The following is a 177,095-nucleotide window of genomic DNA, read 5'->3' on the forward strand; positions in this document are numbered from 1 at the left end:
GCTGCCCCACCCCCGCGGCGCCGGCCCTCGTGCCGTCTCTTTGGAGGGCCTCCATGCCCCAGCTCCGAGCCCGCCCCCGCGCCCCCCCCCCCCCCGGCGCCCCCCCCCCCCGCGCCGCCCCCCCCCCCCCCCCCCCCCCCCCCCCCCCCGACGCCATAGGAAAAACCTATGGAGAGCCGGGGCACGCGCTTCCCCGCAATTCATTTGTCGGATGTCACGATTCCCTGTCCGGTAGTCGATGCAGGGCCCACAGGACTTCGAGGACTCCCACCGTCGGCCGAGGCCGATGGCACACTGCGGCACAGTCCGATCCGATCATGTTCCGAAGGGATTCGAATGAGCGCTGCACGACGGACAGCGGCCTCGGCCCTGGTCGCGGCCACCGTCACATTGGGAGTTTCGACAGGCCAGGCGAGCGCCGTCCCTGCCGTCGACACCGTCGTGAACGGGATTCTGTCCGTGACTCCGCTGTGTCAGGGGACGATCGACGAGTTGATCATCGTCTGCACCGAACTGGAGCAACTGACTCCGCGATTTCCGGTGATGCTCGATCTGAATCCGGTCGGCACTCACCTCGTTGTTCTCGGCGCGGGACTGACCGAGGACGGAAAGATCCGGCCGGTACTGGAACAGCGTCTCGAGGCTGCTCTCGCGGCGGCGCACCGCTACCCGGCGGCGCCGATCGTCGTTACCGGCGGCGTACCGCGCAACGGCGTCACCGAAGCCCAGGCGATGAAGGAATGGCTCGTCGCACGCGGCATTCATCCCGATCGGATCACCGAGGAAACTGCTTCGACGTCCACCGTGGAGAACGCACGTTTCACCAATGAGGTCCTTCTCAGGCGTGGCGCAACGGGTGCCGTCCTGGTCACCAACCGGGACCATCTCGAGCGGGCGATGGTCAACTTCCGGCAGGCCGTCGATGCTCGTATCCCGGTGGCGGGCATCGTCGCGGGGTGATGTGGTCAGGTTCTTACGGCTCCGAGTGCTGCCACCACCGTGCGCAGCAATTCCTCGTCGGTGGGGAGCGTGTCGGCTGCGAACCGCCAGTCGGTATTCGTCCACGGGTCGGCGAGGTGACCGTCCTCGGCCGCGGGCAGATGCTGCGACGCATCGCGCAAGAGGGCGTATGCGGGATTGTCCACGACTTTGTCGTCCGCGCCGGTGATGACGATCGAAATGTCCTGGGACGAACCCATTCTTGCCAGATGCACGACATTCACCAGATCGATGCTGCCGAACCCGTGCGGCAGGCCCGCCAGCACGATGACGCGGGGTTCGGGTCGGAGCGTCTCGGCGCCGGACGACAGTGCCAGGCCCGTGAGGTCCGCGGCTTCGGCGAGGCCCTTCAGTTTCGGTGCCACCCCGGCGTGGTCGTGAATGGGAGGGCCGGCAAGCATCGGCCGTGCCAGTTCGCCCAACGCGAGCAGCGATCCGGACGGATCGATGATGTCGAGGCGGGATCCGGGGCGCGCGGAGAGCAGTCGCAACGCCAGCGACGACGCGACCGCGCCGGCAACGGCGGCCTCACCGTCGATCCACAGCGGCCTACCGAGAGGAAGCGGTACGCACAGCGGTAACCGGAGCGCCCCGCGATCCGGCGCCGACAACTCGCCCACGCGCACACCGTCTCCCTGGACCAGCGTGCCGCGCCATGCGCCCGAGTGCCACGAGGCAAGCGACGCGGGCAGCACCGCATCGATCGTGTCGAGTTCGGCGGCGAGCGTCACGCTGTCGTCACGATGCCGGGACTCTGCTGCAACCACGAGTTCTTCGCAGCGCCGGTGTGCTTGTGCGCGGGCGGTTTCTGCCGCCCGGCCGGTCCGGGCGGAGGGGTCCGCCACCGCAGCCGACAACTCGTCGTCGAGCCGATGCTGCGCGTATTCGTGCGCAGCGACGTAGGCGGCGGCCGATCGGGAAGCGTCTTCGAAGATCCGCCACACCAGTTCGCAGGACGGAGGAAGTTCGGTTCCTGTCGTCGTCGGCAACGCATCCGCCTGTGCGGGAGCAACATCGGCGGACTCGTCGACCGCGACGCCGTGCGCGGTGAACATCTCCGCGAGTCCACCGGCATAACCCGCACCGAGCGCGCGAATCTTCCAGTTTCCGTTGCGGCGGTAGATCTCCCAGCACAGCAGTGCGGATTCTGTGCCCGTCGCGGGTGTGATGTGGAAGGACGCAAGAGGTGTTCCGTCGGTGTCACACAGCGTGGTCGATACAGAAGTCGTCGACGCTGCTCCCACGGCGCACAGCACTCGCGCGCCCGGTCGCAGGGCGTCCGGCTCGAGGACGATGGTCTCGCCCTCGGTCCGGACGCCCGCCGTGGCCGGCTGGTTGTAGAAAACCACGTCGTCCGAGGTCGCGACCTGCAGGAGGTCGTCCACCACGAATGCGCACAGGTCGAGCGGAACCTGCGCGGACGCGGCGAAACGCAGCGTGCGGACCGTCAGCGGGGCGTTCTGCCCCGCCGAGAACTCATGCGTCATCCGCGCTACGTAGCCAGGAACCGGCCCAGCTGGGGGGCGGCCTCACCTGGATGCTTGGCCTGGATGCCCTCGCCGATCGCCTGCAACTTCCACGCGCTGCCCTCGCGGTAGACCTTCGCCATCACCATGCCGGTGAACGGCATACCGCCCTGCATGGTGTACCGGGCGAGTTCGGCGTTGGTGGTGCCGTCGACGAGGCGGCAGAACGCGTTCTGCACCTGCTCGAAGGAGTGGCCCTTGTACGAGGTGACCACGAACATCACCGTGGTGATGTGCGGCGGGATGCGCGTGAGGTCGACGAGTACGACCTCGTCGTCGCCCGCACCTTCACCGGTGAGGTTGTCGCCCTGATGCTGGACCGACCCGTCCTTCGACTGCAACTGGCCGTAGTAGGCGACGTCGACGATGTTGTGGTCGGCGAACATGACAGCGGACGCGTCCAGGTCGATATCGGCTGAGCGGTTTCCGAACAGACCACGCTTTTCGACCGGATCCCAGCCCAGGCCCATGCGCAGATAGGTCAGTGCGACGCCGCCGTCCTTACGGAGCGTCACCTTCTGGCCCTTGACGAGGCTCACGGGCCGGTTCTTCGTCAGGCTCACCTCGGCCGGCTGTGCGGGTGCGGCCGGCGCCGGGGGCGCGTACTGCTGCTGCGGAGGTGCCGGGGGCGCGTACTGCTGCTGCGGCGGGGGCGGAGGAGTGTGCTGCTGCTGCGGCGGCGGGGTCTGGGCGGCTGCCGGCGCGGGTGCGTCGTCGACCGACACGCCGTGATCAGTCACCAGCGCCGCGAATCCGCCCGCGTAACCCTGGCCCACGGCGCGCACCTTCCACGCCCCCTGACGGCGGTACAACTCGAGTGCGATGACGATGGACTCGGTGGTCAGTCCCTCGATCCGGTACTCGAACAGGACGTTGCCCGCCGCGTCCGACACGCGGGCGGTAGGCGGCGCGAACCGGCCGAAGCTGCTGCTCGCATCGTCGAGGGTGATCACCGCGCGTACCTGGTCGATATCGGCGGGAACCTGCGGCAGTGACACGGCCAGCGAGGAGTTCTGTCCCGCCTGCCCGGGTACGAGACGCACCCCGGGCCCGACCGGCTGGTTGAAGAACACGAAGTCGGCGTCGGACCGAACCTTGCCGTCGGCCTTGACGAGCAGCGCCGAGAGATCGGCGGGCGTCGTGAGTTCGAGCGAAACGACGACGTCGGAGACGGTGAGCGGTCCGTTCTGACCCTTGGAGAGCGAAGTCGGCAAGAGATGTGTCCTCACTGTGTCGGCGACCGGGGTGGGCGGTCGCGTGCAGTTCTACTCTACGAAGCCCCTTCGACGCGGGCCGACCGGGCGAACCAGGAGAGGATCTCTTCGCCGGCCGCGATGCCCGAGTGCTCGGTCACCGAGAGGTTCGTGTGCTGCCATTCGAGCAGTTCGAGTTCGCCGTGACGTGGGCGGATCGCCGCGTCCGCGGCCATCAGCATCTCGGCGTCGAGCGCACCGTCGCCGGCCGCGAACACCGGGGCGTCCGCGTCGAGCACTCCCTCTTCGGCGAGCCTGCGGTGCACCTCGGCCACGGCATGGGACTTACAGACGCTGTCGGGCATCGTGTAGATCTTGCGGCCCTGCTGCGAAACGTTCCATCCGCGGCTGTGGCACCAGGCCTGCCAATCCTCGAGGAACCCGGCCGGTTGTGCGGCGACGTCGACGACCAGATAGCAGAACAACTCGTCGGCGATCCGGAACTTCGACACCCAGCTTTCGGAGATACGGCGGCGCAGTTCGGCGGTGACCTCGTCGAGCCCGGCGCCTCCCTCACGCACCGCAACCTCCACGTGCCGGCGCCACTGATCGTCGAGTTCCCCGTCGGCCAGCAGTGCGCCGCCGTTGCTGGTGATGGCGTACCGCCATGGGCCACCGGGCAGATCGATGCGACGGAACTGCTCTGGCGTTCGGGTGGTGGTGGGAACCACGGTGTGCGCGGAGGTGAGGTCTTCGAGTTGCCTGGCGGCGGTCTCGGTGACGTACGACAGCGGTGCGCCCTCGTAGTACTCGATGCACCGCAGGTTTCCCGCCGAATACTGCGTGCCGGTCATCGCCGCGCGCGAATAGATGAGGGTGCGGTCGAGGTCGGTGGCGATCAATGCTGCTGTCACGGTAGGTCCTTGATCAGTCCCATACACGAATACGCGAGGTCGGGAATCTCTTCGACGGGAACGCCGCGGGCGGCGGCGAGCATCCGGATGTGCGCGTGCTCGTCGGCGGTGATGTCGCGTACCAGGATCTTCCACGGCACGCGGCGCAGCAGGACCCGGGTGGTCTCACCGACGCCGGGCTTGACGAAGTTGATACTGGAGATGCCGTACCGCACGCGGATACGCTCCACGGATTCCCAACCCGCCCAGGTAGGTTCACGATCGGAGTCGAGCAGCGCTCGCGCGGTCTCCGCTGCCGATTCGCGATCTCCGAATTCGGCGGACACCGTATCGAGCAGGAGATTCGAGACGTCGTCACCGGCAAGTTCGGCGTAGAACTTCGCACCGTGGAATTCGCCGGGACCGATCCAGGTGTCGTTCAGTACCGTGCGCGACACCAGACCCGACACCGTCGAGTTCAGGCACGCCGACGCGATGAGGAAGTCGTCGCGGGTGCCGTAGGTACGCACGCAATGCCCCGGGTCGGCCAGCACGGCGAGATCGTCCGACAAGGCGGGTCCTCCGGCGGCGGCGTACTCCGACAGCGCGGCCGACAGTTCCCGCGCGATCGCGCCCTTGCCGGTCCAGCCGTCCACGAACACGACGGATCGAGGGTCGTGGTGATCGGTGATGTAATCCAGGGCGGCAGAGTCGATTCCACGTCCACGCACGATGGACACGGCGTAATGGGGCAGGGACAACCCGTGGTGCCTCTGCGCCCAGCGGCGGATCATGATCCCGACCGGCGTACCCGCGCGTGCCAGCGACACGAGGGTGAGGTCCGTTCCCCGTTCGGCGATCAGGAGTTCGGTCAACGCGCCCACCGCGTGTGCGAGCCGTCCCGCGGTGGAGGCCAGCGCCTTGTCGAACAACTCCCGGTACGGAGCATCGGGTTGGTATTCGACCGGCAGCGACTCCGCGTAGTGCGCGAGCCCGGCCTGGATCCGGGCCTCACGCTCTGCGATGTCGCCCTCGAGATCGACGTGCGAAAGGTCCTTGAGGAGCCAGGTCACCTCGTCCGGGGCGTACGACCCGAAGTCGGGCCCGGTCAGCGGCGTGGTCATGATGTCTCCCTCGAGGCGCGCAGTGCGGTCGGATCGGTGGCCGGCACGATCGCGACCAGGACGTCCTCGCCGGCAGCGGTCAGGACGTCGAGTACCCCGCCGTCCGCACGCAGACGGTCGGTGTCGGCCGGAGAATCGATCACCAGGATCAACTCCGGTCGTTCGTCGGAGGGTTCGGGCCACCGCGCGTTGTAAAGGTACCGGGCGGCCTCGGCCTCGTGCTCGGCCGGGATCTGTTCCGGCGCAACGAAAGAGAACCCGCGTCGCAACGGGTAACCCGGAACGTCCCGGACGAACGCGGGTGACCGTGTGGTGGTCTGAAATCTGGTCGCGGTGCCGTGATCGGTGAGCGCGTGCGCGAGCCGCAACGGCATGTACATGAGTTCCTCGTGGCCGACCACGATCGCCGGGCGCGCCGAGTCCCGAACGGAGTCGATCGACTCCGCGGCCCGGGTGATCGCGGAGTCGTATGCCGCGAAGTCCGCGCGCAGCACGCCGTGGCGCCCGCCGTCGGGAACGTCCGACGGCCACGGCACGGCGACGAACCGAACCGAACCACGCTGGGGTGCCACAGGCTCGAGATCGGGCGCAGGAAGCGCGGTGACGCGATCGGTCAGATCGGCGGGCAGGACGGTATGCCCCTGCGCGAGAGATACGTGCTCGATCGTCGCGCCGAGTTCTCGCTCGGCTTCCGAGGTGATGCGACGGTGTTCGTCCCCACGCATGTCCACCAGTGAGGCGATCACGTACCGGTCGCGGGGGTGAGACCGATGAAGCGCACGAATTGCGTCGATCGCGGTTGCGCCGGTGGAGATTTCGTCGTCGACGAGGACCATCGGTGCGTCGTTCGCGAAGAGAGCGTGGGAAGTCGGCTGGAGCAGATGCGATGTCGCGTGCGAATGCCCTTCCTCGAATCCCGCGAACACCTCTGCGCCGGGCACGCGACGGCGCGTCGAATGCAGGTAACACCCGGCACCCAATGCCTCTGCGACGCAGTGGCCCAGACCGGTGGCGGTTTCGGCGAATCCCAGAACGAGGGCTTCCGGTGCGGCATCTCCGAGCAGGTCGGCGACGAGTTGCCCCAGTTGACGTCCGGCGCCCAGCACGACTGCGGGATCGGTGGGAATGTGTTTCCCGAGCACCGTCGACACCAGCAGGTGCGCGCGGCGCGGGTTCCGTCGCAGTCCGGGCTGCACGAGTTCCGGGACGGTGTAACCGGTAGATGTGCTGCGATGTTCGAGACAGAGCCCGAATTCCTCGGTAGCCCAGAAGGTCTGGAGGATGTCGGTCATCGGTCCACCAGCGCAGTCAGCAGGTCGACGAATGTGACGCCCTTGTTGGTGACACCGAACACGGACGCGCGCACCAACGTCTGCTGCGCCCAGGTGCGGTGCGGACGCCGCTCGTTCATCTTGTTGCCGTATCCGGACGCGCGCACTCCGCCGGTGTCGCGATCGAGAATGTCTGTGGCGTCGTGGAACTCTTCGTGCGTGACGGCCGACAACGCATGGACTGCCGCGACGTGGGACGGGTGGATGACCGTCTTGCCCTGGATGCCGTTCGCGCGATCCAGTGCAATCTCCCGCAGGAGTCCGTCGAGGTCCCGGCTGACGAGTTGTTGCCGGAACAGCACCGCGTCCTGTTCCTCGAACGGTGTCGCCCGCAGCATCGGTCGGAACATGCGTTCGTGATCGGCGAAGTACTCCCATACCGGACCGGTGATGACGAACCCGGTGCCGTCGGTGCGGCCGAGGTGATTGACGATGTCGGCGATCACGTCCACGACGACACGCACGTCGTAGATCGTCAGATCGCGGTCGCGGCGGATACCGAAGGTCGCGCACATGTCGGTCGCGCCGATCCGGACGGCCAGGATTCGTTCTCGATGATCTGCGAGGAGACGGGCGATCGCACGCAATTCGTCGTCGCGGGTTTCGCGATGCACCACGGCCGCCGACTCGATGACAGGCATCGCATACAGGTTGCGCCCGATCCGGTCGGATGCTGCGGCGAGGGCCTCGAGGAAAGCGGCTCCGGTCTCGGCACCGAACTTGGGGAGTACGAAGCCGGTGAGCACGTTGCGGCCGGAACCGAGCATCGCGGTGAGCCGGTCGATCCCGTCGGGTGTGCGGACGCGGACGAACAGCATCATCGTGGCTTCCTCGCGGAGAGCGAGTTCGTCGAGGGTCGCGACGGCATTGCGTAGACCGTCCTCCACCTCGTCGTCGGCCACGGCGTCTTCGAGATCGAGCACCATCGACGTCACGCCTTCGGCGGCGCGGCGTACGACGGTCGCGGTGAGGTCGTGGCGCGTCGCGGGCACGTACAGGGTCGCGCCCAGGGCCATCGCGAGTCGCTCGCGAGCGTCGGCGTGACCGAAGGGCTGAGGGGGATGCAGGAACAGGCGGTTCACCGTGTCCCGGTCCAGCTGTCGGAAGTGCTGCATCACGCGCACATCGCTGAAGGTCGCCCCGGTCATCTGTCGGTGTTCCGTCCTCTCATTCGATTCACCACTCCCGTGATGAACGTCGATACCGCGTCCAGGTCTTTGACGTAGGCCCAGTAGTCGGGGTGTACGCCTGCCAGCGCATCGACTGCCCTGTCGATCCGATCGAGCTGGGCGTCGAGGACGGACCCCCATTCTGCTGTGAGCCCGCGCTGTACCGCGAGGTGTTGTGCGTCACGCAGGCGAAAGCGCACGTCACGGACCTTCTTGTCCGGATCCTGCTTGACGGCTCGCAACGTCGAGAGGCGTTCGGTGACGGCGTCGACCAGTTCCTCGGCCCGCGCGAGTTCGCCGCGCACCACCCCGGCCTGGGCGAGTGCTTCCTCCGGTCGCCCTGCGGCAAGAGCTTCCTGCGCCGCGGCGAGTTCCTCGGCTGCGCGTTCGAGCAGGTTCGACGCCTGTCGCGCATTGCCGGACAGGTCCGCCGAACTGGCGGCATTGAACTCGCGCAGCAACGCGGAATACGCCGGCTCGAGTCCTTCCGAGCGGGTGCGCGCGGCACCGAGCCGGGTCTTGACGGACGCCAGGGTGTTGCGTGCCTCATTCCGGCGTCCCGGGGCTTCCGCGAGTGCCTGTCGCAGAGCTGCGGTCGCCTCCTCCACCTGAAGGGCGGCAGTGCGCACCGCCCCCGCACCCACCGCGACGTCGAGGTTGCGGAGAGCCCGCTGCAGCGCGTCGGCGTCGGTACGGACCGACGGATACTCGGTGAACGTGCTGTTTTCGGGCAGACCCAGAGTCGCCAGAGCGGCGCGTGCGTCGGTGCTGACCCGGTGCGCGAGCTGGGGCACCGTCTGGGCGACGGTCATTGCGTGCTCGAGGTGACCCTGGTTGCTCTCGTAGAAACGGTCGAGGGTCTTCGTCGCGTCGGCGATCTGGTGGATTACGTGTTCGTAGTCCGGGGCGGGGGCCAGCTCTTGTTCCGGTTCGGTGCGTGCCAGCTGCAGATAGGCTTCTGCCGCGCGGTAGCACTTCTGCCGGATCGGCTCCCATTGGCGCAGCAGGCCTCGTTCCGGAGCGATCTCGTGTGACGCGGTGACGCCTGCCTCCGCGATGGACTGGCGCTTGTCCATGTCGAGGAACGCGGCCACCATCGCGTCATGGGCGCGGAGGGCCGCAGGATCATCGGTGCGCCCGCCGCCGAAGAGGCGGCGCGTCCATCGGCTCGCCACAAGACCGAATGGTACTGGTCGCCCGGCCCGCGCCTGCCGACTCGACTCCCGGGGCTCCGTACAGCGGCCTCGGCACGGTATTCCCCGAGTGACCCGGCACGGAGTCGGCATAGTGGGTAGGGGCGCACCTCACAGAGACCTATTACTGTGGGGGCATACGCGCACAATGGGCGTGCCCTCCCGGTACGTCGACCGTAGGAACGATCGAAAGGACCCCGCATGGGCGTCAGCTTGACCAAGGGTGGAAACGTTTCGCTTACGAAGGAAGCGCCGAACCTCACGGCAGTGGCCGTCGGCCTCGGCTGGGACGTGCGTACCACGACCGGCACCGACTTCGACCTCGACGCCAGTGCGATCGCTACCGGTGCCGACAAGAAGGTCGTCTCCGACCAGCACTTCATCTTCTTCAACAACATGAAGTCGCCCGACGGCTCGATCGAGCACCTCGGCGACAACCGCACCGGTGAGGGCGAGGGCGACGACGAGGTCATCAACGTCGACCTGTCCGCCGTTCCGACGACTATCGAGTCGATCTTCTTCCCCGTCTCGATCTACGACGGTGAGACCCGCAGCCAGTCGTTCGGCCAGGTGCGCAACGCGTACATCCGCGTCGTCGACCGCGCCAACGGCACCGAGTTGGCCCGTTACGACCTCTCCGAGGATGCGTCCACCGAGACCGCCATGGTCTTCGGCGAGATGTACCGCAACGGTGCCGAGTGGAAGTTCCGGGCCATCGGCCAGGGCTACGCCTCGGGCCTGTCCGGCATCGCGCGTGATTACGGTGTCAACGTCTAAACAGAACGTGTCGTGATCCGGTCCCGGCCGAGTGCCGGGGCCGGATCGGCGCTCTCCGGAGCCTGCAGTAACCACCCTGCACCGCCCCTGACTCCTACTCAGAAAGGCCACGCTTCGTGGTTCTGCGAATATTCGGTCCGTCGCTGGCCGTCACTGTCATCTCGTTGGTGGTGGCGTTCCTCTACGGCGGCCCTCAGGCTCTGTTCCTCTGTGTAATCCTCGGCATCCTCGAAGTCTCGCTCTCGTTCGACAACGCGGTCATCAACGCGACCGTCCTGCGACGGATGAGCGAGTTCTGGCAGAAGATCTTCCTCACCATCGGCATCCTCATCGCCGTGTTCGGCATGCGTCTGCTGTTCCCGCTGATCATCGTGTGGGTTGCGTCGGGCCTCGGCCCGGTCGCGGCACTCGACCTGGCGCTCAATCCGCCGGCCGACGGGGCCGCGTACTTCCCCGACGGCAGCGCGAGCTACGAGACGCTGATCACCGACGCGCATCCGCAGATCGCTGCGTTCGGCGGCATGTTCCTGCTCATGCTGTTCCTGCACTTCATGCTCGAGGACCGTGAGATCAAGTGGTTGCGGTGGCTCGAAGTGCCTCTCGCGAAGGCCGGCAAGCTCGATCAACTCGAGGTTGTCGTCGCCACCGCGCTGCTGCTGATCACCGCCACCGTCATCGCACCCGACGACAAGGTCTCGACGGTGATGATCGCCGGTGCGCTCGGCATGATCACCTACATCGCGGTCAACGGCCTCGGTGAGATGTTCCATATGCCCGAAGAGGACGAAGAACCCTCGCGTGGACCGTCCGGGCTGGCGAAGGCAACGGGCAAGGCCGGCTTCTTCCTTTTCCTCTACCTCGAAGTGCTCGACGCATCGTTCTCGTTCGACGGTGTCATCGGCGCGTTCGCGATCACGTCCGATCCGATCATCATCGCTCTGGGTCTCGGTTTCATCGGCGCGATGTTCGTCCGGTCGATCACGATCTACCTCGTCCGCAAGGGCACGCTCAGCGATTACGTCTACCTCGAGCACGGCGCCCACTGGGCGATCGGCGCGCTGGCGCTGATCCTGCTGTACTCGATCGGTACGCACGTTCCCGAGGTGATCACCGGCCTGGTCGGTATCGCTCTGATCGGCGCGGCATTCGCTTCGAGCGTCTACCGCAACCGCAACATCAAGAAGGCGGACGCAGTCGAAGAAGTGTCCGCCTGACAAGTACGACCGTGAGATCCACAGCGATGGGAGCCTTCTGCCCGAATCTCGGGACGGGGGCTCCCATCGCTTTTTCGTACCCACCCGGGTCTCGCATCCCACCCCTCCGACGAAAGGCAACCGAATGGCCATCGACTACAACAAGAAGCCCGAAGAGAGCGCGGGAGGCGTGAACCTCAGCAAGATCAACCTCACGAAGGAGTCGCCCACCGTCAGCCTGTCGAAGGGCGGGTCGGGCAAGGGGATCACCCGCGTGAACCTCGACTGGTCGCGCGGACAGCAGAAGAAGGGTTTCCTCGCGAAGCTGACCGGAGCAAGCAACGGAGTCGACCTCGACCTCGGTTGCCTCTTCGAACTCGCCGACGGTTCCAAGGGTGTCATCCAGGCCCTCGGCAACAGCTTCGGATCGCTGAACACCCCGCCCTACATCCACCTCGACGGCGACGACCGCACCGGGCAGGTGGCCGGCGGCGAGAACATGCACATCAACTTCGAACGTCCCGAGTTGTTCAAGCGTGTACTGATCTTCGCGATGATCTACGAGGGCGCTGCCAACTGGGCCGCCGTCGACGGAGTCGTAACGCTCTCGCCGCCGTCCGGACCTCAGATCGAAGTCCGCCTCGATTCCCCCAACAGCGGCGCTCGCATCTGCGCGATCGCGATGATCGAGAGCACCGGGCAGGGCGTGACGGTGAAGCGGTTGGTGGAGTACATCGACGGCAGTCAGTCCGACCTCGACCGCAAGTACGGGTGGGGAATGAAGTGGCAGGCCGGGCGTAAATAGCAGGTCGGCGCGGGTGTGAGCCGGGTGTGGCCACGTAGGCGTGGCCGCGCCCGGCAATTCTTCGACCACCCGCCCACTTGGGTTCTGTCACACTGGACGGAGCACCAAACGCTGCGCTGTGAGGAGTGATCCGATGCGGGACGAGCAACGACGTGAGTACGACGAGCAGGATCTGCGCGTCGGAGAGCACAAGAACAGCGCCGCGGGCGTCACGGGCGTCGCGGTCGCGCTGAAACGCTCGTTGCGCGAAATGGGCATAGTGCGCTCGGCCGAGACCCTGCTCCAGCTCAACCAGGAGGAGGGCTTCGACTGCATGAGCTGCGCGTGGCCCGACCCGGAGCCAGGACATCGGAAGACCGCGGAGTTCTGCGAGAACGGCGCCAAGGCGGTTGCCGAGGAAGCCACCCGCGACCGCGTGACCCCGGAATTCTTCGCGCGACACAGCATCGCGGACCTCGACAGCCACAGTGAACTCTGGCTCGGCAAGCAGGGGCGCATCACACATCCGATGGTCAAACGCCCGGGCGCCACCCACTACACCCCGATCGAGTGGGACGAGGCATTCGCACTGATCGGTGAGCAACTGCGCTCGCTCGACAGCCCCGACGAAGCGCTCTTCTACACCTCCGGCCGGGCGTCGAACGAGGCTGCGTTCGCGTACCAGTTGTTCGCCCGTGCCTTCGGAACCAACAACCTGCCCGACTGCTCGAACATGTGCCACGAGTCCACGAGCATCGCCTTGCAGGAGTCGATCGGCATCGGCAAGGCCAGCGTCACGCTCGACGACGTCCACCACGCCGAACTGATCGTTCTCCAGGGCCAGAACCCCGGCACCAACCACCCGCGCATGCTCACCGCCCTCGAGGAAGCCAAGCGCAACGGCGCGAAGATCCTCGCGATCAATCCGCTTCGCGAGGCGGGTCTCGTCAACTTCCGCAATCCGCAGACTCCGCGCGGCGTCGTCGGGCACGGCACAGATCTCGCCGACCTGCACCTGCCGATCGCGGTGAACGGCGACCTCGCGCTGATGCAGGCCATCGCGTCGTTGCTCGTCGAGTGGGATGCGATCGACCACGATTTCGTGCGGGAGTACACCGCCGGATTCGACGACTGGAAGCAGCATGTCCAGAACGTCGACTGGGACGAGGTCATCGCAGCGACCGGGTTGTCGCGGCAACTGATCACCGAAGCGGCCCAGATGTTGCGGCAGTCCAAAGCAACGGTGTTCTGCTGGGCGATGGGCGTGACGCAGCATCGCAACGCCGTGGCGACCATCAAGGAAATCTGCAACGTCGCGTTCGCGCAGGGGAACATCGGGCGACCCGGGGCCGGGCTGATGCCCGTACGTGGCCATTCCAATGTGCAGGGCGATCGCACCATGGGCATCTGGGAGCGGCCGCCGCAGCACTTCCTCGACGCGCTCGAGAAGGAATTCGGATTCGACCCGCCGCGCGAATACGGTTTCGACACGGTCGATTCCATCCGCGCGATGCGGGACGGCAAGGCGAAGTTCTTCCTCGGACTGGGCGGCAACTTCGTGCAATCCGCCCCCGACACCGTGGTCACGTCCGAAGCGATGTCCGGTATCGACATGACCGTCCACATCTCCACCAAGCTCAACCGGTCACATCTGGTGTGCGGAGACACCGCGCTCATCCTGCCGACGCTCGGACGCACCGAGAAGGACGTGCAGGCGTCGGGTCACCAGTTCGTCTCCGTCGAGGACACGGAATGCTCGGTGCACGCCTCCCGTGGCCCGCTCGAGCCGGCCAGTGAGCATGTCCGGTCGGAGGTTTCGATCATCACGAGTATCGCCGAGGCGACGATCGGAGACCGCTACGGCATCGACTGGAAGGGAATGCGCGACGACTACGCGAACATCCGCACGCACATCGCGAGAGTGGTTCCCGGTTGCGAGGGTTACGAAGTCAACGTCCGGCGACCCGGAGGATTCATCCTTCCGCATCCGCCCCGCGACACGAGGACCTTCCAAACCGAGTCCGGCAAAGCGGAATTCGCGGTGTCGCCTATCGAGGTCGTCCAGGTTCCCTCCGGGCACCTCCTGCTGCAGACCCTGCGCAGTCACGACCAGTTCAACACCACGATCTACGGGCTGAGCGACCGGTATCGCGGCATCGAGGGTGGTCGTCGCGTGGTTTTCATGCATCGCGAGGACATCGCCGCCGCCGGCCTCGATCCCGGCGACATCGTCGACCTGTTCACCCGGTGGGACGGTGACGAACGGGTGCGGTGTGCCCACCGGTTCCGCGTTGTGGAATACGACGTGCCGAGGGGATCCGCAGCGGCCTACTACCCGGAGACGAACCCGCTGGTTCCTCTCGATTCCACTGCGCTCGAGAGCAATTGCCCGACCTACAAGTCGGTCGTCATCTCGATTGCGCCTACGGGCACACGCAGCAGTGAATGCCCCGACGTGTGCAGCACGCAAGAGATCGGGTCCGACTGGTCGCACAAGACGAGTCCCCAGCCGGAGCATCTGTCCTGACGTCGGTCGTGCTCGGAGAATCAGGTGTTCAGAGGATCCCCTCGCGGAGGAGCGTCTCCGCGTCCGCGAACGCGCGGGCCCGCCGTCGGATGGTCGGCGGGCCGGGAGAATTCCCGTTCCACTGATCGAACAGGGTATTCGTGCTGAGCACGATCCGTTCCGGCGATTCCCAATCGCGCCACTGCTGGAATTCTGGGCTGCGCACGAGTTCTCGCGCGGCTTGTAGAGGTGGGAGTCCGGCTCTGAAACGGTCCTTGGCCGCGTCGTTCACCCACACCCAGTAGTCACGCAAGGCGCGGATCTCGGCAGGGCCGCACACGGGTCCGTGGCCCGGGACGTAGGTCGCGGCATCCCACGACAGCAATCGGTCCAGCGCGGAGAACCAGTTCTCGATCGGTCCGTGCCAGAGGATCGGCGTCGAGCCGATGAAGAGCAGATCGCCTGCGAACACCACGCCGGCGTCGGGAACGTACGCGACGAGGTCGCCCGCGGTATGGCACGGGCCGAGTTGTTCGAGTTCTACTCGGCGGCTGCCGATTTCCACGATGTCGTGTGTGTCGAACGTGCGGTCGGGTAGTCGCGGTGTCCGGCGGGGGAAGCGCGCGCCCCCGCGCACTCGAGCCATATACGCGCCTGCCGCGCCGACAGGCCCCGGAAGCTTTCCGAGCAGACCGCCGGTCGCTGCGAGTGCGGCGAGCGCCGCAGGCGGGAGATCTTCGTGCATAGCCGCCAGCGCGGCACGGCTTGTCGTGATGCGTGCAGTCGACGGGAGTGTGTCGTTGCCCCACCAATGATCACCGTCGCTGTGGGTGTTGACGGCCTCGGTGATCGGGGCGTCGGCGACGAGAGATTGCTGCACGTCCGCTATTCGCTTCGCCCACGCTGTGTCCCAGACGGTGTCGACGACCATCGATGCCGTGCCCGGCGCCACGATCAGCCCGGTGTTGGCTTCGCCCCATCCGCCCGACGGACGCACGAAAGCCCATACCCCGTCACCGATCTGTGTGAGCCCACTCATCATCGCCTCCTGTATCGCCCCGCGAGTTTCGCGCCAGGCTACGCGACGGGTGCCGCGGCGTTTCGACGCGGAACTGCACGGGTAAGCGATCGGAACCGACGACCCGGCCGCCGCTTACGACGAGGAACGCAATCGACAGGAGTCACACCGACATGAAGCTCACCACCGTTCTGTCCACAGCCGCAGCCACCACCGTCACCGCGGTCGTCGGTTCCATCGCTTCACGCGAAACCGGTTCGAGGTGGTACCGCAAACTGCGGAAGCCCGGTATTCAGCCTCCCGCTGTGGCATTCCCGGTGGTGTGGACCGCGCTCTATGCGGATATTGCGGCGACGTCGGCGGTGGCGATCGACTCGCTGACCGAACGGGGTGACCACGACGGTCGGCGCAAGTACATCACCGCTCTGGGCGTCAACCTGGTGCTCAATGCGTCGTGGTCGTGGGTTTTCTTCGCATGGCACCGACTCGTTCCGGCGACGATAGTGGCTGCCGCCCTCGCAGCCAGTTCGGCCGACCTCACCCGCCGCACCGCGGCAGCGAATCCGGTCGCGGGTGCGGCGCTTGCGCCGTACGCCGGGTGGACGGGTTTCGCGACAGTGCTGTCCGGACGGATCACGCAGCTCAATCGCTGATCTTTCTCATGCACCCGGCGGATGGGCCCGCGCGAGGCGGCCACCCGCGTGGGCGATGATGGAACCATGCTCGAAACATCGGTGATCATCGGGATCGGCTCCATCTGCATCGGCTTCGTCTTCTTCCTCCTTGCGGCGACGGGTGCCAGATCGCGCTGGGACAGGAAGGTCACCATCACGCTGTTCGTGATCGCGATCGTTTTCATGACGATCATCCCGGTGATCGGCGCCGTCGGCTTCGCCGCCTGAAAGACTTCTGTACCGAATCCGGACCCACGCGGGGATTCAGGACCGAAGCCGACCGCAATCGTTTCTACCGTGGCAGCATCGACGGATCGGGAACGAGGAGTGGTCATGGAGCAGAACGCAGTCACCGGTGAACACGCGGACATCCTCGAGATGCTGGCCGAGCAGCGCGAGATGTTTCTCATCACCGTCCGCGGAATCGACGACGAGCAGGCGCGCACGCGCTCGACCGTGAGCGATCTGACGCTGGGCGGCCTCGTCAAGCACGTGGCGAACACCGAGCGGGGCTGGATCGAGACCATCCGTGAGATGGACGAAAACGCCGAGGTCACGGACATGGATGCGCAGATGGAGCAGTACTACATGCGCGACGACGAGAGCATCGCCGACTTGATCGAGACCTATCGGGCGGTCGCGGCTGCGACCGAGGAGTACGTCGCGACGCTCGACCTGAACCAGCAGGTGCCGCTCCCGATTGCTCCGTGGACGCCGACGCGGGAATGGATGAGCGCCCGCAAGATCCTCATCCACATCATCCGCGAGACCGCCCACCACAGCGGACACGCCGACATCATTCGCGAATCACTGGACGGTGCCAACACGACGAGGCAGCGCGGTGAGGCTGCGGGCATGGAGTTCGACTGAACCCGTTTCGACCGAAATCTCCAGAGGGGAACGATGACCGAAACGTTCGAGGAAGCACTGGCGGAGCGGTTGTCGACGATCTTCGGAGCCGAATGCGTCTTCACCGGCGTCGCCCGCCTGACGGGTGGAGCGAGCCGCGAGACGTGGTCGCTGACGACGAAGTCCGATCCTGCGGTGCCACCCGAGCTGATCGTACGCCGCGACCCGCCGGGACGTGAGGAACCCGGCCGGATGTCCATGGAGGCAGCAGCTTTCGTGGAGGCCGGCAGAGTGGGAGTGCCCGTGCCGGTGATCGTCGACAGCAGCGGCACCGAGCCGGTGCCCGGCGTCGGCACGTATCTGGTGATGGCACGGCTTCCCGGCGAGGCGCTGCCCCAGCGACTGCTTCGCGACGAGCGACTCGGTTCCGTGCGAGCGCGTTTGCCGTACGACCTCGGGCGCACGCTCGGCAAACTGCACCGGATGGATCCGGCGGCCGTACCCGGACTCCCGGACTATGATCCGGTGGAGTTTCTCCGCGAGGAGTACACCCGAACAGGCGGTCCGTTGCCCGCTCTGGAGGCCGCCTTCTCGTGGCTGGCCGAGAACCGTCCGCCGTCCTCGCGAAAGGCGTTCGTGCACGGCGACTTCCGCAACGGCAACATCCTCGTCGACGAAATGGGCATCCGCGGTGTGCTCGACTGGGAGTTGGCGCACCTGGGTGACCCGATGGAAGATCTCGGCTGGCTCTGCACCAAGACGTGGCGCTTCGGGTCGCCGCACCCCGTCGGAGGGTTCGGGTCCCGGGAAGACCTCTTCCTGGGTTACGCCGACGAATGCGGTGTGGCTCCCGACCCGCACGTCGTGCACTGGTGGGAGGTCTTCGGTTCGCTGCGCTGGGCGGTCATCTGCCGGATGCAGGCGATGCGGGCGGGTGAAGACGGGGACAACACCCTCGAGTTGCTGGCGATCGGTCGCCGCGTCGCGGAATGCGAGCACGATCTACTCGATCTGCTCGGTGTCCCGGCAAAGCCGGGCACCCCCGCCACCGAGGACGAGCGGGGTCCGGAAGACGAGTTGTTCGGAACTCCACGCGCCGGTGAATTGCTGCGAGCGGTCCGGGAATTCGTTGTAGAGGCTGCGGCTGGGGCCGACCCCCGCACCGCCTATCGAGCGCGTGTCGCAGCCCATGTCCTCGGTATCGCGGCACGCGAATCCGAGGTCGGCTACGCGGTGCGAGAAGAGTTGCAGACGAAGCTCGCTTCCCTCGGGTACCGCTCGGAAGCCGAACTCGCGCTCGGCCTGCGCGCCGGCGAGGTGGCCGTCGGAGAGGCGCCGGTCGGGAGCGTGGTCCGGGCTCTCGCCGCCACGCGCCTGAACGTCGCCAACCCCCGGTACTGAGCATCGGTGCGGTGGCTTCCTGCGCACTTGTGGCGGGCGACCGGGCGCTCGGGCATAGGCTTGTCCGGTACCGATCCTCACCTCGAGAAAGGTTCGATTGTGCCCAAGCCTCCGGTTCCTGCGGCCGTCGCCGAGTTCCTTGCTCAGCCCAACTACGCCACCATCGCCTCGCTGCGTGCCGACGGGCAGCCGGTTTCGGTGCCCACCTGGTACATGTACGAGAACGGACGCATTCTCGTGAACATGGACGAGGGACGAAAGCGCCTCGAATATCTGCGCAACGACCCACGGGTGAGCCTGTCCGCGATGGATCCCCAGGACTGGATCACCCACGTCAGCATCCAGGGCCGGGTGGTGGAATTCGTCGACGATCCGGACCTGACCGACATCGACCGCATCTCGGTGCACTACACCGGCAACCCCTACCACCAGCGCGACCGGCGACGGGTGAGCGCGTGGATCGAGATCGACCGCTGGCACGCGTGGGGGCGGCTCGCAAACGCCTGATCGGCACTATCGGTTGGCAGAGGCTACCCGCACTGCCGGAGGTTACTTCTCGCAGGCGATGCCGTCCCCGTCCCTGTCCAAGCGAGTTGAATACCCGGGTTCGCCTCTGTAGAGGGGAGCGGCACCGGCTGTCTTTGCCTCAGTGCAGTTCGAGTACGACACGATCGGCTCCGGTGGAGCTGGTGGAGGCGTGTACTCCGTCGTGCGCGGAGGTGCCTCTCGCGTCGCCGGGGGCGGGGTGTACGCGGGAGCAGGCGGTGGCGTGTATTCCGTTGTCGTGCTGGTTGTCGTTTCGATCCGAGGGACCAACGGCACCGGGGCCGGAGCCTCGGAGGTCGTTGTCGGTGCCGGCGTAGTGGTGCGGAGACTTGTGGTCGTGGTGGGTTGCGCCGTTGTGGTGGTCGGAGCCGCCGAAGTGGTCGTAGTAGCCACGACGGAAGACGAATCAGGCGTTGGCTCTTCCTCACCTATAGCGGCTCCGAGGGCCAGCAGTCCCACGAACCCGGCGCCGACAACCCACGGCCACTTCCGGCGCTTCTTTTCATCGCCAGTCGACGGGCTGTCTCCTGGGTTCACAGCACCGAAGACCTGGGTAGGAGTATCGCTACCCTTCGGCCTGGTCTGCTCGGTCCACCCGTCACCGTCCCAATAACGATCGATCGAGGGGTCGAAGGGGTCGGGATGCCAACCGGCAGGAGGATTCATGGCCCATCCGTTCTGAGGAAGTATGTTCCGTCAGGACGTCGGGAATACCGATCGGTTTGTTACAGCCGAATCATTCGGGTGTGGGCTGGGTCGGCCGTCACACGATGCCGACGCGCTTCGCGGAACTGCGCACCTGGAACGCCATCACGATGAGCAGCACGCCGAAGAGGATCGCGTAGACGCCTACGAGGAAGATCAGGCTCAGGATGCCCTCGCCGGGGAAGATGAGCAGGATCAGGCCGAACAGCACGGCGAGCGCTCCCGCGACCACCGCCCACACCCATCCGGAATCCGGGACCTTCCGGAACCGCAGGCCGCCCACAATGCCGGTGATTCCGTAGAGGATTGCGTAGAACGCGATCACATACAGCAGTGCGAGTGCCGTGATGCCGGGCCAGGCGAGCGCCAGGATGCCGGCGACGACGGACACCACACCCATTGCGAGCCACCACCCCCACCCTTCGAGCGACGTCCGGTCGCGTATCGCATGGGCGGCGAGCACGATGCCGTCGACGATCGCATAGATCGCGAAGACGATCACCAGCGCCCAGACCGTGATGTCGGGCCAGGCGAGCGCGACGATGCCGAAGAGCACGGCGAGGATGCCTCGTATCAGCACCACCCACCAGATTTGCTTGAACAGCGACCTGAACGGGTCGGAGGGTGAGACAGGGTTCGTGGACATGGAAACTCCTCGTCGTGACACCTCGGAAGCCATGATCTTGGTGTGCCCAGAATAGGCCCGGTGACGTGCCTGTGACCTGTAAACGGCGCCTGCCCCGTCTCCTGGAGCGCGGCACCCGTCTGCGTGTGGATCGGCGGTGTCGTGAAAACTGGGTGCGGCGAGATGCGCCGGCCCCGCTCGGCGGGCCTGCGACGGAAAGTGAGGCGAATACCGTGTGGCCCGACCACTGGCCGAAGACGACTCGGCAGATCGCGTCTGCGACCGATGCCGCGCTCGTCGCTGCGCGCAACGGATCGAGCGACGACTTCGGCGACGCGCTCGACGATCTCACCGGCTTGCCGTACGAGACGGTGACCGCCGTCCATGCCGGCATGGTGCGCGACCTGTTCGAAGAGCTTCATCCCGACGGGCTGACCGGCGAGGATGTGCAGGCCGTTCTCACGCGGGCGGTACGCGACGGTCTGCGGTGGCTTCCGTCGATGCAGCCGGACGCGGTGGTCGCGGTGATCACCGCGACACTCGGTGTCCAGGACACCGAGGCGACCGGCCCCCGGATCACTCCTGATCAGTACCTCACCGCAGGGTTGCTGGTCCTCGCGGATCTTCTCGCCGCGCGGAAGGCCGCCCCCGCCGCCTATCTGCGCCGGGCGATCGCGGAGATCGAACGGTCGGAAACGATGGAGATGCCGTAACCCTCCCCGATCATGAGAACATCTGATCCTCGACGTTGCGGGTGATGCGACGCAGCAGGTCGGTCAGCACGTCGAGTTCCTCCCCGCTCAGTCCCTCGAGCATGAGTTTCTCGCTCCGGAGCCGCCGGGGTAGTTCGGTCTCGACCAGCGCCCGGCCCGCGTCGGTGAGCGAAAGCAGCACGACGCGGGCGTCACGCTCGAGCCGGAGGCGTTCGACCAGCCCCATTTTCGCGAGACGTTCGGTGTGCTTGGTGGTGGAAGCGCCGGAAATGCCGGTGACAGAGGTCACTTCGCTGGCTCGCAGAGGATGGGGGCTCCGAGCGAGCGCGCTGAGTACCTCGAACTCGGTACGCCCGATGCCGGACGGTTCGAGCTCGCGGTCGAGGCGGGAGAGGGCGAGAGCCCCGATGCGCGTGATGCGGCCGATGACGTCGATGGGCGCCACGTCGAGGTCGGGGTACCGGTCTTCCCACGCGCGACGGACACGATCGACGTAGTCGGGACGGTCGGGGGGCGTGGGCATATGCGCATTCTAGCGTCGGCCGGAAATCACTTCATAGATAATTTACCCATGAAGTATTAGAATGGTGTGAATGCAGCGCTCCCTCCCCGGCACGAACGAAAGTCGCCTGCAGCATTCGGCACGCGCCCTCGCCCATTCCGTCTCGCCCACCGTGTGGCGCGACGTGCTCGAGATGCGCCGCGCCGACCCGACTGTCGCAGTCGCCATCCGCGTCGGCCTGGCGACGCTGATCGCTCTCGTCGGCGGTGGCCTCCTCGGGTACACCGAAGTGGCGGGGTTCGCTGCTCTCGGTGCGCTGTGCTGCGCCTTTCTCCGTCACGAGCCGTACCGGCGGATGGCAGGAAAACTGGCATGTGTCGGGGCGTGTGTCGTCGCCTATACGTTCATCGGCGCGACACTCGGCGCGCTCGGATTCTCGATATGGCTGCAGATCCCCGTGCTGTCGGTGGCTGCCGGCCTGGCATTCCTGTTGCTCTCGGCATTCCGGATAACCGGACCCGGGCCCGTGATCCTGATCTTCGCCGCGGCCGGCGCCGCGGGGTTCGCCGACACCGCGTCCGACGTACGACTCGCCACCGCCGCTGCTGCGGTGGGTGCCGCCGTCGGCTGGATCGTCGCTCTGCTTCCGGCCGTGGGGCACCCCCACGGCCCGGCGCGCGTCGCCGTGGCCCGTGTGCTCGCAGCCACGTCGTCACTCGAGACCGAAGGTGAGGCCGCCGTCCCCGCTGCCCGCTCGGCGGTCGCCCGTGCGCGAGAGGTGATTGCCCTCGGCCGCCGTGATTCGCACTCCGCCGAGTTGCTCGCGCTCGTCGATGCCGCGGAGTCGGTTATCGACCGCGGCTCCCACGACACCTCCGACGATCACCGCGCCGACTTTCTCCGTTTCGAGGCGGAACTGCGGAAGGTGCGCCGCAACATCGATATTCCCCGCGTCGACACCGCCACCGCTCCCGTTCTGGAGCGTCCCCGGAGCTTCGTCCACGAGGGTGTTCCGCTGTTGCGGGACCGAGCGCTGCTAGTCGGCTCGGGTCGTGTCCTGATGGCCTCGGCAGTCGCCGGATGTTTCGCTGCGGCAATCGGATTACAGCATCCGCTGTGGGCCACGATGGGTGCGATGGCCGCCCTGCAGGGGGCGAACTACCGGCACACCGTCGCCCGTGCGTTCCAGCGTCTTCTGGGAAACGTCGTCGGGGCGCTGATCGCGGCGGCGGTCCTGGTCCTCGATCTCGGCTACTGGCCGTTGGTGGCGGTGATCGTGCTGCTCCAGACGATCACCGAACTGTATGTCACGCGCAATTACGCGATCGCCAGCGTCTTCGTCACGGCAATGGCGCTGCTGCTCACCGGAATCGGTGAGCCTCTCGGCGCCGACATCGCTCTCAGCCGCGTCGGGGACACGCTGATCGGTGTCGTCGTGGGCGTCGTCGTCGCCGCGGTGACGATCCACCGCGGCGACCGACATCACCTGTAGTCCTGAACTCAGGAGTGCGCGGCCTCGAACCGTTCGAGGATGTGAGACGGGATCCGGCCCCGCGAACTGACGTCGAATCCTTCGTTGCGCGCCCAGTGCCGGATGGCGGCAAGTTGTTCAGGGGAACGGGTGGACGGAATGGTCTTGCGCTTGCGCGCCGCCCGCGGCCGGGCCGGCTTGATCACACGTTCCGTGACATCGGTGCGCGCCGGGGGCGTGCGTGTGCCCGGGGGCTTTTTCAGCCACGGACGTAGGACGGCCCAGAACTTGTCCGCGTTGGCCGGTCGGAGGTCGATTTCATACTCGACGTCGTCCACGGCGATCCGAAACGATTGCGCCAGACCATCGGCGATGGGTTGACCGTCGATGTCGTCGAAATACTCGACGCGCACTTTCTGCGCCACGCTATTCTCCTTGTCCCCGAAATGTTGCAAATGGGACGCTAGTTGTTGCTCCGGGGTACGTTCAAGTCGCGCACATAAATTGCGACCCGATCGATGAAATGATCGAAGAAGATCTCCGGTTCCGTCCCGACCACGATGTCGGCGTCGGGTTCTCGTCCCCAGATTCCCGACCAGTCGGCGACCGTCGTCCCCCGGGTGATTCGCCCGTCGAGTTCGACATCGACCGTCGCGGAACGTGTCACATACGGAACGGTGCCGAGCGCGACCGCTGCCGCGAACGGGTCGTGCACATGGGCGAGGAACCCCAGGTTCTGGTCCCGGTGGAACTCCATGTAGAACCGCAGCATGTCGGACAGGTGCCGCACCACCGGCACAGAGGCCTGCGACCGGCGACCACGGGGATCGTCCGCCGACAATTCTTCCGTGGGAACGCTTCCCGCGAGTTCGGCGATCCGCGTCACGTGTGCCGGACGCATCTCGATCGTCTCGGTGGTATCCAACGGGCAGAGCAATGGGCGCCGGTCTGGATCGAGATCGGCAAACGCATCGAACACCACCTTCGCCGCCTCCGGATCGACTGCCACATTCCACTCCGACGTGGGGGTGGTGTTGCCCGGATGGTTGAAGCACCCGCCCATCACCACCAGTCGCCGGAGGCGGGTGAGAACGCCGGGATCGAGACGCAGGGCCAGGGCGAGATTGGTCAGTGGTCCTGTGACCAGACCGGTCAATTCGCCGGGACGTTCGCGGGTCAGTTCGACCCATGCTTCGGCGGCAGTGCGCGTGGACGGCGCGCGCGACGGCGTGGGCAACTCCGCGTACCCCACACCGCGTGCGCCGTGCGTGTCCTCCGTCGTCATCAACGGCGCGACGAGAGGCACCGCCGAACCGTTTGCCACCTCGATATCGGGCCGGTCGCACACCTCCAGCCACGCAAGGGTATTCGTGGTCACCTGCGCGACCGGAACATTGCCGGCAGTGCACAGCACCGCGGCGATTTCGGCCTCGGGACTCGCCAGCAGGTAGAGCAGGGCGAGAGCATCGTCGATGCCGGTATCGACGTCGACGATCATCGGGGTGGGGTCCGTGGCCGGTCCGGGTCGGTGTGCGTGCACGGTCCCATCTTCACCCATTGCCAGGGGCGCAGGTAGCAGGGGCATCCCCGGTGAACGGGCTCACACAGGCGCTTGCGACAATCCGAGAATGTCCCAGCGCCCGGAACGTGGATTCTTCACCGAAGCCGACGGTATCTATACGCCGACGAAATACGCGGTCAGTCCGTGGTCGGACACGATGCTCAACGGACCGTGTGTGAGCGGGCTCGTCGCACGGGAACTCGAGAATGCCCACGCGCCGGAAGGATTCGTCCCGGCCCGCTTCACACTCGATCTGTTCGCACCGGTCCGCAACGAGACGATCACCTTCACCACCACCCGGGTTCGGGACGGTAACCGGATCCGGGTTGCCGATGCGAGCCTCATCCAGGACGGGAAGGTCTCGGCACGGGCCACCGTGGTGTACCTGCGGCGGTCGGCGCAGCCCCCGGGCTCCGTCTGGACCCGCGACGAGCATCCCGCGCCGCCCCCGGAAGTTCTCGATTCCCCTCCGGCGACGGATGCCTTCTCCTGGTACAGCAGCGACGGCCGATGGTCGCGAGGTAGGTCGGAGCACCAGAACGCCGGCCGTAAACGCTTGTGGACGAGGCAACTTCCGGTGATCGTCGGGGAGGAGCAGTCGCCGTTCGTCAACACCGCGATGGTGGGTGAGGGTACGAGTTTCGTGACCAACTGGGGCGACAAGGGAGTGGGCTTCATCAACGCGGACGTGACGCTCGCATTGTCGCGGTTGCCCGAAGGCCTCGAGGTGGGCGTGGAGGCGGACAACCACATCGCCACCGACGGTGTCGCGGTGGGTACGGCCGTGCTGTTCGACAGGCACGGTCCGTTCGGAACCGGCACGGTCACCGCGCTGGCCAACGCGCACCGGCAGGTCGACTTCGGCTGAACCCGTTTTCGCCGATCCGCGCTGGTACTTCGATCCGGCACCACGTACTTCGTTTCGGGAGCACGCCCACCGTTAGCATCGGAACCATGCGTGTGCGGCGGATCGTCGACCTGAGTCATGTCGTGTCGCCCGATACCCAGGTGTATCCGGGTGATCCGCAACCCGTCTTCACCCCGCACGCCACCATCGGCAGCGACGGTTACAACCTGCTGCACATCGAAATGGGTTCACAGACCGGCACCCACCTCGACGCAGCCCGGCACATCCGCGACGACGGCGAATCCGTCGACCGCCTGGCACCGGGGCGTCTCGTCGGACGCGGTGTCGTGCTCGAGGCGCGCGACGCAGGCCCGCGGTCGCTACTGACGCCCGAGCGCTGGGAGGAGATCGATCTCGGACCCGGCGACATTGCGCTCGTACATACCGGCTGGTCCGTAAACTTCGGCACGGACGTCTATTTCGACCACCCGGCACTGAGCGTCGACGCGTGCCGATGGTTGCTCGATCGGGGCGTCGGCACCATCGGTATCGACGCACCGAGCGTCGATCGCACCGGCGACGACGCACTGCCGGCCCATCATGTACTCGCCCGCGCCGGTGCGGTGATCTGTGAAAACCTGTGCAACCTCGCCGCGATCGATTTCCCCGATCCGCTCGTCAGCCTCCTGCCGATACCGTTCGCGGGCGGCGACGGTGCCCCCGTCCGCGGGGTCGCGATGCAACTCGAGGCGTGAGCGCGCGGTCACCCCAGTTGGGTCACCACGACCCGGACCGTCCCGTACACGGCGGTGCCCGCTGTGACGAGTGCGAAGATCGCGATCCAGATCCCGGCCGGTATCCGGGTGAGCCCCCTCAACTGATCGGCGTCGGAGCCACGACCCCGGCCCTGCCGGTGGGTGCGCGCGAGTTCCAGCACGGGACGTGTCGCGCCGAGCAACAGGACCCAGGTGATCAGGTACGCGGCGATATAACGAACCACGGGGTCGCCGAAATACGCGGCCGCACCCACCAGCGCGCCCGCGATGACCACGGAGATGAACCCGTACAGATTCCGGATCAGCAGCAACAGGATTGCGAGCGCGGCGAGGATCGACCACAGCACCGCGGCGGGCCGGTCGAGGGTGAGAAGTGTCGCGGCGGCAAAACCCAGTACGGCGGGACCGGTGTATCCGGCGAAGGTGGTCGCGATCATCCCGGGACCGCGAGGGTTGCCGGACGAGACCATGACACCCGAGGTGTCGCTGTGCAACCGGATCCCGGACAGTTTCCGCCCGACGAGTGCGGCAACGAGCGCATGCGAGCCTTCGTGCGCCTGAGTGATGACGTGCCGGGTCCTGAGCCACAGCGGTCGCACCCACACCAGTAGGAGGGCGACGACCGCCGTACCCACCACCAGCCACGACGGGGCCGGTTCATCGACCGTGGAAACGGCCTGCCAGGCGGACTGCACGGCGTTCGTGAACGAATCGAGGGTGGACGCCACCGATCACCTTTCCATTTCGGGCCGCCGGGTGCGGTCCCGTCGAACTCTCGGAGAGCACGGACGCGTCATCGTACGGTGCGTGCGGAAGGCCACGAGTCCGTCGATAGCCTGGGAGCCATGCTCAACCCTCGCACCACGCAGATTCGTGCGGGTATCGCCGACTCGTGGGCGGTCGGACTCGGCCTGGTCCCGCTCGGTCTTGCGTTCGGCGTCGTACTGACGCAGGGCGGCTTCGACTGGTGGTGGGCACCGATCTTCTCGACGGTGATCTACGCCGGGTCGATGGAATTCCTCGCGATCGGCCTGATCGGCGCAATCACGCCCCTGGCGTCGATCGCCGCCGCAACGCTGCTCGTCAACTTCCGGCACGTGTTCTACGGACTGTCGTTTCCGCTGCATCGGATCCGCAGTCGCGCCGGAAAGCTCTACGGCGTGTACGCACTCACCGACGAGTCGTACGCGATCGTCGCCCCCAAGGCGCGCGACGCGCTGTCGGGCACGCGGATACTCACCGTGCAGGTGGTGTGCCAACTCGTGTGGGTGGCGTCCGGCACCATCGGCGCGCTGATCGGCGCAGTGCTGCCCGCCGGGCTCACCGGACTCGAGTTCGCACTCACCGCACTGTTCGCAGTGCTCGCCATCGATGCGTTCCGGGCGAACCGCGACGTGCCCGCGCCGGCGATCGCACTGGTGTGCGGCCTCGTCGCGATGTTGATCGCAAAAGACCAGATGCTCGTGATCGGTCTGGCCCTGTTCGTCGCAGCATTGTTCGTGAGGTTCGTCTACCGCAATGCGACAACTCGTGCCTGAGGGAGTGCCGGGCGCCGGGTACGTCTTCGCGGCGCTGTTCGTGATGTTCGTGGTCACCGTCGCCCTGCGAGCCGCGCCGTTCGTGGCGTTGTCCGCGCTGCGCGACTCCGCGTTCGTGGATTTCCTCGGCCGCACGATGCCGGCCGGGGTCATGGTGATCCTCGTGATGTACACGTTGCGTGACGTCGGAACCACGACATGGCTGCCCGCGACGATCGGTCTGGCGGGAACGGTGGGAATGCACGTGTGGCGTCGAAACGCCGCACTCAGCACGGTCGTGGGGACGGTGCTCTACCTCGCCGCGTCCACCGTTTGGTCCTGAACCGTTTGGTCCTGAACTTTCTGAGCCTCTGCGGGGCCCTGAACCTCGGCCTGCTCGCGAGAATTGATCGTCTCGGGCGCGTCCGATTCCCGAGCCTCGGGCAGGACCGGCCGACGACTGCGTGCCGCGATCACCGCAGCGACGAACACCGCGATCGCCGCGAGGCACTGGGAGGTGCCGAGTACTTCGAGGAGAAGTTGCTCCACCCACCCCCGCGACGAGGCATCGCGCAGCAAATGATTGGGGCCGGCGAGGAAGACCAGCGTGGCGGGGAGCAGCACCGGCCACCAGGCGCGATAACGGGGCGTCACGAGCAGTGGAACGAGGAACAATGCGTACACCCAATGGTGGGTGACGGCGATGGGTGCGGCGAGCAGCGACGCCAGACCCACGATCGCGAGTGCCACCACCGGTTCGTCGGCGCGGAGGAAGCGGTAGGCAGCCCACGCGGTGGCGGCCACGATCAGCGCGGCACCCACCACCCACAGGGCTTTGCTGAGCCCTTCCGACAGGTCGAAGCGGGCGATGAGGCCGGTGAGGGCCTGGTTGCGGAAGAAACCGGGGTCGCCGGCGCGATCGGTGGCGAAGAACTCCTCGGTCCAGAAGAAGACGGTCGACTCCGGGCGCAGCCAGTACCCGAACGCGACGGTCGCGATGAACGCGCCGAACGCCCGTGCCACCGACGGAAGGTCCCGGCGGAGCAGCAGGAGCAGGCCGAAGGCAGCGGGAGTGACCTTGATGGCGGCGGCCAGGGCGATACCCACGCCCCGGAAACGCTTCGGAATGACGCCCAGGACGTCGGCGACGACAAGCGCCATCAGCACGATGTTGATCTGCCCGAACGCAAAGTTCGAGCGGAACGGCTCGAGCACGAGCACGAAACCGAGCGTCGCCGACGCGACAAGGCTTGCGTGAGCGACGTCGAGGCGCCGGTAGACGACCTGCAGAATCCACCAGACCAGCGCGATCAGACCGGCCGTCCACGCCACCTGGAGTACCGCGCTGCTCACGAGAGCCATCGGTGCGAAGAGGAAGGCTGCGAACGGGGGGTAGATGAACCGGAACCCGGAATGGCTGAAGAAGCCTTCGGTGTAGAGGGGCGTGTTGTGGAGAAACGCCCAGCCGGCGTCGCGGAATACGTCGAGATCCATCAGGTACTCGGTCGTCGCGTCGCGGATGTAGCCTGCGACCACCAGGACCGAGACCACGAGACCCGCCGCGATCAACGCGGACTGCACAGGTCGGGAGCGGACTTCGGTCAACAGCACGGGCGGATACCTCCGGGTCGGAAACGGCTGGGGCTACGTTACACAATCGTTGTACTTTCCGCGGACGAGCGAGAAGCAGGACCCCGCAAGAGCTTTCGAAGTACCCAAAATGTCGCATTTCAAATGTGACATAACTCACGGGCGGTCCCGTATGTCGGCGTGCCTCGAAACGGATCTGAATCGTCCCGTCGGTGGTAGCCGAAATCCGTCGACACGGCGTTTCTTCGCGTGTTCTACTGGCTTTTCATCCACGAGATGGGGGCACGAATGACTATACGATTCGTAAAACGCACAGTCGCTTCCGTTTTTGTCGCTGCGGGCATGTTCGCCGGGCTCGGGTTGGGCGCCGGAACGGCCACGGCGGACACCGTCGAGATTCCGATGACCCGGTGCTGGGGTGTCAGCCCCTACATCGTAGATCAGCCGTATGCGCCGGCCCGGCTGTTCGGATGGCAGACCGAACCGGGAAAGATCGAACTGTCTCTCCCCGACGTATCGAGCCTGTGGTTCTTCGCGGGTGGATATCGCTCCGACGTGCGACTCGACTGGCACAACCGCAACACGGGTGCGCGCGGAACCGTCACGGACTCCGTCAATGTCGCCTACCCGGGCAGCGGCGTGGCGTATTTCGACATGCAGTCGGGTCCCGGCGACGTCGAGTTCACAGTGAGCGCGGTGAACAGCATTCCGCTGTGGAGTATCCCGACCACGTCGTGCGGTGGCGTCGTCAGGGTCTGGTAGTCGCGACGTCCGGAGAGTATTCAGCTCTCTAGCAAATGCACTAGAAACGCGAATACTCTCCGGACGACTGTCAGGTCCCGCTGATTTCGTTGGGTGTGTGCGGGAGGGAACCGGTGCGGATGTCTCCGGAGGCGAGATCTACCGCGTGGAGAGAGTCGGTCGCAGGATCGGTCACGTACGCGGTGCCCCCGTTCACCGAAAGTGCCGGGCGCGGTGTCTGCCACTCGTCGGGTTCGACCCACGGCGCGAGCACCTCGATACGGCGGATCGTCATCCCGGATGCCGGATCGAGCACGTGGAGTGCCCCGTCCGTGCCAAGTACGATCGCTTCACCGTCGGGGCCGCGACCGAGTGAACGGAACGTGTAACTCGTACCCAGGTCGACGAGTCGGATCTCGGCAGTGCGGGTATCGACGAGAGCGACCACTTCGGGGCGTTCGAGGTCGGCATCCGGATCGGTTTTGTAGTCGCCCAATACAACGGGGGACGCCGGTGACCCGGCGTGATTGCCGATACGGCCGTAGTCGTCGGGGCTCGTGGCTTTGGTGAAGGTGCCGTTGCGGTAGATCATCATGCCGTCCTGGCACCCGAAGATGATCGTCTCGTCCTCCGCCACGGCTTCGCCGTGTATGCCGGGGCATTCTTCGGTGCGCGCAACCTCATGCCGACTTTCGTCGAAAAGCGCTACGCCTGTGCGACTCTCGCTGTTCCCGAGCGTGACGAGGAGCCGGCCGTCTGCGAGCGCGACCGCGACACCGTGGTGCGCATGCGGAGCTGTGTAGGTATCGGTCTCGGGAAGGTGTTCTGCGGCAGCCAGATCGGCTGGATCGGGGAATTCGATGCGTCCGGTGGCGTCGTCGAACAGTGCTGTCGTACCTGCGTGAGCGACCACGTGTCCGGGTTTTCCGGCGTCGAACAGGAGATCGGTGAGAGCTGCAGGTCCCGCGTAGTGATGGCGGTGGTCGCCGTGGGTGTCGGACCAACTGCCGGTGTCGAGCACCCGGAACCCGCCTTCCGTGGAAATCATGACGTGTCGTCCGTCGCCCGCGGGGGAAAGCCTGGTGAACCCGTCGACTGGGATGTCATCCACGACGGTCAGGTCCGTCGCATCGACGATCTGGATGCCCCCGGCATAGGTGAGTGCGAGACGTGGCTCGGCTGCGGACACCTCGGCCGCAGTCTGCGTGGGCGTGCTTGCCGACGCCCGCGCGGGGGCGCTTTCCGAGGTCGGCGTCGAGCATGCGGCGACCAGTGCGCCGGAGAGTGCGACTGTGAGCGCGATGCCGCGCTTGGGGGTCTTCATGGATACAGAAATATCCCGTAATGAAAATGAATGTCAAAGTCGGTTATGCATATATCTGCATTCCGCTCTCTACGACACGCGCTAGAGCAACCCAGAAACACCTGTGCTGGTCGCTACCATCGATCGATGGATCCGGTCCGCAACCCGTACGCCCCGGGCGCGGGACAGCGCCCGCCCGAACTCGCCGGCAGAGAAAAGCAACTCACAGCGTTCGAGGTCGTCCTCGAACGCATCTCGCGCGGCCGCCCCGAGCGAAGCGTCGTTCTCACCGGCCTGCGCGGTGTCGGAAAAACCGTCCTGCTCAATCACCTACGCTCGGCTGCCATTGCCAAGAGCTGGGGTACCGGCAAGATCGAGGCTCGCCCGGATCAGGGTTTGCGACGGCCGTTGTCGTCCGCCCTGCACATGGCGGTGCGCGAGATCGCCGCCGGGCATCCCGACCCGGAATCCGTCGACCACTTCCTCGGCGTGCTCAAATCTTTCGCGTTGCGTGCCACCGCCGACAAGGGAATGCGCGAACGATGGCAACCCGGGATCGACGCGCCCGCAGTGAAAGGCCGTGCGGACTCCGGGGATATCGAGATCGACCTCGTCGAACTTCTCGTCGACGCCGCAGGACTCGCCCGAGACGTGGGTGTCGGCATCGCGCTGTTCCTCGACGAGATGCAGGATCTCGGAGCAGACGACGTGTCTGCGATCTGCGGGGCGTGCCACGAACTGAGTCAGGACACCGCACCGCTGATCGTCGTCGGAGCAGGACTTCCACACCTGCCTGCCGTCCTGTCGGCATCGAAGTCGTACTCGGAGCGACTGTTCACGTACCACCGGATCGGCCGTCTCGACCGCGATGCTGCCGACCATGCTCTCATCGCCCCCGCCGAGCGCGAGGATGTCGAATTCACACAGGACGCACTGGATCTGCTGTACGAGATGGCGGACGGTTATCCGTATTTCGTGCAGGCGTACGGCAAGGCAACCTGGGATGTCGCGGCGGACACCCCGATCACCGCAGACGACGTGCGTGTCGCGGCGCCTACCGCCGAAGAGGAACTGGCAGTGGGCTTCTTCGGCTCGCGCTACGAGCGGGCGACCCCCGCGGAGCGCGAGTACATGCGGGCCATGGCCGATCTGGCGGGCGACGACGGACCCGTGGCCACGTCGAAGATCGCGGCCGAACTCGGCCGTAAACCGGCATCGCTCTCGCCGGCGCGCGACGGTTTGATCAAGAAAGGCCTGATCTACTCCGCCGAAAGAGGGTTCATCGGGTTCACCGTGCCCCACTTCGGGCGTTATCTACGCGCCCAAACAGACTGAACGGCAGGGCGACACGTCCTTCGGTGGTCTCAGTCGGTTACCCAGACCACCGTGTCGTCGAGGGTTGCGCGATCGGTACGACACGTGTTTGCCGGATGCGCCTCGTCGGCGTAACCGAACGAAATCGCGCAGACGATGTCGCGGTCGTCGCCGATGCCCAGTTCACGATGCAGTGCGGTGGATGCCATCGGTACCGCCGCTTGAGGAACCGCCGCGATCCCGAGCGATTCGGCGGCGAGCAGCAGGTTCGCCACATAGCCACCGCAATCCACCGCGCCGTACACCCCGAGCGCTTTGTCGGTCGTGATGACGGCGACGTGAGGTGCTCCGAAGAAGCGGAAGTTCTCGAGCATCTGTTCGCCACGACGCGCGTAGTCGTCCCGGGCGATACCCAACGCGTTGTACAAGGCATACCCGGCGTTGCGGCGGCGATCGGCATACTCGCCGCGATACTCCACCGGACCGGCGATATCCGGATCCAATTCCCCGGACGCACCCTGCGCATAGACGGCCTCGCGCAACCGTTCGGTCGCTGCGCCACTGGTCAGATGCACTCGCCAGGGTTGCGAATTGCACCACGACGCAGTCCGCTGACCCATCCGGAGCATGCGCTCGATGTCGTCGCGCGGCACCTCTTTCGAGAGGAACGCGCGACAGCTGTAGCGGGAATCGAGAAGAGTCGACAATACGTCTGCGGAACCGGTCATCCGCTCACCATTGCATATCGGCTCGCGGCGGATATCACTCGTGTGTCCGTCAACGACGGGTGACCGGCACCGCGACCTCGTTGCGACGGCGAAACGGCAGGGTCCACGGCGGATCGTAGAACCAGGCGACCGGTTGTCCGGTGACCGTCCACGCGCCGGCTTCCAGTTTTCGGAGCAACTCGGCGGTGCGTTCGGCGACCGCCCCCGGTCCGCGGTCACCGGCAAAACGCAGCACCGCCAACGTTTCGCCCGGGACCTCCACGAGATCCACGGACGAGTCGACCGGGGAAGGCAGGGCAGGCATCGTCCATTTCGACGGCATGAAGAAGCGGACCACCGAGGAATCTCCGGACCCTTCGGCCTGGGACACCGGTGCGGTCATCGCGATCTTCGTCTTGTTCTCGTTGGATCCGAAGATGTACACGGCGAGGCGGCGAAAGCCTGTATCGCGGGCACGTTCCTCTTCTCCGGTCACCGTGGTTTCCGCAGCTATGCGGAGACCGTACCGGCGGACCTCCAATCCTTGGGTCCGGTCCTGGACGTCGTAAGGCGGTTCTTCGGTGCCGTTGCGGATTCCTATCAGCGCCCCGGCGCCTTTTGCCGTCTCGGTCGCCATCTTCGCCACTCGCATGTCGGCCTCCCTCGGGTTGCTCAGCCGCTGCCTCCACGGTAGGCCGGGTGGGCCGACAGGGGGACCGACGGGAGCGGCGACCAGGTGCTTGCCCGGCCCCTCCGCGGGCGCGACGGCGACCGACGGCGCGTCTAGCGATATTCCTAGATAATCGAATACTTCCCGATCACACGACATCTTCCTCGTCACCGGGCGTAACGCGCCGCAAACCCCGGTAGGCGTCGGCCGGGCTCCGAAGACCTCCGACCACCGCCGCCACTTCGGCCGCGATGGGCATCTCGATCCCCGCGTCACGAGCCAGTTCCATGACGGTCGGCGCGGTCTTGACCCCTTCCGCGACCTGCCCTAGTTCGGCCACCGCTTCGTCGACGCTCAGACCGCGCGCCAGCGCTTCGCCCAGTCTCCGGTTCCGGGAGGCCGGACTCGTACACGTGGCGATGAGATCCCCCATGCCGGTGAGACCGGCGAACGTGCGGGCCTGGGCGCCCATGGCCTCCCCGAGCCGTGTCATCTCGGCGAGCCCGCGGGAGAGGACCATCGCGCGGGTGTTGTCGCCGACGCGCAAGCCCTCCGCCATCCCCGCGGCGATTGCGACGATGTTCTTGAGAATCCCGCCGAGTTCACATCCGAGTACGTCCGTATTGCGGTACACCCGAAAGAGTTTCGATGCGAACAGAGGCTGAAGAGCTGTGCCGACCGAATCGTCCTGCATCGCGACCACGGTGGCGGCAGCCTTGCCGTCCGCGATTTCGCTGGCGATGTTCGGACCGGAGAGCAGACCGACGGGATGGCCGGGGAGACACGCGCTGATCACCTGGGTAGGGCGCAACCGCGTCCCGGGTTCGAGGCCCTTCGAAAGGGAAATGATCGGTACCCACGCCCGCAGTTCGTGGGCGAGCGGTTCGAGGGCGGAGCGCACCGCGTACGAGGGCACCCCCACGACGAGCACGTCCGCTTCGTGCGCTGCCTCGTCGATGTCGGCGGTGGCACGCAGGGTGTCCGGAAGCTTCCGGTCGCCCAGATAGCGGTGGTTGCGGTGGTCGACGTTGATCTCGTCGGCGGTCTCCTTGCTCCGTGACCACAGGAGCGTCGGCGTGTTCTTCGCTGCGAGACCGGCGACGGTCGTGCCCCACGAACCCGAACCGAGAACAACTACGCGAACTGGACGTGCCATCGGTGAATCCTCCCTTCGAAGGGGTGCGGCGTACCGGCCACCCTGTCACGCCGCAGTACTTCTCGTGTTGTGGTTCCCAACCCGGGTCGGAACGAACCCGATACCGCGGCGACGAGGCACGCGGCACGGGACGTGGCACGATTGGGTGCGTGACCGGAAAGGCCGACACAGCGCAGCGCCTGCGCGACCTCGCCCTGCTGCGACGGGTACGCGATCGGATCGATCGCGAATACGCGCAACCGCTCGACGTGGAAGCACTGGCCCGAGGCGTGAACATCTCCTCCGGGCATCTGAGCAGGCAGTTCCACCTCGCCTACGGTGAATCGCCCTACTCCTACCTCATGACCCGACGCATCGAACGTGCCATGGCGTTGCTCCGGCGCGGCGATCTCACCGTCACCGAGGTCTGTTTCGAGGTGGGTTGTTCTTCCCTCGGAACTTTCAGTACCCGCTTCACCGAGTTGGTGGGGGTGCCCCCGAGCACCTACAGACGCGAAGCGCGTCTTGCTGTCGCCGGCTTGCCTTCCTGCGTCGCGAAACAGGTGACCAGACCGATCAGAAATCGAGAAGCGCGGGACGTCGAAACCCAATTACCATGATCGTCATGGACATCACCATTCACAACACCTTCCTTCCCCACACCGACCCGGACGCTTCCCTGGCGTTCTATCGCGACACACTCGGCTTCGAAGTCCGCCTCGACGTCGGCTACGGCGGAATGCGGTGGATCACGGTCGGTGCCGCCGACGGCACCGGTCCTTCAGTGGTTCTCTATCCGCCCACCGCCGATCCGGGCATCACCGAGGACGAGGGCCGCACCATCGCCGAGATGATGGCAAAGGGAACCTTCGCCTCGATCATCTTGGCCACCAAGGATCTCGACGCCACATTCGCACAACTGCAGGCCGGCGACACCGAAGTCGTGCAAGAGCCGATGGATCAGCCGTACGGGGTGCGCGACTGCGCATTTCGTGATCCCGCCGGCAACATGGTTCGCATCCAGGAATCGAGCTGACACGACGACCGCACACCTCGACGAGAACTCGGCACGCTTCGAACACTCCAAGGACCTGATTGTGGTCGACGAACTACCCCGCAATCCCGGTGGCAAGGTCGTCGAACCCGAACTCCGCGCAGCGTACGGCAGTAAGGATGCGGGCTTGATCGACTGATACGGCGAGTGGTTCCGTCACGCGGGGGGCCAGTGGTCAGTGATCATCTCGGTGATCTCGTTCACCCAGGTGTCGTCGAGGGCGGCGTCCCGGCGGATCAAGATGCGGAAAATCGCGGTCCCCGCGACCACCTCCACGAGCATGGGTAATTGGTCGTCGTCGCGACGCTCCTGACCGAAGCGAGACTCGAATGCGGTCAGATTTCCGGCCAATCGCGCGATCATCATGTTGTGCAATTCCGGGTCGGCAACGGTGTCGGCGATCAGACCCGGCAATGCCGATCGCACCTCGGGCCGGTCGAAGATGACCCGGATCGTCTCGACCAGAACCCTGATTTCATTGCGGATATCTCCCGAATCGTCCGGCATGGGCATCGTTTCGGCAGAAAGCACTGCCTCGTGGACAAGTTGGGCCTTGCCCGACCATCGCCGGTAGATGGCAGCGGTGGTGGTCCCGGCGCGCGCGGCGATCGCCGACAACGACAACGCGGAATAGCCCGTATCGAGAATCAATTCGCGGGTAGCGGCAATGATCGAGGCATCGATCCTGCTGTCGCGGGGGCGTCCCGCCGACGGCTGCGCAGACCTCTTGCCATCCTTTGGGCTTTCTGCTGTCATGACTTCACCGTAATTCCAATACGATCTGCATCGTATTTGAGGGAGTGCCTGTGAATTTGAGTCCGCTCGACGAGTATCCGATCCATCAGGCACCTCTGCCGTTGACGTGGCCGACGACGTCTGATCGAAACTTCTACGATCGGTCGTATTTCAACGTGCTCGATCGGGAGGGCCGCTTCATGGCGCTCACCGGAGTCGGCTACTACCCGCGCCTCGGCGTGAAAGACGCCTACTTCGTCATCCGCCGCGGCGATATGCAGACCGCGCTTCACCTCAGCGACGCCATCGACGACGACCGCTTTCACCAGAATGTCAACGGCTACTGTCTCGAAGTCATCGAGCCACTGCAGCAGCTGCACCTGACACTGGCACAGACCGAGGGTATTTCCGCAGACCTCACATGGCGCGGACTGTTTCCTGCTGCGCTCGAGAAGCCGCACGAGATGCTCACCGAGCGGCGAGTGACCTTGCAGGCGTGTCGCTTCGCCCAGGTCGGGTCCTGGGAGGGGTGGATCGATGTCGACGGCGAACGGCTCGAAGTCAGTCATGAGACCAGCGTGGCGAGCCGTGACCGATCGTGGGGGATCAGACCTGTCGGTGAGGCCGAGCCAACCGGCCGGCCGGACGCTTCGTTTGCCGGAATGTGGTGGCTCTACCTACCCCTGGCCTTCGACGACTATCAACTCTTCTTGATCCTGCAAGAGGATTCCGACGGCCACCGTAGCCTCTACGACTGCACGCGCCGCTGGCGGGACGGGCGCATCGAACAACTCGACGGAGTGCGCGCCACCATCGACTACCGGACCGGAACCAGGATTCCCCGGGGCGCCCATGTCGAGTTCATGAACCGTGCAGGGGACCGAATTCAGCTAGATGTCGAGTCGAAGTTGTTCGCGCCTATTGCTTTCGGATCGGGGTACGGAGGCGACTCCTCATGGGCACACGGCAGTTGGAAGGGCGGCCCCTTCGCCGAGCGTGTCAGCTTCGACCTCACGGACCCGGAGGTGATGGCCCGAGCGCCCTTCAGTCTCATCGACCACGTCGGCAAGGCTGTGTGCACCGAAGCCGACGGGACGGTCCGCGAAGGTGCGGGCTTGTTCGAGCACGGTGTGATCGGCCCGCACCACCCGTCGGGCTTCTCCGACTGGACAGATGTCGCGGATCGAGCGCCGCTTCAGTGAAGATCGTGACAGCCCTGTTCGGGCCCACGGATGCGGTCGAACGCGCGCAAATGCTCAAGGAAGCCGGTGCATCCGGCGTATTCACCTTCGAGGGACCGTTCGACGTGTTCACACCTCTGGTGTTGGCGTCTTCGGTCAAGGGTCTCGACGTGATGTCGAACGTCGCGATCGCCCTCCCCCGCAATCCAATTCAACTTGCCCACCAGGCAAACGATCTGCAACTGCTCAGCGAGGGACGCTTCATCCTGGGTCTGGGCACACAGGTGCGGGCGCAGATCGAGAAGCGCTACGGCACACAGTTCGATCATCCGGTCGCGCGAATGAAGGAATTGGTGGGGGCGTTGCGCGCGATCTTCGCGACGTGGAATGAGGGGCAGCGACTGGACTTCCGCGGTGAGTTCTACCGCCATACTTTGATGACACCGACCTTCGTGCCCGGGCCGAACCCGTTCGGTCCGCCGCCGATCTATCTCGGCGCGCTCGGGCCTCGGCTGACCAAAGCCACCGCAGAAGTGGCCGACGGTCTGTTGGTGATGCCTTTCGGATCGAAGCGGTTCCTGCACGAGACGACGCTGCCGGCCGTTCGCGACGGGCTGGCGGCTGCCGGCCGCAGCGAAGACGACTTCGAGGTGGTGCCCGAGGTCATCGTGTCGGTGGGTACCGGACGGGACGACGACCATGCCTCGACCCGGATGCTGCTGGCGTTCTACGGCTCCACCCCGGCCTACCGGCCGGTGCTCGACGCCCACGGCTGGGGCGATCTGCAACCCGCACTCAACGCGATGTCCAAGCAGGGCCGCTGGCGGGAGATGGCCTCGTTGATCGACGACGACATACTGCACACCATCGCTGCGTGCGGAACCCCGAAAGAGATCGCCGCGCACATCCGTGATCGCGTCGACGGTGTGTCGGACCGGATTTGCCTGTATCAACCGGGTCCTATCGAGGTCGAAGCGCTTGCCGAAATCGTCGACGCATTGGGGGGATCATCATGCCCTTGACCGCAATCGAATTCGACGAGGTCACCGATGACCGCTACGGCGGCAAAGCGGCCGGACTCGCGCAGTTACGCCGCCTCGGACTGCCGGTACCGGTGGGATTCGTCCTTGCTGATGCTGCCGAGTGGGCCGGCATCGATGATGTGGGGGAATGGTTCTCGCGCATGGCCGCAATCGGTGCTGTACCAGTGGCCGTCAGGTCCTCGGCAGTCGGGGAAGACGGCGGCGACCAGTCGTTCGCCGGACAATACGACACCGTGCTGGGCGTGAAATCCGTCGATGACTTTGCCGCGGCCGTGCAGAGGTGCGCTGCCTCCGTGCGTTCGAGACGCGCCGCGACCTACAGTGGGAAACCCACGGCCACCATGCATCTGGTGGTGCAGCATATGGTGGACGCGCGCGCCGCCGGCGTTGTGTTCACTGCCGATCCGGCGACCGGCCGGCGTGACCTCACGGTGATCGACGCCGTCGCTGGTCTCGGTGAAGCGCTCGTCGACGGTACGGCGTCCTCAGACCACATTGTCCTGGGTTCGGACGGAAACCCGGCCGTTCGCGATGTCGGTGAGGTGCCGGTCTTGTCGCCGGATGAGGTCGCCGATATCAGGTCCGGCGCCCTGCGTGCTGCGCAACATTGGGGCAGGCCGATGGATCTCGAGTGGGCGATCGACCAATCCGGCAAACTGTGGTGGCTGCAGGCTCGACCGATCACCAACCTGCCCGGCGATCTGGCCGAGATGGATTCGCCTCTCGCGGGCGCAGACCACGTGTACACGCGCTGCAACATCGGCGAGATGATGCCGGGTGCATTCTGCCCGTTGACCGCATCGGTCTCCGGCTTTGCCATCGACTACGCGATGCAGATGACGCAAGTGGTGGCGCGGGCACAGCAGAGGTACGAGAAGCCGTGGCTACAGGTGGGCTACTTCCACGGCCACATGTTTCTGAACCTGACCGAGGGGACAGCTCTGAGCTCTGGACTCCTGGGCAATTCGTTGGAGCAGTTCTCCACCTCGATCTGCGGGCGGGTGGTTGACGAGCTGAAGCCGAAACCCCCGAAACCTTTTGTGCACAGGCTGATCAACACGGTCCGGCTCACCGCTTATGCGTTGTCCGCCGGCCCCGCGATTCGGCGCCTCGAAGACCGGATCGCCGAGTTTCACATCCCGACCAGCGACGACCCACGACGCGTGATGTGTCAGTTGGAATCTGGCGTGCAGCAATATTGCGACATCACGCTGACACATGTGCGGTCGTCATCGCGCGCTGCGGTTGCGGCCAATATTCTCGAAAGTGTCCTGATGAGAAGAGCGGTTAAGAACGGACGAACCGAGGACGAGGGTCGTGCCGAGGCAACCCGGCTCATGGCCGGAGCCTCGGATGTCGAAAGCGCGATGATGCTCGTGGAGCTCGACTCGGTGGTACGCGCCATAGCCGCCACCGACGGGGCGGCCGAGCAGTTCTCGGTAGCTGAGCCGGACGCTGCGGTCAGCCAGCTGCAGTCCACACGAAGCGCCGGCGGCACAGCGTTGCGACAGTTCTTGACCCGCCACGGTCATCGCGGATACCGCGAGTTGTGCATGCGTGACCCTTCCTGGGCCGAGGATCCTGAAGGGCTGGGCGCGATGATGCAGGTGATGCTCCGTTCGGCGCTCGATCCGACTCGTCGTGAATCGGCAAGCACCCACGTCGAAGCACCCAGATCCTTCACCATCAGATTTCTTGCCCGGTTGGCACAGGGGGGCGCGCGCGGGCGCGAGGAGACGAAATCGAAGATGGTGCTCATGGCGCATGCGCTCAAATTGGGCTACCGCCACCTCGGTGAGGTGCTGGCCGAGACCTGGCGACTGCCTGACTCTGATCTGGTGTTCTTTTTCGACCGTGCCGAATTGACACGCGTCGTCGGTTCGGAAGACATCACCGGTCTCGTGCAGAGCGCGCTGAAGCGTCGGGAAGCGCTGGCGTTCCAGAACTCTCTCGAGTTCGACGATGTGTCTGTCGGACGACCGACCCCGCTGATCGCCCGGCCTGCGCCAGGTGTCACCGGCAATGAGATCATCGGCCGACCCGCAAGTCGCGGGACTGTGGAAGGTGTTGTGCGGGTTGTAAAATCGATGGTCGATGCGCGCGAGCTGCAGCGGGGGGAGATCCTCGTGACGCCGGTGACCGACGTCGGGTGGACGCCGTACTTCACCGTCATCGCGGCGCTGGTCACCGACATCGGCAGCTCGGTGTCCCATGGCGCTGTGGTGGCCCGCGAATTCGGCTTGCCCTGCGTCGTGAACACCTTGGTGGCCACCCAATCGCTCGAGACCGGCGACCGTGTACGTGTGGATGGAGACCGAGGTGTGGTCACCCGCCTCGACCAGCCGTGATTCATACGCTGAGCGAGGACTGACCGGAGAACTGAGCCCGAGTCATCGGTATCACGAATACTGTTGCATCGGGCGGTCATAGGGTGATAATGGCGGCAGCGATCTGGTCTGCTGCGTGCGGCAGGGCGGTACCCATGTCGTCGAGAACGAGCAGTCGCGCAGGTTCCCCCTGGTTGCACCACACTTTTGCTATACATACGTCGGGCCCTGGTCGAGGACGCCGGGGTGTCGCCGGACGGATGGGAGACCCATGAGCTCTGCCACGCGAAAAGAATCCGGCTCGTCCCGGACCCACCCCGCCGACAGCCACGGCCGGATCCGCGTACACGGCGCACGCGAGAACAATCTTCGGGACATCAGTCTCGAGATCCCGAAACGGCGGTTGACCGTGTTCACGGGTGTCTCCGGCTCCGGGAAGAGTTCGCTGGTGTTCGCGACCATCGCGGCCGAATCGCAGCGGATGATCAACGAGACCTACAGCGCCTTCGTGCAGGGCTTCATGCCGACCCTGGCGCGACCGGACGTTGATGTTCTCGAGGGTCTGACGACGGCGATCATCGTCGACCAGGAGCGGATGGGCGCGAACCCCCGCTCCACCGTCGGCACCGCCACCGACGCAAATGCCATGTTGCGCATCCTGTTCAGCCGTCTGGGCAAACCCCACATCGGTTCGCAGCAGGCGTTCTCCTTCAACGTCGCCTCGATCAGCGGAGCCGGAGCGGTCACCGTGGAGAAATCCGGCAGGACGGTGAAGGAGCGGCGGAGTTTCAGTGTCACCGGAGGTATGTGCCCGCGCTGTGAAGGAATGGGCAAGGTTTCCGACTTCGACCTGACGGCGCTGTACGACGAAACCAAATCACTCGACGAGGGTGCACTGACCGTTCCCGGCTACACCATGGAGGGGTGGTACGGGCGCATCTACCGTGGCTGTGGGTTCTTCGATTCCTCCAAACCGATCGCGAAGTTCACGAAGAAGCAACTGAACGACCTGCTCTACAAGGAACCGACGCGGATCAAGGTCGACGGCATCAACGTCACGTTTGAGGGGCTCATCCCGAAGATCCAGAAATCGATGCTGTCGAAGGACCGGGAAGCGATGCAACCCCACATCCGGGCGTTCGTCGATCGCGCGATCACGTTCCAGACGTGCCCCGAATGCGACGGCACGCGGCTCAGCGAGGCGGCCCGGTCGTCGAAGATCGACGGGAAGAGCATCGCGGACGCATGTGCGATGCAGATCAGCGACCTCGCCGAGTGGATCCGTGGTCTCGACGAACCCTCCGTTGCCCCGCTGTTGCAGTCCCTCGGCGACACCCTCGATTCGTTCGTCGAGATCGGTCTGGGATACCTCGCGCTCGACCGCCCCGCAGGCACGCTGTCGGGTGGTGAAGCGCAGCGCACCAAGCTGATTCGGCATCTCGGGTCGTCGCTCACCGATGTCACCTACGTCTTCGACGAACCGACCATCGGCTTGCACCCGCACGACATCGCACGGATGAACGATCTGCTGCTCCAACTGCGCGACAAGGGCAACACCGTCCTGGTCGTCGAACACAAACCGGAAGCGATCTCGATTGCCGACCACGTGGTCGATCTCGGTCCACGCGCCGGCACGGAGGGCGGCAAGATCGTGTTCGAGGGCACGGTCGAGGAATTGCGCTCGAGCGGCACTCTCACCGGAAAGCACTTCGACGACCGTGCCTCACTGAAATCGTCCGTGCGTACACCGACGGGCGCACTCGAGGTGCGCGGTGCCGACACCCACAACCTCCGCAACGTCGACGTGGACATCCCACTGGGGGTGCTCGTCGTGGTGACCGGCGTCGCCGGGTCGGGCAAGAGTTCCCTCATCCGCGGTTCCGTGGCTCCCCGCGACGGCGTGGTCTCCATCGACCAGGGGGCGATCAAAGGGTCGCGGCGCAGCAACCCTGCCACCTACACCGGCCTGCTCGAACCGATCCGGAAAGCGTTCGCCAAGGAGAACGGCGTCAAACCGGGCTTGTTCAGCGCCAATTCCGAAGGGGCGTGCCCGAACTGCAACGGCGCCGGAGTCGTCTACTCGGATCTGGCGATGATGGCCGGGGTGTCGGCGCCCTGCGAGGTGTGCGATGGCAAGCGATTCATGGCCGAGGTGCTCGAGTACAAGCTCGGTGGCAAAGACATCGATGAGGTGCTCAACATGTCGGTCGCACAAGCCGAGGAGTTTTTCGGCGGCGGGCAGAAGGGCAGCGGGGGCGGGAAGGGCACCGGTGGTTTCGCTCTTCCGGCGGCGCACAAGATCCTCACGCGTCTCGCCGACGTCGGACTCGGCTACATCAAGATCGGCCAGCCACTCACCACCCTTTCCGGTGGTGAACGGCAGCGGCTCAAGCTCGCCACGCACATGGGGGAGAAGGGCGACGTCTACATCCTTGACGAACCGACGTCGGGCCTGCATCTCGCGGACGTCGAGAACCTGCTCGGTCTCCTCGACAGGCTGGTGGATTCCGGGAAATCGGTGGTCGTCATCGAACATCACCAGGCGGTGATGGCACACGCCGACTGGATCATCGACCTCGGTCCCGGTGCCGGCCACGACGGTGGCCGGATCGTATTCGAGGGCACACCGCAGCAACTCGTCGACGATCGTAAGACGCTCACCGGCAAGCATCTTGCCGAGTACGTGGGCGCGTGAAGCAGACACGGTGAGCTCACTGCGAGACGGCCCGGAGCGCGCCGGGCCATACTCGACAACATGACTCTCCCGCTGCGCGATGTCTACGCCGAGCCCACGCTCGCCGACGTGATGCCGTCGGTACTCGCGTCCGCGGGGGTATCCGGTGAACGCAACCGGCTCGAACTGACCGACAGTGCGCACACGGTCGTGCTTCTCGTCGACGGTATGGGATGGGAACTGCTGCAGCGCAACAAGGCAGCCGCTCCCTTTCTCAACGATCTTCCCGGGCGCCCGATTCGTGCGGGATTCCCCACGACGACCGCGACCAGCATCGCGTCGCTCGGCACGGGCTTGCCGTCCGGGCGTCACGGCATCACCGGGTACCAGTCGTACGTCGCGGAAGCCGAGACCGCGGTGAACTGGCTGGGCTGGACGGCGGCGGGGACCTCACTCGATCAACGAGACACGCTCGTTCCCGAGCAGGTCCAACCCCACCCGACGGCGTTCGAGCGCGGACATGCCGCGGGTCTGGCCGTCACGACCGTCGTGCCCAGGGCGTTCGACGGCAGCGGCCTGACGCGCGCTGTGTTGCGCGGCGGCAGGTTCGTCGGAGTCTCCGCGTATGGCGACCTGCTTGCGGAAGTCGTCGCCGCGGCACGCTCAGGCGAGCGGAACCTTGTCTACTGCTACCTCTCCGAGGTGGACACACTCGGCCACGTATACGGGCCGGAATCCCAGGCGTGGCTCGCGCAACTCACCGTGGTCGACCGGTTCGTCGAACAACTCGCCGCAACACTTCCGGACGGAACCCGTCTGCTGATCACGGCAGACCACGGGATGGTCGACGCCTCGCGTGGGCGGCGCGTGGATTTCGACGGAAACCCGGGTCTCGAAGAAGATGTCGACGTGATCGCCGGTGAGCCTCGGTGCCGCCACATCCACACCGGTCGAGTGGACCGGGTCCTGGAACGATGGGGGAACGAACTCGGCGACGACTTCTGGGTGGGCACTCGCGACGAGGTGCTGTCGGCGGGACTGTTCGGCCCCGACCCGGACCCCGCGATCACCGGGCGGATCGGCGACATCGTCGTGATCGGCCGAGGGGAGTCCGCGGTCGTCCGCAGCCACGGCGAGCGAACACTCTCCAACCTGCCGGGCCAGCACGGCGCGCTCACGGACGACGAACTTCTCGTGCCTCTTCTCCAATTCCGGTAACGCCTCCGGCGCCGGAAACGCCACCGCACGATCGCGGTGTGCCACCTAGTGTGTTCACATGCGCGCTTCCGCTCCCCTCACCTGGCACGAACGCACGAGCAGGACCGCCTTGATCATCCTGTGGGTAGCCAGGCTTCTGTTCAAGCCGCTTCTGAGCCTCTGGCCGAGCAACGATTTCGGCATCTCGATTCTCGGCAGGCTTTCGTGGGTGGTGGACAGGATCACTCCCAGACCGCGGACCGTGCACATCACCGATACCGAACTCGGTGGTGTGCCGGGCGAGCAGATCATCTCGCCGAAACCCGTGGAAGATCCGCTCGAGAACGCCACCATCCTGTACTTCCACGGGGGTGGGTTCATCTTCTGCGGTCCGTCCACCCACCGGCAACTGTGCGTGCAACTGGCGCTCGAATCGGGTGCGCCGGTGTATTCGATGGACTACCGCCAGGTGCCGGTCGTTCCTGTCGCGGGATCGGTGCAGGACGCGATGAGGGCCTACGAGGCTCTGCTCGACATCGCGGACGACCCGACCCACATCGTGGTCGCAGGCGACTCCGCGGGCGGATACCTGGCCGCGAAGGTGGCCGAGATCGCCGCCCTTCGTGGGATCCAGGCGCCGGCGGCGGTCATCGGCTACTCGCCGTTGTTGAATCTGGAGCTCGACCAGCACGACCGGGCCTACATGCTCAAGGACGCGTACCTGCCGATCAAGGCGCTCGACAAGCTACGTCCCCGATGGATCGGGGAGGAGGCGATCGAAGGAGAGATGAATCCCGTCGACGCCGACCCCACCCTGTATCCGCCGATGTTCTTCTCCGCAGCCGAGTACGAACTCACTCGGCCCGATGTCGAAACCATGACCGGTCGTCTCGCTGACGCGGGTGGCGTCGTCGAAACACATCTGTGGCGCGGACAGGTACACGCGTGGCCGGTTCTCGCACGGGCATTGCCCGAAGCGCGGGAACTCATCACGCTCAGCATTGCTTTCGCACGACGCGCGGTCGTGGCGCTGGGGGACGGCCGCGCCGCCTGAGGCAACGGCCACCCCGCGAAGATTACGGATTCGCGCGGGTGATGCGCGGTCGCAGCCAGTCGACGAGATCGCCGAGTACCCGGTCGTTCTCGGGTTCGTTGAAGACCTCGTGGAACAGGCCGTCGTAGACCTTCTTCGTCAGATCGTCCGATCCGGCGCGGTCCGCGACGAGTTCGGTTCCGGCGGGGTCGGCGAGTGTGTCGGCGGAGCCGTGGAGGACGAGCAGCGGCAACGCCAGGTCCGGAAGACGCTGCGCGACGCTCTCCTCGTTGAGGACGAGTACCCGAGCGATACCGGCGGGGACGAGACCGTGATGCACGAGCGGATCCGCGTCGTACGCGGCAACGACCGCCGGGTCGCGGGAGACGGCTTTGCTGTCGAGTTTCTGGACGGGCACGTCGGGCAGTACCCGTCCGATCAGCTTGCCCAGTTCCACGACCGGCTTCGGCGTGCCGGTGGTCACGACCAGCGCGGGACCGGACAGGACGAGCGCGGTGAGCCGGTCCTGGTGATCGAGGGCGTACGCGAGGGCGATCGCACCGCCCATGGAATGCCCGAGAAGGAACGCCGGCAGGCCGGGGTGGGAGGAGGTCGCGATGTCGAACAGGGTGTCGAGGTCGTCTGTGAACTCGGCCATCGTGCGCGCGTGCAGTCGTTTGCCGCCCGACCGGCCGTGCCCACGATGGTCCGGTGCATAGACGACGATGCCGAGGTCGGTGAGCCGTTCGGCGACGTGGTCGTAGCGGCGTGCGTGCTCACCGAGACCGTGCGCCAGTACGAGAATCGCGACGGGAGCGTCCTCCGGCGACCACACGTCGTACACGATTCGCGTGCCGTTTCCGCCGGTGAACGAGGACTCGGTGTGCTGCATGGGGTCTCCTGCCGGGTGGGCGACGTGGTGCCTCCCGCATCCTCGCACGGCAGACCGCCTTCTCCGGGTCTCGCACGAGGGAGGTCGGGCGAACAATTCGATTGACGCTTCGGCGTGCATCGGTACCCTGGATGTCGTGATTCAGGCACTCATCTTCCACTGACGCCCGCCCGGCCCGCCCTTCCCGCGCGACGGGAACTGCGACGCGGGCTGTGTCTGTGTCCATCGGCCGATGACCCGGCCGTTCGTCGGAACCGAGGCGACTCCCCACCACAGTGGTCCGAGGATGCCCGGTATGCGGAGGAAGAATGACTACCAGCATTACCCTGCCTCGCCGTTCACGTGCACAACTCGGAGCAGTCGACGTCCACATCGCCCGCGGGGGTCACCCCGTCCTGCAGGGCGTCGACCTGGCCGTTTCGCCCGGATCCCGCATCGGTGTCGTCGGTGAGAACGGTCAGGGAAAATCCACGTTGATCCACATTCTCGCGGGCACGCTCGAGCCCGATTCCGGTTCCGTCCGCCGGTTCGGATCGCTCGGCGTCGCGGAACAGGAAATGACGGTCACGCCTGGGCGCACGGTCGGCGACTTGATCGACATCGAACTTGCTGCCGCCCGTGCGGCGTTGCGCATTCTGGACGACAGCGCCGTCGGACTCTCCGAAGGCAGGTCCGCTGCTGCGGAAACGTACGCACGGGCGCTCGAGGCAGCCGAACAACTCGAGGCGTGGGACGCCGATCGCCGAGTGGATACGGCACTCGAGGCGCTCGATGCGGTGACCGACCGGTCACGCCTGCTGTCCGAGATGTCGGTGGGGCAGCGATACCGGGTCCGTCTCGCGGCCTTGCTCGGCGCGGAACACGACTTCCTGCTCCTCGACGAGCCCACGAACCACCTCGACGCCGACGGCCTCGACTACCTCACCGAGCGTTTGCAGCAGACGCGCAGCGGTCTCGTGCTGGTCAGCCACGACCGGGCGCTGCTGTCCGATGTCGCGACCTCGATCCTGGATCTGAACCCGAGCCGTGACGGAAGGCCCCGTCTTTACGGTGGCGGTTACGCCGGTTACCGGGAGGGACGAAAAGCCGAGTACGCGCGTTGGGTCGACGAATACAACCGTCAGGAGGCCGAGCGTGCTCGGCTCGCCGGTGAACTCGAACATGCCCGTGACCGACTCGTCGACGGATGGCGCCCCGACAAGGGGACGGGAAAACACCAGCGTGCGACCCGGGCTCCCGGGTTGGTGCGGTCCGTCCATCGTCGCCAGGACGCGCTCGACGATCAGGAGATCACCACACCTGTTCCGCCACTGCGGTTCACGATGCCGCCGCTCGGCGCGGAATTGGACCTGATCGAGCCGGATGCGCCGCTGATCCGGGCGGAACATGTGGCGGTCGCGGGCCGGCTCGACAGGCCCGTCTCCCTCTCCGTGCTCGCGGGTTCGCGGCTGGTCGTGACCGGACCGAATGGGGCCGGCAAGTCCACGCTGCTCGCGGTGCTGGGGCAGACGGTCGAGCCGACGTCCGGAACCCTCGTCGTGGATCCGGTGGTTCGGGTCGGGTTGCTCGCCCAGGAGTCGGCGCCGCCGTCCGGCAAGCGGGTCCGCGAGGCCTACGACACCCATCTCGGCATACTCGTCGCCCACGGTGTGGTGCCCGAGGACCGGACGGTGCCACTGGAAGACCTGGGACTGCTCGCCGACGCGGACCTGGACAAGCGGGTGCGGGATCTGTCGATGGGCCAGCAACGTCGTCTCGACCTGGCGATGATGCTCGCGGCCCGGCCGCATGTCCTGCTCCTCGACGAACCGACGAACCATCTCTCGATCACGCTGGTGGACGAGCTGACCGAGGCGTTGGACGCGACCGACGCCGCGGTCGTGCTCGCAACCCACGACCGTCAGCTGCGCAGGGACGTCGCCGGGTGGAAGCACCTGAATCCGAGTGGCGATCCGGGAGAGAACGAGGCGGCATGAGCCGGACCGCGGGCGCGATGCCCGTGCAGGCCGCAGCAGGCTTCAGCTTTCGGCACCGCGCACGCCGGCCGGAGGGTTGGCCGCCGCGGGAACGATGGAGTGGGCGAGCGCCTGGACGAGAAACTCGAGTTCGGGGGTCGGCGTCGCCCCGCTCCGCACGACACCACACACCGGCACGCGGAGCCGATGGTCGGTTTCGCGCATGAACTTCAGGCCCTTGTGCGGGGTCTCGGCTGCCGTGCCCGCGTAGAGCACCGTCCACGCGCGGGGGTTGGTGATGACCTCGAGGGTCGCGGTGTGGTCGCTGGCAATCGGGGGTCCGAGCCGGACGCGCCGCCCGACCTCGACGAACGCGTCTTCGACCACACGATGCAGCAGCACCTGGTTGTTGCGCGGCGGCAGCAACAGCGGATAGTGCGCCAGTTCGCCGAGTTGCACCGTGGAGAAGGCGGACAACGGGTGCCTGGTGGAAGTGACGATCACGAGGTCCTCGATCCCGAGGCGGATCGCCTCGAGTCCGGGGCGGTCCACGTCGCCGCGGATCAACGCGAGATCGGCTTCGCCCGACGCGACCGCGTTCACCCGGTCGGTGAAGTCCTTGATGACGAATTCGACATCGAGGTTGGGGTGGCGTTCGCGAACCCGGGAGATGGCATCGAGGCTCTGCGACGCGAAGCTCATGTTCGCGGTGATCCGGATGCTTCCCCGCGGTTCGTGGCCGACTTCGAGCGCGCGTGCCTCGAGGCTGAGCACCTCGGCGGCAATCGGCATGAGCCGCACTCCTGCCGGGGTGAGCTTCACCGCGCGGGTCGAGCGCTCGAACAGCTTCGCGCCGACCTGCTGTTCCAGCTTCGCGATCTGATGACTGATCGCGGACTGGGAGATGAAGCATCTCTCCGCTGCCCGCGAGAAGCTCGTCTCCTCGCCCACGGCCAGGAAGTACCTCAGTTGCCGGAAGTCCATCACGCACCTATTTATGAGCAGAACAGATAACAGTTCCCCGAATATCCCAGGTTACTGGATCTGCAATGGGGGTGAAACCTAGGTTGGACTAATACATGAACTCGACTGGAGGTATTGCTCGCGTGGCTGAGACAGGAAAGGAAGAGACGGACATCGTCGAACGGACAGAGGTTGTGATCGTCGGTTCCGGCTTCGGCGCACTGGCGACGGCGAAGAAACTCGCCAAGGCCGGAAAGCCGTTCGTCCTCATCTCCGAGACCACCGAGCACCTGTTCCAGCCACTGCTCTACCAGGTCGCGACGGGCGTCATCTCGCCCGGTGAGATCGCCCCTTCGGTCCGTGCGATCCTCGCGAAGTACCCGCATGCCGACGTTCGGCTCGGCCGGGTCGTCGACGTGGACGCCGACGCCTCCACCGTCGTGTACGAGGCCGGCGGCGTCCGGCACACGCTCGGATACAGCCACCTCGTCGCCGCGACCGGTGCCCGGCAGGCGTACTTCGGCCGCGACGAGTTCGCCGACCTCACCTACGCGCTCAAGACGGTCGACGACGCCGAACGGCTCCGTCGCCAGATCGTGCGCTGCTTCGAGGAAGCGCACACCACGTCCGATCCGGAACGCCGGAAGAACCTGCTCAGCTTCATCGTGGTCGGAGCAGGGCCCACGGGTGTCGAGCTTGCCGGCCAGATCAAGGAACTCGCCCAGCGCTACTTCGCGGACGCGATCCACAACATCACCGCGGACGACGTCACCGTGACCCTCGTCGAGGGCGCCGACAAGGTGCTCCCGCCGTTCGGCGGCAAGCTGAGCGAGTACTCGAAGGAGTCGCTCGAAAAAGCGGGTGTCGACGTCGTGCTCAACACGCTCGTCACCGACATCGACGAGCACGGGGCGACGCTGTCCACCCGAACCACCGAGGAAACGCGTCGTCTCACGGCCGAGACGATCATCTGGTCCGCCGGCATCCAGGCCAACGACTTCGCCGCCGTGCTCGCGGAGCGCACCGGGTGTGAGACGGTCCGCGGCGGACGGTTGATGGTCGACGAAGACTTCACCGTGGGTCGCGCCGACAACATCTACGCCATCGGCGACATGGTCACGCTCGACAACCTGCCGGCGCAGTCGCCGTTCGCGATGCAGGGCGGCCGGCACGTCGCCAAGATGATCCTGGGCAAGACGCCCGCCGGTACCCCGTTCCGGTACAAGGACAAGGGCAGCATGGCGATCATCAACCGGTTCCGCGCCATCACGCGGGTCGGGAAGGTCGAACTCACGGGCTTCATCGCCTGGGTTCTGTGGCTCGCAGTGCACCTCGTCTACCTCGTGGGGTTCCGCAACCGCTACATCGCGGTGATGTCGTGGTGCGGATCGTTCCTCGGCCATCGGCGTCCGCACTTCTACTACGCGCAGGAGCCCACTCCGGTCGCCGCGCCCGAAAAGCCGGTCGCTGCGCCCGAGAAGCCGGTCTCAGTCGCCGATGGCGAGCCCGACAAGGAACCGGCACGAGCGTCCGCCTAGCCGATCCCTGCACTTCGTAGCCAGGACCCCGCCCGTCGCTACGGGCGGGGTCCTGGCATCTGCGACCCGGCCGAGCAGTTGCGAATAGAGGCAGCATCTGTGAGCCGAGACACATGCAGCCTCGGGGCATTGAGTTGACGGGCACGCGGCTCTAGAGTCACGTCGAATTGCGCAAAACGGGCGGCGGGGCCCGTGGGGGGACATGATCGAAGCGCACAGACGTCGGGCGGAACCTGGTGAACCCTTCCGAAGCTGCTGCAGCCGAAGCAGTTCGGCCGTTACAGGTCCGCGAACCCCGGAGGAGTGACCCATGAACGGCGGCCCAGGCTCGGTGGCGACGCCCCGGATAGGGTGCGATCTGGTGACGGTCGCCGACGTAGCCCGCAGCATCGACCTCTTCGGTGACCGGTACCTGCGACGCATCTTCACCCCGCACGAACTGTCGGTCTGTACGGGAGCCGCCCGCGTCCAGCGACTCGCCGCCCGGTTCGCGGCGAAGGAAGCCGTGATGAAAGTGCTCCGGCCGCGCGACGAGGCGATCCCGTGGCGCTCCATCGAAATACACCGTGAACCGTGGGGCGGATGTTCGGTGCTGCTCGACGGTAACGCTGCCGCACGTGCGTCGGATGAACAGTTGACCGATTTCCAGGTGTCGCTGTCCCACGAACCCGAATACGCTCTCGCAACCGTGGCCGCGACCCGCTCAGCAGTGACAGAAGCCCAGCAGTAATAGAAGCCCAGCAGTGACAGAAAGAGAACAGGCATGACTGAACAGGCAATCCGCAAGGTGCTCGACGAGCACGCCAAACTGTCGGTCGACGCCACCGATCTCGATCTCGCCGCCGATCTCTATGAACTCGGGCTGACCTCCCACGCGAGCGTCAACGTGATGCTCGCGCTCGAAGACACCTTCGACATCGAATTTCCCGACGAACTCCTGCGTAAGAGCACCTTTGCGAGTGTCGATTCGATCCGTTCGGCCCTCACCGAATTGGGTGTCGGGTGAGCGTCGTCGACGCGTCGTTCGGCAGTGCGTCCACCCGGCTGTCGCTGCGCGAGCGAGCGGAGATCGTGGGCCGCGACGTCGCAGCGGTGTGGGCGGACGACGTCGACCGCGGGGCCCGGTTCCCGCACGAGGCCGTCGACGCCCTGCGCTCCCACAAGTTGCTTGCGTGCGCCGTTCCGGCGGCGGACGGCGGTGAGGACGCGTCGCTGAGCGACCTGTGCGAGATCGCACGCATTCTCGGCCGTTACTGCGCCTCCACCGCGATGATCTTCGCGATGCACCAGACGCAGATTCTGTCGCTCGTGCGGCACTCGTCGCCGGGTGTGCGCGACTTCGTGGTGGAGGCCGCGCAGCACGACTATCTCATCGCATCTGCCACGACCGAACTCGGCACCGGCGGTGACGTGCGCAGCAGCCTGTGTGCCGTCGAGCGGGTCGACGACTCGGTCAGAGTCGTCAAGAACGCGCCTGTCATCTCCTACGGTGAGTACGCCGACGCGATCCTGGTGACGGCGCGCCGCACGATCGAGAGCCCGCCGAGCGACCAGGTTCTCGTCGTGTGCCCCAAGGAAGGTCTCGCTCTCGAACCGACCGGCCCGTGGAACACCTTGGGGCTGCGAGGCACGTGCAGTCCCGGGTTCATGTTGACCGCAACGACTTCCGCCGATCTGATCGTCGGCACGACGTATTCGGAAATCTCCTCGCGCACCATGCTTCCCGTATCGCACAGTGTGTGGTCGGCCGTGTGGCTTGGGATCGCCGACGCTGCCATGGAAAAGGCGCGCGCCTACGTGCGGTCGGCCGCTCGCAAGCAACCAGGCGTCACCCCGCCCTGTGCGCTGCGTCTCGCGGAAGCGGCCGCCGCGCACCAGCAGTTCGCCGATCTCGTGTTTTCGTCCGCGGGACGTTTCGACCGCGCCACCGCTGCGGACGCCGGCACTGCGGCGGCCGAAGCACTGACGGGCATGGGGTTCTCGCTCGCCATGAACAACCTCAAGGTCAGCGCGTCGACGGCCGTCGTGGACCTCGTGAATCGCGCGATGCTCATCTGTGGAATCGCGGGCTACCGCGAAGACAGCCAGTATTCGCTCGGCCGGCATCTGCGCGACGCGCACGGCGCCGCGGTAATGGTCAACAACGACCGCATCATGAACAACTCCGCACAGATGTCGATCGCATACCGAGGGACGATATGACCAGCACGACCGTCGGCGACCTCACGGATCTCGAGCAGGCACGCCTCGAGTTCCAGCAGCAGTTGCTCGCCGCGGGCCTGCTCATCGAGACCGCAGTTCCCGGGTTGTACGGGCGCTCCGGGGAATTCGAAGACATCGTCGACGGAATCGACCGTGTCGTCGTCGCTGCGGGCCCCGGTGCCGCGGCCACCCGTTTGCGCTTCCCTCCGGTTTTCCCGCGCACGAGTTTCGAGCGCACCGACTACATCGCCTCGTTCCCGCACCTGACGGGCGCGGTGACTACCTTCGCGGGTACCAACGCCGAACACGCCGAGTTGCTTGCTGCTCGGGCACGTGGCGAAGCGTGGGATTCGTGGCTCGAACCCGCCGATACCGTTCTGGTGTCGGCGGCGTGCCATCCCGCGTACGCGAGGTACAGCGGCACACTGCGTGACGGCGGCAAACTGCTCGACGTCTACGGCTACTGCTTCCGGCACGAACCCGCGATCGACCCGGCGCGCATGCAAGCGTTCCGCATGCACGAGTTCGTTTGTCTGGGAACAGCCGACGCCGCCGAACAGCACCGCGATTCGTGGATCGAACGTGGCCTCGGCGTCCTGGATTCGCTCGGACTCGACGCCACGGCCGTGCCGGCCAACGACCCGTTCTTCGGCAGGGCGGGACGCATGCTCGCCGCGAACCAGCGTCATGAGAACCTGAAGACCGAACTGACGGTGCGGTTGTACGGTGACCTCGACGAGGGCACCGCCGTGGTGTCGTGCAACTGTCACCGCGAGCACTTCGGGGACACCTTCGGCATCACCACTGCGGACGGCGAGGTCGCCCACAGCGCGTGCGTAGGTTTCGGGATGGAGCGGATCGCGTTGGCGATGCTCCGCACCCACGGGACCGTGGTCGACGAATGGCCGCTGTCTTTGCGCAACAGGATGTTTCCGTGACCCGACGCCTCATCGACGTCCGGGTCGAAGACTATGTCCCGCATGCGATCCACGGCGCCGATCGGGTGTGGACCGAAACCAACTGCTACGTCGACCTGTGGGTCGAAGTCCTGCACGCGCTGGGACTCGACCCTGTTCCGGCCGCCGCGTGCGCCTTCTCCGCCCGTTTCGACGGCAGCCAGTGGACCTTTCTGAAGTTCAAGCCCGAAGACCTGTTCTCCCTGTACGGCATCGAAGTGGCGGAGATGAACGTCTGGCGCCGGCCCGTCGAACACCTCGAAACCAACGCCCGGGCAGGCTTGCTGTCCACGGTCGAGGTCGACGCATTCTGGCTTCCCGACACCGAGGGAACCGGTTATCGCACAGAGCATTCGAAGACGACGATCGTGCCAAACCTCATCGACGGCGAGGCGGAGGTTCTCGAATACTTCCACAACAGCGGTTACCATCGCCTCGTCGCCGAGGACTTCCGCGGAGTGTTCGGACTCGACGATCCGATTCCCTTGTGGCCGCCGTACATCGAGCAGGTGCGTCTCGATGTGTCGGTTCCGGAATGCGATGCGTTCGACGCGGTCGTGCGCCGTCATCTCCGCAACCGCTCGGTCGTCAACCCGGTTCGGGCCCTTGCCGAGTGTGTTCTCGAAGACATGGACCAGCTGCGTTCCGGTGGGATGACGCTGTTCCATCGGTGGACCTTCGGTGTGTTGCGTCAGTGCGGGGCGACCGCAGAACTCGCCGCCGACGTGTGTGACTACATGGAGAATCACGGCTACCCGGGCACGGCGGCCGCCGCGCCCGGTTTCCGGTCGGTGTCCGAGATGGCGAAGAGCGTGCAGTTCCGCATGGCCCGCGCAGCGCGGGGACGCACCGTCGACCCCGCCGAGCAACTCGACCTGATGGCCGACGCATGGGATGCCTCGATCACGGCGGCCGCACGCGCCGCCGGATCACGCTAGGGAGCACGCCCGCATGGATTTGCTTGCCGGAGCGCAGTGGCTCTGCGCTGCTGTCGATCCCGGTGCCGTCCGCCATCCCGACGAACTCGGCGCGGTCGAGACCCGGTGGTTGCCCGCTACCGTTCCGGGCACCGCGGCCGGCGCCGTCCGTGACGCCGACGGGGCGGAGGCGGCACGGCGGACACGGACCGACGCGAGCGACTGGTGGTTCGTCACCGACGTACCCGTGACCGGCGCCGGATCGTGGCGGCTCTTCTTCGACGGGTTGGCCACGCAGGCCGAGATCTGGGTCGGGGCGGAGTGCGTCGCGACGTCCGACTCGATGTTCCTGCCGCTCGAGGTGCTTCTCCACGACCTCCCGACCACGGTGCGCATCGCCCTGCGATTCCCCTCTCTGGACGCGGCGCTGAAAACCCGGCGGCCGCGGGGCCGGTGGCGGTCGTCGCTCGTTTCCGCACAGGGCCTTCGCTGGTTCCGCACCACCGTCCTCGGACGAGCACCCGTGTTCACCGGGGTACCCGCACCGGTCGGGCCGTGGCGCGACGTCCGTCTCGTCGACGCCGCCGACCGGGCGGTGCTCTCCCGCCGTCTCCGCACCACGATCACCGGGCAGGACGGCGTCGCCGAGATCGAGGTCGCGATAGCCGGTCCGGCGCCGGCGTCCGCCCGAGTGCGGGTGGGCGAACACCAAGCCCGCGCCGACATCGTCTCCGCACCGGATGGATCCTGCTCGATCCGCGCCCGTGTCACCGTGCCCGCCGCCCGGTTGTGGTGGCCGCACACCCACGGCCGTCCGTCCGGGTACCGCGTGGAACTGCACCTCGACGGCACTCCGATCGACCTCGGGACGATCGGCTTCCGAAGCGTCACCGGCGGGTACGAGGGGGACGGATTCGCGCTGCGGATCAACGGAATCGACGTGTTCTGCCGCGGGATCGTCTGGACCCCGGTCGATCCGATCGGTCTGAACGACCCGTCGGAGACCAGGCGGGTGCTCGAACGGTGTGTCGACGCCGGTATCAACATGATCCGGATCCCAGGCACCACGGTCTACGAGCACGACGACTTCTATTCGGATTGCGCAGAACTGGGCATCATGGTGTGGCAGGACGTCATGCTCGCGACGACCGATCCGCCCGACGACGCCGCATTCCGCACCTCCCTGGAACGCGAGGCGCGGTCATTCACGAGCAGACTCGCAGGCAACCCCGCGCTGGTGGTGTTGTGCGGCGGGAGTGAAACCGAACAGCAACCGGCCATGCTCGGATTGTCCCGGCCCGTCATCCCCGCGATCGACGAACTGCTCCCCGTGATCGCGGCGGCAGAGGCTCCCGACGCTCTTTGGGTGTCGTCGTCACCGTCGGCGCCCCCGGGTTCCGATGCGATGCCCATCGACGTGGGTTCCGGTGTGGCGCACTACTTCGGCGTGGGTGGTTATCGTCGGCCGTTCTCCGATGTCCGCACGGCAGGCGTGCGGTTCGCCGCGGAGTGTCTTGCGTTCTCCATTCCACCCGGAAACGATGCCATCGAAACAGAATTCGGCAGTGTGGCTGTTGCCGGTCACCACCCGAAGTGGAAGGCGGCCGTCCCGCGTGACAACGGTGCGTCGTGGGACTTCGAAGATGTGCGGGATCACTACGTACGCACCGTATTCGGGCTCGACCCGGCGACCGAACGTTGGGCCGATCCCGAACGCTACCTCGATCTCGGCCGCGCCGCCGTGTGCGAAGCTTTCACCGAGGTGCTCCAGCATTGGCGGCGGCCGGACTCGGGTTGCCGGGGCGCTCTGGTGCTGTCCGCCCGCGACATGGAACCCGGCGCCGGATGGGGCATCCTCGACCATGCCGGCGTCCCGAAGGCCCCGTGGTTCGTCCTGCGTCGTGTCTTCGCTCCTGTCACAGTGCTTCTCGTCGACGATGGGCTCGACGGGTTGAAGATCGTGGCGTTCAACGACACGGAGAAACCACTCGATGCCGCGTTGCACCTCCGTTCCCACACCCCCACGGGCGCCGTGCCGACAGATGTCGTCGTGCCGTTGCGGCTCGGTGCCCACGACGCACAAACACTGTCGTGGAATGTAGCCACCGCAGGTTTCGCGGATGTGAACCATGCATATCGTTTCGGGGCAAGGACATTCGATGCCGCTTCGGTGCAGATGCTCGGCCCCACCGGCGTCGTGCTGGCCGAGAGCGTTCATCTCGTCGGCGGTGCCGCCCGCCCCGTCGAGCGCAGTGTCGGCCTGCGCGCCACCGCACGTCGATCCGAAAAAGGCTGGTCGGTCACGGTGGAGACGGAGTACGCAGCCCAGTACGTGCGACTGGACGTGCGCGGCTTCGAAGCCGCAGATTCGTGGTTCCACTTGGCTCCCGGAGGTTCTCGCACGGTGGAGTTGCGAGCGACCGCAAGCAGCATCTCACCGTCCGGCCGTGTCGCGGCGCTCAATTCGGCTGGCACCGCTCCGATCCGTGTCGTGGCAGAGGATCAGCGAAACGTCGACACCGCCGCGGGTCGAGGCCGACGACCCGAGTGAACAGGCGACACGAATAAATACCGGTGTCGACGCGTGCGTTGCACCCCGCGAGGGGGTATATGTATTCGCAAGGGGGTCGCACACCCGCCGTGTCGTACGCGGTGGTGTTCGGTAGCGCGCCTCTCTCCCAGTTTTCCGAGAGGAGTCGAAGTGTCTATTCGATCCACATCCAACATGTCCCCGGTGCGCAACGAGCAGTCGCCCCGGCAAGCCCGACGCGTCGAACAGGACGGACCGTCGTTCACCGAGGTCGTCCACTCCCGGTTGTTCTCCAACTACGTGCCGCCCCGGGGGGAAGCCCACCGGATCGCCTGAAGCCGTCCGGCAGGGTGCGGCACACTGGGGTGATGAGTGCATCCACATCAACCCAGAGCACCCGCATCGTTCTCGCATCGCGCCCCGACGGCACACCCACCCCCGACAACTTCCGTACCGAGGTGGTGGACCTGCCGGAGGTCGGCGACGGCCAACTGCTCGTGCGAGTGGTCTATCTGTCGCTCGATCCGTACATGCGCGGGCGGATGAGCACCGCGAAGTCGTACGCTGCGCCTGTCGAACTCGGTGACGTCATGGTCGGTGGCACCGTCTGTCAGGTCGTCGAGTCCCGCGCCGCCGACATCGCCGCCGGTGACTACGTCCTGGCGGGAGCGGGATGGCAGACGCACGCCGTCGTCGACGCCAAGGCAGTGCGGAAACTCGACCCGGCGGCTGCCCCGATCTCGACCGCGGTCGGCGTGCTCGGAATGCCCGGATTCACAGCATATTCCGGACTTTTGAAGATCGGGCAGCCGAAGCCGGGCGAGACGGTGGCGGTCGCGGCTGCCACCGGTCCGGTGGGATCGGCAGTAGGCCAGATCGCCAAGCTGAAGGGTGCCCGAACCGTGGGCATCGCGGGTGGACCCGAAAAGTGCCGTGCCCTGACGGAGGAGTTCGGCTTCGACGTGGCGCTGGACCATCGCGATCCCGACTTCGCCCGGAAGCTGAAGGATGCGGTGCCCGAAGGCATCGATGTGTATTTCGAGAACGTCGGTGGTGCCGTCCAGGACGCGGTGTGGCCGCTGCTCAACACCTACGCTCGAATCCCGGTGTGCGGCCTCGTGGCGCAGTACAACGGTGCCGTGGAGGAGCGTGCCGACCGCCTGCCGGGATTCTTCTCGTCGGTGCTCACGAAGAGCCTGACCATCCGGGGCTTCATCCAGACCGAGTTCGTCAAGGAAATGTACGGCGATTTCCTGCGCGACGCCTCGGGCTGGGTTCGCGACGGGTCGCTGAAGTACCGCGAGGACATCGTCGAGGGACTGGAGAACGCACCGACGGCGTTCATCGGGATGCTCGCGGGCAAGAACTTCGGAAAGATGCTGGTGCGCGTGGCGCCCGAAAACTGAGCGGGATCAGCGACGCGGCGTGCCGGTGCACCACAACGCCCAGAGGATGAGCACCGGCTGGAAGAACAGCCTCACCAGGCGCTTCCGGTCGGTGTCCAGGCCGAACGCGCTGCGTCGCCCGCGGTACTGCGCGAGATTTCCCGGAAAGACCGCCGCGAAGAACAGTGCAATGATCCGGGCGGCGTGGCCGTACGAAGATCACTCATGCCCCGATGCTACGGAGCGCGGTTGCGCTCGTGGCCGGATCAAGTGATCCGTTCGAAGACGGCCACCAGTCCCTGTCCGCCGCCGATGCACATCGTTTCCAGGCCGTAGCGTCCCTCCCGGCGGTCGAGTTCGCGCAGCAGAGTGGTGAGGATGCGAGCACCTGTCGCTCCGACCGGATGGCCGAGCGAAATACCCGATCCGTGCGGGTTCAGCCGCGGATCGTTCGGCTCGAGCTCCCAGACGCGCATGACGGCGAGCGCCTGTGCGGCGAACGCTTCGTTGAGCTCGATGACGTCCATGTCGGCGAGCGTGAGGCCGAGACGTCCGAGCGCCTTCTCCGTGGCGGGGACCGGGCCGATCCCCATCGTCCGTGGCGGGACACCGGCGACGGCCCAGCTGGCGAGTCGGGCGAGCGGGCGCAGTTCGAGCGTCGGAACCGAAGGAAACCCGCGAATCACCATCGCGCAGGTCGAGCACCTCGTGGAACCGGGTGAACTCGACCCCAACGAAATCCACACACCAGGTATCCACGTCCAGCGCGTGGTGCACGTGGGCCCGGTCGAGGTCGGCATCGAGAATCGGACGGTGCGAGCATGACCCAAGCAGATATCCGCAGGCTCACCCGTCAGGAGATGGCGGCCCGTGTGTGCACGGGAACTGTCCGACGGGCAGTACGTCAATCTCGGTATCGGCATGCCCACGCTGGTGCCGAACTACCTCGATCCCGGCATCGAGGTCATCCTGCACTCGGAGAACGGCGTGCTCGGCGTCGGGCCGTACCCGACCGAAGAAGAACTCGACCCCGAACTCATCAACGCCGGCAAGGAAACGATCACGGCTGTTCCCGGAGCGTCGTATTTCGACTCCGCGGCGTCGTTCGGAATGATCCGCGGTGGCCAGATCGACGTAGCGGTGCTCGGAGTCATGCAGGTCTCGGCGAGCGGTGACATCGCGAACTGGATGGTGCCCGGCGCGATGGTCAAGGGGATGGGCGGCGCGATGGACCTGGTCCACGGCGCCAAGCGGGTCATCGTCATGATGGAGCACGTCACCAAGAAGGGCGATCCGAAGATTCTCGAGGAGTGCACGCTGCCCCTCACCGGCCGGCATTGCGTCCAGCGCATCATCACCGATATGGCCGTCATCGACGTCACCGAGGCAGGTCTGGTGCTCGTCGAAACCGCTCCCGGAGTGACCGTGAACGACGCGCTCGCCGCCACCGCCGCGCCTCTCGTCGTCTAGGTTCTCCCGCGCGGTGGGACACGACCCTCCGCACCTGCGCACCGGGCGGTTAGCATCTGCCGACGCCGGACCGACGGAGGAACACAGTGGTGGACTGGGCTCAGGAATGCGACGTACTCGTGGTCGGCTCGGGAGCAGGTGGGTGCTGCGGAGCGTACACCGCTGCCAGAGAAGGCCTTTCGGTGATTCTCGTCGAAGCCTCGGAGCAGTTCGGCGGCACCACCGCGTACTCCGGCGGCGGAGGAATGTGGTTCCCCACCAACGCCGCGCTGCGCCGCAGCGGTGACACCGACACGCTCGACGACGCGCGGACCTATTTCCGGTCGGTCGTCGGCGACCGCACCCCGCGCGACCTCCAGGACGCCTTCGTCACCGGGGGAGCACCTCTCATCGACTACCTCGAAGAAGACGACAACTTCGAGTTCCAGGTGCTGCCCTGGCCCGACTACTTCGGCAAGGCACCGAAGGCGAGCGCGTCCGGACGGCACATCTGTGCGGCCCCACTCAGAGTCCGTGACGACCTCGAACTCAACGAGTCCATCCGCGGCCCCCTCGGTCGCGAACGCGCCGGGGAGCGATTGCGCAGCACCCTCATCGGCGGTCGGGCACTCGTCGGCCGCTTTCTCGTCGCCCTGCGGGGTTATCCGAACGCCGAAGTCCACGCGAACACCGCGCTCGAAGAACTCGTGATCGAGGACGGCGCCGTCGTCGGGGCCATCGTCTCGCAGGGTGAGGATCGACGTGCCATCCGCGCCCGCCGCGGAGTGGTCCTCGCTGCGGGCGGATTCGAGCAGAACGACGCGATGCGCGCCGAATACGGAGTCCCCGGTGACTCGCGCGACTCGATGGGGCCGTGGTCGAACCTCGGAAAGGCGCACCGCGCGGGAATCGCCGCGGGCGCCGATGTCGACCTCATGGACGAGGCGTGGTGGTCTCCCGGACTGACCCATCCGGATGGACGTTCGGCGTTCGCGCTCTGGTTCACCGGAGGACTGTTCGTCGACGACTCCGGTGAGCGGTTCGTCAACGAGTCCGCCCCGTACGACCGGATCGGACATGCTGCCCTCGACCATGCCGAGGCGGGAAAGCTGACGATGCCGTTCTGGATGATCTACGACGACAAGGACGGTCTCGCACCGCCGGTGCAGGCCACCAACGTGCCCCTCGCCGACGAGCAGCAGTACGTCGAAGCCGGACTGTGGAAAACGGCCGACACCCTCGAGGACCTTGCGACGAAGATCGGTGTACCCGCGGAGACACTGGTCGCGACCGTCGAACGATTCAACGCCTTCGCCGCGACCGGCGTCGACGAGGATTTCGGCCGGGGAGACGAACCCTACGACCGGGCGTTCTCCGGAGGAGAGTCACCGCTCGTACCGATCGACAAAGCACCGTTCCACGCTGCGGCGTTCGGGCTCTCCGATCTCGGAACCAAGGGAGGGCTGCGCACCGACGCCCGCGCCCGCGTGCTCGACACCTCCGGAGAGCCGATCCCCGGACTGTACGCAGCCGGCAACACCATGGCGGCGGTCAGCGGCACCGTCTACCCCGGTGGGGGAAACCCTATCGGCGCAAGCATGCTGTTCGCCCACCTCGCCGCGCGCGACCTGACTTCACGGTCCTGATCCTTCGTCGGTTCGCCGAGGATCTCCCGAATCACCGTCCGCGTCCGGCGACTCGGTCTCGGGCGACTCGGTCTCGGGCTGCCCGGCGATTTCGGGGACGAGTTCGTACCGGCGTCCGAACGTCTCGACCATCGATTGGATCACCGCGACCACCGGCACCGACACGAGTGCCCCGATCGGACCGAACAGGGACGCACCGACGATCACCGAGCCGAACGCCACGGCCGGGTGGATCGCGACCGTGCGGGCGGTGATGCGGGGATGAAGCACATAGTTCTCGATCTGCTGGTACACCGTGCCGAACAGGACGACCCAGACTCCGTTGATCGGGTGGGCCGTGGCAGCGATGATCGCGGGAAGACCGATTGCCAGGTAGGTACCGAGTGTCGGCACGAACTGGGAGACGATGCCCGTCCACAACGCCAGTGGCAGCCAGTAAGGCACGTCGAAGATGACCAGGAAGATCCCGGTCGCCACGCTGCTGAACGCCGCGAGAATCAGGCGGGAGACGACGTACCCGCCGGCCTTGTCGACCGAAATCTCCCACACCGTCGAGATGACGCGCTGTTGCCGTGCAGGGAACCAGCTTGCGACGGTGCGGCGTAGCGCAGGCCCCTCGGCCGACATGTAGAACGCGAAGAGCAGCATCGTCAGCAGTTGGAACAGCACCTCGAAGAGCGAGGTTACGACGCCGAGCACGCCGGGAGTGAAACGTTCGGCGAGCTCGCGCAGGGTATCGGGTGTCACCCGCAAGTCTTCGGAGTCGACGGAAAAGTTGGTGTCGAACGTACGGTTCGCCCATTTCGTGACCGAGGACAGTGAATCCGGCAGTGCCGTGACGAGTTGGGCGAGCTGTTCGGCAAGCAATGCGCCGAACAGCGACAGGAAGCCGATTATCAGCAAGATCAGTCCGAACAGGACGATCCCTGCCCCCAGCCCCCGGCGCATGCCGAAACGCTCCAGGCGGTCGACGACCGGTTCGACGGTGATACTGAAGAGCCAGGCGAGGAAGAGCAGTCCGAGGAAGCCCTTGAGGTTGTGGAACAGCCAGCCCGACATCTGGTAGGCGGCGATCGCGAACAACACGTAGAGGATCACCGGGCGGAACCAGCGGGGAAGCCCGGAGCGCTGGACACGCCGGGCACCACCCCGCTGCGTGCGCTCCGGTTCCGGGTCGGCCACGTCGTCCATGTTGCCCCCGTTGCCGGTTGAAGACACAAGGCACAGCGAATCTACCGTGGGCAAAGCAAAACCGGCCCGGACTCGTGAGAGTCCGGGCCGGTGGTGGTAGCGGGGACAGGATTTGAACCTGCGACCTCTGGGTTATGAGCCCAGCGAGCTACCGAGCTGCTCCACCCCGCGTTGCATGACCAACGATACACGACTTTCGGAGACGATTTCACCAGGGTCCTCGTCGGCGGCGATAGTGTGGGACGGACCACAGACCGATGCGGAGAACCCCGATGCGGATCGCACTGTTCGGCACTTGTCTCGGCGACACCCTCTTCCCGGGCGCGCTCCAGGCAACCGCGGTCCTGCTCACGAGACTCGGCCACGAGGTGGTGTTCCCGCCGGGACAGACCTGCTGCGGCCAGATGCACATCAACACCGGATACCAACCCGATGCGCTACCACTCGTGGAGAACTTCGCCGAGGAGTTCGGCGACCCGGCGATCGACGCGGTGGTGGTGCCGTCGGGATCGTGCACCGGGTCGATCCGCCACCAGCACCACATCGTCGCCGACCGCTACGGTTCCGCTCCGCTCCGCGAGCGTGTGGAGGTGGTGAAGGGCAAGACGTACGAACTGTCCGAACTGCTCGTCGACGTATTGGGCGTCACCGATGTCGGGGCGTCGTTCCCGCACCGCGTCACCTACCACCCGACCTGCCACTCGCTGCGGATGATCAGGGTGGGCGACAAGCCGCTCAGGTTGCTGCGGGAGGTGCGCGACATCGACCTCGTAGAACTCCCCGAAGCCGACGTGTGCTGCGGATTCGGCGGCACGTTCGCACTCAAGAACGCTGAGACCTCCACGGCGATGCTCGCCGACAAGATCAGGAACGTCGCCGCCACCGGTGCCGAGATCTGCACGGCCGGTGATTCGTCGTGCCTCATGCACATCGGCGGTGGAATGTCGCGGCTGCGGATGGGAACACGCACGTTGCATCTCGCGGAGATTCTCGCGTCCGTTCGCGAACCCGCTCGGGCGGTGGGCTCGTGACCGCCGCGTCGCTGGGGATGCCGCCCGTACCGCCGCGCGGCACCGGAAACGTGCGCGGAACCGAATCCTTCCCCGCCGCAGCCCATCACGAACTCGCCGACGCGCAACTGCGGCGCAACATCGGCAAAGCGACGCACACCATCCGCGGCAAGCGACTTGCGGTGACCGAGGAACTGCCCGACTGGGAAGACCTCCGTGTCGCCGGCGAGGGCATCAAGAACGATGTGCTCACGCGATTGCCCGAGTTGCTCGAGCAGTTCGAGGCCGCAGTGACTGCACGCGGTGGGGTTGTGCACTGGGCCGCCGACGCAGACGAGGCCAATGCGCTCGTGACCCAGTTGGTGCGTGAAACCGGTTCGGACGAGGTCATCAAGGTGAAATCCATGGCCACCCAGGAGATCGGCCTCAACGAGCACCTCGAGTCCGAGGGGATCACCGCGCACGAGACCGACCTGGCCGAGCTCATCGTGCAACTCGGGCACGACACGCCGTCGCACATTCTCGTGCCCGCCATCCATCGCAATCGCTCCGAAATCCGCAGCATCTTCCTCAGCGAGATGAACGGCGTGGACCCGGATCTCGACGCCAACCCGGCGCACCTCGCCGAAGCATCCCGAAAATACCTGCGGCACAAGTTCATGACGGTTCCGGTGGCGGTCTCGGGAGCGAACTTCGGGATCGCCGAAACCGGGACATTGGCGGTGGTCGAATCCGAAGGCAACGGACGGATGTGCCTGACGTTGCCGCAGACCCTCATCACCGTCATGGGAATCGAGAAGCTACTGCCCACCTACCGGGATCTCGAGGTGTTCCTGCAGTTGCTGCCGCGCTCGTCGACGGGTGAGCGGATGAACCCGTACACCTCGATGTGGACGGGCGTCACCCCGGGCGACGGACCACAGAACTTCCACGTGATCCTGCTCGACAACGGCCGCACCGCAACCCTTGCGGACAAAACGGGTCGTGCGGCACTGCGCTGCATCCGGTGTTCCGCATGCCTCAATGTGTGCCCGGTATACGAGCGCACCGGCGGTCACGCCTACGGCTCGACCTATCCCGGGCCAATCGGCGCGGTCCTCACGCCGCAACTGGCCGGGATGGACGAGCCACACGACCCCAATGCCACACTCCCGTTCGCGTCGAGCCTGTGCGGCGCGTGTTTCGATGCGTGTCCCGTGCGGATCGACATTCCCTCCCTGCTCGTCGAATTGCGGCACCAGAAGGTCGAACACGCGCGTCCGGGTCCCGAGGCGGCGGCGATGAAGGCGGCGTCGTTGGCGATGTCGTCGGCTCCGCGCTGGACCAAAGCGAAGAAGGCGTCCGGCATTGCCCGACTGCTCGCGGGCCGGAAAGGGAGGATCACGACGTTGCCGTGGCCACTCAGTGGGTGGACCGACGCCCGCGACATCGCCGCACCTCCGAAACAGACGTTCCGGCAATGGTGGAACACCGACGAACGGCGGGAGGTCCTCGACCGTGCGAGACGGTCGGGGGACTCGTCGTGAGTTCGAGAGACGTTGTCCTCGGCCGCATTCGGGATGCGCTGACGCTGTCCGATGCCGGCCCGGCGGAGGTGATCCGCCGCTACCGCACAGGGCGGACACTGCCCGACGACCAGCGCTACGAGTTGTTCGCCGACCGCGTACGTGACTACAAGGCGGACGTGCACTTCCACTCTGCGGCTGACCTGCCCGGTGCGCTCGCAGAAATTCTCGCCCGCCTCGAGGTGCAGAATCTCGGCGTGCCGGCGGGGCTCGACCGGTCGTGGCTCGCGGAATTCGGAGGCACGGTCGTCGTCGATTCTCCGGACGTTCCCGCCCCGGATCTCGAACAACTCGACGGTGTGCTGACCGGATCGGCCGTGTCGTGCGCCGAGACCGGCACGATCTTCCTCGACGGAAGTGAAGATCAGGGCCGGCGTGCTCTCACTCTGGTGCCCGACCTTCACATATGCGTCGTCGGACTGGACACGATCGAGGTAGGGGTTCCCGAAGCTCTCGCGCGACTCGTACCCGACCGGCCCACCACGCTGATCAGCGGGCCGTCCGCTACCAGCGACATCGAACTCGAGCGTGTCGAAGGGGTGCACGGACCGCGGACTCTCGTGGTGGTCGTCGTCGGCTGAGAAGAACCCGAACTCACAGGCCCGCGACGAATTCGTGAGCCTCGCGGGTGACCCGGCGCCACGTGGCCAGAGTTCCGTCGAGGTCGTGTTCGTCGACCGGGAAAGAAACCCATTCCTTCATCGTCCGGCTTCCCATCGTCACCTCGTCTGCCGTTCCTTCGCCGACCACCTCCAGCGCACGAGCACGGGGGAGTTTGACGATCAAGCGCTGATCGCCTCCCAGAAAGACGAAGATTTTGCCCGCCACGCGCAGTCCCGGGCTTCGGAACATCGTGCCGAATTCGACATCGGGATCGTCGAGATATTCCTCGGCGATCTCGTCGAGGAATCTCCGTGCGGGATCAGGCATGTCGGCGTCCGCGGGCATGTCAGTTCTGCAGCTTCCACGACGCCAGGTCGATCGCGGTGGCCACCGATTCGGTCAGGACCTCCAAGCGCTCGGCCGGACCGGGCGTCGACAGCACCGCGTATCGGTCCGCTTCGCCCATGGGAACGTGACGCGCGATGGCGAACAGGCGCTGGCCCGGATCGTCCGGAAGTTCAGAGGGTGACGGCGGAGGCGGCGCATTGCCGTCGGTCAACCGGTCGAGGAGTTCGTGCAGTCGTTCCAGCGACCCGAGAAGCGGAGACAGGTCGAGGGGGCCGGATTCGGTATCCGGCCACGGCTCGACCTCGGCGCGCGGGTACGGATCGTCCGGCAGCCAGGAGACGACGCGAATGCGCTCTTCCGCAACGCATTCGAGCACATGCCGCCCGTTTCCGATCTCGGTGTCGAGAAGGATCCGCGCGACGGTCCCCACGTCGTTTCGCTGCTCGCCTCCGCCGACCTCGCGTCCCCGTGCGATGAGTACGACCCCGAAACGCGGGCCGTCGGGTGCATTCATGCAGTCGTGGACGAGTTGCTGGTAACGCGGCTCGAAGATGTGGAGGGGCAGGCCGGCTCCGGGAAGCAGCGCGGTGCCCAGCGGGAACATCGGAAGAATCGGCATCAGGGCATCCTCAGCATGGGGATCGGGGGTTCGTCCGTGGGATCGCCCCGCTCGATCTCGGTCAGGAGATGGGTGGCCCACGTGGCCAATCCGTCGATGTCGAGCCGGTACGGCGGTTCGTCCTCGTAATGGCAGATCCGCGCTTTGCCCTGCCGCAACAGCGAAGCCGCGCCCCGCGGGTTGCCGCGCAGGAGGTGGGTCAGGCCCACAGCGAGCTGGGCGAGGCCCTGCCACAGCGGGCGCTCTTCCGGCAGGGCCTTCTTCCACATGGCTTCGAACACTTCGTGGGCATGGAACGGGTACCCGTGATCGAGCAGTCGCTGACCTTCCGAAATCGTCTCCTCGGTGTCGAGATCGAGGTCTTCGGGGACGCGTTCGACGCCGTCTTCACCGGGCGGCAGCGGGCGGCCGAGTGCGTCGCGGGGTCGTGCGTTCTGGGGTCGGCCGTCGGGTGTGCGGTCCCGGTCCGTCATGGGCTTCAGGGTAGACGACGGTCAGTGTTCGTGGCTCGCGGCGAAGAGCCCGCCGGTCCGACGTTGCGGTTGCCCGGCGCGCGCCCGGTGCGCGGCACGGGAAGCGTGCAAACGCGACGACAATTCGTCACGCAGCCCTTCGGTCGTGCCGGGGGCGACGCGGATATCTGCGCCCTCGACGAACAGATACCGGCCGTCGTCGACGACGTCGAACCACCCCACCGCCGACATCGCCCGGGAGCCGGCGCCGGGTGCGCCGAGAAGAAATCGGACACTGCCTGTTGTGGTTCTTTCGCGGAACAAGAGGCTGCGGATTGCGTGGGCGGTGCTGCCTCCGGCCGGCAGGCGTACGGCGTTGCGCTCGCGGGGATCCAGGACCTCCGGTGCCGGCGCGGCCTGATGCGACGTCCGGCCGGGCGGGACGACGGGGAGGAGACCGGCGACGGCACCCGGCAGCCGATCCGCGGGCATCCAGGAGACCTCGATGTCCCCGTCCGGATACTGCCGGGCCAGAGCGGCGTGCTCGCCGACGACTGCACCCACCGCGAAAACGGATTCGCTCGGATCGGAGGAGTTTCCGTACACCTCGATCGAAATCTCCCCGGCCTGCAGGGTCCGAATCGCGTGGTCCAGCGCGAGGTCGTCGAGGCGCCGCCATTCGTCGGCTGCGCGAAGGCGGGCGAGGTGTTCGTCCTCCCATGCGGCCGTCGACCGGTACCGGAGTGGGAACGGCAGGTCGTCGCTTCCCGCAGCCGTCCACAGCGAGAGGAATCGGTCGGGCGTGAGGCGTCGGCTCATGCGGGGTCGGCTCCCAGGACGGGCGGTGCAGTGTCCGGCATCGACCCGATGAGTTCGTTGCAGTGGTCGTTGGTGACGAGGTAACCGGGGACGCGGCGTTGCTCGTCGCTGTTCTGCGCCGCACCGGGCGGCATCATGCCGGGATACATCCCCATCGGGCGGGCGGCGGCATTGCGTGACCCGGCCGCAGCGGAAGGTGGCCCGGGACGGTCGCTGCCGCTGGTCGCCGGGCCGCCCGCAGTGAGTCCGCCGAGAGCCGGACCCCATGCCGACGACCCTCCGCCGCCTCCGCTCCCGATGCTGCCGGGCGTGCCGACACCGGAGCTACCGAAACCGGCGTGAGAACCGGTCGGCGAGGAACCATACGTCTGACCGGGAACCGGTGTTGTCGCCGCTGCGCCGGCCGGTGTGGTCGTGGCAGGATCGGAGGCCGAATCCTCGAACGAGTTCGGCGGCGCACCGCCTTCCGTCGACTCCGGTGAAGTGTTTCCCGGACCGTCGCCGGGGCGTTCGCCCGTATCGGACTGCCCGAAGCCGGGATCTGTTCGCTGGTCCGAGTCGAGGCGATTCGCGGTGGGAGCGCCGCTTCCCGACGCGTGCGTGCCCGACGAGCCCACCAGACTCCGGCCGTCGGCGCCGCCGTCTCCGGCGGTGCCCGTGGCCGCCACGTACGGCGGAGGGAGCACCGGCACCGCAGCACCGGAATCCCGGTAGTACGGCTTGTACAGCGACTCCATCACACGGACCGACTGCACGCGGATCGCTTCCGCCTGCCGGGCGACCTCGGCTTCGGCCACCGGATTCAGAGCAGCGATGGGCATCGGGACCTGCGCGGTGGGCGGCGGAATCGACGACTTCACACGCTCGCCGACATCGGCCGCGATATGCAACTTCTGGGAGACCGCCTGCGCCGCGTCGCACAGTTGCTGCGCGGAGTCGCCGAAGCGCTGGGTCGCGGTGAGTGCGGCGGTTGCCGCGTCTCCCTCCCAGTGTCGTGCGATCCGGTCGCGGATCATGACGGTGCCGAGCGAAACGGTGAGGCTGAAACCCTTTCCCAGCTCTGCCCATTCGGCCGCGAGCGTCGTCATCGCGACAGGGCTGATGGTCTGCGCGATCCGGTAGATCTCGGCGTGCTCCATGCTGTGGAAGTTCTCGAAATCCCGGATGTACTCGGGGTCGACGCCCGCATCGAGTCGCGCTGCCAGTTCGTCGTGCCGGGCTTGTCGCCGCGTCACCGAACCGGGCACGCCCGATCCGAGAAGGGGCTGCAGGAGTTCTTCGACCGGGTTCCCGTCGTTCGACATCCGGTTACCGCCCTCGTCCGACGAACGTCAGCACGCACACAGGCTGTGACCCGGTTACGGCTCCTTCGCCGCCGGAACGCGACGCGACACGATGTCCCCCCACCACGAGACCCCCCGATCTGTTGGTGGCGCGATGCTAGCGCACAGCACCCACCAGGCGCAGCGCGAGATCGGCGTAGAGGGTGCTGATGGCTTCGGGCTCGTTGTAGCGGCCGGACGGGTACCAGCGGCAGATATCGACACACAGGGACATGAGGGCGAGGGTGACGCCTTCGGCATCGGGGACCGTGAACTCGCCCGAAGCGAGTCCCGCGTCGACGACGTCCCTGACGACCTGCGTGGTCTGCCGGCGCAATCCGGTGATGGTCCGGTAGTGGTCGCGGTCCAGTGCGTTCAGTTCGTACTGGATCACCCGGGCGCGTCGGTGGTGCTCTGCCTGCCAACCGGCGAATCGGCCGATGACGGAGGTGAGACGGGTGGTGGCATCGGCGTCGGGGATATCGGCACCGCGCGCGACCTGCAGCGCGAGGTCGTGCCCCTCGTACGAGATGGCGTAGAGAAGCTCTTCCTTCGACCTGTAGTGCGGATACATCGCGGCGGGGCTCATCTCCAGCCGGGTGGCGATCTGCCGGGTGGTCGTACCTCCGTAGCCGTTCTCCGCGAACGCTTCGATCGCGGCTTCGCGTAGGCGTGCGGCGGCCTTCGAGGTGCTGATGACGCCGGGGTTCGGTGCGGTCACGGTTTCTCCAGTTCCTGCCCTGCTCGTGTGGTTGACAGGCTCACCACAACGCCTCATCATAAGCGAGTGCTTAGAAAATAAGCACTCGCTTATTTGTTTGAGGAGCAGTTGATGCGACGCACCCTGTACGGTCCCGATCACGAGGCTTTCCGCGAGTCGGCCCGGGAGTTCGTGAACCGGTTCGTACTGCCCCGCGCAGAGGAACTCATCGATCGTCACGAGATTCCCCGTGACATCTGGCTCGAAGCCGGCAAGGCGGGCTTCCTGGGCCTCGAGATTCCGGAGCGATTCGGTGGCATGGAGGCCGGCGACTACCGCTTCAACGCGATCGTCGCCGAGGAGTTCGCGCGCGCCAACATGGCGCTGTCGTCCTCGATGGGTATCCACTCGGACATCACCGTTCCCTACATCGTCCACCTCGGAAACGAGGAGCAGCGCGAGCGCTGGCTGCCGCGTTGTGCCACAGGCGAACTCATTTGCGCCATCGGCATGACCGAGCCGTCCGGCGGCTCCGACCTCGCCAACCTCAAGACCACTGCGGTGCGCGACGGCGACGACTGGATCCTCAACGGCGCCAAGACGTTCATCACCAACGGCTACAACTGCGACCTCGTCGTCGTGGCGGCCCGCACCGATCCGACGAAGGGTGCGAAAGGAATCTCGCTGCTCGTCGTCGAGCGCGGCATGGAGGGCTTCGAGAACGGTCGTAAGCTCGACAAGGTCGGGCAGCCCGAAGCCGACACCGCCGAGTTGTTCTTCAAGGACGTCCGGGTTCCGGGCAAGAACCTGCTCGGCGAAGAAGGCATGGGCTTCATCTCGATGATGAAACTGCTGCCCCAGGAGCGTCTCGGCTCGGCCGTCAACAACGTGCATCATGCCAAGCACATCCTCTTCGAGACTCTCGAGTACTCGAAGGAGCGCAAGGCATTCGGGCAGGCCATCGGCACCATGCAGTACAACAAGTTCCTGCTCGCCGAGCTGGTGACCAAGATCGAGGTTGCCGAGGCGTACGTCGACCAGGCCGTCGAGGCGCACGCCGACGGCAAGCTCACCGCGGTCGATGCCGCCAAGGCCAAGTGGTGGAGCGCGCAGACTCAGTCCGAGGTCCTCGACGCGTGTGTTCAGATCCACGGTGGGTACGGCTACATGAACGAATACCGTGTCGCGCGGGCATGGAAGGACGCCCGGGTGACGAAGATCTGGGCCGGTACCAACGAAATCATGAAGGAACTCATCGGCCGCGACCTCGGCCTGTAGTTCCCACCGTCCCACTTTCTCGAAGGAGCTTCCGATGCCCGAAGCAGTGATCGTCTCAGCAGTACGCTCGCCCATCGGGCGTGCGATGAAGGGGTCTCTCAAGACCCTCCGGCCCGACGACATGACCACCCAGATGGTCGCGGCGGCGCTCGCCAAGATCCCCGAACTCGACCCCACCGAGATCGACGACCTGATGGTCGGCTGCGGCCAGCCCGCGGGACAGTCCGGCTTCAACATCGCGCGTGTCGTCGCGGTGCAGCTGGGCTACGACTTCCTGCCCGGCGTGACCGTCAACCGCTACTGCTCGTCGTCGTTGCAGACCACCCGCATGGCGCTGCACGCGATCAAGGCCGGCGAAGGGGACGTGTTCATCTCCGCCGGCGTGGAGTCGGTGTCGAGCTTCGTGACCGGCAACGCCGACGGCCTGCCGAACACCAAGAACCCCTTGTTCGCAGACGCCGAGGCGCGGACCGAGACTCTTGCCCAGGGCGGTACGCCGTGGACGGATCCGCGGTCCGAAGGAAACCTGCCCGACGTCTACGTCGCGATGGGCCAGACCGCCGAGAACGTCGCGTCGTTCACCGGGATCTCCCGCGAAGACCAGGACCGGTGGGGCGTCCGTTCGCACAACCGGGCCGAGGAGGCGATCAAGTCGGGGTTCTTCGAGAAGGAGATCACCCCGCTCACGCTGCCTGACGGCACCGTGGTTTCCACCGACGACGGCCCGCGTCCCGGCACCACCTACGAGGCGGTCAGCAAGCTCAAGCCGGTCTTCCGGCCCGACGGCACGGTCACGGCCGGCAACGCGTGCCCGCTCAACGATGGTGCCGCGGCGCTGGTCATCATGTCCGATACCAAAGCGAAGGCCCTCGGGCTGACGCCACTGGCGCGGATCGTCTCGACCGGGGTGTCGGGGCTCTCGCCGGAGATCATGGGCCTGGGTCCGATCGATGCGACCCGCAAGGCGCTGGCCAATGCCGGTATGGGGATTTCGGATATCGATCTGTTCGAGATCAACGAGGCGTTCGCGGTGCAGGTGCTCGGCTCGGCGCGTGAACTCGGTATCGACGAGGACAAGCTGAACGTCTCCGGTGGTGCGATCGCGCTGGGTCATCCGTTCGGTATGACGGGTGCGCGGATCACGAACACGTTGCTGAACAACCTGCGTGAGCAGGACAAGCAGTTCGGTGTGGAGACGATGTGTGTCGGTGGTGGTCAGGGTATGGCGATGGTGCTCGAGCGCCTGAGCTGACCTCACCATAGGTTCGAGCTATCCCGTCGTTAGGCCGTATGCCTGAAAAGGCATGCGGCCTAATGCTTTTCAGCAGACCTTGTTTGTGCAACCGCCTGAACTCGGCTATACATCTTGTGTAGGCCCCGTCACACCGAGGAGATCATCGCATGTCCGTGCTCGACAGATTCCGTCTCGACGACCGCGTCGCCATCGTCACCGGCGCATCCTCGGGTCTCGGTGTCGCCTTCGCTCAGGCTCTTGCCGAGTCCGGCGCAGACGTCGTTCTCGCTGCGCGCCGCGTCGACAGGCTCGAGCACACCGCCGAACTCGTCCGTGCCGCCGGACGCCGCGCCGTGACCGTCGAAACCGACGTCGCCGATCCCGACCAAGCGCAACGCATGGTCGACGTGGCGGTCGATCACCTCGGGAAGGTCGACATCCTCATCAACAACGCAGGCGTCGGCACCGCGGTCCCGGCGACGAAGGAAACCCCCGACCAGTTCCGGCGCGTCATCGACATCAACCTCAACGGGTCGTACTGGGCAGCGCAGGCCGCCGGTCGCGTGATGCAGCCGGGAAGCTCGATCCTGAACATCTCGTCCGTCCTGGGGCTAACCACGGCGGGTCTTCCGCAGGCCGCCTACGCGGCCAGCAAAGCCGGCATCATCGGTCTCACCCGCGACCTGGCGCAGCAGTGGGGTGCCCGCAAAGGCATCCGCGTCAACGCCCTTGCGCCCGGGTTCTTCAAGACCGAGATGACGGACGAATACCAGCCCGGATATCTCGACGCCATGAAATCCCGAATCATTCTGGGCCGCACCGGAGACCCCGCCGAAATCGCCGCCACCGCCGTGTGGCTCGTCTCGGAAGCCGCCGCATACGTGACCGGTCAGACCATCGCAGTCGACGGCGGTCTCACCATCAACTGAACGTCCCACCATCCATTCCCACCACGGAGGTCTGCAGTGAGTTCACCAGTTCGCACCGCCATCGTCACCGGAGCCGCGCGCGGTATCGGTGCTGCCGTCGCCAAGCGCCTCGCCCAGGACGGACTTCAGGTCGCCGTTCTCGACCTCGACGCCGATGCCTGCGCCGACACGGTCTCCGCCATCGAGGCCGCCGGCGGCAAGGCGCTCGCCGTAGGTGCGAACGTCGCCGACGAAGAATCGGTTGCTGCGGCAGTGGAGAAGGTTGCCACCGAACTCGGCGAGCCCACCGTGCTGATCAACAACGCCGGCATCACCCGCGACAACCTCCTGTTCAAGATGACCGTCGAGGACTGGGACGCCGTCATGGCCGTGCACCTGCGCGGAGCATTCCTCATGTCCCGGGCCACCCAGAAGTACATGGTCGACAACAAGTTCGGCCGGATCGTCAACCTGTCGAGCACGTCGGCGCAGGGCAACCGCGGCCAGGTCAACTATTCGGCGGCCAAGGCGGGCATGCAGGGCTTCACCAAGACGCTGTCCATCGAACTGGGCAAGTTCGGCGTGACCGCCAACGCGATCGCACCGGGATTCATCGAGACCGAGATGACCGCCGCCACCGCCGAGCGCGTCGGCGTGCCGTTCGAGGACTACAAGAAGGCCGCAGCGACCCAGATCCCGGTCGCGCGCGTCGGTAAGCCCGAAGACATCGCACACACCGCCTCGTTCCTCGCGTCCGAGGGCGCGGGGTTCGTTTCCGGGCAGGTCATCTACGTCGCCGGGGGACCGAAGGACTGATCCCCACGTGCCGGACGGCGCCGCGACACCCGAAACTCTCGGGAGTCGCGGCGCTGTCGTCGTATCGGGACGCACTCGACGGCCGGAGCGGCGTCCTGGCTCTGGTGAAACAGCGGTCGAATCGGGGCGGTTTCCGTACAGTCGTAACGACAATGCCGGCCGGTCCGATTTCAGACGGTGAAGGTACGCGCGGCGCGTACTGCGGGAGGCCCGTGGTACGCGTCGATGCCTGCCGTAGCTGTCGCGTTCCATCGGAGGAAGCATGAATGTCGTTGTCTCGCAGTGCAGGGTCCGATGAGAATGCGTGCAGGAGTGCGTGCCTCCGTAGTGGCCGCCGTTGCCGCGGTGAGCATGGTGTGGCCCGGGTCGGCGATGAGCGACACGGTGGTCGACCCCGGTGTCCGATATGTCGCGCTCGGTGATTCGCGCGCTGCGGGACCGTATCTCGACGCCGCCGCCATGATCAATGGATGCGCACGCTCCGATGCCGGATACCCGGCGCGGGTGGCGCACGCGCTTCGCGCAGCGTCGTTCACCAACGTGTCGTGCGCCGGTGCCCGCACCGACAACGTCACGAGAATTCCGCAGGACACGAAAACCGGGCAGGTACCGCGACAGATAGATTTCCTTCCGGCCGACACCACTCTGGTGACCCTCAGCATCGGCGGCAACGACGTCGGATGGCGTGACCTGGCCTCGACGTGCTTCACCGACCTGCCGGGCGGCGACGCACAGTGCCGCAGCAATCCGGACACAGTGACCCGGATGACGGCGGCGCTCGACCGACTCGCCCCGAAGGTGACGGCGACGCTCACCAAGATCCGGCAGAAGGCGCCCGGCGCGCGAGTGCTGCTCGTCGGGCACGGGGGTGTCATCGGCAACCGCGGGTGCTGGCCCAACATCCCCACGAGCGACGCCGACGCTTCCTGGCTCGAGGGCTTCTTCACCCGGATGAACCGTGTCCTCGCCGGTGCGGCCGCGAACACGGGTGCCGAATTCGTGGACGTCGCGGGCGGCGCGGTCGGGCACGATGCTTGTGCCGCCCCCGACCAGCGCTGGTTCGAGGGCCGGCAGTCGCTGTCGCTCGCGGCGCCGCTGCATCCCACGTTGGGCGGCATGCAACACATGGCGAATCGTGTGGTGGCTACGTGGTAGGCGGGTAAGTCCTGCCCGGATGCGGGTGGCTGCGTTGGGAGGATGCGTGCTCGGCGACCGCTGGGGAGTGACCGACGACGAAGTTGCGCGTCGATACCCGTGCGACGACTTCGTTCCCGCTCCGAGTCTCGAGGCGTGGCGAGGCGTCACCGTGTACGCACCACCTGCCGCTGTCTGGCCATGGGTCACTCAGATTCAGGCGGCGCCGTACGCCTACGACTGGATCGACAACGGAGGACGTCGTTCCCCGCAACGCCTCCTCGACCTTCCTCCACCGGCACCGGGCGGGCACTTCACGAAAACGGCGGGTGTTCCCCAAGGACGATTGCTGGCCGTCGAACCACAGGTGCACTACACCGGCAGGATCATGGGTGCCGTTCTGTCCTATGTGCTCGTCCCGTCGGCGTCCCACACCCGGTTGCTGATGAAGATGGTCATGGGCGGGCCGGGTTGGCTGGCTCCCGCGGTTTCCCTCGGCGATCTGGTCATGGCGAGAAGGCAATTGCTGAACCTCAAAGGGCTGGCCGAAGACAGTCCGTCCCAGTGATCTTTGGTTGGTCAGTGCCCGCTGACAGGGAACTATCCCACCAAAGTTGCGGACCGGGTTGCTTCGGCGAGGGTGAGTCGGTGCAGGTCGACCAAAGTGGCCTGATCGAGTCGGGATCCGACGTAGCCGCCGGCGAGGACGAACGCGATCGGGAGGCTTTGTCGACGGCACCAGTCGAAGACGATCTGCTCGATGGCGTCGACGCTGCCGGCGTTCTGGCAGTTCGTCGGCTTGGGGCGGGCGAACTACGGCGTGCTCGAGCGCCTGGACACCATGGAGGCCGGCGCGTCGACAATGCGGGTTTTTTCAGCGTCGACGACATCTCGAAGATCAGTGACGCCGAACTGTACCGGCGGTTGCTCAGCGAGTTTCCCGACTGGCTGACCGCTGCGAAAGGCGCGGGGATCGTCGGCTGAGCCTTACGAGGACGGTACGGCGACGCCGAGGGACAGTGCGCCCAGTGGTTTCGGCGTGCCCTCCTCGTAGAAGGTGTCGAGTTCCCGGATCTCGAAACCCGCGTCGAGGACGAGGCTCGGGATATCGCGAGTGAGGTGACAACCTCCGGCGACCCTTTTCTGGATCGGTTCGAGTCGGTGCTGCCACCGCCGGACGTTCTCGTCGGGAGCAAGACCGTGTTCGACGAAGTGCAACGCACCTCCCGGTGCGAGGACACGACGGACTTCGCGGAGTGCAGCATCGGCGTCGGGGATCGTGCACAACGTCCAGGTGGTCAACGCGCTGTCGAACGTGTCGTCGTCGAACGGCAGCGTCTGCCCGTCCAGACCCGACCTCGCCACGGGTATCTCCGATGCGGCGATCCGCGATCGCGCGAGTTTCCATCCGAGGTCGGCGGGTTCGACAGCACTGACGGATCGGATTGCGTTCGGGTAGTGCGGGATGTTGAGGCCCGACCCGAAACCGATCTCGAGGACCCGGCCGTTCAGTCCGTTGCAGACGCGGCGACGCGACCCTGTCGTCAGCGACGATCCACAGGAAGCATTCACCAATCGCGGAAGGATGCGCTCTCTGTAGAAACCCATGACAACCCTTCGTCGAGTCGGCGCGGACCACGCCTCGTCACCGTTCTACCTGTCCTGGGACCGGTAGGCGGGTGCCTTCGCGGACCCGCTGGGTTCGAGTGTGCGCAACAACGGCATCACACGGAAGGGCACGACCTGCGACAGCACCATGACGCTCGTCGAACGCGTGATGATCGACGACCGGTTCAGTTCGATGAGCGTTTGCTGCAGGCCCTGATGGGAGTCGGCAGCGATTCGGCACAGGATGTCGCCGGTCCCCGTGGTGGCGAACGCTTCCAGCACGCCCGGAATCAACTCCAGCGCTTCACGTATCGTCGCGAGCGCGCCTTGCGCAATTTCCATCGTGACGAAGGCCTGTACGTCGAATCCCGCAGCCGCGAGGTCGAGTCGTGGCTCGTACCCGGCGATCAGGCCACCGTCCTCGAGCCGCCGCAAACGGGCGGACCCGGTGGCTCGGGCGACGCGGAGTCGCCGCGACAATTCGAGCACCCCGATCTTGGGATCGGTGTGGAGGACTTCCAGGAGGGCGAAATCCAACTCGTCGAGCTGCAGGACCTCGCGCATGATCGTGCCTTCCCAACGGGTTCCGGAATCTGTGCCGATTGTATAGCTGAACGGGCCAGTTGCTAGGTATTCGAGTCTGTGCGACCAGTTCGCCGACACGAGATTGCCTCCAGCGCCGACGGGGTTTCTCCTGGTCATATCCGAGGAAGATCGCCATCGCACTTGCGGCAGGAGAAATCGCCATGACTCTCGAACGGGACCTCACCGATACCGAGCGGACCTCTCGTCCGGACCGGGACGAAGCGAGCAGGCTCGTCGGGGCGATCGAGTACGACGGCGCTCACGATCCCTTCCCCGTCAGCGGCTGGGATGCGGTGTCGTGGGTGGTGGGCAACGCAACGCAGGCAGCGCACTTCTACCAGTCCGCGTTCGGTATGGAACTGGTGGCGTACTCCGGGCCCACCACCGGAAACAGCGACCATCACTCCTACGTATTGCGCAGCGGGGCAGTGTGCTTCGTGATCAACGGAGCGGTCGATCCGGACAGCCCGCTGGCCGACCGTCATCGGTTGCACGGAGACGGCGTCGTCGACATCGCACTGCAGGTGCCGGATGTCGATGCGTGCGTCCGGCATGCCCGCGCACAGGGTGCGACGATCCTCGACGAACCGCACGACGTCACCGACGAGCACGGGACGGTTCGCCTCGCCGCCCTCGCGACGTACGGCGACACCCGGCACACGCTGGTCGACCGCTCGCGATATTCGGGCATCTATCTGCCCGGATACGTGGAACGCACCTCCTCGTTCGGTCGACGTGGCGGACCGACGACACGGATGTTCGAGGCCCTCGATCACGTGGTCGGCAATGTCGAACTCGGCCGGATGGACGAATGGGTCGATTTCTACCGGCGCGTCATGGGTTTCACGAACATGGCGGAGTTCATCGGTGACGACATCGCCACCGACTACTCGGCACTGATGAGCAAGGTGGTGTGCAACGGCAATCACCGCGTGAAGTTCCCGCTCAACGAACCGGCGGTCGCGAAGAAGCGCTCTCAGATCGACGAGTATCTCGACTTCTACCGCGGCCCGGGAGCGCAGCACCTCGCCTTGGCGACTCGCGACATCCTCGCCGCAGTTGACCGTATGCGTGATCAAGGCATCGAATTCCTCCCCACACCCGACGCGTACTACGAGGACCCGGAGTTGCGCGCACGGATCGGGGCTGTCCGTGTGCCGGTCGATGAGCTGAAAAGCCGTGGCGTCCTCGTCGATCGCGACGAGGACGGCTACCTGCTCCAGATCTTCACCAAGCCGGTGGGAGACCGCCCGACGGTGTTCTTCGAACTCATCGAGCGGCATGGTTCGGCCGGATTCGGCAAGGGCAACTTCAAGGCGCTGTTCGAGGCGATCGAGCGGGAGCAGGAGGCGCGGGGGAACTTCTGACGACGCGCGCGGTGCGGGCTCGTCACCGGGTGGGAGCAGGGGGTGGCTCCGAGACGATGCCGCGCACCGCGAGTTCGAGCGCGCGCACCGCCAGCGGATCACTTACCCGGTCCAGCCCCAGCAACAGCGCACCGGGTAGGTCCACCACGCAGTATCCGACCATCGTGACAGCGGTGTGGTCCTCCCTGCCCCACTGCTCGTGGGCGAGCCACGTGAGCAGTGAGGTGAGAGCGCGACGCAGTCCGGCCAATTCGTGGCGCTGGGGTTCCGCAAGGTCCAGGGTGGCGAGGTCGTCGAGGGTCACTGCGAGAAGCAGATGTGCACCGAGCTCGTCGCCTTTCGCATAGGCGGCCGGGGCGAGCGCTGCCGCGACGACCGCTTCCGTCGAACCCGCTGTGACCAGGCCGTTTTCGGCGGCATGGCGTTGGAACTCGAGGAACTTCGCCGCCTCACGTGCCCACACGGCGGCAAGGAGTCCGTCCCGCGAACCGAATGCGTTGTAGATGGCTCCGTTCGAGACTCCCGCGGCGTCGCTGAGACCCCGGATCGTCACTCCGGAGGTGCCTCGCCGAACCCACAGTTCTCGCGCGTGATCGAGCAGTTCGTCGAGATCGTGTCGGCGAGGTCGTCCCACGGTGCCCCTGACGGTCGGTTTTCGAGATGCTGCCCGCGTGCGAGTGTGACGCTCAGCCCATCGGCTGACGGAGGGACTCGATCACCGAGCTGAACATCGTCTGCTTGATCGCGCCGAGGGTTCGGCGGTCCTTGCCGGCCAGCGGACGCACGATGTCGGATGCTGCGGACTGCAGGCTGTCGAGGTCTGCGGTGGCGTCGACGAGACCGTCCTGGTGCGCCTGCGGGCCCGGATAGCGATGCCCGCTCGTCATCGCGGTGAGCGCGGTGCGGGGCGGGAGCTTGCTGGTGACGAGCGCGGACATCCCGGGGGTGAACGGGATGTTGATGTCGACTTCCGGGAAGCACAGGTAGCCGCGATCGTGCCGCATGATCCGGTAGTCGTGCGCCATCGCGAGAATGGCCCCTCCTCCGAATGCGTGTCCGTTCAGCGCCGCAACAGTCGGTACGGGCAGGGTGAGGATGCGTGCGAACAGCGCGTGTAGTCGGTCTACGTACGCGGCGTACTCGTCCAGGTGCTGTCCGAGCCAGTCGAGGTCCAGGCCGTTGGAGTAGAACTTGCCGGAACCGATCGTGACCAGTGCCGCGGGCTCGGCGTCGGCTTCGATCTCGTCGAGGCACTTGTCGACGGCGGAGAGCCACTCGGGGCCGAAGCGGTTCTCGCCGTCGCCGAAGTCGAGAGTCCAGACCGGACCCTCCCGAGTGATCGATGGCATGAGGTGACCCCTTTCCGTAGGCAGCTTCCGCAACGACGGTCGCAGAACAGACGGTAACAGAGCGAATGCTCTGAAACGGCGCCCGGTTCAGGGTTCGCCCGCAGTCAGCAGAGTGCGCGGAGTCGGTTGTGGAGGGCCTGCTCGGTCTGCCGGATGGCGGTGCCCACGATCGGCTCGATCAGCTTGCCCAATGCCATCCCTGCCAGTCCGCCCGGCAGTTGATAGGCGAAATCGACGTCGAGTCGGGAACTTCCGTCGCCGATTTCGACGAAGCGCCACGATGAGGCCGAGCGTATTCCTGCTACCGATTCGAGAACGAGGGAACGGCCGAACTCCCATTCCACGACCTCTACCCGGGAGTCGAGGTTCTTGGGCCCCACGCGCATGGTGGCGTCGTAGACGGCTCCCAGTCCGCTGACCTGCGGTCCGACAGGTTCGAATCGCGTAATTCCGAACATCCAGTCGGGGACGGTTCGGTGGTCGTCGACGTAGGCGAAGGCGACGTCGACGGGTATTTCGGCGGTCGCGCTGTGGCGGAGGTGAATCATTGCACCGGTCCTTCGAGGGATGAGTGCGACGGAGGGTACGGCTTTCCGCAACGGCGGGACAGGGGGAATCCCTAATCCGTTGCCTCAACGCTGCAACAGTGCTTGACTTCGGCGTGACGCACATCACAATTACCCTGCTCAGGAGGTCCCGGTGAAGACGAAAGCGGCAGTGATCAAAGGAATCGACCGCCCGTGGGAGATCGAAGAGATCGATCTCGGTGACCCTGTGGCAGGTGAGGTGCAGGTCCGGCTCGCCGCCTCCGGCCTCTGCCACTCGGACGAGCATCTCCGCACCGGTGCGACGCCGCTTCCGTTCTTCCCGGTTCTGGGCGGTCACGAGGGCGCTGGGGTCGTCACCAAGGTCGGGCCGGGTGTGACGACCCTCGAAGAGGGTGACCACGTCGTCCTCGCGTTCATCCCCGCATGCGGGCGCTGTCGGGCATGCGCCAAGGGCTTGCAGAACATCTGCGACGAGGGAGCGGGGCTGCTGACCGGGCAGGCGATCTCGGACAAGAGTTACCGCGTGAGCCTGAACGGTGACCCGGTGCTGCAGATGTGCCTGCTCGGCACCTTCGCTCCGTACGTCACCGTCAACGAAGCCTCGGTCGTCAAGATCGAGAAAGACATTCCGCTCGACAAGGCCGCGCTGCTCGGCTGTGGAGTCGCCACGGGATGGGGCTCGGCGACGGAGATCGGCGGAACCAAGCTCGGAGACACCGTCGTCGTCGTGGGCATCGGCGGCGTCGGTATCAACTCCGTGCAGGGTGCCGCCCACGCGGGTGCCCGATTCGTCGTCGCGATCGATCCGGTCGAGTACAAGCGGCAGAAGGCCAAGGAGTTCGGTGCGACGCACACCTTCGGGTCGCTCGAGGAGGCCGCACCGGTGATCGGCGAGATCACTTGGGGTGCAATGGCAAACGTCACCATCATCACCGTCGGTGAGATTCACGGTGACATCATCGCGCCCGCTCTCGGGGTCACGGCCAAGGGCGGTCAGGTGGTCGTCGTGGGTATGGGCGACGCGGCCGACACACAGGTGACGATGAGCCTGTTCGAGCTGACGTTGCTCCAGAAGAGGGTGCAGGGCGCCATCTTCGGCGGTACCGGTCCGCGCGCGCAGATTCCGAAGCTGCTCGACCTCTATCGCAACAAGCAACTCGATCTCGACGGTCTCGTCACCACCACCTACCGGCTCGAGGACATCAACCAGGGTTACGCGGACATGCGCGACGGCAAGAACCTGCGCGGCGTCATCCTGTACGGCGACGACGACTACTGACCTCGCCCGTCCGGCGTGGTCGCCGGGGGCCGTCCCCTACGGTGTTGTCCATGGACATGCACGAGGATTCGGTCTCCGGCGACGTCGGGTCGTGGCGTCGTTACAGACCACCGACCCTGCCGAAACCTCTTGCGGCAGCGCTCGAGGCATTCGCCGAACGGGGATACGACGGGACGTCGATCCGAGAGATCGCATCGAGGTCCGGACTGTCGGTCCCGGGTCTGTATCACCACTATCCGTCGAAGCAGGCGTTGCTCGTCTCGCTCACCACCACGGTCATGCACGACCTGCTCGACCGAAGTCGACGGGCGCTCGCCGAGGCGGGGCCGACACCGTCGGAGAGGTTCGACGCCGTCGTCGAATCGCTGCTGCGATTCCACATGGTGCGCCGCGACCAGGCATTCGTGGCGTCCACCGAGATGCGCAGTATGGAACCTGCAAGTCGTGCTGCCTTCGTCGCGTTGCGCGACGAACAGCAGCGCATGATCGACGAGATCGTCGAGGACGGCGTCGCGACCGGGGTGTTCACCACGCCGTTTCCCAAGGACGCGAGCAGAGCGGTGACGACGATGTGCGTCGGTGTCGCGAGTTGGTACCGCCCGGACGGCCCGCTCACTCCGGACGAGATCGTCGATCGGTACCTGGTCATCGCGCGGAGCACGGTCGGAGCGCGATAGAGCCGGGGTTGACCCCGCGCCACACTGTGTGTCACGGTGACAGCCGTCACCGAGCGATCGATCGGTCGGTATGGAAGGAGTCAGCATGTCGGTAGACCTGTCCTACCCGGAGCACGTCCAGGACCTCGTCACCCGAACCGAAACGTTCGTGCGTGATGAAGTCCTCCCTGTCGAAGACGCTCACGGGGGCGACATCGCGGCGGCCGGCGGCGACTCTGCGCGCACGCAGTTGCAGGCGGCAGCCAAGGCGGCCGGCATCTTCGCTCCGCACGCTCCGGTCGAGTACGGCGGACAGGGCCTCGGCATGGTCGACCGCGCGCCGGTATTCGAAGCGGCGGGCTACTCCCTCTTCGGGCCGATCGCGCTGAATATCGCCGCGCCCGACGAGGGCAACGTGCACATGCTCGCTCACATCGCCGACGACGACCAGAAGCGCCGGTTCCTCGCGCCGCTCGCGGCCGGCGACGTGCGGTCTGCCTTCGCCATGACCGAACCGGCGCCCGGTGCCGGTGCCGACCCGAACGCTCTCACCACTCGCGCCGAGAAAGTCGCCGGCGGCTGGAAGATCAACGGGCGCAAGCATTTCATCACCGGAGCGGACGGCGCCGGATTCTTCATCATCATGGCGCGTACCTCCGGAGAACCCGGGCAGCGAGGCGGTGCCACCATGTTCCTCGCTCCCGCGGATTCCGACGGACTGAAGGTCGGGCGCCACATCAACACCCTCGACAAGGCGATGATCGGTGGCCACTGCGAGGTCGACTTCGACGACCTGTTCGTCCCCGACTCCGCCGTGCTCGGTGAAGTGGACCAAGGATTCGCGTACGCGCAGGTGCGGCTCGGCCCAGCACGGATGACGCACGTGATGCGATGGCTCGGTGCTGCACGCCGTGGTCACGACACGGCACTTCGTTACGTCGCCGACCGCGAAGGATTCGGCTCGAAACTCGGTGACCTCGGCATGATCCAGAAGATGGTCGCCGACAACGAGATCGATATCGCCGCCACCCGCGCCCTGCTGGTCCGGGCGTGCTGGGAACTCGACCAGGGATCTCACGCGGCCAACGCCACCTCGATCGCCAAGACCTTTGCCGCCGAGGCCGTCTTCCGGATCGTCGACCGCTCGATGCAGATGTGCGGCGGCCTCGGGGTTTCCGAAGACCTGCCCCTCGCAAGGCTTTCGCGCGAGATCCGCCCGTTCCGTGTCTACGACGGTCCGTCCGAGGTGCATCGCTGGGCTATCGCCAAGCGTGCCGTCGGTGCCGCTCGCAAGGCGACCGCAGCCGAGGGCGTCGCGAAATGACCACGGCACACAAAGGACTGGACCTTGCTGCTCTCGAGCGGTTCCTACGCGAATCCGGAGTCCCGGTCGACGGTGAACTCCGCGCGGAACTGATTTCCGGTGGCAAATCGAATCTCACCTACGGCATCCTCGACGGTACGTCCCACTGGGTGCTTCGTCGCCCGCCCACCGCGGGGTTGACTCCGTCGGCACACGACGTGGCCCGCGAATACCGCATCACCTCGGCGTTGCAGGACAGCGCGGTGCCCGTCGCGCGCACCGTCGCACTGTGCGAGGACGACTCCGTGATGGGCGCACCCTTCACCGTGGTCGAGCACGTGAACGGACGAGTCGTGCGCAGCAAGGACGACCTCGACTCCCTGACGGACGGCAAAGTGGTGCGCTGCACCGAAGAACTCGTGCGCGTCCTCGCTGCTCTCCACGACGTCGACTACGAGGCGGCAGGATTGAGCGGATTCGGCCGCCCCGACGGTTACGTCACCCGCCAGGTGAAGCTGTGGGCAGGCCAATGGGGAAGGGTCAAAACCCGCGAACTGCCGGACATCGAGCGATTGCACGCCACCCTGGCGGACTCGATCCCGGAATCGCCCGCTGCCTCGATCGTGCACGGCGACTACCGCATCGACAACACCATTCTCGCCGCGCAGGACACCGGACGAGTTGTAGCCGTGGTGGATTGGGAACTGTCCACTCTCGGCGACCCGTTGACCGACCTCGCCATGATGTGCGTGTACCGGCATCCCGCGCTCGACGAGGTGCTCGGGTTTCCGGCTGCGTGGACGAGCGACCGGTTGCCGTCCGCAGACGAGCTCGTGCAGCACTATGCGGTCGCGTCGGGGCGTGACATCGCGCACTGGGATTTCTACATGGGCCTGGCGTATTTCAAGCTGGCCGTGATCGCGGAAGGCATCAACCACCGCTGGCGTGCGGGTGCGACCGTCGGCGACGGTTTCGATCGTGCGGGCGACGCCGTCCCCGCACTCGTTGCCGCAGGACTCGAATCTTCGAAGGGAACGGCATCGTGACCGCGAGCGCACTGGTTACGGGCGCGACACGGGGTATCGGGCTCGGTGTCGCCACACGCCTGGCGGAACGTGGTTTCTTGCTGACCATTTCGGCTCGTCACGCAGATCGCCTCGGTGACGTTGCGGCACAACTCCGTGAAGCAGGGGCGAAAGAAGTGCGCACGGTCGCGGCCGATCTTGCCGACCCCGAAGCACCGGCACAGATCGTCGATGCTCACGCAGACGCGTTCGGATCGATGAAGGCGCTGATCCTCAACGCCGGCGTCGGCACCGCCGGAACCATCGCCGAGTTCCCGGCGCGCCGCTTCGACAAGACCGTAGCCGTCAATCTCAACGCTCCGTTCGCCTTGATGCAGGCGGCGTTGCCGTTGCTGCGGTCCGGCGCAGAGGCAGATCCCGGCCGCGGCGCCAAAGTGATTGCGCTCGCGTCGATCGCAGGCGTGTATGCCGAAGCCGGACTCGCGGCCTACGGTGCGACGAAAGCCGCGCTGATCTCGCTGGTGGAGACCCTCAACGCAGAGGAATCGGGCAACGGTGTGACGGCGTCGGCGATCGCCCCCGGCTACGTCGACACCGACATGTCCGATTGGATCAAGGACCGCATTCCGGCAGACGAGATGATCGAGGTGGCCGATGTCGTCGAACTCGTCGATGCGCTGCTGAAGTTGTCGTCGCGCGCGGTGCTGCCGCGCCTCGTGGTCAGTCGTGCGGGAACGAGCCTGTACAGCGCCTGATCGACGGGGATCGAAGCGGAAACCGGACGCGCATCGAAAATTCGGTGCAAGATGAGCGCCATGCCCACTGTCGACTCCCGGAAGTCCCTGACGAAACGTGTTCGCAGGTCAGCGGTTTTCGCCTCTGTTGTGGTCGGCTCGGCTCTGGCGCAGTGTGCCGTCGCCGCTGCGGGCGTGACCATTCCGTTCCAGATCGACCCGGCGCCGTACGGGAATCCGAACGGAAGCTTCGACGTACCCCCGATCCGCTGCGCAGCGGTTGTCGGCGAACAACCCGGAGCGGTGACGATCACGGGCGGTAAGGAGGACCGGTGGGGCTGTCCGCTGTCCTCCACCGTGAACTGGCTGAACCTGTCGACCGGTGCGGCAGGTTCGGCCCGGCTGTCGGACGGACTGCACGGATTCCCTGCCGAGGCCACGCTGCAGACCGGGGCCGGGCAGGTTGCCGTCCTCGTCGTATCCAGCCCTGGGCTCACGACCCCGGGCGTTGCGACCTTCTTCGTTCCGTAGTCGAACGGGGAGTCCGCGTCGTGCAGTCCGGATCGTCGTGCACTCCGACAGGCGTGTCACTCCTCCTCCGCGTTCTCCTTCTCCTCCCCGCGCCGACGGAGGAAGTTGAACCCGGGCACTCCGGTGATGGCTTGCCGGAGGTCCTTGACGACGCAGAGCAACTCGTGGATCTCGGGTGACACCGTGTCGAGCGTGCCGAGAATCGGCATGATCATGTTCATCCGCTCGGCCAGTTCGGGAAGCCTGTCGAGCATGGCGATCGCCGCGTGTACCTCCGCCGGCGACAACTCCTCGACGAACTGGGACGCGAGCGGCGCGGCTTGTCGTGCGAGAGGTCCGTACGTGTCGAGCAATTCGCCGGCGACGTCGGCACTTCGTCCGGCGGAGTCGATGATCGTCCGGGCATCCCCGGCGACGACGGCGACCTCCCCGACGACTGTCCGGGCCTGTCCGGCGACGGTGTCGACGTCTCCGACGATGGTCTCGGCTCGGGTGGCGACGGTGCCGACCTGTCCGACGATGATCTGGGCTTGTCCGGCGATCGCATCGACGTCTGCAACGACCGACGTCGTCGACGCGATGATCGCCTCGACCTGAGCGACCGCCACAGCGGCATCGCTGACCACGGCCTCGACGCGGCGGATCAGGGACTCGACATTGTCGAGAAGCGCCTCGGCGCGGGCGGGCACCGACACCGCGAACGTGGCGGTGGCGACTGTGCGCTCGACCACCGTGCGCGTGACACCGAGAAGGGAGCCGAAGAGAGGGGCAACGGGTAAGGCGATCATCTTGCCATCTTTCACCACGACGTCCCCGGCGCGACGGCAACCTCACGTTTCGGTCGTCCCGTGCGTCTACCCGATGTGGACCTTGCATCGGATGGAAGGATCGAACCCGTGACCGCATCGCGCACGCACACCCTGATCGACACCCCGATCGGCGACTTGACGTTGGTCAATACCGACGGTGTCCTGTCGGGCTTGTACATGGTGGAGCACCGTCCTTCCCCCGACCGCACCTCATTCGGGCCCCGGACCACCGAGGGGTTCGACGCGGCGCGCGCCCAGTTGGATGAGTACTTCGCAGGTGAGCGCACCCGCTTCACCATTCCGCTCGCACCGGCCGGCACCGACTTCCAACGGACGGTGTGGGCGGCGTTGACCGAGATCGAGTACGGCACCACCTGCACCTACACCGCCGTTGCTGCCGCGGTGGGACGGCCGACCGCGGTCCGCGCGGTTGCCGCAGCGAACGCTCGGAACCCGCTGTGCATCGTGGTTCCGTGCCATCGGGTCATCGGGAGCAGTGGCAAGCTCACCGGATATGCCGGGGGTATCGACCGCAAGCGCCTCCTGCTTGACCGGGAAGCGGCGTTTCGGAGGGCGCGGGCAACTCATGCCCCCGTCTGAGGCAACGGAGCACACACACCTGCCCCCTTTCGAGCGGGTGGTTGCCGACCACGGTCCGACCGTCTTGCGGGTGTGCCGGGCTCTGCTGGGCGCGACCGACGCGGACGACGCGTGGTCCGAGACCTTCCTTGCGGCGTTGCGCGCGTATCCCGACCTGCGGCCGGGCAGCAATATCGAAGCCTGGCTCGTCACCATCGCCCATCGCAAGGCGATCGACGTGCACAGGTTGCGGGGTCGTACACCCGTACCGACGGAGACCGTGCCCGAGCGCCCCGCGACGGTAGGGTTGCCGGGAACAGGTGACGACCAATTGTGGTCAGCGGTTGCTGCGCTGCCGTTCACGCAGCGGGCAGCGCTGGTGTATCACTACGTGGGTGGGTTGCCGTACGCCGAGATCGGCGTGATTCTCGGGAACAGCGCCGATGCGGCCCGAAGGGCTGCCGCCGACGGCCGGGAGGCATTACGACGCTACTACCACGCCGAAACAGGAAGCCGCTCATGAACTTTCCTATTCCGTCGGTGTCGACCTCCGACCTGGCCTGGTTGCACGACAGACTCGTCGTCGACGCGGAAGCTGCGGGGTTGCTGGATGTCGCGTACCGCGTTGTCGATACGCCGGTGGGTCCGTTGCTGTTGGCGTCCACCACGGTGGGGCTCGTGAAGGTGGCATTCGTCGCGGACGGCGAGGATGTCGTGCTCGACGAGTTGGCCCGTCGGATCGGCCCGCGCATTCTCGACGCACCCGCCCGCCTCGACGATGCGGTACGTCAGCTCGGCGAATACTTCGACGGCACTCGTACAGCGTTCGATCTCCCTCTCGACTTCCGCCTCGCGAAGGGCTTTCGGCGGGAGGTGATCTCGCGACTCGACGACATCGATTACGGACGCACCGCCAGCTATGCGGAGGTTGCCGCATCGGCAGGAAGCCCTCGGGCGGTGCGTGCGGTAGGGACGGCCTGCGCGAAAAACCCCTTGCCGGTGGTTCTCCCGTGTCATCGGGTTGTCCGCACCGACGGAGGGCTCGGGCAGTACGTGGGCGGCGTAGAAGCCAAGCAGATCCTGCTCCGGCTCGAAGCCGCCGCGTGATCACCACTACCCGGCTGGCGATGACGCTGCCGTTTTCGGTGGGTCCACTCGTTGCCACCTTGCGGAGACATGCGGTTCCGGGGCACGAGCGTCACGATGCGGCCACCGGGAGTCACTGTGTTGCGCTGCGCACCGCGCACGGCACTGCGACGGTGGCCGTGACACTCCGCGCCGACACCGGATACGTGGTGGTCCGGATCGATGCGCCGCACCGAGCCGATGTCGCGGATGTCGAATCGATCGTGCGCCGTTGGCTCGACCTCGACACCGACCCGGTCGTCGTCGATGCTGCGCTTTCCACAGATCCTGTTCTTGCTCCACTGGTGCGCGCCCGTCCCGGCCTGCGGGTACTCGGCAGTACCGACTGGTTCACCACGGCCGTGCAGACGATCCTCGGGCAACAGGTGAGTGTCGCGGCAGCAGCCACTTTCGCGGGGCGCCTCGTCGCGGCGTTCGGCGACGACGCGCCGGGTGGATTGCGTTGCTCTCCGACACCGCAACGGATCGCTTCCCTCGACCCGGAGGAATTGCGTGCGGCGATAGGCACCACACGGTCACGAGGGAACACCCTGCTTGTCTTGGCTCGCGCGGTATGCGACGGCCTCGATCCCGCGTCGGCGTCCTTTTCCCGTGATCTGCTCGCGCTGCCCGGAATCGGGCCGTGGACCGTCGACTATCTCGCCCTGCGAACCGGCGACCGCGATGCGTACCCCGCCGGTGACCTTGTGCTCCGGCGCGCCCTCGAGGTCGGCACCGCACGCGAAGCGACTGCGCTCGCGGCACAGTGGCGACCGTGGCGTGCCTACGCGGTTGCTCATCTGTGGGCGCATGCAACATTGAATCGGCACCCGTAACGCCCGAACGCACGTATTCTTCGACCAGTCCGGAATGTGCCAGCAGTCCGTCAGCAGTACCCGAGACGGGGGTGTAGACCGCCATGTCGACGAAGCCACGCGTCACGTCCGGTCTGTTGTGGCGGTGTATCGCGTGCGTGACAGTTGCCGTCACGGCCATGGTTCTCGGCGCGGGCAGCAGTGTGGCACAGCCGATCCCGGAGCCTCTGCCTTCGCAGGATCCGTTCTACACCTACGACGGTCCGCTGGCCGATGTCGCTCCTGGCACGATCCTTCGCTCCAGGCCGTCGGTGTTTGCCGCACCGGGCGTGACCACACCGATCGCCAGCACGCAGGTGCTCTACCGCACCACCGACCAGCAGGATGAGCCGATCGTCACGGTTGCGACAGTGCTGCAGCCGCTCACACCTGGTCCCGCCAAGCTCATTTCGTTCCACATGGCGTACGACGCACTCGGATCCGAGTGCGATCCCTCCTATACGTTGAGCGGGAACAACGACAGGGCTGGTGTGTCGCTTGCGGAACAGGCCGTCATCGCCGGGTACGTCGCTGCGGGATACACCGTCGTGGCACCCGATTACGAAGGGCCGGAACTGGAGTGGACGGTCGGGCGCGAATCGGCGTACGCAGCGCTCGACGGAATCAGGGCTACCGAAGAACTGCTGGCACTTCCCGATTCGACGCCTGTCGGCCTGATCGGCTACTCCGGCGGTTCGGTACCGACCCAGTGGGGCGCCGAGGTGGCACCGAGTTACGCGCCGGAACTGAACATCATCGGCGCTGCCGCCGGCGGCGTGCCGGTCGATCTCGCACACAACCTGCCCTACGTCAGCGGTAGTGCCAAGTGGGCAGGTGTGATTCCGGCTCTGGTTGTCGCCTACCAACGGACGTACGACCTCGACACGGAGGCGTTTCTCTCCGCGCGAGGCAAGCAGGTTGTCGCCGAGGTAGCCAACCGGTGCATTGCCGAGTTCGCGTCCGACTATCCGGGACTCACCGACGCGGATATGGTTCGTGCGCCCTATCGGTCGCTGCTCGAAGTCCGTGAAGTGGCGATCGCGATCAACGACAACATCATGGGCACCGCCGGTACTCCGCTCGTTCCGATGTTCCTGGCTGTCGGCCACAGCGACCCCATCGGCGACACCATCATGGTGACCGGCGACGTCGAAGGGCTTGCCCATACGTACTGCACTCGCGGAGTCGCGGTGGCCTATTCCCAGTACGACGGCCTCGACCACGAGGAGGCATTCGTTCCGTTCCAGGCGCAGGCGGCCGAGTTCCTGAACAGTCGCTTCGCCGGCGACAACGTCCGAAACGACTGTGCCTCGATCGGAGTCGGAAATTCGCTCGCGCCTGTTCCGGTGCCCGCAGGCTGATGTCAGGGCCTCAGGTTCCTCCGGACCGTGCCGCGTGCGACTAGGCGAGTGCGAAGACCGGGAAACCTGGTGCGATAGCCGCCAACTCGTCATCGCTGGAGTTTTTGGTGACACCGTCGAAAAATTTCCCGACTTCCCAGCCCCACCGTTGCAGATACTCGCGCAGCACCGGGATCTTGTCGGCGTCCGCAACTTCGGAGGCGCTGAATTCTTCGACGCGACGCCCGAGGCGAAGTTCCCCGGTGCCGGCTACCCGCAGATTGCGCACCCATTGCGTGTGGCCGCGCGGGGCGACGAGGTAGCGCCTGCCGTCGGAGGTGGTCAGCACATTGACCATGGTGGTGCGCCATTCGCCGCTTTTCCTGCCGCGCACTGCAAGCAGGCGAGAGCCCGCGACGCTGATTCCGAGCTTGGGAAGTGTGTTGAAGAACCGGTTCATGATCGAGTCCAGTCCGGTGGGACCGATGTAGCGGGTGGAGGCATCCATGACGTTTCCTCACTCTCATTCAGAGAGCGGTGCTCTCTGTTGAGAGCCAGTGTGCGCCGGTTGGCGGGGCAGAGTCAAGAGCAGTGCTCTCTGTTGCCGTGTCGCCTGCCCGGGACCGGCCCGTCACCACTGCGAGACGCTTACTCCGGGTCGTCGGCGTAGGTCGTGCGCACGGCTGTCTTCATCGGAAAGCGGACCCGCGTATTGCCGAACATCAATCGGGTGGCGACGTCGACCGACGCGGAGATGTGCGCGGACGCGAGCGCGGGGTTGCGGGTGTGCACCACGACTTCGTCGTGCTGGAAGAACACGAGCTCGCCTGCGGTCGGGTCGGGATCGGTGGTCAGCCGTCGCCGCAGTTCGGCGAGGAGGCACAGCGCCCACTCGGCGGCAGTGGCCTGCACGACGAAGTTCCGGGTGAAGCGGCCGCGGGCACGGACGTCGGGCCCGGACTGAAAACCCGGCGGTGCGGGCGGGCAGGCGCGCCCGAGCCACGAATGCACGACCTCCCCGCGTTCACCGGCCTTCGCTGCACGCTCGACGAATTCCACCGCGTCGGGAAAGCTCTTTCGAAGGACCGCGAGCAGCGACCGGGAGTCACCGGAGGTCGCGCCGTACAGCACTCCGAGCACCGCGACTTTCGCCTTCGCGCGGTCGCCGGCGAACGCGGTGGCGGCAACGGGTGCGTACAGGTCGTCCTCGCCCGCGGCGGCGACCATCCGGGGATCACCGGACATCGCCGCGAGGATCCGCGGCTCGAGTTGCCCCGCATCGGCGACGACGAACGTCCACCCGGGGTCGGCAACCACACTCGAGCGGAGCGCTTTCGGGATCTGAAGTGCACCGCCGCCGCGGCTTGCCCAGCGGCCCGAGACGACGGCGCCGGGGACATAGACCGGCCGGAACCTGTTGCCGTGCACCCAAGTATCGAGCCAGTGCCACCCGTTGGTGCTGAACAGTTTCGCCAGGTCGCGGTGCCGGAGAAGCAGCGGCACCGCAGGATGGTCGATCTCCTGCAGGATGTGCTTGCGCGTGGACTGCACTTCGATGCCTTCGCGCCGGAAGGCGTCGAGTACCTCGGTATGCGAGGCGGGATTGACCGGGCGGCCGAACGCCGACCCGATCTCCTCGGTCACGGCGACGATGCCGGCGGGCATCTCGTAGCCGGTGGGCCGTGGTCCGAGAGTGCGTTCGAGGTGGCGTCGATGGGATTCGGCCGAGAACGGCAGTCCGCCGAACCCCATTTCGGCAGCGGCCAACGTCCCCGCCGACTCCGCGGCCACGAGTAACTCCAGACGGGGATCACCGGCGATGCGGCGGCGCTGGTCGGCGAACCGGGAGATCACGGTGTCGAGGTCCACGGCCGGTGCTGCGTCGAACAAGCCGGGGCGCTCGTCGACCGGGTCGTCGGCGGGCGGAGGGGGTAGCCCCTCGCGCATGCTCAGGATTGCGCCCGTCGTCGCCAGGTCGTGGCATCGCTGGACGCGCACGCCGGCACGAAGGAGTTCGCCGTACACCGACGAAGTGGACGTCCACACCCATCGGGGACGATCGGAGGCTTCGATGTCGGCCACCGCGGCCGCGAGGTCGCGATGATGTCGCACCGCTGCGTCGGGGGTTCCGTTCTCGTCGACGGTGACGGTACTGGCGCCGCGTACGGCACCGCTACCGGATGGATGAGGAACGACAACCGTGCGCACCGCTCAAGTGTGCCTCTCGAGGTGTGGCTCTTCTCCGCCGCCCGGCCTCCGGCCCGTCGGGCCCAAGATCGTCTTCACCCCCCGTTTCACCCAAGACAGGCGGCCCCGGGCTCCGCAGCGCGGCTACGGTGGTCGTGCGGAGCCCCGCCGCAACCCCGACATGCGGTGGGGTTCCGTTGTGCCGGGACTATCCGATCTTGACGCTCTCCAGGATGCGTGTGGTCGCAGGCGCATCCTCGAGACGGTGGAATCCGCGCCGATCGTAGATCCAGGTGACCACCACACCGATCAACAGGCCGACACCCAGACCCACGAGGGTCATCTTCGTGCCTTCGGCGAGGCCCGCGGAAAGGTTGCCGTCGAAGTAGAGGATGGCGCGCACCGCGAGGTAGATCTGATGCATCGGTTCGAAGGTGGCGAGCCACTCGAAGAGCGGCGGCGACGCCTCGATCGGAATCGTGCCGCCGGAGGACGGCAGTCCCAGCACGATGAACAGCATCAGGTTCACGATCAGTCCGGCGGGTCCGAACACGGACATCACCGAGAGCGAGGTGATGCCGACCGCGGAGATGGCGAGGGCGCCGTACTCCCAGAGCAACAGCGGGCGCGGCACGGGCATCCCGAGCGCCGTGCCGATCCCCAGGTACAGCGCGGACACGACCAGTGCGAGGACGACCAGGATGCCCCACTTGAGGAACAGCACCTGAAGTCGCGACATCCTGGTGGTTTCCTTGGTGATGTACAACGGTCCGTATTCGGTGGGCACGAACCCCAGCGCGGAATCGACGATGGAACTGACGATGGTCGCGCCGGTGAAGCCCGCCAGGATCAGAAGCAGCGTGTAGTAGAACGCGGACAGTCCGGAACCGGTGTGGGCAGGCAGGGGTTTGTGCTCGACGTCCAGGACGTTGATGGGCTCAGCAAGTGTGAGCGCGCTACCGCCCGAGAGCTGGAGATCGGGCGCGGTCTCCGCAAGTGTCGTACGGACGGTCTTCGTGAGTTCTTCACCCACCGATTTGTTGACTGCGGTCAGCGCCTCGTCACCGATGATCCCGACGATGGCTGACGCGAACGTTCCGGTGCGGGGGTTGCTGTAGAGGGTGATGACGGGTTTCTCGATGTCACCCGGGACGACGCTGGCTTGCGCGAGGATCGACGTTCGCTTCGTGAAATCGCTCGGAATCACGATCGCGCCGTACAGTTCGCCGGTGTCGAGGCCGCGGTGCGCTGCGGCTATCCCCATTTCCTGGAGAGCGATGCGCTCGGAATCGACGCCGTCGAGCACCGCGGCGGTGATCTCGGATCCGAGGTTGCGGCGCGCATCGGCTCCCGGCATGACGTCGCCGACATCCTGGTTGACGATCGCCATCGGGAACTCGCGGAGATTCTCGGACGGCTCGAGCATGCTGCCCAGGTAGAAATAGCCCAACGCAGCCATCACCGCAGTGACCACCACGAGTGGTGCCAGCCAGAACCGGGCGCCCCGCAGGGTGTGTCGATGTGGATCGACCGGGATGTCGGAAAAACTCACCCGTCGATTGTGCACACGTGTGTGCTGATTCGTAGAACCAAGTGGCGGAGTGCACATGGGGCGCGTGGAGAAAGCGTGGGTCACGCCGGGGTGAACCAACCCAGCAATGGATACAGGACTCCGGCTCTTCACAATAGTGTGTCTCACACAGTATGGTGAGCCGCATGAGTGATCTTGATGAGTATGCCGGGCACGACCAGGAGGTGCGACGAGGGTCCGTCGTCGTCGCGAGCCTCCTGATGCTGCGCGTTCCCGGCTACGGCTACGGATTGCTCGAGGCTCTCGCAGCCGCCGGAATCGCAGTCGACGCCGGCACGCTGTATCCGTTGCTGCGACGACTCGAAAAGCAAGGCCTGCTCGTCAGCGAGTGGAACACCGACGAGGCGAGACCACGCAAGTTCTACCGGACCTCCGAAGCCGGCGCGGAAGTTGCGCGGCGGCTCCTCGACGAGTGGTCGGGTCTCGCTCGCACCTTGCAGGCCATCGCATCCACCTCGGAAGAAGGCGCATCATGACGCTCACAGACCGCTACATCGCCGCAGCTTTGCGCAGCCTTCCTGCCGACAAGCATCAGGACATCGGCCGTGAACTCCGCGGCTCGATCGCGGACGCCGTCGACGCCCGGATCGCGGCGGGCGAGTCACCGGTGGATGCGGAGGCCGCGGTACTCACCGACCTCGGCGATCCGGACCGACTCGCGGCAGGGCTCGCGGGACGCCCCATGTACCTGATCGGGCCCGAGTTCTTCCTCGACTGGTGGCGCCTGCTGAAGGCGCTGTTGTGGATTGCTCCTCTCGTCGGGGCGATCCTGCTCGTGGTCGACCTCATCGGGGGCAGTACCGGCGTCGAGGTGCTCGTCACGGGGTTGTCCAGCACCGTGGAAGTGGCCCTGCAGATCGTTTTCTGGGTCACGGTCGTCTTCGCCGTGTTGGAGCGCAACGGCACCCGTCGCAAGGATTTCGCCGCCGAGTGGACCGTCGACCGGCTACCGCAGTCCGTCACCAACGGACGCGTGTCGCTGGGGGATACCGTCTTTTCCGTCGGAATGCTCGTGTTCCTCATCGTGGTGTTCATCGCGCAGCGGACGTCCTCTTCCTTCGAAGACTCCGAGGGTGCCCCGATCCCGTTCATCGCACCGGACCTGTGGAACTTCTGGATGCCGGTGCTCCTCGCCGTACTGGCGCTCGAGGCCGTGTTCGAGATCGTCAAGTACACGGTCCGGCGCCGGACGATTCTGCTGGCCGGCGTCGACACCGTTCTCAACCTGCTTCTCGCGATTCCGCTGGTCTGGCTGCTGTCGAGCGACAGGTTTCTCAACCCTGCGTTCTTCGACGCCGTTTTTTCGGGTGTCACCTTCGCGGGCGGACCCGAACAGATGGCGCGCTTCTCTCAGGGGATCCTCGTCGTAGTCGTGGTGGTGGCGGCGTGGAGCATCGGTGAGGCGTGGTTCAAAGCACTGCGCCCGCTGTCCCGCTCGTCGGCGGCGGTGTCGCTGTAACGTCGTCACCGACCTGCGCGGCACCACCCCAGGAACCCCCGGGAGTCGAACCATGGCGTTCTACCGACAGCTCGGCGTCATCCCGCCCAAGCGTCACACCCAGCACCGGGACGACCGCGGCGCCCTCTACTACGAGGAATTGATGGGCGAGGAGGGATTCTCCTCGGACTCGTCGCTGCTCTACCACCGGTACATCCCGTCCGCGATCGCCGACGCCACCACATGGGAACTCGGCGACCAGAACACCGCGCCGAACCACCCGCTCGCACCACGGCACCTCGAACTCCACAAGCTCTTCCCCCCGGAGATCTGGTCGGAGACCGACGTGGTCACCGGACGTCGTCTGATCCTCGGGAACCCGGACGTGCGGATCTCATATGTCGTCTCGTCGAAGGAATCACCGCTCTACCGCACCGTGGTCGGCGACGAAATGGTGTATGTCGAGTCCGGAACCGCCGATGTCCACACAGTTTTCGGCACTCTTTCGGCGAAACCCGGCGACTACGTGCTGCTGCCGGCAGCCACCACGCATCGCTGGGTGCCGACCGGTGACGAACCACTGCGTGCCTACATCATCGAGGCGAACAGCCACATTGCTCCGCCGAAGCGTTACCTGTCGAAGTACGGGCAGTTCCTCGAGCACGCTCCCTTCTGCGAGCGCGACCTGCACGGTCCCGCGGAACCGGTACAGGTCGAGGAGGAGAACGTCGACGTCCTCGTCAAGCACCGCACGTCACGCGGGATTGTCGGCACGCGATACGTGCTGGCGCATCATCCCTTCGACGTCGTCGGGTGGGACGGCTGCCTGTACCCGTACACGTTCTCCGTTCACGACTTCGAGCCGATCACCGGCCGTGTCCATCAGCCGCCACCCACGCATCAAGCGTTCGAAGGCAACAACTTCGTGATCTGTAATTTCGTGCCCCGCAAGGTGGACTACCATCCGCTCGCGATTCCGGTGCCGTACTACCACTCCAATGTCGATTCGGACGAGGTGATGTTCTATTGCGGCGGAGACTACGAAGCCCGCAAGGGTTCGGGCATCGGGCAGGGGTCGGTTTCCGTCCACCCGGGCGGTCACGCGCACGGTCCGCAGCCCGGTGCCTACGAGCGCAGCATCGGTGTCGGGTACTTCGACGAACTGGCCGTCATGGTCGACACCTTCCGCCCGCTCGAACTCGGTGAAGGTGCACTCGCCTGCGAGGACCCGTCCTATGCGCGCAGTTGGAGTCGCACTCCGGGAGCAGGGGAATGACCCACCCACGACGCGCTGTCATCGCGATCCCCGAGGGCTCACTCTTCGGACCGGACAACCTGCCCTACGGGATCTTCTCCACCGCGGATACCGAGCCGCGTGTCGGTGTCCGCGTGGGGGATTCGGTTCTCGACCTGAGCCGGTTGTTCGACGACATCGTCTTCGCCGAACCGTCGCTCAACGCGTTCATGTCTCAGGGACGCGCACGGTGGGATGAAGTTCGCGCAGCGATCAAGAATGCGATCATCGGCGATCTCGACGACGACGCGGTGTTCTCGATCGACGATGTCACGCTGCACCTTCCCATCGAGGTGGCCGACTACGTCGACTTCTACGCCTCCGAGAACCACGCCTCGAACCTGGGCCGGCTGTTCCGCCCGCAGAATCCCGACCCGCTCATGCCGAACTGGAAGCACCTGCCCGTGGGGTATCACGGCAGGTCGAGCACCGTTGTCGCCTCGGGTGTGGACATCGTTCGCCCGTGCGGCCAGCGCAAGGGACCGAACGACGAGGTTCCCGTCTTCGGCCCGTCCGTCCGCCTCGATATCGAAGCGGAGATGGGATTCGTCGTGGGTGTCGGCTCGCCGATGGGCTCGCAGATCGCTCCCGACGAGTTCGCCGACCACTGCTTCGGCGCGGTGATCCTCAACGACTGGTCGGCCCGCGACATCCAGGCGTGGGAGTACGTGCCGCTCGGGCCCAATCTCGGAAAGTCGTTCGCCACGTCCATCTCTCCGTGGGTGGTGCCGCTTGCTGCTCTCGAGGCCGCGCGGATCGACACGCCGGTGCAGGACCCGGAGCCGCTGCCCTATCTGCAGGGCAACGAGAAGTGGGGTCTGGACATCGATCTCGCCGTCGAATGGAACGGTCACGTCGTGTCGCGTCCCCCGTACGCGCAGATGTACTGGTCGCCGGCGCAGATGCTCGCCCACACGTCGGTCAACGGAGCGGCCACGAGGACGGGTGATCTGTTCGGTTCCGGCACCGTCTCCGGGCCGGAGAAGGACCAGCGTGGCGCTTTTATCGAACTGACTTGGGGTGGTGCAGAACCGGTGCGGGTCGGGGACGAGATGCGCACGTTTCTCGAAGACGGCGACGAGATTGCCATCTCGGCTACGGCTCCGGGCCGCAACGGCACCCGAATCGGATTCGGGGAGGTCCGCGCACGCATCCTGCCCGCCACCGGCGCGGGGAGTTGAGGAATCTCGTCAGTCGGCTTTCCTGGTCGCGTCAGGTTCTTCGTCGACCGAGAGAAGCTCTCCGACAGTGCAGTTCAGGGCACGGCATACGGCGGTGAGCGTGGAGAACCTGATCGCCCGCGCGCGCCCGTTCTTGAGCACCGACAGGTTGACGACGCTCACGCCCACCTGATCCGCCAAGTGCGCCAACGTCATTCCGCGTGACGCGAGCAGGTCGTCCAGATGGCACCGTACGGCATGGTCGGGTTCGGGCGGCATCAGACGAGTCCCGCGTTGTCGCGAGCCATACGACTGCCGATGCGAAGCGCCACCGCCACCGCGGAAAGGGCCATGCAGAAGACGTAGCCGTACCACCACTCGGGACCGAGTTGTGCATAGCCGAGGTCCTGCCAGGCCAGATCCCGGACGACCAGATTGGAGCCGAGCACGCGCGGGAAGGTGGGGGCGATGATCGTGACGATAGCGGCGATGGACGCGGCCCAGACTCCGCGGACTGCGCCTCGGTCGAACATCCTTCCGCGCAGGAACCGCACCATGACCCACGTGAGTAGACCGAGAACCGTGAGATAGCCGATCGTTTCCAGCGCGTCGGCGCTGCGGAGGAAGCCGACGGTTACCGGCGAGACGGTGTCGGTTCGGAGGACGATATCGGTCGTCGATGCGACGAAAACCTCGGTTCCGTTGGGGGAGGCCATGTTCGGAGGCGGTACGTCGCCGAATTCGATCCGCGCGGTCACGGTCCCGCTCTTCAGGTCGTCGAGGAGTCCGACGAGATAGTTGGCGACTACGACCACGGCGACCATCGTGAATACCGCGATCGAGCACCAGAGGTCCTTGCGGTCCTTCTTGGATGTCTCGACGGGCGTGACCACTTCCAATTCGGCGGTGTCCATGGTGCCTCCCGGTATAACGAATGTCGATATTATCGATATTCGTTATACACATCGAAAAACGATATGTCTATGGGTGGCGGCAGGCCGACTATCCGATCTCGATCGCGTCCCCCACCGCGATGAGACCGCACTGGGTGACGGTCGCGTAGACCCCGATGCAGGCACCGGGTTCGTCGCCCGCAATCTCGGGCGCGACCGGCCGCGCCATCACCGTGCGCAGCATCTCGCGCCGCGCCGGCACTTCCTGATGGGCGAGGGTCACCATCACGCAGCGCGTGGTGAGCTTGCTCGGTTCGACCACGGCGGAACCGATCCCGACCGGTTTCCCGATCCACTCGTCCTCGACGAAGCCAGCCCGCGCGGGGGATTCGACGACGATCTGCGGCCGGAACCTGCGCAGAGCGACCGCCGGCGTGTCACCCGTGCCCAGGCCTTCTACCGCCGATGTGGACAAGAGATGAAGCGGCGCTTCGTCGTACGTGCGGGGTTGCGCCTCGAGCCTGACGGGCCGCCCGGTGATCTCCGACAGCAGATCCGCGAGAGCGGCGTCGTCACCGTGGACGACGGTGCCGTCCGGAAGCGTGATCTCGAGTGCGGCAGGGTCGCGTGGATCGACTTCGTCGAGCAGTCGCGCACGGCACGACAGCAAAGAGCCCCACCGGCGGAACCGCTTTGCGCTTGCGACATCGCCGGTCTCCGGATCGACGACCGCCCATACATGGTCCCCGCGCAGCCCGTCCGACTCGACGGTGGCCGCGTCCATCCGCTCTCCACCGAACGACTTCACCGGATAACGCCACAGCTGACCGATTCGCACAACGTGCCAGCATACGGCGCGGCCGGGGCAACCAGGGAGGACAGCGCACCGGGGTGACCGGGCCCACATGGTGACTAAGGTGTCCGCCATGACGGACAACACGACACGGCGCTGGGGTATCACCATTCCGCTCGACGGCATCCCGTTCGACCAGCAGCGGCGGGTGATCGAAGAACTGCCGGATCTCGGCTACACCGACGTGTGGTCGTCCGAGGCCGGCGCCGGAGACGCCTTCACGCCCCTCGCGCTGGCGAGTACCTGGGCTCCCACGCTCCGGTTGGGCACCGCGATCGTCCCGGTCTACACCCGCGGGCCGGCGACGCTCGCGATGTCCGCCGCGACGCTGGCGGCCGCGGCGCCGGGCAGGTTCGTCCTCGGTGTCGGCACGTCTTCCGACGTCATCGTCGAGAAGTGGAACGGGATCCCCTTCGAGGAACCGTTCAAGCGCGCCCGCGACACGCTGCGCTTCCTGCGGTCCGCGTTGGCCGGTGAAAAGGTGACCCACGAATACGACACGTTCTCCGTCCAGGGATTCCGCGCAGGTCTGGTCCCGGACCCTGCCCCGCCGCTTCTGCTCGCGGCCCTGCGGCCCGGCATGCTCCGGCTCGCCGGCAAGGAGGCCGACGGCGCGATCATCAACTGGCTCTCCGCCGAGGACGTCCGCACCGTCGCCCCGTATGTGAACGAAGGTGGCGCGGGCAAGGAGATCGTCGCGCGGATCTTCGTGCTCCCGGGTCTGGACGCCGACACCGCCCGCGCGATCGGGCGCCGAATGATCGCCGCGTACATGAACGTTCCGGTCTACCGCGCGTTCCATGAATTCCTCGGACGATCCGACGATTTCGCCGGAATGTGGCGACTGTGGGCAGAAGGCGACCGCAAGGGTGCGCTCGAGGCCATCCCGGATCGGGTGGTCGACGATCTCGTCGTGCACGGTGCTCCGGAAGAATGCCGCGAGCACGTCGAGCGCTACATGGACAACGGCGTGACGACGCCCGCGATCGCGTTGCTGCCGTCCGAGGATCCCGCACCGATGATCAGGGCACTCGCACCGCGCTGAGCTTCCTGCGCCGATTCCACGGTCGTGTTCGGCACCGCTCCGGGTGTCGCGGTGGTGCACGTCGGTCCGGTCCGGCAGGCTGGGACCCATGACCGACACCAGTACCGCGCCCGTGCTCGTCGCCGTCGACGACGCCAGTGGAATCGGCGTACTCACGCTCAACAAGCCAGAACAGCGCAATCCGCTGTCCGTGGACACGATGCGCGAGGTGATCGCGGGTCTGATCGCGCTGTCCGCGGATACGAAGGTGATCGTGATCCGTGCGGAGGGGCCGGTCTTCTCGGCGGGACACAACCTGCGCGACATGATCGGGCGAACGCTCGAAGAAGAACGGGCCATCTTCGACACCTGCAACGAGATGATGAAGACCGTCCAGGCGATCCCTCAGCCCGTGATCGCGTCGGTGCAGGGACCGGCGCTGGCCGCGGGCTGCCAACTGGTCGCCTCGTGCGACCTCGCGGTGGCCGCCGACGACGCGGAATTCGGGACGCCGGGTGTGCGCATCGGCCTGTTCTGCTCCACGCCGATGGTCGCGGTCAGCCGCGCCGTCGGACGCAAACGCGCGCTGCAGATGCTGCTGACCGGTGAGACGATCGATGCCCGGACGGCGGCCGACTGGGGACTGGTGAACATCGTCGTGGAGGCCGGCGCGCTGGACACCGAGACGACGTCGCTCGCCGCGAAGATCGCGGCCGCGTCCCCGGCCACGGTGCGGATCGGCAAGCAGGCCTTCTACCGGCAGATCGAGCTTCCCCAGGACGCCGCATACGAAGAAATGGCGGAGACGATGGCGGCCAACGCGGTCATCGACGACGCCCAGGAAGGTATGTCCGCCTTCCTCGAGAAGCGGGCGCCGGAATGGACGGGACGGTGACGGCGCTGCTTATCGAGCGCTAGGTCTCGACCAATTGTTGGACGTCCTATAACGTGACGGCATGAGCCCCGATCCCCGCGCGAACACCGTCGACGGCATTGTGCACCGTTCCGCTGCCAGGTCCCCCGAACGCGTCGCGCTGCGGTTCGCGGATCGCAGCCTCACCTACCGGGAACTGGACGCCGCCGTATCCCGGACCGCCGCGCATCTGCTGTCTCTCGGCCTCGCCGCGGGCGACCGGGTCGCCGGGTACGGCACCAATTCCGACGCCTACGTTCTGGGCTACCTCGGCGCGGCGCGCGCGGGTCTCGTGCACGTGCCGATCAACTACGCCCTGCGTGGCGAGGAGTTGTCGTACCTCCTCGCCCAGTCCGGTGCCGCGGCGGTCCTCGTCGATCCGGCGCTGCGAGACGAACTCGACCGGGTCCTCGACGACGTGCCGGCCGAACACGTACTCGTGCTGCGTGACGCGGACGGATCCCTGCTCGATCAGGTGACGAGCGGCCCCGTGCCCGAACTCGACGCGGCGGCCTCGGACTCCGACCTGGTGCAGTTGCTCTACACCTCGGGTACCACCTCGAAGCCCAAGGGCGCCATGATGACTCACGGTGCTCTCGTCCACGAGTACACGTCGTCGATGGTCGCGCTCGACCTGCGCGCCGACGACAACCCGCTGATCTGCATGCCGCTGTACCACTCCGCGGCGATGCACGTGTTCCTGTTGCCGTACCTCGCCGTCGGCGCGACGATCACCCTGATGCCGGCGCCGGACATCCCGGAGATCCTGCGGCTGATCGAAGCCGAGGGCATCGGATCGCTGTTCCTCGCGCCCACCGTCTGGGTTCCCCTGGCCAACCACCCCGACCTGGACACCCGCGACCTGTCGTCGCTGCGCAAAGCGCAGTACGGCGCGTCGATCATGCCGGTCACGGTGCTGAACCGGTTGCGTGAGCGTTACCCGGATCTCGGTTTCTACAACTGCTTCGGGCAGTCCGAGATCGGCCCCCTGGCCTGCGTGCTGGGGCCCGACGAGCACGCCGACCGACCCTCGTCGTGCGGCCGAGCAGTGCTGTTCGTCGAGACCCGTGTGGTCGACGCCGCGGGCAACGACGTTCCCGACGGTGAGCCCGGCGAGGTGCTCTACCGGTCGCCGCAGTTGTGCCTGGGGTACTGGGAGAACCCGGAGGCGACCGCGGACGCCTTCCGTGACGGCTGGTTCCACTCGGGCGACCTGGTCACGCGTGATCCCGAGGGCTACATCACCGTCGTCGACCGGATCAAGGACGTGATCAACACCGGTGGCATCCTCGTCGCCTCCCGCGAGGTCGAGGACGCCCTCTACACGCACACAGCCGTGGCCGAGGTCGCCGTGATCGGGACACCCGACGAGAAGTGGATCGAGGCGGTCACCGCCGTGGTCGTGCTCAAGGACGGCCACACCGTCACCGAGCGTGAACTCGTCGAACACGTCCGCGCCCGGCTCGCGCCGTTCAAGGTGCCCAAGATCATCCGTTTCGCGGATACTCTCCCGCGCAACCAGAGCGGCAAGCTTCTCAAACGGGAACTGCGCGCTGTGTGACCGGATGCCGGACCGGCGCAGTCCGACCGAGCGACTGTGACATCCGGCCGAACCGGCCGGAGATCAACGAAGGGAACCCATGAGGAACAAGCACGTGCCGTCGTGGCACGACGACGAGGTGCGGGCACTGTCGGAACTGGCCGGTGACTTCTTCGAACGCGAGGTCATGGCACACGCGGAGAAGTGGGACGAGCAGCGTCGCATCGACCGCCACGTATGGCTCGAGGCAGGCAAGCTGGGTCTGCTGCTGTGCTCGGTGCCCGAAGAGTACGGCGGCGGTGGCGGTACGTTTGCGCACGACCTCGCGGTGTTCGAGGCGCAGGGCTACTCGGGCGACCTCGCACTCGGAATCTCCGTGCACAGCGGGATCGTCGCGCACTACATCCTGGAGTACGGGACGGAGGAGCAGAAGCGGACCTGGTTGCCCGGCATGGCAACCGGCGAGATCCTCGGTGCGATCGGCATGACCGAGCCGGGCGCCGGCTCCGACCTCAAGGCGATCAAGACCACCGCCATCCGCGACGGTGACGAGTACGTCGTCAACGGATCGAAGACGTTCATCACCAACGGCTCGTCGGCCGACGTGATCGTCCTCGCCGTCAAGACCGACCCGAAGGCCGGCGCCAAGGGTGTGTCGCTGCTCATCGTCGACCTGCGTGACTGTGCGGGCTTCGCGGTCGGGCGCGTGCTCGACAAGGTGGGCCAGCATGCCGCCGACACCTCGGAACTGTCGTTCACGGATGTGCGGGTGCCGGTGTCGAACCTGCTGGGCGAAGAAGGTCAGGGCTTTTCGCAGCTCATGGCGCAACTCGTGCAGGAACGCCTGATCATCGGAGCGCAGGCAGCGGGTGCCATGCAGCGCGCGGTCGAGGAGACCGTCCGCTACACCAAGGCGCGGCAAGCGTTCGGCCACAGCCTCTTCGAGTTCCAGAACACCGCTTTCGAACTCGCCGAATGCCAGACGATCGCCCGCACCAGTCGCATTTTCCTCGATCACTGCATCGAGCAGCACCTGCGTGGCGAACTCGACCCCGCCGACGCGGCGATGGTGAAGTACTGGCTCACCGACAAGCAGTGCGAGGTCGTCGACCGGTGTGTCCAGTTGCACGGCGGCTACGGCTACATGCGCGAATACCTCATCGCGCGGATGTACGAGGACGCCCGGGTCCAGCGGATCTACGCGGGAGCGAACGAGGTCATGAAGGTGCTCATCGCCCGGTCGCTCTAGACCGGAGTCCTACCGGACGCTGCTCGTGTTCGTCGACGAGTGTGGTGCGGCGTAGCTCACCACGGCCGTTCCGTGGTGAGGTACGCGGCCATCTCCTGACTCTGACGACGGTGTGCGCGGCGATGTTCGGCGCGCGCCTCACCGGATGCGTTGAGCTTGCGCTCCTCGTCGGACTCCGGGATCACCGGCGGCACCGCGGTGGGGCGTCCGTCGTCGTCGATCGCCACGAAGGTCAGGAACGCAGTCGCTGCGATACGGCGCTCTCCGCTGCGAAGATTCTCGGCGGTCACCTTGACGAACACCTCCATCGAACTGTGGCCGGTCCAGGTGACGAACGACTCGAGGCACACCGAGTCGGTCTGGTGCACGGGTGCGAGGAACGCCACAGAATCGGTCGAGGCCGTCACGACGGATGCGCGGCTGTGGCGGGTCGCCGAGATCGACGCGGTCATGTCGATATCGCTCATCAACTTGCCGCCGAAGAGCGTGTTGTGATCGTTGACGTCGTTGGGAAAGACCCTGTTGGTCTTGACAACTCGTGATTCGCTACAGGTTTTTGCTTCCACGTGGATCCTTTCGGGGGTGGGACCTGCAGGATCTCTGCCGATCACACCCATCCAGCGTACGACGGTCCGAAGACCGCGCGCCTACGCCTGCCGGTCGGATGCCCGGGTGTGGTGGGCGATGATCTTCGTCAGCATGGTGACGAGTTGCTCTCGTTCGGCGGCGTCGAGTGGAGCGAACGCTTCGTCCTGCACGCCGGTGAGCACGCGTTCCAGTTCGGTGAGGCGGTCGCGGCCTTTTCGCGTGAGGCTGACGATGTTGCGCCGGCGGTCCCGGGGGTCGGGCGCACGCCGGACGTACATGCGATCGGCCAGTGCGTCGATGCACGCCACGACGTCGCTGCGGTCCAGGCCACACCGGCGTCCGAGTTCGACCTGGCTCGAGGGACCGAATTCTTCGAGGGCGGAGAGCATCCGGTAGTGGTGTCCGCGGGCGCCCGCGGCGTCGAGACGGTCGAACACCATGCGGTGCACCCGCATCGCCGATTGTGTCAGCACAAAGCTGGGGAGGTGGTCGAGCCGGGTCGGCACCGGATAGTTGTCGGGGTCGGACATGGGGTGCACCTCCTTACGGTCGGTAGTACTGGGTGTCGGTCACGTCGCGCGACTCGGCGCTGCTCGGACTCGCCGTGATCAGTGGCGGCGGTGATCGGTGACCGCGGTACGTGGACCACGTCGCGGGACGCTCGAATACCCTCCGGATTCGACGAGAAGCCGGATCGCTCGATACCGGTGTGGGCGAAGAGGTTCGAGGTATTCGATCATGCCGGCGTCGTCGAGCGGGGCGCCGAGCAGTGCCCAGCCGACGACGGTGGCCAGATGATAGTCGCCGACCGACAGGGCGTCGGCGTCACCGAAAGCGCGCTGCGCGACCTCGGCGGCGGTCCAGACTCCGACGCCGGGCACCGTGCGCAGCCCACGTCTCGCGCTCAACGGGTCGCGGTCGACGAGCCGTTCGAGGGAGTCGGCCGACTGTGCGCACCGAACGATGGTCTTGGCTCTGGCGGGGTCGACGTTCGCGCGATGGAACTCCCACGACGGAATCCGCCGCCACACCTCAGCGCTCGGTGGCACCCGCATGCCGTGCGGGGCGGGGCCGGGCGCGGGCTCCCCGAACCGCGTGACGAGGTGGCGCCACGACGCGAACGCCGCGATGCCGTGCACACGCTGTTCGAGGATCGCGGGGACGAGCGACTCGAGGACGAGGCCGGTGCGGGTGATGCGCAGTCCGGGCATCCGGCGGTGTGCCTCGGCGAGTGCGGGATCAGCAGGAGCGAAACCGGAGGGGTCGTCGTGTGCGCCGAGCAGCGCGGGCAGCCTCTCGATCAGTTCGGCGGAGCCGGGGCCCCACGCCAGGCAGCGGGCGGAATCGGACCCGGCTTGCGTGATCCGGTAGGTCACCGGCCCGGACTCCATCCGGGAAACCCGCCACACGGCGCTGCCGTCGCGGCGGTGACAGGGGTCGTAGTGGCCGTGCTGCAGCGGGCGTAGGGTTTGTCCGACGTCGACGGGCCCGGGCACTCTCACGAGAGTGTCGACAGGTGCGGCATCGTTGACGGACGCGGTCACAGACTCACCGTACCCCTCTGTACCTGCAGGTCTTCTGTGACGGCCGCGACGGTTTCCCGGTGTCGGACGGAAAGGCTATGGTCGGCGACATGATCATCGTGAGCACCGACGGATCCTGCCTGCGCAATCCAGGCGGCGCCATCGGATGGGCGTGGGTCAATCACGAGGGACCGAGCGCATCGGGAGGTGAACGCTCCGGTACCAATCAGATCGCCGAACTGCGCGCCGTCCTCGAGGCGCTGCGCGCCCATCCGGGCGCCGAGCCCATGATCATCGAATCCGACTCGCAGTACGCCATCAAGTGCGCGTCCGAGTGGCTGCCCGGGTGGAAACGCAAGGGCTGGAAGACGTCCACGGGTTCACCCGTGAAGAACCTCGAACTAGTGCGGGCGATCGACCGCGAACTCGTCGAGCGCACCGGGCCGGTGCGGTTCCGGTGGGTGCGCGGGCATGTCGGCAATCACTTCAACGAAGTTGCCGACACCCTGGCGGGGGAGGCGGCGCGCGAGATGGCCGCCCGTCCCGGGCCGATCGAGATCCCCGAGCCGCTGCCGCGCTCGGTGGCGCGCGCCGACACCGCGAGAGTCCAGGACGCCGAGCTCACGCTGTTCTGACGGCTCCGGTACGCCCGGCCTCGGACCCTGCCCGCTCGGGTACGGTCACGGCATGAGCGAGGCCGACCAGATTGCGCGCTTCCGGCGGGAGCACGGCATCGACACACTCGTCGACGTACACACCCACTTCATGCCCGCGAACGTCATGGACAAGGTGTGGGCGTACTTCGATTCGGCCGGACCGTTGGTGGGCCGGCACTGGCCGATTTCCTACCGGACCAGCGAAGACGAGCGCGTCGCGCAACTCCGGGCGTTCGGCGTGCGGTACTTCACCTCGATGGTGTACCCGCACAAGCCCGGCATGGCGGCGTGGCTCAACTCGTGGGCGGCCGAGTTCGCCGAGCGCACTCCCGGGTGCCTCCACACCGCGACCTTCTACCCGGAACCCGGGGCGGGAGCGTATGTCGCCGCTGCGCTCGACGGAGGTGCGAGGGTCTTCAAATCGCACGTGCAGGTCGGCGACTACACGCCTCTCGATCCGCTGCTCGGCGAGGTGTGGGGGACCCTCGAGGACGCGGCGGTGCCGATCGTGGTGCATTGCGGTTCGGGTCCGGCGCCGGGCACCCACACCGGTCCGGAACCGATGGCCGAACTGTTGCGCCGGTATCCACGGCTGACGGTGATCGTCGCGCACATGGGGCTGCCCGAGTACGTGGATTTCCTCGACCTCGCGGAGAAGTACGAGCGGGTGCACCTCGACACGACGATGGCGTTCACCGACTTCGTCGAGGAGGCCACGCCGTTTCCGCGTGATGCCCTGCCGAAGCTCGACGCGCTGCGATCGAAAATACTGCTGGGCACCGACTTTCCCAATATTCCCTACAGCTACCTCCATCAACTGGAAGCACTCGCACGTGTCGCGCCCGATTCGGACTGGCTGCGGGAGGTCTGTCACGACAACGCGGCCGCGTTGTTCGGAATCGAACAACGCGACCGCTCGCCGGTGCCGGACGACCTTCGTCCGTGAGACGGATTCCTACACGGTCACGTCGCGGCGCCGGATCTTGCCGGTCGCATTACGGGGCAGCTCCTCGCGGGTGATCCGCCAGTGTGCGGGCACCTTGTAGTACGAAAGGCGCTCCGCGCAGAAGTCGCGCAGTTCCTGCTCGCTCGCGTCGTGGCCGGAATGCAGCACGACCACCGCCGCTACTTCCTGGCCGAGGTCGTCGTGGTCGACGCCGATCACCGCGCATTCCTGTACGGCCGGATGCTCGTCGAGGACCTGCTCGATCTCGGTCGGGTACACGTTCTCCCCGCCGCGCAGGATCAGATCCGACCGGCGTCCCGTCAGCCTGAGCCGGCCGTGTTCGAGGATTCCGAAGTCGCCGGTACGCAACCATCCGCCTTCGGTGATCGCGGCGGCGGTGGCGGCCTCGTCCTCCCAGTAGCCGAGCATCACGAACGGGCTGCGGACGCAGACTTCGCCTTCGACGCCGTCGGGAACCCTGTCTCCCAGGGGATCTCGGATCTCCATCGCCACGGTGAGGATCGGACTTCCGAGGGTGCCGGGGAACGCCTCGAGTTCGCCTGCCGTGGCGACCGCGACGGCGGTGCTGCATTCGGTGAGGCCGTAGCTGTCGACGAGTGCCCGGTCCGCGAAGGGGAACTTTTCGCGCAGTCGCTTCTTGAATGCGGGAGATGAGGGTGCGGACGCCAACGCGAACGCGGTGAGAGACGACAGGTCGTAGCGATCGGTGTCCTCGTGTTCGAGCATGCGCGAGGCCATGGTCGGGACCGCACCCCAGTTGGTGACCTTTTCGCGTTCGATCAGCCCGAAGACCTGATCGATGTCGAAGCGGCCTTCGGTCAGGACGACGGTGCTGCCCGTGGCCAGGCGCGGCACGGCGAGATTGTGGAGACTCGCGATGTGGAACAGCGGTGAGGTGAGCAGGTACCGGTTGTCACTCGGTACGGAGTCGTCGTAGGTCCGGCCGTACATGTGCGCGACCATCGCGTCCGAGTAGCGGTGGTAATCCACCACGGCAAGAAGGTTGCGCTGCGAATGGAGCGCTCCCTTGGGCCGGCCGCTCGTTCCGCTCGTGAAGAGGATGACCGCGGGATCGTCCTCGTCGACGTCGGCCGTGGGAAGGTCGGCGCCGGCCCCCTCGGCGACCAGGCGGGGCAGGTCGTCTTCGACGGTCAGAACGGTGAACCCCGAGACCTGCACCTTGGCGAGCACTTCGGCGCGCTTGGCGTCGGCGACGACGATCTTCGGCCGCACCATGCCGATGCCGTGCTCGAGTTCGGCCGGCGTCCACCACGAATTGAGTCCGACCGCGACGGCACCGAGACACTGGGAAGCCCAGAACGCGATGACCCATTCGGGTGAGTTGGCGCCGAGCAGTGCGACCCGGTCTCCCTTTTCGATGCCGTACTCGTCGCGCATCGCGGTCGCGACCGCGGCGACGGCGTCGGCGTGTTCGGCGAACGAGATGCGGCGATCGACCGTCACCAGGTAGTCGCGGTCTCCCCATGCTTTGGACGCGGCGACGAGGTCGCCGACCTTCCGATCGCGGTTGCGGATCACCGGCATGCGGTTTCCGCGCACCTCCTCCTCGACGATTTCGAATCGCCCTCCGGGGCCGGTGAGTTTCGAAGTCACCTGGATCAGCATTTGCTGGAGATCTGCTGGCGCTGTCATGGACGAGCCTTTCCGGTTGCCGACAACTACTCGTGTCACGTGACGCACAAGATGTCACGTCTCCACGGGCAGTGGGAGTGAACCATGCCACTGGATGGTAGACCTGTGGTGGCGGTCACTTGCTGGTCTCACTCACCGGGAGTGTTCAAGGTGGGCCAGGTCGCCCTGGCTACCTTCGCGTCACCCGACACGCCGATGTGATGCTTCGGCCCTCGCCGTCCACAGTATTCGAGCGGGGCTCGGTTTGAGATCAAGGAGACCTCGCAGTGAAACGCAGCTCTACTACGAAGCTGGTGGCGACATTGGCCGCCGCCCTGGTGGTGACATCCGCCTGTGCGTCCGATCGGGAAGGTGACGCGGTCGTGTCCGCGGGAGCACCCGCCGCGGCCGGAGCGTCGGCGCAGACGTCGGAGACGTCGTTCGGCACCCTCGAATCACCCTGTGGTGCAGGAGATGCCGGAGGGACCACCGATCAGGGTGTGAGCGACACCGAAATCCGTATCGGCTACGGCGACGACCGCGGCTTTGCGAAGAGCCCGGGCCTGAACAAGGAAATGGGCGACGCCGTCGCTGCCATGATCGACTGGTGCAACGAGCAGGGCGGCATCAACGGCCGCCGGATCGTCGGCACCCATTACGACGCCGCAATGATGCAGGCCAACGCTGTCGTGCAGAACGCGTGTGCCTCCGAGTTCATGCTGGTGGGCCACGGATTCGCAATGGATCAGACGTCCGAGCAGACCCGTGTCGCCTGCAACCTCGCGGCCGTCCCGGCATTCACCGTCTCGCCCGACGCCGCGAACGGACCGATGACCTACCAGGGTGTTCCCTTCCCCGTCGACTACGCGAACGGATCGCAGTGGTTCCAGATCGCGGAGATGTATCCGGAACTCGTCGGTGAATTCGACGTCGTCGACAGCACGATGCCCACGATCATCACGGCGAACACCAAGGCCCGCTCGATCGCCGCGGCAGCCGGGTTCACGCTGAAGAACTGCGGCGTCACGCTCAACTACGACGGTGAATCGAGCTACGTCCCGTTCGCCGAGAAGATCAAGCAATGCGGCGCTAAGGGCCTGTGGACGTCCCGCTCGCCGGTGCCCGCGGAATTCAACTTCGTGAAGGCACTCGATCAGGTCGGCATCGATCCGATCCTCCTGGGCGAGGCCACCTGGTACGCCAACGCGGTGCCCACCTGGAACGGCGAGACCGGTCTGCTCGACAACATGCATGCGGGCATGACCTTCCAGATGCTCGAGAACGCGGACGCCGTGCCGGCGGTGAAGAAGTACACCGAACTGGTCACCGAGGCGGGCGGCAAGACCGCACTCCTCGGCATGCAGGCCACGTCCTCCTTCCTGCTGTGGGCGACGGCCGCGAAGGAATGCGGATCGGGTCTGACCAGGCAGTGCATGATCGACGAACTCTCGCAGATTCACGAATGGGACGGCGGCGGATTGCACGCCGTCACCGATCCGGGTGCCAACATGCCGGCCACCTGCGGACTCGTGGTGTCGCTGAAGGGTGCCGACTACTCGCAGGCGTTCCCCGCGGACGCGGCCGAGTTCAAGTGTGACGACCGGTACCTGGTCGCCACCGACGCATCGACGTGGGGCACGGAACTGGGTCCGGATCGGATCGCCACGAAATACCTGAATCCGAACGTCATCAGGCCGACCGCCTGATCCGTTCGACCGGTGCCGGCGGCGTGATACACGACCGCCGGCACCCTCGAGCAGAGGTACTTGTATGGATACCTTCCTGACCTTCACGATCGTGGGGTTGGTGCTCGGATCGGTGTACGCCATCGCCGCATCGGGCCTCGTTCTCACCTACAACACGTCGGGCATCTTCAACTTCGCGCACGGCGCGCAGGCCATGCTGGGAGCGTTCGCATACTGGCAGCTCCGCTACGGCTGGGGCCTGCCCACGCCGGTGGCGCTGATCCTGGTGCTCGGCGTCATCGGACCGGCGGTGGGACTGCTGCTCTACATCCTCATCATGCGCGGCATGCGCAATACGGCCGAGGTCACCAAGATCGTCGTCACGGTCTCGATCCTGCTGGGCATGCTGTCGGTGTCGCACTGGTTCTGGCATCCCGAGCAGGCCCGGACGATGACGATGTTCTTCGGCGACCAGAACGGCATCGAACTCTTCGGTGTGGGGATCCGCTACCACGAGCTGATCTGTATCGCGGTCGCGATCCTCATCGCGCTCGGACTGCGGGTCATGTTCACCCGGACACGCGCCGGTGTCGCCATGCGCGGAGTTGTCGACGATCCGGATCTGTTGCGGCTCAACGGTCACGACCCGGATCGGCTCGCGGCGCTGTCGTGGGTGATGGGCTCGACCCTCGCGGTCCTCGCGGGCATTCTCGTGACACCCATCAACGGCGGCACGCTCGAAGCGAACATGCTGACGCTGCTGGTCATCGACGCGTTCGCAGCCGCGATGTTCGGCCGCCTCCGGAGCATTCCGCGCACCTTCGCCGGTGCCGTGTTCCTCGGCCTGGCCGCAACGTATGTGCTCGCGTACTTCCCGACGGCGTGGACGTGGACGTCGAACCTGCGGGTGTCCCTGCCGATGATCGCGCTGTTCGTCGTGCTGATCGTTCTGCCGCAGGACCGCTTGCGCGGCGCGGTGACCCGGACCCGGGAGCGCTACCACGTGCCGTCGGTGCGCAAGGCCGTCGCGTGGGCGGTGGCTCTGGTCGTGATCGTCTACGCGATCCGCCTGCTGATGGTCACCTCGGCGATCACCACTCTGACGATCGGAATGACCTTCGCCATCATCGCGTTGTCGCTGACCCTGTTGACCGGGTACGCCGGCGAGATGAACTTGGCGCCGGTGTCTTTCGGTGCGATCGCCACCATCGTCGCGTTCCATTTCGGAATCTCCGGCACCGGGCTCGCGGCACATCTGAACCTGTGGGGTGTTGCGCTGGGAGTCGCAGCGACCGCGGTCGTCGGTGGCCTCATCGCGCTGCCGGCGCTCCGGCTTCGCGGCCTCTACCTGGCGTTGGCCACCATGGCGTTCGGAGTGTTCCTGTCCAACATGGTGTTGCGCGACACCACCGTGCACGAACTGTTCGGCATCAGGTTCTCCATCTTCACCGACGGGAACATCGCGATACCCCCGCTGAAGGTGGGGCCACTCGATCTGCGCAACCACACCGTCTTCCTCATGACGGTCACGGTGATCTTCGCGGCGCTCGGCGTCGGCGTCATCGCGCTGCGCAACAGCGGGTACGGACGTCGCCTCGCGGCGATGAAGGACAGCCCCGCCGCGTCGGCGATGCTCGGGCAGAGCCTGGTCCGGCTCAAGCTCGGCGTGTTCACTCTCTCGGCCGGTATCGCGGGACTGGGTGGCCTGTTCATGGCGAGCGCGATGGGATCGGTGTCCAACGAGAGCTTCTCGATCATGGTCAGCCTGTCGCTGCTGATGCTCACCGTGGTGGCCGGTATCGGCTACGTATCGGGCGCGTTGTTCGGCGGCCTGTTGTCGGGCGTCGGGTTCGCGGTCATCATGACGTCGTTCTCGAACCTCGCGTCCGCGCAACCGGAGATCGCGGGTCTGTGGACCTTCCTCGGGCACGTCGCGGCGGTGAGCCCGGCGCTGATCGGTATCGGTGTCGCCGCCAACCCCAGCGGCAGCGTCCACCAGGTCGTCGAGGGTTATCGCCGTCTCGCCGACGCGAAACCCGTCCTGATGGGTGGCGGCGCGGTGGTCCTCGTGTCGTACGTGCTCGCGCTCGTCGGAGCACTCGACAACTGGTGGTTCGCCTCGATCACCATTGCGACGGTGTTCATTCTCCCGGTGATGGGGCAGTGGCTGATGCTGGAAGCGGTGCTCGGTGCAGACGAGGCGGCACGACGTCGCCCGCTGATCCCGGAACGGCTGGGCGTCGACGAGCCCTACAGCGAGGCGGTGCGCGACGAGATCGATCGTGAGCTGGGTATCTCCGGGTACCTGTCGACCCCGCCCGCCCGTGCGGACAAGGAGCTGGTCACCAATGGCTGACATGCCGATTCTCGAAACCCGCGGTGTCACCGTCCGTTTCGGCGGACACGTGGCCGTCAAGGACGTGAGCATACAAGTGGGTCGTGGAACCGTGACCGGCCTGATCGGGCCCAACGGTGCCGGCAAGACCACCCTGTTCAACACGATCACCGGACTACAGAAACCCTCCGCGGGCAAAGTGTTCGTCGACGGCAGGGACGTGACCACGCTGGCGCCCTACAAGCGGGCTCGACTGGGTCTCGCGCGCACGTTCCAGCGTCTCGAACTGTTCGTGTCGCTGTCGGTGCGCGACAACCTCCGGGTCGCCGGCGACATCCACAATGCCAACTCACGCAAGCACATCGACGTGGAAGCGGAAGCTGATCGGTTGCTCGAACTGACCGGTCTCCGCGACATCGCCGACCGGGACGTCTCCGACATCCCGACCGGTCGGGCACGTGTCGTCGAGGTGGCACGAGCACTGATGACCGATCCGCGGGTCCTGCTGCTCGACGAACCGGCGTCCGGTCAGACGGAGCAGGAAACCGAAGAGTTCGCGGCACTGCTGTCCGGCCTCGCGGCGGACGGACTCGCGATCTGCCTCGTCGAACACGACATTCCGCTGGTGATGAAGATCTGTTCCACGATCCACGTGCTCGACTACGGCGCGGTGCTCGCAAGTGGCGTTCCCGACGAGATCAAGAACGACCCCGCAGTGATCAATGCCTACATCGGAACCGAGAAGGAGGCGGTATGAGCCCCGAACCCCTGCTCGAACTGTCCGGCGTCCGTGCCGGATACGGCTCCATCGAGGTGTTGCACGGGGTGGACCTCGCGCTTCCTGCCGGGACGGTCGTCGCACTGCTCGGACCCAACGGAGGCGGCAAGACCACGACGCTGAAGGTGTGCTCCGGCATCCACCCCGTCTCGTCCGGTGAACTCCGGATCGGTGGTCATGTCGTCAACGGGGCATCTGCGGCCGAGTTGGCGCGACTGGGGATCTGTTCGATCCCCGAGGGCCGGGGCGTGTTCCCCAACCTCACGGTGCGCGAGAACCTGTGGATCGCGACCGGCACGGGCGTCCCACTGGCCGAACTCGAGGACGTCGCCTACACGCGGTTCCCCGTCCTCGGCGAACGCCGCACCCAACTCGCCGGATCGATGTCGGGCGGCGAGCAACAGATGCTCGCGCTGTCGCGGGCGCTCGGGACGAATCCCACGGTGCTCCTGCTCGACGAACTGTCGATGGGGCTCGCCCCGCGGATCGTCTCGCAGATATACGACATCGTGGGAGAGCTTGCGGCGGAAGGAGTATCGATTCTCGTTGCGGAGCAGTTCGCTCGGGCGGTCCTGCCCATCGCCACCAGTGCCGCGTTGATGCTGCAGGGCCGCGTGGTGCGCACGGGCGATCCGGCGGAGATCGAAGAAGAACTGTCTACCAGCTATCTAGGAGGATGAGGATGACCACTGCGGTCGACGAACGACGTGAGCAATTCAAGCAGGACGTGGCGGCGCTGGGTCTCGGTACCGCGACCGGCGGATCCGGCGGGATCGGCCGCATCGTCGGCCTCGTGTTGATGGTCGTCGGTGCGGCAGCCGCATTCGTCGTCTACATCGCGTCGCTGGGGTTGTCGGACCTACGGGACCTTCTGTCGTATCAGTTGCTGAGCATGGGTTTCGTCGCCCTGACGCTGATCGGTGCGGCCGTCTACATCGCGTCGGTGGTGGCGAAGGTTCTGAGGCTGTGGCTGGTACGTCAGTTGCTCGAAGGCAACGCGCAGACCGAGCGGATCGTCGAGGCCCTGTCGCACGACAAGATCTGATCGCTTCTCCGGATTCGAAACAGCAGGCCCGGCCCCGACATTCGTCGAGGCCGGGCCTGCTGTGATTCGAGTCGAGGGGGTCAGGAACCCGCAGCCTCGAGCCCGGTGGTGATGTCGGCGAGGATGTCGTCGATGTTCTCGATACCCACGGCCAGGCGGACCAGTCCGGGGGTGACGCCCGCGGCGAGCTGCTCCTCGGCGGTGAGCTGCGAGTGGGTGGTGGACGCCGGATGGATGACCAGCGAGCGCACGTCGCCGATGTTGGCGACGTGGCTGTGCAGGGTCAGCGCGTTGACGAACTTCTTACCCGCGTCGATCCCGCCCGCGAGTTCGAACACGACGATGGCGCCGGGGCCCTTGGGCGTGAGCTGCTCGGCACGCTCGTGCCAGGGCGAGGACTCCAGGCCCGCGTAGGCCACGGAGAGAACCTCGGGCCGCGCCTCGAGGAACTCGGCGACCTTCTGCGCGTTGGCGACATGGCGTTCCATCCGCAGGCTGAGCGTTTCGATGCCCTGCGAGATGAGGAACGCGTTGAACGGCGACACAGCCGAGCCGAGGTCGCGGAGCAACTGCACCCGTGCCTTGAGGGCGAAGGCGGGAGCGCCGAGATCGGCGAACACCACCCCGTGGTAGCTGGGGTCGGGAGTGGTGAAGCCGGGATGGCGGCCCTGGGTCCAGTCGAACGTGCCGCCGTCGACGATGACGCCCGCGATCGCGGTGCCGTGGCCGCCGAGGTACTTGGTGGCGGAGTGCACGACGATGTCGGCGCCGTGCTCGAGGGGACGCAACAGGTACGGGGTGGCGACGGTGTTGTCGACGATCAAGGGCAGGCCGTTGTCGTGCGCGACACCGGCGATGCCGGAGATGTCGAGGATGTGGTTCTTCGGGTTGGCGATGGTTTCACCGTAGAACGCCCGCGTGGTGGGACGGACCGCCGCGCGCCACTGCTCGAGATCGTCGGGATCCTCGACGAACGAGACCTCGATGCCGAGCTTGGGAAGCGTGTAGTGGAAGAGGTTGTAGGTGCCGCCGTACAGGTACGGGCTCGACACGATGTGGTCGCCGGCGGAGGCGAGATTGAGGATCGCGAACGTCTCGGCTGCTTGACCGGAGGACAGGAGCAGCGCGGCGACACCACCCTCGAGCGACGCGATGCGCTGTTCGACCGCGTCCTGTGTCGGATTCATGATGCGGGTGTAGATGTTGCCGGGCTCGGCGAGCCCGAAGAGAGCCGCGGCATGGTCCGTGTTGTCGAACGTGTAGCTGGTGGTCTGGTAGATCGGCAGCGCACGGGCCTTGGTGTCGCCGCCGGCGGGCTGACCGACGTGGATCTGCTTGGTCTCGAAGCTCCACGACGCGGTGGGATCGACGGCTTCGGGGGTGTTGTCGCTCATGGGTCTACTGCTCCGGATTCGGTGAGTGGAACGGGTCGTCGAGACGCTGACCTTCACGACCCCGGGCGCGGCGCCGCCGTGAGAGCGGTTCGTGGGGGCCGGGGGTGGGTGCGGGCGGTCAGCCGGCCGGGCACCCGCACATACACAGAAGACAGGCATGACGGCGCGGTCGCTGTGCCGACCACTCGTACGTCTTGCTCACGGCTCCGACAATAACGGCTGGCGGCGATTCCGACCAGGCCCGTAGGAAACCGCGCGTCGCGGCGGCGGGCGGCCCCGGGACCGGTACCTACACGCTGTGTGTTGCTCTTCCGTCGCCGTGTGTGATCCTGCTAACGTACTGGAACAGATTCTAGTTTGGTGGGGCGCGCAGGGTCGTGGCCAGTGCTTTTGGAGGTAAATTTGACCGCCGTCGACTTCTCGCTCGAGCATTCCGGCACCCCGGTGAAGCGCGAACTACCGCCATCGATGATCGACCGGATGACGCTCATCCTGGAGAGTTTCGACAGCCGGGGAGCGCTCACGCTCGAAGAGGTCACCTGCCGTTCGGGGTTACCCCGCTCGACGGTGCATCGCATCCTCGACCAGTTGGTCGGCCGCGGCTGGATCGACCACGCGTCGTACGGATACTGCCTGGGCGCACGCGCGCTCGGACTCGGTGGCAGCGACACCGGTCACCGGCGTATCCGCGAAGCCGCCGCCCCGCATCTGCACGACCTCGCGATGCAGACGGGTGCGGTCGTGCACCTGACTGTCCTCGACGGCAACGAAGTGCTCTACCTCGACAAGGTCGGTGGGCAGCTCGTTTCGAGCGTCCCATCGCGGGTCGGCGGGCGGTTTCCCGCGTACGCCACGGCGTGCGGCAAAGCGATCCTGGCCTGGCTCGAGCCCGAGCGCGTCGACGCGCTCTACGGCAAGCGGCTGCCGCCGTGCACCGAGCGGACCATCGGCGACAATGCGGCACTCCATCAGGAACTCAACCGGATCCGCAAGCGTCGTGGCGTCGCCTTCGAGCGCGAAGAGGCTGCGCCGGGTATCGGCTGTGTCGGGGTGGCGCTGCGCGGTGTCGACGGGCCGGTCGCGGCGCTCTCGCTGGCGGCGGATGCGCGCTCGACCCGGCTCGAATGGGTTGCGCCGATCGTCGCCGATGCGGCCCGCAAGATCACCCGAACACTCTTTCCCGATCAGGAGCGCGACGAGGCCGTTTCCGGTTCCCGGATGGCGACCGGGCCGCTCGGCAGCGTGATTCCCACGGCCGCCGGACTCCGATAGTCGCGGGACGCGCGCTTCAGCCTTCGGGATGCAGTGCCATGTAGCGGGCGGGCAGTTCGCCGCCGCCGTGTACCGCGAGATCGGCCCCGTTCACGTAAGTGGCCAACGGACCGGCGAGGAACAGGCACGCGCCCGCGATGTCGGACGGCACCGCCATGCGCTGCATCGGCAGGGTCCTGGTGACGGCGGCACCGCCGTCGGATCCGTACACCTCGGCGGCAGCTTCGGTGCGGATCAGGCCGGTGGTGATGTGGTTGACCCGCACCTTCGGCGCCCACTCCAGAGCGAGGGCCTTCGTCAGTGCGAGCAGGCCGGCCTTCGCTGCGGTGTAGGCGGCGGTGCCGGGTTGCGGGTCGTGCGCCGACACGCTTCCGATATTGACGATCGAACCCCCCTCGTCCTGCCCGGACATCACGGCGTTCGCAGCCTGGGCGACGTAGAACGGCGCGAGGAGGTTGAGAGCGACGATCTTGTCGAAGAAGCGAGTCGACACCGTCGCGGCATCCGAATCGGGTGAGCCACCCGCGTTGTTGACGAGAACGTCGAGGCGTCCGAACTTCTCGACGGCCGTCGCGACGAGGGACTTCGCCTGCTCGGCGTCGCGGATGTCGACGGCGGCGAACTCGGCCGTTCGGCCGTCGATTTCGGGCAGTCGTTCGGGCGCGGTCCGTCCGCAGACCAGCACGTCCGCACCGGCGGCCAAGAAGCATTCGGCGATGACGTACCCGATGCCCTTGGTGCCGCCGGTGACGAGGACCGCGCGACCGGTGAAATCGGCAGGATTGTCGAAGAACATGCCGCGGAGACTATGACGAAATGTGCCACGGTGCCCCGACGTTCCCGCTCAGCAGGTGCCTAGAGCAGGTGAACCTTCTTGTAGAGGATCTTCGACGGTCCGCCGATCAGGCCCACGTTGTCGAGGAAGGTCATGAGCTTGGCGCCGGACTTGCGCACCCGGTCGTGGTGGTGCGTGTTGTTCCGGGCTTCCTCGAGGGCGCGCTCGGTGTCGAGGCCGGCGTTGGCGTAGACGTCCGGGTGGATCATGCTCTTGACGACGAAAAACACGACGACCGCAGTGTTGATCCGTTCGATTGCGAGCCGCAGGCGGCTCGCACCGTTCAGTCGGCGTCCCACTTCTTCACGGGCGAACCGGATGTGGCGCGCCTCCTCGAGGACGTGGATCTTCGAGACCGCACGTGTGACGGGCTGGACGCGTTCGTCGCGCATGAAGTCGCGCTGCATCATGTCGAGGATTTCTTCTGCGGCCATGACCGCGGCGTACGCGTTGGCGCCCTTGAAGAAATGGCCCCACAGGCGGCCGAGGTGGTGGATGTAGCGGGGCGGCCCGTAGCTGGGCATGTTGAGCCGTTCGCCGGCGCGGGCGAACATCACGGAGTGACGGCACTCGTCGGCGACTTCGGTGAGCGCGAACTGCACGTGCCGGCTGTGCTTGTTTCGGTCGTAGACGTCGCGCAGGAGCATCTGCATGAGCAGGATCTCGAACCACAAGCCGGTGCTCGACACGCTCGCGGCCTCGTGCTTGGTGAGCTCGATGCGCTGTTCGTCGGTGAGTTCGTCCCACAGGGCGGTGCCGTAGAGCGTGCTCCACTCGGGGGTCATGCCGAACTTGTCGTCGGGAACCGGTGCTTCCCAGTCCACCTCGACGACCGGGTCGTACGACTTGCGTGCGGACGAAGCGAGCAGACGACCGGCCGTTTCCTCGCGATCGGAAAGCCGGATGCCGGGTACGAAACCCTTGCTGGATTCGCGGGTGAGCGATGCGGTCATGTCTCCACCTTTTAGTGTGACGACGGGTAACTGTTAAGTGAGGTTAGCGTGATCGCGGGCACAGCACAACGTCTACGACGAAAGTGTCCGGACGAACGCGAGAGCAGTGACGAACGCGAGGGCAGTGACGAACGCGAGGGCAGTGACGAACGCGAGAGCATGCGGGGGTGTATGTGACAACAGTCCGAGGCACTGTGGACAGTAGAACTGTTCGCAGAGAGGTCGTGGTTCAGGCATGAACATCGTCGTCGATAATCGGCTGTCGGAAGTAGAACTGTCCCGCACCCTGGATTTCCTGGTCGGCGATGCCTACTGGAACAGGTGGCGGTCGCGCGATCAGATCCGGAAACAGTTCGAGAGCGCTTGGAAGGTTTATGTTGCAAGGGCATCGGATTCCGGACAGTTGCTCGGCGCGGTTCGAGTGTCATCCGACGGTGTGAGCTACGGATACATCGCGGACGGGTTCGTATTCTCGGAGCGTCGAGGCGAGGGCATTGGAAGCGCCATGCTCGAATGCCTGCTGTCCGATACCGAGGCAGAGGACTTCCGCTGGATGTTGCATACAGCAGACGCGCAGCCGCTCTACTCTCGATTCGGCTTTGTCGCCTACGGTCCGACGTATATGGAACGCCCGAGCAGACACAGTCAGCCCGCCGGTTAGACGCCTCTCGTGCAGACCTATCGCCAGAGCACAGCGTGTATCCGTCGACTTTCCACGTCAGCCGGGCCTGGGTGCCTCCGGTCTCGACGGCGATCGTTCCTGCAGGAGATCACGCAGCAGGATCGGGTGGTGCGGTGGATCCTGCAGGGGGCGGACGGTTCTCGTTGCGTGCGTCCCTGCCTACGTGCCGCGAAGGGCGCAGCACGTAGGCACGTGAGTGCCGGAAGTCCTTGACCCGCAGATTCCGCACCACGTGCAGACGGAACTCGTCGCTGTCGCCGAGTGCTTCCGCGAGCTCCGCGTCGACCAGGACGGAACCGGGCCGGGCCGCGCCGGTCAACCGTGCGGCGATGTTGACCACCGACCCGAACAGGTCGCCGAACCGGGCAAGCGCCGGACCCGACGCCATCCCGATCCGCAGTGCCGGGGTGTCCTCGAGCGCTGCGAACGCCTCTTGCAGTTCCAGCGCGATACGCGCGGCGGCGACCGGGTCCTCGGCGGCGAACATGACTTCGTCGCCGACGGTCTTGATGACCCAGCCGGCGTGCCGGGTGATCACGCGGGAGACTTCCGCCTCGAAATGGTCGAGCAGCACGTTGAGTTCGTCGGCGTCTATGCGCCGGGTGAGCTGGGTGTAACCCACCATGTCGGCGAAACCCACGACCAGCGGGCGGGTCTGCACGTCGCCCTGCGCCCGCACGGCCGTGCGGTTGGTCGTCGAGACCAGATGCCGGCGCCACATGTAGCCCTGCAGGTTCTCGGCACGGTTGGCGACCCGGCGGAGGATGTCGTCGACGAACTCGCGGATCTCCTCGTCTTCCGGGGGCGTGGAGGCGTGGCTGTAGGTGCTGGAGAGCTGGGCGACGACGTGACCACTCAGCAGGGCGAACTGCCACTCGCTCAGCCGCGACATCGACTGTCCGAGAGAACGCGCCGCGGACAGCTCTGCGGAGGGATCGATGGCGCCGCTGCCGAGAATCGCCGCGACATCCTGCAGGGCGCCCAGGTCCCCGTCGGTGAACATGACGGCGTCGGGATCCGGGTCGACGGTGAATCCCAGGGCCTGCCACAGCTGACGGACGCGAGCCGGCTCGAGCTTGGCGAGATCCGCGACCTCCTGCAACGTGTACCGGCGAGCACCGAGGAGGGTGCGTTCGAGTTCGGATCGGATCGTCGCGACCACCTCGGGGGTGGCTTGCGGACGCTGATCGGACGGGGTCACGAGACCATCCTTACCTGTACTCCGGTTGTGGAGGTTGTAGATTCCGCCCACCGGCGCTCGGTGTCGTGTCGTACACCTGTGCGACAGTGGGCGTCGAAAAAGCGCCGGACACTCCAGCGAGCCGAGAAAGGACATGCATGTCGCCCCGCACACGCGCGGACCATCTGACGGAGGAACAACTCGGAGAGCTGAGTAGTGCACTCGCGGACGGTCGTCGCGCGACTGTATATCTCGTCGACGGCATTCCGAGCCTCGGCATCGAACCCGGCGCGTCGGCGCGAGTCATCTCCGTTAGCGGCAGCACCGTCACGGTCCGGCCGAAGGGCGTGGACGACGAGCTTCCGTTCGAATCCGACGAACTGCGCCTGAACCGGCAACCCGCCGGAGTACCGGCGAAGAAGACCGCACCGGCGAAGTCCGCGCCCGCCCGGTCAGCAGCATCGGCGGCTCCCGCTCCGAACCCTCGTGTGCCCGAGCCGGTTGCATCCGCACCCGCTGCCCCCAAGTCCGTATCGAGGCCCGCGCCGGCGCGCAGCGTCCCCAGCGTCCAGGAGAAGAAGCCCGTGAACGACACGACCCCCGGGTCCGCTGCTCCCGCCAAGCCGAAAGCGCCGGTCCGTAAGGCCAAGAAGGCGCCCACGATCAGCATCACGGTCACCATCGACCCCGAGAGCGAATGGACCGTCGGAATCGCGCACGGGACACGGAAAGTCGGAAAGCCGTCGCCGGTGGCGCCCGACGCCGTCGAGCGGGCCGTCAAGGAACTCGGCGATCCCGGTGCCATCGAGGCGGTCCAGTCCGTGATCGACGCGGCCCGCACCGCCGCCGAAGAGCGAGTCGCGCAGCTCAGCCGCGAACTCGAGGAAGCCCGAAAAGCTCTCGAAAGTCTCGGCGCAACCCCGAAAACAGGCATCGACCTCTAGTACCCTCACAACGAAGGTCGCCCGCCGCGCGAGAGGGACACGATGTTCTGAAGGTTCGCTCTACTGGCCGCAGCAGTGATGGCATTGGCGGGCGGTGGGATGGGGATAGCCACCGCAGCACCTCCTGTCACCCTCGGCGGTGGTTCGGGGATCACTCTCGGCGACGGTGGCCAGGACATCTACGACTGCACCCTCACCACCATCGGAAACGACGCCGCCGGTCGCCTCGTCGGCCTGACCGCGGCGCATTGCGGTCTCCCCGGCATGACCGTGAAGGCCGAGTACGACACCGCGGCCGGTCCCGTCGGCCGGATCGTCTCCGCGAACACCGTGCTCGACTACGCGGTCATCGAGTTCGACCGGAGCAAGGTCGTACCCGTCAACCGGGTGGGGAACACGTCGATCACCGGTCTGGGGTCCCCCGCGGGCTTCCCCGACATCGCGTGCAAAGAAGGCCGCACGACGGGGAACACGTGCGGCGTCGTGTGGGGCGACGTCTCCGGTTCGCAGGAAACCTGGACCCAGGTGTGCGTCATCGAAGGTGACTCCGGTGCGCCACTGGTCGTCGGCACGACGCTCGTCGCGATGGTCAACGCGTACCTGTTCGCGCCGTGCGCCGGCCCGCAGGTCGGAACGAACATCGACGTGATCTTCGGCGACATCAACGCTCGCGGAGGTGCAGGAACGGGCTTCCGGCCGATCTAGCCGGAAGCCCTTCCCACACAAGGGCGGATCGGCGTTATTCGCACACCGCGCCGTGCGACGCCGAGCCCACGAGCTTGGTGTACTTGGCGAGCACACCACGTGTGTACCGCGGCGGCAACGGTTCCCACCCTTGCCGCCGCGTCGCCATCTCCTCGTCGCTCACCAGCACGTCGAGGACGCCACCGGCGACGTCGAGGCGAATCCGGTCACCGTCGCGGACGAAGGCGATCGGTCCGCCGTCGACCGCTTCGGGTGCGACGTGCCCGACGCACAGTCCCGTGGTGCCACCGGAGAAACGACCGTCGGTGAGAAGCAGGACGTCCTTCCCCAGACCCGCGCCCTTGATGGCTCCGGTGATCGCGAGCATCTCCCGCATTCCGGGGCCACCCTTGGGGCCCTCGTATCGGATGACCACCACGTCACCCGCCGTGATGGTGCCGTCCTCGAGCGCATCCATTGCCGCGCGTTCCCGCTCGAAGACCCGCGCGGTGCCCTCGAACACCGACTCGTCGAATCCCGCCGACTTCACCACCGCGCCACCGGGAGCGAGAGTGCCCCGCAGGATCGTGATGCCACCGGTGGGATGAATGGGGTTGCTCAGCGCCCGCAGCACCTTGCCGTCGGGATCGGGCGGGGCGATGCCCGCCAGATTCTCCGACAGCGTGTGACCGGTGACGGTGAGACAGTCGCCGTCCAGCAAGCCCGCGTCGAGCAACGCCTTCATCATCACCGGCACACCGCCGATGTGGTCGACGTCCTTCATGACGTGTGTGCCGAACGGTTTGACGTCGGCGAGGTGCGGGACGCGCGCCCCGACTCGGACGAAGTCGTCGAGGGTGAGTTCCACGCGCGCCTCGTGGGCGATCGCGAGCAGGTGCAGCACCGCGTTGGTGGATCCGCCGAACGCCATCACCACGGCGATCGCATTCTCGAACGCCTCTTTCGTCAGGATGTCCGACGCGGTGATGCCGCGGCGCAGCATCTCCACGACCGCCTGGCCGCTGCGCCGGGCGAATCCGTCGCGTCGGCGTTCGGTCGCGGGCGGCGATGCGCTCCCGGGCAGCGACATTCCGAGAGCTTCGGCCGCGGCGGCCATCGTGTTCGCGGTGTACATGCCACCGCACGCACCTTCACCCGGGCAGATGGCCCGCTCGATGACACCGAGGTCGTCCTCCGACATGAGGCCTCGTGCGCAGGCACCCACCGCCTCGAAGGCGTCGATGATCGTCACGTCCCGCTCGGTGCCGTCGGACAACTTGGCGACACCCGGCAGGATCGATCCGGCGTAGAGGAAGACCGATGCGAGGTCGAGGCGGGCTGCCGCCATGAGCATGCCCGGCAGCGACTTGTCACAGCCGGCCAGCAGTACCGATCCGTCGAGTCGTTCGGCCTGCATCACGGTCTCCACGCTGTCGGCGATCACTTCCCGCGACACGAGCGAGAAGTGCATTCCTTCGTGTCCCATCGAGATGCCGTCGGACACGGAGATGGTGCCGAACTCGAGGGGATACCCGCCCGCGGCGTGCACACCTTCCTTCACGGCCTGCGCCAGTCGGTCCAGCGAGAGGTTGCAGGGGGTGATCTCGTTCCACGACGACGCCACGCCGATCTGGGGCTTCTCCCAGTCGTCGTCGCCCATGCCCACCGCGCGGAGCATGCCGCGGGAGGCGGTCTTCTCGATTCCGTCGGTGACGTCGCGGCTGCGGGGTTTGAGGTCGGGAACGTTGTGGCCGGGCCGATCGGTCATGACGCTCCGTGTCCGCGGGGGTCGCGTCCGGTCAAAGCGAGCAGGCGGTCCTGCACGGAAGCATCGTCACCGACAGGCACGGGATCGGCGAACAGCCCGCTGCCCGCAAGCATGTCGGTCTGTGGCTGGAGGTCCTTGTAGACGGCGTCGACGAGAACCGGATCGAGTTGCTCGTCCGATCCGGTGGCGCGGGCGAGGTCCCATGCGTGGATGGTGGTGTCGCCGACCTGCTGCCTCAGGTAGTCGACGCACGGCACCGCACCGTAGGAGAGGTGGATTTCCTGGTCGGCCGGCGTCTTGGCCCACGCCTCGGTCGCCTGCTCGGAGAACTTGGCCCACGCGGCAGCAAGGTCGTCGCCGAGGGGTTCGAGAGCGGACTCGGCCTCTTCGAGTGTGCGTCCCGACAGCAACGGCGCTACCCAGCGTTGTTCGTCGACGACGTGCCGCACCAGTGTCTCGATGTCCCATTCGGTGTCGGGGGTGGGGGCGTGCCAGTCGGTGATCTGCGCGACGCGGTTGTCGAACTCGCGCCGAGCGGTGCGTTGTAGTGAAACCCAGTCGTTCGCCATGGTTCCCACCCTAGACACGGGTGGCCTGTGATCACGGCGATTTCAATCCGTGCGCCCGCGCTCGGCGTGCGTCAGGATCGACCGGGAGCCCACGGTTTGTGGGGCTCGTCGCCGATTCGAGGAGAGTGCATGTCCGTCCCCACCGTCGAGCTTGCCCCCGGGTTGACCGTCAGCGCCCAGGGTTACGGAGCGATGTCGGTTTCCCCTGTGTACGGACCGATCGACCCCGGAGAAGCGCTCGCTACGCTGCACCACGCGGTGGACCTTGGAATCACCTTCGTCGACACCGCGAACGTGTACGGCAACGGCACGAGCGAGACCGTGGTCGGGAAGTTGCTCGCGGCCCGGCGCGACGAGGTGCAGGTGGCGACGAAGTTCGGTCTGGTGGGAGCCATCGGGTCCACCGGTACCGGCAACCGCCGCATCGACGGGCGGCCCGAATACGCGAAGCAGGCGATCGACGAGTCGCTCGGCAGGCTCGGAGTGGACAGCGTCGATCTCTACTACCTGCACCGTGTCGACCCGGAGGTACCGATCGAGGACACCGTCGGCGCGCTCGCCGAACTTGTGCAGGCCGGCAAGGTGCGCCACATCGGCTTGTCCGAGGCGACCGGACACGAGATCCGCCGCGCGCACGCCGTTCATCCGATCGCGGCGGTGCAGTCCGAGTGGAGCATCGTCTCCCGCGACGTGGAGCGGCACGTGGTGCCGATGGCTGCGGAACTGGGCATCGGGTTCGTGCCGTATTCGCCCGTGAGCCGTGGGCTGCTCACCGACTCGTTCGACCCAGGGCAACTCGGCGACGGCGATCTGCGCCGCCGATTCCCGCGGTTCGGGCCCGACGCCCTCGCCGGCAACCTCACAGTGCGCGACGAGGTCCGCGCGGTCGGCGACGAGGCGGGAGCAACGGTCGCGCAGGTCGCGCTGGCGTGGCTGGACGCGAAGGCCCGCGAGTTCGGTCTTCCCTCGGTGTCGATTCCCGGCACCCGGTACGCCGCGCGGGTCACCGAGAACGCGGGCGCGCTCGACGTCACGCTCACTCCCGACCAGATCGCGCGACTCGATCTGCTCGCCGGCAAGATCGTCGGACCGCGGTCGGCAGACCCGCAGTGGGTGTCGCTCGGTCGCGAGTAGTCGGCGGCGCTCTCGAGCGTGGGAGTAACGTTCGTCCACCATGAGGGCGTGGCTGGTCTGGAGTGTCGGAGTATTCGCCTATGTCGTGGCGGTCCTGCACCGGACGGCCTTCGGCGTCTCCGGACTGGCAGCGACCGAACGATTCGAAATCTCCCCGTCGGTGCTGTCGGGATTCGTCGTCCTGCAACTCGTCGTCTATGCGGGCATGCAGATCCCGGCGGGTGTGCTCCTCGACAGGTTCGGTTCACGCTGGGTCATCGCCACCGGTGCGGCCGTCATGGCGGTCGCGCAGATGGTCCTGGCCACCACCGAATCGTTGCCGATCGCCTATGTCGCCCGGATCTTCGTCGGCGCCGGTGATGCGCTGACGTTCATCTCGGTTCTCCGGCTGGTGCCGGTGTGGTTCGCGCCCCGGCAGGTCCCGCTCGTGTCGCAGTTGACGGGGATTCTCGGCCAGATCGGGCAGGTGCTGTCGGCGGTCCCGTTCGTGCTGGTCCTGACCGGTGTCGGATGGACGGCGGCATACGGCAGCGCGGCGTCGATCGGGGTGTTCGCCTGCATCCTCGTGATCGCAATGGTGCGTGACGCCCCGTACGGGGACGCTCCGGCCGCGAAGCCGATGGGTCTCCGGGAACTGGTCGCGCAGATCGGGGTGGTGTGGCGCCGGCCGGGCACCAAGCTGGGTTTCTTCACCCATATGGGAACCCAGTTCTCGGTGACCACCTTCGCGTTGATGTGGGGCGTTCCCTATCTGGTCTCGGCGCAGGGGCTCTCGCCTGCCGCCGCCGGGTCGATGCTGACCGTGTCGGTGGTGACGGCGATCGCGGCGGGACCGATCCTCGGGATCCTCTCCGGTCGCTTCCCGCTCCGGCGGTCGTGGATGGTGCTCACGATCATGCTCGCCAACGCGACGATCTGGACGGTGGTGCTCGCACTGCCCGGACCCGCGCCGATCGCGCTGCTCGTACTGCTCATCGTCGTCATCTCCGTGGGCGGGCCCGGCTCGATGATCGGGTTCGACTACGCCCGCACGTTCAATCCTGGTTCTGCGCTGGGGACCGCGAACGGCATCGTCAACATCGGCGGGTTCCTCGCCACCCTGCTCGTCGTGCAGACGATGGGTCTCGTCCTCGAACGGCTCGGTGGGTACACCTTCGACGCATTCCGTGTCGCGTGGCTCGCGCAGTACCCCGTCTGGGTGATCGCACTGATCGGTGTCCTGGTGACGCGTGGCCACGCCCGTCGCGAAGCCGGAGTGAATCCGCGCAGCTCATGGCAGGTTGTGAGGCAGCGAACCGCAGCGCGTCGCGGGGACCTGGCAGACTCGGAGGAGAACACCCCGAGGAGGACGAGCAGTGACAGCGACGGTGGACGCCCCTGATCCGGGCGCCCCGATTCCGGAACATCCCACGGACGGAAAGAGCGCGACGTCGCTCTCGCCGCGCGAACTCGCCAGGTTCCTGATGGTGTACAAGTTCGGTATCGACGAGATGATGACCAAGATCAACATCTTGCGGGACGAATTCACCTACGCCCACGACTACAACCCGATCGAGCACGTCAAGTCGCGCCTCGAGACCCCCGAGTCGATTCTCGCGAAGGCTGCCAGCAAGGGCGTCGACCCCACGCTGGACGGCATCCGTGCGAGCGTGCGCGATATCGCGGGTATCCGCATCTCCTGCAGTTTCACGTCCGACGTGTACCGGATCTCCAAAATGATCACCCGGCAGCGCGACGTGCGGGTCGTCGAGGTGGTGGACTACATCGCGCACCCGAAGCCGAACGGATACAGCAGCCTGCACGTGATCGTCGAGGTGCCGGTGTTCATGTCCGATCGGGTGGAGTCCGTATACGTCGAACTTCAGATCCGCACGGTCGCGATGGACTTCTGGGCCAGTCTCGAGCACAAGATCTATTACAAGCACGACCGTGCCGTCCCGGGCGACCTGCGCGAGGAACTACGACTCGCCGCCGAAACGGCCCGTGCCCTCGATGTGCGGATGGAAGCGCTGCACGAGCGGGTGCACGGCCGTTTCGACGACTGACGCGGTCGGTCCCGTCCCCGAATGTGTCGGCGGATGCATCGTCTCACCAAGCCGCAGAAGGTAATTCGACACACACCCGGGTCGGGATGTCGTGCGTCGTAAACATGTAGGTGTCCCGGCTCGCCGATCGATCAGGAATCGAGAAGACGCCGGCCACGGTGGGCCCTGACCTTGGATGCGCAGCATGTGGCCGACACCGAGGGGGACACGATGACCGCGAAATCGACTGCCGACGAGAGCTTTTCTGCGCAGGAGCGCGCTGCCATGAAGGAACGTGCAGCGGAGATCAGGGCCGAGAGCAAGCGCGCGAAGGGCGCCGAGAAGGCCGCTGCGGACGAGAAGGACGTGCTGGAGAAGATCGCCCAGATGCCGGACCGCGACCGCGAGATGGCGGAGCGCGTCCACACGATCGTCACGACCGTCGCTCCGGGACGCCGAAAGGAACCGTGACGGCTGACGCGGCTCAGCCTTTCTCTGACTCGTCGGACGCAGCGTCCTTTCCGTCGCCGTCCGCAGTCGCACTGCTTTCCTCCGTCACCTCGCCGTTTCCGCCGACCGTCTCGATGACGAGACCGTCCGTCCCGGCATCCACGCGCACGGTGTCGCCACCGGACAGCGTGCCCGCGAGCAGCAGGTTCGATAGCTTGTTGTCGAGTTCCTTCTGAATCGTCCGGCGCAACGGACGCGCTCCGAACTCCGGCGCGAATCCGGTGTCGACGAGCCAGTCCACCGCGCTGTCGGTGATCTCGAACTCGACGTCCTGCGCTCGCAGCAACCGCTTGGTTCCGCCGAGCAGCAAACCGATGATCTGGTGCAATTGTTCCTTCGCAAGACGGTGGAACACCACGGTCTCGTCGATCCGGTTGAGGAACTCGGGCCGGAAATGCGCGTGCAGACGTTCCATCAACTGCGGGGTGAGGGACTCGATGTCGTCACTCGCGTGGGACAGGATCATGTCCGACCCGATATTGCTGGTGAGAATGACGATGGTGTTCTTGAAATCCACCGTGCGGCCCTGGGCGTCGGTGACGCGCCCGTCGTCGAGCAGTTGCAGCAGCACATTGAACACGTCCGGGTGCGCCTTTTCGATCTCGTCGAACAGGATCACCGAGTACGGCTGACGCCGAACCTTGTCGGTCAACTGCCCGGCTTCTTCGTACCCGACGTAACCGGGGGGAGCGCCCACCAGACGCGACACGGTGTGCTTCTCCTGGAACTCGCTCATGTCGAACCGGATCATCCGGTCTTCGTCACCGAACACCGCTTCTGCCAGTGCTTTTGCCAGTTCTGTCTTGCCGACACCGGTGGGCCCGAGGAACAGGAACGACCCGATCGGCCGATTCGGGTCGGCGAGTCCGGCACGTGCCCGGCGAACACCTTCGGCAACTGCGGTGACCGCTTGCTCCTGGCCGATCACCCGCGCGTGGAGCACGTCCTCGAGGTCCAGGAGCCGCTGCCGTTCCTCCGCCGTCAACTCGGACACGGGAATACCGGTCTGCCGGGAGATCACCTCGGCGATGTCGAGCACTTCGACCTGCGGGGTGGACTCGGTTTCTCCGACTCCGGTGCGCTCTTCCAGCGCGGTGATCGCCTTCTTCAGTTCCCCCGCCTTCGCATAGTCTTCGGCAGCGACGGCGGAGTCCTTCTCGCGTTCGAGGCGTGCCAGTTCCTCCTCGTGGGAACGGGTGTCCGCGTCGGGAGTCTTCGTACGCAAGCGGACTCGCGCGCCGGCCTGGTCGATCAGGTCGATGGCCTTGTCCGGCATGAACCGGTCGGTGATGTACCGGTCGGACAGTTCGGCCGCGGCGATCAGCGCCTCATCGGTGTAGTGGACCTGGTGGTGCTCCTCGTAGACGTCGGCGAGTCCGCGCAGGATTTCGATGGTGTCGTCGACCGACGGTTCGACCACCATGACCGGCTGGAACCTGCGTTCGAGCGCAGCATCCTTCTCGATGTACCGGCGGTACTCGTCGATCGTGGTCGCGCCCACCGCGTGCAGTTCCCCGCGCGCGAGGGCGGGCTTGAGCAGGTTCCCGGCGTCCATCGATCCCTCACCGCCGCTGCCTGCGCCGACGATGGTGTGCAACTCGTCGATGAACAGCACCAATTCGTCGGAGTGGTCGCGCACCTCGTCGAGAATCTTCGTCAGTCGTTCTTCGAATTCGCCGCGGTATTTACTGCCCGCGACCAGCGACCCCACGTCGAGCGCGACGACTCGCCGGTCGGCGAGTGTGGAGGGCACATCTCCGTTGACGATGCGCTGGGCCAGGCCCTCGACGATCGCGGTTTTACCCACGCCGGGATCCCCGATGAGCACGGGATTGTTCTTCCTGCGACGGGAGAGGATCTCCACTGTCTGCGCGATCTCGTCGGCGCGGCCCACCACCGGGTCCACATTTCCGGCGCGCGCTTCCGCGGTGAGGTCCCGCCCGTACTGGTCGAGCGTGGGCGTCGTGCTGGATGAGGCGTCGCGACGGCCACCGGTGTCGAGTTTCGCGCCGGCGAGCGCATGTGCGGCAGCGTTCTCGCTGTTCTCCGCGATCCCGTACAGGATGTGTTCGGGCCCGATGTAGCTTGTGCCCGATTGTCCTGCCTGCTGCTGGGCGACACGGAATACGCGCTTCGCCGCCGGACTCAGCACCGGCGGCTCGCCTTCGCCCTCACTCTCACTCTTGCCCGCGAGCGAACGCATCTGCTCGGCTACGGCGTCGGGATCGAGCCCCAGGCTGCTGATCACGCCGCGGGTCGGGTCGTTGAGGGTGGCGGCATACAGCAGATGTTCGGGAGTCAGTTCCGAATTACCCCATTCTGTTGCGGCATTTCGGGCATCCGCGACAAGTCTCTTGGCGTCGTCGTTGAGCAGTCGGCTCAGATCGACGCGCTGGACCGGTGGTTGGCGCATTCCACCGGGGCCGAAGAATCGGTCGAAGATGTCTTCGAACGGATCACGCGAAATCCAGCTGTCGGTCATAGTCTCCTCCGAGACGGAGAGGATGTAACGCTATCCGGCACTCACCCAAAGCATTTCGTACCGGTCGCCTCCGGCGACGGCCTCGCTCGGTGATTCGGTGTCGGCTGCCGACATTGATCGTATACCGCTCCCGGTGTCCCCCGCGGCGGGTTGCGCGAGTTCCTCCGGAGGGGTAGCAGGCGTTATGTGGTCGTCCGCCCGCGTGCGCTGAACGTCCGGTGCCGACGACGCGGACGCGCTACGGTCCCTCATCGGCTATGGCCGTCGACTATTCCGGAATCGGACCGATCTCGAGACCCGCGTGGATGGTCTCCGCGCTCTCGGTCAGAGATGGAGGAGCATCGGCGCGCGTAGTCACCGTCAGTTGCGTCAGGAAGCGATCGTACTCGTGGTCGACCACGACGAAGCGCGTCGCTGCTCCGAACCGGATATCACCGGCTCGGTAGTAGCCTCGAATCAACGTGGAGCGAAATATTCCGAAGTTGACAGTGCTGTAGTAGGTTTCGTACCACTCGGGCAGGCTGACCGCTTCGTTGCCCGCGACCTCCAGCAACTCGTCCGTCGACCGCGACTTCGACAGCCTGCCGTGGAGAAGTACCGCATTGGGCGCCCACCTGTTCTCGGTGTGCTCGGGAGCGATGAGGACCGTGTGGGCGTGGGGGAAGACTTCGGTGGGTACCGAAACCCAACCCTGCGGTACGGGGATCTCTACCAACGGATGCCGTGATTCGTCCCGCCTGCACGGGATGATCTCGACCTCGTGGGAGTCGAGGTACTCCGGAAGTGTTGTCGGAACCCGACGATCGATCATCGAATTGCCTTCTTTGCGCGCGCCGCACGGAATCGTTCCCGCAACGGGGGAGGACACAAGAGGTCGATTGCGTCGGATTCCACGAGACGTTCACGACAAGCCGGATCTTCTGCCAATTTTTTCAGGAGAGCGAAAAGGGTGTTCGGCTCCACGACGAGTTGGTGGGCCATAACCGCAAGTCGATGTTCGGAATCGTGTCGTGTCCTGGAGTCGGACGGAAGAGGCTCGGCCGTATGGAGATCGATCACCGGGTGGGCCGTCGTTCCGCCCCGGACTCCGAGATCCCCCGCTCCGATGCGGGTGATGCTTCCCCAAGGGACGAAGGTATCGAGGACCTGCTTTTTCAAGAAGATTCGCCGGCAGACGTGTCGCCGCACACCCCCTCGATAGATGTACAGGGTCGTGTCGAAGCGGACGCACGCGATCAGGACCGCAATTGTGCCCAGGACGGCTGCACATAACGACACGAAGAGAGCGCCTTCGCGATTGTCTCGCCCGAACGGCAAAAGGGTTTCGCCGAGCCCGATATGCCAGGCGAACGCTGCTGTACCGCCGTATGCGGTCAAGCCCAACATGGCCACGACGGTAGTGAATACAGCGGTTCTTCCTGTCAGGATGCTGATACCCGCACCGTGGGTGGGATCGTGATGAAGTCCGAGCTTGCGGGATTGTCGAAGATTGCGAAACCCGGCGCTCCGAAACGAGGATATGGCGATGGTGAACAGGGCGACCGAGCCGCCGGCTCCACCGAGAGCGACCCGAGCATCACCGGTTCGGAAAACATCATGTGCGAAGACGAGACTCACGCATGCCGCAATAAGCATCGCGAGGGAGAGAACGAGCGATGTGATCCGAAGCGGTTGTGGCCATGGTGCTCGAAGTGGTGCCGGTTCGGGTGCGCTACCCGGTTCACCTGGATTTCGATTCTCATTCGGGTTCAACAAACACTTCTTTCATGTCAGGTCACTTCCACAGCCACTGTGCCGATTTGGATACGAGGTACGAGCCGAAGGCACCGGCCACGATTCCTGCGGAGAGTCCGACTGCCGTTCCGACTCCGGGTGCCACACCCGTTCCCAGTACAGCTCCCGCTTGTCCGAACGCCCAGGCGCTCGCGAGGTAGCCTGCTGCGGCGCCGGATCCTTCCGTCACCACCGCCCTCGTCGGATCCATTCCGCCTTCGATGTCGTTGACGATCGCGGGTATGACACCGAGTACCACGCCGGCAGGACCGAGACCTCGCGCTACCCCGCGGGCGAGGTCGTCCCCGGACGTTGCGGCTGCTGCTCCAAGCCCCACTTTCGTCCCGTCGGCCATCGAGCCGATTGTGGACGCTGCAGTCGTTGCTGCCCAGTCCGGTGTCCAGGAGAATTCCCCATTTTCCTGCTGCACCACCTTTCCCGGCATCGCGGCATCCCTGGCGACCTCGAGGGCATTGACCGCGGCATCGATGCGGTCGGTGGTTTCGGCTGCGGCTCGCGATGCCTGGTGGATCGCGTCGGAGATGGTGCGGGTCAGGTCGGCTGCGCAGCGTTCGACTTGTGATCGAGTGCCGGCGGCTGCTGTCGAGTCGGGCACGAGTATTGCGATCAGTGCTATCTGCTCGGACGGATCGACAGTGCCGTCATCGTGGACTGTGAAGCCGGATTGTTCGGCGCTGCTGAGGGTAGCGAGCAAATGCATGCGGGCACCTTCGACGATGCTTGCTCCGGTGCGGTAGGCCCCGCCGACCTCGAGAAGAGCGCCGGCGATGGCGCTGCCCAGTGAGCGTTCCCGGACTATTCGTTCGGCGGCCGAGCGCGCGGCGTCGCCGGTCCACCGCTCAGCGAGTACGTCCTGTTCGCTGAGGAGCCCCTTCATACGGTCGTCGAGTCGGTCGACGATTCGGTCGATTCGGTCGGCGGTGATACGTAGCGCATCGGGATTCCAGGATTGGACGGCGGAGACAGTGAGATTCATTCCGGCCGGTCCACGGCGGATAGTGCACCGACGAAATCTGCCTCGGCGACGACGTAGTCGTTCTCCGCGCCGTTGGTTACATCGACGACCTCGCGGAGCCGTCCGCACATATTGATCAAAGCCTGGTCGGTGACGTCGGCCGCTCGGGCGCAGACGCGGGCGAAGTCCGTTCCCGGGAGCGCCGATTCCGAAGTGGAGTACGGCTCGCCGACGTCCCAATCGCCCATTGCGTCGGCGGTGTCCGCCAAGAAGGCAGCGAAAGCACGCAGTGCTTCCGGATCGACATGCAAAGTCACGACTGCCCCCCGAGACACTATCCCCCGATATGTCCGGCTGGGGACGATAGCAGAAGGCGCCCCCACGGAACGGACCGTAGGGGCGCCTTCGAAGGCTGTGGCTGCCTACTTGTAGCTGTAGAAGCCTTCGCCGGTCTTGCGGCCGAGACGGCCGGCGTCGACCATGCGACGCAGCAGTGCCGGGGGAGCGTAATGCGGCTCGGCGAACTCTTCGTAGAGCGACTGCGCGGCGTTGAGGGTGATATCGAGGCCCACGGTGTCGATGAGGGTGAGCGGGCCCATCGGGTATCCGCAGCCACCCTTCATCGCGGCGTCGATGTCTTCCTTTGTGGCATAGCCCGATTCGAGCATGCGCACCGCCGAGCACAGGTACGGGATGAGCAGCGCGTTGACGATGAAGCCGGCGCGGTCGCCCGCACGCACGGCGGTCTTGCCGAGCGTGTTCTGCGCGTAATCGAACACGGTGTCGGCGGTGTCGGCATCGGTGGTGAGTGCGGAGATGATCTCCACCAGCGGCATCACGGGCACCGGGTTGAAGAAGTGCACGCCCACGACCTTGCCGGGCCGCTTCGTCGCCTGCGCCACCTTGATGACGGGGATGGACGACGTGTTGGTGGCGAGGATGCCTTCCGGCTTCACGATCCGGTCCAATTCGGCGAAGATTTCGACCTTGAGGGCCTCGATCTCCGGCGCCGCCTCGACCACGAGGTCGCGATCCGCGAACTCCTCGATGTCGGTGGTGACCCGGATCCGTGCGAGCACCGCGTCCGCGTCGTCCTGCGTGATCTTCCCCGACTTGACGCCGCGTCCGACCGACTTCGCGAGGCGCTCACGGGCAGCCGCAGCAAATTCCTCGGTGGTCTCCCGGACGAGGACGTCGCTTCCGGCCTTCGCGCAGACTTCGGCGATACCGGCACCCATGGTGCCGCCGCCGATCACGCCTACCTTTTCCACTGTCACTACGAGTTACTCCTGATCGGTGTGATGGTTCAGCGGTGTCAAACTACGCGGACTGCTCAGCGGAGCAGCGCGCGCGACATGACGACGCGCTGGATCTGGTTGGTGCCCTCGTAGATCTGGGTGATCTTGGCGTCGCGCATCATGCGCTCGACGGGGAAGTCGGTGGTGTAACCGGCACCGCCGAACAGCTGGACTGCGTCGGTGGTGACCTCCATCGCGACGTCCGAGGCGAAGCACTTCGCTGCCGCCGAGATGAAGCCGAGGTTCGGCTCGCCGCGCTCGGCGCGGGCCGCGGAGGTGTACACCATGAGGCGCGCGGCCTCGACCTTCATCGCCATGTCGGCGAGCATGAACTGCACCGACTGGAAGTTGGAGATCGAGGTACCGAACTGCTTGCGGTCCTTGGTGTATTCAATCGCGGCGTCGAGTGCGCCCTGCGCCAGGCCGACGGCCTGTGCGCCGATGGTGGGGCGGGTGTGGTCGAGCGTGGCAAGGGCGGTCTTGAAGCCGGTGCCGGGCTCGCCGATGATGCGGTCGCCGGGGATGCGGCAGTTCTCGAAGTACAGCTCGGCGGTGGGGGAGCCCTTGATGCCGAGCTTCTTCTCCTTCGGCCCGACGACGAAGCCTTCGTCGTCCTTGTGGACCATGAACGAGGAGATGCCGTTGGCACCCTTGTCGGGATCGGTCACGGCCATCACCGTGTACCAGGTGGACTTGCCGCCGTTGGTGATCCAGCACTTCGAGCCGTTGAGGATCCAGTCGTCGCCGTCGGCCTTCGCGCGGGTGCGCATCGACGCGGCGTCGGATCCGGCCTCACGCTCGGAGAGGGCATACGACGCCATCGCGCCGTTGACGATGTCGGGGAGCACCTTCGCCTTGAGCTCGTCGGACCCGCGGAGGATCAGGCCCATCGTGCCGAGCTTGTTGACGGCCGGGATCAACGAGGACGAACCGCAGACGCGGGCGACCTCTTCGATGACGATGCAGGCCGCGACGGAGTCGGCGCCCTGACCTTCGAACTGCTCCGGGACATGGATCGCGTTGAAGCCCGAGCGGTTGAGCGCGTCGAGTGCTTCCTGCGGGAAGCGGGAGTTCTCGTCCACGTCCTTCGCGTGCGGCGCGATTTCCTTCTCGGCGAGGGCGCGGATCGCGGCGCGCAGTTCGTCGTGCTCGTCTCCGAGCTTGAAGAGATCGAAGTCGGGATTGAGGGCCACGGTGGCAAGCTCCTAACGGCACGCGGTGCCATTTTTGGGTCGGATCTGCACTACCTTCTCGGTCTCAAAGGTGTGCGACGTCACGTAATCGCTCTATTTTACCCCCGGCACTGAGTGCCAAGTCAATGGTGGGGGAGGTTCGTCACGGACGGCGGGTTTTCTTCCAGCTGGCGACGCACCTGCTCGGCCACCTCGGCCGGGGAGGATCCCACAGGAAAGGTCACCACCGTCACCGCCCGCTGCGCCGGGTCCGCATCTGCGGCCGCCCCCGAGCCGGAGGCCGAGGGGACCACCCCGAAGGTCCGCCGCACGTCGTAGAGGGCGCGGTGCAGTCGCTCGGCGGTCGCGGTGTCGTCTCCGCGGATCATGGCCCTGAGCAGGTAGTTGTGAGTCGCCGTCATCGCGGCCGCGAAACTCACGATCTGCACGGGCTCGGCCGACGGCACCGCGGCCCGCAGAAAGTCGGTGAACAACCGCTCGTAGCGATACGTCGTCACGAGTTCGCGTTCGCGCAGCGCCGGCACCCGTTGCACGACGCGGTATCGCCAGACCGCGAGTTCCCGCCGGTCGCGGAAGTGTCCGAACACGAGTTCGGCGGCATCGCAGGCGGCGAGCCACGGATCGCCGAAGTCGCCCGACAGATACTCGGCGACCTGCTCGAGCAGCGACTCGTGGTCGGCGAAGATCACGTCCTCCTTCGACCGGAACTGCCGGAAGAAGGTTCTGCGCGACACTCCGGCCGCCGCCGCGATCTGCTCGACCGTGGTCGACTCGTATCCGAACTCGGAGAACAGGCGGATTGCCTGGGTCACGACATGCACCCGGAACTGAGCCGGGTCGGGGCCGGCCGGTTCGGTGCGGCGCGGGGTGCCGGTGCCTGACGTCATGACAGTCGAGTATCCAGTGCCGGCCCGTCGAGGGAGCACACTACCTCGGGCCGACCAGGTGACAAATCGCCGAATCGTGACGTTCGGCGACGTCACCTTGTCGCGTGCGTGTCCGGCGACGTGCGGCCGAAGAAGCCGCGCAGGCGCTGGAGAACGCGCCGATGCCATGGCGCCCGCGCGGGCGCCGGGCGCTCGAGAACACCTGTCCCGATCGCCTCGGGCCGGCGCACCGGCCACCCGTCGTCCACATCGGTGACCTCGCGGCCGAGACCACGGAGATATTCTGCGAAGCTGCGTTGCCGCTCCGCGTGCCAGGCGGCCTGGTCGGCCATGATGTCGCGGTCGGCCAATTCCGGGAACCGGCCGATGAGCGCCTTCGTCAGGTGACCGGCGGCGAGGGCGTCGGCCTCCGCTTCGTGTGGATTCTCGAGTTCGACGCCGTACACCTCGCACACCGCCTGGAGCGTGCGCCTGCCGCTGCGCGTGCGGTCCATCTCCCGATCGATGACGTACGGGTCGACCACCGTGCCGATGTCGAGTTCCGGCAGCCCGAGTCGACGGCCTTCGGCGTCGAGGATCGTCAGGTCGTAACTCGCGTTGAACGCAACCACGATGTGGCCGCGCTCCCAGGCGTCGCACACCGCCTGCCGGATCTCGCGATACCCGGCGAGGTAGTCCATGCCCTCGGCGCGGGCGCGTTCGGTGGTGATGCCGTGGACAGCAGTGGTTTCGTGCGGAATCGGGATCCCCGGGTCGAGCAGCCACGAACGCGACTCGATCCGATCCCCGTCGAAAGTAGCCACGCACGCGGCAACGATGCGTGCGGTGCGGGGATCGCGGTCGGTGGTCTCGAGGTCGAATGCGCAGATGGGTCTGTCGGGCCAATGCGTCATCCGGGTCCTCGCGTTCATGTGTTCGGTCACTACTTTGCCTACAGCCCGCATTGTTGCCGCGGGCACCGACACGACCGGTGGAGCGAAGGGGCAGGACGACGACGGATCGCGTCGCGGAGTCCATCGAAAGCAGTGGTGTCGAGGTCGCGGCGTCGAACGCGCGCGCTGGAGTGGAAGAGACTCTGCGTAATCCGCGGGGCAACTCGGGCGCCGGATGCATTCGGCGTGAAGGATGGCAGGTCCTCAACGCCGGACGCGTCACCGGTTTTGTAGAGATCATTCCCGTTCGTTACTTGCCCGTTACCTCGAAAGGGTCATAAAGTACACCGGATGAAGCTCACCGGTATGAAATTCAGCCCCCTGAAAATCTCCGTACCAACAGCTCTTGTCTCCGCCGTCGTCATCGGCCTCGCGTCGGCACCTGCGGCCCAAGCCGCCCCCGCCCCCTCGCAGTCCTGCGCGCCGAGTGTGAGCTCCGAGGTGCTGCAGCGGATCGCCGAGGTCTCCGCACCCGAGAACAACCGGGATTTGCAGGACGCCCGCGACAGCGTCACCGAGATCGCCGAACTGTGGGGTGACGCCGGTGACCCGCGCGGCGCATTCGCCGTGGTCTACAAGGAGATCCTCGACACCACCGTGCCGTCCATCGAGCGCGGCGACTACGAGGACTCTGCGTGGGCCGGGCGGCTCGCATTCGACTTCGTCGACCGCTACCTCGACGGTGTGCACGCCCACGCCACCGGCAGCCGTGTCCCCGCCGAGTGGGACCGCTACTACCGCTCGGCCACCGACTGCCTGCACTCCGGCGGACGCGTCGCCACCAGCGGCATGAGCGCCCACCTGCTGCTCGACCTGCCGGCCGCTCTCGCTGCGGTGGAGACGCCCGTCGAGCGGTGGGACGACTTCAACAAGTACGGCGAGGTGCTCGGTACGGCCACGCCCGCCATCATCCGCGAGGTCGAGGCCGACTACGGAACCGATCTGACCGAACTCTTCTCGGTGTCGATCGTCGGCGACGCCATCGGCGAGGACCGTGCGGCCGGAATCTTCTTCCAGACCGTGCGCGCAGTCGCATGGACCAGTAGCCGTGCGCTGATGAACCCCGCCACCGAGCCCGCCGGAACGGCCGCGATGTGGACCGAGTGGAGTGCCTCCGAGGTCGTCCTCGACACCGCCGACGCGATCGGGATCTTCTGATCCGTTCTTCGATGTGACCGGCCCGGCGGTGCGCTGAAACCTGTCAGAACAAATCGCTGCACACCACGAAGTTGCGTTCCCAGTATTCGTATCCGGAATCGGAGAACGAACACTCGTTCACGTCGGACGTTCCGGTGAGGATCTCGGTGACCTTCACACCCTCGATCGCCGTCGCGGAGCAATCGATGCGCTGGGGATCTTCCCCACCGAGGTCCATGCAACCGCCGACCGCCCAGTCGACGTCGAGGCACAGAGCACCGACCTCGACCCCGGCGAACGACTCGTAGTACGTCTGGTCGATGTCCTCGGCGCACTCGTCACCAAACTCCACGACATCGACGACTTTGTAGTTCGAGGTACGGCTTCCGCAGTCCGCGTTGTCGATCGTGGCTCGGTCCACTGTTCCGCCGAGCGCGACACAATCACCGGGTTCGACGTCGACTTCGAGATCGACGTCCGCGGGAGTGCTCGCGGCGGTCGTGCCCGGGATGGACGAACGCGTAGTTGTCGGGCCCGGACCGGTGATCGCACCGGCGAGGGCCTCGGAGTCGGGCATCGCACGGCCCTCGGTCACGGTGGCGCAACCGGCGAGGGAAGCCATCGCTACCACTGTCAGGAAGGCGAAGCCCGCCCGCCGGAGAATGATCATGTGTGGAGGGTACGGAATGTCGGGTTCCGGCGTTTCGTTCAGGTCGTGGATTCCCGCGATCCCGAGCGCGGAGAGCACCGGGGAGTGCGAACATGTGCGCATGGACCTCCCAGTGGTTCCACCCCTGGCCCCGATGCTGGCGAAGGCTGCCACCGCGGTCCCCACCCAACCCGGCGACGGCGCGCCCGTGTGGTCGTACGAGCCCAAGTGGGACGGCTTCCGGGCGATCGTCTTTCGTGACGGTGAGGACGTGGTGTTCTCGTCGCGCGGCGGCAAGGATCTGGCGCGGTACTTTCCGGAACTCGTCGCCGCGGTTCGGTCGGAACTGCCCACCCGGTGCGTCGTCGACGGCGAAATCGTCGTTCCGCGCGAGCGCGACGGACTCGCCCGACTGGACTGGCAGGCTCTGTCCGAGCGCATCCACCCCGCGGCGAGCCGTGTGAAGCTGCTCGCAGAGCAGACACCCGCCCAGTTCATCGGTTTCGACCTGCTCGCCCTCGACGACGAAAACCTGATGAAGACTCCCTTCGCCGATCGTCGCGCACGCCTGCGCACCGAACTCGGGGACGGACCCAGCTGCCACGTGACGGCGTCCACCACCGACGCCGGGACAGCCGAGCGCTGGTTCGAGGAATTCGAGGGTGCCGGGCTCGACGGCGTGGTCGCCAAGCGGCTCGACGGCATCTACCGGCCCGACAAGCGGGAGATGATCAAGCTCAAGCACGCTCGGACGGCGGACTGCGTTCTCATCGGATACCGCAAACACAAGAGTGTCGACGGCGTCGGTTCCCTTCTTCTCGGTCTGTACCACGACGGCGAACTCGCGATGGTCGGTGGCGCTTCCGCTTTCACCACCGCGCGGCGGAAAGAGTTGCTCGCAGAACTGGAACCACTGCGCGTCGGTGAGGATGTCGTCGCCGAGGGGGAAGCGACTCGCTGGCGGTCCGGCACGGATCGCACGTGGGTGCCATTGCGGCCGGAACGCGTGCTCGAGGTGGCCTACGACCAGATGGAAGGCACCGCCGGAGCGGGAATGCGCTTTCGCCACGCCGCTCGCTTCCAGCGGTGGCGACCGGACCGGGATCCGGAGAGCTGCACCTACGATCAGCTGGACGTGCCCGTGAGATACGACCTGGCCGACGTGCTGGACCGGACGGAGGACTGAACGTGGCTGCTGCCCAACGCTCGCCCGCGGAGGAACTCGACGTCGACGGAGTCCCCGTGCGGCTGTCGAATCCGGACAAGGTGTACTTCCCGGAACTCGGCCCGTCCGGCGGCACGAAACGGCACCTGGTGGAGTACTACCGCACGGTTACCACCGAACTCGGCGCCCCTCTCCTCGGTGCGCTCCGGGACCGCCCCACTCATCTCCAGCGGTTTCCCGACGGTATCGGCGGCGAGGAGATCTATCAGAAGCGGGCGCCCGTGAAGCGCCCCGACCACGTCGAGACCTGCGAGATCACCTTCCCCTCGGGCCGTACCGCGGACGCGCTGCGGGTGCGCAGCGCCGCCGACGTGGTGTGGGCGGCGAACCTCGGCACGGTCACCTTCCATCCGTGGGCGGTGCGCTGCGGTGACGTGGACCGGCCGGACGAACTCCGCATCGACCTCGATCCGCCCGACGGGACGGGTTTCGCCGAGGCACGGGCCGTCGCACTCGAGGTGGTGCGCCCCCTGTTCGACGAGTTGGGGCTGACCGGCTTCCCGAAGACCTCCGGGGGCCGCGGGCTGCACATCTACCTGCGCATCGTGCCGGAGTGGGATTTCGTCGGCGTGCGTCGCGCCGGTATCGCGCTCCTGCGTGAGATCGAGCGTCGCAGCGACGGCCGTGCGACCACCTCGTGGTGGAAGGAGGAACGCGGCGACCTCCTGTTCCTCGACTACAACCAGAACGCACGCGACAAGACGATCGCCTCGGCCTATTCGGTGCGCCGCACGCCGATCGCGACCGTGTCCACGCCCTTGACGTGGGACGAACTCGCCGACGCCGAGCCCGACGATTTCACGATTGCGACGGTGCCCGAACTGCTCGCGCGTCGCGGCGATCCGATGTCCGCGCTCGACGACCACGCTCACTCGCTGGACGTGTTGCTGGAGATGGCGGATCGGGACGCCGCAGACGGTCTCGGTGATCTGCCGTATCCGCCGACTCATCCGAAGATGCCCGGAGAGCCGAAGCGGGTTCAGCCGTCACGGGACACGGACCGCAAAACTCCGGGCTGAGATCGCGGGCGCGCGAGGCGGATTCACCGTCGTCGAATTGGTCCCCGGTCGTTATCTCGTGGGCGCACACACTTTCCGTGGCGTCCATAGACTGTCCGGGAGCAAGTTCGTCGGAGTGCAAGGAGGATCGTCTCAGTGTCTCGTGCGTGGATGTCCGGTCGGCTGTTCGGTGTCGGTGTGATCGGCGCCGCCCTCGTGGGGGCGGGTCTGATCGTTCCTGGCTCCGCGTCCGCCGCCACCACGTGTGCGGCGCCGCCGGGTGCTCCCGCCGAGGTGACCCGGGTCGACGGTCTCGAGGCGTGCGGGTCGACGACGGACGGCACGGGCGGAGCGTGGAGCCTGGGCGCGTCCGGCGTGGGATTCGCCGATGCGGGCACCGGTGCGACAGTCGGGGCCGCCGGTTTCGCCGGTGGAGTCGGTGCCGGCGAGAGCCGCGCGGGGCAACTCCTGGCAGTCGGGTTCGGAGCCGACTCCCTCGCGCTCGGAATGCTCGACGAACCCGGCATCGCGTTGGTTTTCTCCGGCCCGGGTTCTCAAGCCTTCGTCGGTGACGCCGGTGATCCCGTGCTGTGCGAAGGAAGTCTCGCCGCAGCAGTCAACCTCACGACCGGATCGGGTTGCGTTCTCGCCGGGGAGTTCCGCTTCGTCACTCCACCGCCACTGTGACCCCACCGCCTTTGTGACCCCACCGTCTTTGTGACCCCACCGTCTTTGTGATCTCACCGTCTTTGTGATCTCACGGGTCGGTCGCTGCATCTGTTGCGGAGTCCGGCAGCACCGGATGACGAGGAGGTTGGGAATACAGACAGCCTGTACGCAACCCCTTCCGTTCGGTGCTGTCCGCACGTAACCTTCGTCACATGTCCGAGGGTGAGTGTCGATGACGGCCGGAGCGGTGCTGACTGCGGAGGGCTATGACGGCGTACCCGCACGAACCGAAATGCACGTCCATCCGAGCTTTCTCCCCTTGGCGGACAAGTTTTTCGCGCTCTACCGGCAACCGCACCACGGCGGCGGCGCGCTCACCGCATACCTGCACGGTGAGAAGGTGCTCGACATCTGGGCGGGCTGGGCAGACCGGACGCGCCGTTGGTCGCAGGACACGATGGCGCTGTCGTTCTCGACAGGCAAGGGTGTTGCGTCGACCGTCGTACATCGCCTGGCCGAGCGCGGACTGATCGACTACTTCGCGCCGGTCGCGCAGTACTGGCCCGAATTCGCAGCCGGTGGCAAGGAATCCCTCACGGTCGCCGACGTCATGACACATCGGTCCGGCCTGCATCGCGTTCGTGGGCTGGTCCCGGGCAAGCGGGGCATTCTCGATTACGAGGCGACGGTCGCTGCCCTCGCGGCGGCCGCTCCCGACCGCCGCAGGCTCGCGGGTTCGGGCTACCACGCGGTCACCTACGGCTGGCTCGTCGCGGAGATCGTCCAGCGGGTGACGGGACTGCCGTTCACCGAGGTCGTCGAGCGCGAGATCGCGCAGCCCCTCGGAAGTTCCGACTTCTGGTACCGCGTCCCGCACGACGAGCGTGGTCGCATCGCTCGGTTGTTCCCGCGGATCAACCCGGTGGGGCTCGACTGGGGTGTCAGTGCGTCGGTGCTGTCGCGGGTCGCGCCGACGCGCGGGCTGGTCGAGGCGGCCATGCCTGCCGGGTTCGACGAACTCGTTCGCGATCCGGCCGTGCACGATTCGGTGATGCCCGGCTGGAACGGTGTGTTCACCGCACGCTCGCTCGCGCGCATGTACGGCGCGATCGCGGCCGGCGGCACGATCGACGGTGTGAAGTTCCTGGATCCGTCGACGATCGCGGCGATGGACGAGGTGCGGGTACGAAGCCGCGACTACGTGCTGGGAGTGCCGATGGCATGGCGTCTCGGCTACCACCAGCCGATCTTCGCCAGCCGGGAGCGGCCGCGCGGCGCGTTCGGTCACTACGGGGTGGGTGGTTCCGGTGCGTTCGCCGACCTGGATTCGGGGATGTCGCTGGCGTTCGTCACCAACCGTCTCGGTACCGGTGCGATGCCGCTCGGCGACCTGCGACTCGCACGGCTGGGTGCCCTCGCGCGGGATCTGGCCCGCGAGGCGTGAGACCTCTGCCGTAACTGCATTTTTGCTGAATCGGGCACGAGGACCCGACTGCGCGCGGGAGTATCCGAACCAGGACACGAATCCGTGTTCGGTGGTCGGGCCCGAGGAGCGCGAATGAACCACGTGTATCGAGTGATCGAGGTGGTCGGCTCGTCGACCTCCGGAGTGGACGACGCGATCGCCAAGGCGGTGGCGCGGGCCGCGGAGAAGACTCGGCATCTGGAATGGTTCGAAATGGTCAATGTGCGGGGTCACATCGACGACGGGAAGGTCGCTCATACCCAAGTCACGCTCAAGATCGGATTCAGGATAGAGTCGGGGGACGAGTTGGCCCGGTAAGGTTATTCTCAGGCACTGAAATGCCCTGCTAGAGTGACGAAAACGGCGTTCTCGACCAGAGTTGCAACGTGTTATAGTCTGGGGCTCGATCGTCGTACCCCACCGGCACTTTCAGGCAGGTATCCACTGTGGCTTATGTGATCACCCAGGCATGTTGCAACGACGTCTCGTGTGTCGAAGTCTGCCCGGTCAACTGCATCCACCCCACACCCGATGAAGCGCCGTTCGCTACGACGGAAATGCTCTACATCGACCCGGACACGTGCATCGACTGCGGTGCGTGCGTCGACGAATGCCCCGTCGATGCGATCGCCGCCGACAACGAGCTCACTCCCGCCCAGGAGCCGTACCTCGAGATCAACGCCGAGTACTACCGGCGCTACCCGATCGGACCGGACTGGCCGGAGTTGCGGACCCGCCGGAAGATCCCCGCCGACCTCGGCACGCTGCGGGTCGCGATCGTCGGATCCGGACCTGCGGCGTGCTACGCCGCCCAGGAGCTCACCTCCCACTCGGCCGTGCAGGTCGACATCTTCGACCGGCTGCCCACGCCCTTCGGCCTGGTACGGGCCGGCGTCGCGCCGGACCACCAGAGCACCAAAGGTGTCACGAACGTCTTCCGCAGCGCGATCGGCCACAAGAACACCCAGTGCTACTTCAACGTCGAGGTGGGTACGCACATCACCCACGGCGAACTCCTCGCGCATCACCACGCCGTGCTCTACGCGGTCGGTGCGTCCGGTGACCGCCGCCTCAACGTCCCCGGCGAAGACCTGCCCGGCTCGTTCGCTGCCACCGAGTTCGTGGCCTGGTACAACGGCCACCCCGACTACGCCGACCGCACTTTCGACCTGTCGGGCGAACGCGCAGTCATCATCGGCAACGGCAACGTCGCACTCGACGTGGCCCGCGCGCTGGTGATGAACCCCGACGAGTTCGCTCGCACGGATATGGCCGAACACGCCGTCGAAGCGTTGCGCAACTCCGCAATCCAGGAAGTGGTGGTCGTCGGGCGGCGTGGACCCGCCCAGGCTGCCTACACCAACCCGGAACTGCTCGCCCTCGGTGACCTCGAGGGCGTCGACGTCATGGTCGACCCCGCCGAACTCGAACTCGACCCCGTCAGCCGCGCACTCGTCGACGACCCCGAGGTCGAGCCCCGCATCGCGCTCAAGGTCCGGCAGGTCGGCGAATTCGCACAGAAGAGCCCGACACCCGGGAACAAGCGGATCGTCCTGCGCTACCTCGCGTCGCCCGTCGAGATCACCGGTGACGACGCCGTCACCTCGATCACCCTCGAACGCAACGAACTCGTCGAGGTCGACGGGCGTCTCGAAGCCCGTCCCACAGGCGAGACCGAAACGCTTCCCGCCGGCCTGGTGCTGCGTTCGATCGGGTACAAGGGCACCGCGGTGCAGGGCCTTCCGTTCGACGAGCGCCGCGGAGTGTTGCCGAACCGCCTCGGCCGCGTTGTGGACCCCGAGACCGACGAGCCCGTGCCCGGTGTCTACACCGCGGGTTGGATCAAGCGCGGACCGAGCGGTGTCATCGGCACCAACAAGCAGTGCTCCAACGAGACGGTCGAGCAGATTCTCGACGACTTCATCGCAGGAAAGCTGCCGGAACCCGTCGCCGATCGCGAGAAGCTCGCGACTCTCGTCGCCGAGCGGCGACCCGAGTACGTCGACTACCGCGGATGGCAGCAGATCGACAAGCAGGAGAAGTCTCGTGGTTCGGCTGCAGGACGATCACGGCTCAAGTTCGTCTCGGTGGAAGAAATGCTCGCCGCGTCGCGCATCGGTTCCTAGGTAGAACGCCGCTGTACCGATTGACCTGCAGTACCGCTCTGACCTGCAATAACGCGAGCCGGGCAATCGCTCGAATTGCCCGGTTCCGACGCACGTGTGTCTAATGGGTAATAACGAAAGTGTTACGGCGGGCATTTCGGCGTCGTGACACACCGTCCGATGATGGGTTGTGGAATGGTCGAAAAGCATGTCTTGTCGAACCGTCGCCGCCGTGCTGGACGTCGGTCCGCACGTATAGCGGTGGCATTCGCCGGCGCAGCCGCAGTCGCCCTCACCGCGGCAGGCCCCGCCGCCGCGGTGCCGCTCTGGCCGGGTGGCCCGGAGGTGCCGAGCGTCGAGGATGTCATCAGGAACGTCCTTCCGCAGGGTCCGGGGGCGCCCCAGTTGCCGCCGCAGTTGCTGCCCGAGCAGCCCGCACCGTTCTCCGCGCCGTCGGTGAACCCGTCGAACGGTGAGACGGTCGGGGTCGCGCAGCCGATCATCATTCGCTTCAACGAAGCCGTCGGCGACCGCGCCGCCGCCGAACGCGCCATCCGCATCACCTCCTCACCCGCGGTCGACGGCCACTTCTACTGGGCGTCCGACACCCAGGTGCGCTGGAAGCCGTTCGAGTTCTGGCCGGCGAACACCTCCGTCACGGTCAAGGCCGGTGACTCCCAGTCGTCGTTCACCATCGGGGATGCGCTGGTCACGGTGGCCGACAACAACACCAAGACGATCACCGTCACCCGCAACGGTGAGGTGGTCAGAACGATGCCGACCTCGTTCGGCAAGCCCGGCCACGACACTCCCAACGGCACCTACATCGTCGGGGACAAGTTCCGCGAGATGTACATGGATTCGTCGACCTACGGAGTGCCGGTGGACAGCCCGGAGGGTTACCGCACGTACGTCGAGTACGCGACTCGCATGTCCAACAGCGGCATCTTCCTGCACGCGGCGCCCTGGTCGGTGGACGCGCAGGGCAACACCAATGTCAGCCACGGCTGCCTCAATGTGAGCACCGAGGACGGCAAATGGTTCTACGAGAACTCCAAGAAGGGCGATCCGGTGATCGTGCAGAACACCGCCGGTGGAACCCTCAACGGCTGGGACGGCCTCGGCGACTGGAATCTCTGAGTTAGGCCGCTCCACCCGCCTTCGCTCGACGCCCCCTTTCTCCGGCACTGTCGCCCGGATCGGAAGGGGGCGTCGGGCTTTCGCGTCGAAGAGGGGTATGAACCGTCAGGCGGACGGTAGCGGGTCGGCGACGACGAGTGCCGGACCGTAGGCGCCGCGCTTCTCGACGCTCAATCCGGTATCGGAGATCAGCGTGTCGATGTCTTCCACCGCAGCGACTTTCGCGAGCGCCCGATGACCGAACTTGGAATGATCGGCGACGAGCACGGTGCGCGCCGCAGCCTCGATCAGAGCCCGCTTGATCGGAACTTCGAGGGTGTTGGTGTTCGTGATGCCCGCGATCGGATCGATCGCGTCGGCACCGAGGAACGTCCAGTCCGCCGAGTACGACGACATGAACCGGACGGCGTGATCGCCTACGAGGGTGAAGACCGACCCGAGCAGTTCGCCACCGGTGACGAGTAGCCGCACTTCGGGAAAGCTCGCCACGTATTTGGCGATCCGCAGGTCGTTTGTGATTATCGTCAGCGACGAGTGGTGGCGAAGTGCCACGGCGACTTCGTAAGTGGTCGATCCGCTGTCGAGGACGACACTGTCGCCGTCGGAGACCATTCCGGCCGCGAGAGCGGCGATTGCCGCCTTCTCGGCTCGTCTCACATCCTTCTTGGCGGCGTAGGGCACCTCGGGACCTGCCCCTTCGACGGGGCGCGCGCCACCGTGGGTGCGTTCGATCTTTCCTTCGCGGGCGAGTGCATCGAGGTCTCGCCGGATCGTGGACGTGTCGACGCCGAGGTCGCCCGCGAGCGTTTTCGCATCGACGTAACCGTCGGCGAGCAATCGGTGGAAGATCTCACGTCGCCGTGCACTCGCGGACACGAATACTCCTCCGGGGTTCTGCTGAATCCAGCGCTTTCGAGATATCCGCAGGCGGGTTCGCGCGGTGCGATGCCTCGACGATAGCGCAGCCACCCACGGATTTGACGCACAGATATTGACACAAACACCGTGAAATGTGCATTATTTCGTGCAGTATATGCGCGAATTTGCGTGATCATAGTGAGAATCGCCAGAGCGGCCGAGGCTCCGGGTGCCGGATTCACGATGCCCCCATCCCTGGCGAGGTGAAACGTCAATATGGAGGCGAACGGACATGCTGTGTGGAGCGGACTCGAATCATTCGGTGTTTCATGCCCCGGGTCGTGATCAGCGGTGGTGTCCGGAGTTGTTCGAGCGGGATTCGGCGCCGCGTCCGCGCGGACTGGCCTGAGAGGGGAACGAACAGATGAGCGAAACTTCGTCGACACCGGCAGTGACCGAAACCCCGCAATGGCGCGCGCTCGTCGAGCATCGTTCCGACATCGAGTCGGTGCACATGCGGGAGTTGTTCGCGGCTGATCCCGGACGCGCCGAAGCGATGACCGCGGTCGCCGGGGACCTGGTCGTGGACTACAGCAAACACCGGATCACCGCCCGCACGCTGGAGTTGCTGCTCGATGTCGCCCGCACCGCCGGCGTCGAACGCGCCCGCGATGCGATGTTCGCCGGGGAGCACGTCAACGTCACCGAGGACCGGGCGGTGCTGCACACCGCGTTGCGGCTGCCGCGGTCGGCACAGTTGGTCGTCGACGGCCAGGATGTCGTCGCCGATGTGCACGAGGTGCTCGATGCGATGGGCGAGTTCACCGACCGGGTGCGCGACGGCCGGTGGCGGGGTGCGACCGGGCAGAAGATCACCACGGTGGTCAACATCGGGATCGGCGGGTCGGATCTGGGGCCGGTGATGGTGACCCGGGCACTGCGGCATTATCACGACGGACCGGCGGTGCGGTTCGTGTCGAATGTGGATCCGGCGGATCTGACGGGGGTGTTGACGGGGCTGGATCCGGCGTCGACGTTGTTCGTGGTGGCGTCGAAGACGTTTTCGACGCTCGAGACGTTGTGTAATGCCACGGCGGCGCGGCGGTGGGTGGTCGCGGCGTTGGGTGAGGATGCGGTGGCGTCGCATTTCGTGGCGGTTTCGACGCATGCGGAGCGGGTGGCGGCGTTCGGGATCGATCCGGTGAACATGTTCGGGTTCTGGGAGTGGGTGGGGGGCCGGTATTCGGTGGATTCGGCGATCGGGTTGTCGGTGATGTGCGCGATCGGGCGGGAACGGTTTGCGGAGTTGCTGGCGGGGTTCGCGGTGATCGATGAGCATTTCCGGTCGGCGCCGCTCGAGCGCAATGTTCCGGTGCTGCTGGGACTGTTGGGGGTGTGGTACACGTCGGTGGTGGGGGCGCAGTCGCGGGTGGTGTTGCCGTATGCGAATGATTTGGTGCGGTTTCCGGCGTATCTGCAGCAGTTGGCGATGGAGTCGAACGGGAAGTCGGTGCGGGTGGACGGGTCGCCGGTGGGGTGTGCGACGGGGGAGATTTTCTGGGGTGAGCCGGGGACGAACGGGCAGCATGCGTTTTTCCAGTTGTTGCATCAGGGGACGCATTTGGTGCCGGCGGATTTCATCGGGTTTGCGCGGTCGACCGATGATCTGCCGGTGGTCGATGGGTCGGGGTCGATGCATGAGGTGTTGATGGCGAACATGTTTGCGCAGGCGAAGGTGTTGGCGTTCGGGAAGTCGGCGGGGGAGATTCGGGCGGAGGGGGTGCCGGAGGGGTTGGTGGCGCACAAGGTGATGCCGGGGGGTCGTCCGTCGACGACGGTGTTGGCGCCGGTGTTGTCGCCGTCGACGTTGGGGCAGTTGATTGCGTTGTACGAGCATGAGGTGTTCGTGGAGGGTGTGGTGTGGGGGATCGATTCGTTCGATCAGTGGGGTGTGGAGTTGGGGAAGGAGCAGGCGTCGGTGTTGGCGCCGGTGTTGGGGGGTGTGGGGGATCCGGGTTCGGGTGATGGGTCGACGGATAGTTTGATCCGCACGTACCGGCGCATGGCGAAGGAGGCGTGAGCGGTGCCGGCCCTGAAGCTACTCAAACTCCCCCCACCCGTCGCGGAGTCCTGGGAGTGGCAGATGCACGCCGGATGCCGCGACGTGGACGGTTCGCTGTTCTTCCATCCCGACAACGAACGAGGAGAAGCGCGGGAGAACCGCCTGGCCGCTGCGAAACGGGTGTGCGGACAATGCGTCGTCCGCACGCAATGCCTCGAATACGCCCTGGACTCGGGTGAGCGGCACGGCATCTGGGGTGGGCTTTCGGAAGACGAACGCACCCGGATGCGCCGGGCAGAGCGGCGTAGACCGCTCTCCTAGGGCGCCCGCCCACCCTCGTCGCGGCGCCGGCACTCACAAAGCCGAGACTACGGCGGCGATGTCGGGTATACCTCGTGCCATGCCGACCGATAATTCGCTGTGGCTGGTCCTCGACCTTGCCGGGGTATTTGCCTTCGCACTCAACGGAGCGCTGACCGCGGTACGGGCCGAGCGACTCGACATCGTCGGCATCGTCACGCTCGGCATGTTCACCGGTCTGGGCGGGGGGACGGTCCGCGACGTGCTCCTCGGCGCTCTGCCACCGGCGACCTTCCTCGACTGGCGCTACCTGGCGGCCGCGGCGGCAGGCGGTCTCGTCGCCTTCGTGCTCGGCAACCGGCTCGATCGCCTGAACGGCACGATCACCGTGTTCGACGCGATCGGATTGAGCGTGTTCGCGGTGCTGGGCGCCTACAAGGCGCTGGAACTGGGTTTCGGTGTCGTCCAAGCGGTCATCGTCGGGGCCGTCACCGCGGTAGGCGGGGGAACCATCCGGGATGTCATGATCGGTCGCGTACCGACCGTCCTGCGGAGTGAACTCTACGCGATTCCGGCGCTGATAGGAGCCGGATTATACTCCGCCACATACAGTTTCGGATATCAAGGAACACTCGTCGCGTTGGGTGCGGCGGCAGTGTGCTTCGTGATCCGGATGATCGGCGTGCGATTCGACCTGCACGCGCCGTACCCACCGGCCCGTCGTCACGGCAAGTGAGTACGGCGCGGTGGCGTCAGTCCTTGTCGAGGAAGAGGTCCCACTGGGGGTTTTCGCCGCCACTGTAGGCGGACAGATCGGTCTTGCCTGCTTCGACGAGGACATCCGCGTCGATGAAGCACCGGCCCGTGGTGTCCTTCGCCGGCCGCGACAGGATCTCCACCGCGGCGTCGGCCATGATTTCCGGGCTGCGCGAGGACGACAGGAGCGTGTCACCGTCCGGCATGTGCGCCGCCGCCGACGTCGCGTTGAACGTCTCGGGCCACAGGCAGTTGGCGGCGATACCGGCCTCGGCGAATTCGGCTGCGAACCCCAATGTCAGCAAGGACATTCCGTACTTGGACAGGGTGTAGGCCGGGTGTGCGCCGAGCCAGTAGGGATTCATGTTCAGGGGCGGGGAGATGGTCAGGACGTGCGCGTTGGGTGAGTTCCGGAGGTGTGGCAGCGCCGCCTTCGTGAGCAGGAAGGTCCCGCGGCAGTTGATCTCCTGCATGAGGTCGTACTTCTTTGCCGACAGGTGTTCCGTCGGATCCGTGGCGATCGCGCTCGCGTTGTTGACGCAGAAGTCGATGCCGCCGAAGCGCTCCACCGCGGCATCGACGGCTCGCTGGACGTCGCTTTCCTTGCGCACATCGCCGACGACGGCGACGGCTTTACCGCCGGCCGCCTCGATCTCGGCGACAGCGGTGTGGACCGTGCCCTTCAACCGGGGATGAGGCTCGGCGGTCTTGGCGAGCAGGACCACGTTCGCACCCTGCCGGGCCGCTGCGGTGGCGATAGCGAGGCCGATCCCGCGGCTGGCGCCGGAGATGACCATGGTGCGGTCGGTGAGGGCGTCGTGGCTCGACATCGTTCTCCCAGGTCGTATCAGTGAAACGGTTCCGTTCTCAGTGATGATATTGGCATTCTCTTTTTCTGCAAGTAATGTATCCAGCGTGAACGACTTCACCGAAACCTCGTCGGGTATCCCGCTCGAGCCGGTCTACGGGCCGGACGACCGGGGTGCCGAGCCGCCTGCGCCGGGCCAGTTCCCCTTCACCCGAGGCAATTTCGCCACCGGTTATCGGGGCCGGTTGTGGACGTTCCGCCAGTACTCCGGATTCGGTACCGCGGAGGAATCCAACAGGCGGTACCGCTATCTCCTCGAGCAGGGCGGCACGGGGTTGTCGGTGGCACTCGACCTCCCCACCCAGTGCGGTTACGACTCCGACGACCCGGAGGTCGGTGAGGAAGTGGGCCGCGTCGGCGTCGCCGTCGACACGCTGGCCGACGCCGAGATCCTGTTCGAGGACATCCCGCTCGACAAGATCAGTACGAGCTTCACCATCAACGGCACGGCGGCCATCCTGCTGGCCTTCTACGTTGCCGCCGCCGAGCGCAAGGGCGTGCCGAGGGAGAAGCTCACCGGCACCATCCAGAACGACATCCTCAAGGAATACGCATCGCGGGGAACGTGGATCTGGCCACCGGAACCGTCGCTGCGGCTCATCGCCGACACCATCGAGTTCTGCGCTGCCGAGGTTCCGCGCTTCAACGCGATCTCGGTCGCCGGCGCGCACTTCCGCGACGCGGGCGCCAACGCGGTGCAGGAGATGGCATTCACCCTCGCGGACGGCGTGACCTACTGCGACACCGTCCTCGAGCGCGGCCGGATGACCATCGAGCAGTTCGCCCCGCAGATCTCGTTCTTCTTCTACACCCACGGTGACTTCTTCGAGGAGATCGCCAAGTACCGCGCCGGACGCCGGCGCTGGGCGACGATCGTCCGCGAACGTTACGGCGCGACCACCGACAAGGCGTCGATGTTCCGTTTCGGCTGCGTGGCCGGGGGCGCGTCGCTCTACGCGCCGCAGGCCCAGAACAACCTGGTGCGGGTCGCTTACGAATCCATGGCCTCTGTTCTCGGCGGTGTGCAGTCGATGTTCACCGCGGCGTGGGACGAGCCCTTCGCTCTGCCCAGTGAGGAATCGGCGACCCTGGCTCTGCGTACCCAGCAGATCCTCGCGTACGAGACCGGCGTGACACGCGTGGCCGACCCGCTGGGCGGTTCGTACTTCGTCGAAGCCCTCACCGACGCAACCGAAGAACGCATCATCGAGATCATGGCCGACCTGGAAGCACACGGCGGAATGGTTCGTGCCATCGAGGATGGTTACCTGCAGGGACTGATCGCGGACGAGGCGTACAAGACCCACAAGGAGATCGAGGGCGGTGAGCGTCCCGTGGTCGGCGTCAACAAGTTCGTTTCCGACGAACCCGCACCGGAGATCTCGACGTACGAACTCGATGCCCTCGGGCGCGAGATGCAACTCGAACGCCTCGCGAAAGTGAAGGCGGAACGCGACGCCGAGGCCGTACGCACCACCCTCGCCGAATTGTCCCGCGCCGCGGAAGGAACCGAGAATCTGATGCACCGCCTGATCGACTGCGCCAACGCGTATTGCACCGTCGGAGAGATGGTGTCCGCGCTCAAGAACGTCTGGGGCGAGTTCCAGCAGCCGGTGGTGTTCTGATGAGCGCCCGCATCCTCGTTGCCAAGCCCGGTCTCGACGGGCACGATCGCGGCGCCAAGATCGTCGCCCGTGCTCTCCGCGACGCCGGATTCGAAGTGATCTACACGGGCATCCGCCAGAAGGTCGAGGACATCGTCTCCATCGCGGTGCAGGAAGACGTCGCGGTGGTCGGCCTCAGCATCCTTTCGGGCGCCCACGTCGCGCTCACCACGAAGGTCGTCGAGCAACTCCGTGCGGCCGACGCGGGCGATATCGCCGTGATCGTCGGCGGCACGATTCCGCAGAGCGATGTGCCCAAGCTTCTCGCCGCGGGCGCAGCGGCCGTGTGTCCCACCAGTACTCCGCTGGATGTCCTGGTCGACGAGGTCCGGAAACTGACGGGCACGGCTGCGCCGCTGTGACGACGCGCGGCACCCACACAATCGAGTTCGGGAAGTTGGAGGAATCGTGCGTATCGGAGTGATGGTCGGCCCGGAGCAGGGTGATACCGCCCGCAAGGTCGACCGCATGCTGAAAGACGTCGAATGGGCGGAAGCCGCAGGATTCGACACGGTGTGGGTTCCGCAGATCCCCACAGATTTCGACGCCCTCACTGCGGTTGCGTTGATGGGCACGAGGACCAGCCGCATCGAGATCGGCACGGCGGTCGTGCCGCTCCAGGCGCAACATCCGATCGCACTGGCCCGGCAATCGCTGTCGACGCACGCCGCTCTGAACGGGCGGCTCGCGCTGGGTGTCGGTCCGTCGCACCACTGGATCGTGGAAGACATGCTGGGACTCTCCTACGACAAGCCGGCCAAGTACACCCGCGATTACCTCGAAGTGCTCAACGCGGCGCAGCACGGACCGGGCTCGGTGGACGTGGAGAACGACACGTTCACGGTGCACAACCCGCTCGATATCGCTCCGGTGGCACCCATGCCGATCCTGGTCGCCGCGCTCGGACCGGTGATGCTCCGGATCGCGGGCGAACACACCGACGGCACGATTCTGTGGATGGCCGACGAGCGCGCGATCGGCGAGCACGTCGTCCCGCGCATCACCAAGGCCGCCGCGGAGCCGGACGACCCGAACCGCGGGTCGTCGCGGGTGTGCCGGTGTGCCTGTGCGCGCCCGACGAGGTGGACATCGCCCGCGAGCGCGCCAACCGCATCCTCGCGGAAGCGGAGATCTCGCCGAACTACCAGCGTCTGCTCGAGCAGGGCGAGGCGAAGGACATCGGCTCTATGGCGATCGTGGGTGACGAAGAGGCGATTCTCGCCGGGTTCCGCCGCTACCGCGACGCCGGCGTCACCGACCTGTCGATGCGTCTGCTGCCGATCGGCAACACCCGCGACGAACTGGTCGCATCGAAGTACCGCACCCGCGAGGTGGTTGCCGAGCTCGCCAAGGAACTGCGGTGACCCAGGAAGATCCGAATGCGGGTCCCCTGGCTGGGATCCGCATTCTCGAGGTCGGCCACATCCTCGCCGGCCCCTACGCCACGATGATGCTCGCCGACCTCGGTGCCGAGGTGACGAAGATCGAACCGCCCACCGGCGACCTCTCCCGTCAGGTGAGCGACGCGTACTTCGCGAGTCTCAACCGCGGCAAGCGCAGTATCTGCCTGGACCTCTCGTCCGACGAGGGGCAGCAGAAGCTCGGCGAACTCGCGGTCGGAGCGCACGCCTTGCTGGTCAATCTCAAGCCCTCGGCGATCCGCAGATTCGGCCTGACCTACGACGCGCTGCGGTCCCACAACGACAAGATCGTGTGTGTCGCGCTCACCGGATACGGCCTGAACTCCGGGGACGATCCCGCCTTCGATTACGTCATCCAGGCGGTCACGGGCGTCGCGTCCCTGACCGGTGATCCCGACGGGCCGCCGACGCTGCCCGGCTATTCCGCGGCCGACAACTCGACAGGGCTGACCGCCGCGCTGGGTCTGCTCGCGCAGATCGTGTCCGGTCGCGGTGGGCAACTCGATGTCTCGCTGCGTGACGTGATGCTCTCGCAGCTCAACTACCGTGCGTCCGCGTACCTCAACGAGGGCAGCGAGCCACGACGGATGCCCAACGGCGCGCACTCGTATTACGTTCCCGCACAGCTGTTCCCAACCTCCGAAGGAACTCTGGCGCTGTTCATCACCCACGACGGCTTCTGGCGGACGTTCGCCGCAGAGGCTGGCATCGAGGGGTTCGGGACGATGGCCGAGCGCGCGAGTCGCCGCGACGAGGTGCTCGAGGTCGTCACTGCTGTGCTCGCCCGCGATACCGCGTCGGGCTGGGAACGCCGGCTTCGTCCACTGGGGGTGCGGCCGCCGCGGTGCGCTCCTTGCCCGACGCACTCGAGGCGACACCGGAGGCGATCGTCACCGCCGGTGATTTCCGTCTGGTGGGCAACCCGATCCGCGTGGAGGGATACGAACCTCGGTACGGCCCGCCGCCTCGTCTGGGGGAGCACGACAAGGCACCCGCACCGCCGCTCTGACATTTGCTCGCCGAAAAGTGATCTGCTCGGGGAACTTCCCGAGCAGATCACCTTTCGGCGCGCAGATCGAGTGCAGCTACTCGTACCGGACCTTGATGTCGTTGCTGTCGGGCACCGCCTGGCAGGTGAGGATGTAGCCGTCGGCGATCTCGTCGTCGCTGAGGGCATCGTTCACGCGCATCGTCGCGCTGCCGTCGACGATCTTGGCGATGCAGGTCGCGCAGTTGCCGGCCTCGCAGGAGAACGGCGGTGCCAGACCGGCGCGCCGTGCGCTTTCGAGAAGGGTCTCCCCGGGGTGGCGCGGCACCGAGACCCGCTTGCTTCCCAGCCGGATCGACACGGTGCCCTCGATCTTTGCCGGTACGGCCACGGGTGCTTCGGTCGCCTCCACGAGCACGTCGGCGACGAGGATCGGTTCGGCTGCGCTTCCGAACCGCTCGCTGTAGACCTGGCCGCTGCCGCTCAGTGCGATCTCGATCATGTCCATGAACGCTTCCGGACCGCACACGTAACTGTCGGCGGCGGTGTCGGACCCGACGAAGGCCGCGACGAACGCGGGATCGAGCAGTCCGCTCTCGTCGTCGTAGTGCCGGACGACCTCGAGCCGGTCCGGATACCTGGCTACGAGTTCGGTGAGGACCGTTTCGAAGATCGCGGACGGACGGTCGCGGTCGGCGATGAGCAAGCGGACACGACGATCGGTGGACGCGAGGGCGCTTTTGGCGAGCGAGAGGATCGGGGTGATGCCGCTTCCGCCCGCGAACCCGAGTACTGCACCCTCGGCCGGCCTGAGCAGGAAAGTGCCGGCGGGCCGAGTGATCTCGACGGCGTCACCTTCGGAGACGTTGTCGTGGAGCCAGTTCGAGACCGACCCGTGGGGTACTCGCTTGATGGTGATCATCATCTCGGAGTCGGTCTCCGGAGCACTCGACATCGAATACGACCGGTAGAGGACGGTTCCGTCGACCGTCACCTTGAACGTGCAGAACTGCCCCGACCGATAGGTGAAGGGTCCGTCGTCCGGGGCGAGCACGTAGGTGCGGGCGTCGTCCGTCTCCTTCACGATCCGGGTCACGGTCGCGCGCTGAAACAGTGGTGGTCTCGCCATGGACCGTCTCCTCCTGGTATTAGTATTCTGCTAAGTGGAGAGTACTATTCTCACTCATGAGAGGGAAACCTCTCATCATGAATCCCATACGCGAGAGAGCCCCATGACAGAGCCCGCCGTGCTGGCATTCGAGGATCGCGAGTTCACACTCGCCGATCTCGACGCGTGTGCCGACGGCATCGCCCACCGGCTTCGCGCCCACGACGTCGGTATCGGCGACCGGGTCGCGCTCATGTCGTCGAACCGTCCCGAGTTCGTCGCCGCCGTGCGAGCCATCTGGCGGCTCGGCGCCGTGGTGGTGCTCATGAGCCCGTCGTGGAAGCGCACCGAGGTGGACCACGCATTCGGTCTCACCGACCCGGTGGCCGCGGTGGGAGACGCCGCCGTACTGGCCGAGGCTGTCGCCGACCACGACGCGTCCGTCCCGATGCTGCACCTCGACGGGCCCGACCCCATCGCAGTCCCGTCCGGTTTCGCCTTCCCGCGCGTGGACCGGGACTCCGATGCGGTGCTCGTGTTCAGTTCCGGCACCACCGGCCTGCCCAAAGCGGTCAGGCACACCCATGCGTCTTTCGGTGCCGCCGTCGCGCACTGGCGGGATGCGCTCGCGCTCACGTCGGCCGACCGCATCCAGATCGTCACCCCGCCGTCGCACATCCTCGGCCTGCTCAACATCGTGACCGCGCTCGAAGCCGGCACCTGGATGCGACTGCATCGCCGGTTCGACCTCGAGACCATGCTGCGGCACATCGAGCGCGACAGGATCACCGTCGAGATGGCAGTCGCGCCCATCGCCCTGGCCATCGCGTCGTATCCCGGCCTCGAATCGCTCGATCTGTCCTCGCTCCGATACATCATGTGGGGAGCAACCCCCGTCACCCCGAGCGTCGCCGAAGCGGTCACGCGCCGCACGGGCGTGCCGTGGGTTCCCGCCTACGGCGCCAGCGAAGTACCGGTCATCGCGTGCAACCCCGTCGACGGCGCACGTCTCGACAGTGTGGGTCGTGCGGTGCCCGGCGTGGACCTGCGTGTGGTCTCGCTCGACACCGGCGAACCGGTGGCTCCCGGTGAACGCGGTGAGATCCAGGTGAAATCGCCGTCCCTGATGGCCGGGTACCTTCCCGCCGACGCGACCGCCGATGCGTCGAGCGACGGGTGGTACCGCACGGGCGACGTCGGGTCCGTCGACGACGACGGATGGGTCCGCATCACCGACCGATCCAAGGAAATGATCAAGGTCAAGGGCTTTCAGGTCGCTCCCGCCGAAGTCGAGGCCGTACTGCACGGCCACCCGGCCGTGGCCGACTGCGCCGTCTTCGGCGTCGCCGACGAGGCCGCGGGCGAAGCGGTGGTCGCGGCGGTCACCACCTGCGCCACCGCGACACTCGACTCCGACGAGGTCATCACCTACGTCGGCGAGCGACTCGCGTCCTACAAGCGTCCCGGCCGCGTGATCTTTGTCCCCGAAATTCCCCGCTTGCCCTCCGGCAAGGTGTTGCGCCGACTACTCGAGGAGCGCCATGGACGTACGTCTGACGAATGAACAACAGCAGTTGCGAGATGCTGCCGCCAGGCTGGCCGACGACCTGGGCCCGGGATCGGTCCAGGACCTCGACGACGCGGCGCGCCGCGCACGACTGGAGAAGACCGTCGACTCGACGGGCTGGCGTTCGCTGCGCTCGGACGGCGCCTCCGGCGTCGAGGTGGCAATCGTCGCCGAGGAATTCGGACGCGGGCTCGTCGACGTGCCGTTCCTCGGACCGATCCTCGCGGACGATCTGCGACGCCACGTCGCCGAGGACCAGCAGACGTGGGCAATCGCGATCGGTGACGACGCGTTCGACGCACACGGACTGGAGCAGGCCCTGGTCGTCCGCGGCACGACAGTGCTGTCGGCGGAGATCGGTGAGCCAGCACCCGGCGCCGATCTCACCCGTGGGTTCGCCACTCTCACGGAGCCGTACACCGCGATCGGAGATCTGGACGCCGAGCCCATCGAACGCGGATATGCCCTCGCACTCGTCGCGACCTGCGCGGATCTCGTCGGGACATCGCGGGGAGCGCAGAGCGTCGCTGTCGAGTACGCCAAGCTGCGCGAGCAGTACGGCAAGGCGATCGGGTCGTATCAGGCCGTCGCGCACCTGCTCGCCGAGAGCCAAGCACTGATCGAAGGATCGATCAGCGTGCTGCGGCACGCCGCCTGGGCCGTCGACGAACTCGCTCCGGACGAAGCCGTGCGCGCCGCACGCATCGCGAAGATCTACTGCGCGCGGGCGGCACGGACCGTCTGCGAGACCGCCGTCCAGGTGCACGGCGGCATCGGTAACACCTGGGAGTGCATCGAGCACGTCTATCTGCGGCGGACGCTGACGTCCACCGAACTGTTCCCCGTGAGCCTGGAGGAGATCGACCTTGGACTTTCGTGACTCGCCGGACGAAGCAGCCTTCCGCGACCGCCTGCGCACCTGGCTCGCCGGCGTAGCCGGTACGTTCCCCACCTCGGGCGACGAATACTGGGCGCGCCAGGGCGAATGGCATCAGGCGCTGTACGGAGCGGATTCTTCGGACTGTCCTGGCCGAAAAAGCACGGCGGGCAAGATCTGCCACCCGTCTACGACGTGATCCTCGACGAGGAACTGGCCATCGCGGGCGCGCCGCCGCGTCCCAGCCTCGGTTACCTCGTCGTCGGTCTCGGACACCACGGCAGCGAAGAACTCTGCGACCGTTTCCTTGCCGGCATGATCAACGGAACCGAGCGGTGGTGTCAGGGATTCAGCGAGCCCGGCGCCGGCTCCGACCTCGCGTCGCTCACCACGACGGCGACCCAGGACGGTGACGAGTACGTCCTGCACGGCCACAAGGTCTGGACGAGCTCCGACGTGGCCGACTGGTGCCTGCTGCTCGCGCGCACCGATCCGAATGCGCCACGGCACAAAGGTATTTCCGCGTTCATCGTGGACATGCACCAGGACGGGATCGAACAGCGGCCCCTGAAGATGATCAGCGGCGTCACCAAGGAGTTCGGCCAGGTCCTCTTCGACGGTGCGAGGGTGCCCGCCGACCGGATGGTGGGTGCGCCCGGCGAAGGATGGCGGGTCGCGATGACGGTCGTCGGCCACGAACGCGAACCGTCGACGCTCGGCTTCGCAGCGCGCTACGGCAAGCTCGTGCGTCAGCTCGCCGCTCGCGTCGACGGCCGGCCCCCGGAAGATCTGGCTTGGGCCGCAGTGCAATCGGAGATGCTGCGGCTGCATGTGCGACGCCGGTTGTCCGAACAGCTCGACGGCGTCTCACACGGGTCGGAGGGCTCGCTCGACAAGCTGCTCATGACGTGGGTCGACCAGTCGGTCGGACACGCGGCATTGTCCGTGGCCGGCACCCGCGATCCCGAACTGCTGGGGTCGTACATGTACAGCCGGGCACAGAGTGTCATGGGCGGCACCTCGCAGATCCAGAAGAACATCATTGCTTCGCGAATCCTCGGATTGGGGGTCTGACATGTACGACATGCCCGACGAAATCGACGTCAGGGCCGATGGTTCCCTGCGGATCATCACCCTCAACCGGCCCGACGACCTCAACGCCGTCAACGATCCCCTGCACGAGGGACTGGCCCGCTTGTGGCCGCGCCTGAGCGCCGACCGGGACGCGCGTGCTGCCGTGATCACCGGTGCGGGCCGCGCATTCTCCGCCGGCGGCGACTTCGCCTACCTCGCCGAACTGGCGAAAGATGCGGACCTGCGCGCGAAGACGATCGCCGACGGCCGCGAGATCGTGCTGGGCATGGCACGGTGCCGGGTTCCCGTGGTCGCGGCGGTCAACGGTCCGGCCGTGGGTCTGGGCTGCAGCCTGGTGGCGCTCAGCGACATGGTCTACATGGGTGAGAAGGCGTACCTGGCCGACCCTCATGTTCAGGTCGGCCTGGTCGCGGCGGACGGTGGCCCTCTGACGTGGCCTCTCCAGATCAGCTTGCTGCAGGCCAAGGAGTTCGCGTTCACCGGCCAGCGGGTTTCAGCACAGCGGGCCTGCGAACTCGGGTTGGCGAACCACGTCGTCGCCGACCCGCTGAGCGAAGCGCTCGCCTGTGCCAAGCGCATCTCGGAACAACCGCAGAAGGCGATCGAAGCCACCAAGAGATTGCTCAACATCCATCTCGAACGGGCCGTGCTCGCGACACTCGACTACGCGATGAGTGCCGAGGAGATGACGTTCCAGAGCGCGGACTTCCAGTCCAACATCGCAAAGCTGACTGCCGCGAAGTCCTGATCCGGCGGGCATCGATACGGGCACCGGGCACCGAGCATCCGGTGCCCGTCTCGAAGCGTCTATTATCGCCGGACCAGAACGACAAGGAGATCAACAATGCCGGTTGCCGACCGAGGTGATTCTTGATCGATCGCCTGCGTTCGCTACCTGGATTCCACCCCGATCTGCGGTGGATCGCGCTGCTTGCACCCCGCCGGACGGTCACGTCTCGGTCGCTGCCGGTACTGCGCACTCTCACTCGAGCCATCCGTGGCAACGACCCGGACGTCTATGTGCTCGAACCCGGTGTCGCCGTCCGCTGGTTCCGGCCGTCGACCGCTCGGAGCGACGAACCGGGACCCGCCTTGCTCTGGATCCACGGCGGTGGATACGTGTTCGGACGCGCCGCCCAGGACGACGCACTGTGCCGCAGGTTCGCCGAAGAACTCGGAGTCTCGGTGGCGTCGGTCGAGTACCGGCTTGCGCCGGAGCATTCGTATCCGGTTCCGGTCGAGGACTGCAGCCGGATCTACGAGTGGCTGACGCGGCGTCCGGATGTGGACGCCTCGCGGATTGCGATCGGCGGAGCGAGCGCCGGCGGGGGACTTGCTGCCGCGCTCGCATTCCGGGCCCGTGACCGGGAGATCCCGCCGCCGGTCTTCCAGTTGCTGGTGTACCCGATGCTCGACGACCGCACCGGCACCGGACCGCGACACACCCGTTTGTGGGACGAGAGGTCGAATCGGTTCGGGTGGGAAAGCTACCTCGGCGCGGCCGATCGGAGCGAAGCAGTTCCGGCACGGCGTGACGACCTCGGGGATCTTCCTCCCACCTGGATCGGTGTGGGTTCGCACGATCTGTTCTTCGCGGAGAACCGCGAGTACGCCGACCGGTTGGCGTCGGCGGGTGTGCCGTGCGGATTTCACATCGTCGAGGGCGCATTCCACGGCTTCGATCTCGTCGCGTCGAGAACGCGTGTGGCGCAAGGTTTCTTCGACGAGCAGTGTGCCGTGCTGGCCACCGCGTTGGGGGTGCGGCCCACCCGGGGCGGCCTCGAGGAGTACTGAGCCGCAGGCGAAGCACGCAGGGCGAGGACGCTGTCGCGTCCCCGCCCGTCGCAAAGGGGTGTTCGTCGCCCCCGCAGTTCGTGATGGCGCTATACGCGCGGCTTGGAGTATTCCGATTGCAGCGCGAGGATACGCATCTTCGGGATCGGACCGTAGCTCAGTGAGTCGGACATGTTCAACTGCTTTGCCGCTGCGGCCGCGTGCACGGTTGTCCTTGGCGGCCTGTGGGTCACCCTCGAGTTCGTAGATCGTGACCGACGGTCCGCCGTCGGGGTCGGCCGGCGCCAGGCGGATGGCGCCGACGAATCCGTCGAGGGCCACCACCTCGGGGATATGGACCTCGTCGTACCACCGATTGAATTCCTCGAGACGCTCGGGGTGAGAGGGATGGGATTCGACGAGCAGGTAGTTCTTCATACGTTCACTTTCTGCGAGAAGTATTGCCGGATAGGAACATCAGACCCGTACGACCCAGCCGCCGTCGATGTTGAGGGTGTGGCCCGTGACCCAGTCGCTGCCGGACGAGACCAGGTACAGAAGGCCGGGAATCAACTCTTCGGGTTCACCGAAGGGGAACGGGATGGCGTGCTTCACCATCTCCTTGAGTTCGGGCGGCGACGCGATCGATCCGGCCTCGGTGTTGACCATGCCCGGTGCGATCGCGTTGACGCGGATACCGAACGGTGCCAGTTCGCGCGCCAGTGACACGGTCATGCTCACCAGGCCCAGCTTGGTGATGCCGTATGCCTGCGCGGCCATGAAGGCGCCGCTCGACGACTGGTTCACGATCTTGCCGTAGCCGCGCTCCTTCATATAGGGAACAACGGCGCGGCTGCAGAGCAGGGGACCGGTGAGGTTGACGGCGAGCGTGCGGTTCCAGAGGTCTATTTCCATGGTGGTGAGAGAGCCCTCGCCGACCACTTCGGCCATCAGTCCGGCATTGTTCACCAGGATGTCGACGGACCCGAAGTGCGAGGCCGCCGTGGCCGCCATCTCGCGGGTGCTCGTTTCGTCGCGGACGTCGACGGCGAGGGCCAGCGCGCGATGACCCTCGGCCGTCAGCTCGTCGGCAGCCGTTGTCGCGGAATCGATGTTGACGTCCGCAAGCACCACGGCTGCGCCGGCTTCGGCGAGTGCCCGGGAGTAGGCCCGCCCGATGCCGCCTCCTGCGCCGGTCACGATGGCGACCTTGCCATCCAGCTGCGGAGTATCTGTCATGTCGTGTTTCCTTTTCGGTCGGCGGCAGCCGCTTAGGACTGGGCGAGCTCGTAGCGGCGGCGGTACTCGGTCTTGGACGTTTCGCTGATGTCGACATCCGTGGCGCGGGCGCGAAGAGCACCGACCGTCGCCTGCTCACGAGGGATGTGGGCGAACGGGTCCCAGTCGAAGAACCGCGCGGCGTTGCCGAACGTGATCTTGTCGATCTCCTCGTCGGTACAGGACGCTCGATCCAGCTCGGCTTTCAGGACTTCCGGTGAGTTCGGCCAGGTCGAGTCCGAGTGCGGGTAGTCGCACTCCCACGCAATGGTGTCGATCCCCAGATGGTCGCGGTTGTTCAGTCCACTCGGTTCGGTGATGTAGCACGCCAGGAAGTTGCTGCGCCACACGTCGGTTGGCGTCATGCCCTTGGGCAGGAAGCTCGCTCCCGTCCAGGACTGGTTGACGATGTGCCGCTCGAGGCGGTCGAGCCACGGCGCCGCCCAGCCCACACCGCCCTCGCTCATCGCGACCTTGAGATTCGGGAACTTCCGGAAGGCTCCGCTGAGCATGATGTCGGTGGCGGCGATGGTGGAGATCAGCGGTGTCAGCATCAACATGTCGTCGATGTCGAAACCGTCGGGCCGCTTGACCAGGTTGATTCCCCCGCCGATGTGCAGGCTGAGCACGATGTTGTGGTCGACGCAGGCCTTGAAGATCGGGTCCCAGTAGCCGGACTTGAAGTCGGGAAATCCTTCACCGACGCCGTAGGGGGTTTCGGGGATGCTGATCGAGCGGCATCCCATGGCGGCGAGCCGCGCGATCTCCTCGACGGATTCGTCGACGTCGAAGAACGGGATGATGCCGAGCGGGATGAATCGTCCGACGACGATCGCGGAGCTACCTTCTACCTGCATCTCGATTGCTCTTCTTGCAACTGCGGCTCTGCACCTGTGAGAATAGTGTTCTCATGAACCTAAGCATGATTCTAGAAATGGCCGCAAGCAACGGTGATCGGGCGGTGGCGACCGTCGGCGATCGAACGCTCACTGCCGCGCGCCTCGACACTCTGGCGCGCCGCGCAGCCGTCGGCTTCCGGAATCATCCGGCGGTCCTGTATTCGGGAGCGAACCATCTCGCGTACCCCGTGGCTCTGTTCGGTGCGGCTCTGGCAGGTGTGCCGTTCGTTCCTCTCAACTACCGACTCGGGGAGCAGCAACTCACCGCGTTGAAGGATCGGCATCCGGGTGCGCTCGTCCTCGAGGAGTCCGACCTCGATGCGCTCACCGACGACGCACTCGGCGAAGTCGACACGTCCGACCTGGAAGGCCAGTGGGACGGCGACGCGGTCGCGGCGATCATCTACACGAGTGGGACGACGTCGGATCCGAAGCCCGCAATCCTGCGGCACCGCCATCTGCTGGCCTACGTTCTCAACACGATGGAGTTCGCCACGGCCGCCGAAACCGACGCGTCGCTCGTGTCGGTCCCGCCGTACCACATCGCGGGCCTGACCAATCTCCTGTCGAACTTCTACACGGGACGCAGGGTGGTGTATCTCGCCGCCTTCGACCCGAAGGTGTGGCTCGACACCGTCCGTCGCGAGAACGTCACGCATGCCATGCTCGTGCCGACGATGCTCGCGCGCATCGTCGCCGAACTCGGTGACGGCGAAGCGGATACCCCCTCGCTCGCCAGCATTGCCTACGGCGGCTCACGAACGCCGCGCCCGGTCCTCGAGCACGCACTGCGGGCGTTCCCGCACACGGGATTCGTCAATGCCTACGGCCTCACCGAGACCGCCTCGTCCGTCGCGGTGCTCGGCCCCGACGATCACCGGATCGCCTTCGCCTCGGCCGATCCCGCGATCCGTGAACGTCTCGGTTCCGTCGGACGTCCGCTGCCCGGCATCGAGATCGAGATCCGCACCGAAGACGGAGAGCCGGTGGAACCGGGTCACAGCGGCCTGATCTACGTTCGCGGGGAACAGATCTCCGGCGAATACGGCAACCGCAGCGTCCTCGACAGCGAGGGCTGGTTCTCCACCCGCGACCTCGGGCACCTCGACAGCGACGGCTACCTGTATGTGGAGGGCCGGTCCGACGACACCATCATCCGGGGCGGTGAGAACATCGCCCCCGCCGAGATCGAGGACGTGCTGCTTGCGCACCCCGGGGTCACCGAAGCTGCCGTCATCGGAGTTTCCGACGCAGAGTGGGGTCAGCGCCTCGTCGCCGTACTCGTCGGCTCCGCAGACCCGGACGAAGTTCGCCGATGGGTCAAGGACCGGCTGCGCTCGTCCAAGACGCCGGACACCATCGTGTTCCGCGACGAGCTTCCGAAGACCGAAACAGGAAAACTTCTGCGCCGCAACCTACTCGCCGAACTGGAGAACACCCATGCCTGAAGCCGTCATAGTCTCTGCCCTGCGTACCCCGATCGGTACCGCCATGAAGGGCACGCTCCGTGACACCACCGCATTCGAACTCGCCCACCACGTGGTGTCGGCCACCGCCGAGGACCTCGACAAGAGCCTCATCGACGACGTGATCCTCGGTGAGGGCCTGTACGGCGGCGGCGTGATCGCACGTCATGCCGCACTCACCTCCGGGCTCGTCTCCGTACCCGGGCTGTCCCACAACCGGCACTGCGCAGCCGGTCTCGCCGCGGTGCAGACCGCCGCGGCAGGAATCCGTGCCGGTATGGATCAGCTCGTGATCGCCGGAGGCGTGAACTCCGCCTCCACCTCCCCGAGGTCGATGGTCTGCAACGGCGACGAGTGGGTGCCGTGGATGTCGCCCACCCACCCCGACCAGCCCGACGCACCCAACCGCGACATGTCCATCACGGTCGGCTGGAACGCCGCAGTGAAGGCGGGGGTGACCCGAGAAGAGATGGACGCCTGGGCATTCCGTTCGCATCAGATGGCACTTCGGGCCATCGACGAGGGACGTTTCAAAGAAGAGATCGTTCCCATCGAGACCCCGCACGGACTGTTCTCCGTCGACGAGCATCCCCGCCGCGACACCAGCCTCGAGAAGCTCGCCTCGCTGAAGGTGCTGCACCCCGAGATCGAGGGCTTCGGCATCACCGCGGGCAACTCCAGCGGCGGTAACGACGCCGCGGCGGCACTCGCCATCGCCAGCAGCGACCTCGGCCTGCCCGCGCTCGGCACTGTCCGCGCCTGGGCCTCGGTCGGCGTGGATCCGGCGATCACCGGACTTGCTCCCGTCGAGGCGATCCCCAAGGCCCTCGCACGCGCGGGCCTGTCCATCGCCGACGTCGATCTCTTCGAGATCAACGAAGCGTTCGCCGCGCAGTGCGTCGCGTGCATCAAGTTGCTCGACCTCGACCCCGAGAAGGTCAACACCAGCGGCAGCGGTTGCTCCCTCGGTCATCCCGTCGCGGCGACCGGTGCGCGCATGCTCGTGACACTCGTCTACGAACTGCGCCGTCGCGGCGGCGGCATCGGTGTCGCGGCAATGTGCGCGGGCGGAGGCATGGGCTCGGCCACCGTCATCGAGGTACCCGCGCCTTGAGTGGTCCCGGCACGGCGAACATCGCCGATCTGCTCACTGCGGCGCGCGGAGGGTCTCAGCGCGCCGCAGGGCGGCTGCTGAGTCTGGTCGAGAGCCCACGTCGCAACGAAGTGCTCGAGGCTCTGGGTCCGGCAACCACCCGGGTGGTCGGTGTCACCGGCCCACCCGGGGCAGGTAAGTCCACCACCGTCGGCGCGATGGTCGCCGGTTACCGGGCACGCGGGCTACGGGTCGCGGTCCTGGCGGTGGATCCGTCGTCGCCGTACAGCGGCGGGGCCCTCCTCGGTGACCGCATCAGGATGGCCGAGCACGTCCACGACCGTGACGTGCTCATCCGATCCGTCGCCTCACGTGGACATCTCGGTGGGCTTGCGGCTGCGGTGCCGGCTGCGATCCGCCTCCTCGCCGCCCTGGCCTACGACATGATCGTGCTCGAGACAGTGGGCGTCGGGCAGTCGGAGATCGAGATCGCCTCGGTCGCCGATCCCACGGTGGTGATACTCAATCCCGGCGGGGGAGACACCGTTCAGGCTGCGAAGGCAGGACTGCTCGAAGTTGCCGACATTCTCGTGGTCAACAAGGCGGACCGGGAGGGGGCGGATCAGGCCGTCCGGGATCTCCGGACCGAGGCGAAGGTGCCGATCCTCAAGCTCGTCGCGTCGGCCGGGGCCGGAATCCCGGAGTTGCTCGACGCCATCGAGGCGCACCAGCGCGCAGATACCCCGGAACGACGGAGTGCGCGCGCCCAGGCTCAGGTTCTCTCCCTTGCGCACACGCTGCTCCGTACGCATCCCGCGCTCGGGGACCTGGCGGATTCGGTCGCGGACGGTAGCAGTGACGCGTACGCGGCCGCAGAACAGTTGATCTTCGGCGCCGCTGCGGTTCCCCGCGGACCGGTCAGCTGAACTCGGGAACGATCAGGGGCAGTTCGACGGTGGTCCGGATGCCGGGCGCCGCCGCACACACCGCGGAAATCGCGTTGACCGCGCGGTTGGCCGTGTACGACGGCGACACCTCGCTCATCCGCTCGGGGGGAACGGGGAACCGCATCTCGATATCGAGGGGAGCGTCGCCGTCGACGGAGATGTGCCACCCGGTCGAATGAAGATCCCAGTCCGCGTCGAGATCGTCGGTGCAGTACCAGGTGGGCCGGAACCGCATGAGTTCCCTGCCGTTCTTCATGCCGGACACGGTGATCCGCTGTGCTGCAACGGTACCGGCGTCGATGGTTCCGGCCGCTATGGTGACGGCTCTGCGTGCGAGCGCGACCTCACCGGACGCTACGATCGAGTCGAGGGAGAGTCCGAGTGCGTCGGCCAGCGCCGAGAGGGACGGGCCGAAATTCGACTGTACGTGGGCGAGGCGGAAATCCGCGAAGTCTCCGGCCGGCCCGCCGAACCCCATGACCTCGAACAGGATTCCGGGTGAATTGCGTTGCGACAGATCGGCGTACTCGTCGATGGCCAGGTGCTCTAGACGACGCTGGATGGACGCGAGGACGAGGGGCACGGCTTCGGTGATGAAACCCGGACTGCTTCCGGTGCTGTGGATCGAGGTACCACCCAGCGCGCACGCCTCCTCGACGGCAGCACGTAGCGCCGGATCCATCGTCCTCGGATGGTGGAATTCTCCACGTGTGGTGACGACGTCCGTTCCCGACGCGAGGATCCGGCAAACTTCGTCGAGGTCGAATCTCAGCGGCATGTACAAGACACAATCGGCGCCCAGAGCCAGGACGTCGTCGATGTTCCCGGTGGCGGGCACGCCCACCGTGTCGCGTCCGCACAACTCCCCGGCGTCACGGCCGACCTTGTCATCGCTGTGAACGTACACGCCCGCAAGGGTGAGGGCGGGGTGGTCGATCACCGCCCGCAGTGCGCGTGTGCCGATGTTGCCGGTGGCCCATTGAACCACCCGCAGAGGACGGGACTCTTCCACTTCACACCTCGTTCTCGACGGGTATCACGCGAAAAGGGTTGCAACGAGACCTATCCGGGAAGACGAACGAGAGCTTCCTGCGCGTACGAGGCGACGAGGCTGCCGCCCTCGGTGAGCACGTCGCCACGGCCGAAGCAGCGACCGTGGGTCAGTACGGGACTGTGCTGGCGCAGCAACAGCCATTCGTCGCTGCGGAAGGGGCGGTGGAACCAGAGATTGTGCGAGGTGACCGCCGAGGTGAACTTCGTTCCGTTGCCGGTGTGATCGAAGCCTTCGATGCCGAGCAGAGCGGTACCGATGAGATTGAGGTCGGTCGCGTACGCGGTGAGCGCGGGCGCGAAAAGAGAGTCGACTTCCGGTGTGCGCATCCACATCTCGAACTCCGGGGCGGACACGCCGGAATCTGCGAGATCCGTCGTCGTGCGGGTCTCCCACGGGATCAGCGAGTATTCGGTACGGGTGTCGGCCGGCAGGACTCCGGGCACGGCATCGGCGGTCTGGAGGTCGGGGCCTTCTTCGTGCGCGTGCATGGACACCGACGCGGTCGCGAGAACGCCGCGGGACTGCCGTGCGACCGCTGTCAGAGTCGCGAAGGAACGACCTTCGTGCTGCCGGGTGACCTCGTATCGCACGGGCTCGTCCGCACGACCTTCACGCGCGAACACCGCGTGCAGCGATTTGATGCGCTTTTCGGGGCAGGAGAGTTGCGCGGCGCGGACGAACTGCCCGAGAAGTTGCCCCCCGAACAACCGGTGGTACTCCAGTTGCAGGTTGGCACCGTCGAAGAGCGCGACCTCGTTTCGGTCGTCGTCCGAGGGGCATGCGCGTAGGTCGAGGCAGGCGAGGAGATCGTTCCAGAGCTCGGGCACACGCCGAGTGTAAGCGAACTGCTCAGCTTTGAGAATACCGTTCTCGTCAGCGGGCAGCGAATCCTTCGGAGCAGAAGGTCCAGACTTCTTCGGCGGTGATCGCGCGTGCCGTGTCGTCGCCACCGCTGGACTGTGCGATGAACATCACGGTCTGCATCGTCATGGCAGCCATGCGCTTCGGGTTGGCGCCCTCGCGCATCTTGCCGGCGGCCGCGACCTTTTCCATGAGCTCGGTGAACAGTGCAAGCATCGCCGCGTGCGCGACCTTGACCTCGGCCGGATGCGTGAGCAGCAGCTGAGGAGCGAAATCGGTGAACAGGGGACGCTGTGCAGTCGGGTCCGGGCGCGACGACTCGAAAAGCAATTCGACGGCGACGCGAAGCTGGTCGAGGGGGTCGTCCTCACCCGCTGCGGCGGCACGGATCTGGTCGGCCGAGCGGCCGAGTGCGTCCTCGAACAGGGCGAGCAGAAGCTCGTGCTTTCCGTCGAACTGCAGGTAGAAGCTCCGGAGTGACTGCTTCGACCGGTCGACGACTTCCTGGACGGTGAAGTCGGTACTTCCCTTTTCGGTGATGATCGCCTGAGCAGCGTCGAGGAACCGCTGCACGCGCTGTTCGGCGCGCAGTTTGGCGGTCCGAATGGACCGCTCCACTGCCCGCTGCTTCCAGGCCGGCTCTTCGCTGGGGCCGGTCACCGCTCGAGCTGCGCTTCGTCACGTGGGGTGGACATAGGTGCACTGTACTAGAGGGTAGGGAAGATTCGAGGTAACGACTGCACCCTCCCGTCGGGACGAGAGACTCTTACTATCCTCACGAGAGAATGATATTCTCGCACCATTGTGCATCACAGCACTGGCAAGGAGGCATGCCGGAATGCTCTTCGAGTTCGACTCCGATCAGCAGTTGTGGCAGAAAACTGTCCGCGACGTAACGGCGAAAGAGTGTCCACCCACTCTCGTACGTGCCGTGGTCGACAGCGGCGCCGATCCGGCACCGCTGTGGAAGACCTACCTGGAAATGGGATGGACCGAACTGGCCGATCCCGAGGCGGCGGTCGAACTCGCCATCGTCGTCGAGGAACTCGGCCGGGCAACCGACCCGACTCCCTTTCTCTCGACGACCACCCAGTACGCGCCACTCGCGGGAGTGAGCGGACCGGATCACGCCGGAGCGGCCGTATACGACGGCGTCAAAGCGTATCGGGACTCGTCAGGGTGGACCCTGCACGGCACGGCACTGCGGGTGCTCGACGGCGACAGGGCGGAGCGACTCGCCGTGGCCACCGAAACCGGTGTCTTCACGGTCGCGGCCGACAAGGTCACCGCGCGTCGAAGTGCTGTATTCGATCCGGTGCTCCACGTCGCGGATGTCACCTTCGACGCCGTGCGCGTCGATGATCCCCTCACGGGCATCGACGTCGAGAGGGCGCGCCACATCGCCCTCACCGGTCTGGCCTTGTCCACAGTCGGTGCGTGCCAGCGTGTTCTGGACCTCGCGCTCGACCACGTGCGCAACCGCCAACAGTTCGGTGTGCCCATCGGGTCGTTCCAGGCGGTCAAGCACCGGGCGACCGACATGCACGTCGCCATCCAGCGCGCTCGCGCACTCGCCTACTTCGCCGCACTGACCGTCGCCGAGAACGACCCGCGCCGCAGACTTGCGGCATCGATGGCGAAAGCTGCTGCGGGAGAATGCCAATCCCTCGTGTTTCGCAGCGGCCTGCAATTGTTCGGCGCCATGGGATTCACCTGGGAGAACGACCTTCAGTTCGCGCTCAAGCGCGCCCGGGCCGCCGAGCACATGCTCGGTTCCGCGTCGGAGCACCGGGCGCTGATCGCCGAGGAGTACCGTGCAACTTTCGTTTGATGCCGACGTCGAGGAATTCCGCGCCGAGTTCGTGGCGTTCCTCGACGAGAACCTGCCCGACGAGTCGGAGGCCGGCGAGCGCGCACGCTCGAGTGCCGATGTTCCGGAGTGGGCGCGACGCTGGCAGCGCACACAGTTCGACCACGGCTGGTTGCTGCCCGCCAACCCCCCGGAGTTCGGCGGCCGGAACGCGACGATCCTGCAGCAGTACGTCCACCTCGAGGAATTGTCGAAGAGGCGGATCTATCACAGCTTCAATCCGCAGGGACTCGGAATCATTGCGGCGTCGTTGTTGTCGTTCGGATCCGAGGACCAGAAGAAGAACTGGGCAGTTCCCATCCTGCGAGCCGAGATCACGGCTGCGCTCGGAATGAGCGAACCCGGCGCCGGGTCCGACCTCGCGTCGCTACGCACCCGTGCGGTCCTCGACGGCGATCACTTCGTCGTCAACGGACAGAAGGTCTGGACCTCCGGTGCTTCACGATGCCGACGTTCTCCTCACCTTCGTGCGGACCGATCCCGACGCCCCCAAGCACAAGGGCATCAGTGTCCTGCTCATTCCGACCGACACCCCGGGTGTCGTGCGGCGACCGTTCCCTTCGATAGCTGACGGCGTCGACCGGGATTTCAACGAGGTGTTCTTCACCGACGTCCGAGTCCCGGCCGAAAACCTCCTCGGTGAGCTGAACGGTGGCTGGAAGGTCGCCAACGGCTCGCTCGGCCACGAGCGGACGCTGCTGTGGCTGAGTTTCTCCGATCGGTTGCAGGATCTCGTCGAGGATTTCCGCCCGCAGACTGTGCTCGATCGCGATCGGTTCGCAAGTCTCGTCATGGACCATCAGGCACTGAAGCTTCTCGGTTCGGCTGCGCTGGTGCGTGAGTCGCGCGGAAGCCAGGATGTGCCGGCCCTGTCGGTACTCAAGCTGCTCGGGTCCGAAGCGGTGCAGAACGGTGCGGAGTACGCGCTCGACGCAGCGGGCAGCGACGGCCTCGCCCATCCCGCCACCACATCGGCGTATGTGCCGTGGAATCTCGACAACTTCTCGTCCAGCTGGTTCGAACGCTTCGTCAGGAGCTTCGCCGGCACCATCGCCGGCGGCACATCGGAGATTCGGGCTTGTCCCAGGGTCCGAACAGGCCTGAGCGCAGAACGCGTTCGATGGGCTTGACCATATTGAGGTCTTTCGGCGGTGCCATGCCGCCCCAGGAGGAGATCATCGAGTGCGGGGGCTGGAGGTCGTAGTGCAGCGCCTCGTAGCCGTAGCCGGCGAGTTTTTCGGCTTCTTCCTTGACCGCTTGCTTCATGTGCAGGATCGGTGCGTGGTAGAACTCGGCGAAGGCGTCGATGAACAGTTTCCAGTTGGCGCCGATTTCGGAGC

The 177,095-nt window shown here is 66.1% G+C and carries 171 protein-coding genes, 1 tRNA gene and 10 pseudogenes; 109 read left to right on the forward strand and 73 right to left on the reverse strand.

Going from position 1 to position 177,095, the window contains the following annotated elements; translation table 11 throughout:
• The first annotated feature begins 336 nt into the window (after positions 1-336).
• Positions 337-960, forward strand: coding sequence for a YdcF family protein (locus AC0B44_RS09790; protein WP_471902708.1), 624 nt, complete (start codon positions 337-339; stop codon positions 958-960).
• A gap of 5 nt (positions 961-965) precedes the next feature.
• Here the strand turns inward: AC0B44_RS09790 and AC0B44_RS09795 are convergent, their stop codons facing one another.
• The 7 genes from AC0B44_RS09795 to AC0B44_RS09825 are packed head-to-tail and all read right to left on the reverse strand — an operon-like array spanning position 966 to position 9,332.
• Positions 966-2,486, reverse strand: coding sequence for a TerD family protein (locus AC0B44_RS09795; protein WP_471902709.1), 1,521 nt, complete (start codon positions 2,484-2,486; stop codon positions 966-968).
• Positions 2,487-2,491: 5 nt separating this feature from the next.
• Positions 2,492-3,739: a TerD family protein gene (locus AC0B44_RS09800; protein WP_471902710.1), complete on the reverse strand. Its 1,248-nt coding sequence runs from the start codon at positions 3,737-3,739 to the stop codon at positions 2,492-2,494.
• A 56-nt stretch (positions 3,740-3,795) separates the two neighbouring features.
• Positions 3,796-4,572, reverse strand: coding sequence for an HAD family hydrolase (locus AC0B44_RS09805; protein ID WP_471902858.1), 777 nt, complete (start codon positions 4,570-4,572; stop codon positions 3,796-3,798).
• A gap of 56 nt (positions 4,573-4,628) precedes the next feature.
• A complete protein-coding gene (locus tag AC0B44_RS09810) occupies positions 4,629-5,735 on the reverse strand; it encodes a cysteine protease StiP family protein (protein WP_471902711.1) in 1,107 nt (368 codons plus the stop codon).
• Positions 5,732-7,027, reverse strand: a complete 1,296-nt coding sequence (locus AC0B44_RS09815; RefSeq protein ID WP_471902712.1) for a phosphoribosyltransferase family protein — start codon at positions 7,025-7,027, stop codon at positions 5,732-5,734. The genes AC0B44_RS09810 and AC0B44_RS09815 overlap by 4 nt, the downstream gene beginning before the upstream one ends.
• Positions 7,024-8,181, reverse strand: a complete 1,158-nt coding sequence (locus AC0B44_RS09820; protein ID WP_471902859.1) for an HpcH/HpaI aldolase/citrate lyase family protein — start codon at positions 8,179-8,181, stop codon at positions 7,024-7,026. Before AC0B44_RS09820 ends, AC0B44_RS09815 begins: the two co-directional genes overlap by 4 nt.
• 29 nt (positions 8,182-8,210) lie before the next feature.
• Complete coding sequence (locus tag AC0B44_RS09825) at positions 8,211-9,332, reverse strand: serine/threonine-protein kinase (RefSeq protein ID WP_471902860.1); 1,122 nt, start codon at positions 9,330-9,332, stop codon at positions 8,211-8,213.
• 297 nt (positions 9,333-9,629) lie between these two features.
• Between AC0B44_RS09825 and AC0B44_RS09830 the strand changes: the two genes are divergently transcribed.
• From AC0B44_RS09830 to AC0B44_RS09845, 4 genes are all read left to right on the forward strand, one after another.
• On the forward strand, positions 9,630-10,205 hold the full coding sequence (locus tag AC0B44_RS09830; protein ID WP_471902713.1) for a TerD family protein: 576 nt from the start codon (positions 9,630-9,632) through the stop codon (positions 10,203-10,205).
• A gap of 116 nt (positions 10,206-10,321) precedes the next feature.
• The gene (locus AC0B44_RS09835; RefSeq protein WP_471902714.1) at positions 10,322-11,419 is read left to right on the forward strand and encodes a DUF475 domain-containing protein; all 1,098 of its coding nucleotides are present in this window, start codon (positions 10,322-10,324) and stop codon (positions 11,417-11,419) included.
• A 124-nt stretch (positions 11,420-11,543) separates the two neighbouring features.
• Positions 11,544-12,203 (forward strand): TerD family protein, encoded by a 660-nt coding sequence (locus tag AC0B44_RS09840; RefSeq protein WP_471902715.1) that lies wholly within the window; start codon positions 11,544-11,546, stop codon positions 12,201-12,203.
• A 133-nt stretch (positions 12,204-12,336) separates the two neighbouring features.
• A complete protein-coding gene (locus AC0B44_RS09845) occupies positions 12,337-14,709 on the forward strand; it encodes an FdhF/YdeP family oxidoreductase (RefSeq protein ID WP_471902716.1) in 2,373 nt (790 codons plus the stop codon).
• 28 nt (positions 14,710-14,737) lie between these two features.
• Here AC0B44_RS09845 and AC0B44_RS09850 read toward each other — a convergent pair whose 3' ends face one another.
• Entirely contained in the window at positions 14,738-15,727 is a 990-nt protein-coding gene (locus AC0B44_RS09850; RefSeq protein ID WP_471902717.1) for an MBL fold metallo-hydrolase, read from the reverse strand.
• Between the two features lie 152 nt (positions 15,728-15,879).
• Here AC0B44_RS09850 and AC0B44_RS09855 point away from each other — a divergent pair, with 152 nt between their 5' ends.
• The 5 genes from AC0B44_RS09855 (at position 15,880) to AC0B44_RS09875 (ending at position 19,137) form a co-directional block, all read left to right on the forward strand.
• On the forward strand, positions 15,880-16,359 hold the full coding sequence (locus AC0B44_RS09855; RefSeq protein WP_471902718.1) for a TspO/MBR family protein: 480 nt from the start codon (positions 15,880-15,882) through the stop codon (positions 16,357-16,359).
• A 66-nt stretch (positions 16,360-16,425) separates the two neighbouring features.
• Positions 16,426-16,608 (forward strand): hypothetical protein, encoded by a 183-nt coding sequence (locus tag AC0B44_RS09860; RefSeq protein WP_072700725.1) that lies wholly within the window; start codon positions 16,426-16,428, stop codon positions 16,606-16,608.
• A gap of 105 nt (positions 16,609-16,713) precedes the next feature.
• Positions 16,714-17,250: a DinB family protein gene (locus AC0B44_RS09865; RefSeq protein WP_471902719.1), complete on the forward strand. Its 537-nt coding sequence runs from the start codon at positions 16,714-16,716 to the stop codon at positions 17,248-17,250.
• Between the two features lie 33 nt (positions 17,251-17,283).
• Positions 17,284-18,630, forward strand: a complete 1,347-nt coding sequence (locus AC0B44_RS09870; RefSeq protein WP_471902720.1) for a phosphotransferase family protein — start codon at positions 17,284-17,286, stop codon at positions 18,628-18,630.
• 99 nt (positions 18,631-18,729) lie between these two features.
• Positions 18,730-19,137 (forward strand): PPOX class F420-dependent oxidoreductase, encoded by a 408-nt coding sequence (locus tag AC0B44_RS09875; protein ID WP_471902721.1) that lies wholly within the window; start codon positions 18,730-18,732, stop codon positions 19,135-19,137.
• Positions 19,138-19,179: 42 nt separating this feature from the next.
• Here the strand turns inward: AC0B44_RS09875 and AC0B44_RS09880 are convergent, their stop codons facing one another.
• Together AC0B44_RS09880 and AC0B44_RS09885 are read right to left on the reverse strand one after the other, a co-directional pair.
• Positions 19,180-19,842 carry an excalibur calcium-binding domain-containing protein gene (locus AC0B44_RS09880; protein ID WP_471902722.1) on the reverse strand — a complete coding sequence of 221 codons (663 nt, stop codon included), beginning with the start codon at positions 19,840-19,842 and terminating at the stop codon, positions 19,180-19,182.
• A gap of 97 nt (positions 19,843-19,939) precedes the next feature.
• Positions 19,940-20,527, reverse strand: coding sequence for an HdeD family acid-resistance protein (locus AC0B44_RS09885; protein ID WP_471902723.1), 588 nt, complete (start codon positions 20,525-20,527; stop codon positions 19,940-19,942).
• Positions 20,528-20,739: 212 nt separating this feature from the next.
• Between AC0B44_RS09885 and AC0B44_RS09890 the strand changes: the two genes are divergently transcribed.
• Positions 20,740-21,219, forward strand: coding sequence for a hypothetical protein (locus AC0B44_RS09890; RefSeq protein ID WP_471902724.1), 480 nt, complete (start codon positions 20,740-20,742; stop codon positions 21,217-21,219).
• 10 nt (positions 21,220-21,229) lie between these two features.
• On the opposite strand, the gene AC0B44_RS09895 is transcribed toward AC0B44_RS09890, so the two are convergent.
• Positions 21,230-21,742, reverse strand: a complete 513-nt coding sequence (locus AC0B44_RS09895; RefSeq protein ID WP_471902725.1) for a MarR family winged helix-turn-helix transcriptional regulator — start codon at positions 21,740-21,742, stop codon at positions 21,230-21,232.
• A gap of 70 nt (positions 21,743-21,812) precedes the next feature.
• Between AC0B44_RS09895 and AC0B44_RS09900 the strand changes: the two genes are divergently transcribed.
• The gene (locus AC0B44_RS09900; RefSeq protein ID WP_471902726.1) at positions 21,813-23,213 is read left to right on the forward strand and encodes an FUSC family protein; all 1,401 of its coding nucleotides are present in this window, start codon (positions 21,813-21,815) and stop codon (positions 23,211-23,213) included.
• A gap of 8 nt (positions 23,214-23,221) precedes the next feature.
• Here AC0B44_RS09900 and AC0B44_RS09905 read toward each other — a convergent pair whose 3' ends face one another.
• On the reverse strand, positions 23,222-23,617 hold the full coding sequence (locus tag AC0B44_RS09905) for a histone-like nucleoid-structuring protein Lsr2 (protein WP_471902727.1): 396 nt from the start codon (positions 23,615-23,617) through the stop codon (positions 23,222-23,224).
• Positions 23,618-23,655: 38 nt separating this feature from the next.
• Positions 23,656-24,690: a nucleoside hydrolase gene (locus AC0B44_RS09910; RefSeq protein ID WP_471902861.1), complete on the reverse strand. Its 1,035-nt coding sequence runs from the start codon at positions 24,688-24,690 to the stop codon at positions 23,656-23,658.
• 130 nt (positions 24,691-24,820) lie between these two features.
• On the opposite strand from AC0B44_RS09910, the gene AC0B44_RS09915 reads away from it, so the two are divergent.
• Positions 24,821-25,621 (forward strand): thioesterase family protein, encoded by an 801-nt coding sequence (locus tag AC0B44_RS09915; protein WP_471902728.1) that lies wholly within the window; start codon positions 24,821-24,823, stop codon positions 25,619-25,621.
• A gap of 86 nt (positions 25,622-25,707) precedes the next feature.
• Entirely contained in the window at positions 25,708-26,355 is a 648-nt protein-coding gene (locus AC0B44_RS09920) for a cyclase family protein (RefSeq protein ID WP_471902729.1), read from the forward strand.
• Positions 26,356-26,363: 8 nt separating this feature from the next.
• On the opposite strand, the gene AC0B44_RS09925 is transcribed toward AC0B44_RS09920, so the two are convergent.
• Positions 26,364-27,104, reverse strand: coding sequence for a M50 family metallopeptidase (locus AC0B44_RS09925; protein WP_471902730.1), 741 nt, complete (start codon positions 27,102-27,104; stop codon positions 26,364-26,366).
• A gap of 117 nt (positions 27,105-27,221) precedes the next feature.
• On the opposite strand from AC0B44_RS09925, the gene AC0B44_RS09930 reads away from it, so the two are divergent.
• Positions 27,222-27,914, forward strand: coding sequence for an AzlC family ABC transporter permease (locus tag AC0B44_RS09930; RefSeq protein WP_471902731.1), 693 nt, complete (start codon positions 27,222-27,224; stop codon positions 27,912-27,914).
• Entirely contained in the window at positions 27,907-28,236 is a 330-nt protein-coding gene (locus tag AC0B44_RS09935; RefSeq protein WP_471902732.1) for a branched-chain amino acid transporter permease, read from the forward strand. Before AC0B44_RS09930 ends, AC0B44_RS09935 begins: the two co-directional genes overlap by 8 nt.
• Here the strand turns inward: AC0B44_RS09935 and AC0B44_RS09940 are convergent.
• Complete coding sequence (locus AC0B44_RS09940) at positions 28,206-29,504, reverse strand: glycosyltransferase 87 family protein (protein WP_471902733.1); 1,299 nt, start codon at positions 29,502-29,504, stop codon at positions 28,206-28,208. The genes AC0B44_RS09935 and AC0B44_RS09940 overlap by 31 nt on opposite strands.
• A 321-nt stretch (positions 29,505-29,825) precedes the next feature.
• Between AC0B44_RS09940 and AC0B44_RS09945 the strand changes: the two genes are divergently transcribed.
• Positions 29,826-30,245, forward strand: a complete 420-nt coding sequence (locus AC0B44_RS09945) for a hypothetical protein (protein WP_471902734.1) — start codon at positions 29,826-29,828, stop codon at positions 30,243-30,245.
• Between the two features lie 70 nt (positions 30,246-30,315).
• Here the strand turns inward: AC0B44_RS09945 and aztD are convergent, their stop codons facing one another.
• Positions 30,316-31,548: a zinc metallochaperone AztD gene (gene aztD / locus AC0B44_RS09950; RefSeq protein WP_471902735.1), complete on the reverse strand. Its 1,233-nt coding sequence runs from the start codon at positions 31,546-31,548 to the stop codon at positions 30,316-30,318.
• Positions 31,549-31,674: 126 nt separating this feature from the next.
• Between aztD and AC0B44_RS09955 the strand changes: the two genes are divergently transcribed.
• Positions 31,675-32,862 (forward strand): AAA family ATPase, encoded by a 1,188-nt coding sequence (locus AC0B44_RS09955; protein ID WP_471902736.1) that lies wholly within the window; start codon positions 31,675-31,677, stop codon positions 32,860-32,862.
• Between the two features lie 29 nt (positions 32,863-32,891).
• On the opposite strand, the gene AC0B44_RS09960 is transcribed toward AC0B44_RS09955, so the two are convergent.
• From AC0B44_RS09960 to AC0B44_RS09970, 3 genes are all read right to left on the reverse strand, one after another.
• A complete protein-coding gene (locus tag AC0B44_RS09960) occupies positions 32,892-33,569 on the reverse strand; it encodes a nitroreductase (protein ID WP_471902737.1) in 678 nt (225 codons plus the stop codon).
• 49 nt (positions 33,570-33,618) lie between these two features.
• On the reverse strand, positions 33,619-34,200 hold the full coding sequence (locus AC0B44_RS09965) for an SOUL family heme-binding protein (protein ID WP_471902738.1): 582 nt from the start codon (positions 34,198-34,200) through the stop codon (positions 33,619-33,621).
• A 166-nt stretch (positions 34,201-34,366) separates the two neighbouring features.
• On the reverse strand, positions 34,367-35,374 hold the full coding sequence (locus AC0B44_RS09970; RefSeq protein WP_471902739.1) for an NAD(P)H-dependent glycerol-3-phosphate dehydrogenase: 1,008 nt from the start codon (positions 35,372-35,374) through the stop codon (positions 34,367-34,369).
• 149 nt (positions 35,375-35,523) lie between these two features.
• Between AC0B44_RS09970 and AC0B44_RS09975 the strand changes: the two genes are divergently transcribed.
• Together AC0B44_RS09975 and AC0B44_RS09980 are read left to right on the forward strand one after the other, a co-directional pair.
• On the forward strand, positions 35,524-35,973 hold the full coding sequence (locus AC0B44_RS09975; RefSeq protein ID WP_471902740.1) for a helix-turn-helix transcriptional regulator: 450 nt from the start codon (positions 35,524-35,526) through the stop codon (positions 35,971-35,973).
• A gap of 5 nt (positions 35,974-35,978) precedes the next feature.
• The gene (locus AC0B44_RS09980) at positions 35,979-36,389 is read left to right on the forward strand and encodes a VOC family protein (RefSeq protein WP_471902741.1); all 411 of its coding nucleotides are present in this window, start codon (positions 35,979-35,981) and stop codon (positions 36,387-36,389) included.
• 174 nt (positions 36,390-36,563) lie between these two features.
• Here the strand turns inward: AC0B44_RS09980 and AC0B44_RS09985 are convergent, their stop codons facing one another.
• On the reverse strand, positions 36,564-37,163 hold the full coding sequence (locus AC0B44_RS09985) for a TetR-like C-terminal domain-containing protein (RefSeq protein WP_471902742.1): 600 nt from the start codon (positions 37,161-37,163) through the stop codon (positions 36,564-36,566).
• A gap of 44 nt (positions 37,164-37,207) precedes the next feature.
• On the opposite strand from AC0B44_RS09985, the gene AC0B44_RS09990 reads away from it, so the two are divergent.
• From AC0B44_RS09990 to AC0B44_RS10015, 6 genes are all read left to right on the forward strand, one after another.
• Positions 37,208-38,344, forward strand: a complete 1,137-nt coding sequence (locus tag AC0B44_RS09990; protein ID WP_471902743.1) for an Rv3169 family protein — start codon at positions 37,208-37,210, stop codon at positions 38,342-38,344.
• On the forward strand, positions 38,341-39,345 hold the full coding sequence (locus AC0B44_RS09995) for a TIGR03617 family F420-dependent LLM class oxidoreductase (RefSeq protein ID WP_471902744.1): 1,005 nt from the start codon (positions 38,341-38,343) through the stop codon (positions 39,343-39,345). Before AC0B44_RS09990 ends, AC0B44_RS09995 begins: the two co-directional genes overlap by 4 nt.
• On the forward strand, positions 39,336-41,714 hold the full coding sequence (locus tag AC0B44_RS10000) for a PEP/pyruvate-binding domain-containing protein (protein WP_471902745.1): 2,379 nt from the start codon (positions 39,336-39,338) through the stop codon (positions 41,712-41,714). The genes AC0B44_RS09995 and AC0B44_RS10000 overlap by 10 nt, the downstream gene beginning before the upstream one ends.
• Positions 41,715-41,964: 250 nt before the next feature.
• Positions 41,965-44,388: an ATP-binding cassette domain-containing protein gene (locus AC0B44_RS10005; protein ID WP_471902746.1), complete on the forward strand. Its 2,424-nt coding sequence runs from the start codon at positions 41,965-41,967 to the stop codon at positions 44,386-44,388.
• A 60-nt stretch (positions 44,389-44,448) separates the two neighbouring features.
• On the forward strand, positions 44,449-45,585 hold the full coding sequence (locus tag AC0B44_RS10010; RefSeq protein WP_471902747.1) for an alkaline phosphatase family protein: 1,137 nt from the start codon (positions 44,449-44,451) through the stop codon (positions 45,583-45,585).
• 58 nt (positions 45,586-45,643) lie between these two features.
• Positions 45,644-46,618, forward strand: a complete 975-nt coding sequence (locus AC0B44_RS10015; protein WP_471902748.1) for an alpha/beta hydrolase — start codon at positions 45,644-45,646, stop codon at positions 46,616-46,618.
• 22 nt (positions 46,619-46,640) lie between these two features.
• Here AC0B44_RS10015 and AC0B44_RS10020 read toward each other — a convergent pair whose 3' ends face one another.
• The gene (locus AC0B44_RS10020) at positions 46,641-47,489 is read right to left on the reverse strand and encodes an alpha/beta hydrolase (protein ID WP_471902749.1); all 849 of its coding nucleotides are present in this window, start codon (positions 47,487-47,489) and stop codon (positions 46,641-46,643) included.
• A 308-nt stretch (positions 47,490-47,797) separates the two neighbouring features.
• Between AC0B44_RS10020 and AC0B44_RS10025 the strand changes: the two genes are divergently transcribed.
• Entirely contained in the window at positions 47,798-49,465 is a 1,668-nt protein-coding gene (locus AC0B44_RS10025; protein ID WP_471902750.1) for an ABC-F family ATP-binding cassette domain-containing protein, read from the forward strand.
• A 42-nt stretch (positions 49,466-49,507) separates the two neighbouring features.
• Here the strand turns inward: AC0B44_RS10025 and AC0B44_RS10030 are convergent, their stop codons facing one another.
• Positions 49,508-50,428: a LysR family transcriptional regulator gene (locus AC0B44_RS10030; protein WP_471902751.1), complete on the reverse strand. Its 921-nt coding sequence runs from the start codon at positions 50,426-50,428 to the stop codon at positions 49,508-49,510.
• 152 nt (positions 50,429-50,580) lie between these two features.
• Between AC0B44_RS10030 and AC0B44_RS10035 the strand changes: the two genes are divergently transcribed.
• From AC0B44_RS10035 to AC0B44_RS10075, 9 genes are all read left to right on the forward strand, one after another.
• Positions 50,581-51,945: an NAD(P)/FAD-dependent oxidoreductase gene (locus tag AC0B44_RS10035; RefSeq protein ID WP_471902862.1), complete on the forward strand. Its 1,365-nt coding sequence runs from the start codon at positions 50,581-50,583 to the stop codon at positions 51,943-51,945.
• 310 nt (positions 51,946-52,255) lie between these two features.
• The gene (locus AC0B44_RS10040) at positions 52,256-52,675 is read left to right on the forward strand and encodes a holo-ACP synthase (protein ID WP_471902752.1); all 420 of its coding nucleotides are present in this window, start codon (positions 52,256-52,258) and stop codon (positions 52,673-52,675) included.
• 33 nt (positions 52,676-52,708) lie between these two features.
• A complete protein-coding gene (locus tag AC0B44_RS10045; RefSeq protein WP_471902753.1) occupies positions 52,709-52,951 on the forward strand; it encodes an acyl carrier protein in 243 nt (80 codons plus the stop codon).
• Positions 52,948-54,147, forward strand: a complete 1,200-nt coding sequence (locus AC0B44_RS10050; protein WP_471902754.1) for an acyl-CoA dehydrogenase family protein — start codon at positions 52,948-52,950, stop codon at positions 54,145-54,147. Before AC0B44_RS10045 ends, AC0B44_RS10050 begins: the two co-directional genes overlap by 4 nt.
• Positions 54,144-55,085 (forward strand): amino acid--[acyl-carrier-protein] ligase, encoded by a 942-nt coding sequence (locus tag AC0B44_RS10055; protein WP_471902755.1) that lies wholly within the window; start codon positions 54,144-54,146, stop codon positions 55,083-55,085. Before AC0B44_RS10050 ends, AC0B44_RS10055 begins: the two co-directional genes overlap by 4 nt.
• On the forward strand, positions 55,082-56,041 hold the full coding sequence (locus AC0B44_RS10060) for a DUF1839 family protein (RefSeq protein ID WP_471902756.1): 960 nt from the start codon (positions 55,082-55,084) through the stop codon (positions 56,039-56,041). Before AC0B44_RS10055 ends, AC0B44_RS10060 begins: the two co-directional genes overlap by 4 nt.
• Positions 56,042-56,054: 13 nt before the next feature.
• Positions 56,055-58,571, forward strand: coding sequence for a glycosyl hydrolase 2 galactose-binding domain-containing protein (locus tag AC0B44_RS10065; RefSeq protein ID WP_471902757.1), 2,517 nt, complete (start codon positions 56,055-56,057; stop codon positions 58,569-58,571).
• 150 nt (positions 58,572-58,721) lie between these two features.
• Positions 58,722-58,886 (forward strand): hypothetical protein, encoded by a 165-nt coding sequence (locus tag AC0B44_RS10070; protein WP_471902758.1) that lies wholly within the window; start codon positions 58,722-58,724, stop codon positions 58,884-58,886.
• 32 nt (positions 58,887-58,918) lie between these two features.
• Positions 58,919-59,956: an NADP-dependent oxidoreductase gene (locus tag AC0B44_RS10075; RefSeq protein WP_471902759.1), complete on the forward strand. Its 1,038-nt coding sequence runs from the start codon at positions 58,919-58,921 to the stop codon at positions 59,954-59,956.
• A gap of 6 nt (positions 59,957-59,962) precedes the next feature.
• Here the strand turns inward: AC0B44_RS10075 and AC0B44_RS10080 are convergent.
• Together AC0B44_RS10080 and AC0B44_RS10085 are read right to left on the reverse strand one after the other, a co-directional pair.
• Positions 59,963-60,133: pseudogene (locus AC0B44_RS10080) on the reverse strand (DoxX family protein); the annotation flags it as partial.
• Positions 60,134-60,201: 68 nt separating this feature from the next.
• Positions 60,202-60,591, reverse strand: a pseudogene (locus tag AC0B44_RS10085) (acetyl-CoA C-acyltransferase); the annotation flags it as partial.
• Between AC0B44_RS10085 and AC0B44_RS10090 the strand changes: the two are divergent.
• The 3 genes and pseudogenes from AC0B44_RS10090 to AC0B44_RS10100 all read left to right on the forward strand — a co-directional run.
• Positions 60,560-60,760 (forward strand): annotated as a pseudogene (locus tag AC0B44_RS10090) (CoA-transferase); the annotation flags it as partial. The pseudogenes AC0B44_RS10085 and AC0B44_RS10090 overlap by 32 nt on opposite strands.
• Positions 60,757-61,405 (forward strand): annotated as a pseudogene (locus AC0B44_RS10095) (CoA transferase subunit B). The pseudogenes AC0B44_RS10090 and AC0B44_RS10095, both read left to right, overlap by 4 nt.
• Positions 61,406-61,491: 86 nt before the next feature.
• Entirely contained in the window at positions 61,492-63,030 is a 1,539-nt protein-coding gene (locus AC0B44_RS10100; protein WP_471902760.1) for an FAD-binding protein, read from the forward strand.
• On the opposite strand, the gene AC0B44_RS10105 is transcribed toward AC0B44_RS10100, so the two are convergent.
• Positions 63,019-64,221 (reverse strand): AI-2E family transporter, encoded by a 1,203-nt coding sequence (locus tag AC0B44_RS10105; RefSeq protein WP_471902863.1) that lies wholly within the window; start codon positions 64,219-64,221, stop codon positions 63,019-63,021. The genes AC0B44_RS10100 and AC0B44_RS10105 overlap by 12 nt on opposite strands.
• Before the next feature lie 94 nt (positions 64,222-64,315).
• Positions 64,316-64,392: transfer RNA gene (locus AC0B44_RS10110), tRNA-Met, on the reverse strand.
• Positions 64,393-64,493: 101 nt separating this feature from the next.
• Between AC0B44_RS10110 and AC0B44_RS10115 the strand changes: the two genes are divergently transcribed.
• Genes AC0B44_RS10115 through AC0B44_RS10125 form a run of 3 tightly spaced genes read left to right on the forward strand, consistent with a single transcriptional unit; the run spans position 64,494 to position 67,377 of the window.
• Positions 64,494-65,252, forward strand: coding sequence for a (Fe-S)-binding protein (locus AC0B44_RS10115; RefSeq protein WP_471902761.1), 759 nt, complete (start codon positions 64,494-64,496; stop codon positions 65,250-65,252).
• A gap of 17 nt (positions 65,253-65,269) precedes the next feature.
• Positions 65,270-66,757: a lactate utilization protein B gene (locus tag AC0B44_RS10120; protein WP_471902864.1), complete on the forward strand. Its 1,488-nt coding sequence runs from the start codon at positions 65,270-65,272 to the stop codon at positions 66,755-66,757.
• Positions 66,754-67,377 carry a LutC/YkgG family protein gene (locus AC0B44_RS10125; RefSeq protein ID WP_471902762.1) on the forward strand — a complete coding sequence of 208 codons (624 nt, stop codon included), beginning with the start codon at positions 66,754-66,756 and terminating at the stop codon, positions 67,375-67,377. Before AC0B44_RS10120 ends, AC0B44_RS10125 begins: the two co-directional genes overlap by 4 nt.
• A gap of 13 nt (positions 67,378-67,390) precedes the next feature.
• On the opposite strand, the gene AC0B44_RS10130 is transcribed toward AC0B44_RS10125, so the two are convergent.
• From AC0B44_RS10130 to AC0B44_RS10155, 6 genes are all read right to left on the reverse strand, one after another.
• Positions 67,391-67,726 carry a hypothetical protein gene (locus tag AC0B44_RS10130; protein ID WP_471902763.1) on the reverse strand — a complete coding sequence of 112 codons (336 nt, stop codon included), beginning with the start codon at positions 67,724-67,726 and terminating at the stop codon, positions 67,391-67,393.
• A 19-nt stretch (positions 67,727-67,745) separates the two neighbouring features.
• Positions 67,746-68,366 (reverse strand): LON peptidase substrate-binding domain-containing protein, encoded by a 621-nt coding sequence (locus AC0B44_RS10135; RefSeq protein ID WP_471902764.1) that lies wholly within the window; start codon positions 68,364-68,366, stop codon positions 67,746-67,748.
• Entirely contained in the window at positions 68,366-68,839 is a 474-nt protein-coding gene (locus AC0B44_RS10140; RefSeq protein WP_471902765.1) for a DUF309 domain-containing protein, read from the reverse strand. Before AC0B44_RS10140 ends, AC0B44_RS10135 begins: the two co-directional genes overlap by 1 nt.
• Before the next feature lie 21 nt (positions 68,840-68,860).
• The gene (locus AC0B44_RS10145) at positions 68,861-69,637 is read right to left on the reverse strand and encodes an ESX secretion-associated protein EspG (protein WP_471902766.1); all 777 of its coding nucleotides are present in this window, start codon (positions 69,635-69,637) and stop codon (positions 68,861-68,863) included.
• Positions 69,634-70,941, reverse strand: a complete 1,308-nt coding sequence (locus AC0B44_RS10150) for a PPE domain-containing protein (RefSeq protein ID WP_471902767.1) — start codon at positions 70,939-70,941, stop codon at positions 69,634-69,636. Before AC0B44_RS10150 ends, AC0B44_RS10145 begins: the two co-directional genes overlap by 4 nt.
• Positions 70,942-71,077: 136 nt before the next feature.
• Positions 71,078-71,680, reverse strand: coding sequence for a TetR/AcrR family transcriptional regulator (locus AC0B44_RS10155; RefSeq protein ID WP_471902768.1), 603 nt, complete (start codon positions 71,678-71,680; stop codon positions 71,078-71,080).
• A 111-nt stretch (positions 71,681-71,791) separates the two neighbouring features.
• Between AC0B44_RS10155 and AC0B44_RS10160 the strand changes: the two genes are divergently transcribed.
• From AC0B44_RS10160 to AC0B44_RS10190, 7 genes and pseudogenes are all read left to right on the forward strand, one after another.
• Positions 71,792-72,937 (forward strand): acyl-CoA dehydrogenase family protein, encoded by a 1,146-nt coding sequence (locus tag AC0B44_RS10160; RefSeq protein ID WP_471902769.1) that lies wholly within the window; start codon positions 71,792-71,794, stop codon positions 72,935-72,937.
• Positions 72,938-72,971: 34 nt separating this feature from the next.
• Positions 72,972-74,189 (forward strand): acetyl-CoA C-acetyltransferase, encoded by a 1,218-nt coding sequence (locus AC0B44_RS10165; protein WP_471902770.1) that lies wholly within the window; start codon positions 72,972-72,974, stop codon positions 74,187-74,189.
• A gap of 149 nt (positions 74,190-74,338) precedes the next feature.
• Positions 74,339-75,100 carry an SDR family NAD(P)-dependent oxidoreductase gene (locus AC0B44_RS10170; RefSeq protein ID WP_471902771.1) on the forward strand — a complete coding sequence of 254 codons (762 nt, stop codon included), beginning with the start codon at positions 74,339-74,341 and terminating at the stop codon, positions 75,098-75,100.
• A 36-nt stretch (positions 75,101-75,136) separates the two neighbouring features.
• Positions 75,137-75,895 (forward strand): 3-oxoacyl-ACP reductase FabG, encoded by a 759-nt coding sequence (gene fabG, locus AC0B44_RS10175; protein WP_471902772.1) that lies wholly within the window; start codon positions 75,137-75,139, stop codon positions 75,893-75,895.
• Positions 75,896-76,195: 300 nt separating this feature from the next.
• Positions 76,196-77,050, forward strand: a complete 855-nt coding sequence (locus AC0B44_RS10180) for an SGNH/GDSL hydrolase family protein (protein WP_471902773.1) — start codon at positions 76,196-76,198, stop codon at positions 77,048-77,050.
• A gap of 25 nt (positions 77,051-77,075) precedes the next feature.
• Positions 77,076-77,597: a polyketide cyclase gene (locus AC0B44_RS10185; protein ID WP_471902774.1), complete on the forward strand. Its 522-nt coding sequence runs from the start codon at positions 77,076-77,078 to the stop codon at positions 77,595-77,597.
• Between the two features lie 195 nt (positions 77,598-77,792).
• A pseudogene (locus AC0B44_RS10190) lies at positions 77,793-78,013 on the forward strand (VWA domain-containing protein); the annotation flags it as partial.
• Positions 78,014-78,016: 3 nt separating this feature from the next.
• Here the strand turns inward: AC0B44_RS10190 and AC0B44_RS10195 are convergent.
• Positions 78,017-78,637 (reverse strand): class I SAM-dependent methyltransferase, encoded by a 621-nt coding sequence (locus AC0B44_RS10195; RefSeq protein ID WP_471902775.1) that lies wholly within the window; start codon positions 78,635-78,637, stop codon positions 78,017-78,019.
• A 45-nt stretch (positions 78,638-78,682) separates the two neighbouring features.
• Positions 78,683-79,201 (reverse strand): Lrp/AsnC family transcriptional regulator, encoded by a 519-nt coding sequence (locus AC0B44_RS10200; RefSeq protein WP_471902776.1) that lies wholly within the window; start codon positions 79,199-79,201, stop codon positions 78,683-78,685.
• Between the two features lie 182 nt (positions 79,202-79,383).
• On the opposite strand from AC0B44_RS10200, the gene hppD reads away from it, so the two are divergent.
• Positions 79,384-80,589 carry a 4-hydroxyphenylpyruvate dioxygenase gene (hppD, locus tag AC0B44_RS10205; RefSeq protein WP_471902777.1) on the forward strand — a complete coding sequence of 402 codons (1,206 nt, stop codon included), beginning with the start codon at positions 79,384-79,386 and terminating at the stop codon, positions 80,587-80,589.
• A 22-nt stretch (positions 80,590-80,611) separates the two neighbouring features.
• Here hppD and AC0B44_RS10210 read toward each other — a convergent pair whose 3' ends face one another.
• The 3 genes from AC0B44_RS10210 to AC0B44_RS10220 all read right to left on the reverse strand — a co-directional run bounded on the left by AC0B44_RS10210 (position 80,612) and on the right by AC0B44_RS10220 (position 82,486).
• Complete coding sequence (locus tag AC0B44_RS10210; protein WP_471902778.1) at positions 80,612-81,223, reverse strand: TetR family transcriptional regulator; 612 nt, start codon at positions 81,221-81,223, stop codon at positions 80,612-80,614.
• Between the two features lie 52 nt (positions 81,224-81,275).
• Positions 81,276-81,938, reverse strand: a complete 663-nt coding sequence (locus AC0B44_RS10215) for an enoyl-CoA hydratase/isomerase family protein (RefSeq protein WP_471902779.1) — start codon at positions 81,936-81,938, stop codon at positions 81,276-81,278.
• A gap of 104 nt (positions 81,939-82,042) precedes the next feature.
• On the reverse strand, positions 82,043-82,486 hold the full coding sequence (locus tag AC0B44_RS10220; RefSeq protein ID WP_471902780.1) for an SRPBCC family protein: 444 nt from the start codon (positions 82,484-82,486) through the stop codon (positions 82,043-82,045).
• A 151-nt stretch (positions 82,487-82,637) separates the two neighbouring features.
• On the opposite strand from AC0B44_RS10220, the gene AC0B44_RS10225 reads away from it, so the two are divergent.
• The 6 genes from AC0B44_RS10225 (at position 82,638) to AC0B44_RS10250 (ending at position 88,014) form a co-directional block, all read left to right on the forward strand.
• Complete coding sequence (locus AC0B44_RS10225) at positions 82,638-83,765, forward strand: NDMA-dependent alcohol dehydrogenase (RefSeq protein ID WP_471902781.1); 1,128 nt, start codon at positions 82,638-82,640, stop codon at positions 83,763-83,765.
• 50 nt (positions 83,766-83,815) lie between these two features.
• Entirely contained in the window at positions 83,816-84,442 is a 627-nt protein-coding gene (locus tag AC0B44_RS10230) for a TetR/AcrR family transcriptional regulator (protein WP_471902782.1), read from the forward strand.
• 85 nt (positions 84,443-84,527) lie between these two features.
• Positions 84,528-85,745, forward strand: a complete 1,218-nt coding sequence (locus AC0B44_RS10235; protein WP_471902783.1) for an acyl-CoA dehydrogenase family protein — start codon at positions 84,528-84,530, stop codon at positions 85,743-85,745.
• Positions 85,742-86,770, forward strand: coding sequence for a phosphotransferase family protein (locus tag AC0B44_RS10240; protein WP_471902784.1), 1,029 nt, complete (start codon positions 85,742-85,744; stop codon positions 86,768-86,770). The genes AC0B44_RS10235 and AC0B44_RS10240 overlap by 4 nt, the downstream gene beginning before the upstream one ends.
• Complete coding sequence (locus AC0B44_RS10245; protein ID WP_471902785.1) at positions 86,767-87,504, forward strand: SDR family NAD(P)-dependent oxidoreductase; 738 nt, start codon at positions 86,767-86,769, stop codon at positions 87,502-87,504. The genes AC0B44_RS10240 and AC0B44_RS10245 overlap by 4 nt, the downstream gene beginning before the upstream one ends.
• Positions 87,505-87,564: 60 nt before the next feature.
• The gene (locus AC0B44_RS10250) at positions 87,565-88,014 is read left to right on the forward strand and encodes a hypothetical protein (RefSeq protein WP_471902786.1); all 450 of its coding nucleotides are present in this window, start codon (positions 87,565-87,567) and stop codon (positions 88,012-88,014) included.
• 56 nt (positions 88,015-88,070) lie between these two features.
• Here the strand turns inward: AC0B44_RS10250 and AC0B44_RS10255 are convergent, their stop codons facing one another.
• The gene (locus AC0B44_RS10255) at positions 88,071-88,802 is read right to left on the reverse strand and encodes a ribulose 1,5-bisphosphate carboxylase large subunit (protein WP_471902787.1); all 732 of its coding nucleotides are present in this window, start codon (positions 88,800-88,802) and stop codon (positions 88,071-88,073) included.
• A 108-nt stretch (positions 88,803-88,910) separates the two neighbouring features.
• Between AC0B44_RS10255 and AC0B44_RS10260 the strand changes: the two genes are divergently transcribed.
• The 5 genes from AC0B44_RS10260 to AC0B44_RS10280 all read left to right on the forward strand — a co-directional run bounded on the left by AC0B44_RS10260 (position 88,911) and on the right by AC0B44_RS10280 (position 92,742).
• Positions 88,911-89,423: a methylated-DNA--[protein]-cysteine S-methyltransferase gene (locus tag AC0B44_RS10260; RefSeq protein ID WP_471902788.1), complete on the forward strand. Its 513-nt coding sequence runs from the start codon at positions 88,911-88,913 to the stop codon at positions 89,421-89,423.
• On the forward strand, positions 89,410-89,925 hold the full coding sequence (locus AC0B44_RS10265) for an RNA polymerase sigma factor (protein WP_471902789.1): 516 nt from the start codon (positions 89,410-89,412) through the stop codon (positions 89,923-89,925). The genes AC0B44_RS10260 and AC0B44_RS10265 overlap by 14 nt, the downstream gene beginning before the upstream one ends.
• Positions 89,922-90,509, forward strand: a complete 588-nt coding sequence (locus tag AC0B44_RS10270) for a methylated-DNA--[protein]-cysteine S-methyltransferase (RefSeq protein ID WP_471902790.1) — start codon at positions 89,922-89,924, stop codon at positions 90,507-90,509. The genes AC0B44_RS10265 and AC0B44_RS10270 overlap by 4 nt, the downstream gene beginning before the upstream one ends.
• A 20-nt stretch (positions 90,510-90,529) precedes the next feature.
• On the forward strand, positions 90,530-91,363 hold the full coding sequence (locus AC0B44_RS10275; protein WP_471902791.1) for a DNA-3-methyladenine glycosylase family protein: 834 nt from the start codon (positions 90,530-90,532) through the stop codon (positions 91,361-91,363).
• An 83-nt stretch (positions 91,364-91,446) separates the two neighbouring features.
• A complete protein-coding gene (locus AC0B44_RS10280) occupies positions 91,447-92,742 on the forward strand; it encodes a lipase family protein (RefSeq protein WP_471902792.1) in 1,296 nt (431 codons plus the stop codon).
• Between the two features lie 40 nt (positions 92,743-92,782).
• Here AC0B44_RS10280 and AC0B44_RS10285 read toward each other — a convergent pair whose 3' ends face one another.
• From AC0B44_RS10285 to AC0B44_RS10295, 3 genes are all read right to left on the reverse strand, one after another.
• Positions 92,783-93,229: a nitroreductase/quinone reductase family protein gene (locus AC0B44_RS10285; RefSeq protein ID WP_169622848.1), complete on the reverse strand. Its 447-nt coding sequence runs from the start codon at positions 93,227-93,229 to the stop codon at positions 92,783-92,785.
• A 140-nt stretch (positions 93,230-93,369) separates the two neighbouring features.
• On the reverse strand, positions 93,370-94,929 hold the full coding sequence (locus AC0B44_RS10290) for a bifunctional 3'-5' exonuclease/DNA polymerase (RefSeq protein WP_471902793.1): 1,560 nt from the start codon (positions 94,927-94,929) through the stop codon (positions 93,370-93,372).
• Between the two features lie 187 nt (positions 94,930-95,116).
• Positions 95,117-96,460, reverse strand: a complete 1,344-nt coding sequence (locus AC0B44_RS10295) for a YhgE/Pip domain-containing protein (RefSeq protein WP_378528883.1) — start codon at positions 96,458-96,460, stop codon at positions 95,117-95,119.
• A 164-nt stretch (positions 96,461-96,624) separates the two neighbouring features.
• Between AC0B44_RS10295 and AC0B44_RS10300 the strand changes: the two genes are divergently transcribed.
• The 4 genes from AC0B44_RS10300 to fahA are packed head-to-tail and all read left to right on the forward strand — an operon-like array spanning position 96,625 to position 100,412.
• Positions 96,625-96,975 (forward strand): PadR family transcriptional regulator, encoded by a 351-nt coding sequence (locus AC0B44_RS10300; protein WP_378528884.1) that lies wholly within the window; start codon positions 96,625-96,627, stop codon positions 96,973-96,975.
• Positions 96,972-97,958 (forward strand): permease prefix domain 1-containing protein, encoded by a 987-nt coding sequence (locus tag AC0B44_RS10305; RefSeq protein ID WP_378528885.1) that lies wholly within the window; start codon positions 96,972-96,974, stop codon positions 97,956-97,958. The genes AC0B44_RS10300 and AC0B44_RS10305 overlap by 4 nt, the downstream gene beginning before the upstream one ends.
• A 52-nt stretch (positions 97,959-98,010) precedes the next feature.
• Entirely contained in the window at positions 98,011-99,213 is a 1,203-nt protein-coding gene (locus tag AC0B44_RS10310) for a homogentisate 1,2-dioxygenase (protein ID WP_439808473.1), read from the forward strand.
• Positions 99,210-100,412 carry a fumarylacetoacetase gene (gene fahA / locus AC0B44_RS10315; protein WP_471902794.1) on the forward strand — a complete coding sequence of 401 codons (1,203 nt, stop codon included), beginning with the start codon at positions 99,210-99,212 and terminating at the stop codon, positions 100,410-100,412. The genes AC0B44_RS10310 and fahA overlap by 4 nt, the downstream gene beginning before the upstream one ends.
• A 9-nt stretch (positions 100,413-100,421) precedes the next feature.
• Here fahA and AC0B44_RS10320 read toward each other — a convergent pair whose 3' ends face one another.
• The 3 genes from AC0B44_RS10320 to AC0B44_RS10330 form a co-directional block, all read right to left on the reverse strand.
• Positions 100,422-100,670, reverse strand: coding sequence for a helix-turn-helix domain-containing protein (locus AC0B44_RS10320; RefSeq protein ID WP_471902795.1), 249 nt, complete (start codon positions 100,668-100,670; stop codon positions 100,422-100,424).
• Positions 100,670-101,305 carry a hypothetical protein gene (locus AC0B44_RS10325; protein ID WP_471902796.1) on the reverse strand — a complete coding sequence of 212 codons (636 nt, stop codon included), beginning with the start codon at positions 101,303-101,305 and terminating at the stop codon, positions 100,670-100,672. The genes AC0B44_RS10320 and AC0B44_RS10325 overlap by 1 nt, the downstream gene beginning before the upstream one ends.
• An 88-nt stretch (positions 101,306-101,393) precedes the next feature.
• Positions 101,394-102,122: an MOSC domain-containing protein gene (locus AC0B44_RS10330; RefSeq protein ID WP_471902797.1), complete on the reverse strand. Its 729-nt coding sequence runs from the start codon at positions 102,120-102,122 to the stop codon at positions 101,394-101,396.
• 88 nt (positions 102,123-102,210) lie between these two features.
• Between AC0B44_RS10330 and AC0B44_RS10335 the strand changes: the two genes are divergently transcribed.
• The 4 genes from AC0B44_RS10335 (at position 102,211) to AC0B44_RS10350 (ending at position 106,863) form a co-directional block, all read left to right on the forward strand.
• Complete coding sequence (locus tag AC0B44_RS10335) at positions 102,211-103,182, forward strand: LLM class F420-dependent oxidoreductase (RefSeq protein ID WP_471902798.1); 972 nt, start codon at positions 102,211-102,213, stop codon at positions 103,180-103,182.
• 88 nt (positions 103,183-103,270) lie between these two features.
• Positions 103,271-104,056 carry an enoyl-CoA hydratase gene (locus AC0B44_RS10340; RefSeq protein ID WP_471902799.1) on the forward strand — a complete coding sequence of 262 codons (786 nt, stop codon included), beginning with the start codon at positions 103,271-103,273 and terminating at the stop codon, positions 104,054-104,056.
• Positions 104,057-104,117: 61 nt separating this feature from the next.
• Complete coding sequence (locus AC0B44_RS10345) at positions 104,118-105,635, forward strand: acyl-CoA synthetase (protein WP_471902800.1); 1,518 nt, start codon at positions 104,118-104,120, stop codon at positions 105,633-105,635.
• Positions 105,636-105,714: 79 nt separating this feature from the next.
• Positions 105,715-106,863 (forward strand): acyl-CoA dehydrogenase family protein, encoded by a 1,149-nt coding sequence (locus AC0B44_RS10350; protein WP_471902801.1) that lies wholly within the window; start codon positions 105,715-105,717, stop codon positions 106,861-106,863.
• Positions 106,864-106,919: 56 nt separating this feature from the next.
• Here AC0B44_RS10350 and AC0B44_RS10355 read toward each other — a convergent pair whose 3' ends face one another.
• The 3 genes from AC0B44_RS10355 to AC0B44_RS10365 form a co-directional block, all read right to left on the reverse strand.
• A complete protein-coding gene (locus AC0B44_RS10355; protein WP_471902802.1) occupies positions 106,920-107,429 on the reverse strand; it encodes an acyl-CoA thioesterase in 510 nt (169 codons plus the stop codon).
• An 81-nt stretch (positions 107,430-107,510) separates the two neighbouring features.
• Complete coding sequence (locus tag AC0B44_RS10360) at positions 107,511-107,981, reverse strand: MarR family winged helix-turn-helix transcriptional regulator (RefSeq protein ID WP_471902803.1); 471 nt, start codon at positions 107,979-107,981, stop codon at positions 107,511-107,513.
• A 78-nt stretch (positions 107,982-108,059) separates the two neighbouring features.
• On the reverse strand, positions 108,060-108,995 hold the full coding sequence (locus AC0B44_RS10365; RefSeq protein WP_471902804.1) for a DNA-3-methyladenine glycosylase family protein: 936 nt from the start codon (positions 108,993-108,995) through the stop codon (positions 108,060-108,062).
• 89 nt (positions 108,996-109,084) lie between these two features.
• Here AC0B44_RS10365 and AC0B44_RS10370 point away from each other — a divergent pair, with 89 nt between their 5' ends.
• Both AC0B44_RS10370 and AC0B44_RS10375 read left to right on the forward strand, forming a co-directional pair.
• Positions 109,085-109,609 carry a ribonuclease H family protein gene (locus tag AC0B44_RS10370; protein ID WP_471902805.1) on the forward strand — a complete coding sequence of 175 codons (525 nt, stop codon included), beginning with the start codon at positions 109,085-109,087 and terminating at the stop codon, positions 109,607-109,609.
• Positions 109,610-109,661: 52 nt separating this feature from the next.
• Entirely contained in the window at positions 109,662-110,576 is a 915-nt protein-coding gene (locus AC0B44_RS10375) for an amidohydrolase family protein (protein WP_471902806.1), read from the forward strand.
• A gap of 9 nt (positions 110,577-110,585) precedes the next feature.
• Here the strand turns inward: AC0B44_RS10375 and casG are convergent, their stop codons facing one another.
• Positions 110,586-112,250 carry a steroid-24-oyl-CoA synthetase gene (gene casG, locus AC0B44_RS10380; RefSeq protein WP_471902807.1) on the reverse strand — a complete coding sequence of 555 codons (1,665 nt, stop codon included), beginning with the start codon at positions 112,248-112,250 and terminating at the stop codon, positions 110,586-110,588.
• A 266-nt stretch (positions 112,251-112,516) separates the two neighbouring features.
• On the opposite strand from casG, the gene AC0B44_RS10385 reads away from it, so the two are divergent.
• The 5 genes from AC0B44_RS10385 (at position 112,517) to AC0B44_RS10405 (ending at position 118,072) form a co-directional block, all read left to right on the forward strand.
• Complete coding sequence (locus tag AC0B44_RS10385; protein WP_471902808.1) at positions 112,517-113,935, forward strand: ABC transporter substrate-binding protein; 1,419 nt, start codon at positions 112,517-112,519, stop codon at positions 113,933-113,935.
• A 64-nt stretch (positions 113,936-113,999) separates the two neighbouring features.
• Positions 114,000-116,270 carry an ABC transporter permease gene (locus AC0B44_RS10390; RefSeq protein WP_471902809.1) on the forward strand — a complete coding sequence of 757 codons (2,271 nt, stop codon included), beginning with the start codon at positions 114,000-114,002 and terminating at the stop codon, positions 116,268-116,270.
• Positions 116,263-117,006: an ABC transporter ATP-binding protein gene (locus tag AC0B44_RS10395; RefSeq protein WP_471902810.1), complete on the forward strand. Its 744-nt coding sequence runs from the start codon at positions 116,263-116,265 to the stop codon at positions 117,004-117,006. The genes AC0B44_RS10390 and AC0B44_RS10395 overlap by 8 nt, the downstream gene beginning before the upstream one ends.
• Positions 117,003-117,707: an ABC transporter ATP-binding protein gene (locus AC0B44_RS10400; protein ID WP_471902811.1), complete on the forward strand. Its 705-nt coding sequence runs from the start codon at positions 117,003-117,005 to the stop codon at positions 117,705-117,707. Before AC0B44_RS10395 ends, AC0B44_RS10400 begins: the two co-directional genes overlap by 4 nt.
• Positions 117,704-118,072: a hypothetical protein gene (locus AC0B44_RS10405; RefSeq protein WP_471902812.1), complete on the forward strand. Its 369-nt coding sequence runs from the start codon at positions 117,704-117,706 to the stop codon at positions 118,070-118,072. Before AC0B44_RS10400 ends, AC0B44_RS10405 begins: the two co-directional genes overlap by 4 nt.
• A gap of 80 nt (positions 118,073-118,152) precedes the next feature.
• Here the strand turns inward: AC0B44_RS10405 and AC0B44_RS10410 are convergent, their stop codons facing one another.
• On the reverse strand, positions 118,153-119,466 hold the full coding sequence (locus AC0B44_RS10410) for a bifunctional o-acetylhomoserine/o-acetylserine sulfhydrylase (protein ID WP_471902813.1): 1,314 nt from the start codon (positions 119,464-119,466) through the stop codon (positions 118,153-118,155).
• A gap of 402 nt (positions 119,467-119,868) precedes the next feature.
• Between AC0B44_RS10410 and AC0B44_RS10415 the strand changes: the two genes are divergently transcribed.
• Positions 119,869-120,738: an IclR family transcriptional regulator gene (locus AC0B44_RS10415; protein WP_471902814.1), complete on the forward strand. Its 870-nt coding sequence runs from the start codon at positions 119,869-119,871 to the stop codon at positions 120,736-120,738.
• Positions 120,739-120,754: 16 nt separating this feature from the next.
• On the opposite strand, the gene AC0B44_RS10420 is transcribed toward AC0B44_RS10415, so the two are convergent.
• Both AC0B44_RS10420 and AC0B44_RS10425 read right to left on the reverse strand, forming a co-directional pair.
• Positions 120,755-121,534 (reverse strand): SDR family oxidoreductase, encoded by a 780-nt coding sequence (locus AC0B44_RS10420; protein WP_471902815.1) that lies wholly within the window; start codon positions 121,532-121,534, stop codon positions 120,755-120,757.
• A gap of 59 nt (positions 121,535-121,593) precedes the next feature.
• A complete protein-coding gene (locus AC0B44_RS10425; RefSeq protein WP_471902816.1) occupies positions 121,594-122,526 on the reverse strand; it encodes an AurF N-oxygenase family protein in 933 nt (310 codons plus the stop codon).
• A gap of 235 nt (positions 122,527-122,761) precedes the next feature.
• Here AC0B44_RS10425 and AC0B44_RS10430 point away from each other — a divergent pair, with 235 nt between their 5' ends.
• Positions 122,762-123,187 carry a GNAT family N-acetyltransferase gene (locus AC0B44_RS10430; protein WP_471902817.1) on the forward strand — a complete coding sequence of 142 codons (426 nt, stop codon included), beginning with the start codon at positions 122,762-122,764 and terminating at the stop codon, positions 123,185-123,187.
• Between the two features lie 109 nt (positions 123,188-123,296).
• Here AC0B44_RS10430 and AC0B44_RS10435 read toward each other — a convergent pair whose 3' ends face one another.
• Positions 123,297-124,409, reverse strand: coding sequence for an adenylate/guanylate cyclase domain-containing protein (locus tag AC0B44_RS10435; protein WP_471902818.1), 1,113 nt, complete (start codon positions 124,407-124,409; stop codon positions 123,297-123,299).
• Positions 124,410-124,546: 137 nt separating this feature from the next.
• Here AC0B44_RS10435 and AC0B44_RS10440 point away from each other — a divergent pair, with 137 nt between their 5' ends.
• Both AC0B44_RS10440 and AC0B44_RS10445 read left to right on the forward strand, forming a co-directional pair.
• The gene (locus AC0B44_RS10440) at positions 124,547-125,332 is read left to right on the forward strand and encodes a DUF6319 family protein (protein ID WP_471902819.1); all 786 of its coding nucleotides are present in this window, start codon (positions 124,547-124,549) and stop codon (positions 125,330-125,332) included.
• A gap of 99 nt (positions 125,333-125,431) precedes the next feature.
• Complete coding sequence (locus AC0B44_RS10445) at positions 125,432-126,037, forward strand: chymotrypsin family serine protease (protein WP_471902820.1); 606 nt, start codon at positions 125,432-125,434, stop codon at positions 126,035-126,037.
• 34 nt (positions 126,038-126,071) lie between these two features.
• On the opposite strand, the gene ilvD is transcribed toward AC0B44_RS10445, so the two are convergent.
• Both ilvD and AC0B44_RS10455 read right to left on the reverse strand, forming a co-directional pair.
• Positions 126,072-127,784, reverse strand: coding sequence for a dihydroxy-acid dehydratase (gene ilvD / locus AC0B44_RS10450; RefSeq protein WP_471902821.1), 1,713 nt, complete (start codon positions 127,782-127,784; stop codon positions 126,072-126,074).
• Positions 127,781-128,353, reverse strand: coding sequence for a TIGR03086 family metal-binding protein (locus tag AC0B44_RS10455; RefSeq protein WP_471902822.1), 573 nt, complete (start codon positions 128,351-128,353; stop codon positions 127,781-127,783). The genes ilvD and AC0B44_RS10455 overlap by 4 nt, the downstream gene beginning before the upstream one ends.
• Before the next feature lie 129 nt (positions 128,354-128,482).
• Between AC0B44_RS10455 and AC0B44_RS10460 the strand changes: the two genes are divergently transcribed.
• The 4 genes from AC0B44_RS10460 to AC0B44_RS10475 all read left to right on the forward strand — a co-directional run bounded on the left by AC0B44_RS10460 (position 128,483) and on the right by AC0B44_RS10475 (position 131,982).
• A complete protein-coding gene (locus AC0B44_RS10460; protein ID WP_471902823.1) occupies positions 128,483-129,487 on the forward strand; it encodes an aldo/keto reductase in 1,005 nt (334 codons plus the stop codon).
• Between the two features lie 40 nt (positions 129,488-129,527).
• Positions 129,528-130,868, forward strand: coding sequence for an MFS transporter (locus AC0B44_RS10465; RefSeq protein ID WP_471902824.1), 1,341 nt, complete (start codon positions 129,528-129,530; stop codon positions 130,866-130,868).
• A 13-nt stretch (positions 130,869-130,881) separates the two neighbouring features.
• Positions 130,882-131,532 carry a GTP pyrophosphokinase gene (locus AC0B44_RS10470; RefSeq protein WP_471902865.1) on the forward strand — a complete coding sequence of 217 codons (651 nt, stop codon included), beginning with the start codon at positions 130,882-130,884 and terminating at the stop codon, positions 131,530-131,532.
• Between the two features lie 210 nt (positions 131,533-131,742).
• On the forward strand, positions 131,743-131,982 hold the full coding sequence (locus tag AC0B44_RS10475) for a hypothetical protein (RefSeq protein ID WP_471902825.1): 240 nt from the start codon (positions 131,743-131,745) through the stop codon (positions 131,980-131,982).
• Between the two features lie 13 nt (positions 131,983-131,995).
• On the opposite strand, the gene AC0B44_RS10480 is transcribed toward AC0B44_RS10475, so the two are convergent.
• From AC0B44_RS10480 to AC0B44_RS10520, 9 genes are all read right to left on the reverse strand, one after another.
• On the reverse strand, positions 131,996-134,503 hold the full coding sequence (locus tag AC0B44_RS10480) for an ATP-dependent Clp protease ATP-binding subunit (protein ID WP_471902826.1): 2,508 nt from the start codon (positions 134,501-134,503) through the stop codon (positions 131,996-131,998).
• Positions 134,504-134,771: 268 nt separating this feature from the next.
• The gene (locus tag AC0B44_RS10485; protein WP_471902827.1) at positions 134,772-135,314 is read right to left on the reverse strand and encodes an LpqN/LpqT family lipoprotein; all 543 of its coding nucleotides are present in this window, start codon (positions 135,312-135,314) and stop codon (positions 134,772-134,774) included.
• Positions 135,311-136,120, reverse strand: a complete 810-nt coding sequence (locus AC0B44_RS10490; protein WP_471902828.1) for a hypothetical protein — start codon at positions 136,118-136,120, stop codon at positions 135,311-135,313. The genes AC0B44_RS10485 and AC0B44_RS10490 overlap by 4 nt, the downstream gene beginning before the upstream one ends.
• A 157-nt stretch (positions 136,121-136,277) precedes the next feature.
• Entirely contained in the window at positions 136,278-137,273 is a 996-nt protein-coding gene (locus AC0B44_RS10495) for a WXG100 family type VII secretion target (RefSeq protein ID WP_169653314.1), read from the reverse strand.
• A complete protein-coding gene (locus AC0B44_RS10500; RefSeq protein ID WP_346765249.1) occupies positions 137,270-137,569 on the reverse strand; it encodes a hypothetical protein in 300 nt (99 codons plus the stop codon). The genes AC0B44_RS10495 and AC0B44_RS10500 overlap by 4 nt, the downstream gene beginning before the upstream one ends.
• Positions 137,570-137,674: 105 nt before the next feature.
• Entirely contained in the window at positions 137,675-138,523 is an 849-nt protein-coding gene (locus AC0B44_RS10505; RefSeq protein ID WP_169622910.1) for a 3-hydroxybutyryl-CoA dehydrogenase, read from the reverse strand.
• Positions 138,524-138,585: 62 nt separating this feature from the next.
• Entirely contained in the window at positions 138,586-139,743 is a 1,158-nt protein-coding gene (locus tag AC0B44_RS10510; RefSeq protein WP_425903508.1) for an acyl-CoA dehydrogenase, read from the reverse strand.
• A 122-nt stretch (positions 139,744-139,865) separates the two neighbouring features.
• Complete coding sequence (locus AC0B44_RS10515) at positions 139,866-140,630, reverse strand: TetR family transcriptional regulator (protein ID WP_471902829.1); 765 nt, start codon at positions 140,628-140,630, stop codon at positions 139,866-139,868.
• A gap of 92 nt (positions 140,631-140,722) precedes the next feature.
• Positions 140,723-141,523: an exonuclease domain-containing protein gene (locus tag AC0B44_RS10520; RefSeq protein WP_471902830.1), complete on the reverse strand. Its 801-nt coding sequence runs from the start codon at positions 141,521-141,523 to the stop codon at positions 140,723-140,725.
• Positions 141,524-141,853: 330 nt separating this feature from the next.
• On the opposite strand from AC0B44_RS10520, the gene AC0B44_RS10525 reads away from it, so the two are divergent.
• Complete coding sequence (locus AC0B44_RS10525; protein WP_471902831.1) at positions 141,854-142,720, forward strand: DUF5995 family protein; 867 nt, start codon at positions 141,854-141,856, stop codon at positions 142,718-142,720.
• A gap of 43 nt (positions 142,721-142,763) precedes the next feature.
• On the opposite strand, the gene lppU is transcribed toward AC0B44_RS10525, so the two are convergent.
• A complete protein-coding gene (gene lppU / locus AC0B44_RS10530; RefSeq protein WP_471902832.1) occupies positions 142,764-143,369 on the reverse strand; it encodes an LppU family putative lipoprotein in 606 nt (201 codons plus the stop codon).
• Between the two features lie 100 nt (positions 143,370-143,469).
• On the opposite strand from lppU, the gene AC0B44_RS10535 reads away from it, so the two are divergent.
• From AC0B44_RS10535 to AC0B44_RS10565, 7 genes are all read left to right on the forward strand, one after another.
• Positions 143,470-144,534: an ATP-dependent DNA ligase gene (locus AC0B44_RS10535; RefSeq protein ID WP_471902833.1), complete on the forward strand. Its 1,065-nt coding sequence runs from the start codon at positions 143,470-143,472 to the stop codon at positions 144,532-144,534.
• 2 nt (positions 144,535-144,536) lie between these two features.
• Positions 144,537-145,592 carry a DNA polymerase domain-containing protein gene (locus tag AC0B44_RS10540; protein ID WP_471902834.1) on the forward strand — a complete coding sequence of 352 codons (1,056 nt, stop codon included), beginning with the start codon at positions 144,537-144,539 and terminating at the stop codon, positions 145,590-145,592.
• Between the two features lie 135 nt (positions 145,593-145,727).
• Positions 145,728-146,258, forward strand: a complete 531-nt coding sequence (locus AC0B44_RS10545; protein WP_471902835.1) for a DUF6764 family protein — start codon at positions 145,728-145,730, stop codon at positions 146,256-146,258.
• Between the two features lie 214 nt (positions 146,259-146,472).
• Entirely contained in the window at positions 146,473-147,684 is a 1,212-nt protein-coding gene (locus tag AC0B44_RS10550; protein WP_471902836.1) for a serine hydrolase domain-containing protein, read from the forward strand.
• Between the two features lie 114 nt (positions 147,685-147,798).
• Positions 147,799-148,023 carry a dodecin gene (locus AC0B44_RS10555; RefSeq protein ID WP_471902837.1) on the forward strand — a complete coding sequence of 75 codons (225 nt, stop codon included), beginning with the start codon at positions 147,799-147,801 and terminating at the stop codon, positions 148,021-148,023.
• Positions 148,024-148,151: 128 nt separating this feature from the next.
• Entirely contained in the window at positions 148,152-149,831 is a 1,680-nt protein-coding gene (locus AC0B44_RS10560; RefSeq protein WP_471902838.1) for an FAD-dependent oxidoreductase, read from the forward strand.
• Between the two features lie 174 nt (positions 149,832-150,005).
• Positions 150,006-150,950 carry a L,D-transpeptidase gene (locus AC0B44_RS10565; RefSeq protein WP_471902839.1) on the forward strand — a complete coding sequence of 315 codons (945 nt, stop codon included), beginning with the start codon at positions 150,006-150,008 and terminating at the stop codon, positions 150,948-150,950.
• 105 nt (positions 150,951-151,055) lie between these two features.
• Here the strand turns inward: AC0B44_RS10565 and AC0B44_RS10570 are convergent, their stop codons facing one another.
• Positions 151,056-151,826 (reverse strand): DeoR/GlpR family DNA-binding transcription regulator, encoded by a 771-nt coding sequence (locus AC0B44_RS10570; protein ID WP_471902840.1) that lies wholly within the window; start codon positions 151,824-151,826, stop codon positions 151,056-151,058.
• Positions 151,827-152,232: 406 nt separating this feature from the next.
• Here AC0B44_RS10570 and pgi point away from each other — a divergent pair, with 406 nt between their 5' ends.
• From pgi to AC0B44_RS10585, 3 genes are all read left to right on the forward strand, one after another.
• Entirely contained in the window at positions 152,233-153,888 is a 1,656-nt protein-coding gene (pgi, locus tag AC0B44_RS10575; protein WP_471902841.1) for a glucose-6-phosphate isomerase, read from the forward strand.
• 3 nt (positions 153,889-153,891) lie between these two features.
• Entirely contained in the window at positions 153,892-154,191 is a 300-nt protein-coding gene (locus tag AC0B44_RS10580) for a WhiB family transcriptional regulator (RefSeq protein ID WP_471902842.1), read from the forward strand.
• Between the two features lie 79 nt (positions 154,192-154,270).
• The gene (locus AC0B44_RS10585) at positions 154,271-154,906 is read left to right on the forward strand and encodes a trimeric intracellular cation channel family protein (RefSeq protein ID WP_471902843.1); all 636 of its coding nucleotides are present in this window, start codon (positions 154,271-154,273) and stop codon (positions 154,904-154,906) included.
• Between the two features lie 16 nt (positions 154,907-154,922).
• Here the strand turns inward: AC0B44_RS10585 and AC0B44_RS10590 are convergent, their stop codons facing one another.
• A complete protein-coding gene (locus AC0B44_RS10590) occupies positions 154,923-155,756 on the reverse strand; it encodes an SDR family oxidoreductase (RefSeq protein WP_471902844.1) in 834 nt (277 codons plus the stop codon).
• A gap of 43 nt (positions 155,757-155,799) precedes the next feature.
• Between AC0B44_RS10590 and AC0B44_RS10595 the strand changes: the two genes are divergently transcribed.
• The 4 genes and pseudogenes from AC0B44_RS10595 (at position 155,800) to AC0B44_RS10610 (ending at position 159,888) form a co-directional block, all read left to right on the forward strand.
• Positions 155,800-157,419 (forward strand): methylmalonyl-CoA mutase family protein, encoded by a 1,620-nt coding sequence (locus AC0B44_RS10595; RefSeq protein WP_471902845.1) that lies wholly within the window; start codon positions 155,800-155,802, stop codon positions 157,417-157,419.
• Entirely contained in the window at positions 157,419-157,820 is a 402-nt protein-coding gene (locus AC0B44_RS10600) for a cobalamin B12-binding domain-containing protein (RefSeq protein WP_169621987.1), read from the forward strand. Before AC0B44_RS10595 ends, AC0B44_RS10600 begins: the two co-directional genes overlap by 1 nt.
• Positions 157,821-157,866: 46 nt before the next feature.
• Positions 157,867-158,822, forward strand: a pseudogene (locus tag AC0B44_RS10605) (LLM class F420-dependent oxidoreductase).
• 59 nt (positions 158,823-158,881) lie between these two features.
• A pseudogene (locus AC0B44_RS10610) lies at positions 158,882-159,888 on the forward strand (CaiB/BaiF CoA transferase family protein).
• 76 nt (positions 159,889-159,964) lie between these two features.
• On the opposite strand, the gene AC0B44_RS10615 reads toward AC0B44_RS10610, so the two are convergent.
• Entirely contained in the window at positions 159,965-160,996 is a 1,032-nt protein-coding gene (locus AC0B44_RS10615) for a 2Fe-2S iron-sulfur cluster-binding protein (RefSeq protein WP_471902846.1), read from the reverse strand.
• Positions 160,997-161,099: 103 nt separating this feature from the next.
• Between AC0B44_RS10615 and AC0B44_RS10620 the strand changes: the two genes are divergently transcribed.
• From AC0B44_RS10620 to AC0B44_RS10640, 5 genes and pseudogenes are all read left to right on the forward strand, one after another.
• Positions 161,100-162,539 carry a class I adenylate-forming enzyme family protein gene (locus tag AC0B44_RS10620; RefSeq protein WP_471902847.1) on the forward strand — a complete coding sequence of 480 codons (1,440 nt, stop codon included), beginning with the start codon at positions 161,100-161,102 and terminating at the stop codon, positions 162,537-162,539.
• Positions 162,517-163,422 carry an acyl-CoA dehydrogenase family protein gene (locus AC0B44_RS10625; protein WP_471902848.1) on the forward strand — a complete coding sequence of 302 codons (906 nt, stop codon included), beginning with the start codon at positions 162,517-162,519 and terminating at the stop codon, positions 163,420-163,422. Before AC0B44_RS10620 ends, AC0B44_RS10625 begins: the two co-directional genes overlap by 23 nt.
• Positions 163,409-164,493: pseudogene (locus AC0B44_RS10630) on the forward strand (acyl-CoA dehydrogenase family protein). Before AC0B44_RS10625 ends, AC0B44_RS10630 begins: the two are co-directional and overlap by 14 nt.
• Before the next feature lies 1 nt (position 164,494).
• Positions 164,495-165,262 carry an enoyl-CoA hydratase/isomerase family protein gene (locus AC0B44_RS10635; protein ID WP_471902849.1) on the forward strand — a complete coding sequence of 256 codons (768 nt, stop codon included), beginning with the start codon at positions 164,495-164,497 and terminating at the stop codon, positions 165,260-165,262.
• Positions 165,263-165,384: 122 nt separating this feature from the next.
• Positions 165,385-166,308, forward strand: a complete 924-nt coding sequence (locus AC0B44_RS10640; RefSeq protein ID WP_471902850.1) for an alpha/beta hydrolase — start codon at positions 165,385-165,387, stop codon at positions 166,306-166,308.
• Positions 166,309-166,764: 456 nt separating this feature from the next.
• Here the strand turns inward: AC0B44_RS10640 and AC0B44_RS10645 are convergent, their stop codons facing one another.
• On the reverse strand, positions 166,765-167,526 hold the full coding sequence (locus AC0B44_RS10645; RefSeq protein WP_471902851.1) for an SDR family oxidoreductase: 762 nt from the start codon (positions 167,524-167,526) through the stop codon (positions 166,765-166,767).
• Between the two features lie 32 nt (positions 167,527-167,558).
• The gene (locus AC0B44_RS10650; protein WP_471902866.1) at positions 167,559-168,428 is read right to left on the reverse strand and encodes an amidohydrolase family protein; all 870 of its coding nucleotides are present in this window, start codon (positions 168,426-168,428) and stop codon (positions 167,559-167,561) included.
• Positions 168,429-168,475: 47 nt separating this feature from the next.
• On the opposite strand from AC0B44_RS10650, the gene AC0B44_RS10655 reads away from it, so the two are divergent.
• Genes AC0B44_RS10655 through meaB form a run of 3 tightly spaced genes read left to right on the forward strand, consistent with a single transcriptional unit; the run spans position 168,476 to position 171,949 of the window.
• Positions 168,476-169,912, forward strand: a complete 1,437-nt coding sequence (locus AC0B44_RS10655) for a class I adenylate-forming enzyme family protein (RefSeq protein WP_471902852.1) — start codon at positions 168,476-168,478, stop codon at positions 169,910-169,912.
• A complete protein-coding gene (locus AC0B44_RS10660) occupies positions 169,905-171,044 on the forward strand; it encodes a thiolase family protein (RefSeq protein ID WP_471902853.1) in 1,140 nt (379 codons plus the stop codon). Before AC0B44_RS10655 ends, AC0B44_RS10660 begins: the two co-directional genes overlap by 8 nt.
• Positions 171,041-171,949 (forward strand): methylmalonyl Co-A mutase-associated GTPase MeaB, encoded by a 909-nt coding sequence (gene meaB / locus AC0B44_RS10665; protein ID WP_471902854.1) that lies wholly within the window; start codon positions 171,041-171,043, stop codon positions 171,947-171,949. Before AC0B44_RS10660 ends, meaB begins: the two co-directional genes overlap by 4 nt.
• Here the strand turns inward: meaB and AC0B44_RS10670 are convergent.
• Genes AC0B44_RS10670 through AC0B44_RS10680 form a run of 3 tightly spaced genes read right to left on the reverse strand, consistent with a single transcriptional unit; the run spans position 171,942 to position 174,545 of the window.
• A complete protein-coding gene (locus AC0B44_RS10670; protein WP_471902855.1) occupies positions 171,942-172,982 on the reverse strand; it encodes an NAD(P)H-dependent amine dehydrogenase family protein in 1,041 nt (346 codons plus the stop codon). The genes meaB and AC0B44_RS10670 overlap by 8 nt on opposite strands.
• A gap of 50 nt (positions 172,983-173,032) precedes the next feature.
• Positions 173,033-173,851: an acyl-CoA thioesterase gene (locus AC0B44_RS10675; RefSeq protein WP_471902856.1), complete on the reverse strand. Its 819-nt coding sequence runs from the start codon at positions 173,849-173,851 to the stop codon at positions 173,033-173,035.
• 46 nt (positions 173,852-173,897) lie between these two features.
• Positions 173,898-174,545 carry a TetR/AcrR family transcriptional regulator gene (locus tag AC0B44_RS10680; RefSeq protein WP_378529079.1) on the reverse strand — a complete coding sequence of 216 codons (648 nt, stop codon included), beginning with the start codon at positions 174,543-174,545 and terminating at the stop codon, positions 173,898-173,900.
• 178 nt (positions 174,546-174,723) lie between these two features.
• Between AC0B44_RS10680 and AC0B44_RS10685 the strand changes: the two genes are divergently transcribed.
• Together AC0B44_RS10685 and AC0B44_RS10690 are read left to right on the forward strand one after the other, a co-directional pair.
• Complete coding sequence (locus AC0B44_RS10685) at positions 174,724-175,716, forward strand: acyl-CoA dehydrogenase family protein (RefSeq protein ID WP_471902857.1); 993 nt, start codon at positions 174,724-174,726, stop codon at positions 175,714-175,716.
• Positions 175,700-176,885, forward strand: a pseudogene (locus AC0B44_RS10690) (acyl-CoA dehydrogenase family protein). Before AC0B44_RS10685 ends, AC0B44_RS10690 begins: the two are co-directional and overlap by 17 nt.
• On the opposite strand, the pseudogene AC0B44_RS10695 reads toward AC0B44_RS10690, so the two are convergent.
• Positions 176,827-177,095 (reverse strand): annotated as a pseudogene (locus AC0B44_RS10695) (SRPBCC family protein); the annotation flags it as partial. The pseudogenes AC0B44_RS10690 and AC0B44_RS10695 overlap by 59 nt on opposite strands.

The organism is Rhodococcus sp. NPDC019050 (assembly GCF_055664235.1).

Bases quoted from the DNA above. Each gene is read 5' to 3' on its own strand.
- AC0B44_RS09790 (WP_471902708.1), top strand. From the start codon at position 337: ATGAGCGCTGCACGACGGACAGCGGCCTCGGCCCTGGTCGCGGCCACC.
- AC0B44_RS09795 (WP_471902709.1), bottom strand. From the start codon at position 2,486: ATGACGCATGAGTTCTCGGCGGGGCAGAACGCCCCGCTGACGGTCCGC.
- AC0B44_RS09805 (WP_471902858.1), bottom strand. From the start codon at position 4,572: ATGACCGGCACGCAGTATTCGGCGGGAAACCTGCGGTGCATCGAGTAC.
- AC0B44_RS09810 (WP_471902711.1), bottom strand. From the start codon at position 5,735: ATGACCACGCCGCTGACCGGGCCCGACTTCGGGTCGTACGCCCCGGAC.
- AC0B44_RS09815 (WP_471902712.1), bottom strand. From the start codon at position 7,027: ATGACCGACATCCTCCAGACCTTCTGGGCTACCGAGGAATTCGGGCTC.
- AC0B44_RS09820 (WP_471902859.1), bottom strand. From the start codon at position 8,181: ATGCAGCACTTCCGACAGCTGGACCGGGACACGGTGAACCGCCTGTTC.
- AC0B44_RS09825 (WP_471902860.1), bottom strand. From the start codon at position 9,332: ATGGTGGCCGCGTTCCTCGACATGGACAAGCGCCAGTCCATCGCGGAG.
- AC0B44_RS09830 (WP_471902713.1), top strand. From the start codon at position 9,630: ATGGGCGTCAGCTTGACCAAGGGTGGAAACGTTTCGCTTACGAAGGAA.
- AC0B44_RS09840 (WP_471902715.1), top strand. From the start codon at position 11,544: ATGGCCATCGACTACAACAAGAAGCCCGAAGAGAGCGCGGGAGGCGTG.
- AC0B44_RS09845 (WP_471902716.1), top strand. From the start codon at position 12,337: ATGCGGGACGAGCAACGACGTGAGTACGACGAGCAGGATCTGCGCGTC.
- AC0B44_RS09850 (WP_471902717.1), bottom strand. From the start codon at position 15,727: ATGAGTGGGCTCACACAGATCGGTGACGGGGTATGGGCTTTCGTGCGT.
- AC0B44_RS09855 (WP_471902718.1), top strand. From the start codon at position 15,880: ATGAAGCTCACCACCGTTCTGTCCACAGCCGCAGCCACCACCGTCACC.
- AC0B44_RS09860 (WP_072700725.1), top strand. From the start codon at position 16,426: ATGCTCGAAACATCGGTGATCATCGGGATCGGCTCCATCTGCATCGGC.
- AC0B44_RS09865 (WP_471902719.1), top strand. From the start codon at position 16,714: ATGGAGCAGAACGCAGTCACCGGTGAACACGCGGACATCCTCGAGATG.
- AC0B44_RS09870 (WP_471902720.1), top strand. From the start codon at position 17,284: ATGACCGAAACGTTCGAGGAAGCACTGGCGGAGCGGTTGTCGACGATC.
- AC0B44_RS09880 (WP_471902722.1), bottom strand. From the start codon at position 19,842: ATGAATCCTCCTGCCGGTTGGCATCCCGACCCCTTCGACCCCTCGATC.
- AC0B44_RS09885 (WP_471902723.1), bottom strand. From the start codon at position 20,527: ATGTCCACGAACCCTGTCTCACCCTCCGACCCGTTCAGGTCGCTGTTC.
- AC0B44_RS09895 (WP_471902725.1), bottom strand. From the start codon at position 21,742: ATGCCCACGCCCCCCGACCGTCCCGACTACGTCGATCGTGTCCGTCGC.
- AC0B44_RS09900 (WP_471902726.1), top strand. From the start codon at position 21,813: ATGCAGCGCTCCCTCCCCGGCACGAACGAAAGTCGCCTGCAGCATTCG.
- AC0B44_RS09910 (WP_471902861.1), bottom strand. From the start codon at position 24,690: ATGATCGTCGACGTCGATACCGGCATCGACGATGCTCTCGCCCTGCTC.
- AC0B44_RS09915 (WP_471902728.1), top strand. From the start codon at position 24,821: ATGTCCCAGCGCCCGGAACGTGGATTCTTCACCGAAGCCGACGGTATC.
- AC0B44_RS09920 (WP_471902729.1), top strand. From the start codon at position 25,708: ATGCGTGTGCGGCGGATCGTCGACCTGAGTCATGTCGTGTCGCCCGAT.
- AC0B44_RS09930 (WP_471902731.1), top strand. From the start codon at position 27,222: ATGCTCAACCCTCGCACCACGCAGATTCGTGCGGGTATCGCCGACTCG.
- AC0B44_RS09945 (WP_471902734.1), top strand. From the start codon at position 29,826: ATGTTCGCCGGGCTCGGGTTGGGCGCCGGAACGGCCACGGCGGACACC.
- aztD (WP_471902735.1), bottom strand. From the start codon at position 31,548: ATGAAGACCCCCAAGCGCGGCATCGCGCTCACAGTCGCACTCTCCGGC.
- AC0B44_RS09955 (WP_471902736.1), top strand. From the start codon at position 31,675: ATGGATCCGGTCCGCAACCCGTACGCCCCGGGCGCGGGACAGCGCCCG.
- AC0B44_RS09960 (WP_471902737.1), bottom strand. From the start codon at position 33,569: ATGACCGGTTCCGCAGACGTATTGTCGACTCTTCTCGATTCCCGCTAC.
- AC0B44_RS09965 (WP_471902738.1), bottom strand. From the start codon at position 34,200: ATGCGAGTGGCGAAGATGGCGACCGAGACGGCAAAAGGCGCCGGGGCG.
- AC0B44_RS09970 (WP_471902739.1), bottom strand. From the start codon at position 35,374: ATGGCACGTCCAGTTCGCGTAGTTGTTCTCGGTTCGGGTTCGTGGGGC.
- AC0B44_RS09980 (WP_471902741.1), top strand. From the start codon at position 35,979: ATGGACATCACCATTCACAACACCTTCCTTCCCCACACCGACCCGGAC.
- AC0B44_RS09985 (WP_471902742.1), bottom strand. From the start codon at position 37,163: ATGACAGCAGAAAGCCCAAAGGATGGCAAGAGGTCTGCGCAGCCGTCG.
- AC0B44_RS10000 (WP_471902745.1), top strand. From the start codon at position 39,336: ATGCCCTTGACCGCAATCGAATTCGACGAGGTCACCGATGACCGCTAC.
- AC0B44_RS10005 (WP_471902746.1), top strand. From the start codon at position 41,965: ATGAGCTCTGCCACGCGAAAAGAATCCGGCTCGTCCCGGACCCACCCC.
- AC0B44_RS10010 (WP_471902747.1), top strand. From the start codon at position 44,449: ATGACTCTCCCGCTGCGCGATGTCTACGCCGAGCCCACGCTCGCCGAC.
- AC0B44_RS10015 (WP_471902748.1), top strand. From the start codon at position 45,644: ATGCGCGCTTCCGCTCCCCTCACCTGGCACGAACGCACGAGCAGGACC.
- AC0B44_RS10020 (WP_471902749.1), bottom strand. From the start codon at position 47,489: ATGCAGCACACCGAGTCCTCGTTCACCGGCGGAAACGGCACGCGAATC.
- AC0B44_RS10025 (WP_471902750.1), top strand. From the start codon at position 47,798: ATGACTACCAGCATTACCCTGCCTCGCCGTTCACGTGCACAACTCGGA.
- AC0B44_RS10030 (WP_471902751.1), bottom strand. From the start codon at position 50,428: ATGGACTTCCGGCAACTGAGGTACTTCCTGGCCGTGGGCGAGGAGACG.
- AC0B44_RS10040 (WP_471902752.1), top strand. From the start codon at position 52,256: ATGAACGGCGGCCCAGGCTCGGTGGCGACGCCCCGGATAGGGTGCGAT.
- AC0B44_RS10045 (WP_471902753.1), top strand. From the start codon at position 52,709: ATGACTGAACAGGCAATCCGCAAGGTGCTCGACGAGCACGCCAAACTG.
- AC0B44_RS10055 (WP_471902755.1), top strand. From the start codon at position 54,144: ATGACCAGCACGACCGTCGGCGACCTCACGGATCTCGAGCAGGCACGC.
- AC0B44_RS10065 (WP_471902757.1), top strand. From the start codon at position 56,055: ATGGATTTGCTTGCCGGAGCGCAGTGGCTCTGCGCTGCTGTCGATCCC.
- AC0B44_RS10075 (WP_471902759.1), top strand. From the start codon at position 58,919: ATGAGTGCATCCACATCAACCCAGAGCACCCGCATCGTTCTCGCATCG.
- AC0B44_RS10105 (WP_471902863.1), bottom strand. From the start codon at position 64,221: ATGGACGACGTGGCCGACCCGGAACCGGAGCGCACGCAGCGGGGTGGT.
- AC0B44_RS10115 (WP_471902761.1), top strand. From the start codon at position 64,494: ATGCGGATCGCACTGTTCGGCACTTGTCTCGGCGACACCCTCTTCCCG.
- AC0B44_RS10120 (WP_471902864.1), top strand. From the start codon at position 65,270: ATGCCGCCCGTACCGCCGCGCGGCACCGGAAACGTGCGCGGAACCGAA.
- AC0B44_RS10130 (WP_471902763.1), bottom strand. From the start codon at position 67,726: ATGCCTGATCCCGCACGGAGATTCCTCGACGAGATCGCCGAGGAATAT.
- AC0B44_RS10135 (WP_471902764.1), bottom strand. From the start codon at position 68,366: ATGCCGATTCTTCCGATGTTCCCGCTGGGCACCGCGCTGCTTCCCGGA.
- AC0B44_RS10140 (WP_471902765.1), bottom strand. From the start codon at position 68,839: ATGACGGACCGGGACCGCACACCCGACGGCCGACCCCAGAACGCACGA.
- AC0B44_RS10145 (WP_471902766.1), bottom strand. From the start codon at position 69,637: ATGAGCCGACGCCTCACGCCCGACCGATTCCTCTCGCTGTGGACGGCT.
- AC0B44_RS10150 (WP_471902767.1), bottom strand. From the start codon at position 70,941: ATGTCGAACGACGGGAACCCGGTCGAAGAACTCCTGCAGCCCCTTCTC.
- AC0B44_RS10160 (WP_471902769.1), top strand. From the start codon at position 71,792: ATGCGACGCACCCTGTACGGTCCCGATCACGAGGCTTTCCGCGAGTCG.
- AC0B44_RS10165 (WP_471902770.1), top strand. From the start codon at position 72,972: ATGCCCGAAGCAGTGATCGTCTCAGCAGTACGCTCGCCCATCGGGCGT.
- AC0B44_RS10170 (WP_471902771.1), top strand. From the start codon at position 74,339: ATGTCCGTGCTCGACAGATTCCGTCTCGACGACCGCGTCGCCATCGTC.
- AC0B44_RS10180 (WP_471902773.1), top strand. From the start codon at position 76,196: ATGCGTGCAGGAGTGCGTGCCTCCGTAGTGGCCGCCGTTGCCGCGGTG.
- AC0B44_RS10195 (WP_471902775.1), bottom strand. From the start codon at position 78,637: ATGGGTTTCTACAGAGAGCGCATCCTTCCGCGATTGGTGAATGCTTCC.
- AC0B44_RS10200 (WP_471902776.1), bottom strand. From the start codon at position 79,201: ATGCGCGAGGTCCTGCAGCTCGACGAGTTGGATTTCGCCCTCCTGGAA.
- hppD (WP_471902777.1), top strand. From the start codon at position 79,384: ATGACTCTCGAACGGGACCTCACCGATACCGAGCGGACCTCTCGTCCG.
- AC0B44_RS10215 (WP_471902779.1), bottom strand. From the start codon at position 81,938: ATGCCATCGATCACTCGGGAGGGTCCGGTCTGGACTCTCGACTTCGGC.
- AC0B44_RS10220 (WP_471902780.1), bottom strand. From the start codon at position 82,486: ATGATTCACCTCCGCCACAGCGCGACCGCCGAAATACCCGTCGACGTC.
- AC0B44_RS10230 (WP_471902782.1), top strand. From the start codon at position 83,816: ATGGACATGCACGAGGATTCGGTCTCCGGCGACGTCGGGTCGTGGCGT.
- AC0B44_RS10235 (WP_471902783.1), top strand. From the start codon at position 84,528: ATGTCGGTAGACCTGTCCTACCCGGAGCACGTCCAGGACCTCGTCACC.
- AC0B44_RS10240 (WP_471902784.1), top strand. From the start codon at position 85,742: ATGACCACGGCACACAAAGGACTGGACCTTGCTGCTCTCGAGCGGTTC.
- AC0B44_RS10250 (WP_471902786.1), top strand. From the start codon at position 87,565: ATGCCCACTGTCGACTCCCGGAAGTCCCTGACGAAACGTGTTCGCAGG.
- AC0B44_RS10255 (WP_471902787.1), bottom strand. From the start codon at position 88,802: ATGATCGCCTTACCCGTTGCCCCTCTCTTCGGCTCCCTTCTCGGTGTC.
- AC0B44_RS10265 (WP_471902789.1), top strand. From the start codon at position 89,410: ATGCCCCCGTCTGAGGCAACGGAGCACACACACCTGCCCCCTTTCGAG.
- AC0B44_RS10270 (WP_471902790.1), top strand. From the start codon at position 89,922: ATGAACTTTCCTATTCCGTCGGTGTCGACCTCCGACCTGGCCTGGTTG.
- AC0B44_RS10275 (WP_471902791.1), top strand. From the start codon at position 90,530: ATGACGCTGCCGTTTTCGGTGGGTCCACTCGTTGCCACCTTGCGGAGA.
- AC0B44_RS10280 (WP_471902792.1), top strand. From the start codon at position 91,447: ATGTCGACGAAGCCACGCGTCACGTCCGGTCTGTTGTGGCGGTGTATC.
- AC0B44_RS10285 (WP_169622848.1), bottom strand. From the start codon at position 93,229: ATGGATGCCTCCACCCGCTACATCGGTCCCACCGGACTGGACTCGATC.
- AC0B44_RS10300 (WP_378528884.1), top strand. From the start codon at position 96,625: ATGAGTGATCTTGATGAGTATGCCGGGCACGACCAGGAGGTGCGACGA.
- AC0B44_RS10305 (WP_378528885.1), top strand. From the start codon at position 96,972: ATGACGCTCACAGACCGCTACATCGCCGCAGCTTTGCGCAGCCTTCCT.
- AC0B44_RS10310 (WP_439808473.1), top strand. From the start codon at position 98,011: ATGGCGTTCTACCGACAGCTCGGCGTCATCCCGCCCAAGCGTCACACC.
- fahA (WP_471902794.1), top strand. From the start codon at position 99,210: ATGACCCACCCACGACGCGCTGTCATCGCGATCCCCGAGGGCTCACTC.
- AC0B44_RS10320 (WP_471902795.1), bottom strand. From the start codon at position 100,670: ATGCCGCCCGAACCCGACCATGCCGTACGGTGCCATCTGGACGACCTG.
- AC0B44_RS10325 (WP_471902796.1), bottom strand. From the start codon at position 101,305: ATGGACACCGCCGAATTGGAAGTGGTCACGCCCGTCGAGACATCCAAG.
- AC0B44_RS10335 (WP_471902798.1), top strand. From the start codon at position 102,211: ATGACGGACAACACGACACGGCGCTGGGGTATCACCATTCCGCTCGAC.
- AC0B44_RS10340 (WP_471902799.1), top strand. From the start codon at position 103,271: ATGACCGACACCAGTACCGCGCCCGTGCTCGTCGCCGTCGACGACGCC.
- AC0B44_RS10345 (WP_471902800.1), top strand. From the start codon at position 104,118: ATGAGCCCCGATCCCCGCGCGAACACCGTCGACGGCATTGTGCACCGT.
- AC0B44_RS10350 (WP_471902801.1), top strand. From the start codon at position 105,715: ATGAGGAACAAGCACGTGCCGTCGTGGCACGACGACGAGGTGCGGGCA.
- AC0B44_RS10360 (WP_471902803.1), bottom strand. From the start codon at position 107,981: ATGTCCGACCCCGACAACTATCCGGTGCCGACCCGGCTCGACCACCTC.
- AC0B44_RS10370 (WP_471902805.1), top strand. From the start codon at position 109,085: ATGATCATCGTGAGCACCGACGGATCCTGCCTGCGCAATCCAGGCGGC.
- AC0B44_RS10375 (WP_471902806.1), top strand. From the start codon at position 109,662: ATGAGCGAGGCCGACCAGATTGCGCGCTTCCGGCGGGAGCACGGCATC.
- casG (WP_471902807.1), bottom strand. From the start codon at position 112,250: ATGACAGCGCCAGCAGATCTCCAGCAAATGCTGATCCAGGTGACTTCG.
- AC0B44_RS10390 (WP_471902809.1), top strand. From the start codon at position 114,000: ATGGATACCTTCCTGACCTTCACGATCGTGGGGTTGGTGCTCGGATCG.
- AC0B44_RS10395 (WP_471902810.1), top strand. From the start codon at position 116,263: ATGGCTGACATGCCGATTCTCGAAACCCGCGGTGTCACCGTCCGTTTC.
- AC0B44_RS10400 (WP_471902811.1), top strand. From the start codon at position 117,003: ATGAGCCCCGAACCCCTGCTCGAACTGTCCGGCGTCCGTGCCGGATAC.
- AC0B44_RS10405 (WP_471902812.1), top strand. From the start codon at position 117,704: ATGAGGATGACCACTGCGGTCGACGAACGACGTGAGCAATTCAAGCAG.
- AC0B44_RS10410 (WP_471902813.1), bottom strand. From the start codon at position 119,466: ATGAGCGACAACACCCCCGAAGCCGTCGATCCCACCGCGTCGTGGAGC.
- AC0B44_RS10420 (WP_471902815.1), bottom strand. From the start codon at position 121,534: ATGTTCTTCGACAATCCTGCCGATTTCACCGGTCGCGCGGTCCTCGTC.
- AC0B44_RS10425 (WP_471902816.1), bottom strand. From the start codon at position 122,526: ATGACCGCATCGCTCACCCGCGAATCCAGCAAGGGTTTCGTACCCGGC.
- AC0B44_RS10430 (WP_471902817.1), top strand. From the start codon at position 122,762: ATGAACATCGTCGTCGATAATCGGCTGTCGGAAGTAGAACTGTCCCGC.
- AC0B44_RS10440 (WP_471902819.1), top strand. From the start codon at position 124,547: ATGTCGCCCCGCACACGCGCGGACCATCTGACGGAGGAACAACTCGGA.
- AC0B44_RS10445 (WP_471902820.1), top strand. From the start codon at position 125,432: ATGGGGATAGCCACCGCAGCACCTCCTGTCACCCTCGGCGGTGGTTCG.
- ilvD (WP_471902821.1), bottom strand. From the start codon at position 127,784: ATGACCGATCGGCCCGGCCACAACGTTCCCGACCTCAAACCCCGCAGC.
- AC0B44_RS10455 (WP_471902822.1), bottom strand. From the start codon at position 128,353: ATGGCGAACGACTGGGTTTCACTACAACGCACCGCTCGGCGCGAGTTC.
- AC0B44_RS10460 (WP_471902823.1), top strand. From the start codon at position 128,483: ATGTCCGTCCCCACCGTCGAGCTTGCCCCCGGGTTGACCGTCAGCGCC.
- AC0B44_RS10465 (WP_471902824.1), top strand. From the start codon at position 129,528: ATGAGGGCGTGGCTGGTCTGGAGTGTCGGAGTATTCGCCTATGTCGTG.
- AC0B44_RS10475 (WP_471902825.1), top strand. From the start codon at position 131,743: ATGACCGCGAAATCGACTGCCGACGAGAGCTTTTCTGCGCAGGAGCGC.
- AC0B44_RS10480 (WP_471902826.1), bottom strand. From the start codon at position 134,503: ATGACCGACAGCTGGATTTCGCGTGATCCGTTCGAAGACATCTTCGAC.
- AC0B44_RS10485 (WP_471902827.1), bottom strand. From the start codon at position 135,314: ATGATCGATCGTCGGGTTCCGACAACACTTCCGGAGTACCTCGACTCC.
- AC0B44_RS10495 (WP_169653314.1), bottom strand. From the start codon at position 137,273: ATGAATCTCACTGTCTCCGCCGTCCAATCCTGGAATCCCGATGCGCTA.
- AC0B44_RS10515 (WP_471902829.1), bottom strand. From the start codon at position 140,630: ATGACGTCAGGCACCGGCACCCCGCGCCGCACCGAACCGGCCGGCCCC.
- AC0B44_RS10520 (WP_471902830.1), bottom strand. From the start codon at position 141,523: ATGACGCATTGGCCCGACAGACCCATCTGCGCATTCGACCTCGAGACC.
- AC0B44_RS10525 (WP_471902831.1), top strand. From the start codon at position 141,854: ATGAAGCTCACCGGTATGAAATTCAGCCCCCTGAAAATCTCCGTACCA.
- lppU (WP_471902832.1), bottom strand. From the start codon at position 143,369: ATGATCATTCTCCGGCGGGCGGGCTTCGCCTTCCTGACAGTGGTAGCG.
- AC0B44_RS10535 (WP_471902833.1), top strand. From the start codon at position 143,470: ATGGACCTCCCAGTGGTTCCACCCCTGGCCCCGATGCTGGCGAAGGCT.
- AC0B44_RS10550 (WP_471902836.1), top strand. From the start codon at position 146,473: ATGACGGCCGGAGCGGTGCTGACTGCGGAGGGCTATGACGGCGTACCC.
- AC0B44_RS10555 (WP_471902837.1), top strand. From the start codon at position 147,799: ATGAACCACGTGTATCGAGTGATCGAGGTGGTCGGCTCGTCGACCTCC.
- AC0B44_RS10565 (WP_471902839.1), top strand. From the start codon at position 150,006: ATGGTCGAAAAGCATGTCTTGTCGAACCGTCGCCGCCGTGCTGGACGT.
- pgi (WP_471902841.1), top strand. From the start codon at position 152,233: ATGAGCGAAACTTCGTCGACACCGGCAGTGACCGAAACCCCGCAATGG.
- AC0B44_RS10585 (WP_471902843.1), top strand. From the start codon at position 154,271: ATGCCGACCGATAATTCGCTGTGGCTGGTCCTCGACCTTGCCGGGGTA.
- AC0B44_RS10590 (WP_471902844.1), bottom strand. From the start codon at position 155,756: ATGTCGAGCCACGACGCCCTCACCGACCGCACCATGGTCATCTCCGGC.
- AC0B44_RS10595 (WP_471902845.1), top strand. From the start codon at position 155,800: ATGATATTGGCATTCTCTTTTTCTGCAAGTAATGTATCCAGCGTGAAC.
- AC0B44_RS10600 (WP_169621987.1), top strand. From the start codon at position 157,419: ATGAGCGCCCGCATCCTCGTTGCCAAGCCCGGTCTCGACGGGCACGAT.
- AC0B44_RS10615 (WP_471902846.1), bottom strand. From the start codon at position 160,996: ATGGCGAGACCACCACTGTTTCAGCGCGCGACCGTGACCCGGATCGTG.
- AC0B44_RS10620 (WP_471902847.1), top strand. From the start codon at position 161,100: ATGACAGAGCCCGCCGTGCTGGCATTCGAGGATCGCGAGTTCACACTC.
- AC0B44_RS10625 (WP_471902848.1), top strand. From the start codon at position 162,517: ATGGACGTACGTCTGACGAATGAACAACAGCAGTTGCGAGATGCTGCC.
- AC0B44_RS10635 (WP_471902849.1), top strand. From the start codon at position 164,495: ATGTACGACATGCCCGACGAAATCGACGTCAGGGCCGATGGTTCCCTG.
- AC0B44_RS10645 (WP_471902851.1), bottom strand. From the start codon at position 167,526: ATGACAGATACTCCGCAGCTGGATGGCAAGGTCGCCATCGTGACCGGC.
- AC0B44_RS10655 (WP_471902852.1), top strand. From the start codon at position 168,476: ATGAACCTAAGCATGATTCTAGAAATGGCCGCAAGCAACGGTGATCGG.
- AC0B44_RS10660 (WP_471902853.1), top strand. From the start codon at position 169,905: ATGCCTGAAGCCGTCATAGTCTCTGCCCTGCGTACCCCGATCGGTACC.
- AC0B44_RS10685 (WP_471902857.1), top strand. From the start codon at position 174,724: ATGCTCTTCGAGTTCGACTCCGATCAGCAGTTGTGGCAGAAAACTGTC.